We start from the raw sequence: 226,922 nt of genomic DNA, 5'->3' as shown, positions 1-226,922 counted from the left end.
ACCGGCCGTTCGCGCCGCTGCGGCTGGTTTGATGCTGCGCTGCTCAAGCGTTCGGCCCAGATCAACGGTCTGTCCGGTCTGTGCATCACCAAGCTGGACGTGCTGGACGGCATTGAAGAGCTGCAGCTGTGCGTGGGCTATGAGCTGGACGGCGAGAAAATCGACATCCTGCCTCTGGGTGCTGACGACATCGAGCGTTGCAAGCCTATCTACGAATCCATCCCTGGCTGGACGGATTCGACCGTGGGTGTGACCGACTACAACGCGCTGCCTGAGAACGCTCGCCGTTATCTGAAGCGTATTGAAGAAGTGACGGGTGTGCCAATTGCCATGATTTCCACCAGCCCTGACCGTGCGCATACTATCCTGATGCAAAACCCCTACGCAGCGGCGTAGCCGGTATTGCCTCTATAAACACGCTCCTCGCGCAATTAAACAGGAATACCTACCATGTTGACTGAAGACGGCAAGCACCTGTACGTCAGCTATGACGAATACCACGGTCTGATTGAAAAGCTGGCCCTGAAAATCCACCAGTCTGGCTGGGAATTTGACACCATCTTGTGCCTGGCCCGTGGCGGCCTGCGCCCCGGTGACATTCTGAGCCGCATTTTCGATAAGCCCCTGGCCATCATGTCGACCAGCTCCTACCGTGCAGAAGCAGGTACGGTACAGGGTCATCTGGACATTGGTCGCTTCATCGCTACTCCCAAGGGTGAGATTGCCGGCCGTGTGCTGCTGGTTGATGATCTGGCGGATACTGGTGTGACACTGAACGCCGTGGTCAAGCGTCTGAGGGAAAACTACGCTCCCATCACCGAGCTGCGTACAGCCGTGATCTGGACCAAGGGTGTGTCCAGCTTCAAGGCTGACTACTCTGTGGAAGACCTGCCGACCAATCCCTGGATTCACCAGCCTTTTGAAGGCTATGACAACCTGACGCCTGCCAAGCTGATGGAAAAGTGGAAGCTGTAAGCACGGCTTCTACGGTCTAAGACGCTTCCAAGCAAAATGCCAGTCAGTGTTTGCACTGACTGGCATTTTTTATGTGCACGCAGCGTTGAGCTGCGAAAGAGGGTGCTTCAGGCGCGAAGGCGAATGCCTGCACTCTGGGCCAGAGTCTGCAGACTCATATAGTTCTTCTGCTGTTTCAGCTCCAGTTCTGGCAGCGCCTGCTGCAGCATGGCGTAGAGCTCTTCCTTGACGCGCAGCTTCTGTTTTTTCAGCTGTTCAATTTCCAACTGCAGGCTGGGGGACTTGCGATTGAGCAAAGCCTGAATCTCTGCATCCAGCGTGCTGTGTTTGTCGCACAGGTAATCAAAGCGTTTGTCACGTGCTCGCAGTTGCTTAATCTGTTCAGGGTATTCGGTGAACATAAGCTTCCTTTCGTCATGAAGACATGTCGGGTACCGAGGGCACCACGGCTGAATCTTGCAGTGCAGCAACATCCAGTGCACAAAAACAAAGAGCACCACGAGGGTGCTCTTTGCTCAGAACTCAGGCGGCATCTGTCTTGCGCAGCAGTTCGTAGATCTGCTCCTTCAAGACCAGCTTTTGCTTTTTCAGCAACTCGATATCGTTTTGATAGGCAGGAGAGTTTTTGTCTTCCAGCTGTTTCACTTCATGGTCCAGCTTGTTGTGCTCGTCAAAAAGACGGCTGAAGTGACGGTCATTGGCACGCAGGTGGGCGATTTGCTCACGGTACTCAGGAAACATGCTTGGCCTTTCTCAAAAGCGCATTGTGAGAAGAAGCTGCCTGACCGGATGGTCTACTGCAGCGCCTTCAGACCATTCTTGCATAGAGCTTTGCAGCTGGGAACTTGCAATATGTAAGCGAAGTGTGTTTTATTGAGTCAGCGCAGATGGGTAAGCATTTCCTGCTCTGTTTTTTAAACTTTTCCGACCTGTGTGGACAACCATTGCATGCTGTCGTGCAGCTCCTGCGGGTGGATGTTGTGCTGGCAGGGATATTCGTGGTAGCTCAGGGCGACGGGCAGAGCCTGTAAGTGGTCGCGAATAGCATGTGCGCTGCGCAGTGGAATGACCTGGTCCAGCGTGCCATGGCTGATCCAGGCATTACGGCCTTGCAGCTGCGCTGGTGCCACTTGCAGCGGCAGGACTTCAGGTAGCAGGCGGCTGTGCCAGATGCATACACCGTGCATCAGCTCAGGCTGCGTTAGCAGCAGGCTCAGGCTCATGATGCCGCCCTGGCTGAAGCCGCCAACGATCACGCGCTCTGCGGGCACGCCCAGCTGTTCGCTGGCCAAGCGGATGGTCTCTGCTACCACAGCGCGGCTGTGCTGTTCCTGCGCGCTGTCTATGGTGCGGGAGCCATCGGCATTCACCGAGAACATAAACCATGCATAGGCATCGCCCCCCATGGCAAAAGGCGCCTGCAGGCTGAGCAGGTGATAGTCAGCAGGTACATGGTCAGCCAGACCAAACAGGTCCTGGGCATTGCTGCCCACACCATGCATCAGCACCAGCAGCCAGGGAGTTTCAGTTTCGGCTGCTGCGGGGCGGTACAGACCATTCAGAGGAAGTTCAAGCATGGTGTTTTAGGAGTAAAAAATGGCTCTAGGGCTTATCCAGCAAGCGCTGGTAGCTATGCTTTCTGGTTCAGTGCGAAGGCATCCATGGCAAGCGTGCCATACATCACCTCACGGCTCAGATATTCAGCCTGCGCGTTTTGACCGCCTGCGCCCAGCGCGAAGTACAAGGTGAGAAAGTGCTCATCGGTGGGGTGGGCACGCTGCGCATGGGGTGCACGCTCTTGCCATTGCAGCAGGGTGTCAATGTCTCCGGTCTGTATCTGCATTTCAATCCAGCGGCAGAACTCGGTCACATAGTCAGCGGTGGGCTGTGCGCCGCGAAACAGCTCGCGCAGGTTGTGTGTCATGCTGCCGCTGCCCACGATGAATACGCCTTGTTCGCGCAGGCTTTGCAGGGCTTGGCCCATGGCATATACATCCGCTGCATCAGCCATTTGTGGCAGCGCTACTTGCACCACGGGGATATCGGCCTGTGGGAACAAATGCATCAAGGGCACCCAGGCGCCGTGGTCCATGGGGCGATTGGGATCCAGGCGCGCACCAAAGCCTTGTGCGCTGAGCAAATCTGCCACTTCCTGCGCTAGAGCAGGGCTGCCTGGTGCAGGGTACTGCAGCTGGTACAGCGCTGGAGGAAAACCGCCAAAGTCATGCCAGGTTGCAGGCGCGGGGTGGGCCATGACTTCCACAAAAGGTGACATCCAGTGCGGAGACATGATGACAATGCCGCGCAGCTGCGGATGGTGGGCGCGCAAGTCCTTGCCCCATTGCTGCAGGGCTGGGCCGGTGCTGCCAGGCTCCAGGGCGAACATGGGGGAGCCGTGTGAAACAAACAGCGTGGGCAGACGCTGGGCATGGGACAGGGATGTGCGTGTGTTTGACATAGTCTCCATCTTAGGTCGTTGCAGTGTTAACACTAGTCATGTATTGCAGCACGCACTGTCCTGAGAATACGGTTAATGTGGCAGCACCTGCTTCAGCAGGCCTTGGCCAGAAGTGGCAGCAGTGCGGCGTGAAAGGCATGGGGCTGCTCATACTGCACCCAGTGGCCAGCGCCAGCAATGCGCTGCATGCCTTGCCATTGAGCGGCGTGGTCGCCCATCAGCGCAGCAACGGTGTCTAGATCATCCGGGTAGAGCGCATCGAAAGCACCATAGATGGCAGCCACCGGGCATTGCACCTGGGCCAGTGCGTGCAGCAGGATATCGGTGCTGGAAATACGGCGGCGTGGCAGGCGGTCGCGGCGCACATTGGCCACATGCAGGGCTACGGTGTCCCGGTCAATGCAGCTGCTGTCATGCAGCATCAGTGCGCCCAGGTTGTAGATGTGGTGCAGCAACTGTTCGCGCGGGTCTTGCAGGTGGCGCCAGCCTTTGAGACGAAATGGCTGCTTGCTGCGCAGCCCTATGCCAGGGGCCCCCACCAGCACCAGCTGCTCCACCAGATGCGGGTAGTTGGCAGTGAGCATGCCAGCCGTCATGCCGCCAAAAGAAAAGCCCAGCAGTCGCACAGCCTGCAGGGGAGATAGCGTCTGCAGCAGATCTGCCAGCACGGGCAGCATGCCGTCGGCATCGGAGACGCCCGGTGGGACATCTGAGTCACCAAATCCTGGCAAATCGACCGCCCACACATCATGCCCCGCTTCCAGCAGCGGGCCGATGCTGCGTACCCAGTGCGTCCAGCTGCCGCTGCCGCCATGGAATAAGACCAGGGGGGGGAGCCCATTGGGCTGTACAGCTGCCCAGTGGTGCACGGTGGTGTGTCCACCTGCATGGGGATGGGTCAGTCTGGTGGCGCTGGCTTGCCAGTGCAGTACCTCCAGGCTTTGCTGCTGTCCTGCCGCAATGGCTGCGATGGCTTCAGGGCTGTCCGCCCAGGGCAGGGTGGAAGGTGTGGTGGATGCATGCATGAGGCGGTGGGCGCTGCTCACCACTGTGCGACAGCGTCAATTGCAATGCCGTAGCCAGCGACACCCAGCCCACAGATCACCGCGCGCGCTACGGGGGACAGATAGGAGTGATGACGGAACGCTTCGCGCGCATGCACATTGCTGATATGCAGCTCCAGCAGGGGCACACCTGTACCCTTGACGGCATCCATCAAGGCAATGCTGGTGTGGGTGTAGGCGCCGGCATTGAAGATCAGCCCAGCCAGTTCGCCCCTGACATGAAATTGCCCGGCCTCATGGATCCAGTCAATCAGCTGACCTTCGTGGTTGCTCTGGTGAAAGCGCAGCGTCAGGCCATGTCGCGCTGCGGTCTGCTCGCACAGTTGCTGCACATCGGTCAGCGTCTGCGCGCCGTACACCGCAGGCTCGCGTGTGCCGAGCAGGTTCAGATTAGGGCCGTTGAGGACGAATACGGTTTTAGCCATGGCAAACACTCTTCAATCAAACACCAGGAGCCGCGATTATGCGGCTCCTGTAAGCCCTGGCCATCGCTTTTAGCGACGATGGGGTGGCGGCCCGTAATGCATGTGACCGCGGCGTTTTGGGGCGTGCTTGTAGTGTCCGGGTGGAATATGGTGGCGAGGAGGTGGTCCATAGAATCCGCGAGGGGGTGGTGCGTACACCACATAAGGCGGTGGCATATGGCGCACGGCACGCGGTGGTGGCGGAGGAGGAGGCGGAGCGACATAGACCGGGACGCCTGGCACATAAATTCCGATTGATACACCGACATTGCCTGCCTGTGCCTGAGTGGCTGCCAGTGCTGCGAACAGGCTCACAGTCGCCAGACAGCGTATGCCAAGGTGGTGAGTGAGTGCTGTGTGCATGTGATTTTTCCCTTCTGAGCTGCTGATAAGCCTCATAACGCTGCAGCTTACGTTTTGGATGTCGGCACAAAGGTAAAACAACGGTAAAGGCGTGTGTCGGTTTGTTTGCAGCGGTGCAGACCTGTATGCCCTGCAGAGCAAGGGGCATGGCCTAGAACACCCGCAGTGCCAGCTTTCTCTTGCAAGGCGGCCTACAATCATCAGGATATGAGCACACCCGCCAACACCAACAACGACACATCGGAAGTGGTCAAGCCCACCAACTTCCTGCGACAAATCATCGAAGCCGACTTGGAAAAAGGCACGCATGCTGGCCGCCGCTGGGGCGGTGCGCCTGGCGATGCCCAGCACCATGAACAGGGTCAGGTGGATGAAGCCAAGATTCGCACGCGTTTTCCGCCCGAGCCCAATGGCTATCTGCACGTAGGTCATGCCAAGTCCATCTGCCTGAACTTTGGTCTGGCGCGTGACTACGGCGGTGTGTGCCACCTGCGCTTTGACGACACCAACCCAGAAAAAGAAGACCAGGAATACGTGGACAGCATCAAGGATGCCGTGCATTGGCTGGGCTTTGACTGGAAGGATGCACAGGGCAACAGCAACCTCTACTACGCCAGCAACTATTTCGACTTCATGTACCGCGCCGCCGTGTATCTGATCGAACAAGGGCTGGCCTATGTGGATGAGCAGTCGGCCGAAGACATGCGCGCCAACCGTGGCGACTTCACCCGCCCCGGCGTGAACAGCCCCTTCCGCGACCGCAGCGTGGCCGAGAACCTGCAGCGCTTTGCGGACATGAAGGATGGCAAGCTGGCCGATGGCGCTGCGGTGCTGCGCGCCAAGATTGACATGGCTTCGCCCAATATCAATCTGCGTGACCCAGCCATCTACCGGGTGCGCCATGCCGAGCACCACAACACCGGCAACCAATGGTGCATCTACCCCATGTACACCTTCGCGCACCCCATTGAGGACGCGCTGGAGCACATCACCCACTCCATCTGCACGCTGGAGTTTGAAGACCAGCGCCCCTTCTATGACTGGTTGCTGGACCACCTGCGTGAAGGCGGCCTGATTGCCTCTCCCCAGCCCCGTCAGTATGAGTTTGCACGCCTGAATCTGACTTACGTCGTCACCTCCAAGCGCAAGCTCAAGCACTTGGTGGACAGCGGCACGCTGACTGGCTGGGATGACCCTCGCATGCCTACCATCGTGGGCCTGCGCCGCCGTGGCTATACGCCTGAGTCGATCCGCAACTTCTGCGAGCGCATTGGCGTGACCAAGGACTACAGCTGGATTGACTACGCCACGCTGGATGGCTGCCTGCGCGAAGACCTGGAAAACAAGGCCCACCGCGCCATGGTGGTGCTGGACCCCGTGAAGCTGGAATTGACCAACTGGGCAGAAGTCTTTGGCGCAGCGGACCACGTCGAACAGTGCAGCTTGCCTGCTCTGCCACACCATGCAGAAGGCGAAACTGTGCCTGAGCGCCAGTTCACGCTGGGCCGCGAAGTATGGATTGAGCGTGAAGACTTTGCCGAAGTGCCTCCCAAGGGCTACAAGCGCCTGTTCCCCGGTAACAAGGTACGTCTGAAGGGCGGCTATGTGATTGAGTGCACAGGCTGCGAAAAAGATGCTGACGGCACCATCACCAAGGTGCTGGCCACTGTGGTGCCTGACACCAAGAGCGGCACCCCTGGTGCGGACTCTGTCAAGGTCAAGGCTGCCATTACCTGGGTGGGTGTGCAGGATGGTATTGAAGCCGAAGTGCGTCTGTACGACCGTCTGTTTACCGATCCACAGCCTGATGCAGGCGGCAAGGACTATCTGAGCCTGCTCAATCCTGACAGCCTCAAGGTCGTGAAGGCCTATGTGGAGCCCTCGCTCAAGGCGGCGCAGCCTGACGACAAGTTCCAGTTCGAGCGCTTTGGCTACTTTGTGGCCGATCGCAAGGACCACACGGCCGACAAGCCCGTGTTCAACAAGATCACAGGTCTGAAGGACTCCTGGGGCAAGTAATTCTGGGCATTGCTTCATCTGCATAAAGGCTGCTTCGGCAGCCTTTTTTCATGTGCGCAAGCATGTGCAGATGGGATTTTGTATTCATAGAGTTTTTGGCCTCTAGCGCCGATGAAATAAGCGCGAGTAGCTATAAAAATCAAGAATCAAAGCGTTAAAACAACACTTGGTGCGTACTTACACTGCGCTTTGCCTGCCATACCTACAATCTCGCAGCGCAAGCCGTTTGCTTGCCCATGCAGATTTTGAAGAGGCATTCATGAAAAAACTAGCCATTGGTGCAGTGAGCATCGGCGTGCTGGCTGTCGCTGGCGCATTGGCAACCAGCTATTACGTGGGCGGGCGTATTGAGCAAGCCATTGAGCAAACGGCAGATTCCTGGGCAGAGGGCAGCGGCGTCACCGTACAGGTGATGGACTATGAGCGCGGCATCATCAGTTCCAAGGCCACCACGCTATGGTCGATTGCTACCGAAGATGACACCTATGAAATCACGGCCAAGCATGACATCCTGCATGGACCATGGCCCATGGGTAAAGCCGCCAAAGTGGTGTCCCGCTTCCTGCTACCTGAAGGTACAGACCCTGCACTGGTCAAGGCCCTAGAGCAGCGCGCACCGCTGGAATGGACGGCATTGGCGGACTGGTCGGGCGCAACCTCCAACCACATGGAGTCACCCAGCTTCAAGGCAGCGTTTGAAGATGGTTCAGCCCTGACCTGGGGGGGGCTGCAGATGGAGTGGACGATGTCTGCAGAGATGGATGCCACCAAGGGCTTTGCACGCATGCCTGCTGTGCAGGCTGAAGAGCAGGACGGCAGCCGCATGGAAATGTCCGGTGCGGAGCTGAGATTTGATGCCCGTATTCCACAGGGCTACAGTTTCTGGCTAGGTTCCAGTGCCATGCAGCTGGAGCATCTGAATGTGCGTGATGCCACCGATGAATCGACGGTCAGCGTGCAGGGCGTTGAGATCAAGAGCGTGAACCAGCTCAAGCAGGAATTGCTGAGTTCGGACATGTCGCTGCATGTCAAGGAGCTGCAAAGCCCGAGCTTCAGCACCAAGAACATCCTGCTGCAGATCCAGGCAAACAATATCAATGCGCCCTGGTTTGAGCAGTGGATGGGCATGATGCAGACGGCAGGCAGCACAGATGAGCAGGTCAACCAGCTGATTGAGACGCTGCCTCTGCTGCTGGAAGGTAAGCCAGAGCTGCAGATCCAGCGTCTGAGTATGGACAGCAGTGATGGCCCGGTGGCGCTGTCCGCTTTCCTGCGCTATGTAGGCGAACAGCCGCAAGCCTTTGACCCTGCCATGGATATGGCCGGGCAGGTACAGCTGTCCATGCCTGTGCAGTTTATCAAGCTCATCATGGACGGCCGAGTGCGCAACGACTATGTCCAGTTGCTGGAGCAGATGGGGAGTGAGGTTGAGGAAGAAGAGCTGCAGGCCGCCGTCGAAAAGGGTGTGCAACAGCGTCTGCAAATGCTGATTGATAACGGCGTTCTCAAGCAAGGGGCAGACGGTGTGAGTGCGACCCTGAGCTTCTCGGAAGGTGAGTTCAAGCTCAATGAGCAGCCCCAGACGCTGCAGCAGCTGCTGGGCATCGGTAGCGTGCTGTAAGCAGCAGCGATACCGCGTTCCAAACAGCAAGGGCTACCCATGGGTAGCCCTTTTTGTTAAGAATATGGCTCTAACGCTGATGTAGAAAGCGTTAGCAGCTATTAATTTTAAGCGTATGCCTGTGTGCCGTGCTTGCCGTCCACCAGCTTGCCAGCGGACAGCGACATCATGAGCAGCGCAATGCGCTCGTGCATGATCAGCGTGTGCGTATTGCCACTTTCCACCATGTACTGACGCAACTGCTCGCGCACCTTGGCTACGCCGGTGACATCGATGATGATGTCCACCTCCTCGCCCTGGCGCACAAAGTCCATGAAGTTGTCAGACACGGGCACGCCGTGCTCACGGGCCAGGGCGATGCCGGGCAGATCCAGATTCAGATCTGCCACGCCTGCGACCTGAATAAAGCCAGATTGCAGCAGTTGCTGCAGCAGTGGTGCACCGGTTTCTCCTGCACCAATCATGACGATACGAAATGCTTGCATGAATGTTTTCCTTCAGTCAGTCTGTATGGCAGTTGCGCCGCGCAGCATGGCTGCAAAGTGTCATGCCAGCAGGAATAGAACTTTCTGCGCAAGCTCAAGAATGCAGCGTTTCAAGCTATGGAAAACAGAGAAAACAAGAGGTGAATACTCGCCTCAGAAGGCCTGTCATGACGGCCTGTGAATGAGGTTTACTTGCTGCCCGTACGTGCAGAAGCAGGGTCGATCAGCAGGTAGCGGTGCATGAGTTCAAAGAAGCTGTCGTAGAACTTGTCGCTGCTGACGGTTTCACTGCCAATCTTGATCATAGAGTCATGACCGGCAGCCACTGGTACGGAGACGGTGCCGAGCATGCTGACGCCAACACTGGCGGAGTTGCTGGCCATCTTGAGAGCAAAGGTGTCTTGCAGCGCGCTCACGAAACCTACGCTGAGTGTGTTGTCGCTGCCTTCGATCACGCAGGTCACGCGAATATTCATCTGCACATGGCGGTCGGCCTTGGGCTGAAAGCTTTTCTGGCCTTCCACCACTTCCTTGTCAGCCTTGTTGATGACATATCCCTGGCTTAGCAGTGCCCGGCGTGCAGCTTCACAAGTCTGTGCGGGAGTCGCTTCAAACATGCGTGAATACGTAGCAGCAGAGCCAAATTGCTCCTCTACCTTGGGCATGGCCTCCGGCATCTGGCTATGCCCTAAGCCAGAACAGCCTGCCAGCAGCATTGCGATGCCAAGGCCTGTAAAAGCTGCGTTCATCCCGTGTGTTGACTTGCCCATGCGTACCAGAAACATGACCGAATTCCGTAAAGCCGTCATTGTGCACCTTGTGAAAAAAACCAGCTTGTTTTCGTGTAAATTGCTCACTTTTTAGGAGCTTAAGAGGTAGTGTACTCAGACAGAAAGCAGGCGTTTTACAGATAATTTGTCTCAAAACGTATCGGGAAGAAGTCTCACAAACAATTAGATACAACGAACTGAAGGTGCAGGGCTTCTAAGGGCAAGCTCCAAGCTGCAGTTTCATATGCTTGGATCTTGCTCACGCGGCACATAAGAGCTTGTTTTCGAAGTCAAGACAACAAGCTTGGTTGTACCCGTTGGCCGCAGGCTGACAGAAGCGCGTGAGTAGCTCATAACGAAAAGGAAATGGCGCGATGTCGTCTCTGAAATCAATTGCTGCAGCTTGTGTACTGACCACTTTTGCGCTGGGCTGTACGCATGCCACGGATGTGCAAAAACGTCCACAACCAACGAGCGCGTCGACGCCTGTCTCGCTGCAGACCCATCACTGGCAGTTGAACCAGGTGCGAGATGTGGATGGCAGCACCGACATGCAATGGCAGCGTAGCGTTGCAGCCAGTCGCGTTCCTGTGGAGCTGCTGTTCACTGGCGAGAATGCACTGGTGGTCAAGCGCCTTTGCAACAACATGCATGGCAGCTATGAAGCTCAGGGTGATGCGCTGCAAGTCAGCCGCATGGTCTCCACCATGATGGCCTGCAATGATGAAAAGATGATGGCTCTGGAGCGGCAGGTCGCCCAGCAGCTGCCCAAGGTGCAATCCTGGAAGATCACCGGTTCTGAGAATGCGCCTGTACTGGCGCTCACTTTCCAGGGTGGGGTGGTCTGGGAGCTCAAGGGCAAACCCACCTATGAAACACTGTATGGTCCGAGCGAGCAGATGTTTCTGGAGGTTGCTCCCGATAAAGTAGTCTGTCACCATCCATTGGTGGAGAACGCGCAGTGCTTGCAAGTGCGTGAAGTCAAATATGATGCCCAGGGCATCAAGCAAGGCTTTGGCACATGGGGCAATTACTATGGCTCCATTGAGGGCTACAGCAAGCAGCCCAATGTGCGCAATATTTTGCGCATCAAGCGCTACACCAATCAAAATGCACCAGCTGATGCGTCCAAGTATGTGGATGTGCTGGACTTGGTTGTTGAAAGCGAAATCAAGCGCTAAGTCTCGTCATCGACACACTTTCTACAGTGCAAACAAACAGCCCTTGCTTCAGGCAAGGGCTGTTTGTTTATGAAGCAGGGCCTGGGTGGTTCAGGCGAAACGGAAAGTTCCGTTCACGAACATGGATGCGCGATGGCCAGAATCGCTCATTTCATCTGCGGAGGACCAGAAGGCCTTGACGGTGCAGGTCTCTGTATCAATGACCTGGCTGACGGTAAAACCTGTTTTTTCTACCCAGTTCAGAAAATGCAGCTTGTCAGACAGTTGCAGGTAACTCAGGCGTTCCTGTCCCTGTGTGACATTGCCGTGTTTGTCCGTTACTTTCCACTTCAGCTCTCCGCGCACTGAATAACTCACATACGCTGTACTCTCTGGAAACTCTATGACTGCGTTTCGTCCGAGTAAAGCTCCTGTGTAGTGCATTGTCATTTTTAAATCCCTTCACCTACTGTGCCAACATGTGCTGGCCGTGCATGCAAGCAATTGTTGAATTGCTTGTTGTGCATGGCCTGTGGGAGGACTGCTCGATATAAAGCAAGTTTTGTGGACTACAGCATTCAGACTTTGTGTGCTCAGAAGTCCCGGAGGCTGCGCGCCAGACGGAGTTTTTCCAGTTGCTGTCGCAGCTGCAGGCTTTGCTGCTGCAGGATGTGATGCACATGCTCTGGTAACGCGTACTCGCAAGTACGCTGGTAGGCCTGCAGCAGCTCATACTCTTTTTGCTCACACTCCAGCAGCAGGGACTCAGGGTCAGCTTCCAGCAGATGAGACTGCATGGAACTCCAGTGCCTGCGCATTTTGTGGACCAGTCTATGGCTGAACGACTGTGATGTACGTCGTACGACGGGAAGCTTTGCCAGACTGCGTGAAAAGTCACGCAACATCCGTGCATGCTGATTGACGACTTCGGTGACAAAGTCACTCACGCGCATTTGTGCAAGGCGTGTCAGTTCACCCGACAGATGCAGGCCGTGCCGATAGAGTGACTTCAGCATTCTGGCCATTTCCGGTGTCAGCGAGGAGGCTGGTGCGGCAGGTTGCTGCCATGCATGCTGCTGTTGCAGTGCATGCCGCCAGCCGTCCTGGACAGCAGAGCGCGCCTCTTTCCATGACAGCAGACTGGTGGTGCGCTGGCTGCTCCACTGCTGGGCAAGATGTGCTTCGAGCGTGTCAAAGCTTGAGAGTGGGTGCTGTACGGCATGGAGCCAGCCCAGCTCATACGCAGGCTGGTATTGGTCGTAGCTGCGTCCCGCTACGTAATAGGGGCGGTGTGCAAAATGTTTGCGCCAGTACTGATTTTCCAGATCGGCCAGCAAGCGCATCTGTATGTCAATGACACTGAGCGTGTAGGCGTTTTGGGCGCCCAGTAGCTGGGGGGCAGACGGTGTTGCTGATGGTGTGATGTAAAACCGCATATGAAGTGTCAATGGATGCATGTACGGCTTTCTGCACCGCAGCAATCAATTGTCAACGACTGCAATTTTTTGACAGTCGGTAGAGATAAGCGGTAGATGTAGGACGAATAGCGGGGGCTGCGCAAGCCGTGGTGCCAGTCGCTGACTCCAGTATGAGACTGCAGTGCTCTAGCGATGCCTTCAGAGTAAGCGCCTGCTGCTGAATATCTGATCCCCTGCAAAAAACAAATGCCGTTCACGGTTGTGAACGGCATTAGCGGTGTTGGCGCGGTGGTTTATCGGGCTTCGTCCTGGGCCAGACGCTCTGCGCTGTCTAGACCGAGCTCCTGAATTTTCCGGGTAATGGTGTTGCGGCCAATCCCCAGGCGCTGGGCAGCTTCCATTCTGCGGCCATGGGTCAGCGTAAGCGCGGTGGTGATGAGGCTGGATTCAAATTGCTGGCTCAGAATGTCCCAGACATCCTTGCCTTCAGTCTGCAACAGTTTGCGAGCTTCGGCTTCCAGCAAGCTTCTCCAGTTGTCTGCAGCCGCCAGGCCTTCTGGCGCAGCTTGCACCGTGGAGGCCGTATTGGGCAGTGGTGAAGGCGTATCCAGCGGCTGGCCTTCTGCTTCTGCCAAGGCTGGCTGTGGCGCTGGCTTGCCATCGCTTTCCAGCACCTCTGGGGGCAGGTCCTGCAGGGAAATCTGCTGCGCAGGTGCCATTACTGTCAGCCAGTGGCAGATGTTTTCCAGCTGGCGCACATTGCCCGGGAACTTGAATTGCACCAGGCGCTGCAGGGCAGCTTCGGAAATGCGTTTGGGTTCTACGCCGAGCTGCTTGGCACTGCGCTGCAGGAAGTGCCTGACCAGCATGGGAATGTCTTCCGCGCGCTCACGCAGGGAAGGCAGGCGCAGGCGAATCACGTTCAGACGGTGGAACAAGTCTTCGCGGAAGACGCCGTCCTTGACGCGCTGCTCCAGATTCTGGTGGGTGGCTGCAATCACGCGCACATTGCTCTTGACGGCTGTGTGACCACCGACGCGGTAGAACTGCCCGTCAGAAAGCACGCGCAGCAGGCGTGTCTGCAGATCAAAAGGCATATCGCCAATTTCATCGAGAAAGAGTGTGCCGCCTTCGGCCTGTTCAAAGCGACCACGGCGCTGGGTTTGGGCGCCCGTGAACGCGCCACGTTCGTGACCAAACAGCTCGGACTCCAGCAGATCTTTTGGAATGGCGGCCGTGTTGATGGCTACAAAGGGGCCATTGGATACGGGAGAGTGCTTGTGCAGTGCGCGTGCGACGAGCTCCTTGCCTGCGCCAGACTCACCAGTGATCAGCACGGTCACTGCGCTCTGGCTCAGGCGGCCAATGGCGCGGAAGACATCCTGCATGGCTGGGGCTTGTCCCAGCATTTCAGGCATGGCACTGATACGCTCTTCGGCGACCAGCTCATGCTCGGTTTCTTCCACGGCACGGCGGATCAGCTCTACGGCCTTGGGCAGGTCAAAAGGCTTGGGCAGATATTCGAATGCGCCGTGCTGGAATGCAGAGACTGCACTGTCCAGATCCGAATATGCCGTCATGATGATGACGGGTAGGCCAGGGTGCTGGGTGTGTACCTCTTCCAGCAGCTGCAGGCCGGAGCCGCCAGGCATGCGAATATCGCTGACCAGTACCCGGGGGCCTTGATGCGATGGATCACCCTCAGGAATCTCTGCCAGTGCATGCAGCACTTCACGAGGGTTGCTGAAACTTCGGGTTTCCAGATTCTCGCGAGCCAACGCCTTTTCTAAGACGAAGCGGATCGAGGGGTCGTCATCTACTATCCAGATCGGCTTCATATGCTGTGTTTACCTTCCGTTGCTGTGCATGGTTGTCGGCCCGAAGTCTTATGGCAGCGGGATCAGAATACGGAAGTCCGTGCGCCCAGGCATGCTTTCGCATTCAATAAGACCATGGTGGCGCTGCACAAAAGTCTGTGCCAGCGGCAGTCCTAAACCTGAGCCTCCATCCCGTCCGGTGACCAGAGGGAAAAAAATCCGCTCCTTGATGTGATCCGGTACGCCGGGGCCGTTGTCAATGACATGCAATTCCAATGCCAGTCTGTGGCGCTGGCGGCCAATCGTCACCTGACGCGCAACCCGGGTGCGCAAGGTGATTTCAGCATTACCACCAGTGGTAATGGTGTCGGACAAGACCAGTGCTGCGTTCTGCACAATGTTCAGCAGAGCTTGTATGAGCTGTTCCCGGTCGCCCTTGAACTCTGGGATGGAGATGTCGTAGTCGCGTCGGATCTTGAGGCCTTGCGGGTATTCCAGCAGCACCAGTGATCGCACGCGCTCACACACTTCGTGAATATTAAGGTCGGTGAGCTGGTGGGGATGGCGGTGCGGTGCCAGCAGACGATCGACCAGGCTTTGCAGGCGGTCCGCCTCGTGGATGATGACCTGGGTGTATTCGTGCAACTCTCTGCTGTCCAGTTCCATTTCCAGCAACTGCGCTGCACCCCTGATGCCACCCAGCGGATTTTTGATTTCATGGGCCAGATTGCGCACCAGCTCTTTGTTGGCCTGGGCCTGCTCCACCAGGCGCTCTTCACGGTCTTGCCGGGCTTGCTGCTCCAGCATCCACAGCTCAATCAGCTTGTAGTTCGTGTGTTCGACCGGTGTGACGGTGACATGCACAAACAGCGCATCCTGGCTGTTGCACAGCAGGCTGGTATCAAAACTCATGGCTGCGTAGCTTTGGCCATCTGCAGCCTGCAGGCCGCTTTGCAGCAATGATGGTGCGGACAGGTATTGGGCAAACTCGCTGCCCTCCAGCATGCGGCGCGAGATACCCATGGCACTTTCCAGCGCGGCATTCGCAAAAATAAGCAGACCTTGCTGATCGACTACAGCGGTCAGCGTAGACAGCAGGTCCAGAGCGGCAAAACGCTGGGCTGGGCTGGAGGAATCTGGATGCATGAAATCAAATCTATGAATTAATTGCCTTTGTGGCGCGAGAGTTCACGCTGAATGCCTGCAATATCAGCTTCCTGGCGTGCGATATTGGCTTTCAAGGCTTCCAGCCGTTCCATGTAGACCTGCGGGTTGCGCAGTTCCAGCGCAGTTTTGACGGGGTTGCCGCCGTTGTACTCTTCCTGGAGTGCCTGGAGCCTTTGCTGCGCTCTTTCGAGCTCTGCCTGCAGGATGCTGCGGGCATCGCTGTCACGCGATTCTTGCTGGACAGGGTCTACTTTGGCCGCGCGGTTCGGGCTTGGCTTGCTGTCTGCGCTGGCAGAGGGTTTGCTGCCTGAGCGTGGGCTGTCTGTGTGTACCACGGTCACATGACCGCCTTCTACCACCTGGCAGTTGCGCTGCTTGGCGATGGTGGCGTTATTGGTGTACTCATTGCCGCAGCGGTATATCTGGTCCTGGGCCATGGCTGTTCCGTACAACATGACTGTGCTCATACAGCTGCCTGCCAGCATGACGATCCATCGGTGCATTTTTTGCCTCCAATCAAAAGCATCCATCCCATTTCCTCTGAAAGGGTCGCCGCATTTTGCAATGTGCTGCATGGCTTGTCTTTGATTGATTGCGCGCATTCATGGAAGTTTTCCGAAAAAAATGGCAACCGTGGGGTTGCCATTTTTTGCAGGTGGGCTGCACTCCTTTGCAGGAGCACAGCAATCCCGTGGATTACAGCGAGTAGTACATGTCGTATTCGACAGGGTGTACGGACTGGCGGTAGCGGGTCACTTCGCCCATCTTTAGTTCGATGTAGGCATCGATCATGCTGTCGCTGAACACGCCGCCCTTGGTCAGGAAGGCGCGGTCTGCGTCCAGTGCTTCCAGTGCCTGATCCAGGCTGTGGCACACGGTGGGCACCAGCTTGTCTTCCTCTGGGGGCAGGTGGTAGAGGTCCTTGGTTGCAGCTTCGCCGGGGTGGATCTTGTTTTCCACGCCGTCCAGACCCGCCATCAGCAGGGCAGCAAAGCCCAGGTAGGGGTTCATCATAGGATCGGGGAAGCGCGCTTCCACGCGGCGGCCCTTGGGGTTGCTCACGTAAGGAATACGGATGGAAGCGGAGCGGTTCTTGGCAGAGTAAGCCAGCTTCACGGGCGCTTCAAAGCCGGGCACCAGACGCTTGTACGAGTTGGTCGAAGGGTTGGTGATGGCGTTCAGGGCGCGGGCGTGCTTGATGATGCCGCCGATGTAGTACAGCGCGAAGTCAGACAGACCGGCATAGCCGTCACCGGCGAACAGGTTCTTGCCATCCTTCCATACGGACTGGTGCACGTGCATGCCGGAGCCGTTGTCGCCGTTGTAGGGCTTGGGCATGAAGGTCGCGGTCTTGCCGTAGGTGTTGGCCACGTTCCAGATCACGTACTTTTGTACTTGGGTCCAGTCAGCGCGTTCCACCAGGGTCGAGAACTTGGTGCCCAGCTCGTTCTGGCCGGCACCAGCAACTTCGTGGTGGAACACTTCGACAGGAATGCCCAGAGATTCGAGGATCAGGGACATCTCTGCGCGCATGTCTTGCGTGCTGTCGACAGGAGGCACGGGGAAGTAGCCGCCCTTGACGCGAGGACGGTGACCGCGGTTGCCGCCTTCAAACTTAGCGCCTGTGTTCCAGGGTGCTTCGTACTCTTCGATTTCGTAGAAGGGGTTGTGGGCTTCTGTGCTCCAGCGCACGCCATCGAAGATGAAGAATTCAGGTTCTGGACCGAAGTAGGCGGTGTCGCCGAGGCCCGAAGCCTTCAGGTAGGCTTCTGCGCGCTTGGCGACAGAGCGGGGGTCACGGTCATAGGCCTTGCCATCACCGGGCTCGATCACATCGCACTGCAGAAACAGTGTGGTTTCTTCAAAGAAGGGGTCGATGTTGGCGGTGTTGGGGTCGGGCATCAGCTGCATGTCCGATGCTTCAATACCCTTCCAGCCAGCGATCGACGAACCGTCGAACGCATGGCCCGAAGTGAACTTGTCTTCGTCAAAGTGCGACACAGGCACAGTTACGTGCTGCTCCTTGCCGCGGGTGTCGGTGAAGCGCAGGTCAATGAACTTGACCTCATTCTCCTTCACCATGTTCATCACGTCTGCAACGGTCTTAGCCATCAGGTTCTCCTGGAAAAGCGCTTCATAGAAAGTACGCGGTTAGCAAAGCAGTTTGTGTGCCAGCTTGAATTCGTTCCGCTTGCATGTGTATACATGCATAAGCCCATGAAGTGGCAAGCTTCATGGGCCAGGTGGTAATTCACCAAGTTGGTGCAATAAGCTTTGAATTTTTCAAAGCATTCTGATCGGCACCATTTTAGTTCCTAAGTGTGCGCCATATTGGTGCAATCACCTATTGGTGTGGTTGAGTGCTGCTATGGGGCAATGCAGCACCCATCTCTGCTGCATGAGGCGAAAAGCCTTCATCCACCCGGAAAGGGAATGCGTTCCCAGGTGGTCGGTGTCACGCGAAGGATTTCCGCGCGGTGGTGATTGCTATCGATATGCCAGTCACTCAATACGATACGCATGCGCCCATCGGGCAGGGCATGGTCTGCGGGGCGGTGGGTATGACCGTGAATCAGCCATTGCGCCCTGGCCTGTTGCAGCCAGCTGGCTGTCATGCCGGGGTCAGCGTCGGCATAGGTGGCGCCTGACTGCTTGCGCTGCGCGCTTTCGGAGCGCGCGGACTTCCCAATTGCGCGGCGCACGGCCAGTGGCTGGCTCAGCAGCTGCTGCTGCCATGCGGCAGAGCGGCTGAGTGCCCGGAACTGCTGGTACTCCACATCATCAAGGCACAGTGCATCGCCATGGCTGAGCACCATGCGGTGCTCACCCCAGGCCAGTACCGTGGGGTCTGCCAGTCCCGTCATGCCTGTGGCCTGCAGGAAAGCATCACCCGCCAGAAAGTCACGGTTGCCCACCATGAAAAATAAGGAGCGCCTTGCGCTTGCTGTGCTTAGTGTTTGGGCACATTTGGCTTCAAAACTGTCAGCTTCCAGCAGGGCATCGTCACCCACCCAGACTTCAAAGATATCGCCCAGCAAAAAGATCGCATCGGCCTGGCTGCTGCTCAAATAGTCGCGCCAGGCCTGCACTGTGGCGGGCTCGTCTGGGTCCAGATGCAGGTCGGAAATGAATTCAACCGTGCGCCAGTGCGCAGGAGCGATGAGCTCTGGCATGGCAGGCACGGTCGAAGACATGTACGTTGGCGGTATGGCTAGGTCCAACGGTGGCATGGGCGTGAATTACAGGGCCACAGCCTTGTCGATCACCACGACGTCAAAAGGCACGTCGTCGTGGAAGCCGCGGCGTGTCGTGCGCACCTTCTTGATGGCGTCTACCACTTCGGTGCCCTTGACCACTTTGCCAAACACTGCATAGCCCCAGCCTTGAGGTGTGGGGGAGGTGTGGTTCAGGAAGTCGTTGTCCACCACGTTGATGAAGAATTGGGCTGTAGCGCTGTGAGGGTCGCTGGTGCGAGCCATGGCGATGCTGTACTTATCGTTCTTCAGGCCGTTCTTGCCTTCGTTTTCGATGGGGTCGTTGGTGGGCTTTTGCTTCATGTCAGCAGTGAAGCCGCCACCCTGGATCATGAAGTTCTTGATCACGCGGTGAAAGATCGTGCCGTCGTAAAAGCCGTTGTTGACGTAGTTCAGGAAGTTCTCAGTGGTCTTGGGTGCGTTCTTGGCATCCAGTTCCAGGGTGATCACGCCTTGGGTAGCTGTGTCAGCTACGTTGATGGTGACGTGCAATTCAACTTGAGGATTGCTCATGAAAAACTTTCAGTAAAAGGGCAGAAAAGCCAGCGAGCTGCTTCAGGGCAGAACGCGAGCGGAAACAATGGTGACGGGGTCCTTGGGCACATTCTGATGCATGCCCCGGTTGCCAGTGGCTACGGTGCGGATTTTGTCGATCACCGCTTGGCCTTGCACAACCTTGCCAAATACCGCATAGCCATGGCCATCTGGATTGGGCGCGTTGAGCATGTCGTTGTTCGCCACATTGATATAGAACTGGGCTGTGGCCGAGTTGGGGTTGCCAGTGCGTGCCATGGCAATGGTGTAGCGGTCGTTCTTCAGGCCGTTGCGTGCCTCCAGCGGAATGGGGTCGCGGGTGGGCTTTTGCTGCATGTCGGCCGTAAAGCCACCGCCCTGAATCATGAAGCCATCAATCACGCGATGGAACACGGTGCCGTCGTAGTGCTTGTCGTTCACGTATTGCAGAAAGTTCTCCACCGTCTTGGGAGCCTTGGTGGGTGCTAGCTCCACCACAAAATCTCCCATGCTGGTGTTGAACTGCACGCGCGGCTGCTTGGCATCCTGCGCAGCAGCAAGGCTGGTCATGCCTGCAAGCAGCAGGCCGGTGAGGGACAGGTTCAGGGTTCTGCGGGTCAGGCGCATGGTAGTGTCTGTGTGCGATCAAGGCAAGGCCAGCACATGGCTGGCCCAGTAAGAGAAAAGGCGTTACTGCGCGGCAGCGGGCTGCAGCATCTCCGTCAGCGTACTGAGTTTGAGCTTCAGCGCCCGGTTGTTGCTGTTGAGCTTGATGGAGTTGTTGTAGGACGCATGCGCCAGGCGTGCATAAATATCACCCAGGTTTTCATGCGCTACAGCGTAGTTCGGGTTGTTGCGCACAGCCATTTCCAGTGCGTCACGCGCCTTGTTGAGCTCACCATTGTTGGCGTAGATGACGGCCAGGTTGTTGTAGGGCTCAGGCAGCTCTGGGTATTCCTGAATCAGCGCCTCAAAAGTGGCTGCGGCTGCTTGCAGATCTCCTGCCTTGGATTGGGCCACGCCCTTGAGAAAGCGCATCTGGGGGTCACGGCTGTTGCTGCTCAGGTATTGATCAGCTTTGGCAATGGCTTCGGCAGTGTTGCCAGCCTTGGTCAGGGCGGAGACATCCCCATACATATCGGCCTGCGCCGAGCCAGCGAGCAAAAAACCAGACACGGCCAGCAGGCGCAGCAAGGATTGTGGGCGGAGGTAAGAAGACATGTGGGTGCTTTCCAAGGGCCAGAAGAGCCCTGCAGTGTGCTGGGCTTATACTCCGGAAGATTGTAGCTGAGGGGTATTGACGCGAAAGCGGTGCAGTACCCCTTGTTGCTTGGGCGTGTAGCCCAGCTGCTGGAGCGGGTCGCACGACGGCCGCTCTCACCCCACTTCCGTTTCTGTCACTCCATGAGTTTGCGTATCTACAACACGCTGTCGCGTGCATTGGAAGCGTTTTCGCCGCTTGAACCCGGACATGTCCGCATGTATGTCTGCGGCATGACGGTTTATGACTTGTGCCACCTGGGCCATGCTCGTTCCATGGTCGCCTTTGACGTGGTGCAACGCTGGCTGCGCGCAAGCGGCTATCGCGTCACCTATGTGCGCAACATCACGGACATTGACGACAAGATCATCAAGCGCGCCGTGGAAAACGGCGAAACCATTCGCAGCCTGACCGATCGCATGATCGATGCCTTGCACCAGGACGCCGACGCCCTGGGTATTGAGCGCCCCACCTTTGAGCCTCGTGCCACCGAATACGTGCCGCAGATGCTCAAGATGATTGGTACGCTGCAGGACAAAGGCCTGGCTTACCAGGCAGGCAATGGCGATGTGAACTTTGCTGTACGCAAGTTTCCCGGCTACGGCAAGCTCTCGGGCAAGTCGCTGGACGAGCTCAATGCCGGTGAGCGTGTGGCTGTGCAGGATGGTAAGCATGACCCGCTGGACTTTGTGCTGTGGAAATCCTCCAAGCCCGAAGAGCCTGCTGATGTGAAATGGGCCAGCCCCTTTGGCGAAGGCCGCCCCGGCTGGCACATCGAGTGCTCGGCCATGGGCTGTGAGATGCTGGGCGAGAGCTTTGACATCCACGGCGGTGGCGCTGACCTGCAGTTTCCCCACCACGAAAACGAAATCGCACAGAGCGAAGGCGCGACCGGCAAGCCGTTTGCGCAGGTGTGGATGCACAACGGCTTCATCAATGTGGACAACGAAAAGATGTCCAAGTCGCTGGGCAACTTCTTCACCATCCGTGATGTGCTCAAGGAATACGACGCGGAAACCGTGCGTTTCTTCGTGGTGCGCAGCCACTACCGCAGTCCGCTGAATTACTCCAACGTGCACCTGGACGACGCGCGTGGCGCTCTCAAGCGCCTGTACACCGCGCTGAGTCTGGTGGCCCCTGCTGAAGTGGCTATTGACTGGGCAGAACCCCATGCAGCGCGCTTCAAGGCCGCCATGGACGAAGACTTTGGCACGCCCGAAGCGGTGGCAGTGCTGTTTGACCTGGCTGGTGAAGTCAATCGCAGCAAGTCGCCCGAGTTGGCTGGCTTGCTGAAGGCACTGGGCGCTTGCCTGGGTCTGTTGCAGGATGATCCTCAGCAGTTCCTGCAGGCGGGTGCTGCCGGTGTGGATGCTGCTGCTATCGAGGCGCAGATTGCCGCACGTGCAGCTGCCAAGGCGGCCAAGAACTGGGCAGAAGCCGACCGCATCCGTAAGGAATTGCTGGAGCAGGGCATTGTGCTCAAGGATTCGCCCACTGGTACAACGTGGGAGGCAGCCCAGTAAACACTGGCTGTAAAACCTATGTCTCCCATTCCCAAAGAATTGCCTGCCCCTCCCGCGCATGCGCCTGCGTACTGGGCGGAAGCCTGCAAGCACCTGGTCAAGAAAGACCGGGTGATGCGCCGACTGATTCCGCAGTACAGTGCAGAAGCGCTGCAAACGCGCGGCGACCCCTTCATCACGCTGGCGCGTTCCATCGTGGGGCAGCAGGTGTCTGTGAAGTCTGCCTCGGCCACGTGGAAGCGCTTCAGTGCCTTGCTCACCGATCTGACGCCAGCCAATGTGCTGCTGCTGAAGGTGGATGACATGCGTGGCGCAGGCCTGTCCGCACGCAAGGTGGACTATCTGGTCGATCTGGCGCTGCACTTCACGGAAGACCGCCTGCACGTGCAGGACTGGGAGCGGATGGATGATGAAGCCATCATTGCAGAGCTCACCGCCATCCGTGGCATTGGCCGCTGGACGGCAGAGATGTTTTTGATTTTTTACCTGCTGCGGCCCAATGTTCTGCCGTTGGATGACGCAGGGCTGCTCAAGGGAATCAGCGAAAGCTACTTCTCGGGCGACCCCGTCAGTCGCAGTGATGCCCGCGAAGTGGCTGAGGCCTGGAAACCTTGGTGCACCGTGGCAACTTGGTATATTTGGCGCTCGCTCGACCCGCAGCCTGTGGCCTATTGATACATCCTCAGGCCCCTCGCGCAGGCCGGGACAAGGAGAAATAACTTGGCGAAGAAAACCTTTCTGGACTTTGAACAGCCTATTGCTGAGCTCGAAGCCAAAATCGAAGAACTGCGTTACGTGCAGACTGAAAATGCGGTGGACATCTCGGACGAGATTGATCGACTCAGCAAAAAGAGCAATCAGCTGACCAAGGACATCTACAGTGATCTGACCCCTTGGCAAATCACCAAGATTGCACGCCACCCTGAGCGTCCCTATACGCTGGACTACGTGCGTGAGTGCTTTACCGATTTTGTGGAAATGCACGGTGACCGCCACTTTGCGGATGACAAGTCCATCGTCGGAGGCCTAGCGCGCTTTAACGGCCAGCCCTGCATGGTCATCGGTCACCAGAAGGGCCGTGATACCAAGGAGCGCGCACTGCGCAACTTTGGTATGACCAAGCCCGAAGGCTATCGCAAGGCTCTGCGCCTGATGAAGACGGCCGAGAAGTTCAAGCTGCCTGTGTTCACCTTTGTGGATACGCCCGGTGCTTTCCCTGGCATTGACGCGGAAGAGCGCAGCCAGTCCGAAGCCATTGGCCGCAACATCTACGAAATGGCACAGCTGCAGACGCCCATCATCACCACCATCATTGGTGAAGGTGGCTCCGGCGGCGCGCTGGCGATTTCCGTGGCCGACCAGGTGCTGATGCTGCAGTACTCCGTCTATTCCGTGATCAGCCCTGAAGGCTGCGCTTCCATTCTGTGGAAGACGGGCGAGAAGGCTGAGCTGGCCGCGGAAGCCATGGGCATCACCGCACACCGTCTCAAGGCCCTGGGTGTGGTCGACAAAATCGTCAACGAGCCTGTGGGCGGTGCGCACCGTGACCACAAGCACATGGCCAGCCTGCTCAAGCGCGCATTGAATGATGCATGGCGCCAGCTGGCAGACCTCAAGCCCCAGGAACTGCAGGAGCGCCGCTACGAGCGCCTGCAAAGCTATGGTCGCTTCAACGACACCAAAGCCAGCTAATCACCGCTTGGCAGCTTGTGCTGTCAGCGTGTTTGACTGACACTGAAATGGCCCTGTGGGGCCATTTTTGTTGGGCCATTGTCTATTTCAATATTGATAGCTTCTAGCACTTGTTTAGCTTGGTTTTGAGATGTAAAAGTATCTGAAATGCTTATAAATCAAGCGCTACAAGCTATGAATTTTTAAAAAGAGGTCAGGGTGACGCTTTCTGTCGATCAGGCCATGCAGGCTTTTGCGCCCGCCTTGCCTGTGGCTGTGGCCTACAGCGGCGGTGCAGACTCCACGGCACTGCTGCATGCATGTGCGCAGCGCTGGCCCGGGCAGGTCTATGCCATCCATGTGCACCACGGCCTGCAAGCTGCGGCGGATACTTTTGAAGCCCATTGCCGCGCTGTCTGTGCGCAGTTGCAGGTGCCGCTGGCGGTGGTGCATGTAGATGCGCGTCATGCCAAGGGGCAAAGTCCGGAAGATGCTGCACGCCAGCACCGCTATGCCGCACTGGCCGCGCATGCCAAAACCGCTTTCCACACGCCTGCCGCCAGCGTGGCACTGGCCCAGCATGCGGACGATCAGGTGGAAACCCTGCTGCTGGCCCTGTCCCGTGGTGCCGGTGTCGCAGGGCTTGCCGCCATGCCTGCGTGCTGGCGCAACGATGATCTGGACTGGCATCGCCCTTTGCTGGCTGTGCGTGCTGCCGATATCCGCGTGTGGCTGAAAGCGCGGGGTATAGACTGGGTGGAAGACCCAACCAACGCCCAGGACTGCTACACCCGCAACCGCATTCGTCTGCAGTTGCTGCCAGTGCTGGAGCAGGTGTTTCCGCAGTTTCGCGACACTTTTGCGCGTAGCAGTGCCCATGCCGCCCAGGCCAGGCAGTTGCTGCAGGAGTTGGCGCAGATGGATTTACAGGTGGTGGGCAATCCGCCGCAGATTAAGCTGCTGCAAAGCCTCAGCACAGAGCGCCAGGCCAATGTGCTGCGGCACTGGCTGTTGCAGGAGTACGGCGTCACACCATCGGCCGCGCAGCTGCAGGAATTGCAGCGCCTGATTGCAGCCTGCCGCACCCGTGGGCACCAGATACATTGCAAGCTCGGCTACGGGTTTGCCGTAAGAAAAGGCACAGTACTCGGTTGGTACAATCCCTGAGTTTTGGTCCCAATTTTTTTGAGCACGAAAACCGGCGGCGCGCCAAAACACGCCTTGTACCAACAGCGCCGTGCCAAGCAGTTTCGTCACCTAATATCCAATGGCACTGATCGTTCATAAATACGGCGGCACTTCGATGGGCTCGACAGAGCGCATTCGCAACGTTGCCAAGCGTGTGGCCAAGTGGGCTCGGGCTGGTCACCAGATGGTGGTGGTCCCAAGCGCCATGAGTGGTGAAACCAATCGCCTGTTGGGCTTGGCCAGTGAGCTGGCGCCTAGCGCTGCAAAAACTTCGTACTACCGCGAACTGGACATGCTGGCCGCTACTGGCGAGCAAGCTTCTTCGGCACTGCTGGCAATTGCTTTGCAGGCTGAGGGTATGGAGTCCGTGAGCTACGCGGGCTGGCAAGTGCCTGTGCGCACCGACAGCAGCTACACCAAGGCGCGTATTGAATCCATTGATGACGCCCGTGTGCGCAAGGATCTGGATGCGGGTCGCGTGGTCATCATCACTGGCTTCCAGGGTATCGACCCTGAAGGCAATATCACCACGCTGGGTCGCGGTGGTTCTGACACTTCCGCTGTAGCTGTGGCTGCTGCGCTGAAGGCGGACGAATGCCTGATCTACACCGATGTGGATGGTGTCTACACCACCGACCCCCGCGTGGTGCCTGCTGCCAAGCGCCTGGGTACCGTGAGCTTCGAAGAAATGCTGGAAATGGCCAGCCTGGGCTCCAAGGTGCTGCAGATCCGCTCTGTGGAATTCGCAGGTAAATACAAAGTGCCCATGCGTGTGCTCTCCAGCTTCACGCCCTGGGACATCGACTTGGAAGAGGAAGCCAAGTCTGGCACGCTGATTACTTTTGAGGAAGACGAAAAAATGGAAAAGGCCGTCGTTTCTGGCATCGCATTCAACCGTGGTGAAGCCAAGATCTCTGTGCTCGGCGTGCCCGACACTCCCGGCATCGCTGCTGGCATCCTGGGCCCTGTGGCCGATGCCAACATCGAAGTGGACGTGATCATTCAGAACATCTCCAAGGACGGTAAGACCGACTTCTCCTTCACCGTGAATCAGGGCGACTACCAGCGTGCGCTGGACCTGCTGCGCGAGAAGGTGGCGCCTGCTCTGGGTGCGGCTGAAGTGGTGGGTAACCCCAATATCGCCAAGGTCAGCATCGTTGGCATCGGTATGCGCAGCCATGTGGGCGTGGCATCCACCATGTTCCGTGCGCTGAGCCAGGAAAACGTGAACATCCAGATGATCTCTACTTCGGAAATTAAGACGTCGGTCGTGATCGACGAGAAGTATCTGGAGCTGGCTGTGCGTGCTCTGCACACCGCATTCGGTCTGGATAAGAGCGAATAATTGCTAAAAAGCACAGCGGTTGTCCGGAGCGCAGCAAAAAGCTGGTTACAATGGCGACCGCCTAGGAAACGTGACCGAGTGGCCGAAGGTGCTCCCCTGCTAAGGGAGTATGGGGTGTAGAGCCTCATCGAGGGTTCGAATCCCTCCGTTTCCGCCAGACATGCCGCAAGGCAAGCAAAAGTCCGCGAAAGCGGGCTTTTGCTTTTTTTGTGAGAGGCGCTTGTCGAGTTCTCTGAGGATTTCGACGATTTGGCGGCAGTTTTTGAAAAAACACTCAAAAACATGCTTACAATAGTGGCTTCAACGGAAACGTGACCGAGTGGCCGAAGGTGCTCCCCTGCTAAGGGAGTATGGGGTGTAGAGCCTCATCGAGGGTTCGAATCCCTCCGTTTCCGCCAGATCTTCTGATCTGGTTTGCTCAAAAAAAACTTTGAGCGAGTTGATGAAAAGTTGTGCTACAATACAAGGCTTCGCTGATCGCAGCGAGCGAAACTTGAAGAAATTGATCTTCAAGGCATCTTTAACAAGATACAGCCGATAAGCGTGGGCGTTTGAAGGCGAATTGCCAAATCAAACGCTCATGAGAATAGAAGTGAAGTTCACTTCAATTCCGTTTTTATGAGTGGGTCGCAAGACCTTAAATTCAAGATCGAACTGTAGAGTTTGATCCTGGCTCAGATTGAACGCTGGCGGCATGCCTTACACATGCAAGTCGAACGGCAGCACGGACTTCGGTCTGGTGGCGAGTGGCGAACGGGTGAGTAATACATCGGAACGTGCCTAGTAGTGGGGGATAACTACTCGAAAGAGTGGCTAATACCGCATGAGATCTACGGATGAAAGCAGGGGATCGCAAGACCTTGTGCTACTAGAGCGGCCGATGGCAGATTAGGTAGTTGGTGGGATAAAAGCTTACCAAGCCAACGATCTGTAGCTGGTCTGAGAGGACGATCAGCCACACTGGGACTGAGACACGGCCCAGACTCCTACGGGAGGCAGCAGTGGGGAATTTTGGACAATGGGCGAAAGCCTGATCCAGCAATGCCGCGTGCAGGATGAAGGCCTTCGGGTTGTAAACTGCTTTTGTACGGAACGAAAAGCTTCGGGTTAATACCCTGGAGTCATGACGGTACCGTAAGAATAAGCACCGGCTAACTACGTGCCAGCAGCCGCGGTAATACGTAGGGTGCAAGCGTTAATCGGAATTACTGGGCGTAAAGCGTGCGCAGGCGGTTTTGTAAGACAGAGGTGAAATCCCCGGGCTCAACCTGGGAACTGCCTTTGTGACTGCAAGGCTAGAGTACGGCAGAGGGGGATGGAATTCCGCGTGTAGCAGTGAAATGCGTAGATATGCGGAGGAACACCGATGGCGAAGGCAATCCCCTGGGCCTGTACTGACGCTCATGCACGAAAGCGTGGGGAGCAAACAGGATTAGATACCCTGGTAGTCCACGCCCTAAACGATGTCAACTGGTTGTTGGGTCTTCATTGACTCAGTAACGAAGCTAACGCGTGAAGTTGACCGCCTGGGGAGTACGGCCGCAAGGTTGAAACTCAAAGGAATTGACGGGGACCCGCACAAGCGGTGGATGATGTGGTTTAATTCGATGCAACGCGAAAAACCTTACCCACCTTTGACATGGCAGGAATCCTTTAGAGATAGAGGAGTGCTCGAAAGAGAACCTGCACACAGGTGCTGCATGGCTGTCGTCAGCTCGTGTCGTGAGATGTTGGGTTAAGTCCCGCAACGAGCGCAACCCTTGCCATTAGTTGCTACGAAAGGGCACTCTAATGGGACTGCCGGTGACAAACCGGAGGAAGGTGGGGATGACGTCAAGTCCTCATGGCCCTTATAGGTGGGGCTACACACGTCATACAATGGCTGGTACAAAGGGTTGCCAACCCGCGAGGGGGAGCTAATCCCATAAAGCCAGTCGTAGTCCGGATCGCAGTCTGCAACTCGACTGCGTGAAGTCGGAATCGCTAGTAATCGTGGATCAGCATGTCACGGTGAATACGTTCCCGGGTCTTGTACACACCGCCCGTCACACCATGGGAGCGGGTCTCGCCAGAAGTAGGTAGCCTAACCGCAAGGAGGGCGCTTACCACGGCGGGGTTCGTGACTGGGGTGAAGTCGTAACAAGGTAGCCGTATCGGAAGGTGCGGCTGGATCACCTCCTTTCTGGAAAACAAGCAATTCAAGTTTGAACGCCCACACTTATCGGTTGTTGGATGACACCGTCGAGACGAGAGTTTTGATGGCTTGGGTCTGTAGCTCAGCTGGTTAGAGCACCGTCTTGATAAGGCGGGGGTCGTTGGTTCGAGCCCAACTAGACCCACCAAACTTCCAATGCGACAACCCACAATGGGGGATTAGCTCAGCTGGGAGAGCACCTGCTTTGCAAGCAGGGGGTCGTCGGTTCGATCCCGTCATCCTCCACCACAAATTCTTGGTGTAAAGACTGAGAATTTAAAAAAGATAGCGCCATGCGGTGCTACAATAGTTGGCTCACTTCAATACAAAAGCAGTCTTTGCAAGACTGCTTTTGTATTGAGCTTTGCTCCATAGGCTGTTCTTTAAAAATTCATAGAGTCGAAAATCAGCGTTGCTGACGGAAACACCTTTGAAGGTGACCGTGCCGTCAGCAACTATTTGATTGCGTCACACGAATTCAACGAACTTGAATTCGATGTAATGACGAATCATTCTCTAGGCTGCGTTGCAAAACGCAACCGAAGAATCATTCACATTACGGCATAACGCGTGAGGTGCAAGACCTCACCAGTCTTTGAACTCCAAATGGCGAACTCTGGCAACAGAGATCAAAGTTATAGGGTCAAGTGACTAAGAGCATATGGTGGATGCCTTGGCGATTACAGGCGATGAAAGACGTGATAGCCTGCGAAAAGCTTCGGGGAGCTGGCAAATAAGCTTTGATCCGGAGATGTCTGAATGGGGAAACCCACCCGCAAGGGTATCAACAGCTCAATACATAGGCTGTTGAAGCGAACCTGGAGAACTGAAACATCTAAGTACCCAGAGGAAAAGAAATCAACCGAGATTCCGATAGTAGTGGCGAGCGAATTCGGAAGAGCCTTCTAGTGATAGTCGACGAGTTAACAAAACGGCATGGAAAGGCCGGCCATAGTAGGTGATAGCCCTGTATGTGAAAACTTGTCGGTGGTACTGAGCTAGAGAAAAGTAGGGCGGGACACGTGTAATCCTGTCTGAATATGGGGGGACCATCCTCCAAGGCTAAATACTCGTAATCGACCGATAGTGAACCAGTACCGTGAGGGAAAGGCGAAAAGAACCCCGGGAGGGGAGTGAAATAGATCCTGAAACCGTATGCTTACAAAAAGTCGGAGCCTCGTAAGGGGTGACGGCGTACCTTTTGTATAATGGGTCAGCGACTTACATTCAGTGGCAAGCTTAACCGAGTAGGGAAGGCGTAGAGAAATCGAGTCCGAATAGGGCGTTTTTAGTCGCTGGGTGTAGACCCGAAACCAAGTGATCTAACCATGGCCAGGATGAAGGTGCCGTAACAGGTACTGGAGGTCCGAACCGACTGATGTTGCAAAATCAGCGGATGAGCTGTGGTTAGGGGTGAAAGGCTAAACAAACTTGGAAATAGCTGGTTCTCTCCGAAAACTATTTAGGTAGTGCCTCAAGTATTACCTGCGGGGGTAGAGCACTGTTTTGGCTAGGGGGTCATGGCGACTTACCAAACCAAGGCAAACTCCGAATACCGCAGAGTACAGCTTGGGAGACAGAGCACCGGGTGCTAACGTCCGGACTCAAGAGGGAAACAACCCAGACCGCCAGCTAAGGTCCCTAAAATTGGCTAAGTGGGAAACGAAGTGGGAAGGCTAAAACAGTCAGGATGTTGGCTTAGAAGCAGCCATCATTTAAAGAAAGCGTAATAGCTCACTGATCGAGTCGTCCTGCGCGGAAGATGTAACGGGGCTAAGCCAGTTACCGAAGCTGCGGATGTGCAATTTATTGCACGTGGTAGGAGAGCGTTCTGTAAGCCTGTGAAGGTGTCTGGTAACGGATGCTGGAGGTATCAGAAGTGCGAATGCTGACATGAGTAGCGTTAAAAGGGGTGAAAAGCCCCTTCGCCGTAAGCGCAAGGTTTCCTACGCAACGTTCATCGGCGTAGGGTGAGTCGGCCCCTAAGGCGAGGCAGAGATGCGTAGCTGATGGGAAACAGGTCAATATTCCTGTACCGATCAATAGTGCGATGTGGGGACGGAGAAGGTTAGCTCAGCCACCTGTTGGAATAGGTGGTTCAAGCGTGTAGTCGTGCCTGGTAGGCAAATCCGCCGGGCTTAGATGAGGCGTGATAACGAGTGTGCTTGCACACGAAGTGAGTGATACCCTGCTTCCAGGAAAAGCCACTAAGCTTCAGCTATTGATTGACCGTACCGCAAACCGACACTGGTGCGCGAGATGAGTATTCTAAGGCGCTTGAGAGAACTCTGGAGAAGGAACTCGGCAAATTGATACCGTAACTTCGGGAGAAGGTATGCCCTCGGTATGTGAAGTTGAACAAACGGAGCAGAAAAGGGTTGCAAAAAATCGGTGGCTGCAACTGTTTAATAAAAACACAGCACTCTGCAAACACGAAAGTGGACGTATAGGGTGTGACGCCTGCCCGGTGCTGGAAGATTAAATGATGGGGTGCAAGCTCTTGATTGAAGTCCCAGTAAACGGCGGCCGTAACTATAACGGTCCTAAGGTAGCGAAATTCCTTGTCGGGTAAGTTCCGACCTGCACGAATGGCGTAATGATGGCCACACTGTCTCCTCCAGAGACTCAGCGAAGTTGAAATGTTTGTGATGATGCAATCTCCCCGCGGAAAGACGGAAAGACCCCATGAACCTTTACTGTAGCTTTGTATTGGACTTTGAACGGATCTGTGTAGGATAGGTGGGAGGCTTTGAAGCCAGGACGCTAGTTCTGGTGGAGCCGACGTTGAAATACCACCCTGGTGCGTTTGAGGTTCTAACCTAGGTCCCTAATCGGGATCGGGGACAGTGCATGGTAGGCAGTTTGACTGGGGCGGTCTCCTCCCAAAGCGTAACGGAGGAGTTCGAAGGTACGCTAGGTACGGTCGGACATCGTGCTAATAGTGCAATGGCATAAGCGTGCTTAACTGCGAGACTGACAAGTCGAGCAGATGCGAAAGCAGGACATAGTGATCCGGTGGTTCTGTATGGAAGGGCCATCGCTCAACGGATAAAAGGTACTCTGGGGATAACAGGCTGATACCGCCCAAGAGTTCATATCGACGGCGGTGTTTGGCACCTCGATGTCGGCTCATCTCATCCTGGGGCTGTAGTCGGTCCCAAGGGTATGGCTGTTCGCCATTTAAAGAGGTACGTGAGCTGGGTTTAAAACGTCGTGAGACAGTTTTGTCCCTATCTTCCGTGGGCGCTGCAGATTTGAGGAAGCCTGCTCCTAGTACGAGAGGACCGGAGTGGACACACCTCTGGTGTACCTGTTGTCACGCCAGTGGCATCGCAGGGTAGCTACGTGTGGAAGAGATAACCGCTGAAAGCATCTAAGCGGGAAACTCGTTTCAAGATGAGATCTGCCGGGGCCTTCGAGCCCCCTGAAGGGTCGTTGTAGACCACGACGTTGATAGGCTGGGTGTGGAAGCGCAGTAATGCGTTAAGCTAACCAGTACTAATTGCCCGTGCGGCTTGACCCTATAACTTTGATACTGCCTGGTGCAGTTCAAAAGACTTATGCCAATGTGCGCAATCGAATAAAAGCTGAGAACAAAGACTCTATGAATTTGATGAGCTGCTAGCGCAGCTCATCCACAGTTTATGCCTGGTGACCATAGCAAGTTGGCCCCACTCCTTCCCATCCCGAACAGGACCGTGAAACGACTTTGCGCCGATGATAGTGCGGATTCCCGTGTGAAAGTAGGTCATCGCCAGGCTCTTACAAGCGCAACACCCCCTGACCTCCGAAAGAGGCAGGGGGTTTTGTTTTTGTCAGAATAAAAATAAATTGATAGCTGCCAGCGCTTGATGTGCTTGTGTTTCACTATCAAAGATATCTAAAAGCTTTTACTGGCGGGCGATAGCCGCTCTGCTTTTTACAGCCGCAGCCTGCGGCCAAGGGGATAGCGATGCAGTTGCAAGACATTCTTTATTCGCAAGGTTTTGGTATTCGCCGCGTGTGTTCTGGCCTGGTACAGCAGGGCTGGGTAGAGGTCTATGAAGATGGGGCAGACCAGCCGGTGCGTGTGACCGACTCTACGGCGGAATACGAGCCTGAAGGCCTGCGCTTTCGCGTGCAGGGCGTGGACTGGGAATACCATGAGAAAGGCTATGCGCTGCTGTACAAGCCTGCGGGCACGGAGTGCTCGCAAAAGCCCTCGGCCTACCCCAGCATCTATACGCTGCTGCCAGCGCCGCTGCGCCAGCGTCCGAACAAGGGAGCGGTACAGGGACTGCAGGCTGTGGGCCGCCTGGACCAGGACACCACGGGCTTGCTGCTGCTCAGCGATGACGGTCAGTTCATCCACCGCATGAGTTCGCCCAAAAAGCATGTGGCCAAGGTGTACCGTGTGACGACCAAGCACCCTGTGACGCAAGCCATGGTGGACAAGCTGCTGGCCGGTGTGGTGCTTGATGACGATCCCAAGCCTGTGAAGGCTGCGGCCTGTGAGATGGTGTCGGAATGCGTGCTGGATCTGACGCTGACCGAAGGCAAGTACCACCAGGTCAAGCGCATGATTGCGGCGGTGAGTAACCGTGTGGAAGGGCTGCACCGCTGGAAGATTGGCGGTCTGCAGCTGCCTGCGGATATGAAGCCCGGCGAGTGGCGTTGGCTGAGCGCCGAAGAGCTGGCACTGCTCAAATAAGCGATAGTTCCTGCGCCGTGCTCAGCAGCAGACCATGGCGCAGAGAGCCTTGGGTGACGCGCAGCTGCTCAATGCCAAAGAGCTGAAACACGGCGCACATGAGGCTCACACCGCCGCCGATGACGGGTTTGATGTCATCGCGCAGACCCGCCAGAGGCAGACGGTCGATATGGCCGGCCTGTACCAGTTGCTGCTGCAGCTGCAGCAAGGCGGGGCGGGTGATCAGGCCAGGAGGCTCACCCATGTGATGCAGGGCTTTGCTGATGGCACCTGCTGTGCCTGATGAGCCATAGACCTGCTGCCAGGCATGCGTGCGCAGCTGCTCCAGCGCAGGTTGCAGCACCTGCTGGGCTGCCTGTATGGCCTGTGCAAAATCGCTGGCAGCCAGGCTGCCATTCGGGAAAAAACGCTGCGCCCAGGCGACGCTGCCCACCGCATAGGATGCGGCGCTGTGCAGGGTATGGCCTTCGCCCACGCAGATTTCGGTGGAGCGCCCGCCGATATCGATGACCAGCCGCTGTTCAGCCTGCTCTGGCAACAGGGCGGTGACGCCCCGGTAGATCCAGCGTGCTTCCTGTTCCCCGGAGATGAGTTCCACCCGGCACTGCAAAATTTCACTGGCGGCCTGCAAAAAGGTATCGCGGTTGCTGGCTTCGCGCAGCGTCTGGGTGGCTACGGCGCGGCGGTGTGAGTTGGGAATGTCACGGATCAGCTCGGCATAGCGGCGCAGGCATTGCAGGCCGCGTTCCATGGCCGCGGCTTCAAGCTGCCCCTGTGCATCAAGTGCGCCGCCCAGGCGGATGGTTTCTTTGCGCTGGCGCTGAATCTGGAGTTTGCCTTGGTGCATACGGCCGACCAGCAGCAGGATGCTGTTGGAGCCGATGTCGATGCTCGCCAGTGGGGAATGAGGGCTCATGATGGAAGCAGAAAAAACGGTGCGCAGATTACCACTGTCAGGGCCTGCAGATATGGCAAAGTCAAGATTGTCCTGTCACTGTTTTGTCATTGATTTGAAAGATACTGGCGGCCAGCGCTTCGAAGGCGGCCCGCTTTTTTTACATGTCTGCTCACACTGAACCTAGTCATTTATTACCTATACAGCATTTGGGAGGTCCTCCCTCCATGGTTGGCATGCCGCCAGGCACCTCTGTAGAGCCTGCACTGCAGATGCCAGAAGATGCCCTTTCCGCGGGACTGCCCCTGCTGGAGCGCGATGCCTGTATTCTTGGTTTTAATGAGCGTGTGCTGCACTGGGTGGCGCGTGAGGATGTGCCCCTGCTGGAGCGCCTGCGCTATCTGAGCATTGTTTCGTCCAACCTGGATGAGTTTTTTGAGGTGCGCTCGCTGCCGCATATTGCGGCTTTGCGCCAGCGCAGGGACAACGCCGCAGGTGCCTGCACCGGCAAGGCTTTGCTGGCCAAGGCCCAGCAGATGGTGGCCCGGCAATATGCCTTGTTCAACCAAGAGCTGGTGCCTGCCTTGCGTGCGCGGGGCATTCGCATCGTCTCGCACAAGGAGCGCACGGCTGCGCAGCGTGCCTGGGTCTACAAGTACTTTGTGCGTGAGGTCAAACCGCTGCTGGTGCCAGTGGCGCTCGACCCGGCCCATCCATTCCCGCAGGTAGCAAACAAGTCGCTGAATATGGTGGTGCGCCTCAAGGGCGGTGATGCTTTTGGGCGCACGAATGCGGTGGCCATCGTCAAGCTCCCGCGTGCACTGCCGCGTCTGGTGCAGCTGCCCGCCAGCATTTCGGGCAAGCGCCGGCTGTTTGTGAGTTTGTCGAGCATGGTGCGCGCCCATGTCTCGGAGCTGTTTGATGGCCGCGAGGTGGTGGAAACGGCGCAGTTTCGCGTGACGCGCAATACCGAGCTGTCAGTCGAAGAGGATGAGGTGGACGACCTGCGCACGGCCCTGCGCGAGGAACTGGTGCACCGCCAGTTTGGTCAGGCCGTGCGGCTGGAGGTGAGCAGTGGCTGCTCCGACTTTTTGCTGGAGACACTGTTGCAGGAGTTTGAGCTGCCGCGTGAAGCCATGTTCTGTGTGAATGGGCCGGTGAATCTGGTACGACTGGCCGAGCTGATTGATCTGGTCAACGACCCGGGCATGCTGTTTCCTGCCTGGCAGGCCAGCTGGCCCCGGCAGCTGCAGCATGGGCGCAGCGTCATGGAGCAGATGCGCAAAAAAGATGTGCTGATTCACCAGCCTTTTGAGCAGTTTGACGCTGTGCTGCAGCTGCTGCGCGAAGCCGTGCACGACCCGCGCGTGGTGGCCATCAAGCAGACGATTTACCGCACGGGCGCCAAGTCTGAGCTGATGGCCTTGCTGGCCGAAGCTGTGCGCCTGGGCAAGGAAGTCATGGCTGTGGTGGAGCTTAAGGCGCGCTTTGATGAAGAGGCCAACATCAACTGGGCCGATGCGCTGGAGGCCGTAGGCGCGCAGGTGGTCTATGGCGTGGTGGGTCTCAAGACCCATGCCAAGATGCTGTTGATCACCCGCCGTGAAGGCCGCGGTTTGCGCCGTTACGGGCATCTGTCCACCGGCAATTACAACCCCAAGACCGCACGGCTGTATACCGACCTGAGCTATCTGACCTGCAATGAGGTGCTGACGGCAGATATGGACGCCGTTTTCCGTCACCTGGCCAGCCCCAATGTGAAGCCACGGCTGGAGAAACTGGTGATGGCGCCGTTTGCCTTGCAGTCCACCATGCTCGCGTATCTGCGCAGCTGTGCCCAGGCGGCACGCAGGGGCGAATATGCACGTGTGGTCATCAAGTCCAATGCCATGACGGATGAGGTGCTGATGCAGGCACTGGCCGAAGCTGGGCAGGCGGGCGTGCAGATTGACCTGATTGTGCGCGGCGCCTGCATGCTGCCGCCGCAGCTGCCGGGTGTCAGTGACAACATCCGGGTGCGCTCCATCATTGGGCGCTTTCTGGAGCACTCGCGGGTATTCTATTTTGCCTGGGGAGGTGCGCAGGAGCATGTCTACCTCTCCAGCGCGGACTGGATGCGCCGCAATATGACGCGCCGTGTCGAGCTGGCCTGGCCGGTGGAAGAGCCTGTGCTGCGCCAGCGCGTGATTGATGAGTGCCTGGTGGCTTATCTGCACGATGACCGCGATGCCTGGACGCAGCAGCCCGATGGCAGCTACCAGTGTGCACCGCGTCCGCAGACAGGCCATGGTGCCCAGGGGGCACTGATGCAGTATTACGGCGTATGAGTGCGGCATGCCTGCCATGCATGTGGCAGGTACTATGAAAAACTAAGCGGCTAGCGCTGTATTTATCAAGGTTTCAGATATAAAAGTATCTGAAAGCTTTGATATACAAGCGCTAGCCGCTCTTATTTTTATGGGGCTATGAGGCCTATACCGTGTGCTGAACCTGCAGCATCCAGTCGCTCTTGGCGACGGCTTCGGCTTCGTCCTGCAGCAGCTGGGCGCTGAGCGGAAAGCGCTGGCTCCAGCCATCAGGGGTCTGCAGCAGCAGCAGTTTGCCCTGGCGCAGCAGTTGCACGCCCTGCATGTCCGGGGCGCGGCGCGTATTGCACAGCACGGCAGCCAGGCGCAGGCACAGCAGCTGCAGGGCATGCTCGGTGTTGTGCATAAAGGCTTCCATCTTCTTGAGCTTGCCGCGGTGGCCCAGCACCAGTTGCGCCAGGTGCTTGAGTTCGGTGGCGGAAAAGCCAGCCGCATTGCAGTGTTCCAGCACATAGGCACTGTGGCGGTGGTAGTCGCTGCGGGAGATACGGCAGCCCACCTCATGCAGCAGACCGGCCCAGGCCAGTGCGGCAGGGGCGGCCTCTTCCTGTGGGTGCAGTTGCAGCCACAGCTGCTGGGCGGTTTCTGCCACATGGCGGGCGTGTACGTGGTTCACGCCAAAGCGCTCCATCAGACCCAGCACGCTGGCGGTGTGCACATCGCCGGCATAGCTTTCATCGACCATGCCGTAGAGGACGCCCATGCGCAGCGCGCCCTGGGCGACCTGCATTTGGTCCAGACCCAGCAAGTCAAACACGGCACGCAGCACGCTCAGGCCACCAGCCACTACGGGGCGGCGGTCTTCCTTGAGGCCATCGAGCTTGATGCGGTCTACATGACCAAAGCGCAGCAGCTGCTGCTGCAGCCAGTCCAGGCCGGCGCGGGTGATGATGCCTTCGCCATGGCCGTGCGCTGCCAGCGTGTCACCCACGGCATTGGCCGTGCCTGCGGAGGCATAGGCCACATCCCAGCTGCCGAGCTGGAAGCTGTCCAGCACTTCATCGAGCACGGCACGCGCTGCGATCTCTGCAGTCTGAAAAGCCTGCGCGCTGAGCTGCCCCTGCGGGAAATAGCGTGAAGTCCAGGCCACGCTGCCAATGCGGTAGGAGGCAACGGATTGCGCCACGCTGCCCTGGCCCAGCACAAATTCGGTGGAGCGCCCACCGATGTCGATGACCAGGCGGCGCTCGTCGGTCGCAGGCAGTTGGCTGACGACGCCGCGGTAGATCAGTGCAGCTTCTTCTTCACCGGTGATGACTTCGATGGGAAAGCCCAGCAGCTCGCTACCTTTGTCAATAAAGACATCGCGGTTGCGTGCTTCGCGCAGGGTCTGGGTGGCAACAGCGCGTACATGCTGGGGGTCAAAGCCGCGCAGGCGTTCGCCAAAGCGTGCCAGGCAGGCCCAGCCACGTTCCATGGATTCCTGCGTCAGGTTGCGCTGAGCATCCAGCCCATTGCCCTGACGTACGGTTTCCTTGAGGTATTCCACGCGGTGAATTTGGTGGTGTTCATAGCTGCCAATTTCGAGGCGGAAGCTGTTGGAGCCCAGGTCGACGGCAGCGAGGGTGATCGCATGGTTCATGTGAGGAAGAAATGGATCGCGGATCGCGGCGCAATGCAAAGTGCGCAGCTTAGCAGCCTCCGCTGGCTGTGCGCATGTCAGGCACGCTTTGCCCGGTAGAGAAGCAGGGCAGGCAGGGTAAGTGAGGAATGTGACGTTGGTATGAAAGCAGTCTGACGTTGTTTTTTGACAAAAATTGCGGAAATTTTGCATGTCACAGACATGTCACACAGCGTTTTTACATTCACTCCATCGAGCTTTATTCAACCTGGATCTGCACAAGGTCTGCAAGCAAAAGAGGTGTGAGGATGAAAATGTCCATGATGCGTGTTTTGGTCACCGGTGCCTTGGTGTCGGGTGGTCTGTTCAATGTGGCAGCGGCGCAGGAAGCCACTGGTGCTGGTGCCAGTTTCCCCGCACCTCTGTATTCCAAGTGGGCAGCCGACTACAACAAGGCCACTGGTGTGAAGATTAACTACCAGTCGGTGGGCTCCAGCGCAGGCATCAAGCAGATTGAAGCCAAGACCGTGGACTTCGGTGCTTCGGATGAGCCCCTGAAAGACGCAGATCTGCAGGCCAAGGGCCTGGTGCAGTTCCCCACAGTGATCGGCGGCATCGTGCCTGTGGTGAACATCAAGGGTATCCAGCCAGGTGAGCTCAAGCTCAACGGTCAGGTGCTGGGTGACATCTACCTCGGCAAGATCACCAAGTGGAACGACCCCGCCATCACGGCGCTCAACCCCGGTGTGAACCTGCCTGATGCCAAGATTTCTCCCGTGCGCCGCGCGGATGGCTCTGGCACGACCTTTGGCTTTACCAACTACCTGAGCAAGGTCAATGGCGAGTGGAAGGAAAAAGTCGGGGAAGGCAAGGCGGTCAACTGGCCTACCGGCGCAGGCGGCAAGGGCAATGAAGGCGTGGCTGCGTTTGTGGGTCGCCTGGCGAACTCCATCGGCTACGTGGAATATGCCTATGTCAAGCAGAACAAGCTGACCTATGCCCTGCTGCAAAACAGCGAAGGTAAGTTTGTGGCGCCTAGCGAGTCGACTTTCAAGGCAGCCGCTGCCGGTGCAGACTGGAGCAAGAGCTTCTACCAGATTCTGACCAATCAGCCCGGTGCTGACGCCTGGCCCATCACCAGCGCCACCTTTATCCTGATGCACAAGCAGCAGGAAAAGCCTGCGCAGGCAGCGACAGCGCTGAAGTTCTTTGACTGGGCCTACAAAAATGGCGATGTAACTGCGAGCGGCCTGGACTATGTGCCTATGCCAGACACGGTCAAGGAGCAAGTTTTCAAGGCCTGGGGTGAGATCAAGGATGCATCCGGTCAGCCTGTGTCTTGGAAATAAGCCACTTTTTTGACGTTTTGACCTGCCGGACACAGTCGCTCTGTGTCTGGCAGACGTCGTTATTTGTTCCGAGGTGACTTTCCGTGTCCTCAACCACTTCTTCTGCAGGGGCCGCAGCTTCTGCCAAGACCAAAGGTGCCACTGCTGGCACTCGACCTCCAAGTCGCAGCGCATGGATTTCTGCCAGCTTTGCGGACCGCCTGTTTGCCTGGACCGCCAAGATTGCAGCGCTGGTGACGCTAGGCCTGTTGCTGGCCATCATGGGCTCCTTGTTCAGCGGTGCCTGGCCGGCCATCCGTGAATACGGGCTGGGCTTTTTCCTGCGCACCGAATGGGACCCCGTACAAAACCAATACGGTGGCCTGGTCATGATTTATGGCACTTTGATGACTTCGCTGATTGCGCTGGTCATTGCTGTGCCGGTGAGCTTTGGTATTGCACTGTTCCTGACCGAATTGGCGCCGGGCTGGCTGCGTCGCCCGCTGGGCACGGCCATTGAGCTGCTGGCGGCGGTGCCCTCCATCGTCTACGGCATGTGGGGTCTGATGGTGTTTGGCCCGGTGCTGGCCACCTATGTGCAGGTTCCGCTGCAGGAGCTGTTTGATGGCGTGCCTTATCTGGGCGCGCTGGTGTCTGGCCCGCCTGTGGGCATTGGCATTTTGTCGGCCGGCATCATCCTGGCCATCATGATCATTCCCTTCATCGCATCGGTGATGCGTGATGTGTTCGAGGTCACGCCCGCGCTGCTCAAGGAGTCTGCCTATGGCCTGGGTGCGACGACCTGGGAAGTGGTGTGGAAGGTGGTGCTGCCATACACCAAGGCTGGTGTGCTAGGCGGCATCATGCTGGGACTGGGGCGCGCGCTGGGCGAGACCATGGCCGTGACCTTTGTGATCGGCAATATGAACCAGCTCAATTCGCTGTCGCTGTTTGATGCGGCTAACAGCATTACCTCGGCGCTGGCCAACGAATTTGCGGAAGCGGGTGAGGGGCTGCACCAGGCATCGCTGATCTACTTGGGCCTGGCACTGTTCTTTATTACCTTTGTGGTGCTGGCACTGTCCAAGGTATTGCTGAGCCGCCTGCAAAAGCATGAAGGAGCGCGAGTATGAGTACGTCCAGTGAATCTTTGCTGCAGACCCATGCGCTGCAGGCACAGCGCCAGGCGCACTTTGCCCGCCGCAAGCGGGTGAACCAGATTGCGCTGACGCTGGCCATGATGGCCATGGCTTTTGGCGTGTTCTGGCTGATCTGGATTCTGTGGGAGACGATACGTCTGGGCATTGGGGGGCTGAGCCTGACGCTGTTCAGCGAGATGACACCTCCACCCAACGAAGCCGGCGGCCTGGCCAATGCGATCTTTGGTTCGCTGGTCATGGTGGCGCTGGCTACGTTTGTGGGCACACCCATTGGCATCATGGCGGGTGTTTATCTGGCGGAATATGACAGGCGCAGCTGGCTGGCCAGCACCACGCGCTTTGTGAATGACATCTTGCTGTCGGCCCCTTCCATCATCATCGGCTTGTTTGTCTATGCCATGGTGGTGGCGCGCTTCAAGAGCTTTTCTGCCTACGCAGGCATTGTGGCGCTGGCCTTGATCGTGATTCCGGTCGTCATTCGCACCACAGAAAACATGCTCACGCTGGTGCCCTCGGCGCTGCGCGAAGCGGCCTATGCCCTGGGAACCCCGAAGTGGAAGGTCATCATGCTCATCACCTTGCGCGCAGCGCGTGCCGGGGTGATTACCGGCGTGCTGCTGGCTGTGGCGCGCATTGCGGGTGAGACCGCACCGCTGCTGTTTACAGCCCTGAACAACCAGTTCTGGAATGCCGACCTTTCCAAGCCTATGGCCAGCTTGCCAGTGACCATCTTCAAGTTCGCCATGAGCCCCTATGAGAACTGGCAGCATCTGGCATGGGCTGGTGTCTTCCTGATTACCCTGGCCGTGTTGGGCCTGAACATCCTGGCACGTGTGCTGACGCGCCAGAAATAAAAGATTGCAAGGATTTCAAGATGTCTATCGCAACCACTACGACATCCGCAGCCGTGGCGCCTATTACTGGAACTGCCAAGCTGTCAGTGCGCAACCTGAACTTCTACTACGGCAAGTTCCACGCGCTGAAGAACATCAACCTCGATATTCCGGAGCACAAGGTTACGGCCTTTATCGGCCCCTCTGGCTGTGGCAAGTCCACGCTGCTGCGCACCTTCAACCGCATGTATGAGCTCTACCCCGAGCAGCGCGCGACGGGGCAGATTCTGCTCGATGGTGAAGATCTGCTGACCAGCAGGCAGGACGTGGCGCTGATCCGCGCCAAGGTGGGCATGGTGTTCCAGAAGCCCACGCCGTTTCCCATGTCCATCTACGACAACATTGCCTTTGGCGTGAAGCTGTTCGAGAGTCTCGACGCCGCGGACATGGACGAGCGTGTGGAGTGGGCACTGCGCAAGGCCGCGCTGTGGGGGGAGGTCAAGGACAAGCTGCACCAGAGCGGCGCCAGTCTCTCGGGTGGTCAGCAGCAGCGCCTGTGCATTGCACGTGGCATTGCCATCAAGCCCGAAGTTTTGCTGCTCGACGAGCCCTGCTCCGCGCTGGACCCGATTTCCACGGCGAAAATCGAGGAGCTGATTGCCGAGCTGAAGAACGACTACACCGTAGTCATCGTCACGCACAACATGCAGCAGGCCGCGCGCTGCAGCGACTACACGGCCTATATGTACCTGGGGGATCTGATGGAGTTCGGTGAGACCGAGCAGATGTTCTTCAAGCCTCAGCGTCGTGAAACTGAGGACTACATTACGGGCCGCTTTGGTTGAGCCACAAGGAGACTGTCATGTCCGACAAACACTTATCTACCCAATTTGACAGCGAACTCAACCGCATCTCCTCGCGGGTGATGGAACTGGGCGGTCTGGTGGAGCGCCAGATCAGCCAAGCCGTTTATTCCTTGACGCAGTTCAACCTGGAAGCTGTGGAGCAGGTCTCCGGCATGGAAGAGCGTGTGAACGCCATGGAGGTGGAGATCGACTATGAGATCGCCTCCATCATTGGCCGCCGCCAGCCGACGGCGCGGGACCTGCGCATGCTGATGGCTTTTTCCAAGGTCACGGCGAATCTGGAGCGCATGGGCGATGAAGCGCATAAGATCGCACGCATGGTGCAGTCCATCATCGAAAGCGGTGCGGCGCGTGCGCTGCCTTCCAGTGAGCTGCGCGTGGCTGCAGAAATGGCCTCTGCCATGCTGCGCAAAGCGCTGGATGCGCTGGCGCGTCTGGACACCAAGGCGGCGCTGGCCATTCTGAAGGAAGACGATCTGATCGACGAAGAGTTTGATGGCTTTGTGCGCAAGCTCATCACCTACATGATGGAAGATCCCCGCAAGATCTCGGCCAGTCTGGACCTGCTGTTCCTGGCCAAGGCCATTGAGCGCATCGGTGACCATTCCAAGAATGTGGCCGAGCTCATCATCTATCTGGTGGAGGGCAAGGACATTCGCCACCAGTCCATGGAAGCCATTGAATCCGCCGTGCGTTGAGGGCCAGCCAAGATGAATAAATTGCCACAGGTACTGATTGTGGAAGACGAGCCCGCCATCGCAGAACTGATTGCGGTGAATCTGCGTCACAACGGCTTTACGCCGGTCTGGGCGGAGGATGGGGTCAGTGCGCAGCGTGAGCTCGATGCCTCGCTGCCCGACGTGATCTTGCTGGACTGGATGCTGCCTGGCGGCTCCAGTGGCCTGAACCTGGCGCGTAAGTGGCGTGCTGATGCACGCAGCAAGCAGGTGCCCATCATCATGCTGACCGCGCGTGGTGATGAGCCGGACAAGATTGCCGGGCTGGACGCGGGTGCGGACGACTATGTCACCAAGCCGTTTTCTACCCAGGAGCTGCTGGCGCGCATTCGCGCTGTGCTGCGCCGCCGCCAGCCAGAGCAGCACGTGCAGCGCATTCAGGTGGGAGATCTGGTGCTGGATGCCAACACCCATCGCGTGAGCTACCGTGAGGCGCTGCTCAAGCTGGGGCCGACGGAGTTCAAGCTGCTCAGCCACCTCATGCGCCACCCCGAGCGTGTGCACAGCCGTGGACAGCTGCTGGACAAGGTCTGGGGCGATCAGGTGTTTATCGAGGAGCGCACGGTGGATGTACACATCAAGCGCCTGCGTGAAGCACTGGGTGAAGCCGGCAAGATGGTGGAAACCGTGCGTGGTGCAGGCTACCGCCTGAGCGCTGGCACGCACCAGGCATAAAGACGGAGCCCATCATGCTGTTGCGGTGGCTGATCTTGCTGCTGGTGCAGGCTGCACTGGCGGGGCTGGGGTTCTGGGTGTTTGGCCCATGGGGTGCTGCAGGCGGTGTCTTGCTGGCTGCATGGCTGAGCCTGCTGTGGGACCAGTGGCAGGTGCAGCGCCTGCGCCGCTGGCTGATGGCCGGAGAGCTGTCTGCTGCCAGTGGCCTGCGTGGCAGCTGGTCCATGGTCAGCACCTATGTGCGCCGTGCTGTGCGTCAGCGAGAGCAGGCCGTGGCATCTGCCGAGCAGCGTGTCTCAGACATTCTGGATGCCCTGCAGGCCAGCCCCAATGGCCTGGTGCTGCTGGATGCACGTGGCCACATTGAATGGTGTAACCAGATGGCAGAACGCCACTTCGGCTTTGAAGCCCAGCGCGATCTGGGACAGGCTATAGGCAATCTGGTGCGAGACCCTGCGTTCAGCAGCTACTGGTCTGGGCAGGACTTTGCCAACCCCATCGTCATGCAGGGGCGTGAAAGCTCGGCTTCGCGCCCCGTGCGCCTGTCGGTGCATATCTACCCCTATGGCGATGGCCGCTATCTGATGCTGGCGCGAGACATCACCCAGCTGGAGCAGGCGGATGCCATGCGGCGCGACTTTGTGGCCAACGTCTCGCACGAAATTCGCACGCCGCTGACGGTGCTGGTGGGCTTCATCGAAACCCTGCAGACACTGGTGCTGAGCGAAGAAGAGCGCAAGCACTACCTGCACCTGATGGCGCAGCAGGCCGGGCGCATGCAGAACCTGGTGCAGGACTTGCTCATGCTCTCACGCCTGGAAGGCAGCCCCTTGCCGGGCTATGAAGACTGGGTGCCTGTGGCCCACCTCATGCGCCAGTGCGAGGTGGAGGCGCAGGCACTGTCCAAGGTGCTGACCAAAAGCAGCCAGAACCCTCACGTGCTGGCCTTTCCGCAGGATGGGGATGCGGGCATGGAGCTGCAGATTGCAGGTATGCAGGCAGAAATCCTCAGTGCCTTTTCCAACCTCATCAGCAATGCCTTGCGCTACACACCAGCAGGTGGCCATGTGCAGGTGCAATGGGACGTATTGCCCGATGGCAGCGCACGCTTTTCGGTCAAGGACTCTGGCCCGGGCATTGATGCAGCGCACATCCACCGGCTCACGGAGCGCTTTTACCGTGTGGACCGCAGCCGTTCACGCGATACGGGCGGCACGGGCCTGGGGCTGGCCATCGTCAAGCATGCGCTGCAGCGCCATGGAGCCAAGCTGGAAGTGCACAGCCAGCTGGGGCAGGGGGCAACCTTCAGCGCTGTGTTTCCGGCGCAGCGCCTGCGCAGGGCTCAGGCTGCTTAAGTGCATGAACGCATGAACGAAAACGGCTGCATGATGCAGCCGTTTTTTTGTGGCTCAATGTCGGTGTGCCAGCAGCACGCGGCGCATGAGATAAATAAAAATAATAGCTACCAGCGCAAGTGATACGCCACTTCCAATCCAGAAAGGTGTTGGATTCGTTGACCAGAGTGCGCTAGTTGCTTCATTTTTGTAAGCAAGCCAGTAGCCGCCAGCCAGACCACCGCCCCACAGCAGGCTGCAATAGACAATCAGCGGGGCCACGGTCACACGCCAGCAGCGCAGCAAAAAGATGCATACGCACTGGATGCTGTCAGACGCGTGGTAGAGCGCCACCCACAGCAGCAGGGCCGAAGTCAGTGCCACCACGCCAGGGTCTGCCGTATAGATCTGGGGCAGGGCTTCGCGTGCCAGCAGCAGCGTGCCGGAGAGTACCAGGCCGCTGGCGGCCGCAATCTTCAGCCCCATCCATGCCAGCTTCTGCGCCTGTGCCTCATTGCCGGTGCCACGCCACCAGCTCACCCGGGCGCTGATGGCAATGCCCAGGGACAGCGGCACCATGTAGCACACGGCAGCCAGATTGGCGGCAATCTGGTGGCTGGCTGCAGACAGTGCGCCTTGCCGCGCCACAAACAGGGCGACCAGAGTGAAGGACGTCACTTCCACCAGAATCGACAAACCAGCCGGCACGCCCAGTCGCAAGAATGCGGCCAGACGCCTGAAGTCTGGCGCTTCCATGCGCTGCCACAGCTGCAGCGGCGCATAGAGCTTCTGGTAGCGCATCAGCACGATGGCGACGATGGCAATCGCATAGTCCACCAGCAGCGTAGCCCAGGCACAGCCTGCTGCGCCCTGTGGCTCCAGGCCCCAGCCGCCAAAGGTAAACCAGATAGACAGCGGCACTTTCAGCACCAGTGCACCGACCTGCAGCCAGGTCACCAGCTGTGGGCGGCCCAGCGCCTGATTGAGTGTGGTGTAGAGGCGAAAGAACATGGCCGAAGGCAAGGCCCAGCCCACGATGATGAGGTAAGTGCGCACATCGCCCTGCATGCTCTCTGGCACTTCGGTCCAGTTCAGGATGGGGTCTGGGAACACCAGAATCACCATGCCCAGCAGCGTAAAGCCCAGCGCCAGGTACAGGGACTGGCGAAACGATGCGCCAATGGCGGCCGTCTCGCCGCGTCCGTGCTGTTCGGCCCAGATGGGCAGCAGCGCCTGCAGTACGCCCATGAGCGATACGTAAACACTCACAAACAAGGCAGAGGCCACAGACAGTGCAGCCAGTGCATCCGCGGAATAGCGGCCTGCGACGATGGTGTCGGTCACGCCAAAGGCCATGATGGCCAGTTGCCCCGCCAGCACCGTGCCAGCATGCCGCGCAATGGTCGCAAGTTCATGCATGATGGAAAAAATCCTTGCCCGTTCAGGGCTTGCGGCGCAGCACCATCAGATAGTCGTGGCGGTCGGTGGGGCGCATGACACGGGCTTGCAGCAGCCAGTCCTGCGTCTGCTCGGCAGGCAGTGCCGACCAGGCCATTGGTGTGGCAATCAGCCATTCACAGCGCTGGGCGGTTACCTCGCCCTGGTCTGCACGTTGCAGCTCCCAGTCCGTGTAGTGGCGCATGGCTGTAGTCAGTGCCGGGTCAAAGCCCAGGGTCTGCATGCAGCGCACATCCGCTGGAATGTGCTGGCGCAGTGCCTGAATGTGCGGGCCATAGCTGCGGCCATAGTCCAGCATGGGCAGCCACAGTGTCATGAGCAGCACCCAGCCCAGCACCGTGCCGCCTGCGGGCACGGCCAGGCTCTTCCAGATGGCAGCGCGGTGGCGGCGGGTGCGCCATGCCACCAGCAGCAGCCAGGCAGCGGTTGCCGCTACGGCCACCAGGAAGGGGAACAGGGCAAACGAAGGCTCAAAGCCAATGGCCAGGCGCTGCACGTTGGCGGCAGGCTTGGCGGGAAAGCCGGTCTGTACCGAAATCCACACCACCCAGATAGTGATGGCCGAAACGGTGAAGAAAAACAGCGTCAGCCAGTCAATCAGTGCGCCCAGGCTGCGCTTGAAGGTGGGCAACGCAAATGCTGCCAGTGTGGCTGCAGCGGGCAGCGACAGAATCAGCGCACGGTCGCCTTCTGCGGTGAACAGTGTGCACAGCAGTGCAATCAGCCACATCCACAGCGGCCAGGCGATATGCGGGTTGCGCGTGGGGTGCTGCAGCTGCCTGCGCCAGCACCATAGTGCCCACAGTGCCAGGGGCCAGGTGGGCCAGCTGAACCAGATCAGCAGACGTGCCATGCTCTGCCAGTCCTTGCCCTGCTGCCAGGGGTTGATCAGGCGGTACTCCCACAGCCCTAGTGCCCAGGCCGCAGCCGCTGCCACAGCCATGGACAGTGCCCACCACGCAGCCCAGCTGTAGCGCTGTGCCAGCTTGGGCGTGCGCACCAGCAGTGCCATGGCCATGGCACCAGCACCCAGCAGCATGGCCATGGCAGGTGCACCAGCCAGTGCCAGCGCCAGCGTTCCCGTCATGGCGGCGATGGCTGACAGTCTGGGCTGCCACCACATGGAAGCCGCTGCAAAAAACACCACGCAGGCAGCGCTGAGCTGCGTCAGTGTGTGGCTGGTTTCGTGCGAAAACTGCGCCAGCCCCAGGCAGGCGAGCAGAGCCAGCAGGCCACCATCGGCCAGTGCACGGGCATAGTCTGTGGGGGAGGCTTCGCCGCCAAACGCAAAGGCCACAGGCTGCGCGCCGGGTGTGCGTGCCAGGCTGAAGACGGCGCGCCATGTGCACAGCAAGGCCAGCACCAGCAGCAGCATGAAAGGCAGGCGCACGACCAGATCGGGCGGCATGGCCGCTGGCAGCAGCTTGAGCGCCCAGGCACCCAGCCAGTACTGCAGCAGGCCTGGGTTTTCAGGTGTCAGCCCGTCCAGCAAGGGCGTGGTCCAGGCGGATTCCCCTTGCGCCATGGCCTGCATGTAGCCAAACGCTGCAATATCCACATCACGCCACGGCTCCCGGCCAACGAAACCAGCAAGTATGTAGGTAGCGCACAGCAGCAGCATGATCCAGCGGGGCAGGCTGCGGACGGCGTTCTGGGCGACGATGGCGGGTGATGGCGGATTCATGGATAACAACAAGCGGCAGTGCTGCACGGGCCGCACCGCCGACACAAAGGCTAAAAGCTGATAGAGATGCCAAGCATGCCATGACTGCTGCGAGTGTGCAGTCGCTGGGTGCATGCGCGCTGTGCGCAGGAGGCAAGAAAAAAAGGCAGCCTGGTTGCCCGGGCTGCCTTTTGGCGGGGAAGCAAAAAAATTACTTCTTGCCGAAGCGGTTGCGGAAGCGCTCCACACGGCCGCCCATGTTGTCCACCGACTTTTGAGTGCCAGTGTAGAAGGGGTGAGATTCAGAAGTGGTATCCAGCTTGAACAGAGGATATTCCTTACCTTCGAAAGTCTCAGTTTCCTTGCTGGGCACGCAGGAACGTGTCACGAACTTGAAACCGTTGGACATGTCCACGAACAGAACTTCGCGGTAATCGGGGTGGATGCCTTCTTTCATAATCTTCCTTTAGCAAGTGCGGCAGCCGTATCGGACCTGAAGCAACCATTGCTTCAAATAAATCCCACATACTTACCGCAGAAAAAAGCCCCTCATTATAGCTTGAGGGGCCAATTGTCTGCACAGCAGACGGATGGATTAGCCGCCGCGACGCATCATGTCGAAGAACTCGACATTGTTCTTGGTCTGCTTCATGTTCTTCATCATCAGCTCCATGGCCTCGATTTCGTCCATGTTGTACATGAATTGACGCAGGATACGGGTCTTTTGCAGCACTTCAGGCGGCAGCAGCAGTTCTTCGCGGCGGGTGCCCGACTTGGACAGCTCGATCGCAGGGAAGACGCGCTTTTCGTACAGACGGCGGCTGAGGTGGATTTCGCAGTTACCGGTGCCCTTGAATTCTTCAAAGATCACTTCGTCCATGCGCGAACCAGTGTCGACCAGTGCGGTGGCGATGATGGTCAGCGAGCCGCCTTCTTCCACATTGCGCGCTGCGCCAAAGAAGCGCTTGGGGCGATGCAGAGCGTTGGAGTCCACACCACCAGACAGCACCTTGCCCGACGAAGGCACGACGTTGTTGTAGGCACGGGCCAGACGGGTGATGGAGTCCAGCAGGATGACCACGTCTTTCTTCAGCTCGACCAGGCGCTTGGCGCGCTCGATCACCATCTCGGCCACGTGGACGTGGCGGGTGGCAGGTTCGTCGAAGGTCGAGGCAATGATTTCGCCGCGCACCGAACGCTGCATTTCCGTCACTTCTTCAGGGCGCTCGTCCACCAGCAGCACCATCAGGTGCACGTCGGGGTTGTTGGCCGTGATGGCGTGGGCAATGTGCTGCATCATCATGGTCTTGCCGCTCTTGGGAGGGGCAACGATCAGCGCGCGCTGACCACGACCGATAGGGGCGATGATGTCGATGATGCGGCCGGTGATGTTCTCTTCGGACTTGATCTCGCGCTCGAGCTTCATCTGTTCCTTGGGGAACAGCGGCGTCAAGTTCTCGAACATCACCTTGTGCTTGTTCGATTCAGGAGAGTTGCCGTTGACCTTGTCCAGCTTGGTCAGGGCAAAGTAGCGCTCGCCATCCTTGGGCGTGCGCACTTCACCTTCGATCATGTCGCCGGTGTGCAGGTTGAAGCGGCGCACCTGGCTGGGGGAGATGTAGATGTCGTCGGTGCTTGCGGTGAAGCTGGTGTCGGGGCTGCGCAGAAAGCCGAAGCCGTCGGGCAGGATTTCCAGCACGCCGTCAGCAAATACTTGTTCACCAGCCTTAGCGCGCTTTTTGATGATGGCAAACATCAATTCCTGTTTGCGCATGCGGCCGGTATTTTCAATGCCTAATTCTTCGGCCTGCTTCAACACTTCAGACACGTGCAGTGCCTTGAGTTCGTTAAGGTGCATCTGGAGTTACTCCTAGCGGAGTTTCAAAGAAATCTGGGGAGGTGGCGAATGCCAGAGTATTCGGCGGGAAGCGCAGTACGTCGATGGCTTGCCAAGATGATCAGGAGCGGACGCCCATGCATTGGGCCGTGATCAGGCGTCGATTATGACAGGAAAAGAAAGCAAATTGCACGCGTCCTGACAGTGGGGCAATTTGCGCTGATCTTGTGAGAAAGAAAAGCAGGGTGTTGAGGGTCTGAATGCAGGAGGCCGGAGCTGCAGTGCGCAGGCTCCGGCCATGCCGATTAGGCGATTTGCTGGTCGATGAAAGCCGTCAGCTGAGGCTTGGCCATGGCGCCCACCTTGGTGGCTACCAGCTCGCCGTTCTTGAACACCATCAGCGTAGGAATGCCGCGGATGCCGAACTTGGCAGGGATTTCGCGGTTTTCATCCACATTCATCTTGGCAATGGTGATCTTGCCTTCATAAGCCTGGGCGACGTCGTCCAGAATGGGCGCAATCATCTTGCAGGGACCGCACCATTCGGCCCAGAAGTCCACCAGCACGGTAGTGCCGGGCTGCAGCACGTCAGCTTCAAAGCTGGCGTCGGTGACATGCTTGATGAGTTCGCTTGCCATGGGGAGGTTTCCTTGAGATTTGGGTCTATGTCGTGTGCTGCGCACGGCAGCTGCCGCACGCGAAAACTGCATCAATTGTGACAGAAACCAAAGTCCGGATTCCGGTTAAGGGCTGGGGGTGTTCCTATGTCTGCCATAGCTGCTGACAATGCTTTGCAAAGGGGGCGCCGCCTGCACATGGTCTGGAGGCAGCATGGGCCTTGCGTCTGGCGGTATGCTGCACGCCCTTTGGCGTTCTGCGTCGTTGTTATTTGTTGAAAGTTCAGGGTTTGAGTATGTCTGTTGCCGTTCTGCCACCATTGCAGTGTGAGGTTGCCATCGTCGGAGCTGGCCCGGCCGGGCTGATGGCTGCCGAGCAGCTGTCAGCCCGGGGCGTGTCCGTGCATGTGTTTGACGGCAAGGCATCGGTGGGGCGCAAGTTCCTGCTGGCAGGCAAGGGCGGTCTGAACCTGACGCACTCTGAAGCCTTTGAGCGCTTTGTTGAGCGCTATGGCGAGTCGCAGCCCATGCTGCAGCCACTGCTGCAGGACTTTGGCGCAGACCAGCTGCGCGCCTGGGCCGATGGGCTGGGTATTGGCACTTTTGTGGGTACCTCGGGCCGTGTATTCCCCACGGAGATGAAGGCTGCGCCCCTGCTGCGTACCTGGCTGGCACGCCTGCGTGCGCAAGGCGTGGTGTTCCATATGCGCCATCTGTGGAAGGGCTGGGACGATGCCAAACACCTTCTGATGGAAACGCCTGCCGGTGTGCAGCCTGTGCAGGCCAAGGCTACGCTGCTGGCGCTGGGCGGCGGCAGCTGGGCGCGTCTGGGCTCGGACGGCAGCTGGGTGCCGCTGCTGCAGGCCAAGGGCGTGCAGGTGGCAGCGCTGCAGTCCACCAACTGCGGCTTTGATGTGGGCCAGCCTGCGGCCGCCATGCCAGAAACGGCCACCCGCCGCGCTTTTTTCCAGGAACTGATCGGCAGCAAGTCTGCGCCGCCCAAGGGCTGGAGTGCGCTGTTCACTGAGCGCTATGCAGGCGCGCCGCTCAAGTCAGTGGCGATTCGCTTTACGGACAGTCTGGGGCGCAGCTTTGAGCGCAAGGGCGAGTTTGTGGCCACGGCCACTGGCGTGGAAGGTAGCCTGATTTATGCGCTGTCCAACCTGCTGCGCGATGAGATCTTGCTCACGGGCAGTGCTACGTTGGAGCTGGATCTGCTGCCCGCCTTCTCGCACGACAAGGTGCTGCAGGAAGTGCGCCACCCCCGTGGCTCGCGCAGCCTGTCCAACCACCTCAAGGGCCGACTGGGGCTGGATGGCGTCAAGCTGGCGCTGCTGTATGAAGTGCTGAGCAAGGAATCCATGCAGGACCCCGCCAAGCTGGCGCAGGCCATCAAGGCGCTGCCCATTACCGTGGTGGCAGCACGCCCCATGGATGAAGCCATCAGCACGGCCGGTGGTGTGATGTGGGCGGCCATGGATGAGCAGTTGATGTGCAAGGCACTGCCTGGCGTGTTCTGTGCTGGCGAGATGATTGACTGGGAAGCGCCCACAGGCGGCTATCTGCTCACGGCCTGCTTTGCCACAGGCGTGCGCGCGGCACGTGGTATTCAGACCTATCTGGCTTCATAACTGATAGCTGCCAGCGCTTGATGTACGGTGTTTTCAAAGATATTTCTATCTGAAAACCTTATGAATCAAGCGCTGGCAGCTATTTTTATAAAAGTGCTTATTCCGGAAGGCGGCTTGCTGTCTAGCTTGCCAGCAGGTTGTGGAGTGCCTGCTGCAGCTGCGGATACTGCCAGGTAAAACCAGCCTCCTGCAGGCGGCGAGGTGCCAGGTGCTGACCGCCCAGCAGCAGTACAGACATCTCCCCCAAAAGCAACCGCAATGCCCAGGCGGGTGTGGGAATCAGCGCTGGTCTGTGCAAGGTCTGGGCCAGCGTCTGCGCAAACTGCATATTGCGCACGGGCTCCGGGGCGCAGGCATTGAAGACGCCGGAGCAATCTTCACGCTGCAGCAAGCTGTCAATGATGCGGACCTGGTCATCCAGATGTATCCACGGTATCCATTGCTGGCCGCTGCCCAGTCGCCCGCCCAAGCCCATTTTGTAAAGCGGCAGCAGCCGCTGCAGCATGCCGCCATGGGCAGACAGTACCGGCGCAATGCGCAGCAGCACCACGCGCACGCCGAGCAGGCTGGCTTTGTGCGCCTCCTGCTCCCAGGCATCACACAGCTGGCTGCCAAAGTCTGGCAGGCTGCTGGAGCTGCTTTCATCCAGCAGCTTGTCGCCACCATCGCCATACCAGCCTACGGCAGAGCCAGAGATCAAGACCCGTGGTGGCGTGCTCTGCTGGCGCATCCAGTCCACCAGCGTGCGGGTGAGGTCTACACGGCTGCGCCAGAGCATGTCGCGCCGCGCCTGTGTCCAGGGGCGGTCGGCAATGGGGGCGCCTGCCAGGTTGATGACGGCATCAAAAGCGGTCTGAGGTAGCTCGCTGAAGGCCTGCACGCCTTGAGCGCCGCTGCACAGCTGTGGCACCTGGCTGGGGCTGCGGCTCAAGACCCACAGCTCATGGCCTTGAGCATGCCAGTACTGGCAAAGGGCGCGGCCTATCAGGCCAGTGCCACCCGTCAGCAAAATACGCATGGGATGTTTCCTTGAAGCACGGAAGGGGGAAAGTTCTACCAAGCTTGGGGCATTGTTCGCATGGCCCACACAACTTGTTGCCCGTAGTGTGCCTCAGCTGTCGTGGGCGGAATATGCCCTGTGCGGAGCTGTGATCTGCAGTGGTTTGGGTGAGGCTGAAGCTCTCAGGCGTTTTTGTGGATACTGCTGCGCTGAAATTTGGCACTGAGGTCTGTTGGAGCTTAAGGCGGCTTGGTTCCCTACCTGATCCGGTTGGCTGCTTCCCCATGCGAGGGGGCCTGTCAGACCCTTTTAGACCAAAGTGACACAGTGAAGTGGCACGTGGAATAGGGCTTGAGTCTCCCAAGGGGAAACTGTTTTTTGGAGGGTGATTTCTGAGCTGCCTTTGATTATGTTTCGCAGGCTATTCGTCGCATTAACGGAAGAGATTGAAAACTTGCGTAGCCTTTTAGAGGCTAAGTCCAAAAGTTGTTGGAAATCGGTTGGTTTCTAACCGCCCTCAAACAGCCCTGCTGACATGTCACAAAAATAGGGTGTTGACTTCTCTGCCCCCATCCACAGGAGCGGTTCAAGGACACCTTGTGTAGTTTGTACTGGCAATGCTTACGCGCCCACCTAGCACCAAGGTCTTTGGGTGCAACGATGCTTAGGTCGTAGATACCGCTCTGGCGATGCAGTCCAATGAGGGACGCCACAGATGCATCAACGATGTCTGGATAGGACAAAGTGGCACACCAGAGTGATGCAGAAAGAACTGAAGGGGGCTTGGGGATAGATAACTCTTTGATTGCCAAAGAAATCCCTGAGAGAAGTTGACAAGCCTTACCTCGGCACTGGTTTCACAGTTAGGGCTGCTTGGTTCCCCACCTGACCCGGTTGGCTGCTTCCCCATGCGAGGGGGCCTGTCAGAGATGGATTATAGGGGTGTTTGCGTCTCGAAGATGTGACATGAGCAGATAAAACTGCCTGCCCAGGGCTTGCCAGGCTGGCAGACCGTAGAATCAGCGCCTATGTCTTATCTCGTGCTCGCTCGTAAATACCGTCCCCGCAACTTCGCCGAAATGGTGGGGCAGGAGCACGTCGTGCAGGCGCTGGGCAACGCGCTGACGCAGCAGCGTCTGCACCATGCGTACTTGTTCACTGGCACACGTGGTGTGGGCAAGACCACGGTCTCGCGTATTTTTGCCAAGTCCGTCAATTGCACCGGGCCAGATGGCAAGGGTGGAATCACAGCTACGCCTTGTGGTGTCTGCCCTGCATGTACTGAAATTGATAGCGGCCGCTTTCCTGACTATATCGAGCTGGACGCGGCCTCCAACCGTGGTGTGGATGAGGTGCAAAGCCTGCTGGAGCAGGCGGTGTACAAGCCCGTGCAGGGGCGCTTCAAGGTCTTCATGATCGACGAGGTGCACATGCTCACCAACACCGCCTTCAACGCCATGTTGAAGACGCTGGAGGAGCCGCCCGAGTACCTCAAGTTTGTGCTGGCTACGACTGATCCGCAGAAGGTGCCGGTCACGGTGCTCTCGCGCTGCCTGCAGTTCAATCTGCGGCCCATGGCACCCGAGACCGTGTTTGAGCACCTGACGCAGGTGCTGGCCAAGGAAAGCATTCCCGCAGAGCCCCAGGCGCTCAAGCTGCTCTCTCGTGCCGCGCGCGGTTCCATGCGCGATGCACTGTCGTTGACGGATCAGGCCATTGCCTTTGGCTGTGGCCAGCTGCAGGAAGCAGCCGTGCGCCAGATGCTGGGCAGTGTGGACCGTGGCTATGTGTTTCGTCTGATTGGCGCGCTGTCGCAGGGCGATGGCCGTACTGTGGTGGAAACCGTGGATGCATTGCGCCACAACGGTATCTCTGCCGCTTCCACGCTGGAAGAAATGGCCAGCGTGCTGCAGCGCATGGCCGTGCTGCAGGCCGTGCCAGATATGGCGGCTGCCACCGATGCCACCGACCCGGATGCCGTGCAGATGCTGGAGCTGGCGCAGGCCATGCCTGCTGATGAAACCCAGTTGCTCTACAGCATCTGTCTGCATGGCCGCCAGGAACTGGGGCTGGCCCCCGATGAATATGCCGCCCTGACCATGGCGCTGCTGCGTCTGCTGGCTTTCAAGCCGCAGGGTCAAGCAGCTGCTACAGCACCGGCTGAAAAAAAAACACTGAATCTGCCTGAACTGCCGCCCAGTCAGCCTAAAACTGCACCACAGCCACAGCCACAGCCACAGCCACAGCCACAGCCACAGCCACAGCCACAGCCACAGCCACAGCCACAGCCACAGCCACAGCCACAGCCACAGCCACAGCCACAGCCACAGCCACAGCCTGCTGTAGTGGCTGAATCTCATCCGCAGGTGGTGGCGCAGGAGGTCGTGGTGCAGGAAATTCTTGCCGAAGCAGCGCCTGCTGCTGCAGAGCCTGTGGAGGAGGCTGCGCCAGCGGAAGTTGCCCTGGCCAAAATGGCAGCTCCTCAGGATGAGCCACCCCCATGGGAAGAACTGCCGCCTGAGGCCATGGATGCGCCGCAGTCCTTCGACAGCCAGGAGCCGCCTGCGTGGGTGGATGTACCCATGGAGGCCGAGCCCTACGCCGCCGCGCCTGTGTCTGCGGCCCAGGTACAGGCATCCGCAGAGCCTGCGGCCAGCGATATGCTGCAGACTACCCCGCTGGGCGATGTCTGGTATGCCGTGGTCAAGCAGCTGGATGAGGCGCAGACCATCGTGGCGCTGGTGCGCCAGCTGGCCATGCAGGCGCAGCTGGTAGCGCGTGAGGGTGGCGTGTGGACGCTGCGTGTGCAGCGCAGCTCGCTGAACCAGACCACCACACGCGAGCGCTTGCTAAAAGCACTGTCGCAGGTGACAGACTGCACCAGCTTGCAGGTGGAAAGCGGTCTGGCGACGGATACGCCTGCCCTGCGCGACAAGGCACATGCCGAAGCACGGCAGAAACAGGCCGAGGCCATTGTGCACAGCGACCCGAAGGTGCAGCACCTGGTGCAGAGCCTGGGGGCGAGCATCGTGCCCGGTAGCATTCGGCCGGTATAGGTTTAACAGCGAAGAGGTCGGCCCAAGTCATGGCACTATTGGCCTCTTTGATTTTTACGTGACACGTTCAACAAAAGGAAACCAACCATGTTCAACAAAGGACAACTTGCCGGTTTGATGAAGCAAGCTCAGGCCATGCAGGACAACTTGAAGAAGGCACAGGAAGAGCTGGGCAATATCGAAGTCGAAGGCGAGTCGGGTGCTGGCTTGGTCAAGGTGGTGATGACTTGCAAGCACGACGTCAAGCGCGTGACCATTGACCCCAGCCTGCTGGCAGAAGACAAGGACATGCTGGAAGACTTGGTGGCTGCAGCCTTTAACGCTGCCGTGCGCAAGGCTGAAGAGACCTCGAACGAAAAAATGTCCAAGCTGACCGCTGGCATGCCTGGTCTGCCCGGTGGCATGAAGTTCCCCTTCTAAGACCCGCTCACTTACATATTGCGGCACCGTTGCCCGGCCTGCTCTGAGCGCAGATCTGCGTGTGGCTGGATGGTGTGAACGGTACCAGTCAAGCGTGCAATACATCTGAAGGGAAAGCTATGTGCTTTCCCTTTTTCTTTGGATAGGGACGATGTCAGATCTGCAACCTCTGGACCCGCTGATTCAGGCGCTGCGCCGTTTGCCCGGCGTGGGCATCAAGTCTGCGCAGCGCATGGCTTTTTACCTCATGCAGCGCGACCAGGAAGGCGCACGCGTGCTCTCGCGTGCATTGATGGAGGCGGTGGATTCGGTACAGCACTGCAGCCGCTGCAACACCTTCACGCACAACACCATCTGCCCGATCTGCGAAGACGTTGGGCGTGATGCCGCGCGCCTGTGCGTGGTGGAAACACCGGCAGACCTAGCAGCCATGGAGCGCACAGGAGCCTATCAGGGCTACTACTTTGTGCTGATGGGGCGGATCTCTCCCATGGATGGAGTAGGGGCCAAGGACATTGGCCTGCCGCAGCTGCTGCAGCGCGTGACCGATGGCAATGTGCAGGAAGTGATTCTGGCCACCAGCTTTACCACCGAGGGCGAGGCCACGGCGCATGCCATTACCGAGCTGCTGCAGGGGCGCCATGTGCAGGTGACGCGCCTGGCGCGGGGCGTGCCTGTGGGCAGTGAGCTGGAATATGTGGATCTGGGCACGATTGCCCACGCGCTGGTGGAGCGCAGATAAGGGCCGCAAATGCACACCTGTGATTTGCTGCCTTGTGTTTGCAGCTCTAAAACAACGCCCCGCGAGGGGCGGGGCGTTGTGGTCAGGTATCAGCGCAGTTCAGCGCTTTTTCTTGGTGGTGCTGCTCTTGGCTTTCTGAGCCACCTTGGCATTGGCAGGCTTCTTGGTCGTGCTGGCCTGCCTGTTCTTGCTGGCCTTTTGACCAGAGGTATTGGCAGCCATGCGCACGGTCTTGTAGATGCTCAATGACTGACCCGCCTTGAGCTGGGAGTTGGTCTTGAGGGAGTTCCAGCGTGCCAGATCGGCCACGCTCACCCCATTGCGGCGTGCGACGCGGGCCATGGAGTCGCCCCTGCGGACCTTGACACTGGTGCGTCGGGTGACATTGGTGACTTCGGGCGCAAAGGCAATCTTGCCGTTGTCTGCAATGTGTGAGGCCACATCACCCATGTGCTGCGAGGTGCGAGGCACCATCAGGGCAGACCCCGCCTTGATCATCATGCGCGGTGGAATGCGGTTGACGCTGCGCAGATCGGCCTCGCTCATGCCCACGCGGTCAGCGGCCTGGGCCACTGTCATGGTGCTGGGGGCTACCCATACGGTCCAGCTGGCGTACTGATCGTCGTTATAGGCTTCCAGGTTGCGCTGGAAGACTTTGGCGTTGTCCCAGGGCAGCAGAATCTGTGTGGTGCCGCCGGCAAAGATGGTGGGACGATGAAACGAAGGGTTCAGAGCCTTGAAGTCTTCGAGGCGCACGTCTGCCAGACGTGCGACCAGCTCAACGTCCATGTCGCGCTTGATCTCCACCACCTGGAAGTAGGGGTGGTTCTCGATATAGGGCAGCTCAAGCTGGTACTTTTCGGGGTTGGCGATGATGTTCTTGACAGCCTGCAGCTTGGGCACGTAGTTGCGTGTCTCGTTGGGCATATTCAGCTCGGCATAGCTGGTGCCCAGGCCCTGGCGCTGGTTGCGCTTGATGGCGCGCATCACATTGCCTTCGCCCCAGTTGTAGGCAGCAAGTGCCAGCTGCCAGTCACCAAACATGCCGTAGAGCTTTTCCAGATAGTCCAGGGCAGCGCGCGTCGAAGCCAGCACGTTGCGGCGGTCATCGCGGAAGGCATTTTGCGTGAGGTCGAAGTACGAACCTGTCGCGGGCATGAACTGCCAGATGCCTGCAGCCTTGGCACTGGAGACAGCCTGCGGGTTGAAGGCACTTTCGATATAGGGCAGCAGTGCCAGCTCCATGGGCATGTTGCGCTGCTCCAGCTCTTCAACAATATGGAACAGGTACTTGCTCGAGCGGGTGGTCATGCGCTCGATGTACTCGGGCCGTGAGCTGTACCACTTTTCCTGCACTGGCACGAGTTCGTGGTCTAGGTCTGGAATGGCAAAGCCGCGGCGGATGCGCTCCCACAGATCGTGGTTGGACTCCAGGGGGACGACCTTGGAGGTGCCAGTCTTGACAGGGGTGATGGGTTTGAGTGGTCCGTCAAATTTGGCGGGTGGCGAGCTTGCGCAGCCAGCGAGCACGGCCACGCTGATGGCAAGAAGAAGATGGCGCAAGTTCATCAGAATGCGTTTTTCCATTCGCGCAGCGTGGCAAGCACACTGGCGGGGTTTTGAGGGTGGGTGTCGGGTCGAAAGCGCAGTGCGCTTTGCACGACTTGTTTAACGTCACAACGCAGAAAAGGGTTGATTGCCAGTTCCTGAGCCAGTGTGGAAGGCAGCGTGGGCAGCTGCTGCTGGCGCAGGGCTTCGCAATGCGCGCGGTATTGGAGCAGGTCGGCATTGCTTGGTTCCACGGCGCAGGCAAATTTCAGATTGCTCAGCGTGTATTCATGGGCGCAGGCCACGCGGGTGTGGCCCGGCAGCTGTGCCAGCTGCTGCAGTGAGGCATGCATCTGCTCGGGCGTGCCTTCAAACAGGCGGCCGCAGCCGCCCGAAAACAAGGTGTCGCCGCAAAACAGGATGGGAGCTTGGCCTGCAGGTTCGCAATACCACGCAATATGACCAGCGGTGTGGCCTGGCACTTCCAGTACGCGCCAGTTCAGGCCCAGCAGCTGCAGCTCGGTGCTGGCATCCACGCGGATGACGGGCTCGGGCAGGGTTTCGTAGGCTGGGCCGTAAACGGTTGCGCCAGTGGCGCTGCGCAGTTTGTTCACCCCTCCTACATGATCGGCATGGTGGTGGGTCACTAGAATGGCTTGCAGTTGCAGGCCATGTGCCTGCAGTGCGGCAAGAACGGGGGCAGCGTCTCCGGGATCTACCACCAGGGCTTGTTTGCCGTTGTGCAGCAGCCAGATGTAATTGTCAGAGAACGCGGACAACGGCAGCAGATTCATGAGTGAGTCAAGTCAGAAAGAGCATCCGTGGATGGCAACGGCTTTTGGCCGCTATCTGCTGGAATGGGAGCAGCAGCGGTGCGACGAGGCGGTGGCAGACATTTTCGGCTATCACAGTCTGCAGCTGGGCTTGCCGCAGCTGCAGGCCTTGCGGCAAAACCGCATGCCCCATCAGTGGCTGGCCATGCCCAGCATGGATTTAAACCCTGAAAGTCTAGCTTGCCAAGAGCAGTTGCAGGCGCATTTATGCTGCGCGCCTGAGGCTTTACCGTTTGCAGAGGCCAGTCTGGACCTGCTGGTGCTACCGCATACGCTGGAGCTGTGCCAGAACCCGCACGCAGTGCTGCGCGAGGCAGTGCGGGTGCTGGTGCCTGAAGGGCGGCTGCTGCTGTTCGGGCTGAACCCTTTCAGCCTGTGGGGGCTGCAGCACGGCCTGGAGCGCGTTAGGGCACCGTCGCTCAATGCCTGGCAGGGGCTTTCCTATCTGCGGGTGCGCGAGTGGCTGCAGGTGCTGGCCATGGATGTGGAGGCCGTGGACTTTGGCTGCCATGCGCCTGCCGTGGAGTCTGAGGTGTGGCTTGAGCGCTGGCGCTGGCTGGACAAGCTGGGTCACAAGGCGTGGCCTGTGCTGGGCGGTGCATACTGCGTGCTGGCAGTGAAAAAGGTGCATGGCATGCGACTGCTCGAGCCGGCATGGCGCAAGCACAAGACGGCGCCCAAGGCTGCGGCAGCAGCCGCTTGCCAGCAGGCACCACAAAGGAAAGAAATTTGAACCAAGTCGTGATTTACACAGATGGGGCCTGCAAGGGCAATCCTGGCCCTGGTGGCTGGGGGGTGCTGCTGCAGGCAGGGCCCCATCGCAAGGAATTGTTCGGCGGTGAACTGAACACCACCAACAACCGCATGGAGCTGACCGCTGTGATTGAGGCACTGCGCGCACTCAAGCGCCCCTGTGATGTGGCGCTGTATCTGGACAGCGAATATGTGCGCAAGGGTATTACGGAGTGGATCCACGGCTGGAAAGCCAAGGGCTGGAAGACTGCGGCGAAGCAGCCCGTCAAAAATGCCGAGCTGTGGCAGGAACTGGATCACCTGGTCAGCACAGCAGGCCACCGCATTGCCTGGCACTGGGTCAAGGGCCATGCAGGTGACCCCGGCAATGAAAAGGCGGATGAACTGGCGAACAAGGGCGTTGATCTGGCGCTGGGACGCATTTGATACCTAATCCAAGCTGCGGGCTCTAAAAAATAGAGCGGCTAGCGCTCAAAATTAAAGGGATTCAGATGGAAAACTATCTGAATCCCTTTGTTTTTCTGCGGTAGCAGCTTCTTTTTATGAAGCGGCTGGCAGCGTGATGCGGGTTTCCAGGCCTGGCGATGCATTGCGCCAGACGATGCTACCCTGATGCAGCTGCATGATGGCGCGCACGCTGGCCAGGCCAATGCCGTGCCCTGGTAGATGCTGATGGCTGCTGGCGCGAAAGAAGTGGCTGCCCAGCCGTGGCAGAACCTCCTCAGGCACACCGTGCCCATGGTCACGCAGCAGCAAGATGACTTGCCCCTGCTGCTGATACAGGCGCACATCCAGCTGCAGCAGGCCTTCTGTATTGCCACCATATTTGAGAAAGTTGTCCAGCAGATTGGACAGCGCATTGGCCAGCAGGTGTGACTCGGCCATGACCCAGCCTTCGCAGTCCCAGTGGGTATGCAACTGTACGCCGCGCTCTACAAAAATAGGCTCGTAATACTCCAGCACGTCCTGCAGCACGGTGCGTATGGCCATGCGCTCAAAGCGCTGCTGGCCGATGCCAGACTCCACCTCTGCCAGCAGCAGCATTTTGGTGAACAGGCGACTGAGTTGCTGCAGCTCGGCCTGCGCCAGCTCCAGTTGTGCCTGGCGCAGGGCCGGTGGCCCATCCGTGGCCGCCTGAATGTGGCGTAGCGTGCGGTTCAGCGGGGTGCGCAGGTTGTGCGCCACCATGTTGGAGACGTGGCGTATGCCATGCACCAGCTGCTCGAGCTGTTCGAGCATGGTGTTGATGTCCTGCTCCAGTCGGCTGAATTCGTCCTGGTGGGCATTGGGCGGCAGGCGAAAGTGCAGATTGCCCTTGCCTGCCTGATGCATGGCGCGGCGCAAGGCAGCGGCGCGCTGGTCCATCAGGCGGCGAAAGCCCAGGGCCGCAGCCAGCGACAGCACGATGACCAGTGCCAGTGCCGTGCCAGTGGCTTTGAAGTAGCGGTCGCGAATGTCGGTGAGCGGCTGCAGATCACTGCCTGCAAGCAGGTAGCGGCCATCGTCCAGCAGATGCAGTTGCACCCGGCCCATGAAGCTGCGCGTTTCCTGCTCCAGCGCTACATCCTGCAGGTGAGGGCCAGGCTGCAGTCCTGCCAGGGTGGCTACGGCATTGCCAGCCCAGACCTGGCCGTCAGCGCTTTGCAGAATCAGCACTTCGGTCTGGCTGTCGATGCCATCGGCCAGCAAGGTATCAATTTCGTTTTTCAGGCCCAGTGGACCTTGCTGCGCGTAGGTGCTCAGCAGGCGCTTGCTGGTGCGCATGGCATAGTCATCGAGCTGCTGGCTGACGCGGCCTACGATTTCCACGTAGTACACGCTGAAGATGCCTGCGAGGATGGCGAGCACCATGATGCCAAAGCCCAGTGCCAGCCGGAACGAGCTGGATTGCCAGGTATGCTGCAGGCCCTTAAGGCGTGGGGATGTCAATGCTGTACCCTACGCCGCGCACCGTGCGAATAACAGATGGCCCATTTTTGCCATCTATTTTCTGGCGCAAATGGCTGATGTGCACGTCGATAATATTGGTCTCGGGCTGGAAATCATATTCCCAGATATTTTCCAGCACCATGCTGCGCGTAACAGTCTGGCCAGCATTTTTGATCAGATAAGCCAGTAATTTAAATTCACGGGTATTGAGTGGTATTTTTTCTTCGCCGCGATGTACGGTGTGTTTGAGCAAATCTATGCGTAAATTACCAAGTGTCAGTGTGTGTGCCTGCTCCTGCGCGGTGGAGTTGCTGCGGCGCATGACGGCTTCGATGCGTGCTTCCAGTTCTTCCATTAAAAATGGTTTGGGAAGATAATCATCAGCCCCTGCTTTGAGGCAGCGCACACGCTCTTCGGTTTGCCCCAGAGCGCTGACCACAATCACAGGCCACTGGTGGCCCATGGCACGCATGGCTTTCAGAATATCGAGGCCATCCACTTCATTCGGTAGCATGCGGTCAAGCAGTACCACATCCCAGGGTTGAGATAGTGCTGCTTTCAGGCCTTCGCTGCCATTGGTAATGTGGGTGATCGAATATTCAGTCGATAAAAGATTTTCGCAAATATATTGCGCAATCTCGGTATCGTCTTCAATCAATAAAATATTTTTCATGGATTGAAACCCCTGAGCAAAAAAGTGCTGCAGGGGTTGGGGGCTATGAAGCTTGGAGCTTAGCTTGGAATGTATCTTCTGCGCAGCGTGCGCTGTAAAAACTTGAAGAGGGTCCAGCACAGCATGGCGGCCGTAATGGCCAGCAGGGTAGCGCTGATGGGGCGCTCAAAAAAGATGCTGGGGTCGCCACGCGAGAGCAGCAGCGTGCGGCGCAGGTTCTCTTCCACCATGGGCCCGAGGATATAGCCCAGCAGCAGTGGCGCAGCTTCAAAGCGCAGCAGCATGAACAGATAGCCCAGAATGCCGAAGATGGCGACCATGTAGATGTCAAAGTTGTTGTTGTTGACGCTGTACACGCCCAGTGCCACGAACACCAGAATGGCAGGGTAGAGCCACTTGAATGGGATGCGCAGCAGTGACACCCAGATGCCAATGGTCGGAATGTTCAGCAGCACCAGCATGATGTTGCCAATGGCAAAGCTCACGACCAGGCCCCAGAACATTTCGGGTTGCTCGTTGATGAGCGTGGGGCCAGGCTGAATGCCGTGAATGATCAGTGCGCCCAGCATGATGGCCATGACAGCATCGCCCGGAATGCCCAGCGACAGCGAAGGCACAAAGGCAGTCTGCGCGGCGGCGTTATTGGCCGACTCTGGTGCAGAAATGCCCTGTACGGCGCCATGCCCAAACTCTTCGGGACGCTTGGCGACCTTTTTTTCTACGGCATAGGCCATGAAGGCGGCAATCGAGGGGCCTACGCCAGGCAGTGCGCCCAAGGCGGAGCCGATGACAGAACCTCGGAACATGGCGGGGTAACCGCGGTTCATCTCCTGCTTGGCAGGGATCATGGAGCGCAGCGTGACTTTCTCGACCTTCTTGGCGTCATCCTGACCGTGAATGCCGCGCACCACTTCCGAGACGCCAAACAGACCCATGGCCAGCGCCACCAGGTTGATGCCATCCATCAGTTCGGGCACATCCATGGTGTAGCGCGCAGCGCCGGAGTTCACATCTGTGCCTACCATGCCCAGCAGCACGCCCATGACCATCATGGCCAGGCCCTTGACCGGTGAGCCACTGCCCATGGAAGACGCTGCGACCAGGCCCATGACCATCATGGCGAACAGTTCAGCAGGGCCAAACTTCAGGCCTACCTCAGCGATGGTGGGTGAAAACAGAATCAGCAGGGCAAGGCCGAACATGGCCCCAAACAGGGAGGCAATGGTCGTAATGAATAAGGCAATACCAGCCTTGCCTTTCTTGGCCATGGGATAGCCATCCAGACAGGTCACCGCTGCAGCAGGCCCCCCGGGTAAGTTCATCAGGATGGACGCCGTGGAGCCGCCATACTGCGCGCCGTAGTACACCCCGGCCAGCATTACGATGGCTGCAGTGGGTGACATGTGGTAGGTCATGGGCAGCAGCAGAGAAATGGCTGCCAGTGCGCCAATGCCGGGCAAGACGCCTACGGCCGTACCCAGAAACACGCCGAAGAAGCAATACCAGAGTACCGTGGGGTCTGAGGCAACGCGCAGACCTAATAAGAGGTTGTCAAATAATTCCATTTTTTATAATTCTGGGAAAAGGGAAATAGTCATATCCAGCCCTGCCACAAAAATCAGGGAGGTAATGATGGCAATCGCAATGGCAAGCACGCCTCTGACGCCAAAATTCATGCGCTTTGGCATGGTGGCAATCAAGACGGCAATCACGGTGCTGAGGAAAACACCCAGCATCTGCAGACTAAATGCAAATACCACCAGCGAAGCGGTAGATGCCAGCAGACTGTCCCAGTCAACTTCAATACGTTCCCCTTTTCGGAAAAAAGCGGGAACCATGATAAAAATGCCAAGCACAAATAGCACCCAGCCCAGTACCATGGGCATATAGCCAGGCCCCATACGGGCGGCTGTGCCAAAACTGTAATTCTGTGCGCCTATGGCAAAGAAAAGGCCGACGATGCAGACGAATATGCCAGCAATAATGTCTCTGAAATCTCTGTTTAGCATTACACCTCCATTGTGCAGAGTGGCCTATTTTTGAATGGAGGAGAGGTGGTAATCTTTTGTGATACTACGTATACATGATGAATGTTAAAAATAATTAATGTGGTTGGTTAATTATTTTTAATGCTTGTATGAGATTTGTTGATTTAAGCATGTAAATAATTAACTGTAATTAATGCTGAATACCTTTGAAGGCATCAGCTTGAAGAAAAAATAATGTGCAAAAACAACAAAAAAGGCCCAGCAGGGCCTTGGCGCAAGGTGGCTGCAGCCTGAGTGGCTAGATGCCTACGGGCAGCTGCTCCTCCACTTCCTGTGCGGACTGTGGGCGTGTCACGCGGCCGATTTCTTCGCCGTTGCGCAGCACGACCAGCGTGGGCCAGAGCTTGACCTTGAAGTGGCGGCCCAGCTTGCGCCCGGGGCCGTCTTCGATCTTGATGTGGGTGATGTCGCGGCGATCCTGCAGCGCTTCACGCAGCAAAGGCTGGGCACCCTGGCAGTGGGGGCACCAGTCGACGCCAAATTCCACGGCAACAGTGCCGGGCAGGTCGGCCAGGTCTTCAGGGCTGGGGGCAGGGTCGGTAAAAGCAGTCGCAAAAGGCATGGCAAAACTCCGAAGCTAATGCTGCTTTATCGCCCCATGCGGCACTGCCGTCAATCCGCAGTGTTATTTATTTTGTAGCGCCTGCAGCTCGTCCAGCGTATTGGCGTTGGCAAAGGCCTGTGGATCATCGCCCGGCAGATCAAAGCGGCACAGGGCCTGGCGGTGCTGGCTGGTCCAGGCGTCAATCTTGCGGCCGCCTTCGTGCACAAAGGTCTGCAGGCTGGGCAGCAGGCTGTGGTGCAGCAGGGCAAACACGGGCTGGGGGCGGACTTGCAGTGTGCCATCGCGGCCCACTTCAGGCCCAGCGGCAAGCACGATCTGGGCGTCTTGCTGTGCAGCCACCGCCGTCATGCGGGCAGCAAGGTCCTGTGGAAAGCAGGGGCTGTCGCAGGGCACGGTCAGCAGCCAGTCGGTGCTGCAGTGCGTCAGGCCGGTCAGAAAGCCAGCCAGGGGGCCGGCGTAGTCGGGCAGCACATCGGTGTGTACGGGCACGCCGAACTGGGCGTAGTGCTCCAGGCTGCGGTTGGCATTGAGCATGCAGTGGCCTACCTGGCGCTGCAGTCGCTGCAGGGCATGCAGAGCCAGCGGCACACCGTGAAAGGGTTGCAGCCCTTTGTCCACGCCGCCCATGCGGCTGCCACGGCCGCCGGCCAGCACCATGCCGGTGATGTCTTGGATGGCAATAGAAGCTGTGGTGCTCATGGCTTCAGCCGCCGATGTAGCTCATTTCCACGCGCTTGCGGCCTTGTGCCGCTTCCGGTGGCAGGCTGGCGCGGATTTCGGAGTAGCGGTCATTGCGCTGGCCCCAGATGTGCGCCATGGCGTTGCTGATGGTGGCGTCGTCTGCGCCGTTGCGCAGCAGGTCACGCAAGTCCCAGCCCTGGTCGGCAAACAGGCACAGGTACAGGCGGCCTTCTGTGGACAGGCGTGCACGGTTGCAGTCGCCGCAGAAGGCCTGGGTCACGCTGCTGATGACGCCAATTTCGCCCAGCGCCGGGTCGTGCTTGCCATCGGCACCTGCATAGCCCCAGCGCTTGGCGGTTTCGCCAGGGGCAGAAGGCTCCAGCTGCACCAGAGGCATTTCAGCGTGTATGAGCTGGAGCACTTCGGCCGATGGCAGGACTTCGTCCATGCACCAGCCGTTGGTCGCACCCACATCCATGTATTCAATAAAGCGCAGCGTCACGCCGGTGCCACGGAAATGGCGAGCCATGGGCAGGATCTGGTCTACGTTGGTGCTGCGCTTGACCACCATGTTGACCTTGATGTCCTGCAACCCCGCTTCGCGCGCGGCTTCAATGCCGTCCAGCACATCGGCCACAGGAAAGTCCACATCGTTCATGCGGCGGAAGGTGGCGTCATCCAGCCCGTCCAGGCTGACGGTGACACGCTTGAGACCCGCATTCTTGAGCAGCTGGGCCTTGCGGCGCAGCAGCGAGCCATTGGTCGTCAGGGTGATGTCCAGCTCCTGACCCTCCGGAGTGCACAGAGCAGCAAGCTGGGCGATGAGCTGGTCCAGGTCTTTGCGCAGCAGCGGCTCGCCGCCTGTCAGACGGAACTTGCGCACGCCGTGTGCAATGAACAGGCGTGCCAGGCGGGTGATCTCTTCGAAGCTCAGCAGTGCCTTGTGGGGCAGGTAGGGGTAGGCTTTGTCAAAGACTTCCTTGGGCATGCAGTAGGCGCAGCGGAAGTTGCAGCGGTCTGTGACGCTGATGCGCAGATCACGCAGTGCGCGCGCGCGCTGATCCAGCAACTGCCCAGTGGGAGCAATATGTGCTGTATTGAGTGGCGCCTGCAGTACGCCGTACCGTTGTTCCACCACAGGGATTACGCGATCAACCATAGGGGCGAGATTGTGCCGCAAGCGCTTCGGCGCTGCTGGGGAGGGGGTTTGGTGCTGCAGGGATAGTCTTCAGCTCTGCGTGGTTTTGCAATTTTCCTGCGCAGCAGGCGGCATGGGCTGCCCTTTGCCTTCAGGCAGTATCCAGCCCACAAACTGGGGGTAGTACTGTGCGACGGCGGGGCCGTTGAAGTCCCAGCCTTTGCAGCGGCCCAGATAGGCGGGTGGCTGGTCAGGGCCGCTATCAAAGGCAGACACAATGCTTTGAAATGTGGCGGTCGCCATGCTTTGCAGCAGCTCTCGCATATGGGTGCAGCCCGCAATGCCGCCCAGATGGGTCTCAATGGCTTTGCGCCAGCCACGTGCCATGCAGCAGCCCACCATGCCTTGCATGGCATCCAGCGCTGTGGGACAGCCTTGTACAGGATGGGCATCCATCGCCGCTTCAATGGCATGGACGACCAGCTGGGTGTCCACCGTCACGCGAAGCAGCATGTGGTGAATGGGCTCGCCTGCCTTGCGCATGCCTTCTCCATTGACGCGTGGCATGTCCATGGCCTTGCTGTCTATGAGTTCGCCCTCGATGTCCCACAGGCCATCGGCGCGTTCAAAACTGCGAAAGTTCACTTGGCGGATGTGCTGCGGGGTGCGGGCAACAGTGGGTGTGGAAAGCGGCATGGGCGTGGTGTGAAAAAGCATGGTGTGCTGGCAAAGACCAGCGGCAATCTGGCCATCATTGTGGATATGGGCTGGTATGCGGTCAGTCACCAAGGTAACTTTTTATCAGCCAAATTGGCTTCTAGGGCCTATGCTGCAAGCGCTGGGTGCTATGCATTTGATTTAGGACTTCGCCCTATGGACAAGCCTGTGGGCAAGCCGGACCATGCCTGCATATGCTTGTCATGTGGAGGCAGTGGCGATGAAAACCCTGGTCGATCAACTCTCGCAGTACGCGGACTATCACCGCGATGCACGCAACATCCTCACGCACTTCTTGGGTGTGCCCATGATTTTGCTGGCCGTGGTCATCGTGCTGTCGCGCCCGGCATGGGAATGGGGCGGTGCGGGTGTAGCGCTCAGTCCTGCGGTGCTGGCAGCACTGGCCGCGAGCATCTACTACATGCTGCTTGATATGCGCTATGGCCTGACCTTGGCGCTGGTGCTGGGCGTCATGCTGGCGCTGGGCGCCTGGCTGGCCCAGCAAAGTACGGCGCTGTGGCTGGGCTGGGGCGTGGGGCTGTTTGTGGTGGGCTGGATCATCCAGTTCGTGGGGCACTACTGGGAAGGGCGCAAGCCGGCTTTCTTTGATGACATCGTGGGGCTGTTGATCGGCCCATTGTTTGTGCTGGCTGAAATGGGGTTTGCGCTGGGGCTGCGCAAGGAGGTGCAGCAGGCCATCGAGCAGCGCTCCGGCCCCGTGCGTACTTCAGCGCGTGCTGCCTTGTAAATGCGGTTTGCGCGGATATTCCAGGGGTTTGAAAGAAGCGCGCAAGGGCATGCCTCTAAAATCTTCAGGTTTTCCCCCAATTGGGGGCATTTGTTTCACAACCTGATCAACCATCATGTCCTTCGAAAAACTGACTCCCGGCAAGAACGCCCCTGAAACTTTCAACGTAGTGATCGAAATCTCCGCGAATGCCGATCCTGTGAAGTACGAAGTGGACAAGGAAACAGGCTGCGTGTTTGTGGACCGCTTCATGGGCACTGCCATGCACTATCCCGTGAACTACGGTTATGTGCCCCAGACACTGGCTGGCGACGGTGACCCCGTGGACGTGCTGGTGATGACTCCCTTCCCCCTGCCTACAGGCGTGGTGGTGCCTTGCCGTGCCATCGGCATTCTGCACATGGAAGACGAAGGCGGCGTGGACGGCAAGGTGCTGGCTGTGCCTACCAAGAAGATCCTGCCAGCCTACGACAAGATCGAAAGCCTGGACGACGTCCATGAACTGACCCTGAACCAGATCGCTCACTTCTTCGAACACTACAAGGATCTGGAAAAGGGCAAGTGGGTCAAGGTGCTGGGCTGGAAGGGTATTGACGAAGCCAAGAAGGAAATCACCGACGGCATCGCCAACTACAACAAGGCCTGAAAAATAGATAGCGATAAAGGTAAAACCTTGGTCTCAGCCTAAGGCAAAGCTTTTTCTTTGTAAAAATTTGTTAATGTGCAGTCCCTGTAAAGGGCTGCACTTTTTTTTGCCTGTGTGCGGCGCGACAAGGTCTTTTTCAGGGAGATGAGATGCTTTTGGCAAACATGCGCATGGCTATCAAGCTGGGCATTGGCTTCGCTTTGGTCAGCATGCTGACGCTGCTGCTGGGTGCGGTTGCTTTATGGCAGATGCGGCACATGCATGCCAGTACGCAACTGGTGGTGCAGAACGCCATGCCCAGTGTTCTTTATCTGAGCAATCTGCGCAGTGACTGGAACCAGTTCAGGCGTGCTGAAGCCGGGGTGCTGAATGTCCAGAGCGTGGCAGAGATTGACGGTTATCAGACGCAGATACAGCGTGTGCTGCAGGAAATCCAGTCGTTGGAGCGTGCCTACCAGGCGCTGGAAACCGACGCCCAGGAGCAGCAGCTGATGGCTCGCTACGAGCAGTTGCGTGAGCAGTACATGGAAATACACCGCAGCTTCCTGCAAGCTGCGCGTGAGAAAGACTACAACGAGCTGGAAGGCGATCTGCTGCTGGGCGACATGGTCACCAACATCTATGTAGGCGTGGCGGAGCCCGTGTTCGTACAGCTGGTAGAGGTGCTGGGTGAGCTGGCGCAGCTGAGCCGAAAGGGCGCAGATGAGGCGGAGCAGCAGGTGCAGCGCAGCTTTCAGTTTGCCAATACCTGGGTGCTGCTCGGCATGGGGCTGAGCACCTTGCTGGCCATTGTGCTGGGCTGGCGCATCACCCGGTCGGTCACTGTGCCTGCCAAGCAGGCTGTCAGCGTGGCGCGTGGCATTGCCGATGGTGACCTGACGCAGCCTATCCCTCTGGCTGGCAAGGACGAAATGGGGGTGCTGCTGCAGGAGCTGGGGCAGATGCGTGACAACCTGGAGCAGGTGGTGGCGCAGGTGCGCTCTAATGCCGATGGTGTCTTCACCGCCAGCGAGCAAATCGCCAGCGGTAACCATGACCTGTCGACCCGCACGGAAGAGCAGGCCAGTGCCTTGCAGCAGACGGCAGCATCCATGGAGCAGATGGCATCGACGGCACGCCACAACGCAGAAAACGCGATGCAGGCCAATCAGCTGGCAGTCAATGCCTCCCAGGTGGCGCAGCGCGGTGGCGAGGTGGTGCAGCAGGTGGTGCAGACCATGCACGGCATTGATGCCAGCAGTCAGAAGATTGCCGACATCATCGGTGTGATCGATGGTATTGCTTTTCAGACCAATATCCTGGCGCTGAATGCTGCGGTGGAAGCAGCACGTGCTGGTGAACAGGGCCGTGGTTTTGCCGTGGTGGCGGGCGAGGTGCGTTCGCTGGCAGGTCGCAGCGCGGAAGCTGCCAAGGAGATCAAGCAGCTGATTGCTGAGAGCGTAGACCGCGTGGGCCAGGGCTCCAGTCTGGTGGCCGAAGCAGGTCACACCATGCAGGAAGTTGTGCATGCCATCCGCCGTGTGGCAGATTTGGTGGCAGAAATCAGTGCGGCCAGCCGAGAGCAAAGCCAGGGCGTGGGACAGGTGAGCGAGGCTATTGTGCAAATGGACCAGAGCACCCAGCAAAATGCAGCCTTGGTGGAAGAAAGTGCAGCTGCGGCCTCTGGTCTGCAGCGTCAGGCCAGGGATTTGGTAGAGTCCGTATCGCGTTTCAAGGTTCAGCAGCAGGCGCTGGTTCGTCAGCCGGCGGTACAGCCCGTGCAGACATCTGCCCCCATGCCAGCACCAGTCAGCATCCAGCCTGCGGTAAAGCCTGTGCAGCAGGAAAAGCCCGCGGAAGCTGTGCAGCCTGCGGTGAAGGCGGTTTCCAGGGCCGCTGCGCCAGCTCCAGCCAAACCACTGGCGGTTACACAGACGGCTTCTGAAGACGACTGGGAAACCTTCTGACGCAGGCCGCAGACCTGCACATTCAAGACACACCCCATGCCGTGCTGGCATGGGGTGTTCTTGCATCTACGCCTGCGAAGCTGCTGGAGCTAGGGCGGTTGTGCATAAGGACTCCTGCTCCCTTGCTGTGGATCTGGGCGGAGGGAGTGATAATCCCCCCTTATTTGTAAACCGGCTGTTCTGCGCAATAGCCGCTGGCGCTGAGGCCGCAGGGCTCACACATTTCATGACCACTTCTATCTGCATCGCTCAACTCAATTTTGTGGCGGGAGACTTGAGCGGTAACGCACAAAAAGTTATCGAAGCCGCGCAGCAGGCACATGCACAGGGAGCCGCGTTGCTGGTAACGCCCGAGCTGGCCCTGTGTGGCTACGCTGCTGAAGACTTGCTGCTGCGTCCCGCTTTTCAGCAGGCCAGTGATGAAGCACTGCAGACCGTGGTGGAAGCCAGCAAGCAGTGGCCAGGGCTGACACTGCTGGTTGGGCATGCACAGGCAGTGGAAGGCAGTACATTGCGCCGCAATGCAGCCAGCTGGATTGCTAACGGACAGGTGCTGGGCACTTACAGCAAGCAGGCATTGCCCAACTATGGTGTGTTTGACGAGAAGCGTTATTTTCTGCCCGGTCAGCAGGCCGGTGTGATGGACCTGCAAGGAGTCCGTGCCGGTGTGCTGATCTGTGAAGACGCCTGGGTGCGAGAGCCTGCACAGGCGGCTAAGGCCGCTGGTGCGCAGATGCTGCTGGTGCTCAATGCTTCGCCTTGGCATCTGGGCAAGCAGTCCGAGCGCGAAGCCGTACTGGCGCAGCGTGCCCGCGAAACTGGGCTGCCGGTGGTCTATGCCCATCTTGTGGGCGGCCAGGACGAGCTGGTATTTGATGGCAGCAGCTTTGCATTGCAGGCGGATGGCACTGTGGCTGTACGTGCTCCGTCGTTCGAGCAGGCACTGGCTGAAGTGCGCTTGCAGCAGACCGCAGGCATTGTGCAGGTATCGGGTGTGGTGACTCCTGTTCAGGAGGACAACGCCTGTCTGTGGAAGGCCCTGGTGCTGGCCGTGCGCGACTATGTGGGCAAGAATCGCTTTCCCGGTGCGCTGCTGGGTTTGTCGGGCGGTATTGATTCCGCACTGGTGCTGGCCATTGCCGTGGATGCACTGGGCAAGGACAAGGTGCGTACGGTGATGATGCCTTCACCCTACACCGCAGACATCAGCTGGAAAGACGCGCAGGAAATGGCAGACCGTGTGGGCGTGCGCCATGAAGTGATTGATATTGCTCCGCAATTTGAAGCATTCAAGGCAGCATTGGCCTCGCAATTTCAAGGTTTACCTGAAGATACAACGGAAGAGAATCTGCAGGCCCGCATTCGTGGTACCTTGCTGATGGCCATGTCCAACAAGTTTGGCTCTATTGTGCTGACAACAGGCAATAAGAGCGAAATGGCTACGGGCTACTGCACGCTCTACGGCGACATGGCAGGTGGCTTTGCCGTCATCAAGGATGTATTCAAGACCCGGGTGTTTGAGCTGGCACGCTGGCGCAATGCCAATGATCCTTTTGGAACGGGTCTGAATCCGATTCCAGAACGCATCATTACGCGCCCGCCCAGCGCAGAGTTGCGTCCTGATCAGAAGGACGAAGACAGTCTGCCTGCTTATCCTGTGCTGGACGATATTGTTCGCCGTTATATGGAAAATGACGAGCCTGTTGAAGCCATCGTGGCCGCAGGTCACGACAGCGGTGACGTCGAGCGCGTGGTTCGGTTGATCCGGGTGAATGAATACAAGCGCAGGCAGGCCCCGATGGGGCCGCGCCTGACGCAGCGTTGCTTTGGTAAGGACTGGCGCATGCCGATTACCAACGGATTCAGACGCTGAAATCTGGTTTCTCGTATTGATTGATTAAGTTAAAAAATTCCACTGGAGCCTGACACCATGAAAATGATTACAGCCATCATCAAGCCATTCAAGCTGGAGGAAGTGCGTGAAGCATTGGCGGAATGTGGCGTCACGGGTCTGACCGTGACTGAAGTGAAGGGTTTTGGCCGCCAGAAGGGCCATACCGAGCTGTACCGTGGTGCAGAGTACGTGGTGGATTTTCTGCCCAAGGTGAAGATTGAGGTGGTCGTTGCTTCCGAAGATGCGGACCGATGTGTAGACGCCATCGTGACCGCAGCGCGCACAGGCAAGATCGGTGACGGCAAGATTTTTGTATCGCCCGTGGAAAAGGTAGTGCGCATTCGCACCGGCGATCTGGACGGCTCTGCCATCTAATCGCACAGAGGCGTTGCCCATGAAAAAAGCGATCCTTTGGGATCGCTTTTTGTGTGGGTCAGATCACGTGGCGCAGGTCCTTGCTTTCTGGCACCAGTCCAGCGGACTCGACCAGGAACTGCATCAGCGCGGCAATGTCGCTGTCCGCCTTGATCAGATCCATCTGCCAGGCGCCCATGAAGCCTTGTGTGACGGTGGATTGCAGAAACTGCAGCATGCTGGTGTAGTAGTTCTCTACGTTGAGCAGGCCCACGGGCTTGTCGTGATAGCCCAGCTGGCGCCAGGTCCACACTTCAAACAATTCTTCAAAGGTGCCAATACCGCCGGGCAGGGCCAGAAAAGCATCGCTGCGCTCAGCCATCATGGCCTTGCGCTCATGCATGTTGGCGACGATGTGCAATTCATCGCAGGACTGGTTGGCCAGCTCTTTGTCTACCAGTGCTCGGGGAATGACGCCTACCACACGGCCGCCAGCTGCCTTGGTGGCTTCGGCCACAATGCCCATCAGACCGGTGCGGCCGCCCCCGTAGACCAGCTGACCACCACGCTGGCCAATCCATGTGCCTACGGCACGCGCAGCTTCTGCATACACCGGCAACTCGCCAGGGCGCGAGCCACAGTACACGCAGATCGAAAAAGCAGGGGTGAAGTCAGTCATGAGAGGTTCTTGGTAGATGAAGTCAGTGTTCAGCGCTGCGATGAGGGTGTGGGCGCAGGTGCATCAATCAGACGCGTACCAGCTAGCACATCGTGCAGAAACTGGCGCTGTGGGTGAAAGCGGCTGAGCAGGGCCCAGACAGCGATCCAGCCCAGTGTGAGCACCGCCACTTCAGCCATGGGCAGATGAAACGGTGCCAGAGCAGCCAGCGGTGGCAGCAGCCAGACCCAGCATAGCGCATAACGGGCCAGTGCACGCACGCGCGTGAGGGGGCGGCCATTGTTGTCTACCACCTGGATGCGCCAGGTTTTCATGGCCAGCGTCTGGCCTTTGCTCCAGAAAAACGCAAAGTACATGCCCAGCACCACGAACAGCACAGCCTGCAGTGTGCGGGGTGACAGCGGTGCGCCAAACAGCACGCCAGCTGTGCCGAGTACGATGCCGCCGACAAACACGACGCCGAACAGCAGCAGACTTTCATACAGCCAGCAGGCCATGCGGCGGCGCAGACTGGGGGCTTGCAGAGGAACGTGGGTGGTGGAAGAGGTAGGGGCAGACATGCAGGCAGGCTTATCCATCAAATGCCCCAGACAGCAGGGCTGTTTATTGTGCCGGTGCTGGTGCGTGCTCAGGTGCTGGATCTGATTGATGTGCGTCAAGATCTTGCGCAGGTGCAGGATCTTCCGCAGGCAGTGGCGGAAGCTCCATGCTGGGCATGGATTGCGGCACGGTAATGGGCAGAGCCGTCACCTCGGGTGGCGCGGCAAACGCTGGCTGAGGATGCTCAACAGGCGGAAGCTGCAGGGCTGGGGCAGCCTGTGGTGTGGCAATGGGCTGCGTCTCCACAATCACTGGGTGTGACACAGTCGGTGTGCTGGGCGCTGGTGCTGGCTGGGGCTTGGGTACGGCAATTCTGCGCTTGGCTTTTTTGGCGGCACGTGCCTTGCGGGCCTGCTCCGCCAGGCGCTGCTTTTCCGCAGCGCTCAGTGCCTGGTATTCATCCCATTTGGTCTGCAATTCCTGTGCGGACAGGCGCTTGGTGCTCTCAAAATTCAGTCGTGCCTGGTTGCGCTGCTGGGCGCTGAGGCTGGCCCAGGTCGTCATGCGGCTGACCAGCTTGGTGCGCTCGGATTCATCCATCTTGGGGTAGCGGTCCGCCAGGACCAGCCAGCGGCGCTTGGCCAGCGCACCCATGGCGTTCCAGTGCTCGCGCAGCGGCATCAGAATCTGGCGCTGGGTTTCTGAGAGTTCGCGCCATGCGGGGCCGGATGAACTCAGGCGCAGCCGGGGGGCGTGTGTGCTGCTGCTCAAGGAGGCGTGGCTGGTGTTGTCTACCGCCATATAGGCTGGCACGGTGCTAGGGGCCATGGCCACCTGTCCCATGCACCAGATGCCACCTGCTGCCAGACCCAGCAACAGCACGCTCGCCAGACTGATGGCGAAGACAGATGTGCGGGAGCTTGTGGGGTGTTCAGCGGTCAGGGGCATGTAGTGCCAAGTGTAAAGCGGCCCGCGTCCAGTCTGAATGGAACGGGCCGCGATTGCGGTCAGGGTGTGTCGGAAACGGTTGCTTGCAGGTATTGCTGGAAGCCGGGGTCAGTATAGGCGGCAGGGGGCAGTTCACTGGTCAGCAGGGCTGCATCCACTTCGGCAATATCAACAGTGGCGCGGCTGTCCTGGTCGATGCCGATAAAGGTCAGCGCACCAGCCAGTGCCACCAGCGGCAGCGCCGTCAGCAGGCGGCGCAGCCAGATGGGGGTGTTGTCCTGCATGGGAGCGCCCAGGCTCAATGTGCCGTCGGCATTGCCAAGCAGGCTGCTGGCTGCTTCGGTCTGGCGCACGCGCAGTGGGCTGCTTTCGCGCTTGCGAACAGACAGTGCCTGCATGCGTGCTGCGCGCAGGCGCTCAGTGACCACGTACGGCAGCTCCGCATTGGCCATGGACAGGTGCGCAGTCAGCTTACGGGCAAATTGCTCGGCCGCATGTTCATTCTGGTGCGAAGGTGTGGTCATAACTCAATTCCTTTGGCTTTGAGCGCTTTGCTCAGCGACTGGATGGCCCGGAAACAATGTGTTTTTACACTGCCTTCTGAGCATCCCATGGTCGCTGCTGTCTCGGCAACATCCATGTCTTCCCAATAACGCAGCAAGAAGGCTTCTCGTTGACGCGCAGGCAAAGATTGAATTTCATTTTCAATACTTTTTAACAATTGCATACGCTGCGTCAGCGTTTCGGCGCTTTGTGCAGTTTCTTGCCCACTGTCTGTTGCATAGGTCTGCATCCAGTCAAATTCACTGCTGTCTGGGTCATCGTTATGTGCGATGTCACCCATATTCGCAAACAGTGCATTGTGCGTTTTCTGTCGGCGAAACCAGTCCAGCGTGCAGTTAGACAGGATGCGGTGAAACAGCATGGGTAGTTCCGCGACCGGCTTGTCACCATAGTGCTGGGACAGCTTGATCATGCTGTCCTGGACGATATCCAAGGCCGCTTCTTCGTCACGGACGTGGTAGAGCGCGCGCTTGAAAGCACGTTTTTCCACGCTTTTGAGGAAGTCTGAGAGCTCTTGTTCGGTGGCCAAGGCAGTAGTGCTCGGTAGGTCTGGAACGCACGAAACTGCAGGTCAGGATAGAGCCCTCTGCAGAATGTGGCAAAGCGGCCATTATCGCATTACGTTGTCAAACCCCCTCAATACCGTTAGCCAAAGTCGATGTTGCAGTGCCATAATGGCTGCTTGCAATTCAAACAAAAAGGCAAACGGGTCAAGGTCCGGCGTTTACCAATTTCGCCCATGTCCTTGGTCTTAAGTCCTGAACCGATCCCACAAGGATTTTGGCAAGGGGCACCCTAGGTTTTTCGTTAGAGAAATTCACAAAGGTTGATCATGGAAATCTCCAAAGCAGAACAAGCCAGCGCAGCGGCAGCTGCTTCTCAGGCTGGTACCCAAGAGTTGATGGGTGCCGAAATCCTTGTCAAATCACTCGAAGCAGAAGGCGTCAAGCAGCTGTGGGGCTACCCCGGCGGTGCAGTGCTGTACATCTACGACGCGCTGTACAAGCAAAACGGCATCGAGCACGTGCTGGTGCGCCATGAGCAGGCGGCGGTGCATGCGGCTGATGGCTATGCCCGAGCGACCGGCGATGTGGGCGTGGCGCTGGTGACATCCGGCCCCGGCCTGACCAATGCCGTGACTGGTATTGCTACTGCTTATACCGATTCGATTCCTCTGGTGGTGATCAGCGGCCAGACTTCCACGGCAGCGATCGGCACCGATGCATTCCAGGAATGCGACACCGTGGGCATCACCCGCCCCATCGTCAAGCACAACTTCCTGGTGAAAGATGTGCGTGACCTGGCCCTCACCATGAAGAAGGCCTTTCACGTGGCGCGCACTGGCCGCCCTGGCCCTGTGGTGGTGGACATTCCCAAGGACGTTTCTTTCAAGAAGGCGTCTTACAGCGGCTATCCACAGTCGGTGGAAATGCGCTCCTACAACCCCGCGAAGAAGGGCCACTCCGGCCAGATTCGCAAGGCGCTGCAGTTGCTGCTGAGCGCCAAGCGCCCCTATATCTATACCGGCGGCGGTGTGCTGCTGGGTAATGCCTGCCAGGAGCTGCGTACCTTGGTGGACATGCTCGGCTACCCCGTGACCCATACCCTGATGGGGCTGGGCGCATACCCTGCCAGCGACCGCAAGTTTCTGGGCATGCTGGGCATGCACGGCACGATCGAGGCCAACAACGCCATGCAGAACTGCGACGTGCTGCTGGCCGTGGGCGCACGCTTTGATGACCGCGTGGTGGGCAACCCCAAGCACTTCATGTCGGTAGAACGCAAGATCATCCACATCGACATTGATCCTTCCTCGATCTCCAAGCGTGTGAAGGTGGATGTGCCTATCGTGGGTGACGTCAAGGACGTGCTGACCGAGCTGATCGCCATGATTAAGGAAGCCACGACCCGCCCCGACGAAGGTGCGCTGGCACAGTGGTGGAGCCAGATTGAAGCCTGGCGCAGCCGTGACTGCCTGCAGTTTGACCGCAGCAAGAAGGATGTGATCAAGCCCCAGGCCGTGGTGGAAACGCTGTGGAACATGACCAAGGGTGAGGATGTGTACATCACGTCTGACGTTGGTCAGCACCAGATGTGGGCGGCACAGTTTTACCGCTTTGATGAGCCACGTCGCTGGATCAACTCCGGTGGTCTGGGCACCATGGGTGTGGGCCTGCCTTACGCCATGGGCATCAAGCTGGCCAAGCCTCAGGCGGAAGTCTTCTGTATCACGGGCGAAGGCTCGATCCAGATGAACATCCAGGAGCTGGCTACCTGCCGCCAGTACAACACGCCTGTCATCATCTGCGCGCTGAACAACCGCTTCCTGGGTATGGTGCGTCAGTGGCAGGAAATTGAATACTCCGGTCGCTACTCCAGCAGCTACATGGACTCGCTGCCCGACTTCGTGAAGCTGGCTGAAGCCTATGGCCACGCCGGCATTCTGGTGGAAGACCCCGCCAAGGTGGAGTGGGCCCTGCAGGAAGCACGCCGCATTGCGCGTGAAGAAAACAAGTGCGTGTTCCTGGACTTCCGCACCGACCCCACGGAGAACGTGTTCCCCATGGTGCAGGCCGGCAAGGGTATCACGGAAATGCTGCTTGGTCCTGATGATCTGTAAAAACCATAGCTGCTAGCGCTTGCTGGCAGCGGTTTTGCAAATCATTTCATACGCAAAAGCAGATTTAATCTGCGCTAAGCGCTCTCAAATTTGACGAATCTATTGTCCACCAAGCCCGCAGCTTACCGGTTGCGGGGGAGGGTGGCGAAAAGAGGAATCTGGACATGAAACACATCATTGCCGTGCTGCTCGAAAACGAGCCCGGAGCCCTGTCGCGCGTGGTGGGCCTGTTCTCGGCCCGTGGCTACAACATCGAGTCCCTGACCGTAGCCCCCACGGAAGACCCCTCGCTGTCGCGCATGACGATTCAGACCACGGGGTCGGATGACATCATCGAGCAAATCACCAAGCACCTGAATCGCTTGATTGAAGTCGTCAAAGTGGTGGACCTGACCGAAGGTGCCTACACCGAGCGTGAACTCATGATGGTCAAGGTGCGCGCCGTGGGCAAGGAGCGCGAAGAGATGAAGCGCATGGCGGACATCTTCCGCGGCCGCATCATCGACGTGACCGAAAAGAGCTATACGATCGAGCTGACGGGCGACCAGTCCAAGAACGATGCCTTCCTGCAGGCCATCGACCGTACTGCGATTCTGGAGACCGTGCGCACCGGCGCATCCGGTATTGGCCGTGGCGAACGCATCCTGCGTGTGTAATGCGCAGACGTCAGACACTGAATTTTCACAACCCTACAACCCCTATAAGCAACTGGAGCCAACTATGAAAGTTTTCTACGACAAAGACTGTGATCTGAGCCTGATCAAGAGCAAGACTGTGGCCATCATCGGCTACGGCAGCCAGGGCCACGCCCACGCACAAAACCTGAACGACAGCGGCGTGAAAGTCATTGTCGGTCTGCGCAAGGGCGGTGCTTCCTGGGACAAGGTGGGCAAGGCTGGCCTGACCGTGATGGAAGTGGATGAAGCGGTGAAGGCTGCAGACGTGGTCATGATCCTGCTGCCCGACGAAAACATCCCCGAGGTGTACAAGAACAACGTTGAGCCCAACATCAAGCAAGGCGCTGTGCTGGCTTTCGCTCACGGCTTCAACGTGCACTACAACCAGGTGGTGCCCCGCGCTGACCTGGACGTGATCATGGTTGCTCCCAAGGGCCCTGGCCACACCGTGCGCTCCGAATACCTGAAGGGCGGCGGCGTACCTTCGCTGATCGCTGTGTACCAGGATCGCTCCGGCAAGGCGCGTGACATCGCTCTGTCCTACGCTTCTGCCAACGGCGGCGGCAAGGGTGGCATCATCGAGACCAACTTCAAGGAAGAAACCGAAACTGACCTGTTCGGCGAGCAAGCCGTGCTGTGCGGCGGTGCCGTGGAGCTGGTGAAGATGGGCTTCGAAACCTTGACCGAAGCTGGCTACGCGCCCGAGATGGCCTACTTCGAGTGCCTGCACGAGCTGAAACTGATTGTGGACCTGATGTACGAAGGCGGCATTGCCAACATGAACTACTCCATCTCCAACAACGCGGAGTATGGCGAGTACGTGACTGGCCCCGAAGTCATCAACGAAGAGTCTCGCAAGGCCATGCGCAACGCTCTGAAGCGCATCCAAAGCGGTGAATACGCCAAGATGTTCATCAGCGAAGGTCGCCTGAACTATCCTTCGATGACTGCACGCCGTCGCCAGAACGCCGATCACGCCATCGAGCAAGTGGGCGGCCAACTGCGCGCCATGATGCCCTGGATCGCCAAGAATAAGCTGGTGGACCAGACCCGCAACTAATCACCGTTGCCAGGCTGCTTGTCGCAGCCTGCTGCAAAAGGCCACTGCGCAGGCAGTGGCCTTTTTCTTTGTATGGCTGTAAAGCAGTGGCGCTACACTGCATGGCAGTACTCGGTCCCCATGGATGCGGGCTGCGTAAAATACTATGGTTTTAATAGCTGCCCAGCTGCTGCGCTGGCAGCGAACTGGAGGTGCATTGCATGCATGACAGCAAAGACGCCCAAGCAGGCGAAAACGGCGTGGTGGTGCGCAAGCGACGCAAGGGCATTTACATACTGCCGAATTTGTTTACCTTGGCTGCGCTGTTTGGTGGCTTCTATGCCATCGTGATGGCCATGAATGGCCGGTTTGATCTGGCGGCCTACGGCATTTTCTGTGCCATGGTGCTGGATGCGCTGGACGGTCGCGTGGCGCGCATGACCAATACGCAAAGCGCATTCGGCGAGCAGATGGACTCGCTGTGCGACATGGTGTCCTTTGGCGTGGCGCCTGCCCTGGTGGCCTACGAATGGGCGCTCAAGGGACTGGGTCGCTGGGGCTGGATTGCCGCCTTTGTGTACTGCTCGTGCGCAGCGCTGCGTCTGGCACGCTTTAACGTGAATACCGGCGTGGTCGACAAGCGCTGGTTTCAGGGTCTGCCTTCGCCTGCTGCCGCCGCGCTGGTCGTTGGCTTCATGTGGGTGCTCAATGACTTTGGCGTGGTGCGCGGCGAAGACGGCATGATCACCTGGGTGCAGATGATGTGGGTGATGTTCTTCCTGACGCTGTACTCGGGCCTGACGATGGTGACCAACGTGCCTTTCTACAGCTTCAAGGATGTGAACATGAAGCGCAGCGTGCCGTTTGCCGCCATCATCCTGATCGTGCTGGCCATCGCCATCATCAATATTCATGCGCCTACCGTGCTGTTTGCGGTGTTTGCCGTCTATGGCTTCAGTGGTTACGCGGTCTATGTGGTGCGCAAGACACGTGGTCAGCAGACCAGTGTGATCAGTGTTTCCAAGGACGAGCCCGAAGAGCGCGGTCTGCATCATTAGTAATCATGCGTAAAAACGCATATACATCTTGAAGTGAACTGTGCTAGAGTTGTTCGCATGAATTACCTGTCGCTAGCTCTACTACTATCTTCCATGTCCAACGGGCAGGTTTAGTAGCGCGCGCGTACACACACCCTACATCCAAGGCCCGTAGCTCCAGCGACGGGCCTTTTTTTTGTTTGGGTTGCTGGGGACCAGGCCAAATTTTCTTGAATCACGAAAGAGAGCTCCTATGTCGATGTTGCAGAACCCCGCAAGCAAGTACCGTCCTTTTGTACCTGTTCGTCTGACTGACCGTACCTGGCCTGACGCGACCATCAGCAAGCCCCCCGTCTGGTGCAGCGTGGACTTGCGCGACGGCAACCAGGCGCTGATCGAGCCCATGGATATCGAGCGCAAGATGCGCATGTTCGAGCAGCTGGTCAAGATCGGCTTCAAGGAAATTGAAGTGGGCTTTCCTTCTGCTTCGCAGATCGAGTTCGACTTCATGCGCAAGCTCATCGAGGAAAAGCGCATTCCTGATGACGTGACCGTGCAGGTGCTGACCCAGGCACGTGAGCATCTGGTGCGCCGCACTTTTGAAGCCCTGGAAGGTGTACCCCGTGCCATTGTTCACCTGTACAACGCGACAGCACCTGTGATGCGCCGCGTGGTGCTGGGCATGAGCGAAGACGAGATCGTGGAGCTGGCGCGCAGCAATGCCCAGCTGTTCAAGGACATCGCAGCGGAATACCCTCAGACGGACTGGACTTTCGAGTACTCGCCCGAGATGTACTCGGACACCGAAGTGGAGTTCTCCAAGCGCGTGATCGACGCCGTGACAGAAGTCTGGCAGCCCACACCTGATAAGAAGTGCATCATCAACCTGCCCACAACCGTCGAGCACTCCAGCCCCAATGTGTTTGCCGACATGGTGGAGTGGACGCACCGCAATATCGAGCGCCGTGACTCCATTGTGCTGTCCGTGCACCCCCATAACGACCGCGGCACTGGCACAGCGACTGCCGAGATGGCCTTGCTGGCCGGCGCAGACCGTCTGGAAGGCTGCTTGTTTGGCAATGGCGAGCGCACCGGCAACCTCGACGTCGTGAACGTGGCCTTGAACATGTACATCCAGGGCGTGCATCCGGGTCTGGACTTCTCGGACATCGACGGCATCCGCGCAACGGTGGAGTACTGCAACCAGCTGCCTGTACACCCCCGTCACCCCTATGTCGGTGAGCTGGTCTACACCTCTTTCTCGGGCTCGCACCAGGATGCGATCAAGAAGGCCTTTGCTGCACGCAAGGAAGGCGACATCTGGGATATGCCTTACCTGCCGATCGACCCCAAGGATCTGGGCCGCAGCTACGAAGCCGTGATTCGTGTGAACAGCCAGTCCGGCAAGGGCGGTATCTCCTACTTGCTCGAAGCTGAGTATGGCCTGCAATTGCCACGCCGTCTGCAGATCGAGTTCTCGCAGGTGGTACAGCAGGAAATGGATGCGCTGGGCACCGAGTTCACGGCCCCTGATTTGTGGAACATCTTCCGCAAGGAATTTGGCCTGGATGCGCAGAAGGCACCTCAGTACCGCATTGAGGAAGCTGATGGTGTAATGAATCTGACGGCCAAGCTCCAATGGAATGGTCAGGAGCGCGTGCTGCAAGGCAAGGGTACCGGCCCTATCGACGCCTTTGTGCAGGCGCTGTCTGAAGCCACTGGCCACAGCGTGCGCGTGATGAACTACTCGGAGCACGCAGTGGGTGAAGGCGCCAGCGCACAGGCCGTTGCCTATGTGGAAGTGCGCGTGGACGACAGTCACACCGTGTACGGCGTGGGCATGGATGCCAACATCGTGTCGGCCTCGATTCGCGCCATTTTGTCGGGTGTGCGTCGCGCGGTGCCTGTGCAGACGCAGGCTGCCTAAACACTCCAGAGCCAGCGGCTTTTGCGCCTGAGGTGCAAGGGCCGCCCGGCTGCAGACTTGCCAGATGGTGCAAAAGATCTGGCCTCCCAGCGGCATCAGACTTGTAAAGTTTGATGCCGCTTGCTTTGTGTGCTCTCAAATAATTGAAAATGAGTGCTAACTACATGATGCAAACGGTACTGTCACGCCTATAATTTCGTGAATTACTGCAAAAAGGTCGCTTTTCCCGTAAATAAAAAGACTTTTTTAAAGTAGGGGTGAACACGTCTTTGTTATTTGTAGTTCGGAGCACCGCTGCATGCACTACCGATCCTTTTTTGCATCTCAACGGATCGCCAGATTGCTGGCTTTCGTCACTTTGAGTTGCGCTCTGGCTGCACCAGCCGCAAACGCAGCCAATACAGCTCCTACCAAGAAGCCAAGCAGCAGCGCATCTGCCAGCAAAGCCAAGAAAACGCCTAACAAGCAAGCGGCTGCCAAAAAGTCGACCACAGCCCAGAAAAAGGCTGCAGCGCAAAAGAAAGCCGTAGCGCAGAAAAAAACTACAAGTACCAAAAAGGCACAGGCTGCACGCTTGAGCAAGGCCAATGCCAACAAGAAAGTCGCGCGCAAGAACGCAACGGCTACGCGTGCAGTGAAGGCTGCTGCTGCCGGTGCTGCTGCGGTGGCGGTGGCGCGGCCTTCCTTTGGTCAGCTGGCGGGCCTGCATAAGGTGTCTGACCCGCTGGAACTGAAGTCCAGCGTGGCACTGGTACTGGATCAGGACACCAAAGAAGTCCTGTTCAGCAAGAATGACCATGCCGTGCTGCCCATTGCCTCCATCACCAAGCTGATGACCGGCTTGCTGATTGCAGAGGCGGGTCTTCCCATGGATGAGGTGTTGACCATCACCCAGGACGACGTGGATACCGAAAAGAACAGCAGCTCACGTCTGCGCGTAGGCGCAAAGCTGACGCGTGGTGAGATGCTGCATCTGGCGCTGATGTCCAGTGAAAACCGCGCAGCGCATGCGCTGGGGCGCACCTATCCCGGTGGCCTGCAGCACTTTGTGCAGTTGATGAACAACAAGGCCAAGCTGCTGGGTATGGCCGAGACCCAGTTTGTGGAGCCAACAGGTCTGTCCAGCCGCAACCAGTCCAGCGCGCATGATCTGGCGACGCTGGTGAATGTGGCGCATGCCAATCCCGTCATGCGTGAGTTCTCCACCACGCCCAGCCGCACAGTCACTGTGGGCAATCGCGTGCTGCAGTTCAACAATACCAACAGCCTGGTCAAGAGTGAGCGTTGGGAGATCGGCTTGCAAAAGACCGGCTATATCTCTGAAGCGGGCCGCTGCCTGGTGATGCAGACCGAGGTTTCAGGGCGCAAGCTCATCATGGTGTTCCTCGACTCCATGGGGAAATACAGCCGCCAAGCCGATGCCGAGCGTGTGCGCCGCTGGCTGGAATCTGGCCATACGCTGACAGCCAGCCGCTGATCCGAAGAGCCGCGTCTCAAAAAAGGGAGCGGCTAGCGCTGATGAATTGAGCTTTTCCGATATGAATATATTGGAAAGCCTGATTTCACAAGCGCTAGCCGCTCTTTTTTATGCAAAGAAAAGCCGCTGAAGGCATGCCTGCAGCGGCTGGAAAGAATTGGCGCGGCGTACTGGGATCGAACCAGTGACCCACAGCTTAGAAGGCTGTTGCTCTATCCGACTGAGCTAACGCCGCCGCTTTCGGTCTCAATCCTCAATCATACCGTGACTGAGACCGACTTTCGGCTTTGTGCTGCTCAGTCTTCGTCAAAAACGATCTGGGGCAGGGCTACGACACGGGCGACTTTGCTCAGGTCTTTGAGGACGCCTGCGCTATAGAAGCTGTAGGGGGTGTCGGGCTCCAAGGCTGCCGCTGCCAGGTAGGCCAGTGGCTGGTTCATGCTGACGTAGTAGCTGCCGGGAGGGGCTTCAAAACTGTTGCGCTGCAGGGCGACGGCGTCATTGGCTTCGCTGGCCTGATACGTTTCCGCATCCAGGCTGGAAAGCTCAGCCACACGCTGCACGTTCACGCCCAGCATGCCCAGTCGCTCGACGGCAGGGATGGCATCGGCAGACAGCCAGTAGCCGCAGGCATGGCTGCGGGCGCGGGACTGGCTCAGCTGCAGGCTGTCGCTCCAGACCACGGGTTGCTGGCGCAGCTGGGCTGTGTCCATGTCCACCACGGTGATGTCACGCTGGCCGATGGTGGGCTGCGCCTGCACGGTCAGCTTGCCACGGCAGGCCTGCGATGCGATGTCGCGCATCACAAAGGTGTCTACTGCCTTCAGATTGTCTGCATGGCTGGCGGCGCTTTGCAGCACGGCATTCATGGCTTGCACATGGCCGTGCACACGGCGCTGCACGTGAATGCGGCGCAGATCACTGCCTCGGCTGTCTGTCACCATGCTGGCCATGTTTTTCAGACTGGAAGCATTGCTCAGCGTGGTTGGGTTGATGCTTGCCATGGCATAGCCGTTGTCAGCGTTCTCGTCGGCAGCCTCAAAAGCCCAGTCCACGCGCAGACCGGCCTGCTCCAGTGCGTGCAGGGCAGGCTGGTGCACCCATTCGCGCGCAGCCTTGGTGATGAATTCGTGGCCGTTGGGAGTCACCGCATATTGCAGCCCCATATCGTTGGCACGCACGGCATTGAAGCGCTGGCGTGTGGGCTCGATGGCGGCAAACTCTCCGGCATCCAGCATGACGCTGGGGTGGTAGTCGCGCGCCAGCTTGGCCAGAAAGCGTGCTTCCGGTGTCTGCAGCGCCAGGTGGTCCTGGGTCAGGTCAGTGCCGTCGGCCGTGGTGGCTGTTCCGTTGGCAAAGCCATCAGGGTTGGCACGGGGCACGAGGATGATGTTGATCTTGTCGAGCAAAGGGGCCAGCAGGCCGCCGTCACCCAGCTCCTTGGCAATGGCCAGGGTAGCTTCGGTGGCTGCTGCATCCGTGCCTTGCTGCGCTGCCACGATCATGACCGTGGGGCGGCCGCTGTCTTCCAGCGCCTGCGGGCTGATGGATGTTCCCTTGGTTGCCACCAGTGCATGAATGGGCGAGCCACTTTGTGCGTTGCCACTACTCAGCAGGCCCAGGCGTACATTGCCGTTGAGGCTGGCTGCGCTGAGCTCGCGCAGCAGTTCGGCCAGTTCGCTGTTTGTGGTGAACTGCAGGCGGCTGTCGGAAAGGCCTGGTGTGCTGTAGCGCTCCGCAGGATCAGGGAAAAGCGCTGCCACGGACGCACTGTAGGGCAGAGCCTGCACATGGGTGTTGCTGGCAATGGGTGCCACGCTGATCACGGGCGCGTCAGGGGCTGTAGCGGTGGGGGCTGGTGTGCTGGTTGAGACAGGTGCAGTGCTGCGTGGCGTCCACTCTGGCAGCGGTGTGCTGGTGCAGGCTGTCAGTGCCAGTACCGAGCCAGCCAGCAGCCAGCGTGATGCGTGTGAGTAGAGAGCGTGACCTGTGCGTTCCAGAGACGGCGCAAAGACGGTGGCGTGGTGCTTAGTCATGGTGCTGTATCCGTAGAAAACCGAGAAAAGAAGCCCTGCGTTCGCGATGGCGCACTGGCTTTGCGGGCGGCGTAGCCCTGATGTGTGCATCTTACGAGGCATGCCACAGCATCAGGGCTGCCGCAGATGCCAGTTCCGCCGTAGGCAGAAACTGGCGCAGCCGCAGATGTGGCTTAGCGGTTGAAGCCGCCGCCGTTGCCACCACGACGGTTGTTACCGCCGCGGAAGCCTCCGCCGCCATTGCCGCCACGGAAGCCGCCGCCATTGCCACGGCGTGGGCGCTCCATCATCAGGTCAATGCTGGTCAGTGTGGGGTCAGGCTGGCCGCTGCTGTGCGAGCGAGGCGCACGGGTGACAGGGTTACCCAGCTGGGTGCCCAGGTGTGCATTGGGGCGTGGTGGCTGGTCTTCAAAGCGGCTCAGCGGTTCATCGCCATACGCATTGCGTGCGGGACGTGGCGCGCGTGCAGGACGTGCGGGCTGGCTTTCTGCGGGGGCAGCGCTGCGTGGATTGTCACGCGAAGGACGCTGGCGCGAGCGGTTATAGCCCTGGCCATTGCGGCGGCGGGGTTGTGCATCGCGCTCCGTGCGTTCGCCAGCGCCTTGCTCGGCTGGCAGTGCGACGGCTGCATCTGCAGACTGGATGTCTGCTGTCTGCTCAAAGCTGGTGGCATCGCTCTGGCGATGGCGAGGTGCCATGCCTTGGCGAGGTGTGCGGCGAGGGCCGTTGCCGCGACGAGGGGCCTGCTCCAGTGGAGCGCCGTTTTCTGCATCAGGTGCAGCAGCTTCACCACGTGGATTGCGGCGACCACGGCCAGCGCGCTCACCCTGGGTAGCCTTGGTGGAGCGGATGCGTTCCATCATCTCCTGGCGTGCAGCACGTGCGGCAGCCTGCATGACTTCGCGGCTGGGTGGCTTGCCAGCGCCGCCCCAGATCGTCTGGCGGCCCATGGCGATGGGCTCTGCCTTTTCACCAGGCTCAGGGCCAAATTCAGGCATGGGAACGACGGGGATTTCCTGCTTGGTAAAGCGCTCGATCTCCATCATGAAGCCTTCTTCGTCCATGCACACCAGGTTCACGGCATAGCCTTCGCGACCGGCGCGGCCGGTACGGCCAATGCGGTGCACGTAGTCTTCGGGTACGTTGGGGATTTCGTAGTTCACTACGTGTGGCAGCTCGTCGATGTCAATGCCACGTGCAGCAATGTCGGTGGCCACCAGCGCGCGCAGCTCGCCGGTCTTGAAGCCCAGCAGTGCCTGTGTACGTGCACTCTGGCTCTTGTTGCCGTGCAGAGCCATGGCAGAGATGCCGTTCTGGGTCAGGAACTCAGCCACATGGTTGGCGCCGAACTTGGTGCGCGTGAACACCAGTACCTGGCTCCAGTTGTTCTCGCGGATGATGTGCAGCAGCACATCCTTTTTCTTGTTGCGGCCCACAGGGTGGATGACCTGCTTGATGCGCTGCACCGTGGTGTTGCGGGGTGTGACCTGAATGCTCTCAGGGTTCTTGAGCAGGCCGTTGGCCAGGGCGCGGATTTCATCGCTGAAAGTGGCGGAAAACAGCAGGCTCTGCTTGTTCTCGGGCACCAGGGCCAGCACCTTCTTCACGTCGTGGATAAAGCCCATGTCCAGCATGCGGTCGGCTTCGTCCAGCACCAGCACTTCTACGCTGGACAGGTCCATGAAGCCTTGCTGCTGCAGGTCCAGCAGACGGCCGGGTGTGGCCACCAGAATGTCTACGCCCTTGTTGATGCGGTCGATCTGGGGCTTCATGCCGACGCCGCCAAAGATCACGGCAGAGGTGACGTCCAGATACTTGGCGTAGGAGCGGATGTTTTCTTCAATCTGCGCAGCCAGTTCACGGGTAGGAGTGAGGATCAGGGCGCGAATGCCACCTGCTGGGCGCTGTGTGCCGCCCTGTGTGAGGCGGTGCAGGATAGGCAGCGAGAAGGCAGCGGTTTTGCCTGTGCCGGTTTGCGCACCGGCCAGCAGGTCTTTGCCTGTCAGCACAGCAGGAATCGCTTGTGCCTGAATGGGGGTTGGGTTTTCGTAACCCTGTTCCAGCACCGCTTTCACAATGGCGGGTGCCAAGTTCAGTTCTTCAAATGTCATTGTTGTCGATTACGCCCATCCGGGCGCAGGGTATCAGCCTTTCGCAGCAACCGGGGGGTGCTGAGCCAGTCGTAGGCGGATGAGATTCACAGGAGTTGGGAGCCGGATCGCTTGGGTTGGCGAGTGGGGTCCCCAGCTGAAATGCTGATGTCAAGGGGTAACTGGAGCCCCTGACTAAGGATATTGTCGCATGCGGAGATAATCAGTGGTTGGGGCGCGTGTGAACTAAGCGCCAAATTTTTATTTTTCACAAGAATTTGTTGACAAAAACATGGCTCAATACGTCTTTTCGATGAACCACCTGTCCAAGACTGTGCCGCCCAAGCGCCAGATCTTGAAGGACATTTCGTTGAGTTTCTTCCCGGGCGCCAAGATCGGCGTGCTGGGCCTGAACGGCTCTGGTAAGTCTTCGCTGCTGAAGATCATGGCGGGCGTGGACAAGGAGTTCGAAGGCGAAGCCATCCCCATGCAGGGACTGTCTATCGGCTATCTGCCGCAGGAGCCACAGCTCAACCCTGAGCACACCGTGCGTGAAGCGGTGGAAGAGGCCATGGCAGAGGTGAACAACGCCCGCAAGCGTCTGGACGAGGTCTACGCCGCCTATGCAGAAGAAGATGCTGACTTCGACGCCCTGGCTGCCGAGCAGGCAAAGCTGGAAGCCATCATTGCTGCTGCAGGTACTGACTCCGAGCACCAGCTGGAAATCGCGGCTGACGCGCTGCGCCTGCCACCATGGGATGCTGTGATCGGCAAGCTCTCCGGTGGTGAAAAGCGCCGCGTGGCCCTGTGCAAGCTGCTGCTGTCCAAGCCTGACATGCTGCTGCTGGACGAGCCTACCAACCACCTGGACGCCGAATCCGTGGAATGGCTGGAGCACTTCCTGCACCGCTTCTCTGGCACTGTGGTGGCTATTACCCACGACCGCTACTTCCTGGACAACGCCGCTGAGTGGATCTTGGAACTGGACCGTGGTCATGGCATTCCCTACAAGGGCAACTACTCCGAATGGCTGATCCAGAAGCAGAACCGTCTGGAGCAGGAGCAAAAGGGTGAAGAAGCACGCGCCAAGGCCCTGAAGAAGGAGCTGGAGTGGGTGCGCCAGAACGCCAAGGGTCGCCAGGCCAAGTCCAAGGCGCGTATTGCACGCTTTGAGGAATTGAGCGATTACGAATACCAGCGCCGCAACGAGACACAGGAAATCTTCATTCCTGTGGCCGAGCGTCTGGGCTCCAAGGTCATCGAGTTCAAAAATGTGTCCAAGGCATTTGGCGATCGTCTGCTGATCGACAACCTGTCCATGAACATTCCTGCAGGCGCGATCGTCGGCATCATCGGCCCTAACGGTGCCGGTAAGTCGACCCTGTTCAAGCTGATCGCTGGCAAGGAACAGCCTGATTCCGGTACGGTGGAAATCGGCCAGACCGTCAAGCTCGCCTACGTGGACCAGTCGCGTGACAGCCTGGCTGACGAAAAGACCGTGTGGGAAGACATCTCCGGTGGTCTGGACATCCTGAACATCGGCAAGTTCCAGATGGCTTCGCGTGCCTACGCTGGTCGCTTTAACTTCAACGGTCAGGACCAGCAGAAGAAGGTGGGCATGCTCTCCGGTGGTGAGCGCGGCCGTCTGCACCTGGCCAAGACCCTGATTCAGGGCGGCAACGTGCTGCTGCTGGACGAACCCTCGAACGACCTGGACGTGGAAACTCTGCGTGCCCTGGAAGATGCGCTGCTGGAGTACGCTGGTACCGTGCTGGTGATCTCCCACGACCGCTGGTTCCTGGACCGTATCGCCACCCACATTCTGGCTGCCGAAGGCGACTCGCAGTGGGTGTTCTTCGACGGTAACTACCAGGAATACGAAGCTGACAAGAAGCGTCGCCTGGGCGAAGAGGGTGCTGCACCCAAGCGCTTCCGCTACAAGGCACTGAAGTAATTCGTGCGATAAGCGCTGACTGACAGAAGGCTCCTTCGGGAGCCTTTTTTGCGACCGGATTGCGCACGAGCAGGGGGCTCGTCAATCCAGTGGTTTGGGAGAAACCCCGAATCGGAAAATGAGACACTGCACCTACATTGAAAAATTGACCTCAATCAAAAACAGATAGGGAGCATTTTTCAATGACAGTGTTTGTTTCACGCCGTCGCCTGGCACAACTGGGCGTTGGCCTGCTGGCTGCCAGCACCATGGCGGTTTTTGCGCAGGACAGCTATCCCACCAAGCCCGTGCGCATTGTTGTTGGTTTCTCTGCAGGTGGCACGACCGACGTGGTGGCACGCATCATGGCCAAGGAACTGACGGAACGTCTGGGCCAGCCTTTTGTGGTGGAAAACCGTCCCGGTGGCGGCAGCAATATTGCGACCGAAGCCGTCAAGGCTGCACAGCCTGATGGTTACACCCTGCTGTTTGTGGCGGTGACCAGTGCCATCAACCAGACGCTGTATCCGAACGTCAAGTTTGATCTGAATCGTGACTTTGATGCGGTGGCGCTGGGTGCCAAGGTGCCCAATATTCTGGTCGTCCACCCCAGCGTGCCGGTGAACAATGTGCCGGACTTCATTGAGTGGGCACGTGCCAACAATGACAAGATTGCCTATGCCTCTTCGGGCAGCGGCACTTCCATCCACATGGCGGCCGAAATGTTCAAGGTGCGCACAGGCCTGAAGACCCAGCACATTCCCTACAAGGGTAGCGCTCCCGCGGTGACCGATCTGATCGGTGGGCAGGTGCAGTTCATGTTTGACAACATGCCCGCTTCCTGGCCGCATGTGCAGTCCGGCAAGCTCAAGGCGCTGGCGGTGACGACCAGGAATCGCTCGGCATCTGCGCCCGATGTGCCGACGCTGGAAGAAAGCGGTGTGACGCCGTTTGATGTGACTTCATGGTTCGGTCTGATCGCTCCGAAGGGCACGCCCAAGGAAGTGATTGAGAAACTCAACCAGGCCATGAACGCGGCGTTTGACAAGCCCGAAGTACAGCAGGCCTATGCCAAGCTGGGTGCCGTGGCGCAGAAGAATACGCCACAGGATTTCAGTCAGTTCATCGCGCAGGAAATTGAGACATGGGCGCCTGTGGTCAAGGCATCAGGTGCGACTGTGGATTGATGCATGTAATGGTTTGAAGCTTTATTTTTAGGAGCGGCTAACGCTTGATACTGCTTGGTTTCCTTATGAAAAACATTGGAAATCAAGGATTTATCAGCGCTAGCCGCTCTTTTTTATGAATCTTTTTGCCAGTCTGTCCAGCTGGGCAGGCGTGCTTCACCGGCGACTTCCACAGACTGCGCCAGCAGCACGGCACGCGCGGTGGCTACGGCCACGGCTTCGGCCGCCAGTGTGGAAAGCGTCATCATGCCCAGCGTCTTGCCGGACTGGCCGGTGGCCAGGGCAAACAAGGTGTCGCCATCGCTCATGGTGTGTACCGGATTGATGGCGCGGGCCAGTCCATCGTGCGCTGTCACGGCCAGCCGGTGGGCCTGGGCTTTGGTGAGGATGGCATCGGTGGCGACCACGCCAATCGTGGTGTTGCTGCCAGCCAGTATGGGCAGGGGCTCTTCACCGCGCAGCAGGGCATCACGCGCGTTGAGCAGCTGCTGACCATCGGCCGTGCGCGCACCGGCAATCAGTGCACCGGTGTAGGGGTTGAACACATCACCCAGCGCATTGCAGGTCACAAGTGCCCCGACGGTCACGCCGTGCACGCTGAAGCTGGCAGTGCCAATGCCTGCTTTCATGGCGCGGTGCCAGCCAAAAATCTTGCCGATCACTGCGCCGGCACCCGCGCCCACCGAGCCTTCAGCGGGGTGTGCGTGGCTGGCGGCCTGGCAGGCGGCATAGCCTGCTGCGGCATCTGGGCGGATGCGCATATCGCCCAGCTTCACATCAAACAGCACAGCGGCTGGCACCAGTGGAATGCGGCCCACGCCAATGTCCAGACCTGCACCTTGTTCTTCCAGCCAGCGCACTGCGCCCGTGGCGGCGTCCAGCCCCCAGGCGCTGCCGCCCGAGAGCATGACGCCATGCACCTGCTGCACCAGATTGCTGGGGTGCAGCAGATCGGTTTCACGCGTGCCGGGCGCTGCGCCGCGCACATCGACACCGGCCACAGCCCCTTCCGGACAGAGCACCACACTGCAGCCAGTAGGGCGGCGCGTGTCGGTGAAATGACCGACGGAGATGCCTTGAACCTGTGCGATATGGCCGCTGTGCTGCAAAAGTACGTCGTGCATGGAGTGACTTCCAAACGGAGGCTGGGTGGATTTATTCGGAATCTGAATAAACAGCTTTCAAAACAGTATTTAGGGTTTGCCTGCACTGCCCCCATACTGCCATACCATCAACAGACTGTGCAGGCCGCCATTGTGGCGCAGGGCACACCATTGTTTTTAAGGGAGTATGCATGTCTGATCGCGTTGCTTTGAAGGCTGGCCGTCGTGCCGTAGTTGCAGGTGCTTTGCTGGCATTGGCTGGTGTGATGGCTGTACCTGCCATGGCGCAGGACGCTGCCAAGAAAAATCTGCTGATCGGTGCGACCGCTGGCTCGAACTATGACCTGCTGCAAGAAGGCATCGTGCCCCAGCTCAAGGCACAGGGCTATACCGTCAAGCTCATTGAATTCAATGACTATGTGCAGCCCAATCTGGCGCTGGCTGATGGCTCGCTGGACGCCAACTTCTTCCAGCACCGCGCCTACTTTGACCAGTTCACCAAGGATCGCAAGCTGGCCCTGACGCCCATCGTGCAAGGCCCTGTGGCTCCCATGGGCGTGTATTCCAAGAAGCACAAGAGCCTGGATGGCGTCAAGACCGGTGCCAGCGTAGCCTTGCCCAACGACCCCAGCAATCTGGCACGTGCCCTGCTGGTGCTGGAGCAGGCTGGCTGGGTCAAGCTCAAGCCCGGCGTGAACCCCGCGCGGGTGTCGGAGCTGGATCTGGCTGAAAACAAGTACAAGCTCAAGTTCCTGCCGCTGGATGCAGCCCAGCTGCCACGCGTGCTGGAAGATGCGGACTTTGTGGTGGTCAACGGCAACTTTGCCATCTCTTCGGGCCTGAAGCTGGAAGAGGCCGTGGTGCTGGAAAAAACGCCTGATCTGTACCTGAACGTGGTGGCCGTGAAGACCGGCAATGAAAACACCCAGTGGGCCAAGGATCTGGCAGCCGCCTACCGCTCTGACTTCTTCAAGCAAGTGGTGGACACCAAGTTTGTGGGCTATATGAAGCCTGCTTTCCTGCAGTAAGCCGCTCTTGCCCAGCCTTGCGCAGCCGTGATGCAGGCTTGGGCAGTACTTGAGGCGCATGTACCAAGAAGCTGCCTGCGGGCAGCTTCTTTGCTTGCGGGCAGTGCCTGAGGCGGCCTGGGAGACACTGACTGCTCATGATTTTCCCTTTTAGGAATTTCCCCATAAAGCCTTGTTACAGGTCATTGGGCGGCACGAAATACTGGGTTTCACGCTTGATTTGCCAGTCCTGCATTCCCAGAATCTGTGCACATCTTGAAAACAAAACAGGGAGCGGAGGTGGTGATGCACAGCTCAATGTTGGCCAAGACGCTGGAGACATTGCGCATGTACTGGCGTGCCGAGCATCTGGCCACAGTGGAGCAGCGCCGAGCGCAGCGGGCGCTGATGCTGGGTGCTTGTGCGCTGACGCTCCAATGCCTGGCATGGAGCATTTTTTTTGCCCTCAATGGCATGTGGCTGGTGATGCTCGCCATCGTGCTGCTGCAAGCCTTTGCTACCGTGTCTTTCGGGCTGCAGGCACGCCACCGTGCGGGTGGGCTTGGAGCGCTGATGTTTGTGGCCATGGTGGGCGTGATCAGCCTCATGGCCCTGATATTTGATGCACCGACCGAGCAGGCCAGCCGTAGCATCCACCTGTTTTTGCTCCCGCTGGCCGTGGCCGCCTATATGGCGTTTCGTGAATCACGCGCAGGCTTCAGCGTGGGGCTGGCGGTGCTGAGCTTGAGCCTTTTTCTGATGCTGGAGATACTGCCATGGGCACCGTTTCCTGAATTGGTCCTGCCCGATAGCCTGCGCGTGTTTGGCAAATGGATGAATGGTGGCGCAGCCATGCTGCTGTTCATCTTGCTGCTGCATGTGCTGCACTCTGATGCCAAGCTGCATGCCGATGTGGACCATGAGCTGCAGCAGGCGCTGCGCAAGCATGAGTTTGTGCTGTACTTTCAGCCCCAGCTGGACCAGCGCATGCATGTGACAGGGGCAGAGGTACTGCTGCGCTGGCAGCATCCCCAGCATGGCTTGCTCATGCCTTCGGTGTTCATCCACCATGCCGAGCGCAATGGTCTGATGGCGCCGCTGGGGCAATGGGTGCTGGAGCAGGCATGCCTGCAGCTGAAAAAGTGGCAGAAAGACCCGGTGATGGCGCAGCTGGAACTGGCCGTGAACGTGAGTCAGACGCAGTTCAGGCAGGACAGCTTTACGGCCGATGTGCTGCGTGCTGTGCAGCAGCATGGCATAGAGCCACGGCGTCTGGAGCTGGAACTGACCGAGACGCTGATGGCGCTGAACATGGACGATCTGCAGCACAAGATGCAGTTGCTCGAGCGCAGCGGCCTGCGTTTTTCGCTCGATGACTTCGGAACGGGGTTTTCATCGCTGCACTGGCTGAGGCAGCTGCCCCTGCATACGCTCAAGATTGACCGTTCGTTTGTGTCTGACCTGCCGCATGGCAACAACAGTGCGGCCATTGTGAAAACCCTGCTGGGGTTGGCGCAGAGCATGGCGCTGAATGTGGTGGCCGAAGGCATAGAGCAGGATGCGCAGCAGGCTTTTCTGATGGAGCATGGCTGTCCACGCTTTCAGGGGTATCTGTACAGCAAACCGCTGCCGTTGCAGGAGTTCGTGAGCTTTGTGCGCAAGCACAACCTTTCTGCGTCACTGCAGACTTCTCCAGAAGGTATCACCAGCGGCACAGCGCAAGTGAAGTCGCCCGTGACCGCGCCATAAAAAATGAAAAAAGCGCCTGGGCTTGTGGCCTCAGGCACTTTGGGGGATTTGCAGAAGCTTCAGGCTCAGCCGCGCAGGGCGGTCAGCACTTCGTCCAGCATCTTCTTGGCATCGCCAAACAGCATGCGGTTGTTGTCCTTGTAGAACAGTGGGTTGTCCACACCGGCATAACCCGAAGCCATCGAGCGCTTCATCACGATGGTGTGCTTGGCCTTCCACACTTCCAGCACGGGCATGCCAGCGATGGGGCTGGTGGGGTCTTCGGCCGCCGAGGGGTTCACGATGTCGTTGGCACCAATCACGATGACTACGTCGGCATCCGGGAAGTCCTCGTTGATTTCGTCCATCTCCATGACGATGTCATAGGGCACCTTGGCCTCGGCCAACAGCACATTCATGTGGCCGGGCATGCGACCTGCCACAGGGTGGATGGCGAACTGCACCTGGACCCCTTTTTCACGCAGGGTCTTGGTGATTTCAAACACGGTGTGCTGGGCCTGGGCCACAGCCATGCCATAGCCGGGCACGATGATCACGCGCTTGGCGTCGCGCAGCATCTCGGCCGTTTCCTGGCTGTTCACTGCGACGACTTCACCCTGGGGCTGAGCAGCTGCACCAGCGGCTGCCTTGGGGGCGCCGGAGCCAAAACCGCCCGCAATCACGCTGATGAAGTTGCGGTTCATGGCGTTGCACATGATGTAGCTCAGGATGGCACCGGAGGAGCCCACCAGCGCGCCGGTCACGATCAGCAGGTCGTTGCTCAGCATGAAGCCGGTGGCTGCTGCGGCCCAGCCGGAGTAGCTGTTGAGCATGGACACCACCACGGGCATGTCTGCACCGCCAATGGCCATCACCATGTGAATGCCGAACAGCAGGGCGATCACGGTCATGATGATCAGCGCAGGCATGCCAGCTTCTACGGAAGGCGCGTTGATGAATTCACGGCCAAAGTGGATCACGACCAGTAGTGCCACCAGGTTCAGCCAGTGGCGTGCAGGCAGCAGCAAGGGCTTGCCGCCGATCTTGCCGTTGAGCTTGCCAAAGGCAATCAGGGAGCCGGAGAAGGTCACGGCGCCAATCAGAATACCCACGTAGATTTCCACTTCATGGATGATTTTTTCTGCGCCTTCCAGATGCAGCGATGTGTCCACATAACTGGCAAAACCCACCAGACAGGCGGCTAGGCCGACCAGGCTGTGCATCAGCGCGACCAGCTCGGGCATCTGGGTCATCTTCACGACCTTGGCGGCATAAATGCCAATGCCACCGCCAATGACCAGGGCCGCCACGATCCAGGCAATGCCGTCCGTGGTGACGCGCGGGCCGAACACGGTCGCCAGGATGGCAATCGCCATGCCCAGCATGCCAAAGAGATTACCCCGGCGCGAGGTTTCTGGGTTGGACAGACCGCCCAGACTCAGGATGAACAAAATGGCCGCTCCCAGATAGGCCATGGTTGCAAGACTTTGAGACATTGAAATGCTTCCTTCTTATCGTTCTTCTTACTTGCGGAACATGGCCAGCATGCGACGGGTCACGGCAAAGCCACCGAACATGTTGATGGCCGTGAGCACCAGTGCGGCAAAGGCCAGCCAGGTAATCAGGCTGTCAGGGCGGCCATCGGTGCCTGCGGCGGGCGAAGCAATCTGCACCAGCGCGCCAATGGCGATGATGGAGGAGATGGCATTGGTCACGCTCATCAGTGGCGTGTGCAGCGCAGGCGTGACGTTCCACACCACCATGTAGCCAATAAAGCAGGCCAGCACGAACACGGTGAAGTGGCCCAGGAAGGCCTCGGGCGCATAGGCACCGACGAACCAGAAAGCGACTGCAGCGATGGCGAAAATGATGGCCAGTGTCTTGGCAGGCAGCGGGCCGGCGCTGCCGTGACCATGGGCGGACTTTTTCTCGGCAGCAGCAGGCGCTGTGGCAGGCTTGGGCGCAGGGGCAGGCTGAGTTTTGAGCGGTGGCGCTGGCCAGGTGATGGCGCCGTCCTTGATGACCGTCAGGCCACGGATGGCATCGTCTTCCATGTTCACGAAAGCCTTGCCGTCCTTGGCCTTGCACAGCTCTTCGATCAGGCGCAGCAAGTTGGTGGCGTACAGCGTGGACGACTGCTTGGCCAGGCGCGAAGCTAGGTCGGTATAGCCAATGATGGTCACGCCATGGCGTACTACGGCTTCATCGCGCACCGTCAGTTCACAGTTGCCGCCTTGCTCGGCCGCCATGTCTACGATGACGCTGCCGGGCTTCATGCTCTTGACCATCTCTTCGGTGATCAGGCGTGGCGCAGGCTTGCCGGGGATCAGGGCCGTGGTGATGATGATGTCGGCATCCTTGGCCTGGCTTGCGTACATCTGGCGCTGCGCTGCCTGGAAGCCCTCGCTCATCACCTTGGCGTAGCCACCACCGCCGGAGCCGTCTTCTTCGTAGTCCACCTTGATGAACTCGCCGCCGAGCGACTTGACCTGGTCGGCCACTTCGGCACGTGTGTCGTTGGCACGCACGATGGCGCCCAGATTGGCGGCCGTGCCAATGGCAGCCAGACCGGCTACACCGGCACCCGCGACGAACACCTTGGCCGGAGGCACCTTGCCCGCAGCGGTGATCTGACCGTTGAAGTAGCGGCCAAAGGCGTTGGCCGCTTCAATCACGGCGCGGTAGCCTGAGACACCGGCGGTAGAGGTCAGCGCGTCCATCTTCTGCGCGCGGCTGAGCGTGCGGGGCAGGCAGTCCATGGCCAGCACGGTGGCTTGCTTGTCGGCCAGTTGCTGCATCAGCTCGGGGTGCTGGGCAGGCCAGATGAAGCTGATGATGGTGGTGCCAGGTCGAATCAGCGCCACTTCTTCGCTGCTGGGGCCGCGGACCTTGAGCACGATGTCGGCGGCAGCCCACAGCTCGGCGGCGCTGCCCACGACGCTGGCACCTGCGGCGCGGTAGCTGTCGTCGCTGAACTGCGCTGGCTCGCCAGCACCGCTTTCGATGACGACTTCAAAGCCCAGCTTGATCAGCTTTTCCACCACCTCGGGCACGGTAGCTACGCGCTTTTCCAGGGGAAACGTTTCCCGAGGCACGCCAATGCGCTGGGGCGTGGAGTGAGAGGCGTCAGTCATGGGTAGACCTCCAGAATTTTGTAAACGTTGTCAGGTGCGCGTCATGGCGCGCAAGAATCCTGCGTATCGCGGATGCCTTCTTATGCGTAACTCGCATGAAGTCATGCAAGCATTCCTTGGGCGCATCCTACAAGCCTTTGTCACCGTGCTTTCGGATGGTGCCTATCTCGTTTGGATGCACTGTTTTGAGGCGTGACATGCAAAAAATGAACAGGATTTGTGCATTTCTCTCGTAAATGCACTGTTTTGGAGATGTTTTTGGCGGCGTGCACCATGCGCGTGCAAGTGCTTGCTTGCGCTGTCTGCGATATGTGCATTATCTAAACAAGATGTATCAATGTCTTTGTTGCGACAATTGAAGGCCTTTTGCCGCGTTCGCGCACGTAGGAAATGCCCTGTGTGCGCAGATGCAGGCAAGGTCTTAGCTTAGATAGCAATAAGCTGAGAGCTTTTTATTGGTTGGATTCGCTGGCAGAACACGGGATACTTTGCGCACCATTTCGGTGCTTGGGTTGAAGCACCAGTTTTGCAACGGAAGAAAGTACTTGGGCCGCTTTCGGGCGGCCATTTTTTCAAGTGCGGGCTTTTAAGTCCGGATGCGGGTCTGCACTTCCGCTTCCAGAATGGCGAAGGCACGCCACTCCATGGCCTGCAGTTGTTCAGTGACGGTCATGGGCAGATCCCGCGTCAGCACGGCAGCGCCCAGGTCACTGAGCAGTGCGTTGCCCGTGGTGGGTTCATACAGGATGTTGTGGGCGTAGATGTCACCATGCACGATGCCGTGGGCGTGCAGATGGGTGATGGCGCTGTGCACGCACTCCAGCAGGCGGGTGGCAGTCTGTGGGCTGAAATGCGTGTCAGGCGCATAGACATCGCGCGTGCAGCTGGTAAAGCTGGGTGGTCCGGCCAGATTCACATATCCGGTGGGAAGCAGTGGCAGCGCCATGGCAAGCTTGCCTTCAGGGTGGCCATGCACGGCGGCTAGCGGTGTGAGCAAGTGGGGGTGAGCCCCGGCTGCCAGCCCGGCTGCCAGTTCTGACTGCGGCGTGCCATCACTGGTGGCCGATGCCTTGAACACTTTGAGAGCCAGCGGCTGATGGCTGCCTTTGACCGTGGCGCGGTAGATGTGGCCGCTGGCACCTTCACCCAGCAGTTCATGCAGTTGCAGATTTTGATAAAAAATGGCCGTTTGTGCAGATGCAGCAAGCGCTGATAGCTCACTTTTTTGTGTCATGGGGTTGCCTGCCACTGCAGGCCAGGCCAGTGCAGGCAGCGTGAGCAGGCTGTCTGGCAGTGTGGTGAAGCAGTTGCTGGCGATGCGCAGCAGCTCCAGACGCGTGCAGCCAGACAGATCGGGCAGTGCATGCAGCTGGTTGCACGAGAGCATGAGCTTTTGCAGCCGTGGGCGCTGGCCCAGGCTGTCGGGCAGCTGGCTGATCTGGTTGTCGGTCAGAATCAGCCAGCGCAGCCGGGGTGGCAGGCTGTCTGCGGGTACATGCTGAATCTGGCAGGCCTTGAACCCCACCATCTCCAGCTGCGGGCACTGGCCGAGCACACGGGGCAGTTCGGTGAATGGGTTGCAGGAGGCAAACAGAATGCGCAGCTGTGGAAAGTGCGCCAGTTCATTGGGTAGGGCCGTGAGCTGGTTGCCGGACAGGTCCAGGATTTCCAGCGTGTCAGCCAGATCCAGCAACTGGCGGGGGAAGTGGCTGAGGCCCAGATGGGTCAGTCGTACATGGCGCGCACCAGCCAGCGCGCCGCTTTCTAAGTCTTCAAGGGTATGCATGCGGGCGCCAGTGTAGTGCGGGCGCCAGATGGCTTAGCGGTAGCTGGTAAAGACCGAGGTGCTGACGCCGCTGCCCAGCATGCGCTTGGTCACGAGGAGTACGTCATAGGGATCCTTGCGGCCGCCATAGACGGCGCCGTCCATGCCAGGGCTGCCAATGGGCATGCCAGGCACGGTAATGCCGAGCGCCTTGGGCTTTTGCTGCAGTAGCTTGTGCACATCGGCTGCGGGCACATGGCCTTCGACCACATAGCCTCCCACCAGCGCCGTATGACAGGAACCCAGCTCTGGCGGTAGCCCCAGCTTGGCGCGCACGGCATTGTTGCCGCCGTGGTGGATCTGTACGGCAAAGCCATTGGCTTGCAGATGATCAATCCAGTCTTGGCAGCAGCCGCAGCTGGGGTCTTTCCAGACCTCAACCGGGATGCGTGAGGGGGAGGCAGCCCACAGCGACGGAGCGACCAGTGCGGCTGCAGCAGCCGTGGCATGCAGCAAAGCGCTGCGGCGAGAAAGGGATGTGTGTGCAGTCATGAGCGGATTCTCGCAGCTGTGTGCAGGTCTGTACTACGCGGCAGATCAAGCATGGGTAGATATTCAGCCCCCGTAGCGACCAGGGCGATGGTTCATGGAGAGGACCTGGTTCAGCGTCAGTGCTGCTACGACAGACCACAGGGCACGTTCCAGATCCACGATGAAAAAGGCGCTGAGCAGGACCAGGCAGTCCAATGTCATCTGCACATAGCCAGCACGCCAGCCGCAGCGCTCCTGCAGATACAGCGCCGTAATGCCAAAGCCACCCAGGCTGCAGCGGTGGCGAAACAGCACCAGCATGCCCATGCCCATGAGCATGCCGCCAACGAGGGCGGCATAGGCGGGCTGCACCATGTCAATGTGGACATAGTAGGACTGCAGTTCAGACGTCAGCGACAGCAGCCCCACCGCGGCAAATGTCTTGAGCGTAAAGGCCAGGCCCATCTTGCGAATCGCCAGCCAGTAAAAGGGCAGGTTCAGCACAAAAAACCACAGACCAAAACTCCAGTCGGTCGCGTAGTCCAGCGCAAATGCCAGACCTGCCATGCCACCTGTCACCAGCCCTGCCTGCTTGAACAGGATCACGCCGACCGAGACCAGCAGCACACCGGTCAGTATGGCTGCCGCATCTTCCAGCGGCGTGTGTGGCAGAGGCTGGGGCGGGGTGGAAGCTGTAGAGGCGGAGCGCATGGTTGGTAGAGTATTTTTTTTGAGCGTCAATCGGTAAAAGCGCGAGGATTATGCAACCCCAACTGCGATTGCGCTCGTTTTTTGTGTGCTTATTCGATGCGGCGCAAGCGCAGCCCGTTGGCTACCACCAGCAGGCTCACGCCCATGTCTGCCAGTACCGCCAGCCACATGCTGGCGCTGTCGGCCAGCGCCAGTCCAAAAAAGGCAGCCTTGATAGATAGGGCCAGCGCAATGTTCTGCCACAGCACCACGTGTGCGCGGCGAGACAGTTCAATGGTGGCGGGAATGCGGCGCAGGTCGTCGTTCATGAGCACCACGTCTGCGGTTTCCATGGCCATGCCCGTGCTGTGTGCGCCGCCCATGGCAAAGCCCATGTCGGCCTGCGCCAGCGCAGGTGCATCGTTGATGCCATCGCCCACCATGCCGACTGCGCCTTGCTGCTGCAGGGCTTGTAGCTGCTGGAGCTTGTCTTGCGGCAGCAGACCGCCCTGAGCCTGTGTGATGCCTGCCTGCGCTGCAATGGCACGCACCGCATCGGGATGGTCGCCACTGAGCATGACGGGTGTAATGCCCATGGCCTGCAGCTGGGCTACAGCTTCTGCAGCTTCGGGGCGCAGGCGGTCGGCCACGGCAAACAGGGCCAGGACCTCGGTGGCGGTTGCCAGCAGGCTGACGCTGCGGCCCTGCTGGGTGTGGGCGGTGATGGCAGCCTGCAGTGCGGGGCTGTCCAGCTGCTGCTCCTGTGCCCAGCGCAGATTGACCAGGTAATAGGTCTGGCCCTGAATGCGGGCCTGCACACCACGGCCAGGCAGGGCCAGCAGTGCTTCAGCCTCGCTGCTGGCAGTGATCTGCTCTTGCAGCCCCAGCGCAATGGCTCGGGAGACCGGGTGGTCAGAGCGCGATGCCAGGCTCCATGCCAGTTGCATGGCCTGGGGTGCAGGTACGGTGGTCGTCAGCAGCTGCCAGTCCACCAGCGCAGGCTTGCCGGTGGTGAGTGTGCCGGTCTTGTCCAGCGCAACGGTACGCAGCAGGCGTGCAGCTTCCAGGCTGCTGCCGCCTTTGAGCAGCACACCCTGGCGCGCTGCGCTGGTGAGGGCGCTGACCACGGTGACTGGTGTGGACAGCACCAGTGCACAGGGGCAGGCAATCACCAGCAAGGCCAGGGCCTGGTAGATGGCGTTCAGCCAGCCCCAGCCCCAGAACAGCGGTGCGATCACTGCCAGGCCAATGGCCAGCAGCATGACGATGGGGGTGTAAATAGCGGCAAACCGATCGACAAAACGCTGGGTCGGGGCCTTGCGGGCCTGTGCCTGCTCCACGGCGCGGACGATGCGCGCCAGCATGGAGTCTGCCGTGGCGGCCGTCACCTGGACCTGCAGCTCGGCTTCCTGGTTGATGCTGCCTGCCCAGACGGCATCGCCCGGGGCCTTGTCTACGGGCACGCTCTCACCGGTGATGGGGGCCTGGTTCACGCTGCTGTGGCCAGCGGTGATGCTGCCATCCAGCGGAATGCGTGCACCCGGAGCCACGCGTACCGTGGCGCCAGCCGGTACTTCGGCCGTGGGCATGGTGATGCTGCTGCCATCGGACTGCACCACCTGCGCTGTGTCGGGGGCCAGCTGCAGCAGCGCGCGGATGGCCAGCCGTGCGCGGTCCATGGCCTGGTCTTCAATGCGCTCGGCCGCGGCGTACAGGGCCATGACCATGGCAGCCTCGGGCCACTGGCCAATCAGAAAAGCGCCGGTTACGGCCACGGCCATCAGGGCATGGATGCCCAGCTGCAGCCGCCACAGGCTTTTCAGGCCAGATTTGTAGACCCCCAGGCCGGCCAGCCCAATGGCCAGCACGGCCAGTGCCATGCCTGCATAGTGCAGCGCCGGGTACTGCGGGGTGAACCAGTGCGCCGCTTCGGCCAGCAGTGCAAAGAGCAGTGCGGCGCTGATGCGGGGCCAGCCGGGCAGTACGCCGTGGTCGTGGCCGTGGTCGTTCGCATCTGCATGGGAGTGTGCATGTGCATCGTCGTGCGCATGGGCTTGAGAGGTGCAGCAGGGGAGGTGTTTATCGTTCATGCCATGATTGGAAAGTTGAAAGTCACTTCAAGGTCAAGCCCCATGACAGCATTGCGCATAGGAGAAGCGGCACAACGCACCGGCGTGTCGGCTGCCAATATTCGCTACTACGAAAAACAGGGCCTGCTGGCACCGGCCATGCGGCAGGAAAACGACTATCGCCTCTATACCGAGGCCGATCTGCACCGGCTGCGCTTTATCCGCATGTGCCGAGCCATGGACATGTCGCTGGACGAGGTGCGCATCCTGCTGGCGCTGGACGGGCAAAAGCCTGATGACTGCCATGCTGCCACGGCCACCATCAGCGCCCACCTGCAGCATGTGCGGCAGCGGCTGGCGGAGCTGCGTGCGCTGGAAAAGGCGCTGCAGTCCCTGAAAAACCTGTGCGATGGCAGGCAGCCGCACTGCAATCTGATTGCAGCCCTGCATGCCCAGGCCGAGCAGGACACGCGGCCTGAGCCTGGCACGCAGGTCAAGCGGCATGTGTGAGCGCAGCTTGAATGCTTTCAAAATAAAAGCGCCTTGCGCTTGAAATACGAGCATTTCAAATAGAAAACTATTTCAAATACAGTAGGGGTGAGCGCAAGCCGCTCTACTTTTTAATTTTTGAACCCGTCTGCCTGGCTGGCACGGGAGAAAGAGAAGACATGCAGGACATGGATTGGCGTGGCGTGCGAGCCATGGTGTTTGATATGGATGGCACTTTGCTCAATACCGAGCAGGTCATCGTGCATGCTGCCAGCCAGACCCTGGAGCACCTGGGCCATGGCCCTTTGCCCGAGGGCTATCGCATGCCCAATATGTTTGGCACGGCGGCTGATCTGATGGCCGATGTGCTGATTGACCGTGGCGTGCCGCTGCCGCCCACCGGGCGTGCACAGCTGGGGGCGCTGTTCGAGCGCTTTTATGCCGAGCGCCCAGCGGGCAGTGCACCGCTGTATGAGGGTGTGCGCGAATGGCTGCAGTACGTGCACGAGCGCGGCATTGCCCTGGCTGTGTGCACCAACAAGCAGTACGACCTGGCCATCCATGGTCTGGAAGCAGCGGGCATCTTGCCCTTGTTCGATGCCGTCACCGGGCGTGACACCTGCGGTATCCCCAAGCCTGCGCCAGACCCACTGTTGCATACCCTGTCGCAGCTGCATGTGCCGCCGCAGGATGCGCTGTACTTTGGCGACACCCATGTGGATGCAGCCTGCGCGGATGCGGCCGGTGTGCGCTTTGTGTGGTTTTCCGCAGGCTTTGGCACGCCACGGGTGCGTGAGTATCCGCAGGCGCTGGCATTTACGGACTACCCATCGCTGCAGCAGCTGGCCAGCTTTTAAGAACGGCTGCCAGCAGCACAACCCGCGCAAGGTGGGTTGTGTGTGAGGAAAGACCTGAGGCTTTTTTGGGGAGACTCAGCGCCAGGTAGGCTCAGGACCTCGGTAGCCCAGTGCCTGCGAAATTTCATAGGCCGTGCTCTGCAGCTTGGGCAGCCAGCCTTCGTCCAGGCGATCGGCGGGGGCGGAAATCGACAGGGCGGCAATCAGCTTGGCCTGGTCGTCATAGATGCCAGCGGCCATGCATCGCACGCCCAGCTCCAGCTCCTCGTTGTCGTAGGCGACGCCGGTGTCGCGAATCTTTTGCAGCTCGCGCTCCAGCACAGGCAGCTGGGTGATGCTGTTGTGCGTATTACCCGCCAGACCCGTGCGCATGGCGTAGGCGCGCACACGCTGGGGCTCATCGACGGACAGGAACAGCTTGCCGTTGGAGGTCAGGTGCAGCGGTGCATGACCGCCAATGGCGCGCACCACCTGCATGCCCGAGCGCTCGCTGTAGGCACGCTCCACATAGACGATTTCATCACCCTGGCGCACGCTGAGATTGACGGGCTGCTGGATCAGCTTGTGCAGCTGGCGCATGCCGGGCAGTGCGGTTTCGCGCACGCTCAGGCGGGCCTTGACCAGATTGCCCAGTTCCAGAAAGCGCATGCCCAGGCGGTAGCTGCCGGATTCCGGGCGGTCTACGAAGCGGCCTGCAGCCAGATCATTGAGGATGCGGTGGGCGGTGGAGGGGTGCAAACCCGTCTTCTCGCTGATTTCCTTGAGCGACACGGCTTCTTCACGGGCGGCCAGAACGTCGATCAGGACAAACATGCGCTCTAGCACTTGAACACTGGGTTTGGCGGGCGTGGTGTCGAGATCGTTTTTCTTCATGTGAAATCCAAGACAAGATGGCCGGATTCTAGCCTCGTGCTACGGGTGTTGGATACATCTGTGGCGTTGGGGGTGCACGGCTTGCGCGCAGCTCAGGGTTTGTTCATACGCTGCCACTGCCTGTCGCGCAGCACCTCGTGGGGGTGAAACAGTGCCTTGTAGCGCATCTTGGGGGACTGCTCAATCCAGTAGCCCAGGTAGGCATAGGGCAGGCCCAGGCTGCGCGCATAGGCAATCTGCCACATCACGTTGAAGGTGCCGTAGCTGGCCTGTGCATCAGGCTCGTAGAAGGTGTAGACCGCAGACAGGCCGTCTTCCAGGTAGTCGATGATGGAGACCATGCGCAGCGCGCCATCTGCCGTGGGGTCGCGAAATTCCACCAGCCGCGTCTCGACACGGCTTTGCAGCAGGAACTGCGTGTATTGCTCGGTGTTGTCCTGGTCCATGCCGCCGCCGCTGTGGCGTGCATGCTGGTAGCGCTGGTACAGCGCATAGTGCTCGGGCGAAAAATGCAGGTTGTGCACCGTGGCCTGCAGATGCTGGTGCTGCCTGTAGGCGCGGCGCTGGCTGCGGTTGGGGTGGAATTCCTGCGCCAGCACACGCAGAGGCTGGCAGGCCTGGCACTGGCTGCAGTAAGGCCGGTAGGTAAACATGCCACTGCGGCGAAAACCGCGTGCCACCAGCGCCGAGTAGACCTCTGACTGAATCAGATGGCTGGGCACGGCAACCTGCGAACGGGCCTCCAGCCCTGGCAGATAGCTGCAGGGGTAGGGGGCTGTGGCATAGAACTGCAATTGGTAGTGCGGCAGATCGTTGAGCTGCGTCATGCGTATCAAAGGGAGATACCGAGTCGCTCCCAGTATATGGGGTGCAGTTGCCAGTCCATGGCTGGGTGCTGCTGCTGGCGAGCAGCTTCTGCCAGAAATTCGGCACGGGGGCGCTCGCGGGCACCCAGTGATGCCAGATGTGCTGTCGCCTGCTGGCAGTCGATCTGCGTGGCCCCATGGTGGCGGCACAGGGCCACCAGTGCAGCAAGGGCGATTTTGGATGCATCGCTCACATGGGCAAACATGGACTCCCCATACACGGCCTGGCCGAGCGCCACGCAGTACAGACCGCCGACGAGCTGGCCATCGATCCAGGTTTCTACGCTGTGGGCCAGACCCTGCGCGTGCAGACCGCAATAAGCGTCGATGATGTTGGGCACGATCCAGGTGCCATCCTGCCCCGGGCGTGCGGTGTTTGCACAGTGCTGCATGACCTGGCGAAAGCTGGTGTCGATGCGCACTTCACAGCCGGGTGTGCGCAGAAACTTGCGTAGCGTCCTGCGCAGTGAGGGGTGCAGGCGGAATTCCTCGGGGCACAGCACCATGCGTGGGTCGGGTGACCACCAGAGGTTGGGCTGTCCGGGGCTGAACCACGGAAAAATACCGTTGCGGTAGGCCTCCTTCAGGTGCTCAGCATCGAGCGTGCCGCCGGCTGCCAGCAGGCCAGGCATGGGGCTGTCATCCCCCCAGGCAGCTTCGACGGGAGGGAAGGGATCATCGGCATCGAGCCAGGTCAGTGCTTGCATTACTTGATAGAAAATCTTGGTAGAGAGCGTTGATAGGTGTGTACTTACATCAATGGATAAGGTCATTGCTGCGTCAATGCAGAGCAGTTCCTACAGTGGGTGCTGTCCTATGGGGACATGGCAGCAAATCAAAAATAGCTATGGTTACAGCAGTGACAACACATTATGTGGAATGGCAGTGTTGCCAGCGGAACCAAGGAGGTTTAGCCATGGGTTGGAAACATCTTTTCAGCAGAGAGCCGCGCTATATCCGGCGTACCCGTGGCTATTTGCAGGAAGCGCGACTGGCCATGCTCGAGCACCGCATCGCTGCCGAGCATTACCAGGCGTCGGCTGATATGTATGCAGAACGTGCCCGCCGCCTGGAAGAAGAAATCGCAGCCTGGGAAGCAGAGCACCAGTCGCATGATGAGGTGGCTGAAAGCGCATCGGTTGGGCTTGGCAAGCAGGTCAGTACAGCGCGTACAGAGACGGAAGGCGCTGGTGCCAGCAGCACGCCTGCCAGCGTTGGCATTATCCGGGCAGCGTAGACCACCGAGCAGCTGGAGTGCTGTGTGCGCTGCTGGCAAAGGGCGGCTTCAGGCCGCCCTTGTGTTTTCTGGACTGCTGCTTGCTGTTAGATGACCGCAGGGGTGCGGCGCATGCGCTCGGCAGCCTCTTTGCTGCAAAGGGCTTCACTGTACAAAAAGCCCTGTCCTATGGTGCAGCCCGCTTCCAGCAGCATGCGGCGGTGTGTGGCTGTTTCCACGCCTTCGGCCATCACGTCCAGACCCAGGTTGGGGCCCAGCTGGGCAATGGCCTGAACGATGGCGTAGATGGTGCGCTCCTGCTCCATGCGGTGGACAAACTCGCAGTCAATCTTCAAGGCGTGGACAGGGTGGTCGCGCAGGTGGGTGAATGAGGAGTGGCCGGTGCCAAAGTCATCGAGCGCAATGCGCACGCCTGCCGCTTTCAGCTGCTGCGCTGCACGCACCACAAAGGCTGCACCGCGGTCTGCCAGCATGTGCTCGGTGATCTCTACTTCTATCCAGCGCGGAGCGACGTTGTATCGGGCCATGCGGCTGAGCAGACGTTCTGCATAGTCATCCCGCAGAAATTCCACGGGTGCGGCATTGATGGCCACAGGCACCAGCGGCAGTCCCTGCTGTGACCACTGCGACAGATCGCTCAGCACCTGGTTCTGGGTAAAGTCTGCAAGCTGTGTGGCCAGCTCATAGTCGCCGAAGGCCTCAGCGTGTCGTTGACGTGCTTGAAGTGGTCCAGGTCCAGCAGCAGCAGGCCGAGCATGTGGTCGTCAGCATGTGACTTGTTCAGCAGGTAGGCCAGGCGCTGCTTGAGCGCGCGGCGATTGGGCAGCCCGGTGAGTTCGTCGTGGTCTGAAGCAAATCGCAGGCGTTTTTCTGCCTCGCGCTGCAGGGTCACATCACGCGAGACGCACAGAATGCCTATGGTCCTGCCGTCCTCATCCTTCATGGGGGTGAGGATGTTGTCCCAGTGCTGAGGCTTGCCGCCAGCCACACTCAGGCCTGCAAAGCGCGCATTCTTGCCCTGGCGTGCTGCCTGGAGTGCACGCATGCCGCGTGGCCGTATCTCTGGTGGCAGCAGATCCAGCCACTTAATGCCAAATTGGCTCTCGTTTTCAGCCACTCCAAGCGCAATACAGCCCGAGCGGTTCATATGCTTGAGGGAGCCATCGGGGCGCAAAATCTTGATGCAGTCCACGCTCACGTCGAGCATGCAGGTTTGCAGCATGCTGCTTTCGTGCAGGATGGCCTGGCGCAGCACGCGCTCGTGGATGTCGGTAAACGACAGCAGTGGCACTGCCTGTGCGTGCTATGAGGGATGGCGGCACAGCGCCAGCACCCAGCGGTAGTGCTCGTCATGGCGGCGCAGGCGCAGCTGCGCTTCAAAGGTTTTTTGCGCTTGAACGCTTTGCTGCCATTGCTGGCGTGCTGCGGCCTGGTCTTCGGGGTGCACCAGCTCCAGCCAGTCCTGTGGAACATGTCCGCCGGTGTACTCACGCCAGGCCAGGTTGCCGTGCGGCTGCCCATCCTGGCGCATCCAGACCATGTGCGGCAGTTCATCCAGCACAGCGAGGTGATCTGCGCCAGAGCGGGCAGACACGCTGGCGCTGTGGCTCGATGACTGCGCTGCGTCATCAGTGTGCGGTGTCGGGGCGTGCTTGAAGTACATGCCTGGTTCCATCGTCTCAGGGTGCGCTGCAGGGGGTGCAAGCTTTGCACAACAGTCGTCTGGAGTATCGGCGACTGTGCGGGTGGGCATTGTCAGCCAAGAGGCAAAGCGATTTACCAAGAAAAAAGCCAAGCATTGTGAACAATGCTTGGCTTTATCTTTTGGCTCCCCGACCTGGGCTCGAACCAGGGACCTGCGGATTAACAGTCCGTCGCTCTACCGACTGAGCTATCAGGGAACATTTTGGTGTTGCCTTGGTTTTTGAATTGCAAGGCTAGCAATTGTGGCTCCCCGACCTGGGCTCGAACCAGGGACCTGCGGATTAACAGTCCGTCGCTCTACCGACTGAGCTATCAGGGAACATTTTGGTGTTGCCTTGGTTTTGAAATTGCAAGGCTAGCAATTGTTGGCTCCCCGACCTGGGCTCGAACCAGGGACCTGCGGATTAACAGTCCGTCGCTCTACCGACTGAGCTATCAGGGAACATCTCGGTGTTGCCTTGGTTTTGAAATTGCAAGGCTAGCAATTGTGGCTCCCCGACCTGGGCTCGAACCAGGGACCTGCGGATTAACAGTCCGTCGCTCTACCGACTGAGCTATCAGGGAACATTTCGGTGTTGCCTTGGTTTTTGAATTGCAAGGCTAGCAATTGTTGGCTCCCCGACCTGGGCTCGAACCAGGGACCTGCGGATTAACAGTCCGTCGCTCTACCGACTGAGCTATCGGGGAACAAGACCGAGATTATATACGTGGATTTTTGACTGTTTGCCTAGTTTGCAAAAAAAGTGAAGCGGAATGCGCTCAGACAGGCTCGGGGCGCAGCCATAGCCAGACCAGCACCACCGCCATGCAGCTGCTGGCCAGCACCTGTGCCCACAGGGGGGCGGGTGCAATCCACAGGATGATGGCGCACAGTGCCATCATGGCTGCCGCACTGTATTTGGCGCGCCGGCTGACATAGCCGCCTGCCGCCCAGTTCTGCAGCATGGGGCCAAACAGGCGGTGCTGCCACAGCCAGACATGCAGGCGCGGAGAGCTGCGCATGGCGGCCCAGCTGGCAATCAGAATAAAGACCGTGGTCGGCAGGCCCGGGATGAAAACGCCTGCGATGCCCAGCCCCAGTGAGGTGACGGCCAGTGCACGCAGCAGCCAGCGGGTGTACCAGCGCCGGGCGATGGCAGGTGCTGGTATGGGCGAAGGGCTGTCAGAGACTGCAGGCTCGGGAGGCTGGGGCATGCAGCTATTGTGCCTGTGCAAGGCTTGAAGGGGCGGAGGCGCTTTAGAATTGCTCCTGAAATGCAAGCTGTTAGCGCTCGCAATACAAGGGATTGCTATTCATAGATATTGAAAATTCAGCAGGGATAAGCGCTGGCAGCTATGAAGTTGTGAGTTTCGCCGACAAAAAAGGCCTGCAAAGCAGGCCATGATAAGCAAGGGAGTGTGCTTCTACTGCTTGCTGGCAGCGGCAGTCTCTGCGGATTTTTTGGCTTGCTCGGCGCTGCTCTTGCCGATCTTTCCCATAAAGAGTGTGGTGAAGTAGCCTGCCATGATGATGATAATCAGGATCACAACCAAGCTCATCAGACCATAGTCGGTGGAGATCAGTTCGTTCAACAACTTCATAGCCAAATCCTTCGCAAACAGTCGTAGGTGGATGGGATGTGGTCACTATTGCGTGTGCAGGCAGGTTGGCGTTTGCGAAACATCAAAGGTGAACGGCCTGCACTTTGCGCTAGCGCAAGCACCTTGGCGTAATGCCTGCACACTTCTTGCTGGGCAGATGCCCATTGGCTTTCAATCGTGTGAGATTTATTGATGCTTGAACCTTCCAACGTGACCCATGTCGTGCAACTGGCGGTAGCCCCTGTGTTTTTTCTGACGGCGGTGGCCGGCATGATCAGTGCCGTCGCTGGACGCCTGGCGCGCATCATTGATCGTGCACGGGTGCTGGAGGACAGGGTGCGCTCCAGCCAGGACGAGGCCGTGATTGAGCGCGGCCTGCGCGAGCTGGAATATCTGAGCAAGCGCGGCCGTATCTCCAACTGGTCCATCGGGCTGCTGACCCTGTGCGGTTCTCTGATCGGGCTGACCATCGTGCTGCTCTTTGTGGGGCAGGCGTGGATGGCGGCAGGCCACCACGTGGCGGTGGTGTCCTTTCTTGCGGGGGTTGTGTCTTTTATTGCGGCGCTGGGCTGCTTCATGTGGGAGACGGTGCTGGCCACCCATTTGCTGAACTTCAATGTGCTCAAGGCCGGGCGCGAATTGCGGCCATGACGCAGTAGCTGACCCCAATGAACCAGGGCCTGACAGTGTGTCAGGCCCTTGTTGTTTGCAGCTGCGCTTTACGAGCGGGTGTCGGTCTTGGGGTCTATGGGGTCCAGCCAGGACTGGGCCGCATTGATCACGCATTGCGTCAGGCGCTCCAGCCCGGCCTGGGCATTGCGTGCATGTGCCCAGTACAGTGGCACAGAAATACCGCTGTGAGGTACCAACTCCACCAGCGTGCCGTTTTCCAGGTGTTCCTTGATCAGCACCGTAGGGTGCATGCCCCAGGCAATGCCGGAGAGACTTGCGCGCACAAAGGCGTGGGCGGAGGGTACCCAGTGGCGTGGCGGTGTATTGCGTGCAGCAACGCCTTGCTGGTGCAGCCATTTGTCCTGCATGGCGTCTTTGCGGTCATAGGTCAGCATGGGGGCTTGCGACAGCGTCTGCGGGGTCACGCCAGTTTCCCCAAAATAGCGGGCCATGAATTCCGGGCTGGCTGCAGCCACGTAGTGCATATTGGCCAGTGGCCAGATATTGCAGCCGGTGATGTGGCTGGAGGTGGCCGTCACGGCAGCCATCACGTCGCCTTCCTTGATGCGCTTGGCGGTGTGGTCCTGGTCGTCAATGCTGATGTCCAGCAGCTCATTGCCACCCTGGGTGAAGTCGGCCATGGCATCCACAAACCAGCTGTTGAGCGAGTCGGCATTGACCGCGAGCTTGAGCGTGGGGCGTGCCACCTGACCTTCGGGAACAAGTTCGGGGTTGTTGCGGCGCAGCTCGTTTTCCAGCAGGGCGACCTGCTCCACATGCAGGCACAGGCGGCGGCCGGCTTCCGTGCCCGTGCAGGGGGAGCCACGCATGACCAGCACCTGACCCACGCGCTCTTCCAGCAGCTTGATGCGCTGGGAGATGGCCGAAGGGGTGACGTGGAGTTTGCGCGCCGCGCGCTCGAAGCTGCCTTCGCGCAGCACAGCGGCCAATGCTTCCAGTCCAGCGTAGTCGAGCATGTTAGTAAAACTTAATTTGATAGAGATTTTTTAATTTTACTTATGTTTGCAAGCCTTTGAGAATCAAGGGCATGTGGAATGCAAATATGACGGCTGCGTGGCTGGCCGGATTTACCGTATGTTTTTCGCTGATCATCTCGATCGGTGCGCAAAACCTGTATGTGCTGCGTCAGGCCGTCAAGGGCCAGCACGTGCGTGCCTGCGTGGCCTGGTGTGTGATCTCTGACGCTGTGCTTATTGGCCTGGGTGTGGCGGGCATGGCCAGCTTGCTGGCGCGCCACCCAGACTGGGCCTGGTGGCTGGGCATGGGAGGCGTGCTGTTTTTGCTGGGCTATGGCCTGTTTGCCCTGTGGCGCATGGTTACAGCGCCTGATGCGCAGGTGGTGGCTGATGGTGGCCAGGTTGCATCGCGCGGGCTGCTGGGCGTCATCAGCACGCTGGCCGTCATTACCTTGCTTAATCCCCATGTCTATCTGGACACTGTGCTGCTCGTGGGCTCCATTGGTGCACGCCAGGAAGGGCATCTGAAGTGGCTGTTTGTGCTGGGAGCAGCCTGCGCCAGCCTTGCGTGGTTCGGATTGCTGAGCTTTGCGGCCCAGCGCATGCGCAGTCTGTTTGCCAGACCAGCGGCGTGGCGGGTGCTCGATGGCCTGACCGGCGTGATGATGTTGACCCTGGCCTGGTGGGTCTGGCAGGGGCTCTAAAGCCGCAGCACAGCAGAGCGCTTAGTTCAGGCGCGCCAGCACTTCCAGCAGATTCCACTGGTTGCCCAGGATCTGGTAGTGCGCGGTTTCGCCGCTCTTTTGGCTCACCCCTTCAATGATGACGATATTGCCCTGAGTGATGGCCTTGGTCAGCAAGGGCTTGATCTTGTCGTACTGGTGGCGCTCTGCCACATCGCCACGAAATGCCAGCAGGCGTTCACTGTTGGTTTGGGCGTGTTGCTGGTATAGCGCCAGGGTGCGGCTGCGCGTGACTTCGCTCATGCCTTGGGTGATGGCCTTGTCCAGAGGAATGGGGGTGTCGCTCATAGGGCGGTGGGTGTATGCAAAATTTGAATAAGAAGCCTGAATCATGACAGCATAAATTTGCTGCAAATTAAACTTCTTGTTTCAAATTTGGCATGTTTGCCATGCCTCAAAGGGCAGGCTGTTTTCGCCACAAAAAAGCGCTGCCCGTGGGCAGCGCTGGGTGTCAGGAAACGGTGTGCGCGCAGATCAGAACGCAGGGACTACGGCACCCTTGTACTTTTCTTCGATGAACTTCTTGGTCTCGGGCGAGTGCAGCGCCTTCATCAGCTTGGCGATGTCGGCACCATCCGCGCGGTCCTTGCGGGCGGCCACGATGTTGGTGTAAGGCGAATCAGCGTCTTCGATGAACAGCGCATCCTTGGTGGGGTTGAGCTTGGCTTCGATGGCGTAGTTGGTGTTGATCAGGGCCAGGTCCACATCATCGAGTGCGCGGGGCAGCAAAGGCGCTTCCAGTTCTTTGAACTTGAGCTTCTTGGGGTTCTTGACGATGTCCAGTGCCGAAGCGGTCAGGTTGCTGGGGTCCTTGAGCTCGATCAGGCCTTGCTTGGCCAGCAGCAGCAGGGCGCGGCCACCGTTGGAGGGGTCGTTAGGAATGGCGATGGTGGCGCCGTCCTTCAGCTCAGCCGCGCTCTTGACCTTCTTGGAGTAGGCACCAAAGGGCTCTACGTGCACCTTGCCGTTAGGCACTTGCACCAGGCTGCTCTTGCGGTCCTTGTTGTAGCTGTCCAGATAGGGCTGGTGCTGGAAAAAGTTGGCGTCCAGCTGCTTGTCTTCGACGGCGGCATTGGGCTGTACGTAGTCACTGAATTCACGCACCTGCAGTTCAATGCCTTCGGCCTTGAGCTGGGGCTTTACGAAGTTCAGGATTTCTGCGTGGGGCACGGCAGTAGCGGCCACCTTCAGAACGTCAGCAGCGTGGGCAGAGAGGGCTAAAGTGGCAATGGCCACGGCAGTCAGGGTCTTCTTCAACATGATGGTTTTCAGTTCCTGTGACAGAAAAAAAGCGCGTTACACCAAGCCCTGAAAGCACAATGACGCTAGCAGGGAAGGCTTCAAGTGTAGCGGCGCAGCGCAGCCTGCCAACTAATTTTTGTGAATTTGGTTATAAGGAAAGTGGTTTTTATGCGATATCTGGCGATTGGAGCGCGGAGTGACGCCTGAAGATCTGGAAAAACTGGTCACCACCCGCATGCCTTTTGGCAAGTACCAGGATCGGCTGATCTGTGATCTGCCCGGCAACTACCTGGCATGGTTTGCACGTGAAGGCTTTCCGCCGGGCTCTGTGGGCCGTCTGCTGGCGCTGATGCATGAGCTCGATCACAACGGCCTCAAGGGGCTGCTGGAGCCACTCAAGCGCAGGCCTTGAAACCACAACGCCCCGCGGCGTATGCCTGCGGGGCGTTGTGGTTGGAGCTTGTGGCGCCAGCCAGATTACATGGCAGCAGCGCGCGCAGCTTCAGCCTTGGCCTTGGCTTCGTCCAGCTTCTTCTGCAGTTCGGCAGCTTCGGCTTCAGCAGCCTTGGCTTCGGCTTCCGCCTTGGCCTTGGCTTCTGCTTCGGCCTTTGCCTTGTCGTCAGCATCGCTGCCGCTGAAAGCGCCAGCAATAGCGTTGCCAGCCACGGTACCCACAACAGCACCGGCTGCGGTGGCAGCCATGGTGCCCATCAGGCCAGAGCCTGCGGGTGCAGCAGCAGCGGCGGGGGCAGCAGGTGCTGCGGCGGCTGCAGGAGCACTTGCGGGGGTGGCAGGAGTAGCAGGCTTGGCAGCAGCTGTGGGTGCAGGTGTTGCTGGCTTGGCTGGGGCCTTGTTGATGGCAGCGGGACGCACCGACTTGCCACCACCCATGCGTTTGGCATGGGCCAGGCTAGGCGCGGCCAGTGCGGCGATGGTTACGGCGATCACAGAAGCGGTGGTGCGGAAAGAAGTGTTCACTGCAGTTCCTGAAAAGAGGAGATCGAAAAAAGTGATGTCATGGACCGGACCATGCATGGCATGCCGGAGGTCTTTGTGACATGGGGGTTCAGAAGTCAATTGCAAGCCAGAAGTTCCCAAAATTTTGCAGGTCCGTCTGGCTGAAAAGATCTCGCACAGGTGTGATATGAGTGTTTATTAGCGGTGCGAGCAATACATTGTAGACACAGCCTATGGCCGCTCCATAAAAAATAGCTGCCAGCGCTTGAGAATCAATACTTTGAATATGATTAATGTTCAAAGTCCAGTATTCATCAGCGCTGGCAGCTATTGTTTTAGGTGTTGCAGTAGCAGGCTTACTGCAGGATTTCCAGCAGACGGTCCAGGCCACCTTCATTGATGCAGACCTTGGCTTCCGCACGCACGCGGGGCTTGGCGTGGTAGGCCACGGACAGGCCGGCAGCCTGCATCATGGGAATGTCATTGCTGCCGTCGCCCACGGCAATGCACTGCTCAGGCTGGATGCCCAGCAGGCAGGCCACTTCCAGCAGTGTGCGGCGCTTTTCCGCACCGTCGCAGATATCGCCCCAGGGCTGCTCGACCAGGCCACCGGTCAGCACGCCGTCCTTGATCTCCAGCACATTGGCGCGCACAAAGTCGATGTCCAGCAGGCCGCGCACATGCTCTGCAAAGAAGGTAAAGCCACCAGAGACCAACAGCACCTTCAGGCCTGCGGCCTTGGCTGCCTTGACCAGTGTTTCAGCGCCGGGCGAGAGCTTCAGGCGCTCGGCCAGCACGCGCTGCATGTCTGCCTCGGTCACGCCAACCAGCTTGCCCACGCGCTGGCGCAGGCTGTCCTTGAAGTCGGTGATTTCGCCGCGCATGGTGGCTTCGGTAATGGCTGCGACTTCTTCCTTCTTGCCAGTGGCATCTGCGATTTCGTCGATGCACTCAATCGTGATCAACGTGGAGTCCATGTCAAAAGCAATCAGCTTGTAGTCGCTGAGCTTCTGGGGTGCAGTGATGTTCTGGATGGTCAGACCGGGGGCAAATTCGGTGGAAGCAGGCATGGAGGGCAAAGAGCTATGGGTTGCACAAGCAGCCCCGGGCCTTGTGGAACGGGGCAACGGAAGAATTATCAGCCGGATTGCAGTGCCAGGAAGTGCAGCGGTGCATAAGCTGCTGCATCCCAGCTTTGCTGGCGCGCCGCAAGGTGCTTCTCTACCGCCTTGCAGTTCGACGCAGGTCACAAAGGCAGGAGAAAACCGCCTATATCCAGCCACTCCCGGAGAAAGACGAACTGTATCTGACCGTAAACTCGCGCCCTCAGAAAAAATCTCTGGCGTTTGGTCCAGAGAGTGCTACGGTTTCACAAGGACACTGAATGCGGCCTGCTTCATTACCTGCAGACGAAGAACAACGCGTACAAGCACTGGTCAGCACCGGGTTGCTCGATAGCGCTGAAGAGAAGCGGTTTGAGCGGCTTACCAAGCTGGCGCAGCAGGTGCTGCATGTGCCAGTGGCGCTGGTTTCCCTGGTAGATGCGAAACGGCAGTGGTTCAAGTCCCATCAGGGGCTGGAGGTGTGTGAAACACCGCGTGATGTGTCTTTCTGTGCCCATGCCATTCTGGATGGCGAGATTCTGGAAATTGAAGATGCCCGCGCTGATGAACGCTTTGCGGACAACCCCTTGGTCGTTGGCCCGCCGCACATCAGGTTCTATGCCGGAGCGCCGTTGTCCACACAGGATGGCTACCGGATTGGCACGCTGTGTGTGATTGCTGATACCCCCCACCGACTGACGGCTGAAGAGCGCTGCATTCTGCGAGGCCTGGCTGATTGCGTGGAAGCCGAAATTCACAACATCGACCTGCTACGCCAGAGCCAGGCACTGCAGATGACCCAAAAGCTCAATGAGGTCATCAGTCAGGCGCAGTCACAGTTCATTCAGGAGGATGCACGCCGCCAGGCTTTTGACAGTCTGCTGCATGGCCTGCTGCAGCTGACAGACAGCGAATATGGCTTTATTGGCGAAGTGCGCTATCACGCGGATGGCACGCCTTTTCTGAAGACCTACGTCATCACCAATATTGCCTGGAGCGAGGAAACACGTGCTTTCTACGAAAAGCACGCACCGCAGGGCCTGGAATTTACCAATCTGCAGTCACTGTTCGGTGCTGCACTGCTGCAGCGTGAGCCGGTGATTGTGAACCACCCCAGCACAGACCCATGGCGTGGAAAACTGCCCGCAGGGCACCCGGCACTCCATGCTTTTCTTGGTGTGCCGGTCATGCAGGGCAGTGAAATGCTGGCCATGTTTGGCCTGGCCAACCGGCCAGGCGGCTACAGCAAGAAGCTGCTGGACTACCTGGAGCCGCTGGTACGCACCATCGGGCAGCTGGTCACGGCAATGCGCATTCACCAGAAGCAGCACCAGGTGGAGGCTGAGCTTTCGCGCCTGTCCCGTGTGGCCAGCGAAACCACCAACGGTGTGGTCATCACCGATACCGCAGGCAATGTGCAATGGATCAACGATGGCTTTACCCGCATGACGGGCTATACGCTGCCGGAGCTGATTGGCAAGAAGCCTGGCCAGATACTGCGGGATCCGGCCGTCGAGACAGAAGCTGCCGCCACCATGCGTGACGCGCTGGCGCGTGGCGAAGGCTTTGAAGTGGAAGTGCAGAACTACAAGAAAGACGGCAGCGCTTACTGGGTACGCATCAGCTGCTCGCCCATGCGCGGTGACAGTGGGCAGCTACAAGGCTTCATGGCCATTGAGTCCGACATTACGGCGCAGAGAAAAGCCGAGCAGGAGCTGCGCCAGTTCCGCGACACGCTGGACCAGACGCTGGACTGCGTCTACATGTTTGATGCCGAAGATCTGACCTTCTTCTATGCCAACGAAGGGGCCTTGAAACAGGCGGGCTATGACAAGTCAGCGCTGTTCACCATGCACCCCTACGACATCAAGCCCTATTACACAGAAGCGGATCTTCGCGAAGCATTGCAGCCCTTGCTCGATGGCAGCCAGCGCGTGGTGAGGCTGGATACCATGCACAGCCACAAAAATGGCCAGCTCGTGCCGGTGGAGGCATTTGTGCAGTATGTGGTCAACGATGAGCGGCCGCACTTTGTGGCGATTGTGCGTGACATTACCGAACGCAAGCAAAACGAAGAACGTCTGCGCCATCTGGCCACGCACGATGCACTGACTGGCCTGCCCAACCGCAGCCTGTTTCTGGAACGTCTCACACAAGAAATTCAAAGCGCTGAAAGCGAGCATTCCTGCTTTGGCGTGCTGCTGCTGGACCTGGACAACTTCAAGGTGGTCAATGACAGCTTTGGCCACCATCAGGGCGACTACCTGCTCAATGAACTGGCCCAGCGCCTGAGCCGATCCCTGCGCGCAGAGGACACGGTGGCGCGGCTGGGCGGTGATGAATATGCAGCCATTTTGGTGAATGTGCATGAGGAGGAGCAGCTGCGGCTTGCCGCCGAGCGCATGCTTCAGGTGGTCAGTGAGCCCGTCTTGATCCATGGCCAAGAATTTACGCCCTCGGCCAGTATTGGCTACCGCATGTACTCGGAGGATGTGAAAGACGCTGCCACCTTGCTGCGCCATGCCGATGTCGCCATGTACGCGGCCAAAGCTGCCGGGCGCGGCACAGGCATGGCTTACTGCGTGGATATGGGCGCTGTCTCGAACGAACACATGCACATCCAGGCGCGCCTGCGCTCTGCGGTGGAAAAAGGTGCATTCAAGCTGTTCTACCAGCCGCAGGTAGAGACGGCGACTGGCCGCATCATTGGTGCCGAAGCCCTGCTGCGCTGGGATGACCCGGAGCTGGGTCCTGTCTCACCAGGCCGCTTTATTCCGGTGGCAGAAGCCTCGGGCCAGATTCTGCCGCTGGGGGAATGGGTGCTGGAAACCGCATGCCGCCAGATTGCACAGTGGCATGCAATGGGTATGGACCTGCAGGTGTCCATCAACCTGTCTCCCTACCAGTTCCGGCAGGAAGACCTGGTGCAAAAAATCCGTTCTGCCTGTGAGCGCCACCACTGCCCTGTGCACTTGCTGGAGCTGGAAATCACTGAAAGCGCCGCCATGCAAAGCCCAGAGCTGACCAACTACCAGCTCTGTACGCTGGCGCAGGCGGGCTTTTCATTGGCGCTGGATGACTTTGGTACCGGCTATTCCTCGCTGGCCCGCCTGGGGCGGCTGCATGTGAACAAGCTGAAAATCGACCGCAGCTTTATTGTCGAAATTCCGGGCAGCAAAATGTATGAAACCCTGGTGCGCACCACCATCAGCCTGGGTCAGGAAATGGGGATGCAGCTGATTGCGGAAGGCGTGGAAACCGAAGCGCAGCGCCAGTTTCTGGAGGCCAATGGCTGCTTTGCCTATCAGGGCTGGCTATTTAGCAAGGCCGTGCCCGCTGACGAGTTTGTGGGTCTGGTGCAGAAGGTCAATGGCGGGCGGGAGTTATTGCAGGAGGGGTAAGGCAGGGGATTTTTGAGTGTTGAGTGTGGTGAGGGGCGGGAATCGAACCACTGCAGTCTTTTTTGAGGGCAGAGGCCGGTTCGTCGCACCGGCGGGCGAGGTACTTTTTGTGCGCGACAAAAAGTCCCCTTCGCGCTTGTGCGGGGCGGAACTCATATTGCGAAGCAATGTGAGTGGAGACCAAAAAGCGCGTCTGCGACACTGTCCGGCGAAACTCTCTTCGCTCCTACGTCGCTCCGCTCAGACAGCCGCCGGAAATTTGATTTTTTATTTTGATCACGCGCGACGCTTGCGCGCGCGGGGAGGTAGCAAGCGGCGTCGCTCTGTTTGAAAGCCTGCTCTCGACCCAGAGCCGACGTTGGCATGGCTTGTTTGGCTGTCTGCTGTGAAGAGCGTTTCAGATGCCTATCGCCATGACCCAGCCCGACAGCCCGGCCAGCAGAACCACTAATGCTGGCGGAACGCGCCCCACAGTCAGCAGCCCGAATGACAGCAATGCCAGCCCAAAATCCGACTTGCTATGGATCGCGCTCGTCCACACCGGGTCATACAGGGCGGATACCAGAATGCCGACCACCCCGGCGTTGATGCCGGCCATGGCTGTTTGAATGCCAGCGCGATGACGCAGCCCTTCCCAGAATGGCAACGCACCTATGAGCATGAAAAAGGCGGGGAGAAAGATAGTGGCCAGCAGCGCTAGACCACCAATCCAGCCATGCAGCGGGCCGTGGGCGACTGCGCCAAGGTAGGCTGAGAACGTAAACAATGGTCCTGGCACGGCCTGCGCTGCACCGTAGCCAGCCAAGAAGTCGGCATTGCTCACAATGCCGCTAGGCACCACCGCAGCTTGCAGCAGTGGCAAGACAACGTGTCCACCGCCGAAGACCAGTGCGCCGGAACGATATACCCCTTCCAGCAGAGCTATCGTGGACGAGCCCGTGACTGCTGCCCACAATGGCAATCCGACGAGCGGTGCAGCAAACAACAGCAGTGCAACAATGCCCAGCTTGCGCGAAACCGGGTAGCTATGAGCCTGGCCACCGCCAGGTTGAGCTATCTTTAATTGCCACCATCCCAGCAACCCCGCCACCGCGATGGCGGCAACCTGTCCCAGCGCCGAGGGCAAGATCATGGTCAGCAGTGCTGCCAGAATTGCGAGTGCAGCACGGGGTCGATCTGGACACAGTGACTTAGCCATACCCCATACAGCCTGCGCCACGATGGCCACGGCGACAACCTTGAGTCCATGTACCCAGCCAGACTGCGCCAGACCTTGGTATTCGGCGATGCCGAAGGCAAACAGGATCAATGCAATAGCAGACGGCAAAGTAAAGCCCGCCCAGGCTGCCAGCAATCCAGACCAGCCTGCGCGGCCTAGCCCCAGCGCCATGCCGACTTGGCTGCTGGCCGGTCCGGGTAGGAACTGGCACAGGGCTACCAGATCGGAGTAGCTGCGGTCATCCAGCCAGCGGCGGCGCTCGACAAACTCCGATCGGAAATAGCCTAGGTGAGCGATGGGTCCACCAAAGGAGGTCAGGCCTAGTTTGAGAAAGGCGCCAAAGACTTCGACAGTCGTTCCCCGCGCGGGAGTGGTTTCGTGCGACAAGGTGTTGGTGGAATCGGTCATTTGTGCATTGCCTCCCCGGTGAACTCCCGGATGCGCTCCTTGGCCAGCGCCAAGCCTTCTTTGCCCTTGCTCGTGATCGTGTAGAGCTTGCGCACCGTGCGCCCTTCGCGCTCCTGCCGCGAGACAAGGTAGCCGTCCCGCTCCATCTTGTGCAGCATCGGGTAGAGCGTTCCAGGAGACAGGCGGTAGCCGTGATGAGCCAGCTCGTCGATCATCCATTGCCCATAAATTTCCTGTTCGGCAGCATGGTGCAGCACATGCAGGCGAATAAACCCGGACAGAAGGTCGTGGTGCTCTAGTGTGTTTGGTGTTGGTTTTTTTGTCATATCGAATGTCGATATCGAAATTCGATGATAACTCTTGCATGAGCACTTAGTGTGTTTGGCCGATGTCCCTTCTTCCGATAGATCACGCGGGCTTTAAGGTCTGGCTTCTTAAGGCTGGCAGTTGGAGCTGTATCAGTTGGATGTAACTAGGACGGTACGGTAGGGTCTTCTGCCCAGGGACCCTACCTTGAAAGACTGCTAATGGCCGAACGCAGACACTCCCCCAATCACCACCGTACCCCAACCTATTTCTTCCCATACAAATACAAATCATCCGACCAGGTCGCCAGCCATTCCGGCTTATAGGCCACAAATACGGCGCAGAGCATGCCGGTAATTACGGCATCCCCCCAGGCCATCAGCCAGCGGGCAATCTGGCTCAGGTCTTCGTGCACACCGGGCAGGGCGTGGCCCAGTGCGGCAGAGAGCAGGCCAGCGGCAAACAGGCTCAGCAGCGTGCCCACAAAGCCACGGCCAAAGATATAGACAAAGATGCGTGTGCCCAGCCAGCGGCGCAGCAGCACGCCCCAGAGCATGGCGAAGGTGGCGGGGATAAGGCCGTGCCACACGGTCAGGCGCAGGGCTTCCGTGGCTTCCAGCGCAGGTGAAACCAGCCAGGCAATGGCTCCGACAGCACACAGCGTGGGGATGGCCAGCGGCCAGCCCAGGCACAGCATGACCAGGCATGCACCGGACCACTGCATCTGCAGCGGCATCTGGTGCAGCGTAGGCAAGGCCCATAGCCAGGGCAGCATGACCAGCGTGGCCAGCAGCGGCGTCCATAGTGGGGAGATATCGCCATGCGCTTGCGTGACCAGTGGCTTGCGGTGGGCCAGCAGCCGCCAGGGGTGCATGAGCAGGGCAGTCAGCAGGGCAATAACAAGAAGGGCAATTTCCAGCATGGGGCGATTGTGCGCGCGCCGCAGCGGTTTGCACCACCTGTGGCCACAGGTGGTGCATGTCTTGCATCAAGCCTTCAGCGGTGTGCCCAGGCTGCGCAGCACATCGCGCACCATCTGGGCGCGGGCCTTGGGGTCGGGCAGCTCGCGCTCAATGCGCAGCTTGTCATTGCCTGCCAGTTTGATGTGCTTGTTCTTCTGAATCAGGCTGATGATCTGCATCGGGTCAATCGGCGGATTGGGCTTGAAGGTGATGTTGATCACCCCTGGCGCTGCATCCACCTTGGCAACGCCATAGGGCTCAGACAGCACACGCAGGCGGTGGGTGTCGATCAGGGTCTGCGCCTGTGGGGGCAGCTTGCCAAAGCGGTCCACGATTTCTTCGAGCAGGTGGTCAATCTGGTCTGTGGTCTTGGCGGTGGCCAGCTTTTTGTAGAACGACAGGCGCAGCTGCACATCGCCACAGTAGTCGTTGGGCAGCAGGGCTGGCGCATGCAGATTGATTTCCGTGGTGGCTGCCATGGGCGAGAGCAGATCAGGCTCCTTGCCGTTCTTGAGGCTGCGCACGGCTTCGGCCAGCATTTCGTTGTAGAGCTGAAAGCCGATTTCCATCATGTTGCCACTCTGGTTTTCGCCCAGCACTTCACCCGCGCCGCGAATTTCCAGGTCATGCATGGCCAGGTAAAAGCCACTGCCCAGCTCTTCCATCTGCTGGATGGCTTCCAGGCGCTGCTGGGCCTGCTTGGTCAGGCCTTCTACGTCCGGCACCATCAGGTAGGCATAGGCCTGGTGGTGGCTGCGGCCCACGCGGCCACGCAGCTGGTGCAGCTGGGCCAGACCGAACTTGTCGGCACGGCTGATGACGATGGTGTTGGCCGTGGGTACGTCAATACCGGTTTCGATGATGGTGGAGCACAGCAGCACGTTGTAGCGCTGGGCCACAAAGTCACGCATGACGCGCTCCAGCTCGCGCTCGGGCATCTGGCCGTGGGCCACGGCAATGCGTGCCTCGGGCAGGATGGCTTCCAGCGCCTGGCGGCGGTTTTCGATGGTCTCCACCTCGTTGTGCAGAAAGTAGACCTGGCCGCCACGCTTGAACTCACGCAGCACGGCTTCGCGGATGACGCCCTGGCTTTCGCTGCGCACAAAGGTCTTGATGGCCAGGCGGCGCTGCGGTGCGGTGGCAATCACGGACAGATCGCGCAGGCCTTCCAGCGCCATGCCCATGGTGCGCGGAATGGGGGTGGCTGTGAGCGTGAGCACATCCACCTCGGCACGCATGGCCTTCATGGCCTCCTTGTGGCGCACGCCAAACCGGTGTTCCTCGTCAATGATGAGCAGGCCCAGATCCTTGAACTTCACGGAGCTGGACAGCAGCTTGTGCGTGCCAACCACAATGTCCACCGAGCCTTCACCCAGCCCCTGGAGTGCGGCATTGACCTCCTTGGTGGTGCGAAAACGCGAGACTTCGGCCACCCGGATGGGCCACTTGGAAAAGCGGTCCACCAGCGTCTGGTAGTGCTGCTCGGCCAGCAGGGTGGTGGGGGCAAGGAAAGCCACCTGCTTGCCGCCCATGGCAGCCACAAAGGCGGCGCGCAGGGCGACCTCGGTCTTGCCAAAGCCTACATCGCCGCAGACCAGACGGTCCATGGGCTGGGGGCTGAGCATGTCGTGAATCACGGCATGGATGGCCGCCTTCTGGTCAGCCGTTTCTTCAAAGCCAAAGTCCTGGGCGAACTGCTCGTAGTCCTGCACATTCAGACGGAAGGCATGGCCTTCACGCGCAGCGCGGCGGGCGTAGATGTTGAGCAGCTCGGCGGCTGCATCGCGCACCTGCTCGGCAGCCTTGCGCTTGGCTTTTTCCCACTGGTTGCTGCCCAGGTTGTGCAAGGGCGCAGATTCGGGGGTGACGCCGGTGTAGCGGCTGATGTGGTGCAACTGGCTGACGGGCACATAGAGCACGGCATTCTTGGCGTATTCCAGGTGCAGAAACTCCTGCAGCGCAGGCGTGCCGTCTTCGTTCTTCTGGCCCACATCCATGTTCACCAGGCCGTGGTAGCGGCCGATGCCATGCTGGCTGTGTACGACCGGGTCGCCGACTTTCAGCTCGGACAAGTCCTTGATCAGCGCGTCCACATCGCTGACCTGTTCCTGCTTCTTGCGCCGGCGTGTGCTGCCGGAGGTAGAGGCAAACAGCTCGGTCTCGGTAACAAAGTCAATGCCCGTTTCCACCCACGCAAAGCCGCGCATCAGGTTGGAGGTGGCAATGCCCAGGGGTTCGCTGTCTTCACCCTGAAATTCCGCCAGCGAGTCAAATGCAGGCGGGTTCAGGTGCGAAGAGCGCAGAAAGTCCAGCAGGCTTTCACGGCGACCATCGCTTTCAGCCAGCACCAGCACACGGCGGCCTGCGCTGCGCACATGGGCCTGCAGGCGCTGCAGCGGGTCTTCCGCACCGCGTACCACGGACAGGTCAGGCAGGGTCTGGAACCAGGCGCTGTCTGGCACATCGTCTACCTTGGGGCGCAGGGCCAGCTGTGGGTAGGGCTTGGCGCAGGCGTAGAACTGCTCGGCGTTCAGAAACAGGGTTTCGGGTGGCAGTGCAGGGCGCTCCGGGTCGCCCTGCACCAGGCGATAGCGTTCCTTGGTGTCCTGCCAGAAGCGCTGGAAGGCAGGCTCCAGCTCGCCATGCAGCACCAGGGTGGCATCCTCGCCCAGGTAGTCGAACACCGTGGCGGTGTCGTCAAAGAACAGCGGCAGGTAGTACTCAATACCGGCCGTGGCAACGCCCGCACCCATGTCCTTGTAGATGCGGCTGCGTGTGGGGTCGCCTTCCAGCAGTTCGCGCCAGCGGTGGCGGAATTTGGCGCGGGCATCCTCATCCATGGGGAATTCGCGCCCGGGCAGCAGGCGTACCTGGGGCACGGTGTCCTGGCTGCGCTGGGTGTCCGGGTCAAAGGTGCGGATGGTGTCGATCTCGTCATCGAACAGATCCACACGGTAGGGCACGGGCGACCCCATGGGGAAGAGGTCAATCAGCCCACCGCGCACGGCATATTCGCCGTGGCTGACCACTTGCGAGACATGCTGGTAGCCCGCCAGCGTCAGCTGGGCCTTGAGCTTGGCTTCGTCCAGCTTCTGGCCTTGCTTGAACTCAAAGGTGTAGCCCGCCAGAAAAGACGGAGGGGCCAGTCGGTACAGCGCCGTGGTCGCAGGCACCAGCACCACGTCGGCACCGCTTTCATGGTCACGCTGGCGAATGCGCCACAGCGTAGCCAGGCGCTCACTGATCAGATCCTGGTGTGGAGAGAAAGTGTCGTAGGGCAGGGTTTCCCAGTCAGGGAACAGGGCCGTGCGCAGCTCGGGCGCGAAGAAGGCCATTTCGTCGATCAGGCGCTGCGCATCGCTGGCATCAGCAGTGACGATGACCGTCAGGCGGCCAGCGCTTTTTTCGCGTTCGGCAAGACGTGCCAGCAGCAGTGCATCGGCACTGCCAACGGGCATGGGCAGGGCAAAACGTTTACCGGGCGAGAGTTTGGGCAAGTCCATGGGCGCAGAAGTTTCTGAGTGCGACAGGCGCAGAGCCTGCAAAAAGCGCGGGAATGTGACCAGCTGCCGCTGGGGCGAAGCCGTCGATTTTAGAATGCGGCGCATGACTGACTTGCTAGCCGCCGCCAATGTGCCATGGTCCGCGCAGGGGCGTTTCTGGGGCCTGATTCCGTGTGCCGGTGTCGGTGCACGCGCCATTCCTGCGGGTGCGCCCACGCCCGATCTGCCCAAACAGTACCACCCCGTTGCAGGGCAGCCTCTGGTGCTGCATACGCTGGCGGCGTTCGCTGGTGTGCAGCGTCTGGCGGCAACGCTGGTGGCGGTGGCTCCGCGCGACCAGTTTCTGGACAGCTATGCCAGTCCATCCTGGTTTCATGTGCCGTGCGGTGGCGCAACCCGGGCCGACACCGTCATGGGTGGCCTCAAGGTGCTGCTGGAGCGTGGTGCCGCAGAAGAGGACTGGGTGCTGGTACACGATGCAGCGCGTTGCCTGGTCACCTCGGAGCAGATTAACCAGCTGATCGATGCCTGCCAGAGCGACAGCGTAGGCGGCCTGCTGGCACACAAGCTGCCTGATACGCTCAAAGCTGCCATGGTGGAAGACGGCAGCGCACGTGTGGCAGCCACCGTAGACCGCAGCGACAAATGGCTGGCACAGACGCCGCAGATGTTCCGCATTGGCGTGCTGCTGCAGGCGCTGCAGCGCATGGGGGCTGTAGCGACGGATGAGGCCAGTGCCATGGAAGCCATGGGCCTGCGGCCCAAGCTGGTACCTGGCGGTGCGCAGAACTTTAAAGTGACCTATCCCGATGACTTTGCCCTGGCCGAAGCCGTGCTGCAGCAGCGCAGGCAGGTGGCGGAGCAGGTTGTTTCGAATTAATAATCAAATTGGCCGCAAACCCGCAAGGGTACTGCGCAAATAGCTATGAATTTTCGTATTGGCGAAGGCTGGGACGTACATGCTCTGGTGGAGGGGCGCAAGCTCATCATTGGTGGTGTAGAGATTCCCCACGACAAGGGGCTGCTCGGTCACTCCGATGCTGACGTGCTGCTGCACGCCATCACAGATGCCATCCTCGGTGCGGCCGGAATGGGGGATATTGGCCGCCACTTTCCGGACACGGCCGTGGAGTTCAAGGGGGTAGACTCGTTCGTGCTGCTGCAGGAAGCCGCGCGCCGCGTGCGTGAAAAAGGCTGGGAGTTTGGCAATATCGACAGCACCGTGATTGCCCAGAAGCCCAAGCTGGCACCACACATTCCCGCCATGCAGCAGCGCATTGCTGATGCATTGGGGATCAGTGTGGAGCAGGTCAACGTCAAGGCCAAGACGGCGGAGAAGATGGGTCCGGTCGGTGAGCTGCAGGCCATGGAAGCCAATGCCGTGGCGCTGATCTACAAGCCCTGAAAAATATAGCTGTCAGCGTTTGCTGTATCTTCCCTGGAGGCACTTTTGATGCATAAAAAAGTCCTGTGTGCCAGATGGCATGCAGGGCTTTTTGTTGGGTGAGCCTGGCTCAGATGGTGTTATCAGGCGGCAGGTGGCGCTTGACCTGGGGGCGCTGCAGGCGGTGCTTCGGGTCCTGGCCGGTGGGCACATCGGTCACACGCTGCAGCTGGATGTTGGCTGCAATACCGCCGCCGTTGGCATTGGTGATGGTGAAGATGCCGCCCATGCGCTGCACGGTGCGGTCCACGATGGACAGGCCCAGACCAGCACCCGCTGCCGCCGTGCGTGCAGAGTCACCACGGAAGAAAGGCTGGGTCAGCCGTGCCAGCTGGTCGGGCGGCACACCGGGGCCGTGGTCGCGGATGCGCATCAGCACCCAGTTTTCACGGGTCTTGAGCGTGATGTCCACATAGGTGGTTTCGGTGTCCACGGTCTTGCCGTAGCGGCGGGCGTTTTCCAGCAGGTTGGAGATCACGCGGGCCAGTTCGATCTCGTCCGCCATGACATAGATGTCATCCGGAATCGACATGCTGATCTGCAGCTCGCGGTGGTTCTGCACGGCATAGACGCAGGACGACACCACAGCATGCAGGTTCACCACGGTGAGCGAGACAAAGTCAGGCCGTGCGTAGTCCAGGAATTTGTCGATGGTCGCATCCAGTTGCACGATGTCGGCCACCATGTGCTGGCGGGCAATATCGTCATGCACGCTCATTTCCGTTTCCAGGCGCAGGCGTGCCAGCGGGGTGCGCAGGTCGTGCGAGATGCCGGCCAGCATCACGGCGCGTTCTTGCTCCAGCTGCGCCAGTTTTTGCGCCATGCGGTTAAAGCCGATGTTGACCTCGCGAATCTCACTGGTCACCGCCTCTTCGTCGAGGTGGCTGGCCGCAAAGTCGCCATCACGCACGCGGTTGGCGGCATAGCTCAGCTGCTTGAGGGGACGGTTGATCAGTCGGGCAATCACGGCTGCGCCTGCCAGCGACAGAATGCCCGCCGTGCTCAGCCAGATCAGCCAGGTGCGGCTGCTGGCGGTGGTAAAGCGTGATTGATCGAGCAACAACCAGTTGGGGTCGTTGTCGATGGTAAAGCTCACCCACAGGCCAGGTTCGCCATTGACGCTGCGCGCCAGAATGGTGTCTTCGCCCAGGCGTGAGGTCAGCAGCTCATCCAGGCGCAGGTTCAGTTGCGTGGGCGGCAGCTCTTCAAAACTGTCGGAAGGCTCACGGGGGCGAATAAGCACGCCTTCCTGGTCTGCCATGGTCTTGATCAAGGAGACGCGGGCGATGGCATCCGAGTGCTGTAGCGCTGCGCGGCTCAGACTCACCAGAGAGGCAATCTGCTGTGCCGTCTGCAGCGTGCGCGGGTCAAACTCCAGGGCGCGCAGGGTCTGCAGCCAGGCCAGGATGCTGCCCAGCAGCAGCAGTGCGAGAAGGAAAAAAGTGCGCCAGAAAAGGTTCAGGCCCACACGAGCGTGTTTGCTGGACTTTTCCGGTGCGTCACTGCTTTCACTGGCTGGAGTGCTTTCAGCAAACATAAAGAGACGGGAGAAGAGGGCAGAGGGCGCACGAGGCGCCTTGGGAGAGAACAAACCAGAAAGTTTAGTTGGTGCCGTCTGGAACGAACACGTAGCCTACACCCCAGACAGTCTGGATGTAGCGTGGAGCGGCAGCGTCTTCCTCGATCAGCTTGCGCAGGCGCGAAACCTGTACGTCCAGGCTGCGGTCGAAGGGCTCAAACTCACGGCCACGGGCCAGCATAGCCAGTTTTTCGCGCGACAGTGGCTGGCGGGGGTGGCGCACCAGTGCCTTGAGCATGGCGAATTCGCCTGTCGTCAGTGGCAGCTCTTCGCCGTTCTTCTGCAGCACGCGGGTGCCCAGGTCGAAAGTGAAGGGGCCAAAGCTGACCACTTCGTTGTCGCCCGAGGGTGCGCCTGGCGCTTCCACCGGGGGGCGGCGGCGCAGCACGGCGTGAATGCGCGCCAGCAGTTCGCGTGGGTTGAATGGCTTGCCCAGGTAGTCGTCAGCGCCGACTTCCAGACCCACGATGCGGTCCACATCTTCGCCCTTGGCTGTGAGCATGATGATGGGCGTGCGGTCGTTGGCGGAACGCAGACGGCGGCAGATGGACAGGCCGTCTTCACCGGGCATCATCAAATCCAGCACGATGAGGTCCACGGTCTCGCGCAACAAAATGCGGTTGAGCGCCTTCCCGTCTTCTGCAATCATGACCTCAAAGCCTTCCTGCGTCAGATAGCGGCGCAGCAGATCACGGATGCGTGCATCATCATCAACGACGAGGATCTTGTCGGTACGGTTTGTGGTTGTGGGCATGGATATTCCCCCTTGTCCAATTTGTAACAGAGCTAATTCTGACCAGCTTGGCGCAAAAAATTCCGCTTTTTGTCATTGTTTGACACAGTGTTACATGTCTTTCGAAAAGACGAAAACAGATTTCGCGGAAAAAAAGCCTTTGTCTGTCATGCTTTAGCGGTGTTTGCAGGCGTTTGAGTGCCTGCTTCCATGAAAAGGAGTTCCTCTATGTCTTTGGGTCGAATGTCCGCAAGTTTTTTGCGCCAGCCACGCCGTGTGCTGATGACCGGAGTGATCACGATGGCCGCTGCAGCGGGCGCAGGTACTGCAGCCCATGCCCAGCAGGCAGAGCCATTGCGCAATGTGGTGCAGCTGTCGGCATCGGGCAGTGTGGAAGTGGATCAGGACTGGCTGCAGATGCAGCTGTCTGCTGTGCGTGAAGGCAGCAGTGCTGCGGTTGTGCAGCAGCAGCTCAAGCAGGTGGTGGAGGCGGCGCTGCGCAGCCTGCAGCCTCAGGCGCAGGGTCAGGACATGCAGGTACACAGCGGCAGCTTCGGCGTGTACCCACGCCAGGATGATCAGGGCAAGATCAAGGGCTGGCAGGGTCGCGCCGAGGTGGTGCTGGAGGGCAGAGACTTTGCCCGCATCAGCCAAGCTGCGGCACAGGTGCAGGACATGGCGGTCTCCAGCATGGGTTTCGGACTTTCCAGAGGAGGTCGCCAGAAGGTGCTGGAGCAGGCACAGGCCGATGCTATTGGCCAGTTCAAGCAGCGCGCGAGTTTTTTGGCCAAGCAGTTTGGGTTTTCAGGCTACACCCTGCGTGAGGTCAATGTGAACACGCAGGACGGCTTCTACGCCCCCCGCATGCAGCGTGCTGGCCTGGTCATGGCCGTGGCGGAGAAAGCCGACATGGCCTCTCCCGTGCCTGTAGAGGCAGGCAAGGAACAGGTGACGGTACAGGTGTCTGGCTCCATCCAGTTGCATTAAAAAAACATAGCTGTCAGCGCTTGCTGCACGGGCGCTGGAAGCCAAAAAGCCTCTGAATTGCTTCAGAGGCTTTCTGTCATGGATGCAGGTTGGGCGTGAGGTGAGGGCCTTACTGCGCGGCCCAGCCGCCATCCATATTCCATGCTGCGCCGCGCACATTGGCGGCTGCTTCTGAGCAGAAGAACACGGCCAGTGCACCCAGCTCCTCGGGCGTTGTGAAGCGCATGGAGGGTTCTTTTTCACCCAGCAGCTGTTCGGTCGCGGCTTCTATGCTGATGCCGCTGGCAGCTGCCTTGGCCTCGACCTGTTTTTGCACCAGCGGCGTCAGCACCCAGCCGGGGCAGATGGCATTGCAGGTAATGCCGGTGGTGGCGGTCTCCAGTGCAGTCACCTTGGTCAGGCCGACCAGGCCGTGCTTGGCAGCGACGTAGGCAGATTTCTGGGCAGAGGCAACCAGACCATGGACGGAGGCGATATTGATGATGCGCCCCCAGTTGGCTGCTCGCATGGCAGGCAGGGCCAGGCGTGTGGTGTGAAAGGCGCTGGAGAGGTTGATGGCCAAAATGGCATCCCACTTCTCGGGGGGGAAATCTTCCACGGCGGCGACGTGCTGGATGCCTGCGTTGTTCACAACAATGTCGATGCGCCCGAAGCGCTCGGCACCAAAGGTCATCATGGCTTCAATCTCGGCAGGCTTGCTCATGTCTGCTCCGTGGTAGTCCACGGCAATGCCGTGCGCGGCTCCTGCTGCCTTGACTTCTGCAATGGCTGCCTCGCTGTCTCCAAAACCGTTGAGAAGAATGCTGGCGCCCTGGGCTGCCAGCGACCGGGCAATCCCCAGGCCGATGCCGCTGGTGGAACCTGTGACCAAAGCAGTTTTGCCTTTGAGCATATGAAAGCCTCCGCTGAATATGAATTAGGATGGATGTATCCATTTTCATGGCACCACCGGAAATCGCCTACCCATGATTGAACCTACGCTGAAATACGTAACCTGCCCTGGCGCGGCAGCGCAAGGCGGCGGCAGCCATGAAATGGCGTACTGGGAGTGGAACCAGACCGAAAATCCCGCGCATCCGCATGTGATCATGTGTGTGCACGGTCTGACACGCCAGGGCCGCGACTTTGATGTGCTGGCGCGCAGTCTGAGTCAGCATGCCCGCGTGATCTGCCCGGATGTGGCAGGGCGCGGCAAAAGTGACTGGCTGGCGGGTCCCATGCAGTACGGCATGGCGCAATATGCGCAGGATATGCTGGCCTTGCTTACGCAGCTGCATGCCCAGGCTCCGATGCTGCGGCTGGACTGGGTGGGCACCAGCATGGGAGGGTTGATTGGCATGGTGATCGCAGGCAGTCCAGAGCTACCCCTGCCTGTGCCAGTGCGGCGTCTGCTGCTCAATGATGTAGGCCCTGTGCTGGCCTGGCCTGCCTTGCAGCGCATTGCCTGCTATGTAGGCAAGACGGGGAGCTTTGACAGCCTGCAGCAGGGTGCAGATGCGCTGCGTACGATTTCCGCAGGCTTTGGACCGCACACGGATGCAGACTGGCTGGCGCTGTCGCGCCCCATGCTGCGCCAGAGGGAGGATGGGCGCTGGACGCTGCACTACGACCCCGCCATTGCAGTACCGTTTCAGCAGCTCGCACAGCAGGCCTCTGAGCAGGGCCAGGCACTATGGTGGTGCCTGTATGACCGTATCAAGGCACAGACTTTGCTTGTTCGTGGTGCACAGTCAGACTTGCTGACATCTGAAACAGCACGGGACATGCAGCAGCGTGGACCTCTTGCACAATGTGTGGAACTTGAAGGCGTGGGTCATGCCCCCACCTTTGTGGCGAATGACCAGGTGGTCATCGCACGGAATTTCTTGTTGGGTGATGAATGAAAAAAGAGCAAAAACAATGGTTGCGTAAGCTGCAGGCGCTTACGTCTCGAATGGACGGAGGACTGACATGCGCAGCGTGACATCATTGCCCCCAACAACTGGAGAAGACGGAGCCGTACCAGCGACACTTCAGCCCTCTGCCATCAGTGGTGAGCTGCCTCATCTGCTGGCTGCAACGGCCGGAGCCATTCCTGACCAGGTAGACGCGCTGCGCCGCGCCCGTGCGTTTGCCGAGCCGTTGCTGGTTGGGGAAGAGCTGGCATCGGGCGAGAACACGCTGGCCCACGCAGACGCCACGGCGGCCATTGTCAAAGGCATTGGTGGCTCGGAAGCCATGCAGGCCGCCTGCTATCTGGTCTATGCCAGCATGCACCTGAACAAGCCTCTGGAGGTACTGACCAAGGCCTTTGGTGCCAACTTTGCGCAGCTGGCGGTGGAAACCACCAAGCTCATGCACTTTCAGCAGCAGGCGCGCGCCGGTGACAGCAGCCTGCGCGTGGATGACCCCGCCACGCAGACCGAAACCGTGCGCAAGATGCTGCTGGGCTTTTCGCGTGATGTGCGTGTGGTGCTGCTGCGCCTGGCTTCGCGCCTGCAGACGCTGCGCTGGTATGCCGCCAGCAAGCGGCCAGTTTCGCCCAGCATGGCCTATGAGGCGCTGCATGTGTTTGCGCCGCTGGCCAACCGTCTGGGGATCTGGCAGATCAAATGGGAGCTGGAAGACCTGTCCTTCCGCTTTCTGGAGCCAGACACTTACCGCGACATTGCCAAGCTGCTCGACGAAAAGCGCGCCGAGCGTGAGGTCTACATGGAGCAGCTGCGCATGCGGCTGGAAGCCGATCTGTCTGCCTATGGCATCAAGGCCACGGTGTCTGGCAGACCCAAGCACATCTACAGCATCATCAAGAAGATGCGTGGCAAGTCGCTGAACTTCGACCAGCTGTTTGATATTCGCGCCCTGCGTGTGGTCGTGCCTACGGTCAAGGATTGCTATACGGCACTTTCCTGGGTGCATGAACATTTTCAGCCCATTGAGTCGGAGTTTGACGACTACATCGCCAAGCCCAAGCCCAATGGCTACCAGTCGTTGCACACGGTGGTGCGTGACCCGCAGGGGCGGGCGATTGAAATCCAGATCCGTACCCAGGCCATGCACGACCATGCAGAAAACGGGGTGGCGGCACACTGGGCATACAAGGAAGCAGGCACCAAAGGCTATGCAGGTGTCAGCGCCACGGGTGAATACGATGCCAAGATTGCCGTGCTGCGCCAGCTGCTGGCCTGGGGCAAGGACTTGTCGGAGACGCCTTCGCACCGCAGCCTGTTTGACGACCGCATCTATGTACTCACGCCGGATGCGGCGGTGATCGAGCTGCCACAGGGCGCAACGCCCGTGGACTTTGCCTATTCCGTGCACACCAACCTTGGCCACCGCTGCCGTGGTGCACGCGTGGATGGCAATATGGTGCCGCTCAATACCGTGCTGCAAAGTGGTCAGACCGTGGAAATCACCACGGTCAAGGAAGAGCGCCCCTCACGCGACTGGCTCAACCCCGAGCTGGGCTACCTGGTCAGCAACCGCGCCAAGGCCAAGGTACGCGCCTGGTTCAATGCCCAGGCCACACACGAAACCATCACGCGTGGCCGCGAGTCGGTAGAAAAACTGCTGCAGCGTGAAGGCAAGACGGCCATCAAGCTGGAAGACCTGGCCACGCAGCTGGGCTTCAAGTCGGCCGATGCGCTGTTTGAAGTGGTGGGCAAGGACGAATACTCGCTGCGCAATATCGAAGCCGTGCTGCGCCCGGCCGAGCCTGAGCAGCCCGAGGAAAGCATTCAGGCTATGGTGCGCAAGCCTCGCGCCAACAATCCTGCGCACAAGGGCAGCGTGCTGGTGGTCGGGGTGGATTCGCTCATGACGCAGCTGGCCAAATGCTGCAAGCCTGCACCGCCTGACGATATCCGGGGCTTTGTGACGCGCGGCAAAGGCGTGAGCGTGCACCGCAGCGATTGCAGCAACTTCCGCGAAATGGCAGCGCGCAATGAAGAGCGTGTGATTGATGTGGCCTGGGACAGCCCCAAGAGTGAAAAGCTCACCGCTGTCTACCCGGTCGACGTATCGGTGGAAGCCGCCGACCGCCAGGGCTTGCTGCGCGATATCTCGGATGTGTTTGCCAAGGAAAAGACCAATGTCATTGGTGTGCAGACCCAGTCCGTCAAGGGCACGGCGTGGATGACATTCACGGTGGAGGTCTCGGATTCCGGTCGCCTGAACAAGGTGCTGGGCATTGTGGCCACCGTTCCCGGTGTGCGTGCAGCGCGCAGGCGCTAATTTTTGTACTTTTTCTGAAGCGTCAGAAAACGGTGCTACAATTGCGTCTTCTGATGATTCAGGCGCGTAGCTCAGTTGGTTAGAGCACCACCTTGACATGGTGGGGGTCGTTGGTTCGAATCCAATCGCGCCTACCAAACAACGCAGGCATTAACCAAGCCTGAAAAAAGAAGTGCCACACTGCAAAGTGTGGCATTTTTTTGTCCGTCTCAGAACTTCACACCTGCAAGCAGTGCCTGTTCTGCGGAACAGCACGGGCATTTGCGCATGGGCTGGCCGCATGCCCTGAGCGGCCAGCCAGTCTTTTAGTGACTCTCAATCCCCAGAAATTGAAACGGCGCCGTTGCCTGGAACTGTGGCGTTGCATTGCCAGCGTAGGTGTGGCTCTGGTTGTGGCCCAGGTCCAGTTTCATGACCTTGCCGGTTTTTTCGCTGAAGTCCAGGGACTTGAGGTCTACCCAGAAGGTGTTCGGGGTGAGGGCGGAGTCAAAGAAATACAGCTTGCGCTGGTGGTCAAACACGGTACGCCAGCGTGTAGACGAGATGTTGGGCTCTTCCGGCGTGGTCAGGCCGTAGGGCACGGAGACATTGCGGATCACGCTCAGCACGCTGGCCAGCGCCAGATTGGGATCTTCGCTTTTAGGCACTGCATTCACATAGAAAGAGGCGCGTGCAAAGCGGTCAGCGGCGCGGTTGGTGCCGGGTAAGAACGTGGTGCCACCTACCGCCTGCCAGTACTTGTTGACGGCCAGCTGCTGATCAAAGGTGGGAGAGTTGGTCATCACCTGATAGTCACGGCTGTGGTGTATGACCTGCTTGCCATCGATGTATTCAATGATGGCGCTGTCCCCGCTGGAGTCGGACATGGACAGGTGCAAGGTGGTCAGCCGACTTTCACCGGGGATATTGTCGGTGACGATGGTGAAAGGTTCTTTGGCCAGTGCATCGACTGCTTCCCGCACCGTGGCAAAGTTGTCCAGCACATACTGCGCCCAGGCTGCAATCGTCAGGCCAGGTTTGTTACTGGCATCGAATGCGGGGTATTGAGACTCCACCAGCCACAGCAAGTTGGCGTTCAGTCCGGCTTCATTGACGCCATCGGTGGTGGCAATGTCGTAGCCAGAGGTGATGACACTGCCATATCTGGAGGTCCACTGCAGCGAGTTGGCACCTGTCTGCCCATTGCGCTGCATGCCGCGAGGCAGTACCCAGAGGTTGCTCACAATGTCAGTCTTCCAGTCCATGGAGCGGGCTGTGACGATGTGCCCGTTGACACCGTGGTAGACAAGGCGGGTACAGGCCCAGGCGCTGGAAGCGGCTGCGGTGCATGCAATGCCAAGAAGACAGGCAGCAAGCTGTGGGCGGATGGTTGGCATTTTCATGGCGCGGCTTTGGTCATTGATGGGATGAGAGTGCGCCACGATAGCTGAATCTGCCCGCAACTACCGCAGCAACTGCCGCGATCTGGTGTAAGACGCCGTGCGCTTTGGGGCAGTGCAGGAGGATGCTCGAGCGGGTCACCTGCGGCCGAAAGCGGCACGCAGGTGAGTTGGTCCGGCTCACATCTTGGATGGCAGGGCTGTGACGATTTGCGGGAAGTACCACAGCATGACCAGCGCTAGCAGCATGAGCAAAAAGTAGGGAGCGCAGACCTTGGCGATGTAGGTGATCTGCTTGCCCGTCATGCTTTGCAGCACAAACAGGTTAAAGCCCACGGGTGGGGTGATCTGGGCGGTTTCCACGGTAATCACGAGGAAGATGCCAAACCACAGGGGGTCAATGCCTGCGGCCTGAATGATGGGCAGCACCACGCTCATGGTCAGCACAATGGTGGAGATGCCATCGAGGAAGCAGCCAATGAGAATGTAGAACAGGCCCAGCACCACGATGAGCATGGCAGGTGACAGGTTCAGGCTGCCCACATATTCCGCCAGCTGGCGTGGCAGGCCAATGTAGCCCATGGACAGGGTCATAAAGGCAGCGCCCGCCAGAATCAGGGCGATCATGCAGTACAGGCGCGTAGCGCCAAACAGCGAGGCCTTGAAGCTGTCCCAGGTCAGCGCCTTTTGCGAGGCAGATACCACCAGCGCACCAACCACACCAATCGCAGCCGCTTCGGTGGCCGTGGCAAAGCCGGTATAAATGCTCAGAATGACACTGCCAATGAGCAGCACTACGGGGATCAGATGGCGGGCTTCATACAGCTTCTGGCGCAGGCTGGTGCTGGCATCGGCCTTGGGCACTTTGTCGGGGTTGAGCAAGGCCCAGACCATGATCCAGCCGCCAAACAAGGCAGCCAGCAGCAGGCCTGGCAGTACACCAGCCATGAACAGCTTGGAAATCGACAGCTCGGCAGATACGCCATAGACGATCAGGATGATGGATGGCGGAATCAGCAGCCCCAGCGTGGCAGGGCCGCCCAGTGAACCAATGATCTGCGCCTCGGTGTAGCCGCGCTTTTTCAGCTCTGGAATATTGATCTTGCCTACGGTGGCGCAGGTGGCGGCCGACGAGCCTGAGACCGAGGCAAAAATGGTGCAGCCAATCACATTGGTGTGCAGCAGTCGGCCGGGCAGAGCGTTGACCCAGGGCGCCAGCCCCCGGAACATGCTCTCTGACAGGTTGGTGCGGTAAAGAATCTCGCCCATCCAGATGAACAGGGGCAAAGCCGTGAGCGTCCAGCTGCTGACAGAGCCCCAGATGGTCATTGCCATGGCATCACCTGCCGCACGGGACGTGAAGAACTCCATGCCAAACCAGGCTACGCCTGCCAAAGTCAGACCGACCCAGACACCACCGCTGAGCAGCACCAGCAGCACTACGACCAGGGCTACACTGGCGAAAATTTCATTCATGGTGGGCATCCTCCAGGCTGCGAGGCTTACGCTGGCCGGTGACTTCCAGCACCAGCTCGTCGCAGAAGGCGATAAAGAAAATCACGGTGCCTACGGCCATGAGCATCTGGGGAATCCACAAAGGGGTGGCATCAATGCCGATGGAGATGTCATCAATCTCCCAGGATTGCCACACCAGGCGGCAGGCATAAAAGGCCAGAAAACCAGCAAGCATGGTGGCAATCAACAGGGCGGTGACTTCGAGTGACTTCAGAGCTTTGCCCTTGAGCATGCCCAGAAACAGGGTGACGCGAATGTGCTCGCCAGCCTTGAGCGTGCTGGCCAGGGCCATAAAGCCCGCCCCGGCCATGGCATAGCCTGCATAGGCATCGGTGCCGGGTGCAGAAAAACCGAAGGCGCGGCTCAGAATGGTCAACAGCACCATCAGCAGCACGCCAACCATGGAAATACCTGCCAGCCAGGCGCTGGCCGCATACAGACCGTCAAGGAATCTGCGCATCAAAACCATCCTTCCATAGCCTGTGGGGGCTATGCCATGTGACGCAGCAGTGCACGCGTCACATGGCTGCCTTCATTACTTGCCGGTTTTGTAGGTGTCCAAAATGGCCTGGCCGTCTTTGCCAGCCTTTTCCAGCCATTCCTTGATGACCACTTCACCGACCTTGACCAGATCGGCCTTGAGCTCAGGAGATCCTTCCTCCACGATCATGCCGCCAGCCTTGAGGGTTTCAATGGACTTGGCATCCACTTCGCGCGAGGCTTTCCAGCCGCGCTCCTCGGCTTCGGTAGCTGCCTTGAGCACGGCTTCCTGCTCTTCTTTGCTCAGTGCATTGAAAGCCTTTTTGCCGACGGTGACAGCATTTTTCGGAATCCAGGCCTGCACGTTGTAGTAGTGCTTGAGGTTTTCAAACAGCTTGTTGTCAGCACCTGTGGCGCTGGACGTGATCAGCCCTTCGATGACGCCAGTGGCCAGAGCCTGAGACAGCTCGGCTTCCTGAATGGTCACAGGCTGGGCGCCGACCAGTTCACCAATGCGTGCGGTGGTGGGGGAGTACACGCGCCACTTCATGCCTTTGAGGTCTGCGGCCGAGTTCACAGGCTTTTTGGTGTAGATGCCTTGCGGAGGCCAGGCCACGGAATACAGCAGGACTTGCCCCTGCTTGTCCAGCAGCTGCTGCAGCGCAGGCTTCTGGGCCTGATAGAGCTTGTAGGCATCGTCATAGCTGCCGACCAGGAAAGGCAGGCCATCGGCACCAAAGATCGGGGCTTCGTTCTGGAAGCTCACCAGAAAGAATTCGCCCATCTGCGCATTGCCAGTCTGCACGGCACGCTTGATCTCGGGCATCTTGAACAGCGAGGCACCAAAGTGCGGGGTGATCTTGAGCTTGCCCTGTGTGGCTGCTTCCACATCCTTGACGAACTGTTCATTGTTCTTGGAGTGAAAGTTATGGGCTGGGTAGGCGGTTGCGAAATCCCACTTGGTCTGGGCTGCTGCAGTGCCTGCAAAGCCCACGCTGGCAGCCAGCGCAGTGGTTGCGATAAAGATTCGACGCTTCATGGATGACTCCTTTCGGGGTGGATGAAGGTGGTCGGACGCAACGCTGGGCGCAATGGCAGTCCACCACGGGTTCTCAACACTCAGGCAAATCGCGTGCCAAAAGTAGCACCCTCTTTGAAAGCCAGTCATCAGGGATTTCAACGATATGAACTATTTGTGGGTGATGTAGTTTTATGTTGTTGGTTTGGAGTTGAAAGATTGTTCAACCAGATTTGGTGCATTGTTCGGTTTTTGCCAGCTTCTGGTGCATGGAATGCACTGTGCTGGCTCAGCTCATCTGGCGGGCATAGACCGCCAGCACCATGCGTTCGGACTGCACCAGATAGGTTTCCAGTTCACGCGCTGCGGCGGCAGTCTGGCCTTCCATGAACATTTGCAGCAGCCGTGCGTTCAGATCGACGTACGGGGCATGCAGATATTCCGGGTCGTCCAGCATGCCAAAGGCCAGGCGCAGTTCAGCGGCCAGGTCTTCGAACATGGCGGACAGGCGTTCACTGTCGCTGAGCCCCACGATGGCGGCATGGAAGGCCATGTTGGCTGAGCCCACGCTGCGCCAGTCCTTGGCATCGCGGGCCTGCTGGGCACTGGCTACGGCATCGCGCATGCGCTTGTGGGCGGGGTGCAGCGGCCAGGCTTTTTCCAGGGACTGGCATTCGATGAGGCGGCGCACGCGGTAGATGTCAATGATGTCGGCAATGGATGGAACCACCACGGACACACCACGGTTGGGCTCGTGATGCAGCAGCCCTTCCTTGATGAGGATGCGAAACACCTCTCGCAAGGTGTTGCGGGAGATGTCCAGCTGCTGGCTCAGCGCGGCCTCAGACAGGCGCTGACCGGCCCGCAGCTCACCCTGGATGAGCATCTGGCGCACAGTGTTGGCCACGGTGTCTGTCAGGCTGGTGGCAGTGGTTCGGGTGGTGAAGTGGCGGGATGGCATAGGTGAGCTGGTAAGAAACTTGCTTTTTGATTGTTGAACAATCAGTGGAAGCTGATGGACGGAAAGGATACAAGATGGACATCAACAGCGATCTGGGTGAAAGCTTTGGCGCGTGGCGCATGGGCGACGATGCCGCCATGCTGGACATCGTGACCAGTGCCAACGTGGCCTGCGGTTTTCATGCCGGAGATCCCGCCGGCATTTTGCAGACCCTCAAGCACGCGGCGGCCAGAAATGTGGCTGTAGGTGCGCATGTGGCCTATCCAGATCTGGTGGGCTTTGGCCGCCGCAATATGGACCCCAGCAGTGCCGAAATGGTCGGTGATGTGATCTACCAGATTGGTGCGCTGCAGGGGCTGGCACGGGCGGCGGGCACGCAGGTGCGCTATGTGAAGCCGCATGGCGCGCTCTACAACACCATTGCCCACGATGCGCGGCAGGCGGGTGACGTGATTACGGCGATTCAGGCCATTGACCCTTCGCTCACCTTGCTGGCACTGGCCGGTGCGCCCCTGATTCAGTGGGCGCGTGAACGTGGTCTGCGCGTGGTGGCAGAGGCTTTTGCAGACCGGGCCTATAACGACGATGGTTCGCTGGTCTCACGCCGTCTGCCTGGGGCTGTGCTGCATGACCCGGATCAGATTGCCGAGCGCATGCTGCAGCTGGTGGAGACGGGCGAGCTTGCCTCCATCACCGGCAAGCGCATTCAGCTGCAGGCAGACTCCATCTGTGTGCATGGCGACAGCCCCGGGGCGGTGGACATGGCGCGCCGCATCCGTGCGCGCCTGCAGCAGGCTGGTGTGGCGCTGCAGCCCTTTGTGAGTATGGCATAAGGGGCGGCGCATGCGTTTTCTGCCAGCCAGCGACCGTGCCCTGCTGCTTGAACTGCAGGATCTGCAGCAGACCATGTCGGTCTATCGCCATGTGGCCGCGCAGCAGCTGCCGTGTATGGAGGACCTGGTGCCTGCAGCGCGGACGCTGCTGGTGCAATTTGACCCGTACACCATGTCGGCAGCTGAGCTGCGCACGCAGCTGCAGCTATTGGCCGAGCAAGCATTGCAGCGCGAACAGCTGGCTGTAACGGGGCAGGGGCGGCTGGTGGAAATACCCGTGCACTACACCGGCGAGGATTTGCCCGAAGTGGCCGAGCTGCTGGGAATGACGGTGGCGCAGCTCATTGAGTGCCACACCGCCCAGCCTTATGACGCAGCCTTTGCCGGTTTTGCACCGGGTTTTGTCTATCTGTCGGGCGGAGCCAATCTGCAGGTGCCACGCCGCAAGTCGCCGCGCACACGGGTGCCTGCAGGCGCTGTGGCGCTGGGCGGCAGCTTCAGTGCGGTCTACCCCAGTGCCAGCCCCGGCGGCTGGCAGCTGATTGGTGTGACCGATGTTCCCATGTGGGACTTGCAGCGTGCCGAGCCTGCTTACATCCAGCCCGGCTTTCGCGTGCAGTTTGTCGATGCGGCGCGCAGCCCGGTCACAGTGTCTTTGCCTGTGGCCAAAAAATATGAACAAAAACAGCCTCTAGCGCAGATACAGCAAGCGCTGCCAGCTATAGAAATTGTTTCTATAGGTCTGCAGACGCTCATGCAGGATGCGGGGCGGCAGGGCCTGTCGGGCTTGGGCATCTCTGCGTCTGGTGCACTGGATCTGCCCGCCATGCACGCGGCCAACCGGCTGGTGGGCAATCCGGTGGATGCGCCCGTGCTGGAAAACCTCATGGGTCAGCTGCAGCTGCGCAGCCACGGCGCGACCACGCTGGCGGTGACGGGGGCGCAGGTAGATGTGACCGTGCACAGCGCACAGGGCGCGAGCTGGCCGGTCAGCAGCCATGCACCCATCGCGCTCAATGATGGCGATCGCCTGCAGCTGCATGCACCTGCTGCCGGTATGCGCTGCTATGTGGCGGTGCGCGGTGGTTGGCAGGTCGAGCCGGTGCTGGGCAGCTGCGCCACAGATACGCTGGCCCAGGTGGGGCCGCCTGCATTGCAGGTCGGGCAGCATATCGCTGTGGGCCATGCCATCCCTGCGAATCAATTGTGTGCGGTAGAGCTGGGCGGCTTAGCGCAGCCTGCACTGCCACGTGCGGGAGAGCTGGTCACGCTCGATGTCGTACTGGGCCCGCGCACGGACTGGTTTACGCCTGCTGCAGTGCAGACCTTTCTGGCGCAGGAATGGAGCGTCACACCGCAGAGCAACCGTGTCGGCATTCGCCTGCAGGGTGCACAGGCGCTGGAGCGTGCACAGCACCAGGAATTGCCCAGCGAAGGCACGGTCACTGGAGCCATCCAAGTGCCAGTCAATGGCCAGCCCGTCTTGTTTCTGGCAGACCACCCGCTGACGGGAGGCTACCCCGTGATCGCGGCCGTCGCCAGCTATCACCTGCCACTGGCCGCGCAGATTCCCGTGGGCTGCCGCATTCGCTTTCGGGTGGTGGAAAGCTGCCTGGCAGCCGCTGAAAGAAAGGATTTGGAATGATTCGCAAAGTGTTGATTGCTCATCGGGGTGTTCATCGCAATGGCTGCGCAGCAGCCTGCGATGACGCGCGCCCTTCACTGGCACTTCCTTCCCAGGATAAGGAGCGCACATGATCCGCAAAGTGTTGATTGCTAACCGGGGAGAAATCGCAGTACGTGTCGCCCGTGCCTGCCGTGACTATGGTGTGGCCTCGGTCGCGGTCTATGCAGACCCTGATGCCGATGCCCTGCATGTACGCGCGGCCGATGAAGCCTGGGCGCTGCACGGCGTGCGCCCGGCTGATACCTATCTGGACATCGCCAAGCTGCTGGACATTGCCCGGCGCAGCGGGGCCGATGCCGTACATCCTGGCTACGGCTTTCTGTCTGAGCGGGCGGAGTTTGCACGCGCCGTGATGCAGACGGGGCTGACCTGGATTGGCCCGCGGCCTGAAACCATAGAGGCGCTGGGCGACAAGGTGGCGGCACGCAAGATTGCACGGCAGGTGGGCGCGCCGCTGGTGGCTGGCACGGCAGAGCCTGTGCAAAGCGCCGAAGAAGTCATGGCCTTTGCCAGAGCGCATGGCCTGCCCATTGCCATCAAGGCCGCGTTTGGCGGCGGTGGTCGTGGCCTGAAAGTGGCCTGGAAGATGGAGGAAGTGGCCGAGCTGTATGACTCTGCCGTGCGCGAGGCCACAGCAGCTTTTGGCAGAGGGGAGTGCTTTGTTGAGCAGTTTCTCGACCGCCCGCGTCATATCGAAGCCCAGGTGCTGGCCGACCAGCATGGGCAGGTGGTGGTGCTGGGCACGCGCGACTGTTCGCTGCAACGCCGCAACCAGAAGCTGGTCGAAGAAGCGCCTGCCCCTTTCCTGACCGATGCGCAGCGCACCAGCATCCACCGTGCGGCCCAGGCTATCTGTGCTGCCGCAGGCTATGTGAGCGCGGGCACGGTGGAGTTTTTGCTCAGCCGCACGGGGCAGATTTCCTTTCTGGAAGTCAATACCCGGCTGCAGGTGGAGCACCCCGTGACGGAGGAAACCACGGGTGTGGATCTGGTGGTGGAGCAGCTGCGCATTGCCGATGGCCTGCCGCTGTCTTTGACCGAAACGCCTGTGCCGCGCGGGCACAGCATTGAGTTCCGCATCAATGCCGAAGACCCGGGGCGCGGCTACCTGCCCACGCCCGGGCGCATCGAGCACTTTGCTGCCCCCAGCGGCCCCGGTGTGCGGCTGGACAGTGGCGTGGCCGCTGGCAGCGTCATCCCCGGCAGTTTTGATTCACTGATGGCCAAACTCATTGTGAGTGGTGCCACGCGCGAGCAGGCTTTGCAGCGCGCACGCCGGGCACTGGCGGAGTTTCAGATCGAGGGCGTGGCCTCTGTGCTGCCGTTTCACCGGGCCGTGGTGCAAGACCCCGCCTTTACGGCTGAGCAAGGCTTTGGCGTACACACGCGCTGGATAGAAACGGAGATGCAGCAGCACTGGCTGCCCGCTCCGCGCCCTGATGCCGTGGCTGAGACGCCTTTGCAACGCTGCTATATGGAGATTGACGGCAAGCGCGTGCGTCTGGGCTTGCCAGCTCTGTTGCTGCCAGGTCTGTCGGCCGCTGGCGGTGTTGCCGCACCTGTGGCTGGGCAGCTCGCTTCTGCAGGGGCTTTGCAGCCCGGCGAGGTGGCCGCACCCATGGCAGGTAGCCTCGTGGCTTGGAAGGTAGACGATGGTGCGCAGGTGGCCGAGGGGGCCGTATTGGCGCTGATGGAGGCCATGAAGATGGAGACCGCCATTACGGCAACGGCCAGCGGTACTTTGCAGCAGGTCGCAACAGCCGGTGCTTTGCTGCAGGCTGGGCAGGTGGTGGCACGCATCACCACCGGGTAATGGCGGTGGGCTTGCCCTTGCCATGATGTGCCTCGAAATGGCTACACCCCGGCAGGCGCATGGCCGTGCCGGGGTGTGGTGGCAATCAAGGGGTGGTGCCGTGCGATCAGGTCAGGCGGTGCACCAGTGCCGCCATCCACGCACCGGCGCACAGCAGCAAAGACAGCAGCACCGCGGCACTGCCCAGATCTTTGGCTTTCTTTGATAGTGCATGCCACTCCACCCCCACACGATCGACGGTGGCTTCTACGGCGGAGTTCAGCAACTCCACCACCAGCACCAGCACTACGGTGGCGATCAGCGCCAGTACTTCCAGCCAGCTCTGGCCCAGCCACACTGCACTGGGCAGCAGCACAGCGGCCAGCAAAGCTTCTTGGCGGAATGCTTTTTCATACCAGGCTGCATGCAAGCCTTGCAGGGAGTAGCCCAGCGCATGCCACACGCGTGACAGGCCTGTGCGGCGTTTTTGGGGACTGACCTCATCAAGGGTTACGCGGTCTATTGCGACTTGCTCGGCAGGCGTCATGGATTTCATGCATCAACTCACTTTTTGTCCGGTGGAGGTGCGGCAGCTCTCCAGCACGTCCAGTCCGCTTTGGTAGCTGCTGCTGTGAATGTCTAGCAGCCCCATGACGGTGTGATAGAAGTTGTCGTGGCTGAGCTTTTGGTCAGCACCTTTGCGTACACAGGCTTCATCCACATGGGTGCGCGCCATCAGCGAGCCGGGCCACAGTACCCAAGGCACATGCTTTTGGGCATCGGGTGCAATCGCATAGGGGAATCCGTGCAGGTACAGGCCGTTTTCACCCAGCGATTCGCCATGGTCGGCCAGGTAGATCAGGCCAGTTTCGTACAGGTCTTCTTGGGTCTTGAGCCAATCAATGGTGCGTGCAATGAACTGGTCGGTTTCCACAATGCTGTTGTCATACACGTTGACCAACTGGCTGCGGCTGCAGTCGGAAGTCACGTGGGTGGTGCACTCGGGCTGAAAGCGCTTGTTGGGCTGTGACGAGCGGCGATAGTAAGCAGGGCCATGGCTGCCCATCTGGTGCAGTACCAGCACGGTGCCCTTGCCGTTGCCTTGTGCGTTCACGGTGTGCAGGCGGTCATTGAGCAGCTCCACCATCAACTGGTCCAGGCACTCGTTGTCCTTGCACCAGCGTTTGACAGCCTCTTTGCTGGCCACTTGGTCTGCCTGGGCATGGGAGACGCGGTTGCACACGTCTTTGCAGCCTGCTTGGTTATCCAGCCAGTCCACATTCAGACCCGCAGCATGGACCACGTCCAGCAGGTTCTCATATTCAAACTTGCGCGATTCAAAATCGGTCTTGCCCAGGTGCGAGAACATGCAGGGCACCGAGGCCAGGGTGTTGGTGCCGCACGACCAGACGTTGCGCCAGCTGATGACATGGCGTGCTTCCAGTTCGGGCGATGTGTTGCGGGGATAGCCGTTCAGGCCAAAGTGGTCGGCGCGCGAGGTCTCTCCCACGATCAGCACCAGCAGAGGGGGCTTGGGGTTCTTGCCTGCGGTAGAGGTGGGCTGCAGATGGCCTCCGTGGTAGCTGTCACCCAGGGCTGCATCTTCGCTGATGGTTTTGAAGGCCAACTGGCGCTTGAACAGGGGCTTGAGCGTCACGCTGCTGAATGAGACTACGCTGGCCAGCGGGTTGATCAGGTAGCGAATATCGGTGTTGTTGCGCACCAGGGGGGCCATGGGCTTGTAGAGCAGCAGGCCACCACCCAGCACCACGCCTACGCTGGCGAGCACGACAAGTGCCGAGCGCCACAGGTCATGCTTCCAAGCCGTAGGTTTGAGTCGGATGGCTGTGTAGAGCGCCGTGATGGGCACTCCAGCATACAGGGCCACGTGCAGCAGCAGGCCGCTGGAGACCAGCGCCATGCCTTCACTGGTATTGGTTTGCAGCGTGTTGCGCACCATGCTGCTGTCCATGACGATGCCGTAGTTGAGCATGAAGTACTGCACCGAGGCCGCCACGATCAGTGTCAGGCTCCAGCCCACGCGGCGCAGCTTGGGCCACGACAGCAGCATGAGCCACAAGTAGGTGGCAGCAGTCAGCACCAGCGCAGTCAGCAGAGTCTGGGCGGTGCTGAGCGATTGTTCATGCGCCAGATCGGCCAACTTGCGCCACCAGGCCTGATTCAGCCCCAACGTACACCACAGCGCGAGCAGCAAAGCCACCCAGCGTGGCGCCATCGCGCGGGGTGCGAAAAATGGAAAACGGCGCGCCTGCGGCTGTGCGCCGGTGGCCACGGGAGGAAGGGTGTGCGATTCAGACATGGAGCGCACTGTAGAAAGCGCGTCTGAATATCCTCTGAAGGGTTTGTTCAGCTTCTGTTCAGCTTGGGGTGCTGGGTGAGACGGTTCTACACTGTGCGCTTCATTCGGTGGAGGGCAACGTGCGCATTCTTTTGGTAGAAGATGATTTATCTTTGGGGCAGGCGGTGCTGGACTATCTCAAGAGCAAGCAGTTCAGCGTGGACTGGGCGGAGAACTTGCAGCAGGCACGCGCTTTTGTCGCCACCATGCACTACGCCGCTGTGTTACTGGATTTGAATCTGCCTGATGGCGAGGGCCTGAGCCTGCTGCCCGTCTTGAATGCTGCTGCTGTGAATGCGGAGGCACATCCCACCGTGATTGTGGTGACCGCCCGCGACCAGGTCAGCGACCGTATTCGGGGGCTGGATGCCGGCGCGGACGACTATCTGGTCAAACCGTATGACCCGGAAGAGCTGCTGGCCCGCTTGCGGGCAGTGGAGCGCCGTCGGGGCGCGCAGACCAGCTCGGTGTTTCAGAGTGGGGGCATCACCATTGATTTGGCGCGTGAGTCGGTGCGCAAAGGCATGGTGCCCGTGGTACTGACCCCCAAAGAGTGGGCACTGCTGCGCGTGCTGGCCAGCCGCCCCGGACAGATTTTTACGCGCGAGCGCTTGCAAGAAGCGCTGTACCAGTGGGACGACAGCAGCGACAGCAATACGCTGGAGGTGTTCATCAGCCGCTTGCGGCGTAAGTTGGGCAGCGCCTTGATCGAAACCGTGCGTGGAACAGGCTACCGCCTGGTGATCGCATGAATCCGCGTACCGGAGCCCAGCAAAGTCTGGTGCAGCGGCTCAGCCGCACGCTGACGGCGGCCGTGTTGGCGGTGTGGCTGCTCAGCATTGCCTTGGTGGGCTGGTATGTGGACAGCCAGATTCAGGACAACTTTGACGTCGAGCTGATCGAGAGTGCACACCGGCAGCTGTACCCCGCGTTGCTGGAGCTGCAGCTGACCAACCCGCAAAACAACCTGGAAACTGCTTTGCAGGTGGCGGCGGGTGGTGATCCGCGTGTGATGGGAGAGTTGCCGGGCTCAGACCACTCGGAACCCTTGCTTTTACAGCTGCGCAACAGCGACGGCAAGGTGTTGCTGCGTACCAAGGCCACGCCAGCATCGCCCTTTGCAGTGCCCTTGGAAGAAGGCTTTTACGACACCGAGGACTTCCGCGTGTTCAGCTTGTATGACGCGCAATACCATGTGTGGCTGCAACTGGCTGACCCGGTGGAAGAGCGGCGCGAAGCCAGTCGCCGCACCGTGGTGGGGTTGGCGGTTGTGCTGCTGATCATGTTGCCTGTGATGGCGTGGATGGTGGCCACCGTGGCGCGGCGGGAGCTGCGTTACGTGGGGCAACTGCAGCGGCAGATTACGGCGCGCAGTGGCAGCAACCTGCAGCCGCTGTCGGTGGATGGCATGCCGCTGGAGCTGCGGGTGGTGGGCGAAGGGGTGAACCAGTTGCTGGAGCGGCTGGGAGAGGCATTGAATGTAGAGCGTTCACTGGCAGCCAATGCCGCGCATGAGCTGCGTACCCCTTTGGCTGAAGTGCGCCTGCGTTTGCAGACGGCGATTGATCAGGCGCAGCAGCACCGTGGCAGTGATACCCATCCAGCACCCGGTGCCGAGGTGGAGGCTGTGCCATTGAATGAGGTGAAGGCTGTGTTGCATGCCCTGGAGGTAATGAGTCACCGGGCTGAGCGTTTGCTGCAACTGTCACGCGCCGAAGGCCGTGATGTGGCGCATTTTGCGCGCGTGAATTTGGTGCAACTGGCCGAGCAGGTGGCGCAGGAGTTCTGGCAGCAGACCTACGCCCACAAGCGCCTGGACTGCCTCACCCCCGATGCGCATGAGGCCGTGTGGGTGTGGGGTGATCTTGACGGTTTGGCCATTGTGCTGCGCAACCTGATTGAAAACGCCTTGCGCCACAGTGACGGAATGGTGGAGGTGCAAGTGCTGCCTGCACCGGGTGCTGCTTTGTTGGTGCGTGACAGTGGCGCAGGGCTGACAGCTGCGCAGATCCAGCTGATCCAGCGGCGGCACGCGCGCATGGATCGCCAGCACATCGGCTACGGGCTGGGCATGTCGATTGTGAAAACCATTGCCGACACCCATGGGGCGCAGCTGGTTTTTGCTTCACCACCACCGCATGCTGCGCATGGGTTGGAAGTGGGGTTGTACTTCAGCGCTGCCAGCAACGATGCGGAGGAAGAGAAGCCCTGCAATGGCGTAATGCCTTTCACTTAAGGAACTTCACCTCTGTCACGGAGGTGTTGAGATCACCAAGTTAGGCGCTCAAGCTACAAAAAAAGCCTCATTATTGAACTCTCAATGAGCCAAGAATGTGGCTTTTTCCGCTTAAGAGAACGGCATTACCTGCAATGGCGGTGCCGAAAAAAATCTGCCCGCCCATGGTGAATAAGCATCAAATAGTGCTGAAATGCTTGTTGGGTAAACGCTATATGCTCTTTTTTGTGAAAGTTTGAATATCTGTCGGGTCCCGGACGATTGGCTAATTAAAAACAAGCGTCCGTTGCTGCATGGCCGAGAGGTACTTCGAGAAGTTCCGGCAACATGGCAAGCCCGTGCCAAGGCGTTGCCATGCTGATCAGTCTTCATAAGAACGGCACGACCACACCTGCCACCCGCCTGGCATTGCAGCAAGCCACTGGTACAGATCGAGAGTTAGCACAGCAATACGGCATTGGCATAGGGACCGTGCGTAAGTGGCGCAGCACAAGCACGGTGCATGACGCCAGCCACACGGCCCACCGCCTGCAAACTACGCTCAATGCAGGGCAGCAAGAGCTGGTTATTTATCTGCGCAGCCAGCTGTGGCTACCTCTGGATGACTTGTTGGCGGTGGTGCGAGAGTTCATTGAGCCGGCCATGAGCCGTTCTGCGCTGGATCGCTTGCTGCGCAGACGAGGCTACTCCAGATTGCCCGTACAGCCCAAGCCTGAGAGCGAGCACAAACCCTTCAAGGCGTATGAGCCTGGCTATGTGCATGTAGATGTGAAGTACCTGCCCCAGATGCAAGATGAGGACAAGCGCCGCTATGTCTTTGTTGCCATTGATCGGGCCACACGCTGGGTGTTCATTGATATCAAGCAACACAAGACGGCAGCGTCCGCCAAAGCCTTCTTGGCCGCCGTCCGCAAAGCTGCAGCATTTAGGATTCACACCATCCTCACCGACAACGGCAAAGAGTTCACAGACCGCTTGTTTGGCAGTCGCACTCGCCAGCCCACAGGCGAGCACGAATTCGACCAGCTATGCCAAGCACTGGGGATAGAACACCGGCTCACCAAGCCCAGGACGCCAAAAACCAACGGCATGGTCGAGCGCTTCAATGGCCGCCTGAGTCCAGTACTGCGCTCGCACCACTTCAACAGCGCAGAGGATTTGGAAAAGACGCTGCACAGGTTTGTCTGGCTGTATAACCACCACTTGCCGCAAAAGGCACTGGGGCACGAAGCCCCAGCTCAAGCACTCAAAAAATGGAAGATGAAAGCACCTGATTTATTCGTCAAGAACGTGCGCAATCATCCGGGACCTGACAAATATCGGCTAGGGTTAGTGCTGCGCTGCAGCAAGCAAGCCCTTTCCTACAATGCAAACCTGCACACGCCTTTTGTTTATTGACTGAAACTGCTACGAGATTGCCCGATGACCGCACAAGAAAACACTTCGTCCTCTTCGACCAGCCAGCAGCGCGTCATCAAAAAATACCCCAACCGCCGCTTGTATGACACTGCCACTTCGACCTACATCACACTGGCCGAGGTCAAGCAGCTGGTGATGCAGCATGAAAATATCGTGGTCAAGGATGCAAAGACGGGTGAAGACCTCACGCGGTCGATCTTCCTGCAAATCATCTTGGAAGAAGAGGCCGGTGGCGCCCCCATGTTCACCGAAGCCATGCTGGCCAACATCATTCGCTTTTACGGCCACACCATGCAGGGCCACATGGGCAGCTTTATCGAGAAGAACGTGCAGATGTTCACGGACTTCCAGAACAAGATGGCGGACCAGGCCGGGGGCGTAGATGCCTGGGCCAAGATGGTGCAGATGTCCAACCCGCTGATGAACGCGAACTACGCCGAGCAGATGCAGAAAATGCAGGAGCAGATGCAAAAGCAGACCGAACAGATGATGAGCATGTTTGGCCTCAAGCGCTGAAGGCGGGGGCCAGCACCAGCCACGGGCCGCAAGGCCCGTTTTTTATGCGCTGCAAACGCTGCGTACCGGGCTATGGGCTCTGGTGCAGGCATGAAAACATGGGGCTGGCTAAAATCGCCCTTTGATTTCGCCGGCCGGAGCAACTTCAGGCATCCGCGCGCAGGCCCTGCGCATCAGGCGCAATCCCCACACGCATTCACACAATGACAACCGAAAACAGCGCCCCCAAGGTGGGCTTTGTGTCCTTGGGCTGCCCCAAGGCACTGACTGACTCTGAACTCATCCTCACGCAGCTCAGCGCTGAGGGCTACCAGACCTCCAAGACCTTTGAAGGCGCGGATCTGGTGATCGTGAACACCTGCGGTTTTATTGACGATGCCGTCAAGGAAAGTCTGGACACCATTGGCGAAGCACTGGCTGCCAACGGCAAGGTGATCGTGACTGGCTGCCTGGGAGCCAAGGCTGGCAAGGAAGGCGGCGGCTCCATGGTCGCCGAAGTACACCCCAGCGTGCTGGCCGTGACCGGCCCCCACGCCACGCAGGAGGTGATGGATGCGGTGCACCAGCACCTGCCCAAGCCCCATGACCCCTTTGTGGATCTGGTGCCCGGCAGCTTTGGTGATGCGGGCATCAAGCTCACGCCCAAGCACTACGCCTACCTGAAGATTTCCGAAGGCTGTAACCACCGCTGCACCTTCTGCATCATCCCCTCGATGCGCGGCGATCTGGTCTCGCGCCCGATTGGCGATGTACTCAAGGAAGCCAAGGCCCTGTTTGAAGGTGGCGTCAAGGAACTGCTGGTCATCAGCCAGGATACCTCTGCCTACGGCGTGGACGTGAAGTACCGCACGGGCTTCTGGGACGGCAAGCCTGTCAAGACCCGCACGCTGGAGCTGGCCGACGAGCTGGGCAAGCTGGCGCAGCAGCACGGCGCCTGGGTGCGTCTGCACTACGTCTATCCGTACCCCACCGTGGATGCACTGATCCCGCTGATGGCCGAAGGCAAGATCCTGCCCTATCTGGACGTGCCCCTGCAGCACAGCCACCCCGATGTGCTCAAGCGCATGAAGCGCCCCGCCTCCGGTGAGAAAAACCTGGACCGCATCCGCGAATGGCGCAAGATGTGCCCTGAGCTGGTCATCCGCTCTACCTTTATCGCAGGCTTCCCCGGCGAGACCGAAGAAGAATTCCAGCACCTACTGGACTTCATCCGTGAAGCCGAAATTGACCGCGCGGGCTGCTTTGCCTATAGCCCCGTGGAAGGCGCTACAGCCAACGAGCTGCCCGGCATGCTGCCCGAGGAAGTGCGTGAAGAGCGCCGCGCCCGTTTCATGGCCGTGGCCGAAGAAGTCTCCACCCAGCGCCTGCAGCGCCGCGTGGGCCAGGTCATGAAGGTGCTGGTCGATAAGGCCGTGGGCCTGGGCAAAAAGGGCGGCGTGGGCCGTACCTATGCCGACGCGCCTGAGATTGATGGCGTGGTGCACATCCAGCCCCCTGAGAAGGCCAGCAAGACCTACAAGACGGGCGACTTGATCAGCGTGCGCATTCTGGGCGTGCAAGGCCACGATCTGGTGGGCATTCCTGTCTAAAAATATAGCTTTTAGCGCTGGTAAAACAAAGGTTTGAAGATGATTTATATCTGAAACTGTTTATTTACAAGCGCAAAGCGCTATCAAAACAAAGGCTTCCTGTGGGAAGCCTTTGTTGTTTCTGACTGCGGTAAAGCCCAGGTTGAGCGTGGTTGTACCTTGAAGGCACAAAGCGTCAATTGATAACAATTGTAAAATTTTGAGCCTGTGAGGCGCTCACGACAAAAGCCAACACATAGCGCTTATTCGCAAATCCAGCAGACGCACTGTCCGCTGCCTCTGGACAGACAGGCTCGCACGCCAGCAGCGCGTGTCCATGGTCTGTCTGTGCCCTGTCTTCTCCACGCTAGATGCATCAAGGAGCTTTCCTTCAGGGAAAGCACCGTGGCGCAGCTCGTATTGAAAAACTTACACGCAGGAAGCTCACATGGAATGGTTTCGAAACCTCAAGGTCGGTAGCAAGCTCATTGGAGGATTTCTGGTGGTTGCGTTCATTGGCGCAATCATCGGCATTCAGGGCGAGCTCAAGTCCTCGCAGATGAACGATATGGCCAGTGCCATGTATGAGAGTGAGGCGCTTGGCTTGAGTTACGTGGCTGAAGCCAATGTGCAGCTGCAGGCTGCCAATCGCGCCATTCGCAGTGCCATGCTGTCCTATACGCAGTCGGACAGAGAGCGCCACATCCAGGACCGTGATGCACGCATTCAGCATGTGTACCAGGCGCTGGGTGAAGCCAAGTCCAAGCTCTCCACTGACAAGGGGCGCGAACTGTTTGCGCAGAGCATGGATGCCGTGCACGCCTACGAAAAGGAAGTGCAGCACATTGAGCAGATACTCCAGGCCGAGCCTCTGAATGACCAGCGTGCTTCTTCAGAGCGCCTGTTTACCGTGCTGCGCCCGATTGCAGCCCGTGCAGACAGTGCCATGAACCAGCTGATGGACCTCAAGCGCGCCAATGCTTCCGAGCTCAACGATGCCACCACCAGCACCTACGAGGAAATTCGTGCACTGCTGATTGGACTGACGCTGGCAGGCGTGCTGGCGGGTGTGGCCATCGGCGTGGTGCTGACACGCAGCCTGACACGTGAGCTGGGTGGTGAACCCAGCGATGTGGCGGATCTGGCCAGCGCCATTGCGGCGGGAGACCTGTCCAGCCAGATTGACACCAGCCACGCGCAGCCTGGCAGCGTGGTCTACGCCATGCACAAGATGCAGCAAGGCTTGCGCGAGATTGTGAGCACCGTGCGCAACAGCAGCGACAGCATTGCCACTGGCGTGAGCCAGATCTCCGTGGGCAATGCCGACCTGTCGCAGCGCACCGAAGAGCAGGCCAGCAATCTGGAGGAAACCGCTGCCTCCATGGAAGAGCTGTCCAGCACCGTGCGCCAGAACTCTGAAACCGCGCAGCACGCCGCCAAGCTGGCACAGACGGCCAGCGAAGTGGCCGCCAAGGGTGGTGTGGTGGTCGATCAGGTAGTGCACATGATGGAAGACATCAACAGCTCCTCGCGCAAGATTTCGGACATCACCAGCGTGATCGATGGCATTGCCTTCCAGACCAACATTCTGGCGCTCAATGCTGCAGTGGAAGCCGCACGTGCAGGTGATCAGGGCCGCGGCTTTGCCGTGGTGGCCGGTGAAGTGCGCACACTGGCGCAGCGCAGTGCCGAAGCAGCCAAGGAAATCAAGGCACTGATCAGCGAAAGCGTGCAGAAGGTGGAATCCGGCGGTGAGCTGGTGAGCGAAGCCGGTACCACCATGCAGGACATCGTCAAGCAGGTGCACGAGGTCAGCGGACTGATCTCCGACATCAACGCCGCCAGCACCGAGCAGTCGGCAGGCATTGCACAGGTCAGCGACGCCGTGGCGCAGCTGGATCAGGTGACCCAGCAAAATGCAGCGCTGGTGGAAGAGGCTGCCTCTGCCGCAGACAGCCTGAACCATCAGGCCCGTCAGCTGGTGCAGGCGGTTTCTACCTTCAAGCTGGCCTCATAAAGCCCATCTGCTCTATTGCAAAGAAAGCTCCCTTGTGGAGCTTTCTTTTTGCCCGTCATGTGAGAAAGCGAGCAACTGGCGGGTAAACATTGGGCTATTCGTCATGGCTTTGACATAACTGCAACGCCTGTGTAGGACAGCATCGTTCACTGTGCACCGTGCCTGCCGTTGGGGTAGGCAGCACCCCATAATCGAGAACAGCAACTTTGATTCGGAAGGAGTGGAAGATGGAAATGAATAACTCACCTGTGAACATGCTGCAGCAAGCCGTGGGGCGCAGCTGGTGGCTGATTTTGCTGTTCGGCGTGGTGGCTGTGCTGTTTGGCATCATGGCCATCGTCAACCCTGTGGGCATGGGGGCCAGCCTGACCTGGGCCATTGGTGTGCTGGCCATTGCTGAAGGCGTGGTGGGGCTGATTGGGCTGTTCACCAGAGATGCCCCGGCGTCCAAGGGCTGGATGCTGATCTACGCGCTGATCTCTCTGGCCTTTGGTGTCATGGCCGTGCTCAACCCCGTGTCGATGGCAGAGGCCATGGTCTGGGTGGCTGCCGTGTGGTTTGTGGTGTTTGGTGTAATGCGCATCGTGTTTGCTATCCGCGTGCGCAAGGAAATCGACAACGAATGGATGCTGATCATCAGCGGCTTCATGGGCGTGGCGCTGGGCGCATTGCTGCTGATTGCACCGGTCGCCGGTGTCATCGTGGGCGTGATTTGGATTGGCGTGGTCGCCCTGATCTACGGCGTGCTGCAGATTGTGGCGGCGCTGAAGCTGCGCAAGCTGGTCAAGGCTTGAATATGGTTTTGATAGCTGCTAGTGCTTGATGCATAAGCCCTGGTGCCACTTTTAATCATAAGGATCTGCACCTTGCTGTGCAGATCCTTTTTCTTTGGTGGCGGCATGACCGTAGTGCCATGCCCGTAGTGCCATGCCCATGCGCAATGTGCTGATGAAACAATCAGTAGCCGCGTAGCTGGTTGTACGCAGCAATCTGCTCTGCAGTCAGAACGTCCATCATCGAGAGGTGGTAGCGCAAATGGGTCTCTCGCAGCTTGCCCTGTGCAAGCGCTGCCTTGGTCACTGCGGCAGAAACCGCTTCAGGTGTGGCCAGCTTGTCGCGGAACAGGGTGTCCAGTGCTCTTTCCGCTTCAATGACTTCCAGCCCCGCTGCCTTGGCCTGGGCTTCCATGTCTGCAAACAGCTGCTGGGTACGTGTGGCCTGCTCGTCAGTGAGTTGCAGCTCGGCAGCCAGTTCCAGGGTGTGTGCAGGGCCAGGGTAGCCATTCAACTCGGCAGGCATGGCCAGTGCCATGCCCTTGCCTGCCTGGAGGCCTGCTATCTGCTCCTCTGAAAGCGCTTTAATGGCGCGGTTTTGCATGCCTGCATAAGGACTGCTGTGTGCAGCATGGTGGCCGTGATGCCCATGGTGCTGCGCCATGGCAGGCGTGCTCAGTGCAGCCAACAGTACCAGGGAAAGGGCGGGGATGATTTTCATAAGAACCCGCTTTCAGAATGGATGAGCAGCTTATATGACAGCCAGCCTGCAAGGATGTTTCCGCACCCGGTGGGGCAAGACCATGTGGACATGGAACGGTTGCATTTTGGGGATGCAGCGCAGGCACAAGACAGCGGGCTTGTGATGTGGCGATTTTTTGGAGATGCTTTCGTTTGAATAGCATTCAGCGCTTGATGCATAAGCGCTGATGGCATTTTTGCCATAAAGATCTGGAGTCTTTCAGAAACTCTGCCCCTCCCTGGACAGGCTTGCTACAGTTCTAAATAGCTTGTCATACCAATACAAATTGGCCGCTGATGCAACGCCGTTGGGGATGATTTACATCCATACCCCAATCCTTCCCTGACGAGGTCATGCGAGTGATCAATGCAGGCATTGGAGACCTGGGCCAAAGCAGATCACAAGGTGAGATGGGCGCTGGTGCAGGAGCTGCAGCCATTGCGGTGAATACCGCAGGCCGCATGGACGATGCAGGCAACAATCACTTCCAAGGCACCTTGCGGCGCAAATCTGAAGCAGCTGCAAAGAAAGCCAAAAATGAGAGTGAGAAAAATGCCAACGGTCAGCCCACCCCGTCCAAGGATGGCGCTAGTGCAATTGGTGGCGCTGGTGGAAACAATGAACCTACATCGGTAAGAAAAAGAAAAGAATAAAAAAAGCGCCGTAAGGCGCTTTTTTATTACGCCCTATCAAACCCCAATTTTTTGTACTGATGATCAAGAGAGAAAACCTCTTCAATAGTTTTTCCCTTATAGCCGCCTAACTTAGCCTCTTTCATAATTTCAGCATCAAGAACTTTAAATCGTTCTTTAGAATGGGCCACAACTTGACGGCGAAAATCTTCTGCCGCAGCTCTAGGCATATTTTCCAAAGCCTTAATCATTCCATTCATCACAATGAATCCGGCAGATGCCTGACGTGCCAAAACAACAGCTTCATCATGAACCGTCCTATACGATTTCTCATACTGAGCCAACTTTGCACGAAGCTGGGCATTTTCTTGTTCTAGCTCTCTGTTTCTTGCTTGTACATCATCGAGCGCGTAGCTAAGACGATTTGCACGAGAACGAGCGGAATTCGCATCCGCAGAGATCATTCCCAGAGCTACACCTTCTGAAAAACCAAATTTTTCCATAACTACCTTCTGCAAATTAATGATCAGACTATTGATGCTATTTTTTCAAATCATGTACAAGATGTCAAAAGCAAGTCGGTCATTGAGTGGTGGATGGTTTTAAGCCTCCTATTTTTGTTTAGCATGTCTCCGATGGCGTTCAAGAGATGCACATTCTCGGGATGTGGCAACTGTCCAGGGAATGCTGATTGATTCACAGCAACGAAAAAGGCCTCCACATGGGAGGCCTCAGAACAGATCGCCAAATCTGGCTACTCCCCCAGATACGCTGCCCGCACCTTGGGGTCATGTAGTAGTTCATGCGCCGGGCCTTGCAGCGTGAGTTCGCCGGACTCCAGCACATAGCCGCGCTGGCTGGTTTCCAGGGCCAGGCGGGCGTTTTGCTCAATCAGCAAGATGGTCACGCCCTGGGCGGAGATGTCCTGAATCACTTCAAAGATCTTGTCCACCATGATGGGGGCCAGGCCCATGGTGGGTTCATCGAGCAGCAGCAGCTTGGGCTTGGAGAGAATGGCACGGCCCATGGCCAGCATTTGCTGCTCACCGCCAGACAGCGTGCCTGCGGTCTGCTTACGACGCTCGGCCAGGCGCGGAAAGCGCGCATAGACCTGCTCGACCTCCTGCACAATCAAGGCTTTGTCGCTGCGACTGTAGGCGCCCATGTGCAGGTTTTCTTCAATCGTCAGCTGCGGGAAGATGCCACGCCCTTCGGGCACCATGACCAGCCCCTGGCGCACCATGGCGTGTACGGGCTGGCCAGCCAGGCTCTGGCCCTGGTAGTGGATGCTGCCAGCGGCCAGCGGAACCAGCCCGCAGATGGCACGCAGCGTGGTGCTCTTGCCTGCGCCATTGGCACCGATCAGGGCGACCAGTTCGCCCGGGTACACCTGCATGCTGAGCTGGCGCACGGCACGGATGCCGCCATAGGCGACATCGACATGGCGTACGTCCAGCATGGGGGTGGAGGAGGGGGCTGCTGTCATCTTGCACTGCTTTCCTGGTTGGGCTGGGACAGTTCGGGGTGCAGTACCGGGTCTTGCGCCGCACCTTTGCCCAGATAGGCTTCAATCACGCGCGGGTCGCGCTGTACTTCGTGGGGCTGGCCGTAGGCCAGCACCTGACCGTATTCGAGCACCAGCACGCGGTCGCACATGTTCATGACCAGCTTCATGTCGTGCTCGATGAGCAGCACGGTGATGCCGTCACCGCGGATTTTTTCAATCAGGTTGCGCAGCACCACGGTTTCGGACGGGTTCATGCCTGCGGCAGGTTCGTCCAGCGCCAGCAGCGAGGGGCCGGTCGCCAGCGCACGGGCAATTTCCAGACGCCGCTGGTCGCCATACGACAGTGAGGATGCCACCTCGTTGGCCACATGGGCGATGCCTACATACTCCAGCAGCTCCAGTGCACGGGCTTCGATGCGGGCCTCTTCCTCACGGGTAGCGCGGTTGTGGCTGATGGCTCCCCACAGCCCCGCCTTGGTACGTAGATGCTGGCCGACCATGACGTTTTCCAGCGCAGTCAGGGCCGAGAACAGGCGAATGTTCTGGAAGGTGCGTGCCAGGCCTTTTTCTGCAATCTGGTGGGGCTTCAGGCGCGTGAGCTCCACCCCACCAAACAGGCAGCTGCCGGATTCGGGGATGTACAGCGCCGTCATCACATTGAACAGCGTGGTCTTGCCTGCACCATTGGGGCCGATGAGCCCAAAGATTTCGCCCTTGCGGATTTCAAAGCTCACATCCTTGAGGGCCTGCAGCCCGCCAAAGCGTTTGCTCAGCCCCTGGGCGATGAGCAGGGGCTCGCGTGGGGTGGTGGTCTGGGGGGCAGCGGTCATGCTTGTTGCTCCTTCACAGATTTGACTTCACGCTTGCGCACCTGCGAGGGCCACAGGCCTTCGGGGCGGAAGATCATCACGGCCACCAGGGCCACGCCAAACAGCAGCATGCGTATGGCGTCAGGGTCTACCAGCACTTCACCAAACAGGGTTTGCTGAATGGGCACGACCACGTTGCGCAGCACCTCGGGGAAGATGGATAGCAGCAGTGCCCCAGCCACCACACCCGGCACATGGCCCATGCCGCCCAGCACCACCATGCACAAAATGGCGATGGACTCGCTCAGGCCAAAGCTCTCAGGGCTGACAAAGCCCTGCATGGAGGCAAACAGGCAGCCCGCTGCACCGCCAAAGCTGGCCCCCATGGCAAAGGCCATGAGTTTGATGGTGCGGGTGTTGATGCCCATGGCCTTGGCGGCGATTTCATCCTCACGCACAGCCTCCCAGGCGCGGCCTACGCGCGAGTTCTGCAGACGTATGCAGATAAAGATAATGAGCAACACCAGCGCCATGAGCACGTAGTAGTACTTCTCAGGCCCGGTGATGCGAAAACCCAGAATGGTCTCTGGCCTGCCCAGTGCCCACTCGCCGATCTTGATGGTGTCGATGCGGTTGATGCCTTGCGGGCCGTTGGTGATGTTCACGGGCGCATCGAGGTTGTTCATGAAGATGCGGATGATCTCGCCAAAGCCCAGTGTCACGATGGCGAGGTAATCCCCCCGCAGCTTGAGCACCGGAAAGCCCAGTGCTATGCCAGCCATAGCAGCCAGGGCAATCCCCACGGGCAGAATCACCCAAAATGGCAAATGCAGATTGAAGTGCGGGGAGGCCAGCAGTGCCCACACATAGGCACCTACGGCGTAGAAGGCGATGTAGCCCAGGTCCAGCAGACCGGCAAAGCCCACGACGATGTTCAGCCCCAGCGCCAGCATCACATACAGCAGGGCAAAGTTCAGAATGCGAATCCAGCCTTGCCCGGCCGTAGCCCCCAGCAAAAAGGGCATGACCAGCAGCACCAGGCCGATGGCAAAGACACCCACCCAGACCTTGGCAGGTGTGCGTTTCTTGGAAGCAGTGATGTGGCTCATGCGCGGTCTCCTTGGCGCTCGCCGAGCAGGCCGGAGGGGCGGAAAATCAGCACTACCACCAGCACGATGAAGCTGAATACATCCTGGTAGTGGCTGCCAAAGACGCCGTTGGTCAGGTCGCCCACATAGCCGGAGCCCAGGGCTTCAATCAGCCCCAGCAGCAGACCGCCCAGTACGGCACCACCCAGATTGCCAATGCCGCCCAGCACGGCGGCAGTAAAGGCTTTGAGGCCCAGCATGAAGCCCATGGTGTACTGGGCTACGCCGTAGTAGCTGGTAATCATCACGCCTGCGATGGCGGCCAGGGCCGAGCCAATCAGAAAGGCGGCAGAAATCACGGTGTTGATGTTCACGCCCATCAGGCCTGCCACTTCACGGTTCTGTGCTGTGGCGCGCATGGCCATGCCCAGACGGGTTCTGTGCACGAGCAGCAGCAGCGCGACCATGATCAGGGCCGAGCCCAGCATGATGGTGATCTGCAGCAGGCTCAGGCGTGCATCACCGATCTGGTAGACCACGGGCTCGATGATGTGCGGAAAGTTCAGATAGTTGCGGCCCCAGAACATCATCGCCACGTTCTGGATGATGATGGACACGCCAATCGCGGTGATCAGCGCAGCGAGCCGGGGCGCACGGCGCAGCGGACGGTAGGCAATGCGCTCTGCCGTCCAGCCCAGGGCCATGCAGACGGGAATGGAGATCAGCAGCGCCGCAGCAATGGCGACAAAGGCGGAAACGTCACCATAGTGACCTACCAGTGCCATCACCACGCTGGTGGCAATCATGGCGCCCACCATGACTACGTCGCCGTGGGCAAAGTTGATCAGGCCGATGATGCCGTAGACCATGGTGTAGCCCAGCGCCACCAGCGCATACACGCTGCCAGCGGTCAGGCCGTTGATGATTTGTTGGAGAAAGATGTCCATGACGGTCGCGCCTTGCGGCGAGGTCAGATGGAGAAAGCAAGTGCGTTGGCCGCACATGCCGAAAAACAAACCGACCAACCCTTCGCTCACAGGCAGTGAAGTGTTGGTCGGCAGAAGCCTTGTTTATTTGGCGGAATCCACAATGGTCTTGACCTCTTCCCACTTGCCGTTCTTGACGGTGTAGATGGTCACAGCCACTTCGTTGAGGTCGCCGTTCTTGTCGTAGGCAATATTGGCGCTGGTGGCACCGCTGCGCTTCAGACCGGCCAGCTTGGGCAGGTACTTGTCGGTCTTGGCGGAGCCGGCCTGCTCCATGGCAGTGATCATGTTCCAGGCACCGTCATAGGCGTAGGGCGCATACACGCCGGGCTCAGCCTTGAAGCGGGCCTTGTAGGCCTGGGCAAACTGTTCGCCCTGGGCCATGGTCTTGAGCGGCACACCAGCCAGCGAGGCATAAGTACCGTTAGCGGCTTCACCAGCCAGCTTCAGGAAGGTGTCGCTGCGGGTCATCTCGCCGGACACCAATGGCAGGGTCAGGCCCAGTGTGGCCATCTGGCGGCGCATGGGGCCAGACTGTGCGTCCAGGCCACCAAAGAAGATGGCGTCCGCTCCCTTGGCCTTGATGCTGGTCAGGATGGCAGTGAAGTCATTGGCCTTGTCGGTGGTGTATTCACGGGCCACGATTTCGCCCCCGGCGCGCTTGACAGCGGCAATCACCTGATCGGCCAGGCCCTGACCGTAGGCCGTGCGGTCATCAATGATGGCAATCTTCTTGGCCCCCAGGTCCTGAACCATGAACAGGCCCACGGCAGCACCCTGCTGGGTGTCGCTGGTCATCATGCGGAAGGTGGTGTCGTAGCCCTGCAGTGTGTATTCGGGCGAGGTGGCCATGGCGATCTGGGGAATGCCAGCTTCGTTGTACACGCGCGAAGCAGGAATCGTGGTGCCGGAGTTGAAGTGGCCCAGCATGCCGTTGACGCCTTCGTCTGCAATCTGCTGTGCCACCTGCACGGCGGTGCGGGGGTCCGCCTGGTCGTCCTTGGAGACCAGTACAAACTTGGCGGTGTCACCGTCCAGCTTGATGCCCTTGGCATTGGCTTCTTCCAGCGCCAGCAGCAAGCCGTTGCGCATGTCTTCGCCGTAGTGGGCCTGGGGGCCGGTCAGTGGTGCTGCAAAGCCCAGACGGACGGTGGTTTCAGCCTGTGCTGTGCCCATCAGGCCGCCAAAAGCGCAGGCCAGTGCCACGGTCTTTGCCAGCGTCTTGAGATGATGTTTTTCTTGCATGCTGCGTTCTCCTTGGATCGGTTAGAGGGAAGCCGGACTGTAGAGAGACAAGCCGGCCAGAGGAATGCGGACTTAACCCACCATCATCAGACTGGCGTTGCCGCCTGCCGCTGTGGTGTTGGTGGAGATGCTCACTTCTCGCAATAAACGTTCCTGCCGGTAGTGCTCTCCGTGGCGAATTTCTTCCGTGGTCAGTCCCTGCACCAGCAGCAGTGGGCCATTGCGTGTGCTCAGCTGCTGCTGCAGGGCCAGCAGGGCGTCGGTATCGCTCTCTACGAGCGCCGCCTGCACAGGCAGCTCGGCCAGCGTCTGTTCTGTCACCCAGTGCAGTGCGGCCTGCTGTGCCTGCGCGTTGTCCGCCTGCCAGTTGCACACCAGGGTGCGCAGGAAAGGGCTGTCCTGCAGCAGCATGGTGTTGCCCGTCTTCTGGCAGGCCTGCCACTGGGCTTGCAGACCGTCTACGGTCTGGGGCATGCACCAGACCAGGCCACGGGGGCGCAGCAGGTACTGGTCGGTTTCGCCCGTGGGGCCGTCGAGCATGAGCTGTTGCCCGGCCTCTATCTGCAGGCTGTGTGTGCCCTGTGCCGTGGGAATGGGCAGCTGCTCCAGCGCAGGTGCCTGGGCCAGCATGCGGAAAAGGTACAGAGGACCACCTGCCTTGGGGCCGGTGCCTGACAGGCCTTCGCCGCCAAAGGGCTGCACACCGACCACGGCACCGACGATGTTGCGGTTCACATAGATGTTGCCGGCATGGATGCGGCTGGACAGGCGTGCCACGGTTTCATCCAGGCGCGTATGCACGCCGAAAGTAAGGCCAAAGCCCAGGGCGTTGATCTGGTCGATGAGCGCATCCACGTCTTCCCGTGCATAGCGCAGCACGTGCAGCACGGGGCCAAAGACTTCGCGGCGAAGATCCTGTACCTGGCTCACCTCAATCAGCGTAGGGGCCACAAAGTAGCCATTGCGGCATTCCGGTGGCAGCTTCAGGCGGATGACCTTATGGCCCTTGTCCTGCATGGCAGCGACGTAGGCTTCAATGTCGGCCATGGCCTGCGGGTCAATGACGGGGCCCACGTCGGTGCACAGCTGGTCCGGATTGCCCACGCGCAGCTCCTGCATGGCACCTTGCAGCATGTGCAGCACATGGTCTGCGCTGTCTTCCTGCAGGCACAGCAGGCGCAGGGCAGAGCAGCGCTGACCTGCCGAGTCATAGGCAGACTGCAGTACATCGCCCACCACCTGCTCGGCCAGGGCCGAAGAATCGACCACCATGGCGTTGATGCCGCCAGTCTCGGCAATCAGTGGCACAGGCTTGCCATGGTTGCCCAGGCGCTGAGACAGCGTGCGGTGAATGTGCTGGGCCACGGGGTGGGAGCCGGTAAACACCACGGCGTCGGTATCAGGATGGGCCACCAGTGCCTGGCCGACGGTTTCGCCTTCGCCGGGCAGCAGTTGCAGCGCATGGGCAGGAATGCCAGCCTGGTGCAGCAGCTCCACGGCCTGCATGGCAATCAGGCAGGTCTGCTCGGCAGGCTTGGCAATCACTGCATTGCCCGCAGCCAGCGCCGCGGCAAGCTGCCCGGTAAAGATGGCCAGCGGAAAATTCCAGGGGCTGATGCAGACCACCACGCCGAGCGGGCGGTGTGAGTCGTTGTTGAGGTACTGCTCGGCCTGGCGTGCGTAGTAGCGCAGAAAGTCAATGGCTTCGCGCACTTCGGCAATGGCATTGGGCAAGGTCTTGCCTGCCTCGCGGCACAGCAGGGCCATGAGCGGCTGCATCTGTGCCTGCATCAGATCGGCTGCGCGGCTCAGTGCCTGTGCACGGGCGGTCACGGGCGTGGCCTGCCAGATCAGGGCGGCGTGCCGGGCCTGCGCCATGGCGGTGGCCACTTCGCCAGCGGTCGCCATGTGCACTTGACCGACCACATCCTGCATGTAGGCCGGATTGCGCACAGGCTGGGCGGGCAGATGTGTGCTGTTGGGGGCAGCGGCCTGCACCGGCTTGACGCTGCTGAGCAGCGCTGCAGACAGCGAGGCCAGACGCTGCTCATTGCTCAGATCCAGCCCGCTGGAATTGCTGCGGCCCTGCGCAGCGTAGAGCGCAGCTGGGCTGGGGATGCGGTCATGCGGACGGCCCAGTGGTGTGATGGCCTGTGCGGCAGCCACAGGGTCTGCCACCAAATGGGCAATGGGCACGCTGTCGTCGCCAATCTGATGCACAAAGGAGCTGTTCGCACCGTTTTCCAGCAGGCGGCGCACCAGATAGGCCAGCAGGGTTTCGTGGCTGCCCACGGGGGCATAGATGCGGCAGGGGCGCGCCAGCTTGCCCTGCGTGATATCGCCCACGACTTCTTCATACAGCCCTTCGCCCATGCCGTGCAGGCACTGGAATTCGTACTGGCCGCGGTAGTAGTTATTGCCCGCCATGTGGTAGATGCTGGCCAGGGTGTGGGCGTTGTGTGTGGCGAACTGTGGGTAGATGGCCTCGGGCGCATCGAGCAGCTTGCGGGCGCAGGCGAGGTAGGACACATCGGTGTGCAGCTTGCGGGTGAAGACGGGGTAGTCTTCCAGCCCATCGACCTGGGCGCGCTTGATTTCCGTGTCCCAGTAAGCGCCCTTGACCAGACGGATCATGAGGCGGTGCTTGCTGCGGCGCGCCAGATCGATCAGCCAGTCCAGCACAAAGAAGGCGCGGCGCTGGTAGGCCTGCACCACAAAGCCAATGCCATTCCAGCCGGTAAGCGTGGGTGCAAAGCACAGCTGCTCCAGCAAATCGAGCGAGATGTCCAGACGGTCTGTTTCTTCAGCGTCAATATTCAGGCCAATGTCGTACTGGCGTGCCAGCTCGGCCAGCCGCAGCAGGCGCGGGTACAGCTCGTGCATGACGCGCTCGCGCTGGGCACGGCTGTAGCGTGGGTGCAGGGCAGAGAGCTTGATGGAAATACCCGGGCCTTCGTAAATGCCCCGGCCCTGTGCAGCCTGGCCGATGGCGTGGATGGCCTGCTCGTAGGACTGCAGATAGCGCAGTGCGTCCTCCTCGGTGGTGGCGGCTTCGCCCAGCATGTCGTAGGAGTAGCGAAAGCCTTTGTCTTCGAGCTTGCGGCTGTTGGCCAGCGCCGCAGCAATGGTCTGGCCGGTCACGAACTGCTCGCCCATCATGCGCATGGCGGTGTTCACGCCCTGGCGAATCAGTGGCTCCCCACCCTTGGCAATCAGGCGGGTGAGGGCGCCGCCCAGTTTTTGCTCGCTGTGCACACTGACCAGCTTGCCCGTAATCATCAGCCCCCAGGTGGCGGCGTTCACGAACAGGGAAGGGGAGTCGGTATGCGACTTCCAGTCGCCCTTGCTGACCTTGTCGCGGATCAGCGCATCGCGCGTGGCGCGGTCGGGGATGCGCAGCAGGGCCTCGGCCAGACACATCAGGGCCACACCCTCCTGGCTGGAGAGTGAGTACTCCTGTACAAGTGCTTCAACCCCTGTGGTTTTTTTGTGGCGCTTGTCGCGCAGAGACTGCACCAGACGGGTGGCCAGCTGCTCTACGGCTTCAGGATTGGGGCTGGTGGCCGGAGCGATCAGCAGTGGCAGGCATTCGGTTTCCGGGCGGCGGTAGGCCGCCGTGATGGCTGCACGCAGCACGCTTTGGGGCTGTACATCCTGCGCCAGTGCATAGAACGGGGTATAGGGCTGTTGGGACTCACCAAGGGCCTCGGGTTCTACCTCTTCATGGCTGGAGGTAGCACCCAGGTACTCCAGTTCGGGCAGCGGCTTGCCCTGTTCGATGGCTTCCAGATAGCAGTGCAGTGCCTGCTTGTGCAGCCAGTGTGGGGTGCAGCCCAGCCGCTGTGCAGCAGCCTTGAGCCGGTCACGCATGCGTTCATCCACCTTGATGCCAATCGTTGTCGTAGCCATAACCACAGAACCCTTTTGAAGTGCGGCGATTCTGGAAGGTGCAACCTGTGGCTGGTATTGGGGTTTTACCCTGTCGGCAAACGTGCAACCTTTGGGTGATCGGGTTCATGCAAGCGCTGTGCCAGAGCGGTGGCTGAGTGTGCGGGCTGTCTCTGGAGTGCTATTAATAAAAGAGCTTCTGGCGCTTGATTTTTCTGCGATTGCAAATGTTTTGTGCTTGAATGGCTTGTGTAGCAAGCGCTAACTGCTATTTATTCGAAAGCCGAAAAAAGAAAAGGCTTCCAGTTGGAAGCCTTTGCTGCGATGGGTTGCGGTTACATGCCGCAACACGCATTACACGCGCTTGCGGTACTCGCCGGTACGTGTGTCGATTTCGATCTTGTCGCCCTGGTCCACGAACAGAGGCACAGCCACTTCGAAGCCGGTAGCGATCTTGGCAGGCTTCATCACCTTGCCGGAAGTGTCGCCCTTGACGGCAGGCTCAGTCCAGGTGATTTCGCGCACGATGGTGGTGGGCAGTTCGCAGGAGATGGCCTTGCCTTCGTAGAACACCACTTCAGCGGTCATGCCGTCTTCCAGGTAGTTCAGGGCGTCGCCCATGTTGGTGGCTTCCACTTCGTACTGGTTGTACTCTTCGTCCATCCACACGTACATGGGGTCTGCGAAGTAGGAGTAGGTGCACTCCTTCTTGTCCAGGATCACGTTGTCGATCTTGTCGTCGGCCTTGAACACGTTTTCTGTACCAAAGTTGCCGATCAGCGACTTCAGCTTCATACGCACGGTTGCAGCGCCACGGCCGCCACGAGCGTATTCAGTCTTCAGAACGATCATGGGGTCCTTGCCGTACATGATCACGTTGCCAACGCGGATTTCTTGAGCGATTTTCATAGCTTGCTTAGCGGGTTTGGTTGAAGCCGCTCAACACGGCAGGCAAGCATGTCGCTTCAGCGATCCAAGCAGAGGGCCTGCCGCATGTTCCGCGGCGGAGGTCTTGTCACGCAGCGCCGCGGTATGCAGCGCTGGCTATAGAAGATAAAGATGGGATTTTAGCTTTTTTCTGCCGCAAACGGTTGCAGCTGGCCAATCAAATCAGTTTGCTGCAGCAATCGCTGGCGCGCAGACCGTGCGCAGCTGCGCCATTCGTCCAGCAGTGCCGGGCTCAAAACGGGGAGTGCAGCGGGGTCAATCATGCCGTTCCAGGCATGGTGAAAGCGGCGCAGGCTCTCGGGGGCATCCAGCCAGTCCAGAAAAGCATCCAGCTTGGCGTGATGGGCATTGTCATGCTGCGGGTAGATGTGCCAGACAAAAGGCTGGCCCGCCCATAGCGCGCGCACCAGAGAATCTTCGCCGCGCACCAGATTCAGGTCGCAGGCCCAGAGCATGTCGTCAAACTCGCGCTGGCTGCGGGCTGGCAAAAAGCTGGTGGATAACCCATCTGGTGCGCCCAGCGCCTGCACGGCCGCTGTGGCCCGGCCTGGTGTTACCAGCAGGTGCGGCTGCCAGTCTGTGGTGGGCTGGCCCAGTTGCTGCAGCAGCTGCGGCAAGGCGGCAGGTTCATAGCAAAACAGCGAAACAGCTGTTGCCTGGGCAGCAATGTCGTGGGCGCTGCGCCAGGCATCGCGGTCAAACTGCGCCTGGCGCTCGTGCAGCTGCTGCTCGCGGATCAGGCCGCCGGTGCGTTCGGTAAAGCCGGGGTAGAAAAACCAGCGCGTCATGCCTTTGGCGGGGCCGGACATGATGAGCGATGGCAGGCGGTGGCAGCGCTCCACATAGTCTTCGGCAGACAGGTATTCCAGATTCACCAGCACGGGCTTGCGCGCGGCGCTGGCATGGTGCTGGGCCAGGGCTTGCAGATAAGCCTGTGGCGCTTCGCAGCCAAAGGCTTCAATCACTACATCAGGGTGTGCGGCATAGTGCGCGTCATAGGGCAGCACCTGCACGCCGGGCGCGCCCTGCGGAGCCATCCAAGCCAATGCACTGGCATTGTCAATGCGCAGCTGCACCTGCACGCCGCGTGCGGCCAGCTCTGCGGCCAGACGCCAGCACACGCCAATGTCGCCATAGTTGTCTATGACCTGGCAGAAGATGTCCCAGCGGGGCTGGGTAGTGGCAGTGGCTGAAGCAGACATGGTGCGGCAGAGGGTGGGCCTGAAGAAAGCACAAGGCGGGCGATGGTAGCGCAGCTGCAAGGGCTATGTGGCCGGTGCGTGATTGCGCGTTTCACAGTGAAATTGGCCGCTAGCGCCCATCTGGCAAGCGCAGGTAGCTATCACTTTGGAAATATAGGCCGTTGTTGCGTGGGTGCAGGTACAAACCGCCACAATGCAGCCATGTCGATTGTTGAGCATTCTCCAGAAATTCTGGCCCAGGTAGCGGCACTGCCTTCGCTGCCCGGTGTCTACCGCTACTTCGATGCAGCAGGCCAGCTGCTGTACGTGGGCAAGGCGCGAAATCTCAAGCGCCGGGTGAGCAGTTACTTTCAGAAAGACCATGGCGGTACACGCATTGGTCACATGGTCAGCAAGATTGCCCGGCTGGAGACCACGGTGGTGCGCAGCGAAGCTGAGGCACTGCTGCTGGAAAACAACCTCATCAAGACCCAGCACCCCAAGTACAACATTCTGTTTCGGGACGACAAGAGCTACCCCTACCTCAAGCTCACGGGCAATTCCGCGCACGATGGCGATGTGCGCGCTCCTGCCGAGCAGTGCTTTGCACGCATGACCTACTACCGGGGCAGCACCGACAAAAAGCACCGCTACTTTGGCCCTTACCCCAGTGCCTGGGCGGTCAAGGAAAGCATCCAGCTGCTGCAGAAGGTGTTTCGCCTGCGCACCTGTGAAGACACGGTGTTTGCCAATCGCTCACGCCCCTGTCTGCTCTATCAGATCAAGCGTTGCTCCGGCCCCTGCGTGGATCTGATCAGTCCCGAGGACTACGCGGCGGACGTGCGCAATGCCGAGGCCATGCTGCGTGGCGAAACCCAGGCACTGCTGCAGCAGATGGAAGCGCGCATGATGGCGCACGCGGACAAGCTGGAGTTTGAAAAGGCAGCGGAAATCCGCAACCAGATGTCGGCACTGTCCAAGGTGCTGCACCAGCAGGCCATTGAAACCACGGACGACAAGGATGTGGACATCCTGGCGGTGAAGGTGCAGGGCGGTCGCGCCTGTGTGAACCTGGCCATGGTGCGCGGTGGCCGCCATCTGGGTGATAGGGCGTACTTCCCTTCGCAGCTGGACGATGCCATGGGCGTCTACGAGTCGGAAGACGCGGTGGAAAGCACGTCGGTAGAGGTGCGCGTGCTCGAGGTATTTCTGGCGCAGCACTATATGGATGTGCCCATTCCTCCGGTGCTGGTGCTCAGCGAGGTGGTGGATGTCAAGCTCATGCAGGCCCTGTCCGCGCAGGCGGGCTACAAGGTGGCCGCCGTGCATCAGCCGCGCGAGCAGCGCCGCATCTGGTTGGAGATGGCGCAGCAAAACGCAGGCATCCAGCTTGCACGTCTGCTGTCCGAAGAAGGCTCGCAGCAGGCACGCACCCGTGCGCTGGCCGAGGCACTGGACTTGCCGCAGGAGCGCCTGGAAGAGCTGAGCATCGAGTGCTTTGATATCTCGCACACCTCGGGCGAGAACACGCAGGCCTCCTGTGTGGTGTTCCATCACCACAAGATGCAAAGCAGTGAATACCGGCGCTTCAACATCACAGGCATTACGCCGGGCGACGACTATGCCGCCATGCGTCAGGTGCTCACACGCCGCTACAAGCCGGTGGCAGATGCCATTCAGGCCGCTGGTGGTGCAGAGCCGCAAGCCGGTGCACCGCGTCTGCCAGATCTGGTGCTGGTGGATGGCGGCAAGGGCCAGGTCAGCATGGCGCGTGAAGTGTTTACCGAGCTGGGCCTGGATATTTCACGCATCGTCGGTGTGGAAAAGGGCGAGGGCCGCAAGGTGGGGCTCGAAGAGCTGGTGTTTGCCGATGGCAGGCCCAAGGTCTATCTGGGGCATGACTCAGCAGCCCTGATGCTGGTGGCGCAGATTCGTGACGAGGCGCACCGCTTTGCCATCACCGGCATGCGGGCCCAGCGCGCCAAGGTGCGCGTGGGGCAGAGCAGTCTGGAAGAAATCCCGGGCGTGGGGCCCAAGCGCCGTGCACGCCTGCTGCAGCGCTTCGGTGGTGTGCGTGGCGTGGCCAATGCCAGCGTGGAAGACCTGATGACCGTTGAAGGTATCTCCGCCAGTCTGGCAGATGAAATTTACCGTGCCCTGCACTGAGTGCAGCACGCTTTCTGGACAGGCTTGCGTGCAAACTGCTTGAGCCGTGACACAATCGCAGCTATGTTTTTCACCATTCCCACCTTGATGACCTGGACGCGCATTGTTGCGATCCCTTTGATCGTCGGGGTGTTCTATGCACCATTTGCGCCTGAGACACGCAATCTGATTGCGGCGTTGATGTTTGTCATTTTTGCCCTCACAGACTGGCTCGATGGCTTTCTGGCACGGCGGCTGAACCAGACGTCCTCGTTTGGTGCATTCCTGGATCCCGTGGCTGACAAGTTCCTGGTGTGTGCTTCCCTGCTGGTGCTGGTGCATCTGCAGCGTGCCGATGTGTTTGTGGCGCTGATCATTATTGGCCGTGAAATTGCCATCTCTGCGCTGCGCGAGTGGATGGCTCAGATCGGTGCCAGCAAGAGCGTGGCCGTGCACATGATCGGCAAGGTGAAAACCACGGTGCAGATGGTCGCCATCCCGCTGCTGCTGTTCCATGGTCAGCTGCTGGGTGTGGATGCGCAGTTTCTGGGCACCATCCTGATCTGGGTGGCAGCCGTGCTGACCGTCTGGTCCATGGTCTACTACATGCAAAAGGCCATTCCTGAGATCAAAAGCCGCGTCAAGCATTGATCTGTGCGGGGTAAGAGACAGATAGTCTGTGCGCATTCCCTGCATCCTGAGCTTTCTTATTGCCTGAAAGGCTGCAGGCGTGTACAACCCTTCTGTGGTTTCTTGAGGCGCTTGGGCTGAGGACTGTCTGCCTGTGTGAAGGCTTGCTTCGCAGGCGGCAGCAAGGAAAAAATTTTCACGTTTTTCCCAAAACGCCCAAGAAACCTGACTAGAATCTCGCCTTGTCGCTGATAAGCACCATCTGGTGTGAACCTTCTATGAAGGTGTCGTCGCAAAGGCGCTCTGCAACCATTTACTGAGAGGCATCTTGTGAATAAGACTGAACTGATTGAGCACATCGCAAACAACGCCGATATCTCCAAGGCTGCCGCAGCACGTGCGCTGGAATCGACGATCGATGCTGTGAAGAAAACCCTGAAAAAGGGCGGTACGGTTTCCCTGGTTGGCTTCGGTACCTTTGCAGTTGGTAAGCGCGCAGCACGCACTGGTCGTAACCCACGTACCGGTGATGCCATTAAGATCAAGGCTGCCAAGGTGCCAAAGTTCCGTCCCGGCAAGGCACTGAAGGACGCAGTTAACTGATCCAAAGAATTTGACAGTGGGTGCTTAGCTCAGTTGGTAGAGCGGCGCCCTTACAAGGCGTAGGTCAGCGGTTCGACCCCGTTAGCACCCACCAACCCACTGTCCAAGCATTTAGCTGTCTAAATGCTTTTTTATTTCACAGCGGGTGCTTAGCTCAGTTGGTAGAGCGGCGCCCTTACAAGGCGTAGGTCAGCGGTTCGACCCCGTTAGCACCCACCATCGCTGTGAGGTATCCCTGCAATCGGATACCACCTGTTTGAGAGATTGCAGTGGGTGCTTAGCTCAGTTGGTAGAGCGGCGCCCTTACAAGGCGTAGGTCAGCGGTTCGACCCCGTTAGCACCCACCACTTCAATTCACCCGAAAGCACCTTGTACGAAAGTCAAGGTGCTTTTTTGTTGTTCATGTGCTGGGCTGTCACTTTGTCGGCAAATCACCCATGTCCGCGAAGTGCATTCCAGGGCGCAGCGAGTAGAATCCTCGGGTTTACTTTTCGGTTCGCGTGCTGCCGTCTGTCTGGAAGGCGGCGCAATCCCCATCTAAAAGGCGAGCGAGAGTTCGCCTTTTTTGTCTGCATCCTCTGAAAGACTGACTATGCTCGAATCAATCCGCAAGCATTCCAAGTTCGTCATGATCTTGTTGTTCTTGCTGATCATTCCCTCGTTCATTTTTTTTGGCGTTGACCAAAGTTACTTCTCCGTCGCCAGTCCGACGGTAGCGCGTGTGGATGGGCAGGAGATTACCCAGAACGACTGGGACAACATGCATCGCTATGAAAGCGATCGCTTGCGTGCCGAAAACCCCAATATTGATGCCAAGTTGCTGGACTCGCCTGAAGCGCGCTATGCCACACTGGAGCGCATGGTCCGCGATCGTGTCATGCAGGTTGCGGCACAGAAGATGCACCTGCTGACCAGCGATGCCGCGCTGGCTCGTGCTCTGCAGGAAGTGCCTGCCATTGCCAGCCTGCGCAAGCCTGATGGCACGCTGGATGCAGACGGCTACCGTGCACTGCTGGCCATGCAGGGCATGACGCCAGAAGGCTTTGAAGCCTCCCTGCGTCGTGACATGTCTCTGGGCCAGGTGCTGGGCAATGTGATGAATACCGCATTTGCAACGCCTGCTGTGGCTGATATCGCCATGGATGCCTTCCTGCAGCGCCGTGAAATTCAGGTGGCGCAGTTCCTGTCCAAGGACTTTGCAGCCAAGGTGCAGGTAAACGATGAAGCCCTCAAGGCTTTCTATGAAAGCCACAAGGATCTGTTCCAGCAGGCTGAGCAGGCCAAGGTCGAATATGTGGTGCTGGACCTGGAGGCTGTGCGCGACGGCATCGAACTGAACGAAGCTGACCTGCAGACCTATTACAAGGAAAACGCTTCTCGCCTGACGGATGAGAAGGAAGAGCGCCGTGCCCGCCACATTCTGCTCAATGCGCCACGCAGCATGTCTGCAGACGAGCGTGAAGCAGTCAAGGCCAAGGCACAGGGTATTGCTGATGAACTGAAGAAAGATCCCTCGCGTTTTGCAGAGGTGGCCAAGGCTGAGTCGCAGGACTCCGGCTCTGCGGCTTCCGGTGGCGATCTGGGCTTCTTCTCGCGTGGCGCCATGGTGCCTGAGTTCGAGCAGGTGGCCTTTACCCTCCAGAACGGTCAAGTCAGTGATGTGGTGGAAAGCGAATTTGGCTACCACGTGATTCAGGTCACTGACGTCAAGGAACCCAAGGTTCCCAGCTTTGAATCTGTGCGCGAAAAGATTGTCAACGACCTCAAGGATCAGCAGGCGCAGCGCAAGTTTGCGGAAGTGGCCGAGCAATTTGCCAGCATCGTGTTCGAGCAGCCTGATAGCCTGCAGCCTGTCATCGACAAGCTGGGTCTGAAGCTGCACACCGCCGATGGTGTAACCCGCGATCCTCAGCCTGAAGCACAGGGTGCACTGGCCAGCAAGGATTTCCTGGATGCCCTGTTTACAGCGGATAGCCTGGAGAACAAGCGCAACACCGATGCTGTGGACGTTGGCACCAACCAGATGGCTTCTGGCCGTGTGGTGAGCTACCAGCCTGCCAAGCAGCTGAGCTTCGATGAAGTGGCCGACCGTGTGAAGAACCTGTATGTGGAGCAGCAGTCTGCCGTGCTGGCCCGCGAAGCGGGTGAAGCTGCGCTCAAGGAATGGCAGGCTGATGCCGCCAAGGCCCAGGGCTTGTCGCCTGCCATCGTGGTGTCGCGCGAGCAGACCCATGGCCAGCCCGTGTCCGTGGTCAATGCCGCTTTGCAGGCCAAGACCGACGTTCTGCCTTCCTGGTCGGGCGTGAGCCTGGGTGATGAGGGCTATGCCGTGGTCAAGCTTGAAAAAGTACTGCCTTCTGAAGAAAGAAATGCGCAAATTGCCCGTCAGGCACTGCTGCAGTATGTACAATTGTTTGCTTCTGCAGAAGGCGCTGCCTACTACGAACTGCTCAAGAAGAAATTCGACGTTCAGTTTAAGGTGGATCGCCCTTGAAGCAAAAAATTTATAGCGCGTTTTCCTGAGGTACTCGAAAACACGCTATAATTTGAATCTCTACGGTGGCTGTAGCTCAGTTGGTAGAGTCCAGGATTGTGATTCCTGTTGTCGTGGGTTCGAGCCCCATCAGCCACCCCAAAATTTGCAAAACCCGCCTAAGCGCAGGCGGGTTTTTAATCTATACATGGTGGCTGTAGCTCAGTTGGTAGAGTCCAGGATTGTGATTCCTGTTGTCGTGGGTTCGAGCCCCATCAGCCACCCCAAAAAAAAAGCCCCAGGTTCAACGCCTGGGGCTTTTGTTTTTTGTGCTTCTCAGTGCTGCATGCCGCACGACATGTGTGACAGTGCGACAGGCGTGGTACGCGGCCTGTCATGCATGAAGCCGCAGCACTATGCGGCGATCAGCGCCTGATTGCGGCCATTGCGCTTGCAGGCGTACAGCGCGGAATCTGCCTTGCGCAGCAGGGCGGTATGGTCTTCAATGGTTTCAGAGGTCGCCACCCCCAGCGAAATGGTGAAGCCGCCAATGACTGGGTCATCGTGGCTGGCAACGGTGCTGCGAATGCGCTCTGCCAGGTCAAGGGCTGCACTGGGTGGGCAGTCGGGCAGAATGATCAGAAACTCTTCGCCACCCCAGCGCACCACGGTATCGCCACTGCGCACGCTGGCACTGAGCAGGCTTGCGCAGCGCTGCAGTACATGGTCACCCGTTTCATGGCCAAAGCGGTCATTGACCTGCTTGAAGTTGTCGATGTCACACAGGATCAGTGCATAGTGGCTTTGGCGCATTTGTGCATTCTGGCTGCACAGCTGCAGCTGCGTTTCACCAGCGCGCCGGTTGAGCAGGCCGGTGAGTGCATCGTGGTACGCCTGCTGGCGCAGCTCTCTGGTGTGCGTCACCAGCGCGGTCACGTCCTTGCTCACGCTCACGTAGTGTGAGATGGCTCCATGTTCATCCTTGATGGGCGAGATGGTTTGCGCGGCGTAGTACAGCGAGCCGTTTTTGTGGCGATTGGTGAAGGTGTTCCGGTAGCTGCTGCCTTGCTGCAAGGCAGCACGCAGCTGGTTGTAAAACGCTGGCGTATGCTGGCCCGACTGCAGAAACTGTGGTGTTCGCCCCAGCACTTCTGCACTGCTGTAACCCGTCTGCTGCTCAAAGGCATGGTTCACAAACAGGATGTGTGCCTGGTGGTCGGCAATCAGAACGGCATCATGCGTGGCGTCCAGCGCTTTGGCCAGCAAGGCCTGGCGCTGTTCAGCACGCACCCTGGCGGTGATGTCCTGCTGCACGGAGACATAAGCCTGTATCTGCCCGCTTGCATCTCGCACCGGAGAGATATTCCACTCCACCAGGTATGCGCTGCCATCCTTGCGGTAGTTAAACGTTGAGCCCTGGAAGAACTCCCCGTTCTGCAGGCATTGGCGCAGATGCTGTATGACCTTGGGATCTGTGAGCGGGCCTTGCAGAATCCGGGGCGACTGGCCCAGAAGTTCCTCCGCGCTGTAGCCCGTCATGGCTGCAAAGGCACGGTTGCAGTAAGTGATGCAAGGGCCTTGGCTGCTGTGATCTGCGCTGGTGATGACAACGGCGTTGAATGACTGGTCAACGGCAGCCTGCAATAAATGGGACGTGGGCGTTAGGGCTGCAATGCTTTCTGTCACGATCAATGGGATGCTTGAATGTAAATATTTGTTTCAAATCATACCAAAGCAGCACCAGCAATTTTTGTAGGAGAAGACTGCGATCACCACTGCAGACAGCAGCCGCACAAACAAAGCGAGCCAGGTTCGAGATATTGATTCGAATCTGGCTCTAAGGCTTATGGATCTAGCGCTGAAAGCTATCAATTTTCCAGGTTGCCCACCATCTTTCCGGGCACCACCCACTGGTCAAACTGTTGCGCTGTCAAAAAGCCGCTGGCAATCGCTGCTTCACGCAGGCTGCTGCCTTCCTTGTGTGCCTTCTTGGCGATCAGGGCTGCCTTGTCGTAGCCGATGTGCGGGTTCAGGGCAGTGACCAGCATTAGCGAGCGCTCCACCAGTTCTTCAATGCGCTCCTTGTGCGGCTCAATGCCTGTGGCGCAGTGCTCGTTAAAGCTCAGCATGCCATCGGCCAGCAGGCGCACGCTTTGCAGGAAGTTGTGGGCCACCATGGGGCGGAAAACGTTCAGCTCAAAGTTGCCAGAAGCGCCGCCAAAGTTGATGGCAACGTCGTTGCCAAACACCTGGGCGCAGAGCATGGTCATGGCTTCGCACTGCGTGGGGTTGACCTTGCCGGGCATGATGGATGAGCCGGGCTCATTTTCAGGAATGGTGATTTCACCCAGGCCGCTGCGTGGGCCGGAAGCCAGCCAGCGTACATCGTTGGCAATCTTCATCAGACTTGCCGCCAGTGTCTTGAGTGCGCCATGGGCATGTACCAGCGCGTCGCAGGAAGCCAGCGACTCAAACTTGTTGGGCGAAGTCACAAACGGGTAGCCCGTCATCTGGGCTAGCTCGTGCGCTACCCCTTCGGCATAGCCTTTCGGGGCATTCAGGCCCGTACCTACGGCGGTGCCGCCCAAGGCCAGTTCATGCAGATGTGGCAGTGCCGCGCGCACATGGCGTTCACCATGCGCCAGTTGTGCCACCCAGCCAGAAATTTCCTGACCCAGTGTGAGCGGCGTTGCATCCTGCAGGTGGGTACGGCCAATCTTCACGATGTCTGCAAAAGCCTCGCTCTTGGCCTGCAGCGTGCTGCGCAGGGTGGCAATGGCGGGCAGCAACCGGGTTTCAATGGCCGTGACGGCCGCCACATGCATGGCCGTGGGGAAGACGTCATTGCTGGACTGGCTCTTGTTTACGTCGTCATTGGGGTGGATCAGCCGGGCTTCGCCGCGTTCACCGCCGAGGATTTCACTGGCACGGTTGGCCAGCACCTCGTTGACGTTCATATTGGTCTGCGTGCCGGAGCCGGTTTGCCAGACCACCAGCGGAAATTCATCCGGGTGCTGGCCTGCCAGTACTTCGTCGGCAGCTGCAATGATGGCCTTGGCCTTTTTTGCATCCAGCAGCCCCAGCGCACAGTTCACAGTGGCACTGGCTTTTTTCACCTGAGTCAGCGCGTGAATGATTTCATGCGGCTGACGCTCACCGCTGATCTTGAAGTTGTGCAGTGAACGCTGGGTCTGTGCGCCCCAGAGCTTATCGGCAGGCACAGCGATGGGGCCGAAGCTGTCTTGTTCCAGGCGGGTGGCAGTCATGGATGCGTACTCCTGTTGTCTGTGCGGCATGGGTGGTGCACATGGCGCTGCCGCCACAAAGTGCTGCCGCAGATGTGAGAGATAGAGTCCACATGGTAGCGCAGTAGTTGAGAGTTATTCTCAATAGCAGCGATAGAGGATGGACTACAGCACCGGGCTCATCATGGCCAGCAGGTTGTTCCAGATGTGCAGCCACCATGGCCAGGCCTTCAGGTCTTTGAGCGTCACGGGGTGCGACTGTGCCATGTAGTCATCCTGGCGCTGGCGCACGGCGGCCGTGATGGCCGCGTCCTGCAGCAGGATGTTGTTTTCAAAGTTCAGGTCAAAGCTGCGCAGGTCCAGATTGGTGGAGCCAAGCAGCGTCACTTGCCCGTCCACGCACAGTGTTTTGGCGTGTAGCAGGCCGGGGGTGAACTCATGGATTTGTACCCCAGCCGTGAGCAGGCGCTGGTAGTAGCTGCGGCTGGCTGCGGCCACAAAGGCAGAGTCATTGCGCGCCGGAAAGATCATGCGCACGGTCACGCCCCGCCAGGCGGCTGCGCACAGGGCGTCCAGCACCGTGGCATCGGGCACAAAGTAGGGGGTAGAAATCACCACCTCCTGCTGCGCACAGGCCAGCAGCTGCAGCATCAGCTGCGAGGTGGAGCGGGCACGCTCCGTTGGGCCTTCGGCAATCACCACGGCGGCAAAGCCGCTGTCTTCTGCGCAAGGCAGGGGGGGAGGTTCTGGGGGGGGAAAGGGCTGGGCCTCCGACTGGTTCCAGTCGCTGGCAAACACCCACTGCATCTGCGCCACCACAGGGCCTTGCACACGCAGCATGATGTCCACCCAGGGCGCAAACCTGGCCTTGGGCAAAAAAGCCTCGTCAGCACAGTTCTGGCTGCCGCAATAGGTGATCTGGCGGTCAATGATGGTGATCTTGCGGTGGTTGCGCAGGTCAATGCGGCTGGTCAGCAGCACGCGTATCGGGTGGCTCAGGGGCAGGGCCACAGCCACTTCCACGCCAGCGGCTTCCATGGCTTTCCACAGTGGCGAGTGCACCAGTGCACGCGAGCCCAGACCATCAACCATGGCACGGCACTTCACCCCGCGCTGGGCGGCGCGAATCAGCGCCTGGGCAATGTTGCGGCCGGTTTCGTCGTCCAGCCAGATGTAGTAGAGCACATGAATTTCGTGCTGCGCCGCATCCATATCCTGCAGCATGCGGGCACGGGCCGTGGCACCGTCGGGCATCAGCTCGGCGCTGTGGCCCTTGCTGGGCAGAAAACCGTTGATGGACGCCGCATAGCCAAAGGCGCTGTGCCAGGGGCGGTCAATCGTGTGCTGCATCTCCTGCTGCACCGTCTGCGCATTCGGCATGGGGGTCTGCATGTGGCGCAGCATGTAGTCGCGCACTTTCCGGTGGCGAGCACGCCCACCACGGCGCAGGGCGACCTCACCAAACAGAAAGTACAGCACACAGCTGATGACCGGCAGCAGCACCACGGTGACGAGCCAGCCCATGCGAACATCGGGGCGCAGATCGGTACGCCAGAGAATGCGCAGACCCAGCCCGACGACTACAAGCAAATGCAAGACCAGAAGAATCCATGTCATGGGGCAGCAGCATACCGTGCTGCAGGCGGCTTCCTGCATTGCATGTGATCGCGCAGTCATGCAAGAGCAATCGTCGAGTCCTATATAAGACTTGTCAGATTTGCTGCGCAGCAGGCTCCGGATGCGCTGATAATCAACAGGATTTTTTCCGCGCAACCCGCGCAATAACAAACCTGAGAAGCTCCACGATGACCACCTCCATCCGACAGCAAGACCTGATCGACTCGATCGCAGGTGCGCTCCAGTACATCAGCTACTACCACACCCCGGATTTCATCCAGCACCTGGCGCGCGCCTATGAGCGTGAGCAAAGCCCTGCGGCCAAGGATGCGATGGCGCAGATCCTGACGAACTCGAAGATGTCGGCCACGGGCCAGCGTCCTATCTGTCAGGACACCGGCATCGTCAACGTGTTCCTGAAGGTGGGTATGGATGTGAAGTGGGACGGCTTCACCATGGGCCTGGAAGACGCCATCAACGAAGGCGTGCGCCGTGCCTACAACCACCCCGCAAACACCCTGCGTGCTTCGGTGGTGGCAGACCCTCACTTCAAGCGCAAGAACACCAAGGACAACACGCCTGCCGTCATCAACGTGCAGATCGTGCCGGGTAACACCGTGGAAGTGACCGTCGCGGCCAAGGGCGGCGGCTCCGAGAACAAGTCCAAGATGATCATGATGAACCCCAGCGACGATCTGGTGGAATGGGTGCTCAAGACCATCCCCACCATGGGCGCTGGCTGGTGCCCACCCGGCATGATCGGTATCGGCATTGGCGGCACGGCAGAAAAAGCGGTTCTGCTGGCCAAGGAAAGCCTGATGGAAGAGCTGAACATGTACCAGCTCCAGGAAAAGGCAGCCTCCGGTGCTGAGCTGGACGACGTGGAAAAGCTGCGTCTGGAGCTGTACGAAAAAATCAACGCACTGGGTATTGGTGCGCAGGGCCTGGGCGGCCTGACCACCGTGCTGGACGTGAAGATCAACATGTACCCCACGCACGCTGCCTCCAAGCCCGTGGCCATGATCCCCAACTGCGCAGCTACCCGCCACGCCCACTTTGTGCTGGACGGCTCTGGCCCCGTGTACCTGGATCCACCCTCCATGGACACCTGGCCCAAGCTGGACTGGGCGCCTGACTACAACAAGTCCAAGCGCGTAGACCTGAACACCCTGACCAAGGAAGAAGTGGCTTCCTGGAAGCCCGGCGACACCCTGCTGCTCAACGGCAAGATGCTCACCGGCCGTGACGCTGCCCACAAGCGCATTCAGGACATGCTGGCCAAGGGCGAGCCACTGCCCGTGGACTTCACCAATCGCGTGATCTACTACGTTGGCCCCGTGGACCCCGTGGGCGATGAAGTGGTCGGCCCCGCAGGCCCCACCACTGCCACCCGCATGGACAAGTTCACCGACATGATGCTGGAAAAGACCGGCCTGATCGCCATGGTCGGCAAGGCCGAGCGCGGCCCTGTGGCCATCGATAGCATCAAGAAGCACCAGTCGGCCTACCTGATGGCCGTGGGCGGTGCAGCCTATCTGGTCTCCAAGGCCATCAAGCATTCCAGGGTGGTCGGCTTTGAAGACCTGGGCATGGAAGCCATCTACGAATTTGACGTGGTGGACATGCCCGTGACCGTGGCTGTGGATGCCGGTGGCACCAGCGCGCACATCACCGGCCCTGCCATCTGGAAAGAAAAGATTGCCACCGGTGAGTTCAAGGGCATCACCGTGGCCGGTGCCTGAAGCACCAGCGCTTCGGCCCTGAAAGACCCAAACCGCCTTCGGGCGGTTTTTTTGTTTCACGATGACTCCAATACCGCATTTCGCTGGACTACGCCAATGCTCGATACAGCAGGTTTATCAATCACTTAGGCGAGTTTAATATATGCCGGTGCTTTCCGAAACTTGACCCAGCTTCCCCCTCGCGTGGCTCCCATGCGGCTCTTGGAAACCGGGCTTTCCGAGGAGTCATCATGGCGAAGATCAAGCTCACCAAGTCCGCAGTCGATGCGGCACAACCCCAAGACAAGGCCATCGAATTGCGGGATACCGTGGTGCCTGGCTTCCTGTGCAAGATCACCCCGGCGGGCCGCAAGGTGTTCATGCTCCAGTACCGCACGAATGCCGGCGAGCGCCGCAAGCCTGCCCTGGGCCAGTACGGGGAACTGACGGTCGATCAGGCGCGCACGATGGCGCAGGAGTGGCTGGCCGAGGTGCGCAAAGGCGGCGACCCCAGCGCGGCCAAGAACGCCGCCCGCAAGGCGCCGACCATGAAGGAATTTTGCCACACCTTCATGGAGGACTACTCCAAGCAGCGCAACAAGCCCAGCACCCAGCGCGGCTATCAGGGCGTCATTGACCGCTGCATCATCCCGATCATGGGCCGGATGAAGGTGCAGGACGTGAAGCGCCCGGACGTGGCCGCGCTGATGAAGAAGCTGGCCTACAAGCAGGCCGAGGCAAATCGAACCTTCGGCGTGCTGCGCAAGATGTTCAACCTGGCCGAAGTGTGGGGGCTGCGCCCGGACGGCACGAATCCGTGCCGCCACGTCCCGATGTACCCACCCGGCAAGGAAACCCGACTCATCGTGGACGATGAACTGGTGCGGATCTTTCGTCAGTTGGAACACCTGGAGGCGGAAGGACTGGAGAACTACGTCATCCCCTTGGCGATCCGCCTGCAGTTCGAGTTCGCCGCCCGCCGCTCCGAAATCTGCTCGCTCGAATGGGATTGGATTGATTTGGAGAATCGGCGGGTCGTCTGGCCCGATAGCAAGACGGGTGGGATTTCCAAGCCCATGAGTGAGGAAGCCTATCGGCTGCTGTCCACCGCGCCACGCCGGGACGGCTGCCCCTACGTCCTCCCGTCGCCCAACGACACGACCCGTCACATGACCTACGGTGAGCACTACGGCGGCTGGACGCGCGTGCTCAAGGCTGCCGGTGTCCCGCACGTCGGTACGCACGGCATCCGCCACCGTGCGACGACCGATATTGCCAATTCGGGCGTGCCGACCAAGGTGGGCATGAAGCTGACCGGTCACAAGACCGTGGCGATGTTTATGCACTATGTTCATACCGAGGACAAGCCAGTGCGGTATGCGGCCGAGCTGGTGGCGAATCGGCGGCTGGCGATTACCGGGGCATCCCGTTCTATGGAGGTGACAGCATGACAAGGAAGACGCCTGTGGGAACGCGGAAACCTGCTGCCTTACCTGCCGGCTATGCCGGTATCCACGGTGGCATCGTGGAACTGCTGGATGCGGCGCGCCAAGCAGCGGCGCGCAGTGTCAATGCGCTGATGACAGCCAGCTATTGGGAGATTGGCCGAAGGATCGTGGAGGCTGAGCAAAAAGGCAGGCGGCGGGCCGGTTACGGTGAGCAGTTGATGGAGAGGTTGTCTGCCGACCTGACGGCTCGATTCGGGCGCGGGTTCGGTGTCAACAACCTGGAGAGCATGCGGCGCTTCTTCCTCGCATACCCCCAGCCCCCAATTTCCCAGACAGTGTCTGGGAAATTGGGAAATGAGCCGCCAGCCGAGAAATCCCAGACAGTGTCTCGGAAATTCGACCTCTCCGAACTGGCCCAGGCCTTCACCTTGCCGTGGTCAGCCTATGTCCGGCTGCTGTCGGTCAAGGATGACCATGCCCGCCAGTTCTACGAGGCCGAGGCGCTGCGCGGTGGCTGGAGTGTGCGCCAGCTCGACCGGCAGATTGGCAGCCAGTTCTACGAGCGCACAGCCTTGTCCAAGGACAAGGCGGCGATGCTGGTCAAGGGTTCGGTGGCCAAACCCGAGGATGCCGTCACGCCCAACGACGCCATCAAAGACCCGTATGTGCTGGAGTTCCTCGACCTCAAGGACGAGTATTCGGAATCCGACCTGGAAGCGGCCTTGATCCAGCGGCTGGAAGACTTCCTGCTGGAACTGGGCGAAGACTTCACCTTCGTCGGACGGCAACGTCGGTTGCGCATCGACCAGACCTGGTATCGGGTGGATCTGCTGTTCTTCCATCGCAAGCTGCGCTGCCTGGTCATCATCGACCTGAAGCTGGGCAGCCTGACCCATGCTGATGTGGGGCAGATGCATATGTACTGCAACTATGCCAAAGAGCATTGGGCCTACCCGGATGAGAATCCGCCGGTGGGCTTGATCCTGTGCGCAGATAAGGGCCATGCCCTGGCGCGGTATGCGCTGGATGGATTGCCGACCAAGGTGATGGCGGCGAACTATCGGACGGTATTGCCGGATGCCGAATTGCTGCAGAAAGAGTTGGAGAACACGAGGCGTCTGCTTGAATCTCGCGGCACGCTGTCCCTCAAGGAAGATAAGCCATAGTCGTTCGTCCCGGCGTACCGCCGTCGGGCTCGCGGGCTGCGCCCCGTGCTTCGTGCCGAATCACAGCCATTCGGCGCTGATCCCTGACGCCTCTGGCCTGGATCGTTGATCCGGGCCTGCGCGTGCTGCGCACTTGCCAAGAGCGGGTGTGGCTGAGTGGGGTGTAGGCGGTCTTGCTGTTCCCTTCACCGTATCACGGCGTTCTCGCCGTCAATGACTACGCGTGCTCGCACGCTTGCGGCCTGTCGGCCGTCTTCGATCCCTGACTGCTTGCGCTGCGCCGTGCTGGCCACGGTTCCGGGCAATTCCGCCCGAGCAACCGGAGCACGATCATGTCGCAACTGTCCTTTTCCTCGTTCGATGACGCTTTGCTGGTGCGTGACGCCCAAGGGCGCTACATGCCGGCATCGGTGGATCAAATTCTTGAAGCGGCACGCCAGGCCATCGAGCTGAAGATGCAACGTGGTGCTGAGTTCACTTCACCGGCGCTGGTCAAGGAGTACCTGCGCAACAAGCTGGCAGGCTTCGAGCATGAAGTCTTTGCGGTGCTGTTTCTGAATACGCGCCACCGGCTGATCGAGTACCGGGAGATGTTCCACGGCACCATCGACAGTGCATCGGTGTATCCGCGCGAAGTGGTCAAGGAAGCACTACGGCTCAATGCTGCGGCAGTGATCCTTTCGCACAACCATCCGAGCGGGAATCCTGAGCCGTCGCAGGCCGATAAGGTGCTGACGCAGCGGCTCAAGGAAGCGCTGGGGCTGGTGGAGGTGCGCACGCTGGATCACGTCATCGTGGCAGGTACGGATACCGTTTCGTTTGCCGAGTACGGCTTACTGTGACGCAGGGCTTCGACCCCTTTTTTCTGCCACCTCAACCCAATTTACGTTACGATGTTTTACTCATTCAACATGTCGATGGAGGTGACAGATGGCCGAAAAAAGGAATGTGTTTATCAGCCATGTCCATAAGGACGATCATGGGCTACAAAAGCTCAAAGATTTGCTGGCTCCCAAAGGGCTCGACGTCAGAGACTCCTCTATCCACACAGGAAAGTTCAACAAAGCCACAGACGAGCACTACATCAAGACGCAGATCTTGGCCCCAGCGATAAACTGGGCAGGCGTATTTATTTGCTACGTCTCACCCCAGACGAAGGATAGCGACTGGGTGAACTGGGAAATAGAATATGCAGCCAAACAAGGCAAGCGCATTGTGGGCGTTTGGGAACACGGCGAAAAGGAATGCGATATTCCAGACGCACTAAAAGAACATGCCGATGCTTTGGTTGGCTGGAATGGTGATTCAATCATTGATGCCATTAACGGAAGAGATACATGGGAAAAACCCGATGGCGGAGCCTGTGATCCAATTCCACTGAAAAGGCATCCTTGCTAATGACACGCATACATTCATACGTTGTGCGTTATGACAGTGGTTTCGCACCAAATCCATTCTATGGATACTGCACACTCGCAACTTGCAAGCCAAGTATACGAAAAGGGGCCGTCATCGGAGATTGGGTCGTTGGCAGCGGCAGCAATGATAGAAGTATCAAGCGTGGCGGGTATCTAGTGTATGCGATGCGAGTCACGGAAACGATGACATTTGATGAATACGAAGTAGACCCACGCTTTGAATCTAAGAAGCCTTATCGCAATGGTAGTCGAAAGCAAAGCTGCGGGGATAATATTTACTTCCGTGCCGCGTCAGTAGCTGCTTGGCAGCAACGCGACTCTTTTCATTCCCGACCTGATGGATCGCTTAACCCTAAGCATGTGGCTCGTGATACAGGAGTGAATAGGGTTCTGGTTAGCAATGATTTTGTTTACTTTGGCGGTGAGGGGCCGGCATTTCCAAAAGACTTAATAGATCAACAAGGGCGCGCACTATGTAAAAAAGGCATAGGTTTGACCACTTTCGATGATCCTCAACTGATTCGAAAACTAGAGCTATGGGTGCGCAGTCTTAATGTGAGCGGATATCAGGGTGCACCATTTGAATGGCTAACACTTCGGAGATGAATTATGAACCAGGGGGCTCTCTGCTGCTTTCGGATTATGCTTCGGAAATAATAGACACGGATGTACTTGATTCAACCGATTTGAATCCTGTTCTTCAAGGGCTTTATGGTGAGGTCGGTGGAATAATGGCCACGGCCAAAAAGCACGTTCGCGAAAAATCTGCTTATCCAGGCTTCAGAAAGGCTGCGGAAGAAGAGTTCGGTGATACCCTTTGGTACTTGGCAGCAATCTGTCGACGAATGCAAGTACCTCTTGAAGATGTGTTTGCCGAAGCTGCGAATCACGGGAATTTTAAGAACGTAGGTGCGGCAAGCGACATCGAAAATGGTGCGTTGGCCTACATTGCTATGCCCGTGGCTGAGCCAGCACGGTTGGACGTTGCATTGGCATGCTTGGGGCAAGCCGCCGCAGCTTTGCTGGGCGGGCCTCCTGCGCGAGATGACGTAGTAAAATTTGCGCGAGCCTATCTCGATGCCATCCATGCGTCAAAGTTGACGTTCTCTAATGTGGCGCGAGGAAACCTTCAGAAAGCAAGGGGGGCCTTCTTGGAACCGCAGGCAGCTGATCTTGTTGGTCTTGATTTCGATAGCGAATTTGGAAGTGAAGAGCAGCTTCCCAGGGAATTTAAGATCCGAGTGAATCAGCGTCGCAGCGGGAGAAGCTACCTTCAATGGAATGGGGTGTTCATAGGCGATCCTCTGACTGACAACATCGCGGATCGAGATGGATATCGGTTTCATGACGTGTTCCATTTTTCATATGCAGCCATACTGCACTGGTCGCCTGTTATACGGGCACTGATTAAACACAAGCGAAAGAGCCAGTCCAAATATGATGAAGAGCAGGATAGTGGCCGAGCAATAGTGGTTGAGGAAGGGCTTACGGCTTGGATTTTCTCCAGAGCTAAGGAGTTAAATTTCTTCGAGAAACAAGAAAAAGTTTCTCTGGGAATTCTTAAAACTATTCATGAATTCGTAAGCGGCTACGAAGTTGAAAAATGTCCATTAAAGCTCTGGGAAAGGGCGATTTTGGATGGATATACTGTGTTTCGAGAAATCAAGAAAAACCAAGGAGGCTGGATTGTTGGAAATAGAGAAGAGCGCACTTTGAAATACATGCCTCTTGAGTCGGAAAAATGAAAATTCATCCTTTTGTTGAAGCTGTATCTTCGTTACAGTTCGAGGACTGCTTCAATCCATATTCTGATCGCTGCGAAATTCATGATCGTCGAGATGCGCCGCGTCGCCGTGCGGCCACACTTTCTGCATTGCTGCGTTGCGCTACACAGGAGCCTGTCGATGCAATTTGGATTGGTCGAGATTTAGGGTATCGCGGAGGCCGTCGCACTGGACTAGCCCTGACTGACGATGTTCATATGCATCAACATGCCAAGCGCTGGAATGTTGATTTGACCTCAGAGCTACCGACAGTTGGCAGCGCTGTCGCTGAGAGAACTGCTGCAGTCATATGGGGAATGCTGGAGCATATTGATGCTCGCATATTTCTGTGGAATGTTTTTCCACTTCACCCTCATGAATCAGGATATCCATTTACTAATAGGCAACACAATGCCCGTGAAAGGCGAGCCGGTGAAGAACTGCTGCTGCAGCTTATTGCTCTGCTCCGTCCGTCGCGCATTGTTGCCATCGGGAATGATGCCGCCGCCGCCGCCCGTCGCATAACAGATAGTGTGCCGATAATCCCTGTGAGGCATCCAAGTTATGGTGGACAAACACAATTTCAAACGCAAATCTCTGAACTGTATGGGCATCCAATGAGCACTGGCTCGCTATTCTAAAAACGTTGTTTCTTCTAGCGAGTAGCTATTCGCCTGTAGTTTCGGTTAAATGAAGGTGAAAAAGACGTGCGAAGTCCACGTCTGCAAGTTCTTCATTAGGGAGATAGTTGTGTTTCTTAGCAAGATTTAGGGCAGCCCCTCCTGGTGCAGTTACTGGTAGCACTTTAGACGCGGGATGAAATTTTCTAAAAATATCATGCTCGACTTCTACCCCCTCCATTCCACCAATAAAGACAGCAGCAACTAAATCTTCGCGAGAAAGCATTTTTTCTCGCATCACAGATAGGCTTGCATCCCTATCATTCGGCACTGCCTCGATGAAAGTGACATTTTTAAAAAGTTTGTTCTCTTCTGGATAACGATCCTCAAAAAACCTACTCTGATATAGAATTACAGATTGAGCGTAATCCACATCTAAATCTTCGCAAATACTCCAGATCATAGGGGTGATAGCTGGATGTCCACCCCACACAATCTTGTGCTGACGAATGACGGCAATTACCAACTCCCGAACCGCGCATTGAATGAGAAATGGGTTTGCTGTTTCATGATAGGTGCCTCGATTAATGAGAGGCACACTTGCAGAGAGGAATATTGCGCTCATGTTCGTACCTCCCAATCTGCAAACTGCCAGCCAGCCTCGCTGGCCTTGACCCACCGTGCCGAGTGAATGTGCTGCCCTAGCCAGTCCAAATGTCCTAGCCAGCGAGGATGCAGACCGACATGATCATAAACAACTGCCACGGATTGATCCGGAGAACTGCTAGAAGCGTCGTGCAACGTTGTCGATGTGGGAACACCAACTGTCGGATAAACGACTACATTTCGGCCGTCAGGCAACTGGATATGGACGGCCTTGCTAGCACCTACGCCGATAACCTGACCGCCGATAGTTTCGATCGCATTTCTTATATTACTTACGAGATTAACCGAGCGAACTGCATGGCTTTGGCTACGCACTTCCTCAAGCTGCAGACAGATGCGTTCCACAGCTTCTTCAGAGATGCGCCCAGTCGCCGGATCAACTTCTTCGGGTAGCAGCTCCGCCCGACTAGCTGTCGCCGTACGGGTAGAAGGAGTGGCGTCTGGCCAGCCAACACGCAAAACGCTGATGCCCTTTGCAAGAGCCCGTCCGAACTCTGCGCTAGTCCATCGGCTTTCAAAGTATCCTGGTGTATCAAGCATCAAGAGAACATCGGAATCACAAAGACGATGCCACAGCATTGTCTGAAAATCCTCCGCAGGAGGAATACCGTGTGTATCTAAAAACACATCAAAAAGTCTTGCAGAAAGAGCGTCAAACAATTGCAATGCGGCTTCTCGGGCTTCACCTCGGCGGTAGCTCACAAAAACCCGCCGCTGCCGGGGGAGTAACCCCGCACATTCCAGCAACGCAGTCGCAACGCGTTGTGCACCACCTGCTGCATACGCTAGACAGTTTAGCGGCTGCATCATTGCTGGAATCTCAAAATTGACTCTAGTGACATCCGATGCCACCGGTAGCAATGGAACACCACGCTCCAACAGCTTTGCGACATTGGCAAGAGGCGCATTTTCCCCGCCAAAAAAAACTGCAGCGGAAGATCTTTGCTGGTGGGGCTCGAATGATTCAGGACAGATATTCCATTCGACCTCATGACCCAGCCGCAGATTGAACATGCTTACGGCTTGAGACAAGATATTCTCAAGCTCAGAAAGCTGAGTAGTACTTGGTGATCCAAGTACTGCAAGCTGATATAGAGAAGACATGTCAACCTTAGCCGTATAAATTTTTAGATATCAGAGAAAAACACTCGGTGTCAAGCGAGATTTCTATGGGCTTTAGAAAAATTAATGTTTTTTCCATTCTGGTGCTAGAAGTCCATCCAGAAATCTAGATCGAACGAAAACGAAAGAATCTTTACCTATCTCATTCCCTCGTGCCGCCATGTCTTCGATCGCTTCTGCATCATCAAGTTTAATTTCTGCTGGAGTCTGTTGATTAATTCGTAGATGTCGCGTTGGACCTAAAAAACCTTCGGCCAAAACTAGTGCCCCATGCTCCTGAGCAGCAAAGAAGAGATCCGCGCTATTTGGTGCCCATCCAGCCTTACCTTTTCCAAGAGACTCAGTGAAATCACTTTCACTGCCCATAGTTCCAACGCTTAAAACATCTATTCGATCCAATGGTATTTTTAAATAACGAACCGCCTCCGCCAATGCAGGGAGAATTGGATTGTTTGCCCAAATACCGCCGTCGAGAAAGGATTCAGGTGCAACCGGTCCATCCCAGACAGATTCGTCAAAATAGGTAGGGGCAGCTGAAGATGCAAGTGCCGCATCGACCGCAGTGATGTCACGGAATGCAGTTCTATCTGGGCTATGAGCTGTAACAATAGCTTCAGCCTGTCCATGTTTTGCTCTTACTGTAGGAATTACGAGCCTGCAGCATGAAGCATCAGTAATCTTTCTATCACCGTACACTTTGTACAGCAAATCTCGAAGCGTGGAAGACTCATGCTTGGATTTCAACCAATGCCGGAGCTTTCTATCCTTCGGGAAAATTAATGGCCCCTGCTCTTGGTAGAATTTTAATATATCGCGCGGAGCTATTCCGAGCGCGAGCCCGATTGCAAGTATCGCACCGGTCGATGTTCCAGCCACTAAATCGAAGTGTGAGATTAGATTGTTGCCACCGCCACTTTTAAGCATGTCATCCCACTTCGCCAAAACGGCGGCAGTAAACGTCCCTCGCAATCCTCCCCCATCAAGAGCAAGAATTCGAAAATTTCGTCCCCGCGAAACATTACGCCGTACCAATGGTAGGAGCTTTAGCTGATTGACAATGGCCTCTACTATACGTTCGATAGACGTATCATTGGCAATTTCTCGATTTGCATTCTCAGATAGTCCATTCTGCAATTTTAGCAGTATGCTGGGGTTATCCTTTAGATAACCCGCAATTGCCCCTCCGAATCCTGCAACAACAAAACCTGGCTTGCCAAGATTTAGCATCGCATCAAGTTCAGTGGGGACTCCTGCGTTAGCCTTATTTACGTCCCACCACTTTCCTCCAACGCAGACTACCACATCGGATCGCTCGGCCATCCAGTCTCGCATTGGAATTAGATCACTATTTCTTCCTCCATCAGTTTCCGCAGGAACTATTTGTACAGCGGCGAATTGGCGTTGACTTTCTATTTCTGCAGTCTGCGCATATGTTTCAGCAAATTTTTGAGCGCGAACTAATGTTAACGCTCCTATCTCACCTCCCGCCTGAAGGAAATTCCTCGCCGCATCCTCTAAAGGCTTAGAAAGGGATGGGTGGCTTCCGTGAATCACAGTCCCTCCCTCGCTAAATATTCGCGAGGCGAGCACCTTCACAAATGAGCATATTTCTTCTTGCCGATCATCTGGAACTGATCCTGAAAGGTGAATTCTCACCCCTGCAAGAGGTAGTCTTGGAATCATGCAACAACCCTTCTGACTGGAATGACTTGATTATGAGTAATTTCCCCTGATCTCAATCGCTTCTTCAATCCAATCTTCAAGGTTTTCCTTGATGTGACTGTATACATTGGTGCTGGTTAAGTATGGTGGATCATAAGATTTTACAATCTTATCCATAGAAACTCCGTTTATAGTGAATTCAGAAAATGGATTTTTTCCCTTTTCTGATTGATCTCCGGAGCTATTCTTAAGATTGTGAATGTATATTCCAAGCACTCCCTTTTTATCTCTCCATGCTTTCTTTATTTCGTAGTTAATCCACTTTCTTCCAGCTGTATTCTGGCCGATAAGAATGATCGCAACCGTCTTTCCTGCCAATTGATCATCAATCCACTCTTGAATTGCATCATCTCCCCCTGCTTTCACATCTTCCCAGTCGTTATCGGAAGCAGGCTTGTTTCCATCTATGACACCCATGCTTCTGACTTGGGCTGCTCTCCAGTTGTCTGGCTGGTAGTGAAAGCTATAGAAGGCTCTACGCGTCATTTTTTTCTCCTGATGTTTTGTTGTGACTAAAGATGAGATTTCCACTCTAGACACAATTTACAACAAATGTCTCCATCTATTGAACTTTAAGTGACTTGCATGGGCATCCCCGGCCAGGGGGTTATGGCCGGTCGCGCTGTCGGGCTGCGCATCGAGCCACCTGCGGCGTCTCGCCCCTTCGGGCTTCCATCGTTCCCTCGCTCCGCTCGGCTGACGCCTACGGCCCGGCTTCCAGCTTCGGGCCTGCGCGCTTCGCTTGCGTGCGGTCTGCACATCGCGGCGGCCGTTGCCATGTCCAGCCGTCTCTCCTGACTCCATCACCTTGCTCGCGACTGTAGCCCGTGGCCGCGTGCCATCAAGGCGCGTCAGGCCGTGTCCTCGGCTGCGCCTGCGGGCCGCACCTACCTGCCGCTTTTCTCCTTGACGGCCCACGTCCGTGGGCTCCTGACCGTCGCGGGCGATGAACTCAGGAAAGACGGTGGCAACAGGGCCAACCGGGTTCCTCGTGCCAACCGCACCGAACAGCCGAAAGGCTGGGCTTCCGAATCTAGGAATCCGGTGTGCGGTTTGAACAGCAAACCCTTTTCGTCAGGAGAAAGACCATGTATGCATCCCCCTTTGCTTCCCGTTCCCCGGTACTGCGCAGCGACTCCCCGCTGTCCGATGACCAGATTCACCGCGTGGCCCCGTCCATCTTCGCGGACGCCCCGCATGAGAGCCGTTCGCAGCGGTACGCCTATATCCCCACCGCCGCCGTGCTGGCCGAGCTTCGCAAAGAAGGCTTCCAGCCCTTCATGGTGACGCAAACCCGCGTGCGCGACGCAGGCAAGCGCGAACACACCAAACACATGCTGCGCCTGCGCCACGCCAGCCAGATCAACGGCGCGGAGGCTAACGAAATCGTGCTGCTGAACTCGCATGACGGCACCAGCAGTTACCAGATGCTGGCCGGGATGTTCCGTTTCGTTTGCAGCAATGGTCTTGTTTGCGGCGACACCGTGGCCGATGTGCGCGTGCCGCATAAAGGCGACGTGGCCGGGCAAGTGATCGAAGGTGCCTATCAGGTATTGCACGGTTTTGACCGTGCGCTGGAATCCCGCGAATCCATGCAGGCCATCACGCTCCATGACTCCGAGGCCGAAGTGTTCGCCCGCGCCGCGCTGTCGCTCAAGTACGACGACCCGGACAAGCCCGCACCCATCACCGAATCGCAAATCCTGATGCCGCGCCGGTTCGACGACCGCCGCCCGGACTTGTGGAGCGTGTTCAACCGCACCCAGGAAAACCTGACCAAAGGCGGTTTGCATGGGCGCAGCGCCAATGGACGCCGCCAGCAGACCCGGCCGGTGCAGGGCATTGATTCCGATGTGCGCCTCAATCGCGCCCTGTGGCTGTTGGCTGATGGCCTGCGCCAGTTGAAAGCCTGATTCCCCACGCGGCAGGGGCAGGCAGCAACCCTTGCCGCGTCATTCGCTGCTGCATTCCATCATCGCAAGGAGTTTTCATCATGAACGCCATCAACCACACCGAAGCCCAAGCCATCCACGCCACGGCCAGCGCCGCGACTGCCGTGCTGCTGGAAGCCGCCGATCCGAGCAAGAATCTGATTCTGGTGCCGCTGTCGCGGCTGGTATCGCGCCCCACGGGCCGCAACGTGCGCAAGACCCCGCGCATGTCGATTCCTGAACTCGCCGCCAGCATCCAGCGTGTCGGCCTGCTGCAAAACCTGATCGTGACCGCGACCGCTGACGGCGAGCGTTACGAAGTCGTGGCCGGTGGCCGTCGCCTTGCCGCCCTCAAACTGCTGGCGAAAAAGCACCGCATCAGCAAGGAATGGGACGTGCCTTGCCTGCTGGTGGCCGGTGGCACCGCCCGCACCGCCAGCCTGACCGAGAACGTACAGCGCGAAGCCATGCACCCGGCAGACCAGTTCGAAGCCTTCGCCGCACTGGTGGCCGAAGGCCGACCCATTGAAGACATTGCCGCAGATTTCAGCGTCACGCCGTTGGTGGTGCAGCGCCGCCTGAAACTCGCCAACGTGTCGCAGCGCCTGCTGGCCGACTACCGGGCCGAGGCCGTGAGCCTTGACCAGTTGATGGCCCTTGCCATCACCGACGACCACGCCGCACAAGAAGCCGCGTTCTATGATGCGCCGACATGGCAGCGCAGCCCGTATAACCTGCGCGACCGCCTGACCGAGCGTGAGATTGATGCCCACCGGCATCCGCTGGTGCGCTTCGTTGGGCTGGATGCTTACGAGGCCGCAGGCGGTGGCACCCGCCGCGATCTGTTCGCGGAAGCCGATAGCGGCGTGTATCTGACCGATGCCACGCTGCTGGAACGACTGGCGCAGGATAAGCTGACCAGCCTTGCCGCCGAGGTGAAGGCCGAAGGCTGGGCATGGGTGGATGCCACCCCCGGTACGACCCATGCCGACCTGCAAGCCTTCCAGCGCGCCCCGAGACAGCGCCGCAGCCCGAACAAGCGCGAAGCCCAATGCATCGAGCAGCTGCAAACCAAGATGCAGGCGCTGGCCGAGGCCGTGGATGCCGCCCTGGACGCCGACGATGAAGAAAAGGCCGACGCCTTGCAGGAGGAAGGCGAACACCTGGGTGAACAGTTGCAGGCGCTGGAAGATAGCTTGCAGGACTACGGGGAAGCCGTCAAAGCTGCCGCCGGTGCCATCGTCACCGTCGACCGCAACGGCGAGGCCGTGATTCATCGCGGGCTGCTGCGCGAAGCCGAGGCCAAGGCACTGCGCACGCTGGAACGGCTGCGGCAAGGTTTCGGCAGCGAAGCCGACAACGACGACGAAGGAGAGGAAGCGGACAACGCCCCCAAGACCGCCGCCATGTCCGACCGGCTGGCGCAACGCTTGAGCGCCCACCGTACCGCCGCGCTGCAAATCGAAGTGGCCCGGCATCCGCAGGTGGCGCTGGCCGCACTGGTGCATGGCATGGTGCAGACCGTCTTGCACGGCAGCTACTACGGCCACGACCTGCCGCTGGGCGTGAAGCTGACCCAGCAAGATCGGCTCGAAGGCATGGCCCCGGACTGGCCGGAATCGCCCGCCGCCGTGGCACTGCGCGAACTGCAACAGGTAGCGGGTGAAGCCTTGCCGGAGGACAGCGCCGAACTGTTCGCCGCACTGCTGGCGAAGTCGCAGGATGAACTGGTGCGCCTGCTGGCCGTATGCGTGGCATCCACGGTCGATGTGGTGACGCTCCGCGCCACGCAGCACCAGCCGGGTGCCGAACTGGCGCAGGCCGTGACGCTGGACATGGCGGCATGGTGGCAACCGACCGCCGAAGGCTATTTCCAGCATGTGCCGAAGGCCGCGATTCTGGAAGCCGTGGGCGAATTCGCACCGGAGCACGTCACCCGGCTGGCGAAGCTGAAAAAAGGCGACATTGCCAGCGAAGCCGAACGGCTGGCCGATGGCACCGGCTGGATGCCTGCCATCTTCGCCGCCGAAGCCACGCAGCAGGACGCGCAAAATGTGGCGGCAGACAAGGAAGCCGAAGTGCCGGAGGAAGCCACCGCCGTGAAGGATGAACAACCGCAGACCGAGGCAATTGCCGCGTAATCTTCCCACCTGATGAAGCAAGCGCCTTGGTTTCGGCCAAGGCAGCTTTGCTGCCCGATCAGCACCGGCCCCAAGCCGTTCCGCCTTGGGGCCGGTGGTCAAAAATCCGGTCGCGGCAGTGGCCGCGCTCGGTTGGACATCCACAGCCCTAAACCGCCACGCCGCCACCTTCGGTCAGGCGACGTGGCGACGCCCAAGTACCTCGGGCGGACTTTCACGACTGGCCACAAGGCCGTCACAGCGCGAAAATGCAGCTTTCAATCGGAAATTTCGCCGAAGCGTTATAGGGGATCGGTGTGGCGGTGCCGCAAAACAAACAGGAATTGCTGGATGCAATTCGCACGACCTACCAGAAGTTGACTGCTGACCTTGCCAGCGTGCCTCCTGAATGCACCCAAGAGGCAACATTGGAGGGGCATGCACAAGGCACGCAGATGAGCGTGTCCGATCTGGTGGCCTATTTGATTGGTTGGAATCTGCTGGTGCTGAAATGGTGCGATGGCAAAGCCAAGGGATTGCCGGTCGATTTCCCTGAGACTGGCTACAAGTGGAACGAACTGGGCAGGCTGGCGCAGAAGTTTTATGCCGACCATGCTGGTGTTGCCTATGCCGATTTGTTGCGGCAGTTCTCGGATGTGAATGGGCGCATCATGGCCTTGGTAGAGCAGGAAACCGATGCCTCGCTGTATGGCACGCCTTGGTATGAGAAATACACCAAAGGTCGGATGATCCAGTTCAATACATCATCACCCTATGCCAATGCGCGGGTGCGGCTGCGCAAATGGAAGAAGGCCAACGGTATCGTCTGACCAGTTCTTGTTCTTTGCGTGTCGGCGCAAAACGCCGCCGGGCTTTCGGGCTGCGCCCCGTGCCGTCTTCAACGTCACGGCCATTCGGCGTCAATCCCTCACGTCTTCGCGCCTGCGGCGCTGCGCGCTCCGCTTGCGGTGAAGGCCGCGCCTCGCTGCAATGGTCGGGACTTGTGGGCCTACGCCCCGGCTTGCTGCGGCAGGTTGTGCGAAAGCGTGCCTTCCTCGACGCTGGCGGTTCGTTGCCTGTACGTCACGAAGGACGGTTCACCGATACACCGTCCGGCCTCGATATGGAACTTCCATGCCACGCCTCAAGCATGTGGCCGCGAACTGCGGGCATCTTGAGTGCCAGGGGCAAGGAAACATCACACTCGTTCAAGCACTATCACGCTTGAAATCGAGTTATGCAGAGGTTCCCTAGAAAGAGTTATTAGATTTATCAAAGACCTTGCAAAGGCAACGGATGCCTTTATTGACAAAAAACTCTACTTGGCACTCAAGCTGCCCTGCCTTCGGAGGCCGATTTAGCGGGTCTGTCACCCCCCCCAACTTCCGCCAACACCCATGATCCGCCAGTACCACTCAACAGACTGTGAGAGTGTTCTGAAAGTGTGGGCTGCAGCTTCTGCGGTGGCGCAGTCCTTGCAAGGAGCGCTGGAGGTGGAGGTGTTTGAGCGCAACCTTATCGGCCGCGCGTTCTACGCCAGGCAGGGTTTTGTGCTGATGTGCAAGAAGCTTCATGCGCAGACGGGCCTGGCACTCCTGCGCTGGCGGCTGGCGGCTGACCATCCGCAGCAGCCCATGTCCCGGTAGCGCTGGATATGTGTAGCGCACCGCCCAGGCACTGGCATAGTTGCAGCATGCATCGCACTCCAACACCTTTATCTGTGACCATCGCCGCCACCCTGATTGCCGTTTACGGCGTCTTGTCCCTGCTCAGGCTGGCCCTTTATGGCAGTGGCCTGCCTTCCTCAGCAGTGGGCATGGCGATCTGGGCGTTCTGCATTGTGGGCTTTTCCGTGGTGGCGTACAGCCTGTATCGCGGCAGCAATGTCATGCGCTGCTTGCTGGCACTGGCGGTGGGGGCATCGCTGGTCTTATTCCCCATCTACAAGCCTGAAATGCCCGAAGGTGGCCTGCATCTGGTGCTGTATGTGCTGCAGCTGGCGCTGCCAGTCGTGGCTTGTGCCTTGACGTTCACGCCGCAGGCGATGGCGTGGTTCAAGAAGTAGGCAAGGGGAACCTTCTCAGGGCTGGCACACTCAGACACTGTCTTGATCTTTGCCTGGAGCTTTTTGCATGACCCACGACGAAATTCGCGCTATTTTGACTGTGTGCCTTTTGGCCTCGTTTGCCGATGGCGAAAAGCATGACCGTGAGCGTGAGCAGATCCGTCAGGTCGCCGAAGGGCTGGCGGGTGACCAGGTCATCAATTTGCCGGGTCTGTATCAGGACGTGCTGCTGCGTCGCGTGAACCTGGAGTCTGCTGTGGCCCGACTGGTAAGCAGTGAAGCACGCCAGCTGGCGTATGAAATGGCCGTATGCGTATGTGATGCGGACGGCCACACCAGCGTGAAGGAAGATGCCTTTCTGGCCCAGCTGCGTCAGGCGCTCGGTCAGGGTACCGCTGCTACCGGCGCTGTAACTGGTGCAGTGGCTGGCACAGCAGCTGGTGCAGCAGCTGCACTGGCCAGTACCTATGGTCAGTTTGATGCCCAGGCCCATGCCGTGGCAGATGCGCCAGTGCAAGTGGCGGCTGCGCCAGAAGCCGTGGTGCAGCTGCCTGCCAGCGTGGCCGCTCCACACCCTGCGGCAGTCGATGCCTTGCCCCAGAATGCCGCGCAGCGCCGCCCCAGTACCTTGTCTGTGGAAGAAATGGACAGCAAGATTTTGAAAGCCTCGATTCTTAACGGTGCCATTGAGCTGCTGCCAGAGAATCTGTCCACACTGGCCATCATTCCGCTGCAGATGCGACTGGTCTATCAGATCGGCCAGAGCTATGGTTATCAGCTGGACAGCGGCCATATCAAAGACTTTCTGGCAACGCTGGGCGTGGGATTGACTTCGCAGTATCTGGAGCAGGCCGGGCGCAAGCTGCTGGGTGGTCTGCTGGGCAAGGTCGGCGGTGGATTGCTGGGTGGGCTGGGCAAGCAGGCCGTCAGCAGCGGCATGAGCTTTGCCAGCACCTATGCCCTGGGGCATGTGGCCAACCAGTACTACGCAAGTGGTCGCCAGTTGACGACGGACATGCTCAAGGCCGCCTACCAGCATGTGATGCAGGACGGCCGCCAGCTGCAGTCGCAGTATTTGCCGCAGATGCAGGAGACAGCGCGCGGCCTGAATACGGCCAAGATCATGTCCATGGTGCGCGGCGGCTAAGAGCGGTCTGCACCAGCAGTGATACGTCGCGGCTCAGCCGATGGAGTCTCCAGCCGGTTTGTACGGCCTGTGACTTCTCCCGGCGCGGCCGATTGCAGTTCAGGCACAAAGCGGTGCCTGGCTGCCTGATGTGCTCTCAGCCTGAGTCAAGCAGCCAAGGGCGTGCAGACGTGCCATCATGGCAGCTATGACGCGTCCCTTTACCCAGTCCTGCGAAAACAATCAGGCCCCCATTCTTGAAGTACTGCAAACCGCGTTTGCAGACCGCACGCATGTTTTAGAAATTGGCTCCGGCACGGGCCAGCACAGCGTGTACTTTGCACCGCACCTGCCGCATCTGGTCTGGCAGACCAGTGAGCTGCCCGCGCTGCATGCAGGCATTGCGGCCTGGCATGCAGACTTTCCTGCGCCCAATCTGCGTTTGCCAGTGGCTTTCGATCTGTCTGGCAGCAGCTGGCCGCAGACCGAGGGCGGCGCGTTTGATGCGGTCTTTACCAGCAATACCTTGCATATCGTGGCCTGGCCGCTGGTGGAGCAGCTGTTTGCGCTGCTGGACCAGCACCTGCCTGCGGGCGGTGTGTTTGCGGTGTATGGTCCGTTCAACTATGGCGGCAGGTTTACCAGTGACAGCAACTGCGCTTTTGACGCCTGGCTCAAGGGTCGTGATGCGGCCAGTGGCATTCGGGACTTTGAAGCCGTGCTGGCGCTGGCTGCGCAGCATGGCTTGCAGCTGCAGGTCGACCATGCCATGCCCGCGAACAACCGCACGCTGGTGTTTCAGAAAATTTAAGCAAAATTGGCCTCTAGCGCTTATGTAGCAAGCACTGGTAGCTATGAATTTATAGGTTTTAAGGGTGGCGTGTGATTGCCACTCTGTGCGTGTTCTGGGAGTGCCATCCGCATGATTCGCCCTTTTACCGCTTCAGACATGGAAGCCGTGCTGCGCATCTGGCTGGATGCCTCCGTGCGCGCCCATGACTTTGTGCCTGCGCAGTTCTGGCAGGAGCAGCTGCCAGCCATGCGCACGGTGTATCTGCCGTTTGCACAGGTCTGGGTCTATGAGGATGCAGGGCAGGTGCTGGGCTTTTACGCACTGGTGGAAGACCAGCTGGCCGCGATTTTTGTGGCCCCGCAGCAGCAGGGGCAGGGCGTGGGTGCAGCCCTCATGCAGCACGCCAAAGCCCAGCGCCCGCAGCTGGAGCTGCAGGTCTACCGTGACAACCATGCCAGCCGGGCGTTCTACCGCGCCCATGGCTGGGTCGATGGGGCAGAAAGCGTGGATGAAGCCACGGGCCAGGTGCAGCTGTCCATGCACTGGCGCGGCAGCCACTTGCCGTAAGGGCAGCGCTGTACTGATTGCCCTCATGGGTGGAGATGGGGGTGCTAGCGGTTTATGCGGGATTTGGCAGTGCTGCCTTGCAACATCCCTCAATGGTGATGAGCCATCACTCAGAGGAAAACGGGCCAGCGGGGTAATCCTCAGACAATACGCCGCTTTGCATAGTGCCTATATGGCACTTCATATATCCAATCAGGCTTGCCCAGAAAGCAAGCGCTTGCAAAGCCGCATGAGTGCCACCGAAGAACGCTACGAAGGGCAGTTGATCGCCCGCCCTGAAGACAAAGTTTCCTCGCCGAAGGCGCTGCTGCTGGGTCTGCAGCACGTCATGGCCATGGATGTGTATGTGGTGCCTTTCATCATTGGGGCAGCGCTGGCGCTGTCGCATGGCGAGGCCGCAGCGCTGATCCAGTCCACCTTTCTGGCTGCAGGCCTGGCCACCATCATCCAGACGGCGCTGTGCATGAAGATGCCCGTGGCGCAAGGGCCTTCGTATATTCCGCTGGGTGCAGTGCTGGCGGTGGCTGTGGGTGCAGGCGGTGGCTATGCCGGTTTGAGCACGGTGTTTGGTGCGCTGATACCGGGCGCGCTGGTGGTGATTGCACTGGGGGCGCTGGGCGTGTTTCACCGCGTGGTGCGCTGGCTGGTTCCGCCGATTGTGGGTGGCACCATCATCCTGATTGTGGGCCTGTCGCTGCTGCCGATTGCGCTCAAAGCCAATATCTTTACGGTGCATGGCAGCATGAATCTGGACCAGTCCATCGGGCTGGGCGCGGCGTCTGCCACGCTCCTGGTGATTGCCATGATGCTGGGCCTGCGGTTTCAAAATCGCTTTGGCTTGTGGATGCGCCTGTCTTCCGTGGTCATTGCGTTGGCAGGCGGCACTTTGCTGGCCTGGGGTCTGGGGCTGTTCAGCTGGCAAAGCATTGCGGATGCACCCTGGCTGACTCTGCCCAATCTGGCGTTTGTGGACTATAGCCTGACGTTTTCCCTGCCAGCGATTGCCACCTTTGTCGTGATCTACATGGTGGTGATTGCCGAGACTACGGGCACCTGGTTTGCGGTTTCTGCCGTGATTGAGCAGCCCCTGAGTGACCGCAATATTGACCGGGGTGCAGTGGGCGAGGGCCTGAGCTGCGGTCTGGCTGCGCTGGTGGGGGCCACACCCGTGACGGGCTACTCAACGAATGCAGGCATGATCTCCATCACAGGCGTGGCCAGCCGCATGGTGTTTATTACAGCGGGTGTGCTGATGGCCGCCATGGGCTTTCTGGGTAAGTTTTCGGCCCTGATTGCAGCCATTCCCTCGCCGGTGATTGGTGGCGTGTTTGCTGTGGTCTGTATCACCATTGCCATGGCAGGCATTCGCATCCTGCGCCATGTGCAGCTCACGGAGCGTGCCATGCTGGTGGTAGGCATTCCCATCATCTTTTCGTTCTTTGCCACGCTGGCCCCTGAGACCTGGGTGAAGACTTTGCCCTCCATGCTGCAGTACCTGATGGGCTCTGCTGTGACACTGGGTGCCATGGCCGCCATGGTGCTGAACCTGATCCTGCCCAAGTCTGCAGCGAAGGCAGCTGCCGAATCAGTCAGCGACTGACTGCCGCAGTGCGTGCAAGCCCGCTTGTTGCACGCCAGCAGATGGGCTTGAATGGCAGCTCCTGTATGGATTGGAGCTGGCCATGACCACTGTTGCTGAGATTCTGAAGTCCAAAGCTGTGTCCACGGTGATCCGCATTGCACCCACGGCCACGGTGTATGACGCCTTGCGCCTGATGTCCGACAAGGACATCGGCGCGCTGCTGGTGATGGAGGGCGAGTCCATCGTCGGCATCTTCACGGAGCGCGACTATGCCCGCAAGATTGCCCTGATGGGCCGGGCTTCCGTGGACACCCCGGTGCGCGATGTGATGACGCGAGCCGTGCTGTTTGTGCAGCCCAGCCAGACCAGCGAGGAATGCATGGAGCTGATGACCCGCAAGCGCCTGCGCCACCTGCCGGTGGTGGATGACGGCAAGCTGCTGGGGCTGATCTCGATTGGTGATCTGGTCAAAAGCATCATCTCCCAGCAGCAGTTTGTGATTGAGCAGCTGGAGCATTACATCACCGGCGGTCGCTGAGGGTTGCTGAAACTTTGAGCATAAAAATGGCTGCCAGCGCTTGATATATAAGCGCTGGCAGCTATCAAAATAAAAAACTGCGCTCACCCCACAGCACGCAAGGCGTCTGCTCCGTTCAGCGCACTGTGCTGCACGCTGGCCACGCCACGCACCACATCGCCAATCACCAGAATGCTGGGGCTGCCGAGCTGGTGATCTGCCATGGTCTGTGCCAGTGCCTGCAGTGTGCTGATGGCGTGGCGCTGCTGGGGCAGGCTGGCGTGCTGAATGATGGCTGCGGGCGTGCTGTGCGCAAGACCTCCGGCCTGTAGCTCCTGGGCAATCTGCGCAGCCACTGCGACGCCCATGTAGATCACCAGCGTGAGTTTGGCGGCCTGTGCTGTTGCCGCAATCTGCTGCCAGTCGGGCGACGCTCCCCCAGGTTTGGGATGGCCGGTGATAAAGAGCACGCCATGGGCGCGGTCACGGTGGGTGAGTGGTGCACCCAGGCTGGTCAGCCCAGCCAGCCCTGCAGTGATGCCGTTGATGACTTCGACTTGCACCCCGGCTGCACGCAGGTGCTCGACTTCTTCCCCTCCACGGCCAAAGATAAAAGGGTCGCCCCCTTTGAGGCGGACGATATGCTCTCCCTCTCTGACGGCTTGCAGCATGAGTTTTTCGATAAAGGCCTGCGACGTGCTCTGGCAGCCGCCGCGCTTGCCGACATGGATGATGCGGGTGCCGGGATCGGCCAGTGCCACGATGGCGGGAGAGACCAGGTCATCGACCAGCAGCACGGTGGCGCGCTGAATGGCCTTGAGCGCCTTGATGGTGAGCAGTTCAGGGTCGCCAGGGCCTGCACCAACCAAGGTGCAGCTGCCAGCAGACGGGGGGAGCAATGCGTGCGTCATGGTGTTTCCTTGCTCAAAGTGGTGCTGTCTCAGGTACTCGCACTGCCGCCGGTGTCTGCTGCACCAGCTGGCGCAATGTGGGCAGGCAGGAGCCACATTGCGTGCCGCAGCGTAGCTGGTCTTGCAGCTGGTGCAGGCGGTCGGTGTCGCTGCCATGGCAGACAGAGAGCTGCGCACGGATGGCTGTGGCATCCACCCCCCAGCAGCTGCAGACCACCTGGCGTGCAACTGCTGCAGGCGCTGCCTGCATATCGGGGTGCAGCAGTTGCTGGCTGGTGAAGGGCAGGGCTTGCTGGGCCTGCAGCAGTGGCAGCAAGGAGGTGGCAGCGCTGGCATCCCCGCACAGCAGCATGGCCTCCAGATGGATGGCGGCCTGCTCGCCACGGCGCAGCAGCAGTGTGCGGCTGTGGCTGCGGTGTGGGTCTGCATAGTGCAGCAGGTTGTCGCCTTCCAGATGCAGCAGGTGTGCCATCCGCTGCAGCAGCGCGGCATCTGGTGCACGGTCGCTGGCTGCACGCAGCAGCACACCGCTGCGCGCTGCGGCTGCGTCCTGCAAAGTGCCTGCACTGCCAAAAGGCACGCAGCAGGCAAAGGCAAAAGCGGGCATCAGTGCGGCCAGTTGCTGGCGCACGGCCAGCACTTCATCGGCAGGCAGCCACGCCGCAGCCACCATTTGCCAGGGCAGAGTGAGCGCGTCCACGCGCACAGGGACATGTTTGAGTTCAGGCTGTTTGGACTGGGCGCAGAACACAGGGGTGGTCAGCTGATTGACGCCAGCAACAGGCTGCCCCTGTGCGTCATGACCACTCAGATATTCGCTGCCCCAGTGCATGGGCAGGTAGAGCTGGGACAGGCCCAGTGTGGCATCGGCCTGCACGGGGGCAATCAGCGTGCCATAGCGGCTTTCGATGCGTACTAGCTGGCCTGTCTGCAGACGGCGGCGTTCCATGTCCTGCGGGTGCATGTGCAGCTGTGGCTCAGGCACATGGGCAAACAGGCGTGCCACCTGGCCGGTACGGCTCATGCCATGCCAGTGGTCGCGCAGGCGGCCCGTGGTCAGGCTGAATGGGTGGTGTGCGCTGCGGGCTTTTGCTACGGGCTGGTAAGCCTGGGCTGCAAAGCGCGCACGGCCATCGGGTGTGGGAAAGATACCGTTGGCATACAGACGAGGCTGTCCCTGTGTGGCCCCGGCGGGGTAGGGCCATTGCTGTGGGCCACGCTGTTCCAGCAGTTCCCAGGACAGGCCGGTAATGTCCAGATCACGGCCACGGGTGCTTTCGCGGTGTTCTTCCCAGATGGCTTGTGCACTGGCAGCGGGCTGCTCTGTGTCATAGGGGAAGAGCGTGGGCTGGCCGGGGCGCAGCAAGGCTTCGAGGCGCTGGGCAATCTGCACGGCAATCTGCCAGTCGTGGCGTGCTTCACCGAGCGGGGGCAGGGCAGCACGTACGCGGGAGATACAGCGTTCGCTATTGGTGACGGTGCCGAGTTTTTCCCCCCAGGTCGTGGCAGGCAGCAGTAGGTCTGCAAAGCCTGCCGTGGCGGTGGTGGCAAAAGCATCCTGCACGATGACCAGCTCGGCGGCTTCCAGGGCGCGGCGCACCAGTTGCTGGTCAGGCATGCTGTGGGCCGGGTTGGTGCACACAATCCACAGCAGCTTGATCTGGCCCTGGGCTGCAGCTTCAAACATTTCGACAGCGCTCTTGCCGGGTGTGGCGGGCACCTCGTCCACGCCCCAGTGCGCGGCTACTTCAGCGCGGTGCGCAGGATTGCCCATGTCGCGGTGCGCGCTGAGCAGGTTGGACATTCCGCCTACCTCACGCCCGCCCATGGCATTGGGCTGGCCGGTGAGCGAAAACGGCCCGGCCCCGGCGCGGCCTATTTGTCCCGTGGCCAGGTGCAGGTTGATGAGTGCCGCATTCTTGGCTGTGCCCTGGCTGCTCTGGTTCAGGCCCTGGCAGTACAGACTCAGGGTGGGCTGCCGCTGCGCAGCGGTCTCTGCATCACCGCCGAGTGCAAACCAGCGTGCGGCCTGGTGCAGATCGGCTGGGGCAATGCCGCAGGTGCGCGCCACTTTCTCGGGCGTGGCGTCGCGAACCAGCTGCTTCAGGTCGGCGAAGCCGGTGGTGTGCTGGGCGATGTAGTCGTGGTCTATCCAGCCTTCCCAGAGCATGATGTGCAGCATGCCGTGAAACAGCAGCACATCGGTGCCGGGCTGCAGGGGCAGGTACAGGTCGGCCATTTCCGCTGTCTCAGTGCGGCGCGGATCGGCGACGATGATCTTGAGCTGCGGGTTGGCCACGCGTGCATCTTCAATGCGGCGAAACAGCACGGGATGGGCCCAGGCAGCATTGCTGCCGACGATGAACAGGCACTGCGCATGCTGCACATCCTCGTAGCAGGCAGGCGGTGCATCCGCACCCAGGGTGCTCTTGTAGCCCGCCACAGCGCTGCTCATGCACAGGCGTGAGTTGGTATCGATATTGTTGGTGCCCAGCAGCCCTTTGGTGAGCTTGTTGAACACGTAGTAATCCTCGGTCAGCAGCTGGCCGCTGCCGTAGATGCCAACCGCATCCGGACCATGCTGGCGCACGATGTCGGCCATGCGTGTGGCAACAAGTTCGATGACACTGTCCCAGCTGATGGGCTCAGGTGTAGCGCCACGCTGCAGGCGCTGCATGGGCTGCAGCAGCCGCGTCTGCTGTGCCAGCACAGGGTCGCTGCTCAGGTGCAGCGTGCTGCCTTTGGTGCACAGACGCCCGTAGTTGGCTGGGTGCTCAGGGTCGCCACGTACACCGGTGATGCGTTGCCCATCACTTTCAATCAGCACGCCGCAGCCGACACCGCAGTAGGGGCAGGTAGAACGGGTTGTGGTAGAGGTCATGGGCGCATCCTTTGTGGTGCTATGCCGTCAGGCCATGCTGGAGCAGCGCTGGCCGGAGCAGCGCTGGGCGGGGCCAGCGATGGGGCGTGTCAGGTCCAGCGCAACGGTGGCGAGTTCTTCGGCATCCAGATAGACCTGTCCTTCCTCTACTTTGACCTGAAAGCTGGGGGTGCAGCCTTCGTCAGGTGCGGCCGCGTGGCCGTTGTCGAGTGCAATCGTCCAGTTGTGCAGCGGGCAGGCCACACTGCGACCAAACACCAGGCCCTGGGAGAGTGGGCCGCCCTTGTGCGGGCAGCGGTCCAGCAGTGCAAAGACTTCGTGGCTGGCGTTGCGAAATACCGCGACGTCAAGACCTTGGGCACGTGCTACACGGCGTGCACCGAGTACGGGGATGTCGTCCACAGCGCAAATCAGTTGCCAGGTTGTCATGGGAAATTCCTTTTCAAGCAATGGGTTCAGGCAGTCACAGAGGTGGGGGCAGGTGCTGCCACCTGGATGGGAATGACGCGGTCAAACTGGCGCGTATCGACGGCGGCCTTGCTGAATTCAAACCAGGGGTCAGGCTCGCCATCGAGCGCAAACTGCAGCTGCTCCCACAGTGCCTTGCGTCCGGCGTGGTCTTCCAGAATGCGCTGCTTCACATAGTCCATGCCCACGCGCTCCAGGAAGTGCACGGTGCGCTCCAGATACCAGCCTTCCAGGCGGTACAGCTGCATGAAGGCCCCCGTGTACTCCAGCACTTCCTCGGCGGTCTTGAGCTTGGTGAAGAACTGGGCCACCTCGGTCTTGATACCGCCATTGCCGCCAATGACCATCTCCCAGCCGCTGTCTACGCCGATGATGCCCACGTCCTTGATACCAGCCTCGGCACAGTTGCGCGGGCAGCCGCTGACGGCGAACTTGACCTTGTGCGGGGCATACATGCGCCACATGGCGTGCTCCAGGTCTTTGCCCATCTGGGTGCTGTCTTGCGTGCCCATGCGGCACCATTCGCTGCCCACGCAGGTCTTGACGGTGCGCAGCGCCTTGGCATAGCCGTGGCCGCTGGGCATGCCCAGATCACGCCACACATTCACCAGATCTTCCTTTTTGACGCCCAGCAGGTCCACGCGCTGGCCGCCTGTGACTTTAACGGTGGGAATCTGGTACTTGTCCACCACGTCTGCAATGCGGCGTAGCTCGTCGGCATTGGTCTCTCCGGCCCACATGCGAGGAATCACGCTATACGTGCCGTCTTTCTGGATGTTGGCGTGGGAGCGCTCGTTGATCAGCCGGCTTTGCGGGTCATCCTGGGCCTCTTTCGGCCAGGTGGAGATCAGGTAGTAGTTGATGGCGGGGCGGCAAGTTGGGCAGCCGTTGGGGGTTTGCCAGTCCAGCGCGGCAAACACATCGCTGATACGCAGCAGGTGCTGGTCACGAATGGCATCGCGCACAGCCTGGTGTCCATGGCTGGTGCAGCCGCAGATGGCCTTGGTCTTGGGGGCTGCGGAGTAGTCGCCCCCGGCGGTGAACATGATGATTTGTTCAACCAGCCCCGTGCAGGAGCCGCAGCTGGCACTGGCCTTGGTGTGCTTGCGCACGTCTTCCAGTGTGAACAGCCCTTTTTCCTTGATGGCCTTGCAGATAGTGCCCTTGGTGACGCCATTGCAGCCGCAGACCTCGTCACTGTCCTGCATGCTGGAGGCCTTGTTGTGGCCCTGGTGGCCGCTGTCACCGATATTGGATTCACCAAAGATCAGGCGGTCACGGATGTCTGCCACCGAGCGGCCTTCCCGCAGCAGCTTGAAGTACCAGCTGCCATCGACGGTGTCGCCATACAGGCAGGCGCCCACCAGCTTGTTGTCCTTGAGCACCAGCTTTTTGTAGATGCCGCCGCCGGGGGCAAACGGGTCACGCAGCACGATGGTTTCGGTATCTGCATCGCCCTGGAAGTTGCCTGCAGAAAACAGATCTATGCCTGTGACCTTGAGCTTGGTGGAAGTGAGCGAGCCCGTGTAGCGCGCAATGCCCCACTCCGCCAGGTGGTTGGCCAGCACCTTGGCCTGCTCGAACAGGGGAGCAACCAGGCCATAGGCAATACCGCGGTGGTTGGCACATTCCCCTACGGCGTAGATACGCGGGTCGGTTACGGTCTGCATGGTGTCACTGACCACAATGCCGCGGTCCACATGCAGGTGGGCGCTTTGCGCCAGTGCGGTGTTGGGGCGAATGCCTACGGCCATGACCACCAGCTGGGCAGGTACTTCGCGGCCGTCCTTGAAGCGCACGGCGCGTACGCGGCCATTGGCATCACCCAGCAGTTCCTGCGTGTGGGCCTGCATCAGAAAGTTCAGGCCACGCGCTTGCAGAGACTGCTGCAGCATCTTGCCGGCGACGTCGTCCAACTGGCGTTCCATGAGCCAGTCGTTCACATGCACGACCGAGACCTGCATGCCGCGCTTGCTCAGTCCGTTGGCGGCTTCCAGGCCCAGCAGGCCGCCGCCGATGACCACAGCCTGTGTGTAACGCTCGGCAGCATCAATCATGGCCTGCGTGTCTGCAATGTCGCGGTAGCCGATAACACCATCCAGATCAGCGCCGGGCACAGGCAGTATGAAAGGGTTCGATCCCGTGGCCAGCACCAGGCGGTCGTAAGCGGCCGTGATGGTCTGGCCTTCTTTGTTTGTGGCAGTCACTGTGCGCTGGATGAGGTTGATTTCCGTGACCTGGTAGCCCGCATGCAGCGTGATGCCGTTGTCGTGGTACCAGTTCCAGTCGTTGAGTACGATTTCTTCCAGCGTCTGCTCTCCAGCCAGTACGGGTGAGAGCAGGATGCGGTTGTAGTTGGGGTGGGGTTCGGCACCGAAGACGGTGATCTCATAGTGCTCGGGGGCAATCTTGAGCAGCTCTTCGAGCGTGCGGATTCCGGCCATGCCGTTACCAACCAAGACCAGTTTGAACTTTTTCATTACGACCCTCGTGCGTGTGTTGGACTAGGAAACAAAAAAGGCGCCATTCCCTGCGCAGCATGGCCGCGAGGAAAGACGCCTTTGTCTTGGGTTCTGGTCCGTCGTTGCACCTCAACCCTGCAGCCAGCTTTGGCTGCGTGCTGTTTGTTGCAAAAGCTGTGCCAGGCAGAGCGGCCCTTGTGGATGCCTGCAGCTGGGAGCGCTCGCTGCCTTGCTGCACTTTGATGGTGCATGTGCACCAAGGTGTGCATGGCGAAATGTGCCGCACATGAAAAAAGCCACCTGCACAGGGCTGGTGGCTGGTTGGTAGCGGTTTTGTGTGATCAGGCCGCTTTTTCCACGTGCTTCTGGCGGGTGTAGAGAAAGTCGATCACTGCCTTGCGGCAGCGCTGGTATTCCGCATCTTCAGCCAGGGCCACGCGGTCGCGTGGACGGGGCAGGGGGACGGGCAGCACTTCACCAATGGTGGCGGCAGGGCCGTTGGTCATCATCACGATCTTGTCGGACAGCAGCACGGCTTCATCCACATCGTGCGTGACCATGACCACAGTGCTCTGCGTGCGGGCCACGATTTCCAGCAGTTCGTCCTGCAGCTTGGCGCGGGTGAGGGCATCCAGTGCACCAAAGGGTTCGTCCATGAGCAGCACCTGTGGCTCCATGGACAGCGCACGGGCAATGCCTACGCGCTGCTTCATGCCGCCGGAGATTTCACCGGGGCGTTTGCTGGCTGCATGGCTCAGGCCCACCAGTTCCAGGGCCGCATCGGTGCGGGCCTTGAGCTGAGCCTTGCTTTCATGCTTGCCAAACACGCGCTCCACAGCCAGATAGACGTTGGCGTGGCAGGTCAGCCAGGGCAGCAGCGAGTGGTTCTGGAACACCACGGCGCGTTCCGGGCCGGGGCCTTTGATTTCACGATTGGCACACAGCAGCACGCCTGCTGTGGGTGTGGTCAGGCCTGCAATCAGGTTGAGCAGGGTGGACTTGCCGCAGCCCGAGTGGCCGATGAGGCTGACAAACTCGCCCTTGGTAATGCTGAGGTTGATGTCGCGCAGCGCAGGGAACAGGCCCTTGCTGGTCTGGAAGGTCTGTGCGACGTTCTGGATCTCGATGAATTTATCGCTCATGACTTCACCTCTTCATATGTAAAGGCTGACGCCAGTTTGACCAGCGCCCACTCCAGCATCAGACCGACTACGCCGATGACAAAGATGGCGATGATGATGTTGGTCACGTTCAGGTTGTTCCATTCGTCCCAGACCCAGAAGCCAATGCCTACGCCGCCAGTCAGCATCTCGGCTGCCACGATCACCAGCCAGGCGGTGCCCACGGCCAGACGCACACCGGTCAGCAGATAGGGCAGCACGGCTGGGAACAGGATGGTGGTGGCGATCTTCCATTCGGAGAGGTTGAGCACTCGGGCTACGTTCATGTAGTCCTGCGGTACGCGCTGTACGCCAACGGCCGTGTTGATGACCATGGGCCAGATGGAGCAGATGAAGATGGTCCAGATGGCGGCAGGGTTGGCACCCTGAAAGACCAGCAGACCGATGGGCAGCCAGGCCAGGGGGGAGACAGGGCGCAGCAGGCCAATGATGGGGTTGCACATGCGCGAGAGAAACGCAAAGCGCCCAATCACAAAGCCCAGCGGAATGCCGACCAGTGCCGCCAGACCAAAGCCCATGGCCACACGCTGCAGTGAAGACAGCACATTCCAGCCGATGCCCTGGTCATTAGGGCCATTGCGGTAGAACGGATCACTGAACACCGTGATGGCCTGCTGCCAGGTCGCCAGTGGGGTAGGGATGGCTCCGTCGGTGGAGCTGGAAATCAGCGACCACATGCCAATCAGCAGCACAAAACCCAGCAAAGGCGGAAAAGCTGCGCTGGCGAGTTTGCGAGCCGTCTGTGCCACAGGGGCTTTTGCATGTGTTGCGCTGGCCGCAGTAGCAGGGGCAGCAGCGCTTGCGCTGTGATCCAGCGTGGGCGTAGATGGGGTGGCGCTGCTCGCAGGCGGTGCGCTTGATGCAGCAGGCGCTGGGGTGTGGAAAACGGCACTGACCATGGAAGTGCTCCTTAAACCTTGATGGCAAAGCTGTCGGCGTACTGGGCGGGATTGCTGCCGTCCCAGACCTTGCCGTCAATGAGTTTGCTGCTGCGCATGACGTTCTTGGGCACGGCAATGTTCAGCTGTGAGGCCGCCTGCTTGTACAGATCAATCTGGTTGATCTGCTGGGCCACGGCAAGATAGTCAGGGTGCTCCTTGAGCAAGCCCCAGCGCTTGTGCTGGGTGAGGAACCACATGCCATCCGACAGATAGGGGAAGTTCACGCTGCCATCGTTGAAGAACTTCATGTGGTTGGCGTCGTCCCAGGTCTTGCCCAGGCCGTTCTGGTAGCGACCCAGAATGCGCTGGTTGATGGCGTCTACGTTGGTGTTGACGTAGGACTTGTCGGCAATGGTTTCGGCCATCTTGACCTTGTTCTGCAGGCTGGCGTCAATCCACTGGCTGGCTTCGAGAATCGCCATCATCACGGCGCGCGCGGTGTTGGGGTTCTGTTTGACGAAGTCGGCCGTGGTGCCCAGCACCTTTTCTGGGTGGTCCTGCCAGATGTCCTGAGAGGTCACTGCGGTGATGCCAATCTTGTCCATGATGGCGCGGTGGTTCCAGGGTTCGCCCACGCAGAAGCCATCCATGTTGCCCACGCGCATATTGGCCACCATCTGTGGAGGCGGGACGGTGATGACCTTCGCATCTTTGAACGGGTTGATGCCTGCGCTGGCCAGCCAGTAGTACAGCCACATGGCGTGTGTGCCGGTGGGGAAGGTCTGGGCAAAGGTGTAATCGCGCTTTTCCTTGGCCATGAGCTGGGCCAGGCTGGCGGCATCCACAGCACCTTTGTCTGCCAGTTTCTTGGAGAGGCTGATGGCCTGGCCATTGTTGTTGAGCGTCATCAGAACGGCCATGTCCTTTTTCGCGCCGCCAACGCCCAGCTGCAGGCCATAGACCAGACCATAGAGCACATGGGCCATGTCCAGATCGCCATTGCTGAGTTTGTCGCGCACACCGGCCCAGCTGGCTTCCTTGGTGGGAATGATCTTGACGCCGTATTTCTGGTCAAAGCCCAGCACGGAGGCCATGACGACGCTGGCGCAGTCTGTCAGCGGAATGAATCCGATCTTGACTTCCTTTTTTTCAGGGGCGTCAGATCCTGCTGCCCAGGCACCATGGTGGCCCAGCTGTGTGTAGAGCAGGGCGCCAGCAGCCATGCTGGACGATTGGCTCAGAAAGCGGCGGCGGGAGGGATTGGTCGCAGTTTGCGCAATGGGGTTGGCAGAGGGGTGTTGTGCCATGGTACTGCTCCTTCGAGGCTGAACTAAGAACGCATAAGAGGTAGAAAACAAACGGCGTCCCGATCCGGCCTGCCAGAGCAGGGGATGGGACGCCGTTGTCCTTGATGTACTGTCTCCAGACCGCCGTTGGCCGGGATTCGTTGCATCTGTATGCACGAAGCGTGCCAGTTTATGTTTCGCGCAGATTCAGCAGTTCAGCCATCGACAGTACAGACTGGGCGACGTCCACAATGCGGCGGTTCTGTGTCATCGCAGTCTGGCGAAGCAGCTTGTGGGCCTGGCTCTCGCTGAGGTTTTGCTGCGTCATCAGCATGCCCTTGGCGCGTTCCACGACTTTGCGCTCATTCAGGGCCTGCCGGACAGCTTCCAGCTCAGTGCGCATGGTCTGCAGGCGTTGTGACTGTTCCTGAACGACCTGTAGCACGGAGGCTTTGAACTGGGTTGTGAGCTGTGCATCCCATGAGTGCCTGGAGGCTTGGGCAAAGAATTCAGGCCATACATCTTCCGTGCTCGGCTGTGTGAGCTGGGCTGGCTGCTTCAGCGCTTGCTGCGCACTGTGCAGGTGGGCCGTACATTCCTGAACCAGCGTTTGAGCCAGTTTCGATTCAATCTGGTGCATGCCATCCATGACGTGGGTGCATGCTTCAAACCACACTTCGCTGAGATCACGTGGCAGTGGCGCGCTGGCTATGGCTGTACAGCCAATCCGTCTGAGACGTTCAATGGTGATCTGGTCAGGGCCCATGACGACGAGCTGATTCCACTCAAGGATCAGATCGGCAGGCGCGCATTCCGCGAACACCTGAAAGCAGCGTTCCTGCGACTCAATCAAATGCAGCCAGTGCTGCTGGCGCTCGCTGTCGCTGCGCCCAGCGCTAAAGGCTGCTGCGCCGGTGGCACGCTCCTGACCTGCCAGCTCCTTGCCCTGCATGAAGTGGAACATGGCCACCAGCAGGCGAGAGATGCTGGGGTAAGTGGCGCTGTCTGCGGCTTCAAACACGACCGCCAGCAAGCCTGCAATCAGGCGTGCATAGGCTTGTGTCGAGTCGTTGACGCTCAGGCGCTGCTGCGTGACGTGCTGGCGCAGCGCAGGCAGCGCCTCAATGCCTTGCAATACATAGGCAATATCGCTGCACAGGCGAGCACCTTGCCCACCCGAAAGACTGGAGACATCGAGCGTATGCAGCATGTCGCGCACGGTGGCAATGGCCTGATCGCTGGATATACGCTGCGCCTGCAAGGATTGCGCAGCACGACTGCCTTGGCTGGCCAGCCAGATGCTGGACAGGCCTCTTTCCTTTTGCAGGGCATGGATCAGTTCGGCAAGTGTCCGAACAAAGCTGCTGGTGCGCAGCAGCTGTTGCAGTTCATTGATTTCACACTGGCGTGCAGCGGTCAGAAAGTGCAGAGCAGTATCCATGGCGGGGCTTGGGAATGGTGATTCCCCGCTGTGGTGCAATTTTTATGCCGTAGAGCACCAGACAGGCGCTCAGACCGTGAGCGCAGCGGCTTGCTGGGTGGGCTGACCCGCGCTGCCCAATGATGCTGGTATGCGTTGCAGTGACTCTGTAGGTTGCGCTGCTTCATGCTGCACCTTGAAACGCTGCACCAGTGCACGCAGATGCTCCGACTGGGCGCGCAGGCTGTGGGCAGCCGCGGCGCTTTCTTCGACCAGGGCGGCGTTTTGCTGTGTCATCTGGTCGAGTGAGCCCACGGCTTCATTGACCTGCGCTACGCCGTCACGCTGTTCAGCCGCATGGTGGTTGATGTTTTCCATGACCTGGGTGACATGCTGGATGGCCTGTACCACTTCGGTCATGGTGCTGCCTGCGTCCTGCGCCAGCTGTGCACCATCGGCAATGCGGTCTACGGAGGCCTGAATCAGCGCCTTGATTTCCTTGGCGGCCTGTGCACTGCGCTGAGCCAGGGAGCGCACTTCGGCAGCGACCACGGCAAAGCCACGGCCCTGATCGCCTGCACGCGCAGCCTCTACGGCAGCGTTCAGCGCCAGGATGTTGGTTTGGAAGGCAATGCCGTCGATCACGCCGATGATGTCGGCAATCTTCTGGCTGCGCTGGTGGATGTCGGTCATAGTCTGGACCACGTCATGCACGACGGTGCCGCCATGCTGGGCTACGCCGCAGGCCTGCTGTGCCATCTCTGCCGCCTGCTGGGCGCTGTGGGCAGTGTCCTGCAGGGTCTGGGTCAGCTGCACCATGGCAGCTGCGGCCTGCTGCAGGTGGCTGGAGGTGATTTCAGTGCGCTGTGAAAGGTCCTGGTTGCCCGAGGCGATTTCATCGCTGGCCAGGTGAATGGCTTCACTGCTGTGGCGCACGTCTTCGATCATGCGCGACAGAGACTGCCTCATGTGCTGCAGCGACTGCAGCAGCTGACCGAATTCGTCACGCCGTGTGCTCTGGTGCGTGATGTTCAGATCACCACTGGCAATCTGTTCGGCCATCTGGTTGGCCTGCTGCAGCGAGCGGCGGATGCTGTTGATCAGCAGATAGGCACCCACGGCAATGCCCAGCAGCAGAAACACCATGTTGATGGCAGCGGCACGCACTACGCCCTGGCGTGCGGCGCCCATGTCAGAGCGCATCTGCGCCAGCTGCTCGGCCTGCTGACTCACAAACTGCTGCAGTGCCTGGATGTAGGCCTGTGCGGCCTGGTCATAGCGCTGACGCAGATCCTGCAGCTGCAGGCTGTGCCCCTGCGCTTTCAGTTGCAGCGCCTGTGCACCCAGGCTTTGCAGCTGCTGGCGCTGCTGGGCCAGCAGCTGCACCGTGGCCTGCTGCTCAGCGTCGAGGCTGGTGGTGGTGAGCTGCTGAATCAGCGTCTGCAGCGTGGACTGGGTCTGTGCCATCTGAGCTTCAAAGCGACGGGCATCCTCGGCGCTGCCGCTGGCCAGTGCAGCCTGTGTGCGCACGGTGTTGACCTGGGCCAGTGCGCTCCACTGTGCGGCCTGATCCAGTCGTTGTGACAGCAGGCTGTCCTGCTGGTTGAACTTTTGCTGGTGGCTGGCGGAGTTATAGCCTGCATGGCCCACGATGATGATGGCCCCCAGAACGATGCAGACTACGCTGAGCCAGAGTTTTTTTGTCACGCTGATGTGTTTCATGCGGCGGTTCACCATGACCTTCCAATGCGGCGCTGGTCGAGCGGACCAGCCAGGCGCTTTTCAAAAACGAACGATCGTGCGAAACCCTAGTTGAAACCAAACGTAAGTAAAAGCGTATTGGTGCATACGTGTATTGAGGGTTAGTCCGAGGCTGATTGAGCGTGTTTTTTGCGCTTTGACAAGTTGTTGGATCAAGCTTTGTTGAAGCTGCAGACAGGGGCTGGAATCGCAAGAAGATGTATTGATAATGGTGAGGTTTTGTCCTACACCTCTTGCTTTGAACGACCCATGCATTTGCGCTTTTGTGTTCCACGGCATCTGTGCCTGAAAACCGCATTGATTGCCGCGTTGTCGCTGGTTGCACCATGGTCCATGGCTGGCAGCAACTCCAAGCAACCTATCACCCAGGCAGCGCTGCAGGCGCGTTTGCAGGAGGCCCAGGGCAACCCGGAACTGGGTCAGCGGCTGTACAGCCTCGGCAAGAAAGTCGCAGCAGTGTGTGCCAACTGCCACGGACCACAGAAAAGCCGCGAGTTTCTGGAAGTGCCTTATCTGGAGGGGCAGAACCCGGCGTATCTGGTGGAACAGATTCGCCAGTTCTCGCAGGGTGAGCGCAAGAACGCTTTCATGGAAGGTATTCTCAAGGCCATGAACCGCGATGAGATGGTGGGCATGGTGCTGTTCTACGAGAAGGAAAAACTGCCTGTGCGTCAGCCTGCAGACCAGGAACTGTACGCCCGAGGCAAGGCTTACTATGGGCGCATCTGCATCAACTGCCACGCTGCCGACGGTCATGGCAATGAGCGCCTGCCGCGCATTGCTGGCCAGCATTACGGTTATGTGGACATGACGCTCAAGCGCTACCGCGATGGCAGCACCGTGCGCTCTGACCCGAACATGGCATTCGTGACCAAGGCCATGACGGACCAGGACATTGCAGCGGTGGCCACCTATCTTGAAACCATGCCCTAGGGTGGTGTTCGCGGCGTTGACTGCGAGCTTGCGTATGTCACGAGCCCCTGCAAGGCCCAGGCCTGCAGGGGTTTGTTGTCTGCAGCCTTCGCCCATGGGCTGCGCAGGCGCATACTTGGCGGCTTATTGTGTGGACTTCCGGACTTTTTTCACATCATGACCTTGGCAGCTGCGCCCATTGGTGTTTTTGACAGCGGTATTGGTGGCCTGAGCGTGCTGCAGGCGCTGCGCCATGAATTACCGCAGGAGCACTTTGTCTATCTGGCAGACAGCGGCCATGCGCCCTATGGCGAGCGTGGCGATGCCTTTGTGCAGGCGCGCACGCATGCGATTGCCCACCATCTGCGTGCCCGGCATGGCATCAAGGCGCTGGTGATTGCCTGCAATACGGCCACGGCTGCGGCGGTGGAGTCGCTGCGTGCGGCCCTGCCGGATCTGCCCATGATCGGGGTGGAGCCCGCGATCAAGCCCGCATCCCTTTCCAGCCAGACGCACCATGTGGGGGTGATGGCAACACGGGGCACGGTGGAAAGCCGCCGCTTTCACAAGCTGCTGCACGAGCATGGGCAGCACACGCAGTTTCATGCACAGGCCTGCGATGGCCTGGCACGAGCGATTGAGCTGAGTACGCAGGCCGAAGATGGCGCTATGGAAGTACAAGCGCTTTGCGCCCGCTATATCAGCGCTTTAGGCCAATTTGGCTTGAAGACTGGAGAGATGGACACGCTGGTGCTGGGCTGCACCCACTATGTGTTTGCCAAGCCACAGCTGCGCGCCCTGGTGGGGCCGGATGTGCAGCTGATTGATACCGGCGCAGCCGTTGCACGCCAGACGCGCCGCCTGCTGAACAAGGCGCAGACGCTGCGTGCAGAGCCTGCAGACCGTGACCCGGCGGCGCTGGCTGGGGCGCAGCAGATACAGCTTATGACCACCGGGCAGCTCAGTGCGCTGCAGGCCGCTGCTGCGCGTTGGCTGGATGTGCCTGCCAGCCGCTGCGTGCAAGTGCAGGTAGATTCAAAACCCATAGCTGCCAGCGCTTGATAGATAAGCGCTAGCGGATATTTTTGCTTGAAATTTAATGGGGCTGGACGCCGGGCAGAAATTCAATGCCGGTGCGCTTGACCAGCTCGGCATAGCTGATGGGCTTGCTCACACGTGCATCGTCGCGGTTGGGCTGCCAGTGTGCCCAGGCGCGGTTGGTGCTGGCGTCATAGACCAGCTTGTACAGATAGCTGGGCACAGCCACCTTGTTGTCGCCCACAGTGCTGGGCTTCTGGTCAAACACGGGGCCGGTGATGATGTAGACATCGCCCTTGGCGCGGCTGGCGTAGCTGCGCGTGTCTTTTTCAATGCGTGCCCAGGGGCCGCTGTTCTGCTTCATGGACTGGGGCACCATATTGGCCAGCGAAAAGCTCTGTGCCATGGCCTGTGCGGTGGGCATGTCTGCAGCAGGTGCCATGTGGCCACGTGAGTAACCGGAGTTCCTGTAGTCGCTCAGTTCTGCACGCTCGGCACGAGGCAGACGGGCGTCTGCAAAGAACTTGTTGGTGCGCTTTTCGTCCGCATCGGCTACCAGTGCGCGGTTCATGCGCTGCGCCACATACATGGGCGTGCGTGTATTGCCGTTGTGCATGATGGCAAAGGCGTCATAGCACAGGTCACGCAGTTTGGACTGGGTATGGATGATAGGCGGCTGGCCGGCGGCAAAGAACTGGCGGCAGCTCTTGAAGCTGTCACTGGTTGCAGCGCGTGCTGCGGGTGTGGCGGGGGTACTGGCCTGAGAGCTCGAACTGTTGCCCAAGCAGGCGCTGAGCAGGGTGATGCCCAAAAGGGCACCCAAGGCAGCACGTGCACTGCGTGCTGAAAACTTCTGAGAAATCACGGCAAATCCCTTGCAGCCTATGCGGCTGTTGTTCACAAATCAATAGCAAGGGATTGGAGCAGGTTTTGACAAAAGGTTCCGATGAATGGTTTTTGGGCCTTGTCTGGACAGCGGCTCAATTGCCGTCCCAGCTGGCGCTCCAGCGATCGCCCCAGTCCTGGCGTACGCGCTCGATGCTGCGCCGGTCGCGTTTGGTAGGGCGGCCAGTGTGCTGGGTGGCAATGCTGGCGGCTGGCTCAGGGGCCAGGCGGCGCTGCTCGGCCAGGCGTGCACGCTCGGCCATGCTCTCCTGCGTTTCGGCGTACAGCTGCTGAGCCACGGGGGCTGGGCCGCGCATATTGCTCAGGCCCAGTACCTTGACGGTCTTGGGTACATCACCCTGACGCAGGGCAATGGTGTCGCCTACACGGATTTCACGCGAAGCCTTGGCTGCCATGGCGTTCACGGTCACGCGGTTCTTGCTGATTTGTTCAACCGCAAGACTGCGCGTCTTGTAAAAGCGTGCAGCCCACAGCCACTTGTCCAGGCGCATGGAAGAAATTTCACTCATGGCCGTGATTTTCCCGGATGTAGCAACTTCTGCTGCGAAGGAATATGCATGCTGCTGCGGGTTTTTACTGTCTGCAGCCCTACCGATGAACGGGAAGATGCGGCAGCCTGCCCTTGATCCTGCGCAGAATGACCAACGGTCACAGGTGGCAGCCTGTGTCCTGTCTGCCGCAGTGACGCAATCACAGGAAAGCATGCGATGACGGAACAGAACATCAAGCAAGACAACGAGACAGCCATGGAAAGACAGACATGCCATGCCTGGCAGATGGGCGCGGGGGGCGCTATTGTGCTGGCCGCACTGGCGCTGGCATGGGGGGCATGGCGGATTCCTGCGCAGACGGCGCAAAACGATGGTGGTGCAGCTTTGCTGCCCACGCTGTGCGCTGCAGCATTGCTGTTGTGTGGCGGCTGGCTGGTGTGGGACGCAAGGCATGGGGGCTGGCGCAACATGGCGGCGTCTGCCGGGCAGGGGCAGCTGCAGATCACACCCTGGGTGTGGGTGAGCGCAGGCATGTTGCTGGGTGCACTGCTGATACGCCACAGCGGTTTTGTGCTGGCGGCAGCGCTTTGCTACGTGCTGGCTCTGCAGGGGCTGCGCCGCGCAGCACAGCCTGATCTGCCCTTGCGCGGCAGGCGCGTGCTGACCGATGTACTGGTGGGGCTGGTGCTGGCGGCGCTGGTGTATGTGCTGTTTGTACGGGTGCTGGGCGTGAGCCTGCCAGCGGGGTGGCTGCCATGGATGTGATGCAGGCATTGTGGCAGGGGCTGGTGCTGGCCTGTACCGTGCAGAACTTGGCATGGGCACTGGCAGGCTGTGTGCTGGGCACGGTGATGGGCGTGCTGCCGGGCTTTGGTGCGTCGGCAGCCATGGCGCTGCTGCTGCCCATGACGTTTCATGTGGATGTGACCCAGGCCTTCATCTTCTTTATTGCTGTGGCCTGTGGCGGCATGTATGGCGGCTCGACCACCTCCATTCTTTTTAACGCTCCGGGCGAGACAGCCAGCATGGTCACAGCCATGGAGGGCAAGCGCATGGCGCTCAATGGCCGTGCCGGGGTGGCGCTGGCTACGGCGGCGGTGGGTTCGCTGGTTGCGGGCACACTGGCGGCCTTGTTTGTGGTCTGGGCCGCGCCCTGGGTGGCAGGTATTGCGAGCAAGCTGGGGCCTGCAGAGATCTTCATGCTCATGGTGATGGCACTGGGTGCGGTGAGCGCCGCCATCGGCAAGAGCACGCTGCGTGGAGTGACGGCGCTGTGCGCAGGCATTGCGCTGGCCTGCATCGGCCATGAAACCGTGGGCGGCACGGAGCGGCTCACAGGCGGGCTGCCGCTGCTGTACGACGGCATTGACATGGTGCTGGTAGCTGTTGGCCTGCTGGTCGTGGCCGAGGTGCTGCATGCAGCCATGTTTGAAGGGCGTGTGCGCTACACGCTCAACACCGTAGGGCGTGTACGCATGTCGCGCGAGGACTGGAAGCGCTCCTGGCGGCCCTGGCTGCGCGGTACGGCCATTGGCCTGCCGTTTGGCTGTGTACCGCTGGGCGGCGTGGATATGCCCACGTATGTGAGCTATGCCTCGGAGCGCTATATGGCCTCCGAGCCGCGCCGCAGGGAGTTTGGGCGTGAGGGTGCGATTGAAGGCGTGGCCGGGCCGGAAGCTGCGAACAATGCCACGGTGACGGCGGCCTTGATTCCGCTGCTGGTCATGGGCATTCCCACCAGCAATGCCACGGCTGTGATGCTGGGTGCCTTTCAGAACTACGGCATGCAGCCTGGGCCGCAGTGGTTCAGCAATGGCTACTGGCTGGTGTGGGTGCTGATGGGCTCGCTGTTTATCAGCAACCTCATGCTGTGGGTGCTGAACATGCCGCTGGTGCGCATGTGGACGCCGCTGCTGCGCATTCCCCGCCCACACCTGCATGCGGCCATGCTGGTGCTGGCGACAGCCGGGGTCTATGGCATGCGCCAGAGTGTGGGCGATCTGTGCCTGCTGTATGGCCTGGGGCTGCTGGGCGTGGTCATGCGACGCTTTGACTTTCCTGTCACCCCGCTGGTAATTGGCGTGGCACTGGGGCCACTGGCCGAGGTGCAGCTGCGCCAGGCGCTGGCTGTGGGCCATGGCAGCTGGGCCATCTTTGTGCAGCGCCCCCTGGCTCTGGCGTTGCTGATCGCGGTGGTAGCTTTGATTGCCGCGCCAGCACTGCTCAAAGGCTGGGCCAGACGCCGCATGGCGCAGGCGCGCGGTCAGAAGCGGAATGTGTAGCGCAGCTTGCGTTCAGATCCCAAGAAAAACAAAAGGCCCTGGCATTGCGCCAGGGCCTTTTGCTTAGGGTGAGCCGCTGGTGTGCGGAGCAGCGCTTATTCGATCAGCATGGGCTCCTGCTGGCTGGATGCCAGTGCATGGCTGCGAGGTGCAGCCTGTGCAGCAGCTGCGGGAGCCAGTCGGGGAGCCTGCAGCTGGCTTTCACTGCCGGTCTTGAAAGTGGCTACCAGGCGGTTCAGCTCGGCAGCCTGATAGCTCAGGCTGTTGGCGGCGGCAGCGCTTTCTTCCACCAGTGCGGCGTTTTGCTGGGTGACCTGGTCGAGCTGGGCAATCGCATCGCTGACCTGGCCGGTACCCTGGCTTTGCTCCTGGCTGGCGTTGCTGATTTCCTGAATCAGGGCGGCCACGCTCTGGACCTGCTGCACCACGTCGCCAATGGTCTTGCCCGTGGCTTCGACCAGGGTCGTGCCTTCGTTGACCTGGCTGACGCTTTGCTGGATCAGCAGCTTGATTTCCTTGGCTGCCTCGGCACTGCGACCTGCCAGAGCACGCACTTCGCCAGCGACCACGGCAAAGCCGCGGCCCTGCTCACCCGCACGTGCGGCTTCCACCGCAGCATTGAGCGCCAGGATGTTGGTCTGGAAGGCAATGCCATCAATCACGCCGATGATGTCGGCAATCTTGCGCGAGCTGGCAGAAATGGTTTCCATGGTCTGTGTGACCTGCTCCATGGCCTCGCCGCCCTGGCTGGCAGTGTGTGCAGCATTGCGGGCCAGGGTGGTGGCCTGCTGGGCGTTGTCGGTGTTGCGACGCACGGTAGAAGCCAGCTCTTCCATGCTGGCCGCAGTCTGCTGCAGGTTGCTGGCCTGCTCTTCGGTGCGCTGCGACAGGTCGTTGTTACCGGTCGAGATCTGGGTGGCCCCGGTGGCAATGGACTCGCTGCTTTCGCGGATGCGGCCGACAATGCTCAGCAGGTTGTTGTTCATGCCCTTGAGCGCCAGCATCAGGCGGCCCAGCTCGTCCTTGGAGGTGACTTCAATGTGCGAGCGCAGATCGCCCTGTGCCACGGTCTCGGCCACCTGCACGGCGCTGTCCAGGTTGCGGGTGATGGTGCGGATGATGAGGCTGGCGCTGATGAGGGTCAGTACCAGCAAGATAGCAACGGTCACTGCTGCCAGCATCATGGTACGGGTGCTGGCGGCCTGTGCTTCTTCATAGGCCTGCAGCGCCAGCTGCTCCTGCATGGCAGACAGCTGCTGCAGACTCGCGGCGAGCGGGCTCACGCTGGGGAAAAGCCGGTATTCGATGAAGGAACCCAGACCTTCGTGGTCATCGCGCTCAAAGAGGCGCAGCACATCATCAATGCGCGGAGAAATGGCTTCCAGCAAGGTGTTGACACGGTCAGCCAGCGCTTTTTCCTCAGCAGTGAGTTGGGTCTGCATATAGGCGTTCCAGGCAGCCTGCGCGTCATTGCGCGCCTGTGTCAGCGTGTCCTTGCCGGATTCAGCCAGGATTTGCTGGTTGTAGACCTTGTTCGTGGTTTCCACCAGCTTGATGCCGTAGGCATCGGCAATCAGCTTGAGCTGCTGCATGGGCATCACGCGGTTGTTATAGATGCTGGCCATGCGCTGGTTGGCGCTGTTGAGTTCCAGCATCAGCGTGATGGAGGTGGCCAGTGTCAGCACCAGTAACGAGGCCACCAGCAGCCATAGCTTGGCCCGGATACTGAGGTTTTTTATCGTTTGCATCTCTTCCTTTTTTCCTGCTTGCTCCAGAACGACGGGCTGTGCTCCTAGCACAGTCGGATGGTCGAAGCTGAATCACCAAATGAAATCGACACAAATTGTGGCAGATTGTTACTTTTTGGACGAGACTGAATGGCAGGGCCTCTTGCATGCTGATGAATGCCTGTGCGCGTAATTTGCCAACAAGTGGTGGCACACGGAGGCAATTGGTGGGTAAAAGCGCCGATATGCATCGCGTACTGCGAAGTGAACATTTCCCAATTGCGTTTTGAGGTGGGCCCATGCCCTGCACGCTGGACACAAAAAAGCCCCTGGGGTGACCAGGGGCTGTGTAGTGCGAGGAGGGGCTCAGTCCGGCATGGAGCAATGGCCGCCCTGGACTGCCACGCCCGAGCCTGCGGCGATCAGCGGCGCTTCAAAGCGCAGATCGACGGGCTTGGAGGTGTGAAAGTCCCAGGCCAGAAAGGCCAGCAAAATCACCCAGAACGCGGTGCGCAGTACGACAGTTTGTTTCATGGCTGTGCGTCCTTTCCTTTACAGACCAAAGTGGCGGCGAATGCGCAGACCAAAGATGGTGCCTGCGAAGGCCAGTGGCACCCAGATCCAGCCGTGGATGGAACCCGTGGAAATGCCCGAGAACATGGCGCCCACATTGCAGCCAAAGGCCAGGCGCGAGCTGTAGCCCAGCACCAGGCCGGCGATCAGCACAACGATCCACTGCTTGCCGGTCAGGGCCTTGCCGCAGTCTGGTGAGGAAGCGCTGACCCACAGGGCACCCGCCAGAATGCCGATATTGGTGATGCTGGTTACATCCAGCAGCACGGTCTCATGCAGGCGTGCGGCATTGCCGGGCTGGCTCCAGAACCAGTTGGTGGACAGATCCATCAGGCCAGTGGTGTTGGCAATTTTTGCGGCCCACAGACCAAAGCCATAGACCACGCCCCAGGGCTGGCCGGCAATCACCAGGTTCAACGTGGCAAAGATGGCCAGCAGCACAGCGCCCACGATCCACTTGCGCACGAACATGGGCTTGGGCTGGCGGCCTGCCTTCAGGTGGTAGCGCTTGCAGTAAAAGCTGATGCCTGCGGCCACCAGCGCCAGACCGGCCAGCGTGGCGGCAAGGGCCACATCCCAGCCCCATTCAGACACCAGGCCTACGGGCTGAGTGCGGCCGAGATCGAGCCACCAGCCCAGATGCACGCTGCCCAGAAAGCTGCCAATGGCAAACACGGGCAGCACGGCGGCGTTCATGGGAATGCCCAGACCGGCCTTGTACAGCGTGCCGCTGCCGCAGCCGTCGGCAATCTGCATGCACAGGCCGAAGATAAAGGCGCCCACAATCAGGCTCACGCTGGGTGGGCCAAGGGCGGCGGTCAGTTCAGGAAAGTAGCCCAGCAGCGGCATGGCCATGCAAGCCGCCAGCGCCAGCAACAGCAGCTGGCCAAAGACGCCGGAGGGGTCTTTGTCTTCCACCAGCATGCGCCAGCCCGTGGTAAAGCCAAAGCGGCGGCTGGCCAGCACGCCACCCAGACCGATGCCAACGGCAAACAGCGCGGCCTGGCGCACGGAGACTGACCACAGCAGCCAGCCAAAGAACAAGGCCATCAGAATGGCCAAAGGTAATCGCTTCATGGGAAGGCAACCTCTCTTATTGATACTAAATCAGGAGCGGCTAGCGCTTGAAATATCTAGGTTTCCAATAGATTTCTATGTGAAACCCAATAAATACAAGCGCTGACAGCTCTCTTTTTTTGTTGTTAGTTGAACTTGCGTTCCCACCATTGCTTGGTAGCGCGCATCAGCTGCTCACCGCGGCCTGGCATGTTCTGCATGGCAGGAAAGTCCGGCTGCTGCGTCCAGTCCACCATGGAGCCAGCGTACAGCTTCACATTGGGAATGCCTGCCACTTCGCTCAGGCCAAACCAGTCGGTCGCGGCCCAGTGGCCGGTGTTGCAGAAGGCCACGGCATTCTGGCCTTCAGGCACATGGATCCTGGCGGCAATTTCCTGGGCCTTGTCTGCATCAACAAAGCGGCTGGTCTTGGGCTCGAACCACTGGTTGAAATCCAGCTGCACCGCGCCGGGCAGGGTGCCTGCGAGCTTGGCGGCAGGCGCCTGTGTCTTGCCCTGGTAGAAAGCATCAGGGCGCGAGTCCACCAGCACGGGCGTTGCTCAGCTTGAGGCTCTGGGAAATTTCTTCACGGGTCGACAGCCAGCTGGCGTCAAACGTGGGCGCATAGGTGCTGGGCGCGACCTGGATGGCGACGTTGGAGTAAGGCAGCTTGGCAGCTTCCCACTCCTTGAGGCCGCCGTTGAGGATGGACAGCTCCTTCAGTCCCAGCGACTTGAGCGTCCAGTACACGCGCGCCATGGCGCCAAAGTCGGTGGTGTCCTTGCCATGCGAAACGACGACGGCATGGGTCTCAGGCGTCAGGCCCAGGGACTGCACCAGCGCGACCAGCTTGTCATGGTCAGGCAGCTCACCGGGATTGGTGGCAGGGCCGCGCCATTTGCCATACGGGGCATTCACGGCTCCCGGAATATGGTTGGCCGCAAAGTCCTTCGGCGGGCGAATGTCAATGACGCGCACCTGTGGCTGGTCCAGCAGGGCAGAAAGCTCGGTGGGCGACAGCAGCGGCGGGGCGGCAAATGCCCAGCCACTGATGCCCCATGTCAGAGCGATGGCAATAAGAGGTCGGTGTTTCATGAAAGGCAGCCGTTCAAACGCAGTTGCAAGCCACAGCGTGGCCA

The 226,922-nt window shown here is 59.2% G+C and carries 199 protein-coding genes, 16 tRNA genes, 3 rRNA genes, 1 other RNA gene and 1 pseudogene (1 of these 220 running past the window's edge); 103 read left to right on the top strand and 117 right to left on the bottom strand.

The features are described 5' to 3' along the window. Together B5M06_RS01085 and B5M06_RS01080 are read left to right on the top strand one after the other, a co-directional pair. Positions 1 to 396, top strand: partial view of an adenylosuccinate synthase gene (locus tag B5M06_RS01085; RefSeq protein WP_054066404.1) — the 3' portion only. It extends 981 nt beyond the left edge of the window; only the last 396 of its 1,377 coding nucleotides appear in the window; the start codon falls outside the window, past its left edge; it ends in the stop codon at positions 394 to 396. 54 nt (positions 397 to 450) lie between these two features. Continuing rightward, positions 451 to 975: a phosphoribosyltransferase gene (locus tag B5M06_RS01080; protein ID WP_054066403.1), complete on the top strand. Its 525-nt coding sequence runs from the start codon at positions 451 to 453 to the stop codon at positions 973 to 975. Between the two features lie 107 nt (positions 976 to 1,082). Here the strand turns inward: B5M06_RS01080 and B5M06_RS01075 are convergent, their stop codons facing one another. From B5M06_RS01075 to aroQ, 6 genes are all read right to left on the bottom strand, one after another. After that, positions 1,083 to 1,376, bottom strand: coding sequence for an HP1242/YdcH family protein (locus B5M06_RS01075; protein WP_077344473.1), 294 nt, complete (start codon positions 1,374 to 1,376; stop codon positions 1,083 to 1,085). A gap of 121 nt (positions 1,377 to 1,497) precedes the next feature. Continuing rightward, positions 1,498 to 1,716 (bottom strand): HP1242/YdcH family protein, encoded by a 219-nt coding sequence (locus B5M06_RS01070; RefSeq protein ID WP_054066402.1) that lies wholly within the window; start codon positions 1,714 to 1,716, stop codon positions 1,498 to 1,500. Positions 1,717 to 1,889: 173 nt separating this feature from the next. Beyond that, a complete protein-coding gene (locus B5M06_RS01065; protein WP_054066401.1) occupies positions 1,890 to 2,552 on the bottom strand; it encodes an alpha/beta hydrolase in 663 nt (220 codons plus the stop codon). Positions 2,553 to 2,605: 53 nt separating this feature from the next. After that, entirely contained in the window at positions 2,606 to 3,433 is an 828-nt protein-coding gene (locus tag B5M06_RS01060) for a dioxygenase family protein (protein WP_114070918.1), read from the bottom strand. A 92-nt stretch (positions 3,434 to 3,525) separates the two neighbouring features. Continuing rightward, the gene (locus B5M06_RS01055; protein ID WP_080025324.1) at positions 3,526 to 4,458 is read right to left on the bottom strand and encodes an alpha/beta fold hydrolase; all 933 of its coding nucleotides are present in this window, start codon (positions 4,456 to 4,458) and stop codon (positions 3,526 to 3,528) included. 17 nt (positions 4,459 to 4,475) lie between these two features. Next, positions 4,476 to 4,922: a type II 3-dehydroquinate dehydratase gene (aroQ, locus tag B5M06_RS01050; protein WP_054066399.1), complete on the bottom strand. Its 447-nt coding sequence runs from the start codon at positions 4,920 to 4,922 to the stop codon at positions 4,476 to 4,478. 609 nt (positions 4,923 to 5,531) lie between these two features. Between aroQ and B5M06_RS01040 the strand changes: the two genes are divergently transcribed. Both B5M06_RS01040 and B5M06_RS01035 read left to right on the top strand, forming a co-directional pair. Then, on the top strand, positions 5,532 to 7,343 hold the full coding sequence (locus tag B5M06_RS01040; RefSeq protein WP_054066398.1) for a glutamine--tRNA ligase/YqeY domain fusion protein: 1,812 nt from the start codon (positions 5,532 to 5,534) through the stop codon (positions 7,341 to 7,343). A gap of 259 nt (positions 7,344 to 7,602) precedes the next feature. Beyond that, positions 7,603 to 8,964: a YdgA family protein gene (locus tag B5M06_RS01035; protein WP_162777414.1), complete on the top strand. Its 1,362-nt coding sequence runs from the start codon at positions 7,603 to 7,605 to the stop codon at positions 8,962 to 8,964. A 107-nt stretch (positions 8,965 to 9,071) separates the two neighbouring features. Here the strand turns inward: B5M06_RS01035 and B5M06_RS01030 are convergent, their stop codons facing one another. Together B5M06_RS01030 and B5M06_RS01025 are read right to left on the bottom strand one after the other, a co-directional pair. Further along, positions 9,072 to 9,449 (bottom strand): oxidoreductase, encoded by a 378-nt coding sequence (locus B5M06_RS01030; protein WP_054066396.1) that lies wholly within the window; start codon positions 9,447 to 9,449, stop codon positions 9,072 to 9,074. Positions 9,450 to 9,637: 188 nt separating this feature from the next. Further along, a complete protein-coding gene (locus tag B5M06_RS01025) occupies positions 9,638 to 10,114 on the bottom strand; it encodes a DUF2242 domain-containing protein (RefSeq protein ID WP_240183973.1) in 477 nt (158 codons plus the stop codon). Between the two features lie 479 nt (positions 10,115 to 10,593). Between B5M06_RS01025 and B5M06_RS01020 the strand changes: the two genes are divergently transcribed. Next, on the top strand, positions 10,594 to 11,400 hold the full coding sequence (locus B5M06_RS01020) for an META and DUF4377 domain-containing protein (protein WP_077344476.1): 807 nt from the start codon (positions 10,594 to 10,596) through the stop codon (positions 11,398 to 11,400). Between the two features lie 90 nt (positions 11,401 to 11,490). On the opposite strand, the gene B5M06_RS01015 is transcribed toward B5M06_RS01020, so the two are convergent. The 10 genes from B5M06_RS01015 to B5M06_RS00970 all read right to left on the bottom strand — a co-directional run bounded on the left by B5M06_RS01015 (position 11,491) and on the right by B5M06_RS00970 (position 20,769). Next, entirely contained in the window at positions 11,491 to 11,829 is a 339-nt protein-coding gene (locus B5M06_RS01015; RefSeq protein WP_054066394.1) for a MoaF-related domain-containing protein, read from the bottom strand. A gap of 143 nt (positions 11,830 to 11,972) precedes the next feature. Next, positions 11,973 to 12,815, bottom strand: a complete 843-nt coding sequence (locus B5M06_RS01010) for a hypothetical protein (protein ID WP_080025130.1) — start codon at positions 12,813 to 12,815, stop codon at positions 11,973 to 11,975. A 275-nt stretch (positions 12,816 to 13,090) separates the two neighbouring features. After that, on the bottom strand, positions 13,091 to 14,635 hold the full coding sequence (gene ntrC / locus B5M06_RS01005) for a nitrogen regulation protein NR(I) (protein WP_054066392.1): 1,545 nt from the start codon (positions 14,633 to 14,635) through the stop codon (positions 13,091 to 13,093). A gap of 48 nt (positions 14,636 to 14,683) precedes the next feature. After that, a complete protein-coding gene (gene glnL, locus B5M06_RS01000) occupies positions 14,684 to 15,760 on the bottom strand; it encodes a nitrogen regulation protein NR(II) (protein WP_054066391.1) in 1,077 nt (358 codons plus the stop codon). Between the two features lie 17 nt (positions 15,761 to 15,777). Next, entirely contained in the window at positions 15,778 to 16,236 is a 459-nt protein-coding gene (locus B5M06_RS00995; RefSeq protein WP_240183972.1) for a hypothetical protein, read from the bottom strand. 241 nt (positions 16,237 to 16,477) lie between these two features. After that, positions 16,478 to 17,893, bottom strand: coding sequence for a type I glutamate--ammonia ligase (glnA, locus tag B5M06_RS00990; protein WP_054066389.1), 1,416 nt, complete (start codon positions 17,891 to 17,893; stop codon positions 16,478 to 16,480). Between the two features lie 302 nt (positions 17,894 to 18,195). Next, on the bottom strand, positions 18,196 to 18,975 hold the full coding sequence (locus B5M06_RS00985) for a UDP-2,3-diacylglucosamine diphosphatase (protein WP_054066388.1): 780 nt from the start codon (positions 18,973 to 18,975) through the stop codon (positions 18,196 to 18,198). A gap of 45 nt (positions 18,976 to 19,020) precedes the next feature. Beyond that, positions 19,021 to 19,548, bottom strand: coding sequence for a peptidylprolyl isomerase (locus B5M06_RS00980; protein ID WP_054066387.1), 528 nt, complete (start codon positions 19,546 to 19,548; stop codon positions 19,021 to 19,023). Positions 19,549 to 19,590: 42 nt separating this feature from the next. Next, positions 19,591 to 20,175, bottom strand: a complete 585-nt coding sequence (locus tag B5M06_RS00975; protein WP_054066386.1) for a peptidylprolyl isomerase — start codon at positions 20,173 to 20,175, stop codon at positions 19,591 to 19,593. Positions 20,176 to 20,238: 63 nt separating this feature from the next. Next, positions 20,239 to 20,769 (bottom strand): tetratricopeptide repeat protein, encoded by a 531-nt coding sequence (locus tag B5M06_RS00970; protein WP_054066439.1) that lies wholly within the window; start codon positions 20,767 to 20,769, stop codon positions 20,239 to 20,241. 183 nt (positions 20,770 to 20,952) lie between these two features. On the opposite strand from B5M06_RS00970, the gene cysS reads away from it, so the two are divergent. The 13 genes from cysS (at position 20,953) to B5M06_RS00905 (ending at position 33,420) form a co-directional block, all read left to right on the top strand. Next, the gene (cysS, locus tag B5M06_RS00965; protein WP_054066385.1) at positions 20,953 to 22,332 is read left to right on the top strand and encodes a cysteine--tRNA ligase; all 1,380 of its coding nucleotides are present in this window, start codon (positions 20,953 to 20,955) and stop codon (positions 22,330 to 22,332) included. Positions 22,333 to 22,350: 18 nt separating this feature from the next. Then, complete coding sequence (locus B5M06_RS00960; protein ID WP_054066384.1) at positions 22,351 to 23,007, top strand: DNA-3-methyladenine glycosylase family protein; 657 nt, start codon at positions 22,351 to 22,353, stop codon at positions 23,005 to 23,007. Between the two features lie 45 nt (positions 23,008 to 23,052). Then, the gene (locus B5M06_RS00955; protein WP_054066383.1) at positions 23,053 to 24,024 is read left to right on the top strand and encodes an acetyl-CoA carboxylase carboxyltransferase subunit alpha; all 972 of its coding nucleotides are present in this window, start codon (positions 23,053 to 23,055) and stop codon (positions 24,022 to 24,024) included. 198 nt (positions 24,025 to 24,222) lie between these two features. Beyond that, complete coding sequence (gene tilS, locus B5M06_RS00950; protein WP_054066382.1) at positions 24,223 to 25,170, top strand: tRNA lysidine(34) synthetase TilS; 948 nt, start codon at positions 24,223 to 24,225, stop codon at positions 25,168 to 25,170. A 100-nt stretch (positions 25,171 to 25,270) separates the two neighbouring features. Continuing rightward, on the top strand, positions 25,271 to 26,536 hold the full coding sequence (locus B5M06_RS00945) for an aspartate kinase (protein ID WP_054066381.1): 1,266 nt from the start codon (positions 25,271 to 25,273) through the stop codon (positions 26,534 to 26,536). 64 nt (positions 26,537 to 26,600) lie between these two features. Then, positions 26,601 to 26,693, top strand: a tRNA-Ser gene (locus tag B5M06_RS00940). Between the two features lie 148 nt (positions 26,694 to 26,841). Then, positions 26,842 to 26,934: transfer RNA gene (locus B5M06_RS00935), tRNA-Ser, on the top strand. Positions 26,935 to 27,187: 253 nt separating this feature from the next. After that, positions 27,188 to 28,718, top strand: a 16S ribosomal RNA gene (locus B5M06_RS00930). Positions 28,719 to 28,801: 83 nt separating this feature from the next. Next, a tRNA-Ile gene (locus B5M06_RS00925) sits at positions 28,802 to 28,878 on the top strand. 25 nt (positions 28,879 to 28,903) lie between these two features. Beyond that, a tRNA-Ala gene (locus tag B5M06_RS00920) sits at positions 28,904 to 28,979 on the top strand. Between the two features lie 392 nt (positions 28,980 to 29,371). After that, positions 29,372 to 32,253: ribosomal RNA gene (locus tag B5M06_RS00915) — 23S ribosomal RNA — on the top strand. A 124-nt stretch (positions 32,254 to 32,377) separates the two neighbouring features. Continuing rightward, positions 32,378 to 32,490, top strand: a 5S ribosomal RNA gene (gene rrf / locus B5M06_RS00910). Together the 16S, 23S and 5S rRNA genes with 4 tRNA genes alongside form the textbook arrangement of a ribosomal RNA operon. A gap of 192 nt (positions 32,491 to 32,682) precedes the next feature. Further along, positions 32,683 to 33,420 (top strand): 16S rRNA pseudouridine(516) synthase, encoded by a 738-nt coding sequence (locus B5M06_RS00905; RefSeq protein WP_054065462.1) that lies wholly within the window; start codon positions 32,683 to 32,685, stop codon positions 33,418 to 33,420. On the opposite strand, the gene B5M06_RS00900 is transcribed toward B5M06_RS00905, so the two are convergent. Continuing rightward, positions 33,413 to 34,336: a Ppx/GppA phosphatase family protein gene (locus B5M06_RS00900; protein WP_054065461.1), complete on the bottom strand. Its 924-nt coding sequence runs from the start codon at positions 34,334 to 34,336 to the stop codon at positions 33,413 to 33,415. The two genes, B5M06_RS00905 and B5M06_RS00900, sit on opposite strands and share 8 nt — an antisense overlap. Between B5M06_RS00900 and B5M06_RS16930 the strand changes: the two genes are divergently transcribed. Both B5M06_RS16930 and ppk1 read left to right on the top strand, forming a co-directional pair. After that, positions 34,335 to 34,496, top strand: a complete 162-nt coding sequence (locus B5M06_RS16930) for a hypothetical protein (RefSeq protein WP_162777369.1) — start codon at positions 34,335 to 34,337, stop codon at positions 34,494 to 34,496. The genes B5M06_RS00900 and B5M06_RS16930 overlap by 2 nt on opposite strands. Before the next feature lie 91 nt (positions 34,497 to 34,587). Beyond that, positions 34,588 to 36,642, top strand: a complete 2,055-nt coding sequence (gene ppk1 / locus B5M06_RS00895; protein ID WP_420809978.1) for a polyphosphate kinase 1 — start codon at positions 34,588 to 34,590, stop codon at positions 36,640 to 36,642. Between the two features lie 145 nt (positions 36,643 to 36,787). Here the strand turns inward: ppk1 and B5M06_RS00890 are convergent, their stop codons facing one another. Further along, the gene (locus B5M06_RS00890; protein WP_054065459.1) at positions 36,788 to 38,263 is read right to left on the bottom strand and encodes a Ppx/GppA phosphatase family protein; all 1,476 of its coding nucleotides are present in this window, start codon (positions 38,261 to 38,263) and stop codon (positions 36,788 to 36,790) included. 287 nt (positions 38,264 to 38,550) lie between these two features. On the opposite strand from B5M06_RS00890, the gene pstS reads away from it, so the two are divergent. The 7 genes from pstS (at position 38,551) to phoR (ending at position 45,196) form a co-directional block, all read left to right on the top strand. Next, on the top strand, positions 38,551 to 39,591 hold the full coding sequence (gene pstS, locus B5M06_RS00885; RefSeq protein WP_054065458.1) for a phosphate ABC transporter substrate-binding protein PstS: 1,041 nt from the start codon (positions 38,551 to 38,553) through the stop codon (positions 39,589 to 39,591). A gap of 176 nt (positions 39,592 to 39,767) precedes the next feature. Next, positions 39,768 to 40,703: a phosphate ABC transporter permease subunit PstC gene (gene pstC / locus B5M06_RS00880; RefSeq protein WP_054065464.1), complete on the top strand. Its 936-nt coding sequence runs from the start codon at positions 39,768 to 39,770 to the stop codon at positions 40,701 to 40,703. Further along, entirely contained in the window at positions 40,700 to 41,584 is an 885-nt protein-coding gene (gene pstA / locus B5M06_RS00875) for a phosphate ABC transporter permease PstA (protein WP_054065457.1), read from the top strand. Before pstC ends, pstA begins: the two co-directional genes overlap by 4 nt. A gap of 20 nt (positions 41,585 to 41,604) precedes the next feature. Then, complete coding sequence (gene pstB, locus B5M06_RS00870) at positions 41,605 to 42,408, top strand: phosphate ABC transporter ATP-binding protein PstB (RefSeq protein WP_054065456.1); 804 nt, start codon at positions 41,605 to 41,607, stop codon at positions 42,406 to 42,408. Between the two features lie 17 nt (positions 42,409 to 42,425). Next, positions 42,426 to 43,127, top strand: a complete 702-nt coding sequence (gene phoU, locus B5M06_RS00865) for a phosphate signaling complex protein PhoU (RefSeq protein ID WP_054065463.1) — start codon at positions 42,426 to 42,428, stop codon at positions 43,125 to 43,127. Positions 43,128 to 43,139: 12 nt separating this feature from the next. Next, a complete protein-coding gene (gene phoB / locus B5M06_RS00860; RefSeq protein WP_054065455.1) occupies positions 43,140 to 43,841 on the top strand; it encodes a phosphate regulon transcriptional regulator PhoB in 702 nt (233 codons plus the stop codon). Between the two features lie 14 nt (positions 43,842 to 43,855). Beyond that, a complete protein-coding gene (gene phoR / locus B5M06_RS00855; protein WP_054065454.1) occupies positions 43,856 to 45,196 on the top strand; it encodes a phosphate regulon sensor histidine kinase PhoR in 1,341 nt (446 codons plus the stop codon). Positions 45,197 to 45,250: 54 nt separating this feature from the next. Here the strand turns inward: phoR and B5M06_RS00850 are convergent, their stop codons facing one another. The 5 genes from B5M06_RS00850 to trxA all read right to left on the bottom strand — a co-directional run bounded on the left by B5M06_RS00850 (position 45,251) and on the right by trxA (position 50,771). Continuing rightward, a complete protein-coding gene (locus B5M06_RS00850; protein ID WP_054065453.1) occupies positions 45,251 to 46,594 on the bottom strand; it encodes an MATE family efflux transporter in 1,344 nt (447 codons plus the stop codon). Between the two features lie 22 nt (positions 46,595 to 46,616). After that, complete coding sequence (locus tag B5M06_RS00845; RefSeq protein ID WP_054065452.1) at positions 46,617 to 48,317, bottom strand: hypothetical protein; 1,701 nt, start codon at positions 48,315 to 48,317, stop codon at positions 46,617 to 46,619. A gap of 190 nt (positions 48,318 to 48,507) precedes the next feature. After that, positions 48,508 to 48,753 carry a type B 50S ribosomal protein L31 gene (locus tag B5M06_RS00840; protein WP_054065451.1) on the bottom strand — a complete coding sequence of 82 codons (246 nt, stop codon included), beginning with the start codon at positions 48,751 to 48,753 and terminating at the stop codon, positions 48,508 to 48,510. Positions 48,754 to 48,891: 138 nt separating this feature from the next. Further along, positions 48,892 to 50,154: a transcription termination factor Rho gene (rho, locus tag B5M06_RS00835; protein WP_054065450.1), complete on the bottom strand. Its 1,263-nt coding sequence runs from the start codon at positions 50,152 to 50,154 to the stop codon at positions 48,892 to 48,894. A gap of 284 nt (positions 50,155 to 50,438) precedes the next feature. Further along, a complete protein-coding gene (gene trxA, locus B5M06_RS00830) occupies positions 50,439 to 50,771 on the bottom strand; it encodes a thioredoxin TrxA (RefSeq protein WP_054065449.1) in 333 nt (110 codons plus the stop codon). Between the two features lie 275 nt (positions 50,772 to 51,046). Between trxA and B5M06_RS00825 the strand changes: the two genes are divergently transcribed. Further along, positions 51,047 to 52,381, top strand: a complete 1,335-nt coding sequence (locus B5M06_RS00825; RefSeq protein WP_054065448.1) for a TIGR03862 family flavoprotein — start codon at positions 51,047 to 51,049, stop codon at positions 52,379 to 52,381. A 121-nt stretch (positions 52,382 to 52,502) separates the two neighbouring features. Here the strand turns inward: B5M06_RS00825 and B5M06_RS00820 are convergent, their stop codons facing one another. Then, on the bottom strand, positions 52,503 to 53,399 hold the full coding sequence (locus B5M06_RS00820; RefSeq protein WP_054065447.1) for a TIGR01777 family oxidoreductase: 897 nt from the start codon (positions 53,397 to 53,399) through the stop codon (positions 52,503 to 52,505). Between the two features lie 811 nt (positions 53,400 to 54,210). After that, positions 54,211 to 54,306, bottom strand: an RNA gene (ffs, locus tag B5M06_RS00815) — signal recognition particle sRNA small type. Positions 54,307 to 54,409: 103 nt separating this feature from the next. On the opposite strand from ffs, the gene dnaX reads away from it, so the two are divergent. The 3 genes from dnaX (at position 54,410) to recR (ending at position 57,599) form a co-directional block, all read left to right on the top strand. Beyond that, a complete protein-coding gene (gene dnaX, locus B5M06_RS00810; RefSeq protein ID WP_080025129.1) occupies positions 54,410 to 56,437 on the top strand; it encodes a DNA polymerase III subunit gamma/tau in 2,028 nt (675 codons plus the stop codon). Between the two features lie 87 nt (positions 56,438 to 56,524). Continuing rightward, the gene (locus B5M06_RS00805) at positions 56,525 to 56,857 is read left to right on the top strand and encodes a YbaB/EbfC family nucleoid-associated protein (RefSeq protein WP_054064915.1); all 333 of its coding nucleotides are present in this window, start codon (positions 56,525 to 56,527) and stop codon (positions 56,855 to 56,857) included. A 151-nt stretch (positions 56,858 to 57,008) separates the two neighbouring features. Further along, positions 57,009 to 57,599, top strand: a complete 591-nt coding sequence (gene recR, locus B5M06_RS00800; RefSeq protein ID WP_054064916.1) for a recombination mediator RecR — start codon at positions 57,009 to 57,011, stop codon at positions 57,597 to 57,599. A gap of 99 nt (positions 57,600 to 57,698) precedes the next feature. On the opposite strand, the gene B5M06_RS00795 is transcribed toward recR, so the two are convergent. Then, complete coding sequence (locus B5M06_RS00795; RefSeq protein WP_054064961.1) at positions 57,699 to 59,168, bottom strand: transglycosylase SLT domain-containing protein; 1,470 nt, start codon at positions 59,166 to 59,168, stop codon at positions 57,699 to 57,701. Further along, positions 59,168 to 59,941, bottom strand: a complete 774-nt coding sequence (gloB, locus tag B5M06_RS00790; protein ID WP_054064917.1) for a hydroxyacylglutathione hydrolase — start codon at positions 59,939 to 59,941, stop codon at positions 59,168 to 59,170. The genes B5M06_RS00795 and gloB overlap by 1 nt, the downstream gene beginning before the upstream one ends. Between gloB and B5M06_RS00785 the strand changes: the two genes are divergently transcribed. Together B5M06_RS00785 and rnhA are read left to right on the top strand one after the other, a co-directional pair. Next, positions 59,940 to 60,713, top strand: coding sequence for a class I SAM-dependent methyltransferase (locus B5M06_RS00785; protein WP_054064918.1), 774 nt, complete (start codon positions 59,940 to 59,942; stop codon positions 60,711 to 60,713). The two genes, gloB and B5M06_RS00785, sit on opposite strands and share 2 nt — an antisense overlap. Further along, complete coding sequence (rnhA, locus tag B5M06_RS00780; RefSeq protein WP_054064919.1) at positions 60,710 to 61,159, top strand: ribonuclease HI; 450 nt, start codon at positions 60,710 to 60,712, stop codon at positions 61,157 to 61,159. The genes B5M06_RS00785 and rnhA overlap by 4 nt, the downstream gene beginning before the upstream one ends. Positions 61,160 to 61,273: 114 nt before the next feature. On the opposite strand, the gene B5M06_RS00775 is transcribed toward rnhA, so the two are convergent. The 8 genes from B5M06_RS00775 to B5M06_RS00740 form a co-directional block, all read right to left on the bottom strand. Continuing rightward, complete coding sequence (locus B5M06_RS00775; protein ID WP_054064920.1) at positions 61,274 to 62,662, bottom strand: sensor histidine kinase; 1,389 nt, start codon at positions 62,660 to 62,662, stop codon at positions 61,274 to 61,276. Beyond that, positions 62,643 to 63,335 (bottom strand): response regulator transcription factor, encoded by a 693-nt coding sequence (locus B5M06_RS00770; protein ID WP_054064921.1) that lies wholly within the window; start codon positions 63,333 to 63,335, stop codon positions 62,643 to 62,645. The genes B5M06_RS00775 and B5M06_RS00770 overlap by 20 nt, the downstream gene beginning before the upstream one ends. Before the next feature lie 59 nt (positions 63,336 to 63,394). Next, a complete protein-coding gene (locus B5M06_RS00765) occupies positions 63,395 to 64,900 on the bottom strand; it encodes a tripartite tricarboxylate transporter permease (RefSeq protein ID WP_054064922.1) in 1,506 nt (501 codons plus the stop codon). Between the two features lie 3 nt (positions 64,901 to 64,903). Continuing rightward, the gene (locus B5M06_RS00760) at positions 64,904 to 65,344 is read right to left on the bottom strand and encodes a tripartite tricarboxylate transporter TctB family protein (RefSeq protein WP_077344529.1); all 441 of its coding nucleotides are present in this window, start codon (positions 65,342 to 65,344) and stop codon (positions 64,904 to 64,906) included. A 277-nt stretch (positions 65,345 to 65,621) separates the two neighbouring features. Next, positions 65,622 to 65,945, bottom strand: coding sequence for a thioredoxin family protein (locus B5M06_RS00755; protein ID WP_054064924.1), 324 nt, complete (start codon positions 65,943 to 65,945; stop codon positions 65,622 to 65,624). 63 nt (positions 65,946 to 66,008) lie between these two features. Further along, positions 66,009 to 66,647: a molybdenum cofactor guanylyltransferase MobA gene (gene mobA / locus B5M06_RS00750; protein ID WP_054064925.1), complete on the bottom strand. Its 639-nt coding sequence runs from the start codon at positions 66,645 to 66,647 to the stop codon at positions 66,009 to 66,011. 4 nt (positions 66,648 to 66,651) lie between these two features. Continuing rightward, complete coding sequence (gene moaA, locus B5M06_RS00745; RefSeq protein WP_054064926.1) at positions 66,652 to 67,788, bottom strand: GTP 3',8-cyclase MoaA; 1,137 nt, start codon at positions 67,786 to 67,788, stop codon at positions 66,652 to 66,654. A gap of 69 nt (positions 67,789 to 67,857) precedes the next feature. Then, positions 67,858 to 68,463 (bottom strand): DUF2889 domain-containing protein, encoded by a 606-nt coding sequence (locus B5M06_RS00740; RefSeq protein ID WP_054064927.1) that lies wholly within the window; start codon positions 68,461 to 68,463, stop codon positions 67,858 to 67,860. A gap of 241 nt (positions 68,464 to 68,704) precedes the next feature. On the opposite strand from B5M06_RS00740, the gene B5M06_RS00735 reads away from it, so the two are divergent. The 5 genes from B5M06_RS00735 (at position 68,705) to B5M06_RS00715 (ending at position 74,093) form a co-directional block, all read left to right on the top strand. Then, positions 68,705 to 69,232, top strand: coding sequence for an Mpo1 family 2-hydroxy fatty acid dioxygenase (locus tag B5M06_RS00735; protein WP_054064928.1), 528 nt, complete (start codon positions 68,705 to 68,707; stop codon positions 69,230 to 69,232). Between the two features lie 115 nt (positions 69,233 to 69,347). Beyond that, positions 69,348 to 69,878 (top strand): inorganic diphosphatase, encoded by a 531-nt coding sequence (gene ppa / locus B5M06_RS00730; RefSeq protein WP_054064929.1) that lies wholly within the window; start codon positions 69,348 to 69,350, stop codon positions 69,876 to 69,878. A 149-nt stretch (positions 69,879 to 70,027) separates the two neighbouring features. Beyond that, positions 70,028 to 71,824 carry a methyl-accepting chemotaxis protein gene (locus tag B5M06_RS17630; RefSeq protein WP_054064930.1) on the top strand — a complete coding sequence of 599 codons (1,797 nt, stop codon included), beginning with the start codon at positions 70,028 to 70,030 and terminating at the stop codon, positions 71,822 to 71,824. Positions 71,825 to 72,050: 226 nt separating this feature from the next. Further along, positions 72,051 to 73,697 carry an NAD+ synthase gene (locus tag B5M06_RS00720; protein ID WP_054064931.1) on the top strand — a complete coding sequence of 549 codons (1,647 nt, stop codon included), beginning with the start codon at positions 72,051 to 72,053 and terminating at the stop codon, positions 73,695 to 73,697. A gap of 57 nt (positions 73,698 to 73,754) precedes the next feature. Next, positions 73,755 to 74,093, top strand: coding sequence for a P-II family nitrogen regulator (locus B5M06_RS00715; protein WP_054064932.1), 339 nt, complete (start codon positions 73,755 to 73,757; stop codon positions 74,091 to 74,093). 58 nt (positions 74,094 to 74,151) lie between these two features. Here the strand turns inward: B5M06_RS00715 and B5M06_RS00710 are convergent, their stop codons facing one another. From B5M06_RS00710 to B5M06_RS00690, 5 genes are all read right to left on the bottom strand, one after another. Then, entirely contained in the window at positions 74,152 to 74,751 is a 600-nt protein-coding gene (locus B5M06_RS00710) for an LOG family protein (protein WP_054064933.1), read from the bottom strand. A 29-nt stretch (positions 74,752 to 74,780) separates the two neighbouring features. Continuing rightward, entirely contained in the window at positions 74,781 to 75,248 is a 468-nt protein-coding gene (locus B5M06_RS00705; protein ID WP_054064962.1) for an RDD family protein, read from the bottom strand. 106 nt (positions 75,249 to 75,354) lie between these two features. After that, a complete protein-coding gene (locus B5M06_RS00700; protein WP_054064934.1) occupies positions 75,355 to 76,239 on the bottom strand; it encodes a DUF3106 domain-containing protein in 885 nt (294 codons plus the stop codon). A 59-nt stretch (positions 76,240 to 76,298) separates the two neighbouring features. Beyond that, positions 76,299 to 76,763: a DUF3619 family protein gene (locus B5M06_RS00695; protein WP_054064935.1), complete on the bottom strand. Its 465-nt coding sequence runs from the start codon at positions 76,761 to 76,763 to the stop codon at positions 76,299 to 76,301. Further along, on the bottom strand, positions 76,760 to 77,332 hold the full coding sequence (locus B5M06_RS00690; protein WP_054064936.1) for an RNA polymerase sigma factor: 573 nt from the start codon (positions 77,330 to 77,332) through the stop codon (positions 76,760 to 76,762). Before B5M06_RS00690 ends, B5M06_RS00695 begins: the two co-directional genes overlap by 4 nt. A 303-nt stretch (positions 77,333 to 77,635) precedes the next feature. Here B5M06_RS00690 and B5M06_RS00685 point away from each other — a divergent pair, with 303 nt between their 5' ends. The 6 genes from B5M06_RS00685 to pbpG all read left to right on the top strand — a co-directional run bounded on the left by B5M06_RS00685 (position 77,636) and on the right by pbpG (position 85,580). Then, positions 77,636 to 79,423 (top strand): acetolactate synthase 3 catalytic subunit, encoded by a 1,788-nt coding sequence (locus B5M06_RS00685; protein WP_054064963.1) that lies wholly within the window; start codon positions 77,636 to 77,638, stop codon positions 79,421 to 79,423. Positions 79,424 to 79,587: 164 nt separating this feature from the next. Further along, positions 79,588 to 80,079, top strand: a complete 492-nt coding sequence (gene ilvN, locus B5M06_RS00680; protein WP_042413352.1) for an acetolactate synthase small subunit — start codon at positions 79,588 to 79,590, stop codon at positions 80,077 to 80,079. Positions 80,080 to 80,143: 64 nt separating this feature from the next. Next, complete coding sequence (ilvC, locus tag B5M06_RS00675) at positions 80,144 to 81,160, top strand: ketol-acid reductoisomerase (protein WP_054064937.1); 1,017 nt, start codon at positions 80,144 to 80,146, stop codon at positions 81,158 to 81,160. 200 nt (positions 81,161 to 81,360) lie between these two features. After that, complete coding sequence (pssA, locus tag B5M06_RS00670; RefSeq protein WP_054064938.1) at positions 81,361 to 82,197, top strand: CDP-diacylglycerol--serine O-phosphatidyltransferase; 837 nt, start codon at positions 81,361 to 81,363, stop codon at positions 82,195 to 82,197. 238 nt (positions 82,198 to 82,435) lie between these two features. Next, entirely contained in the window at positions 82,436 to 84,103 is a 1,668-nt protein-coding gene (gene leuA, locus B5M06_RS00665; RefSeq protein ID WP_054064939.1) for a 2-isopropylmalate synthase, read from the top strand. A gap of 298 nt (positions 84,104 to 84,401) precedes the next feature. Then, the gene (pbpG, locus tag B5M06_RS00660; protein WP_054064940.1) at positions 84,402 to 85,580 is read left to right on the top strand and encodes a D-alanyl-D-alanine endopeptidase; all 1,179 of its coding nucleotides are present in this window, start codon (positions 84,402 to 84,404) and stop codon (positions 85,578 to 85,580) included. Positions 85,581 to 85,738: 158 nt separating this feature from the next. Here pbpG and B5M06_RS00655 read toward each other — a convergent pair. The 3 genes from B5M06_RS00655 to B5M06_RS00645 all read right to left on the bottom strand — a co-directional run bounded on the left by B5M06_RS00655 (position 85,739) and on the right by B5M06_RS00645 (position 89,727). Next, positions 85,739 to 85,815, bottom strand: a tRNA-Arg gene (locus B5M06_RS00655). Positions 85,816 to 85,876: 61 nt separating this feature from the next. Further along, complete coding sequence (locus B5M06_RS00650; protein ID WP_054064941.1) at positions 85,877 to 87,616, bottom strand: M14 family zinc carboxypeptidase; 1,740 nt, start codon at positions 87,614 to 87,616, stop codon at positions 85,877 to 85,879. Between the two features lie 173 nt (positions 87,617 to 87,789). Further along, positions 87,790 to 89,727, bottom strand: coding sequence for a DEAD/DEAH box helicase (locus B5M06_RS00645; RefSeq protein ID WP_054064942.1), 1,938 nt, complete (start codon positions 89,725 to 89,727; stop codon positions 87,790 to 87,792). A gap of 271 nt (positions 89,728 to 89,998) precedes the next feature. Between B5M06_RS00645 and ettA the strand changes: the two genes are divergently transcribed. Beyond that, positions 89,999 to 91,660 (top strand): energy-dependent translational throttle protein EttA, encoded by a 1,662-nt coding sequence (gene ettA, locus B5M06_RS00640; RefSeq protein ID WP_054064943.1) that lies wholly within the window; start codon positions 89,999 to 90,001, stop codon positions 91,658 to 91,660. 248 nt (positions 91,661 to 91,908) lie between these two features. Continuing rightward, complete coding sequence (locus B5M06_RS00635; protein ID WP_417034954.1) at positions 91,909 to 92,826, top strand: Bug family tripartite tricarboxylate transporter substrate binding protein; 918 nt, start codon at positions 91,909 to 91,911, stop codon at positions 92,824 to 92,826. Between the two features lie 113 nt (positions 92,827 to 92,939). Here B5M06_RS00635 and B5M06_RS00630 read toward each other — a convergent pair whose 3' ends face one another. Then, on the bottom strand, positions 92,940 to 93,950 hold the full coding sequence (locus tag B5M06_RS00630) for a P1 family peptidase (RefSeq protein ID WP_054064945.1): 1,011 nt from the start codon (positions 93,948 to 93,950) through the stop codon (positions 92,940 to 92,942). Between the two features lie 170 nt (positions 93,951 to 94,120). Between B5M06_RS00630 and B5M06_RS00625 the strand changes: the two genes are divergently transcribed. Both B5M06_RS00625 and B5M06_RS00620 read left to right on the top strand, forming a co-directional pair. Continuing rightward, on the top strand, positions 94,121 to 94,957 hold the full coding sequence (locus B5M06_RS00625) for a MetQ/NlpA family ABC transporter substrate-binding protein (RefSeq protein ID WP_054064946.1): 837 nt from the start codon (positions 94,121 to 94,123) through the stop codon (positions 94,955 to 94,957). A 285-nt stretch (positions 94,958 to 95,242) separates the two neighbouring features. Next, entirely contained in the window at positions 95,243 to 96,685 is a 1,443-nt protein-coding gene (locus tag B5M06_RS00620; protein ID WP_054064947.1) for a putative bifunctional diguanylate cyclase/phosphodiesterase, read from the top strand. Between the two features lie 65 nt (positions 96,686 to 96,750). Here the strand turns inward: B5M06_RS00620 and pntB are convergent, their stop codons facing one another. From pntB to B5M06_RS00590, 6 genes are all read right to left on the bottom strand, one after another. After that, complete coding sequence (pntB, locus tag B5M06_RS00615; RefSeq protein ID WP_054064948.1) at positions 96,751 to 98,160, bottom strand: Re/Si-specific NAD(P)(+) transhydrogenase subunit beta; 1,410 nt, start codon at positions 98,158 to 98,160, stop codon at positions 96,751 to 96,753. Positions 98,161 to 98,187: 27 nt separating this feature from the next. Beyond that, complete coding sequence (locus B5M06_RS00610) at positions 98,188 to 99,798, bottom strand: Re/Si-specific NAD(P)(+) transhydrogenase subunit alpha (RefSeq protein ID WP_054064949.1); 1,611 nt, start codon at positions 99,796 to 99,798, stop codon at positions 98,188 to 98,190. A 586-nt stretch (positions 99,799 to 100,384) separates the two neighbouring features. Continuing rightward, the gene (locus tag B5M06_RS00605) at positions 100,385 to 101,584 is read right to left on the bottom strand and encodes a leucine-rich repeat-containing protein kinase family protein (RefSeq protein ID WP_054064950.1); all 1,200 of its coding nucleotides are present in this window, start codon (positions 101,582 to 101,584) and stop codon (positions 100,385 to 100,387) included. Between the two features lie 33 nt (positions 101,585 to 101,617). Continuing rightward, positions 101,618 to 102,115, bottom strand: coding sequence for a DUF411 domain-containing protein (locus B5M06_RS00600; protein ID WP_054064951.1), 498 nt, complete (start codon positions 102,113 to 102,115; stop codon positions 101,618 to 101,620). Positions 102,116 to 102,178: 63 nt separating this feature from the next. Next, positions 102,179 to 102,805 (bottom strand): YitT family protein, encoded by a 627-nt coding sequence (locus B5M06_RS00595; protein WP_054064964.1) that lies wholly within the window; start codon positions 102,803 to 102,805, stop codon positions 102,179 to 102,181. Between the two features lie 89 nt (positions 102,806 to 102,894). Then, the gene (locus B5M06_RS00590; protein WP_054064952.1) at positions 102,895 to 104,874 is read right to left on the bottom strand and encodes a heavy metal translocating P-type ATPase; all 1,980 of its coding nucleotides are present in this window, start codon (positions 104,872 to 104,874) and stop codon (positions 102,895 to 102,897) included. A 42-nt stretch (positions 104,875 to 104,916) separates the two neighbouring features. Here B5M06_RS00590 and B5M06_RS00585 point away from each other — a divergent pair, with 42 nt between their 5' ends. Both B5M06_RS00585 and B5M06_RS00580 read left to right on the top strand, forming a co-directional pair. Next, positions 104,917 to 105,363, top strand: a complete 447-nt coding sequence (locus tag B5M06_RS00585; protein WP_054064953.1) for a MerR family transcriptional regulator — start codon at positions 104,917 to 104,919, stop codon at positions 105,361 to 105,363. A gap of 158 nt (positions 105,364 to 105,521) precedes the next feature. Continuing rightward, the gene (locus B5M06_RS00580) at positions 105,522 to 106,199 is read left to right on the top strand and encodes an HAD family hydrolase (protein WP_054064954.1); all 678 of its coding nucleotides are present in this window, start codon (positions 105,522 to 105,524) and stop codon (positions 106,197 to 106,199) included. Positions 106,200 to 106,274: 75 nt separating this feature from the next. Here the strand turns inward: B5M06_RS00580 and B5M06_RS00575 are convergent, their stop codons facing one another. From B5M06_RS00575 to aat, 3 genes are all read right to left on the bottom strand, one after another. Further along, the gene (locus B5M06_RS00575; RefSeq protein ID WP_054064955.1) at positions 106,275 to 107,072 is read right to left on the bottom strand and encodes an IclR family transcriptional regulator; all 798 of its coding nucleotides are present in this window, start codon (positions 107,070 to 107,072) and stop codon (positions 106,275 to 106,277) included. A gap of 92 nt (positions 107,073 to 107,164) precedes the next feature. Continuing rightward, positions 107,165 to 107,899 carry an arginyltransferase gene (locus B5M06_RS00570; protein WP_054064956.1) on the bottom strand — a complete coding sequence of 245 codons (735 nt, stop codon included), beginning with the start codon at positions 107,897 to 107,899 and terminating at the stop codon, positions 107,165 to 107,167. A 5-nt stretch (positions 107,900 to 107,904) separates the two neighbouring features. Continuing rightward, on the bottom strand, positions 107,905 to 108,645 hold the full coding sequence (gene aat, locus B5M06_RS00565; RefSeq protein WP_054064957.1) for a leucyl/phenylalanyl-tRNA--protein transferase: 741 nt from the start codon (positions 108,643 to 108,645) through the stop codon (positions 107,905 to 107,907). A gap of 209 nt (positions 108,646 to 108,854) precedes the next feature. On the opposite strand from aat, the gene B5M06_RS00560 reads away from it, so the two are divergent. After that, positions 108,855 to 109,175: a hypothetical protein gene (locus tag B5M06_RS00560; protein WP_080025128.1), complete on the top strand. Its 321-nt coding sequence runs from the start codon at positions 108,855 to 108,857 to the stop codon at positions 109,173 to 109,175. A gap of 86 nt (positions 109,176 to 109,261) precedes the next feature. Here B5M06_RS00560 and B5M06_RS16780 read toward each other — a convergent pair whose 3' ends face one another. The 10 genes from B5M06_RS16780 to B5M06_RS00520 all read right to left on the bottom strand — a co-directional run bounded on the left by B5M06_RS16780 (position 109,262) and on the right by B5M06_RS00520 (position 112,460). Then, positions 109,262 to 109,819 carry an EAL domain-containing protein gene (locus B5M06_RS16780; RefSeq protein WP_054064958.1) on the bottom strand — a complete coding sequence of 186 codons (558 nt, stop codon included), beginning with the start codon at positions 109,817 to 109,819 and terminating at the stop codon, positions 109,262 to 109,264. After that, complete coding sequence (locus B5M06_RS16775; RefSeq protein ID WP_054064959.1) at positions 109,813 to 110,466, bottom strand: sensor domain-containing diguanylate cyclase; 654 nt, start codon at positions 110,464 to 110,466, stop codon at positions 109,813 to 109,815. The genes B5M06_RS16780 and B5M06_RS16775 overlap by 7 nt, the downstream gene beginning before the upstream one ends. Before the next feature lie 12 nt (positions 110,467 to 110,478). Further along, positions 110,479 to 110,838 carry a PAS domain-containing protein gene (locus B5M06_RS16770; protein WP_162777348.1) on the bottom strand — a complete coding sequence of 120 codons (360 nt, stop codon included), beginning with the start codon at positions 110,836 to 110,838 and terminating at the stop codon, positions 110,479 to 110,481. 162 nt (positions 110,839 to 111,000) lie between these two features. Next, positions 111,001 to 111,076: transfer RNA gene (locus tag B5M06_RS00550), tRNA-Asn, on the bottom strand. A 46-nt stretch (positions 111,077 to 111,122) separates the two neighbouring features. After that, positions 111,123 to 111,198, bottom strand: a tRNA-Asn gene (locus tag B5M06_RS00545). A gap of 47 nt (positions 111,199 to 111,245) precedes the next feature. Next, positions 111,246 to 111,321, bottom strand: a tRNA-Asn gene (locus tag B5M06_RS00540). A 46-nt stretch (positions 111,322 to 111,367) separates the two neighbouring features. Next, a tRNA-Asn gene (locus B5M06_RS00535) sits at positions 111,368 to 111,443 on the bottom strand. A gap of 47 nt (positions 111,444 to 111,490) precedes the next feature. Beyond that, positions 111,491 to 111,566, bottom strand: a tRNA-Asn gene (locus B5M06_RS00530). 72 nt (positions 111,567 to 111,638) lie between these two features. Beyond that, on the bottom strand, positions 111,639 to 112,073 hold the full coding sequence (locus B5M06_RS00525; RefSeq protein ID WP_054066250.1) for a YbaN family protein: 435 nt from the start codon (positions 112,071 to 112,073) through the stop codon (positions 111,639 to 111,641). A 210-nt stretch (positions 112,074 to 112,283) separates the two neighbouring features. Then, a complete protein-coding gene (locus B5M06_RS00520) occupies positions 112,284 to 112,460 on the bottom strand; it encodes a DUF3149 domain-containing protein (RefSeq protein WP_077344541.1) in 177 nt (58 codons plus the stop codon). A 192-nt stretch (positions 112,461 to 112,652) separates the two neighbouring features. On the opposite strand from B5M06_RS00520, the gene B5M06_RS00515 reads away from it, so the two are divergent. After that, positions 112,653 to 113,111: a DUF2721 domain-containing protein gene (locus tag B5M06_RS00515; protein WP_054066251.1), complete on the top strand. Its 459-nt coding sequence runs from the start codon at positions 112,653 to 112,655 to the stop codon at positions 113,109 to 113,111. 68 nt (positions 113,112 to 113,179) lie between these two features. Here B5M06_RS00515 and B5M06_RS00510 read toward each other — a convergent pair whose 3' ends face one another. Next, positions 113,180 to 114,109: an HTH-type transcriptional regulator ArgP gene (locus tag B5M06_RS00510; RefSeq protein WP_054066252.1), complete on the bottom strand. Its 930-nt coding sequence runs from the start codon at positions 114,107 to 114,109 to the stop codon at positions 113,180 to 113,182. A 71-nt stretch (positions 114,110 to 114,180) separates the two neighbouring features. On the opposite strand from B5M06_RS00510, the gene B5M06_RS00505 reads away from it, so the two are divergent. Then, the gene (locus tag B5M06_RS00505; protein ID WP_054066253.1) at positions 114,181 to 114,813 is read left to right on the top strand and encodes a LysE/ArgO family amino acid transporter; all 633 of its coding nucleotides are present in this window, start codon (positions 114,181 to 114,183) and stop codon (positions 114,811 to 114,813) included. A 21-nt stretch (positions 114,814 to 114,834) separates the two neighbouring features. Here B5M06_RS00505 and B5M06_RS00500 read toward each other — a convergent pair whose 3' ends face one another. Continuing rightward, positions 114,835 to 115,140, bottom strand: a complete 306-nt coding sequence (locus B5M06_RS00500) for a hypothetical protein (protein WP_054066254.1) — start codon at positions 115,138 to 115,140, stop codon at positions 114,835 to 114,837. A gap of 186 nt (positions 115,141 to 115,326) precedes the next feature. Continuing rightward, a complete protein-coding gene (locus B5M06_RS00495) occupies positions 115,327 to 116,112 on the bottom strand; it encodes a MetQ/NlpA family ABC transporter substrate-binding protein (RefSeq protein WP_054066255.1) in 786 nt (261 codons plus the stop codon). Between the two features lie 178 nt (positions 116,113 to 116,290). On the opposite strand from B5M06_RS00495, the gene B5M06_RS00490 reads away from it, so the two are divergent. Further along, entirely contained in the window at positions 116,291 to 116,506 is a 216-nt protein-coding gene (locus B5M06_RS00490) for a DUF3820 family protein (RefSeq protein ID WP_054066274.1), read from the top strand. A gap of 65 nt (positions 116,507 to 116,571) precedes the next feature. On the opposite strand, the gene B5M06_RS00485 is transcribed toward B5M06_RS00490, so the two are convergent. Genes B5M06_RS00485 through serB form a run of 3 tightly spaced genes read right to left on the bottom strand, consistent with a single transcriptional unit; the run spans position 116,572 to position 118,121 of the window. Beyond that, on the bottom strand, positions 116,572 to 117,129 hold the full coding sequence (locus B5M06_RS00485) for a hypothetical protein (protein ID WP_054066256.1): 558 nt from the start codon (positions 117,127 to 117,129) through the stop codon (positions 116,572 to 116,574). A 31-nt stretch (positions 117,130 to 117,160) separates the two neighbouring features. Continuing rightward, complete coding sequence (locus B5M06_RS16925; protein ID WP_162781719.1) at positions 117,161 to 117,448, bottom strand: hypothetical protein; 288 nt, start codon at positions 117,446 to 117,448, stop codon at positions 117,161 to 117,163. Further along, entirely contained in the window at positions 117,408 to 118,121 is a 714-nt protein-coding gene (gene serB / locus B5M06_RS00480) for a phosphoserine phosphatase SerB (protein ID WP_054066257.1), read from the bottom strand. Before serB ends, B5M06_RS16925 begins: the two co-directional genes overlap by 41 nt. A 314-nt stretch (positions 118,122 to 118,435) precedes the next feature. Between serB and B5M06_RS00475 the strand changes: the two genes are divergently transcribed. Further along, the gene (locus B5M06_RS00475; RefSeq protein WP_054066258.1) at positions 118,436 to 121,555 is read left to right on the top strand and encodes an EAL domain-containing protein; all 3,120 of its coding nucleotides are present in this window, start codon (positions 118,436 to 118,438) and stop codon (positions 121,553 to 121,555) included. Positions 121,556 to 121,952: 397 nt separating this feature from the next. Here B5M06_RS00475 and chrA read toward each other — a convergent pair whose 3' ends face one another. From chrA to mfd, 4 genes are all read right to left on the bottom strand, one after another. Next, the gene (gene chrA / locus B5M06_RS00470) at positions 121,953 to 123,182 is read right to left on the bottom strand and encodes a chromate efflux transporter (RefSeq protein ID WP_054066259.1); all 1,230 of its coding nucleotides are present in this window, start codon (positions 123,180 to 123,182) and stop codon (positions 121,953 to 121,955) included. Beyond that, the gene (locus B5M06_RS00465; RefSeq protein WP_003052407.1) at positions 123,179 to 123,508 is read right to left on the bottom strand and encodes a PadR family transcriptional regulator; all 330 of its coding nucleotides are present in this window, start codon (positions 123,506 to 123,508) and stop codon (positions 123,179 to 123,181) included. The genes chrA and B5M06_RS00465 overlap by 4 nt, the downstream gene beginning before the upstream one ends. Positions 123,509 to 123,753: 245 nt before the next feature. Next, positions 123,754 to 124,410: a hypothetical protein gene (locus B5M06_RS00460; RefSeq protein WP_054066260.1), complete on the bottom strand. Its 657-nt coding sequence runs from the start codon at positions 124,408 to 124,410 to the stop codon at positions 123,754 to 123,756. Positions 124,411 to 124,476: 66 nt separating this feature from the next. After that, positions 124,477 to 127,953 (bottom strand): transcription-repair coupling factor, encoded by a 3,477-nt coding sequence (gene mfd, locus B5M06_RS00455; RefSeq protein WP_054066275.1) that lies wholly within the window; start codon positions 127,951 to 127,953, stop codon positions 124,477 to 124,479. A gap of 103 nt (positions 127,954 to 128,056) precedes the next feature. Here mfd and ispD point away from each other — a divergent pair, with 103 nt between their 5' ends. Continuing rightward, complete coding sequence (gene ispD / locus B5M06_RS00450; protein ID WP_054066261.1) at positions 128,057 to 128,833, top strand: 2-C-methyl-D-erythritol 4-phosphate cytidylyltransferase; 777 nt, start codon at positions 128,057 to 128,059, stop codon at positions 128,831 to 128,833. A 45-nt stretch (positions 128,834 to 128,878) separates the two neighbouring features. Beyond that, entirely contained in the window at positions 128,879 to 129,358 is a 480-nt protein-coding gene (gene ispF / locus B5M06_RS00445; RefSeq protein ID WP_054066262.1) for a 2-C-methyl-D-erythritol 2,4-cyclodiphosphate synthase, read from the top strand. A 109-nt stretch (positions 129,359 to 129,467) separates the two neighbouring features. On the opposite strand, the gene B5M06_RS00440 is transcribed toward ispF, so the two are convergent. Next, the gene (locus tag B5M06_RS00440; protein WP_054066263.1) at positions 129,468 to 130,934 is read right to left on the bottom strand and encodes a sensor histidine kinase; all 1,467 of its coding nucleotides are present in this window, start codon (positions 130,932 to 130,934) and stop codon (positions 129,468 to 129,470) included. A gap of 64 nt (positions 130,935 to 130,998) precedes the next feature. After that, entirely contained in the window at positions 130,999 to 131,730 is a 732-nt protein-coding gene (gene ompR / locus B5M06_RS00435) for an osmolarity response regulator transcription factor OmpR (RefSeq protein WP_054066264.1), read from the bottom strand. A gap of 207 nt (positions 131,731 to 131,937) precedes the next feature. Here ompR and B5M06_RS00430 point away from each other — a divergent pair, with 207 nt between their 5' ends. Beyond that, positions 131,938 to 132,696 (top strand): SIMPL domain-containing protein, encoded by a 759-nt coding sequence (locus tag B5M06_RS00430; RefSeq protein WP_240183971.1) that lies wholly within the window; start codon positions 131,938 to 131,940, stop codon positions 132,694 to 132,696. A gap of 109 nt (positions 132,697 to 132,805) precedes the next feature. Here B5M06_RS00430 and B5M06_RS00425 read toward each other — a convergent pair whose 3' ends face one another. Next, positions 132,806 to 133,588 (bottom strand): 3-hydroxybutyrate dehydrogenase, encoded by a 783-nt coding sequence (locus B5M06_RS00425; RefSeq protein WP_054066265.1) that lies wholly within the window; start codon positions 133,586 to 133,588, stop codon positions 132,806 to 132,808. A 73-nt stretch (positions 133,589 to 133,661) separates the two neighbouring features. Here B5M06_RS00425 and B5M06_RS00420 point away from each other — a divergent pair, with 73 nt between their 5' ends. The 3 genes from B5M06_RS00420 (at position 133,662) to B5M06_RS00410 (ending at position 137,045) form a co-directional block, all read left to right on the top strand. After that, positions 133,662 to 134,579: an alpha/beta fold hydrolase gene (locus B5M06_RS00420; RefSeq protein ID WP_054066266.1), complete on the top strand. Its 918-nt coding sequence runs from the start codon at positions 133,662 to 133,664 to the stop codon at positions 134,577 to 134,579. Between the two features lie 67 nt (positions 134,580 to 134,646). Beyond that, positions 134,647 to 136,908, top strand: a complete 2,262-nt coding sequence (locus tag B5M06_RS00415) for a RelA/SpoT family protein (protein WP_054066267.1) — start codon at positions 134,647 to 134,649, stop codon at positions 136,906 to 136,908. 60 nt (positions 136,909 to 136,968) lie between these two features. Beyond that, positions 136,969 to 137,045: transfer RNA gene (locus B5M06_RS00410), tRNA-Val, on the top strand. Between the two features lie 168 nt (positions 137,046 to 137,213). Here B5M06_RS00410 and B5M06_RS00405 read toward each other — a convergent pair. The 5 genes from B5M06_RS00405 to B5M06_RS00385 all read right to left on the bottom strand — a co-directional run bounded on the left by B5M06_RS00405 (position 137,214) and on the right by B5M06_RS00385 (position 142,261). Further along, positions 137,214 to 138,284, bottom strand: a complete 1,071-nt coding sequence (locus B5M06_RS00405; RefSeq protein WP_420809990.1) for a linear amide C-N hydrolase — start codon at positions 138,282 to 138,284, stop codon at positions 137,214 to 137,216. Between the two features lie 183 nt (positions 138,285 to 138,467). Next, positions 138,468 to 139,763, bottom strand: a complete 1,296-nt coding sequence (locus tag B5M06_RS00400) for a TRAP transporter large permease (RefSeq protein WP_054066278.1) — start codon at positions 139,761 to 139,763, stop codon at positions 138,468 to 138,470. Further along, on the bottom strand, positions 139,756 to 140,262 hold the full coding sequence (locus B5M06_RS00395) for a TRAP transporter small permease (RefSeq protein WP_054066268.1): 507 nt from the start codon (positions 140,260 to 140,262) through the stop codon (positions 139,756 to 139,758). Before B5M06_RS00395 ends, B5M06_RS00400 begins: the two co-directional genes overlap by 8 nt. A 75-nt stretch (positions 140,263 to 140,337) precedes the next feature. Beyond that, on the bottom strand, positions 140,338 to 141,321 hold the full coding sequence (locus tag B5M06_RS00390; protein ID WP_054066269.1) for a TRAP transporter substrate-binding protein: 984 nt from the start codon (positions 141,319 to 141,321) through the stop codon (positions 140,338 to 140,340). 268 nt (positions 141,322 to 141,589) lie between these two features. Next, on the bottom strand, positions 141,590 to 142,261 hold the full coding sequence (locus B5M06_RS00385) for a GntR family transcriptional regulator (protein ID WP_054066270.1): 672 nt from the start codon (positions 142,259 to 142,261) through the stop codon (positions 141,590 to 141,592). A gap of 74 nt (positions 142,262 to 142,335) precedes the next feature. Between B5M06_RS00385 and B5M06_RS00380 the strand changes: the two genes are divergently transcribed. The 3 genes from B5M06_RS00380 (at position 142,336) to B5M06_RS00370 (ending at position 146,594) form a co-directional block, all read left to right on the top strand. Then, a complete protein-coding gene (locus B5M06_RS00380; RefSeq protein WP_054066279.1) occupies positions 142,336 to 143,094 on the top strand; it encodes a LamB/YcsF family protein in 759 nt (252 codons plus the stop codon). A 10-nt stretch (positions 143,095 to 143,104) separates the two neighbouring features. Continuing rightward, complete coding sequence (locus B5M06_RS00375) at positions 143,105 to 144,739, top strand: 5-oxoprolinase subunit B/C family protein (RefSeq protein ID WP_054066271.1); 1,635 nt, start codon at positions 143,105 to 143,107, stop codon at positions 144,737 to 144,739. A 112-nt stretch (positions 144,740 to 144,851) separates the two neighbouring features. Further along, positions 144,852 to 146,594 carry an acetyl/propionyl/methylcrotonyl-CoA carboxylase subunit alpha gene (locus B5M06_RS00370; RefSeq protein ID WP_054066280.1) on the top strand — a complete coding sequence of 581 codons (1,743 nt, stop codon included), beginning with the start codon at positions 144,852 to 144,854 and terminating at the stop codon, positions 146,592 to 146,594. Positions 146,595 to 146,700: 106 nt separating this feature from the next. On the opposite strand, the gene B5M06_RS00365 is transcribed toward B5M06_RS00370, so the two are convergent. Both B5M06_RS00365 and B5M06_RS00360 read right to left on the bottom strand, forming a co-directional pair. Further along, complete coding sequence (locus tag B5M06_RS00365) at positions 146,701 to 147,129, bottom strand: diacylglycerol kinase (RefSeq protein WP_240183970.1); 429 nt, start codon at positions 147,127 to 147,129, stop codon at positions 146,701 to 146,703. 3 nt (positions 147,130 to 147,132) lie between these two features. After that, positions 147,133 to 148,893: a phosphoethanolamine transferase gene (locus B5M06_RS00360; protein ID WP_054066272.1), complete on the bottom strand. Its 1,761-nt coding sequence runs from the start codon at positions 148,891 to 148,893 to the stop codon at positions 147,133 to 147,135. A 119-nt stretch (positions 148,894 to 149,012) separates the two neighbouring features. Between B5M06_RS00360 and B5M06_RS00355 the strand changes: the two genes are divergently transcribed. From B5M06_RS00355 to B5M06_RS00325, 7 genes are all read left to right on the top strand, one after another. Continuing rightward, entirely contained in the window at positions 149,013 to 149,684 is a 672-nt protein-coding gene (locus B5M06_RS00355) for a winged helix-turn-helix domain-containing protein (RefSeq protein WP_054066282.1), read from the top strand. Then, complete coding sequence (locus tag B5M06_RS00350) at positions 149,681 to 151,168, top strand: ATP-binding protein (protein ID WP_054066273.1); 1,488 nt, start codon at positions 149,681 to 149,683, stop codon at positions 151,166 to 151,168. Before B5M06_RS00355 ends, B5M06_RS00350 begins: the two co-directional genes overlap by 4 nt. Before the next feature lie 354 nt (positions 151,169 to 151,522). Further along, on the top strand, positions 151,523 to 152,566 hold the full coding sequence (locus B5M06_RS00345; protein WP_240183968.1) for an IS481 family transposase: 1,044 nt from the start codon (positions 151,523 to 151,525) through the stop codon (positions 152,564 to 152,566). 24 nt (positions 152,567 to 152,590) lie between these two features. Further along, a complete protein-coding gene (gene phaR, locus B5M06_RS00340) occupies positions 152,591 to 153,103 on the top strand; it encodes a polyhydroxyalkanoate synthesis repressor PhaR (protein WP_054065540.1) in 513 nt (170 codons plus the stop codon). A gap of 203 nt (positions 153,104 to 153,306) precedes the next feature. After that, entirely contained in the window at positions 153,307 to 154,692 is a 1,386-nt protein-coding gene (gene rimO / locus B5M06_RS00335) for a 30S ribosomal protein S12 methylthiotransferase RimO (protein WP_054065539.1), read from the top strand. A 427-nt stretch (positions 154,693 to 155,119) separates the two neighbouring features. Next, positions 155,120 to 156,688 carry a methyl-accepting chemotaxis protein gene (locus tag B5M06_RS17625; protein WP_080025127.1) on the top strand — a complete coding sequence of 523 codons (1,569 nt, stop codon included), beginning with the start codon at positions 155,120 to 155,122 and terminating at the stop codon, positions 156,686 to 156,688. Positions 156,689 to 156,915: 227 nt separating this feature from the next. Further along, positions 156,916 to 157,482, top strand: a complete 567-nt coding sequence (locus tag B5M06_RS00325) for an HdeD family acid-resistance protein (RefSeq protein ID WP_205245341.1) — start codon at positions 156,916 to 156,918, stop codon at positions 157,480 to 157,482. A gap of 163 nt (positions 157,483 to 157,645) precedes the next feature. Here B5M06_RS00325 and B5M06_RS00320 read toward each other — a convergent pair whose 3' ends face one another. After that, a complete protein-coding gene (locus tag B5M06_RS00320; RefSeq protein WP_054065538.1) occupies positions 157,646 to 158,182 on the bottom strand; it encodes a Spy/CpxP family protein refolding chaperone in 537 nt (178 codons plus the stop codon). Between the two features lie 374 nt (positions 158,183 to 158,556). Between B5M06_RS00320 and B5M06_RS00315 the strand changes: the two genes are divergently transcribed. Continuing rightward, the gene (locus B5M06_RS00315; protein ID WP_080025126.1) at positions 158,557 to 158,856 is read left to right on the top strand and encodes a hypothetical protein; all 300 of its coding nucleotides are present in this window, start codon (positions 158,557 to 158,559) and stop codon (positions 158,854 to 158,856) included. A gap of 26 nt (positions 158,857 to 158,882) precedes the next feature. Here B5M06_RS00315 and B5M06_RS00310 read toward each other — a convergent pair whose 3' ends face one another. The 9 genes from B5M06_RS00310 to earP all read right to left on the bottom strand — a co-directional run bounded on the left by B5M06_RS00310 (position 158,883) and on the right by earP (position 170,508). Then, the gene (locus B5M06_RS00310; RefSeq protein WP_162777374.1) at positions 158,883 to 159,338 is read right to left on the bottom strand and encodes a coiled-coil domain-containing protein; all 456 of its coding nucleotides are present in this window, start codon (positions 159,336 to 159,338) and stop codon (positions 158,883 to 158,885) included. A gap of 251 nt (positions 159,339 to 159,589) precedes the next feature. Beyond that, positions 159,590 to 160,321 carry an ABC transporter ATP-binding protein gene (locus tag B5M06_RS00305; RefSeq protein WP_054065535.1) on the bottom strand — a complete coding sequence of 244 codons (732 nt, stop codon included), beginning with the start codon at positions 160,319 to 160,321 and terminating at the stop codon, positions 159,590 to 159,592. After that, complete coding sequence (locus tag B5M06_RS00300; protein ID WP_054065534.1) at positions 160,318 to 161,172, bottom strand: ABC transporter ATP-binding protein; 855 nt, start codon at positions 161,170 to 161,172, stop codon at positions 160,318 to 160,320. The genes B5M06_RS00305 and B5M06_RS00300 overlap by 4 nt, the downstream gene beginning before the upstream one ends. Next, a complete protein-coding gene (locus B5M06_RS00295) occupies positions 161,169 to 162,260 on the bottom strand; it encodes an ABC transporter permease subunit (RefSeq protein ID WP_054065533.1) in 1,092 nt (363 codons plus the stop codon). Before B5M06_RS00295 ends, B5M06_RS00300 begins: the two co-directional genes overlap by 4 nt. Next, positions 162,257 to 163,108, bottom strand: coding sequence for a branched-chain amino acid ABC transporter permease (locus tag B5M06_RS00290; RefSeq protein WP_420809989.1), 852 nt, complete (start codon positions 163,106 to 163,108; stop codon positions 162,257 to 162,259). The genes B5M06_RS00295 and B5M06_RS00290 overlap by 4 nt, the downstream gene beginning before the upstream one ends. Before the next feature lie 201 nt (positions 163,109 to 163,309). Further along, positions 163,310 to 164,401 (bottom strand): branched-chain amino acid ABC transporter substrate-binding protein, encoded by a 1,092-nt coding sequence (locus B5M06_RS00285; RefSeq protein ID WP_420809988.1) that lies wholly within the window; start codon positions 164,399 to 164,401, stop codon positions 163,310 to 163,312. A 141-nt stretch (positions 164,402 to 164,542) separates the two neighbouring features. Beyond that, positions 164,543 to 168,379: a trifunctional transcriptional regulator/proline dehydrogenase/L-glutamate gamma-semialdehyde dehydrogenase gene (gene putA / locus B5M06_RS00280; protein WP_054065530.1), complete on the bottom strand. Its 3,837-nt coding sequence runs from the start codon at positions 168,377 to 168,379 to the stop codon at positions 164,543 to 164,545. 333 nt (positions 168,380 to 168,712) lie between these two features. Further along, positions 168,713 to 169,267 (bottom strand): elongation factor P, encoded by a 555-nt coding sequence (gene efp / locus B5M06_RS00275; protein ID WP_054065529.1) that lies wholly within the window; start codon positions 169,265 to 169,267, stop codon positions 168,713 to 168,715. 158 nt (positions 169,268 to 169,425) lie between these two features. Then, positions 169,426 to 170,508, bottom strand: coding sequence for an elongation factor P maturation arginine rhamnosyltransferase EarP (earP, locus tag B5M06_RS00270; protein ID WP_054065528.1), 1,083 nt, complete (start codon positions 170,506 to 170,508; stop codon positions 169,426 to 169,428). A gap of 201 nt (positions 170,509 to 170,709) precedes the next feature. Between earP and uvrC the strand changes: the two genes are divergently transcribed. From uvrC to B5M06_RS00225, 9 genes are all read left to right on the top strand, one after another. Beyond that, entirely contained in the window at positions 170,710 to 172,653 is a 1,944-nt protein-coding gene (uvrC, locus tag B5M06_RS00265) for an excinuclease ABC subunit UvrC (protein ID WP_054065543.1), read from the top strand. A 63-nt stretch (positions 172,654 to 172,716) separates the two neighbouring features. Continuing rightward, the gene (gene pgsA, locus B5M06_RS00260) at positions 172,717 to 173,283 is read left to right on the top strand and encodes a CDP-diacylglycerol--glycerol-3-phosphate 3-phosphatidyltransferase (protein WP_054065542.1); all 567 of its coding nucleotides are present in this window, start codon (positions 172,717 to 172,719) and stop codon (positions 173,281 to 173,283) included. Between the two features lie 309 nt (positions 173,284 to 173,592). Then, the gene (locus B5M06_RS00255) at positions 173,593 to 173,865 is read left to right on the top strand and encodes an HU family DNA-binding protein (RefSeq protein ID WP_054065527.1); all 273 of its coding nucleotides are present in this window, start codon (positions 173,593 to 173,595) and stop codon (positions 173,863 to 173,865) included. An 18-nt stretch (positions 173,866 to 173,883) separates the two neighbouring features. Next, a tRNA-Val gene (locus B5M06_RS00250) sits at positions 173,884 to 173,959 on the top strand. 49 nt (positions 173,960 to 174,008) lie between these two features. Then, positions 174,009 to 174,084, top strand: a tRNA-Val gene (locus B5M06_RS00245). A gap of 52 nt (positions 174,085 to 174,136) precedes the next feature. Beyond that, positions 174,137 to 174,212 (top strand) — tRNA-Val (locus B5M06_RS00240). Between the two features lie 245 nt (positions 174,213 to 174,457). Then, a complete protein-coding gene (locus tag B5M06_RS00235) occupies positions 174,458 to 176,359 on the top strand; it encodes a SurA N-terminal domain-containing protein (RefSeq protein ID WP_054065843.1) in 1,902 nt (633 codons plus the stop codon). 65 nt (positions 176,360 to 176,424) lie between these two features. Beyond that, positions 176,425 to 176,500: transfer RNA gene (locus B5M06_RS00230), tRNA-His, on the top strand. 49 nt (positions 176,501 to 176,549) lie between these two features. Next, positions 176,550 to 176,625 (top strand) — tRNA-His (locus B5M06_RS00225). A gap of 127 nt (positions 176,626 to 176,752) precedes the next feature. On the opposite strand, the gene B5M06_RS00220 is transcribed toward B5M06_RS00225, so the two are convergent. From B5M06_RS00220 to cls, 3 genes are all read right to left on the bottom strand, one after another. Further along, complete coding sequence (locus B5M06_RS00220) at positions 176,753 to 178,024, bottom strand: sensor domain-containing diguanylate cyclase (RefSeq protein WP_240183967.1); 1,272 nt, start codon at positions 178,022 to 178,024, stop codon at positions 176,753 to 176,755. A 182-nt stretch (positions 178,025 to 178,206) separates the two neighbouring features. Further along, positions 178,207 to 179,604 (bottom strand): class II fumarate hydratase, encoded by a 1,398-nt coding sequence (fumC, locus tag B5M06_RS00215; RefSeq protein WP_054066960.1) that lies wholly within the window; start codon positions 179,602 to 179,604, stop codon positions 178,207 to 178,209. 144 nt (positions 179,605 to 179,748) lie between these two features. Beyond that, positions 179,749 to 181,200 carry a cardiolipin synthase gene (gene cls / locus B5M06_RS00210; RefSeq protein ID WP_054066963.1) on the bottom strand — a complete coding sequence of 484 codons (1,452 nt, stop codon included), beginning with the start codon at positions 181,198 to 181,200 and terminating at the stop codon, positions 179,749 to 179,751. Between the two features lie 188 nt (positions 181,201 to 181,388). Here cls and B5M06_RS00205 point away from each other — a divergent pair, with 188 nt between their 5' ends. The 8 genes from B5M06_RS00205 (at position 181,389) to B5M06_RS00170 (ending at position 189,357) form a co-directional block, all read left to right on the top strand. Then, entirely contained in the window at positions 181,389 to 182,942 is a 1,554-nt protein-coding gene (locus tag B5M06_RS00205) for a fumarate hydratase (RefSeq protein ID WP_054066961.1), read from the top strand. Between the two features lie 230 nt (positions 182,943 to 183,172). Continuing rightward, entirely contained in the window at positions 183,173 to 184,372 is a 1,200-nt protein-coding gene (locus B5M06_RS00200) for a tyrosine-type recombinase/integrase (RefSeq protein ID WP_080025125.1), read from the top strand. Then, positions 184,369 to 185,535, top strand: coding sequence for a PDDEXK nuclease domain-containing protein (locus tag B5M06_RS00195; protein ID WP_054066964.1), 1,167 nt, complete (start codon positions 184,369 to 184,371; stop codon positions 185,533 to 185,535). The genes B5M06_RS00200 and B5M06_RS00195 overlap by 4 nt, the downstream gene beginning before the upstream one ends. A 332-nt stretch (positions 185,536 to 185,867) precedes the next feature. Next, positions 185,868 to 186,377: a RadC family protein gene (gene radC, locus B5M06_RS00190; protein ID WP_054066965.1), complete on the top strand. Its 510-nt coding sequence runs from the start codon at positions 185,868 to 185,870 to the stop codon at positions 186,375 to 186,377. A gap of 88 nt (positions 186,378 to 186,465) precedes the next feature. Beyond that, the gene (locus tag B5M06_RS00185; RefSeq protein ID WP_054066966.1) at positions 186,466 to 186,933 is read left to right on the top strand and encodes a TIR domain-containing protein; all 468 of its coding nucleotides are present in this window, start codon (positions 186,466 to 186,468) and stop codon (positions 186,931 to 186,933) included. Continuing rightward, positions 186,933 to 187,559, top strand: coding sequence for an Nmad2 family putative nucleotide modification protein (locus B5M06_RS00180; RefSeq protein ID WP_080025124.1), 627 nt, complete (start codon positions 186,933 to 186,935; stop codon positions 187,557 to 187,559). Before B5M06_RS00185 ends, B5M06_RS00180 begins: the two co-directional genes overlap by 1 nt. Next, complete coding sequence (locus B5M06_RS00175) at positions 187,556 to 188,698, top strand: nucleoside triphosphate pyrophosphohydrolase family protein (protein ID WP_054066973.1); 1,143 nt, start codon at positions 187,556 to 187,558, stop codon at positions 188,696 to 188,698. Before B5M06_RS00180 ends, B5M06_RS00175 begins: the two co-directional genes overlap by 4 nt. Further along, positions 188,695 to 189,357 (top strand): uracil-DNA glycosylase, encoded by a 663-nt coding sequence (locus tag B5M06_RS00170; RefSeq protein ID WP_080025123.1) that lies wholly within the window; start codon positions 188,695 to 188,697, stop codon positions 189,355 to 189,357. The genes B5M06_RS00175 and B5M06_RS00170 overlap by 4 nt, the downstream gene beginning before the upstream one ends. A gap of 25 nt (positions 189,358 to 189,382) precedes the next feature. On the opposite strand, the gene B5M06_RS00165 is transcribed toward B5M06_RS00170, so the two are convergent. From B5M06_RS00165 to B5M06_RS00150, 4 genes are all read right to left on the bottom strand, one after another. After that, on the bottom strand, positions 189,383 to 189,961 hold the full coding sequence (locus tag B5M06_RS00165; RefSeq protein WP_054066968.1) for an SLOG domain-containing protein: 579 nt from the start codon (positions 189,959 to 189,961) through the stop codon (positions 189,383 to 189,385). Beyond that, complete coding sequence (locus B5M06_RS00160) at positions 189,958 to 191,106, bottom strand: toll/interleukin-1 receptor domain-containing protein (RefSeq protein WP_080025122.1); 1,149 nt, start codon at positions 191,104 to 191,106, stop codon at positions 189,958 to 189,960. Before B5M06_RS00160 ends, B5M06_RS00165 begins: the two co-directional genes overlap by 4 nt. Before the next feature lie 81 nt (positions 191,107 to 191,187). Then, positions 191,188 to 192,678, bottom strand: coding sequence for a CBASS cGAMP-activated phospholipase (locus tag B5M06_RS00155; protein WP_420809971.1), 1,491 nt, complete (start codon positions 192,676 to 192,678; stop codon positions 191,188 to 191,190). A gap of 159 nt (positions 192,679 to 192,837) precedes the next feature. Then, positions 192,838 to 193,377: a TIR domain-containing protein gene (locus tag B5M06_RS00150; RefSeq protein WP_240183965.1), complete on the bottom strand. Its 540-nt coding sequence runs from the start codon at positions 193,375 to 193,377 to the stop codon at positions 192,838 to 192,840. Positions 193,378 to 193,934: 557 nt separating this feature from the next. On the opposite strand from B5M06_RS00150, the gene B5M06_RS00145 reads away from it, so the two are divergent. The 10 genes from B5M06_RS00145 to B5M06_RS00095 all read left to right on the top strand — a co-directional run bounded on the left by B5M06_RS00145 (position 193,935) and on the right by B5M06_RS00095 (position 203,568). Then, complete coding sequence (locus tag B5M06_RS00145) at positions 193,935 to 194,759, top strand: DUF932 domain-containing protein (RefSeq protein ID WP_054066972.1); 825 nt, start codon at positions 193,935 to 193,937, stop codon at positions 194,757 to 194,759. Positions 194,760 to 194,839: 80 nt separating this feature from the next. Continuing rightward, entirely contained in the window at positions 194,840 to 196,918 is a 2,079-nt protein-coding gene (locus tag B5M06_RS00140; RefSeq protein ID WP_080025120.1) for a ParB/RepB/Spo0J family partition protein, read from the top strand. A gap of 296 nt (positions 196,919 to 197,214) precedes the next feature. Then, a complete protein-coding gene (locus tag B5M06_RS00135) occupies positions 197,215 to 197,727 on the top strand; it encodes a ClbS/DfsB family four-helix bundle protein (protein ID WP_054066974.1) in 513 nt (170 codons plus the stop codon). 612 nt (positions 197,728 to 198,339) lie between these two features. Further along, complete coding sequence (locus B5M06_RS00125) at positions 198,340 to 198,543, top strand: hypothetical protein (RefSeq protein WP_162777441.1); 204 nt, start codon at positions 198,340 to 198,342, stop codon at positions 198,541 to 198,543. 47 nt (positions 198,544 to 198,590) lie between these two features. Next, positions 198,591 to 198,962: a hypothetical protein gene (locus B5M06_RS00120; RefSeq protein ID WP_130932711.1), complete on the top strand. Its 372-nt coding sequence runs from the start codon at positions 198,591 to 198,593 to the stop codon at positions 198,960 to 198,962. Between the two features lie 67 nt (positions 198,963 to 199,029). Next, on the top strand, positions 199,030 to 200,109 hold the full coding sequence (locus B5M06_RS00115) for a YcjF family protein (RefSeq protein ID WP_054066977.1): 1,080 nt from the start codon (positions 199,030 to 199,032) through the stop codon (positions 200,107 to 200,109). Between the two features lie 187 nt (positions 200,110 to 200,296). Continuing rightward, positions 200,297 to 200,899 carry a DUF938 domain-containing protein gene (locus tag B5M06_RS00110; protein WP_114070943.1) on the top strand — a complete coding sequence of 201 codons (603 nt, stop codon included), beginning with the start codon at positions 200,297 to 200,299 and terminating at the stop codon, positions 200,897 to 200,899. Positions 200,900 to 201,010: 111 nt separating this feature from the next. After that, positions 201,011 to 201,448: an N-acetyltransferase gene (locus tag B5M06_RS00105; protein ID WP_054066979.1), complete on the top strand. Its 438-nt coding sequence runs from the start codon at positions 201,011 to 201,013 to the stop codon at positions 201,446 to 201,448. Between the two features lie 229 nt (positions 201,449 to 201,677). Further along, positions 201,678 to 203,048 (top strand): uracil-xanthine permease family protein, encoded by a 1,371-nt coding sequence (locus B5M06_RS00100; RefSeq protein WP_054066980.1) that lies wholly within the window; start codon positions 201,678 to 201,680, stop codon positions 203,046 to 203,048. A gap of 82 nt (positions 203,049 to 203,130) precedes the next feature. Further along, on the top strand, positions 203,131 to 203,568 hold the full coding sequence (locus B5M06_RS00095) for a CBS domain-containing protein (RefSeq protein ID WP_054067029.1): 438 nt from the start codon (positions 203,131 to 203,133) through the stop codon (positions 203,566 to 203,568). A gap of 83 nt (positions 203,569 to 203,651) precedes the next feature. On the opposite strand, the gene cobA is transcribed toward B5M06_RS00095, so the two are convergent. From cobA to B5M06_RS00050, 9 genes are all read right to left on the bottom strand, one after another. Continuing rightward, complete coding sequence (gene cobA, locus B5M06_RS00090) at positions 203,652 to 204,458, bottom strand: uroporphyrinogen-III C-methyltransferase (RefSeq protein WP_054066981.1); 807 nt, start codon at positions 204,456 to 204,458, stop codon at positions 203,652 to 203,654. A 13-nt stretch (positions 204,459 to 204,471) separates the two neighbouring features. Beyond that, positions 204,472 to 207,339: a nitrate reductase gene (locus tag B5M06_RS00085; RefSeq protein WP_054066982.1), complete on the bottom strand. Its 2,868-nt coding sequence runs from the start codon at positions 207,337 to 207,339 to the stop codon at positions 204,472 to 204,474. Positions 207,340 to 207,366: 27 nt separating this feature from the next. Beyond that, positions 207,367 to 207,768: a nitrite reductase small subunit NirD gene (gene nirD / locus B5M06_RS00080; protein WP_054067030.1), complete on the bottom strand. Its 402-nt coding sequence runs from the start codon at positions 207,766 to 207,768 to the stop codon at positions 207,367 to 207,369. A gap of 26 nt (positions 207,769 to 207,794) precedes the next feature. After that, positions 207,795 to 210,287, bottom strand: a complete 2,493-nt coding sequence (nirB, locus tag B5M06_RS00075; RefSeq protein ID WP_054066983.1) for a nitrite reductase large subunit NirB — start codon at positions 210,285 to 210,287, stop codon at positions 207,795 to 207,797. 323 nt (positions 210,288 to 210,610) lie between these two features. Continuing rightward, positions 210,611 to 211,411, bottom strand: coding sequence for an ABC transporter ATP-binding protein (locus B5M06_RS00070; protein WP_054066984.1), 801 nt, complete (start codon positions 211,409 to 211,411; stop codon positions 210,611 to 210,613). Continuing rightward, complete coding sequence (ntrB, locus tag B5M06_RS00065; RefSeq protein WP_054066985.1) at positions 211,408 to 212,349, bottom strand: nitrate ABC transporter permease; 942 nt, start codon at positions 212,347 to 212,349, stop codon at positions 211,408 to 211,410. The genes B5M06_RS00070 and ntrB overlap by 4 nt, the downstream gene beginning before the upstream one ends. A gap of 11 nt (positions 212,350 to 212,360) precedes the next feature. Beyond that, positions 212,361 to 213,638 (bottom strand): CmpA/NrtA family ABC transporter substrate-binding protein, encoded by a 1,278-nt coding sequence (locus B5M06_RS00060; RefSeq protein WP_054066986.1) that lies wholly within the window; start codon positions 213,636 to 213,638, stop codon positions 212,361 to 212,363. 169 nt (positions 213,639 to 213,807) lie between these two features. Beyond that, positions 213,808 to 215,058, bottom strand: coding sequence for a nitrate regulatory protein (locus B5M06_RS00055; RefSeq protein ID WP_054066987.1), 1,251 nt, complete (start codon positions 215,056 to 215,058; stop codon positions 213,808 to 213,810). 69 nt (positions 215,059 to 215,127) lie between these two features. Next, on the bottom strand, positions 215,128 to 216,759 hold the full coding sequence (locus B5M06_RS00050; RefSeq protein WP_162777442.1) for a methyl-accepting chemotaxis protein: 1,632 nt from the start codon (positions 216,757 to 216,759) through the stop codon (positions 215,128 to 215,130). Positions 216,760 to 217,047: 288 nt separating this feature from the next. Here B5M06_RS00050 and B5M06_RS00045 point away from each other — a divergent pair, with 288 nt between their 5' ends. Together B5M06_RS00045 and murI are read left to right on the top strand one after the other, a co-directional pair. Continuing rightward, positions 217,048 to 217,731, top strand: a complete 684-nt coding sequence (locus B5M06_RS00045) for a c-type cytochrome (RefSeq protein WP_077344648.1) — start codon at positions 217,048 to 217,050, stop codon at positions 217,729 to 217,731. Between the two features lie 156 nt (positions 217,732 to 217,887). Continuing rightward, positions 217,888 to 218,772: a glutamate racemase gene (gene murI, locus B5M06_RS00040; protein WP_054066990.1), complete on the top strand. Its 885-nt coding sequence runs from the start codon at positions 217,888 to 217,890 to the stop codon at positions 218,770 to 218,772. Positions 218,773 to 218,806: 34 nt separating this feature from the next. Here the strand turns inward: murI and B5M06_RS00035 are convergent, their stop codons facing one another. Both B5M06_RS00035 and B5M06_RS00030 read right to left on the bottom strand, forming a co-directional pair. Next, positions 218,807 to 219,547, bottom strand: coding sequence for a DNA/RNA non-specific endonuclease (locus B5M06_RS00035; RefSeq protein ID WP_420809987.1), 741 nt, complete (start codon positions 219,545 to 219,547; stop codon positions 218,807 to 218,809). A gap of 181 nt (positions 219,548 to 219,728) precedes the next feature. Continuing rightward, a complete protein-coding gene (locus tag B5M06_RS00030; RefSeq protein WP_054066991.1) occupies positions 219,729 to 220,163 on the bottom strand; it encodes an RNA-binding S4 domain-containing protein in 435 nt (144 codons plus the stop codon). Between the two features lie 198 nt (positions 220,164 to 220,361). Here B5M06_RS00030 and B5M06_RS00025 point away from each other — a divergent pair, with 198 nt between their 5' ends. After that, a complete protein-coding gene (locus B5M06_RS00025) occupies positions 220,362 to 220,910 on the top strand; it encodes a tripartite tricarboxylate transporter TctB family protein (protein ID WP_054066992.1) in 549 nt (182 codons plus the stop codon). Beyond that, a complete protein-coding gene (locus B5M06_RS00020) occupies positions 220,901 to 222,427 on the top strand; it encodes a tripartite tricarboxylate transporter permease (RefSeq protein WP_054067032.1) in 1,527 nt (508 codons plus the stop codon). Before B5M06_RS00025 ends, B5M06_RS00020 begins: the two co-directional genes overlap by 10 nt. A gap of 95 nt (positions 222,428 to 222,522) precedes the next feature. Here the strand turns inward: B5M06_RS00020 and B5M06_RS17620 are convergent, their stop codons facing one another. The 4 genes and pseudogenes from B5M06_RS17620 to B5M06_RS00005 all read right to left on the bottom strand — a co-directional run bounded on the left by B5M06_RS17620 (position 222,523) and on the right by B5M06_RS00005 (position 226,878). Then, the gene (locus B5M06_RS17620; RefSeq protein WP_080025119.1) at positions 222,523 to 224,175 is read right to left on the bottom strand and encodes a methyl-accepting chemotaxis protein; all 1,653 of its coding nucleotides are present in this window, start codon (positions 224,173 to 224,175) and stop codon (positions 222,523 to 222,525) included. A gap of 345 nt (positions 224,176 to 224,520) precedes the next feature. Further along, positions 224,521 to 224,688, bottom strand: a complete 168-nt coding sequence (locus B5M06_RS17210; protein ID WP_205245376.1) for a hypothetical protein — start codon at positions 224,686 to 224,688, stop codon at positions 224,521 to 224,523. A gap of 18 nt (positions 224,689 to 224,706) precedes the next feature. Further along, complete coding sequence (locus B5M06_RS00010) at positions 224,707 to 225,804, bottom strand: YeeE/YedE family protein (protein ID WP_054066993.1); 1,098 nt, start codon at positions 225,802 to 225,804, stop codon at positions 224,707 to 224,709. A 125-nt stretch (positions 225,805 to 225,929) separates the two neighbouring features. Then, positions 225,930 to 226,878 (bottom strand): annotated as a pseudogene (locus B5M06_RS00005) (sulfurtransferase). Between the last annotated feature and the right edge of the window lie 44 nt (positions 226,879 to 226,922).

The organism is Comamonas kerstersii (assembly GCF_002056725.1).
GTDB classification, from domain to species: Bacteria; Pseudomonadota; Gammaproteobacteria; order Burkholderiales; family Burkholderiaceae_C; genus Comamonas; species Comamonas kerstersii.
The sequence above is the reverse complement of the archived record's forward strand: the minus strand, read 5'-3'. Positions and strand labels throughout refer to the sequence as shown.

Bases quoted from the DNA above. Each gene is read 5' to 3' on its own strand.
- B5M06_RS01080 (WP_054066403.1), top strand. From the start codon at position 451: ATGTTGACTGAAGACGGCAAGCACCTGTACGTCAGCTATGACGAATAC.
- B5M06_RS01075 (WP_077344473.1), bottom strand. From the start codon at position 1,376: ATGTTCACCGAATACCCTGAACAGATTAAGCAACTGCGAGCACGTGAC.
- B5M06_RS01070 (WP_054066402.1), bottom strand. From the start codon at position 1,716: ATGTTTCCTGAGTACCGTGAGCAAATCGCCCACCTGCGTGCCAATGAC.
- B5M06_RS01065 (WP_054066401.1), bottom strand. From the start codon at position 2,552: ATGCTTGAACTTCCTCTGAATGGTCTGTACCGCCCCGCAGCAGCCGAA.
- B5M06_RS01060 (WP_114070918.1), bottom strand. From the start codon at position 3,433: ATGTCAAACACACGCACATCCCTGTCCCATGCCCAGCGTCTGCCCACG.
- B5M06_RS01055 (WP_080025324.1), bottom strand. From the start codon at position 4,458: ATGCATGCATCCACCACACCTTCCACCCTGCCCTGGGCGGACAGCCCT.
- aroQ (WP_054066399.1), bottom strand. From the start codon at position 4,922: ATGGCTAAAACCGTATTCGTCCTCAACGGCCCTAATCTGAACCTGCTC.
- B5M06_RS01040 (WP_054066398.1), top strand. From the start codon at position 5,532: ATGAGCACACCCGCCAACACCAACAACGACACATCGGAAGTGGTCAAG.
- B5M06_RS01035 (WP_162777414.1), top strand. From the start codon at position 7,603: ATGAAAAAACTAGCCATTGGTGCAGTGAGCATCGGCGTGCTGGCTGTC.
- B5M06_RS01030 (WP_054066396.1), bottom strand. From the start codon at position 9,449: ATGCAAGCATTTCGTATCGTCATGATTGGTGCAGGAGAAACCGGTGCA.
- B5M06_RS01025 (WP_240183973.1), bottom strand. From the start codon at position 10,114: ATGCCCAAGGTAGAGGAGCAATTTGGCTCTGCTGCTACGTATTCACGC.
- B5M06_RS01020 (WP_077344476.1), top strand. From the start codon at position 10,594: ATGTCGTCTCTGAAATCAATTGCTGCAGCTTGTGTACTGACCACTTTT.
- B5M06_RS01015 (WP_054066394.1), bottom strand. From the start codon at position 11,829: ATGACAATGCACTACACAGGAGCTTTACTCGGACGAAACGCAGTCATA.
- B5M06_RS01010 (WP_080025130.1), bottom strand. From the start codon at position 12,815: ATGCGGTTTTACATCACACCATCAGCAACACCGTCTGCCCCCCAGCTA.
- ntrC (WP_054066392.1), bottom strand. From the start codon at position 14,635: ATGAAGCCGATCTGGATAGTAGATGACGACCCCTCGATCCGCTTCGTC.
- glnL (WP_054066391.1), bottom strand. From the start codon at position 15,760: ATGCATCCAGATTCCTCCAGCCCAGCCCAGCGTTTTGCCGCTCTGGAC.
- B5M06_RS00995 (WP_240183972.1), bottom strand. From the start codon at position 16,236: ATGTTGTACGGAACAGCCATGGCCCAGGACCAGATATACCGCTGCGGC.
- glnA (WP_054066389.1), bottom strand. From the start codon at position 17,893: ATGGCTAAGACCGTTGCAGACGTGATGAACATGGTGAAGGAGAATGAG.
- B5M06_RS00985 (WP_054066388.1), bottom strand. From the start codon at position 18,975: ATGTCTTCGACCGTGCCTGCCATGCCAGAGCTCATCGCTCCTGCGCAC.
- B5M06_RS00980 (WP_054066387.1), bottom strand. From the start codon at position 19,548: ATGAGCAATCCTCAAGTTGAATTGCACGTCACCATCAACGTAGCTGAC.
- B5M06_RS00975 (WP_054066386.1), bottom strand. From the start codon at position 20,175: ATGCGCCTGACCCGCAGAACCCTGAACCTGTCCCTCACCGGCCTGCTG.
- B5M06_RS00970 (WP_054066439.1), bottom strand. From the start codon at position 20,769: ATGTCTTCTTACCTCCGCCCACAATCCTTGCTGCGCCTGCTGGCCGTG.
- cysS (WP_054066385.1), top strand. From the start codon at position 20,953: ATGAGTTTGCGTATCTACAACACGCTGTCGCGTGCATTGGAAGCGTTT.
- B5M06_RS00960 (WP_054066384.1), top strand. From the start codon at position 22,351: ATGTCTCCCATTCCCAAAGAATTGCCTGCCCCTCCCGCGCATGCGCCT.
- B5M06_RS00945 (WP_054066381.1), top strand. From the start codon at position 25,271: ATGGCACTGATCGTTCATAAATACGGCGGCACTTCGATGGGCTCGACA.
- B5M06_RS00905 (WP_054065462.1), top strand. From the start codon at position 32,683: ATGCAGTTGCAAGACATTCTTTATTCGCAAGGTTTTGGTATTCGCCGC.
- B5M06_RS16930 (WP_162777369.1), top strand. From the start codon at position 34,335: ATGATGGAAGCAGAAAAAACGGTGCGCAGATTACCACTGTCAGGGCCT.
- B5M06_RS00900 (WP_054065461.1), bottom strand. From the start codon at position 34,336: ATGAGCCCTCATTCCCCACTGGCGAGCATCGACATCGGCTCCAACAGC.
- ppk1 (WP_420809978.1), top strand. From the start codon at position 34,588: ATGCCAGAAGATGCCCTTTCCGCGGGACTGCCCCTGCTGGAGCGCGAT.
- B5M06_RS00890 (WP_054065459.1), bottom strand. From the start codon at position 38,263: ATGAACCATGCGATCACCCTCGCTGCCGTCGACCTGGGCTCCAACAGC.
- pstS (WP_054065458.1), top strand. From the start codon at position 38,551: ATGAAAATGTCCATGATGCGTGTTTTGGTCACCGGTGCCTTGGTGTCG.
- pstA (WP_054065457.1), top strand. From the start codon at position 40,700: ATGAGTACGTCCAGTGAATCTTTGCTGCAGACCCATGCGCTGCAGGCA.
- pstB (WP_054065456.1), top strand. From the start codon at position 41,605: ATGTCTATCGCAACCACTACGACATCCGCAGCCGTGGCGCCTATTACT.
- phoU (WP_054065463.1), top strand. From the start codon at position 42,426: ATGTCCGACAAACACTTATCTACCCAATTTGACAGCGAACTCAACCGC.
- phoB (WP_054065455.1), top strand. From the start codon at position 43,140: ATGAATAAATTGCCACAGGTACTGATTGTGGAAGACGAGCCCGCCATC.
- phoR (WP_054065454.1), top strand. From the start codon at position 43,856: ATGCTGTTGCGGTGGCTGATCTTGCTGCTGGTGCAGGCTGCACTGGCG.
- B5M06_RS00850 (WP_054065453.1), bottom strand. From the start codon at position 46,594: ATGCATGAACTTGCGACCATTGCGCGGCATGCTGGCACGGTGCTGGCG.
- B5M06_RS00845 (WP_054065452.1), bottom strand. From the start codon at position 48,317: ATGAATCCGCCATCACCCGCCATCGTCGCCCAGAACGCCGTCCGCAGC.
- B5M06_RS00840 (WP_054065451.1), bottom strand. From the start codon at position 48,753: ATGAAAGAAGGCATCCACCCCGATTACCGCGAAGTTCTGTTCGTGGAC.
- rho (WP_054065450.1), bottom strand. From the start codon at position 50,154: ATGCACCTTAACGAACTCAAGGCACTGCACGTGTCTGAAGTGTTGAAG.
- trxA (WP_054065449.1), bottom strand. From the start codon at position 50,771: ATGGCAAGCGAACTCATCAAGCATGTCACCGACGCCAGCTTTGAAGCT.
- B5M06_RS00825 (WP_054065448.1), top strand. From the start codon at position 51,047: ATGTCTGTTGCCGTTCTGCCACCATTGCAGTGTGAGGTTGCCATCGTC.
- B5M06_RS00820 (WP_054065447.1), bottom strand. From the start codon at position 53,399: ATGCGTATTTTGCTGACGGGTGGCACTGGCCTGATAGGCCGCGCCCTT.
- dnaX (WP_080025129.1), top strand. From the start codon at position 54,410: ATGTCTTATCTCGTGCTCGCTCGTAAATACCGTCCCCGCAACTTCGCC.
- B5M06_RS00805 (WP_054064915.1), top strand. From the start codon at position 56,525: ATGTTCAACAAAGGACAACTTGCCGGTTTGATGAAGCAAGCTCAGGCC.
- recR (WP_054064916.1), top strand. From the start codon at position 57,009: ATGTCAGATCTGCAACCTCTGGACCCGCTGATTCAGGCGCTGCGCCGT.
- B5M06_RS00795 (WP_054064961.1), bottom strand. From the start codon at position 59,168: ATGAACTTGCGCCATCTTCTTCTTGCCATCAGCGTGGCCGTGCTCGCT.
- B5M06_RS00785 (WP_054064918.1), top strand. From the start codon at position 59,940: ATGAGTGAGTCAAGTCAGAAAGAGCATCCGTGGATGGCAACGGCTTTT.
- gloB (WP_054064917.1), bottom strand. From the start codon at position 59,941: ATGAATCTGCTGCCGTTGTCCGCGTTCTCTGACAATTACATCTGGCTG.
- B5M06_RS00770 (WP_054064921.1), bottom strand. From the start codon at position 63,335: ATGAAAAATATTTTATTGATTGAAGACGATACCGAGATTGCGCAATAT.
- B5M06_RS00765 (WP_054064922.1), bottom strand. From the start codon at position 64,900: ATGGAATTATTTGACAACCTCTTATTAGGTCTGCGCGTTGCCTCAGAC.
- B5M06_RS00760 (WP_077344529.1), bottom strand. From the start codon at position 65,344: ATGCTAAACAGAGATTTCAGAGACATTATTGCTGGCATATTCGTCTGC.
- B5M06_RS00755 (WP_054064924.1), bottom strand. From the start codon at position 65,945: ATGCCTTTTGCGACTGCTTTTACCGACCCTGCCCCCAGCCCTGAAGAC.
- mobA (WP_054064925.1), bottom strand. From the start codon at position 66,647: ATGAGCACCACAGCTTCTATTGCCATCCAAGACATCACCGGCATGGTG.
- moaA (WP_054064926.1), bottom strand. From the start codon at position 67,788: ATGGTTGATCGCGTAATCCCTGTGGTGGAACAACGGTACGGCGTACTG.
- B5M06_RS00740 (WP_054064927.1), bottom strand. From the start codon at position 68,463: ATGCCGCTTTCCACACCCACTGTTGCCCGCACCCCGCAGCACATCCGC.
- B5M06_RS00735 (WP_054064928.1), top strand. From the start codon at position 68,705: ATGAAAACCCTGGTCGATCAACTCTCGCAGTACGCGGACTATCACCGC.
- ppa (WP_054064929.1), top strand. From the start codon at position 69,348: ATGTCCTTCGAAAAACTGACTCCCGGCAAGAACGCCCCTGAAACTTTC.
- B5M06_RS17630 (WP_054064930.1), top strand. From the start codon at position 70,028: ATGCTTTTGGCAAACATGCGCATGGCTATCAAGCTGGGCATTGGCTTC.
- B5M06_RS00720 (WP_054064931.1), top strand. From the start codon at position 72,051: ATGACCACTTCTATCTGCATCGCTCAACTCAATTTTGTGGCGGGAGAC.
- B5M06_RS00715 (WP_054064932.1), top strand. From the start codon at position 73,755: ATGAAAATGATTACAGCCATCATCAAGCCATTCAAGCTGGAGGAAGTG.
- B5M06_RS00710 (WP_054064933.1), bottom strand. From the start codon at position 74,751: ATGACTGACTTCACCCCTGCTTTTTCGATCTGCGTGTACTGTGGCTCG.
- B5M06_RS00705 (WP_054064962.1), bottom strand. From the start codon at position 75,248: ATGGCCTGCTGGCTGTATGAAAGTCTGCTGCTGTTCGGCGTCGTGTTT.
- B5M06_RS00700 (WP_054064934.1), bottom strand. From the start codon at position 76,239: ATGCCCCTGACCGCTGAACACCCCACAAGCTCCCGCACATCTGTCTTC.
- B5M06_RS00695 (WP_054064935.1), bottom strand. From the start codon at position 76,763: ATGACCACACCTTCGCACCAGAATGAACATGCGGCCGAGCAATTTGCC.
- B5M06_RS00685 (WP_054064963.1), top strand. From the start codon at position 77,636: ATGGAAATCTCCAAAGCAGAACAAGCCAGCGCAGCGGCAGCTGCTTCT.
- ilvN (WP_042413352.1), top strand. From the start codon at position 79,588: ATGAAACACATCATTGCCGTGCTGCTCGAAAACGAGCCCGGAGCCCTG.
- ilvC (WP_054064937.1), top strand. From the start codon at position 80,144: ATGAAAGTTTTCTACGACAAAGACTGTGATCTGAGCCTGATCAAGAGC.
- pssA (WP_054064938.1), top strand. From the start codon at position 81,361: ATGCATGACAGCAAAGACGCCCAAGCAGGCGAAAACGGCGTGGTGGTG.
- leuA (WP_054064939.1), top strand. From the start codon at position 82,436: ATGTTGCAGAACCCCGCAAGCAAGTACCGTCCTTTTGTACCTGTTCGT.
- pbpG (WP_054064940.1), top strand. From the start codon at position 84,402: ATGCACTACCGATCCTTTTTTGCATCTCAACGGATCGCCAGATTGCTG.
- B5M06_RS00650 (WP_054064941.1), bottom strand. From the start codon at position 87,616: ATGACTAAGCACCACGCCACCGTCTTTGCGCCGTCTCTGGAACGCACA.
- B5M06_RS00645 (WP_054064942.1), bottom strand. From the start codon at position 89,727: ATGACATTTGAAGAACTGAACTTGGCACCCGCCATTGTGAAAGCGGTG.
- ettA (WP_054064943.1), top strand. From the start codon at position 89,999: ATGGCTCAATACGTCTTTTCGATGAACCACCTGTCCAAGACTGTGCCG.
- B5M06_RS00635 (WP_417034954.1), top strand. From the start codon at position 91,909: ATGGCGGTTTTTGCGCAGGACAGCTATCCCACCAAGCCCGTGCGCATT.
- B5M06_RS00630 (WP_054064945.1), bottom strand. From the start codon at position 93,950: ATGCACGACGTACTTTTGCAGCACAGCGGCCATATCGCACAGGTTCAA.
- B5M06_RS00625 (WP_054064946.1), top strand. From the start codon at position 94,121: ATGTCTGATCGCGTTGCTTTGAAGGCTGGCCGTCGTGCCGTAGTTGCA.
- B5M06_RS00620 (WP_054064947.1), top strand. From the start codon at position 95,243: ATGCACAGCTCAATGTTGGCCAAGACGCTGGAGACATTGCGCATGTAC.
- pntB (WP_054064948.1), bottom strand. From the start codon at position 98,160: ATGTCTCAAAGTCTTGCAACCATGGCCTATCTGGGAGCGGCCATTTTG.
- B5M06_RS00610 (WP_054064949.1), bottom strand. From the start codon at position 99,798: ATGACTGACGCCTCTCACTCCACGCCCCAGCGCATTGGCGTGCCTCGG.
- B5M06_RS00605 (WP_054064950.1), bottom strand. From the start codon at position 101,584: ATGCATACCCTTGAAGACTTAGAAAGCGGCGCGCTGGCTGGTGCGCGC.
- B5M06_RS00600 (WP_054064951.1), bottom strand. From the start codon at position 102,115: ATGACTGCACACACATCCCTTTCTCGCCGCAGCGCTTTGCTGCATGCC.
- B5M06_RS00595 (WP_054064964.1), bottom strand. From the start codon at position 102,805: ATGCGCTCCGCCTCTACAGCTTCCACCCCGCCCCAGCCTCTGCCACAC.
- B5M06_RS00590 (WP_054064952.1), bottom strand. From the start codon at position 104,874: ATGAACGATAAACACCTCCCCTGCTGCACCTCTCAAGCCCATGCGCAC.
- B5M06_RS00585 (WP_054064953.1), top strand. From the start codon at position 104,917: ATGACAGCATTGCGCATAGGAGAAGCGGCACAACGCACCGGCGTGTCG.
- B5M06_RS00580 (WP_054064954.1), top strand. From the start codon at position 105,522: ATGCAGGACATGGATTGGCGTGGCGTGCGAGCCATGGTGTTTGATATG.
- B5M06_RS00575 (WP_054064955.1), bottom strand. From the start codon at position 107,072: ATGAAGAAAAACGATCTCGACACCACGCCCGCCAAACCCAGTGTTCAA.
- B5M06_RS00570 (WP_054064956.1), bottom strand. From the start codon at position 107,899: ATGACGCAGCTCAACGATCTGCCGCACTACCAATTGCAGTTCTATGCC.
- aat (WP_054064957.1), bottom strand. From the start codon at position 108,645: ATGCAAGCACTGACCTGGCTCGATGCCGATGATCCCTTCCCTCCCGTC.
- B5M06_RS00560 (WP_080025128.1), top strand. From the start codon at position 108,855: ATGGGTTGGAAACATCTTTTCAGCAGAGAGCCGCGCTATATCCGGCGT.
- B5M06_RS16770 (WP_162777348.1), bottom strand. From the start codon at position 110,838: ATGTACTTCAAGCACGCCCCGACACCGCACACTGATGACGCAGCGCAG.
- B5M06_RS00525 (WP_054066250.1), bottom strand. From the start codon at position 112,073: ATGCCCCAGCCTCCCGAGCCTGCAGTCTCTGACAGCCCTTCGCCCATA.
- B5M06_RS00520 (WP_077344541.1), bottom strand. From the start codon at position 112,460: ATGAAGTTGTTGAACGAACTGATCTCCACCGACTATGGTCTGATGAGC.
- B5M06_RS00515 (WP_054066251.1), top strand. From the start codon at position 112,653: ATGCTTGAACCTTCCAACGTGACCCATGTCGTGCAACTGGCGGTAGCC.
- B5M06_RS00510 (WP_054066252.1), bottom strand. From the start codon at position 114,109: ATGCTCGACTACGCTGGACTGGAAGCATTGGCCGCTGTGCTGCGCGAA.
- B5M06_RS00505 (WP_054066253.1), top strand. From the start codon at position 114,181: ATGTGGAATGCAAATATGACGGCTGCGTGGCTGGCCGGATTTACCGTA.
- B5M06_RS00500 (WP_054066254.1), bottom strand. From the start codon at position 115,140: ATGAGCGACACCCCCATTCCTCTGGACAAGGCCATCACCCAAGGCATG.
- B5M06_RS00495 (WP_054066255.1), bottom strand. From the start codon at position 116,112: ATGTTGAAGAAGACCCTGACTGCCGTGGCCATTGCCACTTTAGCCCTC.
- B5M06_RS00485 (WP_054066256.1), bottom strand. From the start codon at position 117,129: ATGCATGGTCCGGTCCATGACATCACTTTTTTCGATCTCCTCTTTTCA.
- B5M06_RS16925 (WP_162781719.1), bottom strand. From the start codon at position 117,448: ATGAAGGTGGCCTGGACCGTCTGCTGGAAATCCTGCAGTAAGCCTGCT.
- serB (WP_054066257.1), bottom strand. From the start codon at position 118,121: ATGCCTGCTTCCACCGAATTTGCCCCCGGTCTGACCATCCAGAACATC.
- B5M06_RS00475 (WP_054066258.1), top strand. From the start codon at position 118,436: ATGCGGCCTGCTTCATTACCTGCAGACGAAGAACAACGCGTACAAGCA.
- chrA (WP_054066259.1), bottom strand. From the start codon at position 123,182: ATGACCGATTCCACCAACACCTTGTCGCACGAAACCACTCCCGCGCGG.
- B5M06_RS00465 (WP_003052407.1), bottom strand. From the start codon at position 123,508: ATGACAAAAAAACCAACACCAAACACACTAGAGCACCACGACCTTCTG.
- B5M06_RS00460 (WP_054066260.1), bottom strand. From the start codon at position 124,410: ATGCTGGAAATTGCCCTTCTTGTTATTGCCCTGCTGACTGCCCTGCTC.
- mfd (WP_054066275.1), bottom strand. From the start codon at position 127,953: ATGGACTTGCCCAAACTCTCGCCCGGTAAACGTTTTGCCCTGCCCATG.
- ispD (WP_054066261.1), top strand. From the start codon at position 128,057: ATGACTGACTTGCTAGCCGCCGCCAATGTGCCATGGTCCGCGCAGGGG.
- ispF (WP_054066262.1), top strand. From the start codon at position 128,879: ATGAATTTTCGTATTGGCGAAGGCTGGGACGTACATGCTCTGGTGGAG.
- B5M06_RS00440 (WP_054066263.1), bottom strand. From the start codon at position 130,934: ATGTTTGCTGAAAGCACTCCAGCCAGTGAAAGCAGTGACGCACCGGAA.
- ompR (WP_054066264.1), bottom strand. From the start codon at position 131,730: ATGCCCACAACCACAAACCGTACCGACAAGATCCTCGTCGTTGATGAT.
- B5M06_RS00430 (WP_240183971.1), top strand. From the start codon at position 131,938: ATGTCTTTGGGTCGAATGTCCGCAAGTTTTTTGCGCCAGCCACGCCGT.
- B5M06_RS00425 (WP_054066265.1), bottom strand. From the start codon at position 133,588: ATGCTCAAAGGCAAAACTGCTTTGGTCACAGGTTCCACCAGCGGCATC.
- B5M06_RS00420 (WP_054066266.1), top strand. From the start codon at position 133,662: ATGATTGAACCTACGCTGAAATACGTAACCTGCCCTGGCGCGGCAGCG.
- B5M06_RS00415 (WP_054066267.1), top strand. From the start codon at position 134,647: ATGCGCAGCGTGACATCATTGCCCCCAACAACTGGAGAAGACGGAGCC.
- B5M06_RS00405 (WP_420809990.1), bottom strand. From the start codon at position 138,284: ATGCCAACCATCCGCCCACAGCTTGCTGCCTGTCTTCTTGGCATTGCA.
- B5M06_RS00400 (WP_054066278.1), bottom strand. From the start codon at position 139,763: ATGAATGAAATTTTCGCCAGTGTAGCCCTGGTCGTAGTGCTGCTGGTG.
- B5M06_RS00395 (WP_054066268.1), bottom strand. From the start codon at position 140,262: ATGCGCAGATTCCTTGACGGTCTGTATGCGGCCAGCGCCTGGCTGGCA.
- B5M06_RS00390 (WP_054066269.1), bottom strand. From the start codon at position 141,321: ATGAAGCGTCGAATCTTTATCGCAACCACTGCGCTGGCTGCCAGCGTG.
- B5M06_RS00385 (WP_054066270.1), bottom strand. From the start codon at position 142,261: ATGCCATCCCGCCACTTCACCACCCGAACCACTGCCACCAGCCTGACA.
- B5M06_RS00380 (WP_054066279.1), top strand. From the start codon at position 142,336: ATGGACATCAACAGCGATCTGGGTGAAAGCTTTGGCGCGTGGCGCATG.
- B5M06_RS00375 (WP_054066271.1), top strand. From the start codon at position 143,105: ATGCGTTTTCTGCCAGCCAGCGACCGTGCCCTGCTGCTTGAACTGCAG.
- B5M06_RS00365 (WP_240183970.1), bottom strand. From the start codon at position 147,129: ATGAAATCCATGACGCCTGCCGAGCAAGTCGCAATAGACCGCGTAACC.
- B5M06_RS00360 (WP_054066272.1), bottom strand. From the start codon at position 148,893: ATGTCTGAATCGCACACCCTTCCTCCCGTGGCCACCGGCGCACAGCCG.
- B5M06_RS00350 (WP_054066273.1), top strand. From the start codon at position 149,681: ATGAATCCGCGTACCGGAGCCCAGCAAAGTCTGGTGCAGCGGCTCAGC.
- B5M06_RS00345 (WP_240183968.1), top strand. From the start codon at position 151,523: ATGCTGATCAGTCTTCATAAGAACGGCACGACCACACCTGCCACCCGC.
- phaR (WP_054065540.1), top strand. From the start codon at position 152,591: ATGACCGCACAAGAAAACACTTCGTCCTCTTCGACCAGCCAGCAGCGC.
- rimO (WP_054065539.1), top strand. From the start codon at position 153,307: ATGACAACCGAAAACAGCGCCCCCAAGGTGGGCTTTGTGTCCTTGGGC.
- B5M06_RS17625 (WP_080025127.1), top strand. From the start codon at position 155,120: ATGGAATGGTTTCGAAACCTCAAGGTCGGTAGCAAGCTCATTGGAGGA.
- B5M06_RS00325 (WP_205245341.1), top strand. From the start codon at position 156,916: ATGGAAATGAATAACTCACCTGTGAACATGCTGCAGCAAGCCGTGGGG.
- B5M06_RS00320 (WP_054065538.1), bottom strand. From the start codon at position 158,182: ATGAAAATCATCCCCGCCCTTTCCCTGGTACTGTTGGCTGCACTGAGC.
- B5M06_RS00315 (WP_080025126.1), top strand. From the start codon at position 158,557: ATGCGAGTGATCAATGCAGGCATTGGAGACCTGGGCCAAAGCAGATCA.
- B5M06_RS00310 (WP_162777374.1), bottom strand. From the start codon at position 159,338: ATGGAAAAATTTGGTTTTTCAGAAGGTGTAGCTCTGGGAATGATCTCT.
- B5M06_RS00305 (WP_054065535.1), bottom strand. From the start codon at position 160,321: ATGACAGCAGCCCCCTCCTCCACCCCCATGCTGGACGTACGCCATGTC.
- B5M06_RS00300 (WP_054065534.1), bottom strand. From the start codon at position 161,172: ATGACCGCTGCCCCCCAGACCACCACCCCACGCGAGCCCCTGCTCATC.
- B5M06_RS00295 (WP_054065533.1), bottom strand. From the start codon at position 162,260: ATGAGCCACATCACTGCTTCCAAGAAACGCACACCTGCCAAGGTCTGG.
- B5M06_RS00290 (WP_420809989.1), bottom strand. From the start codon at position 163,108: ATGGTCTACGGCATCATCGGCCTGATCAACTTTGCCCACGGCGACGTA.
- B5M06_RS00285 (WP_420809988.1), bottom strand. From the start codon at position 164,401: ATGGGCACAGCACAGGCTGAAACCACCGTCCGTCTGGGCTTTGCAGCA.
- putA (WP_054065530.1), bottom strand. From the start codon at position 168,379: ATGGCTACGACAACGATTGGCATCAAGGTGGATGAACGCATGCGTGAC.
- efp (WP_054065529.1), bottom strand. From the start codon at position 169,267: ATGAAAATCGCTCAAGAAATCCGCGTTGGCAACGTGATCATGTACGGC.
- earP (WP_054065528.1), bottom strand. From the start codon at position 170,508: ATGTCTGCTTCAGCCACTGCCACTACCCAGCCCCGCTGGGACATCTTC.
- uvrC (WP_054065543.1), top strand. From the start codon at position 170,710: ATGTCGATTGTTGAGCATTCTCCAGAAATTCTGGCCCAGGTAGCGGCA.
- pgsA (WP_054065542.1), top strand. From the start codon at position 172,717: ATGTTTTTCACCATTCCCACCTTGATGACCTGGACGCGCATTGTTGCG.
- B5M06_RS00235 (WP_054065843.1), top strand. From the start codon at position 174,458: ATGCTCGAATCAATCCGCAAGCATTCCAAGTTCGTCATGATCTTGTTG.
- fumC (WP_054066960.1), bottom strand. From the start codon at position 179,604: ATGACTGCCACCCGCCTGGAACAAGACAGCTTCGGCCCCATCGCTGTG.
- cls (WP_054066963.1), bottom strand. From the start codon at position 181,200: ATGACATGGATTCTTCTGGTCTTGCATTTGCTTGTAGTCGTCGGGCTG.
- B5M06_RS00205 (WP_054066961.1), top strand. From the start codon at position 181,389: ATGACCACCTCCATCCGACAGCAAGACCTGATCGACTCGATCGCAGGT.
- B5M06_RS00200 (WP_080025125.1), top strand. From the start codon at position 183,173: ATGGCGAAGATCAAGCTCACCAAGTCCGCAGTCGATGCGGCACAACCC.
- B5M06_RS00195 (WP_054066964.1), top strand. From the start codon at position 184,369: ATGACAAGGAAGACGCCTGTGGGAACGCGGAAACCTGCTGCCTTACCT.
- radC (WP_054066965.1), top strand. From the start codon at position 185,868: ATGTCGCAACTGTCCTTTTCCTCGTTCGATGACGCTTTGCTGGTGCGT.
- B5M06_RS00185 (WP_054066966.1), top strand. From the start codon at position 186,466: ATGGCCGAAAAAAGGAATGTGTTTATCAGCCATGTCCATAAGGACGAT.
- B5M06_RS00180 (WP_080025124.1), top strand. From the start codon at position 186,933: ATGACACGCATACATTCATACGTTGTGCGTTATGACAGTGGTTTCGCA.
- B5M06_RS00175 (WP_054066973.1), top strand. From the start codon at position 187,556: ATGAATTATGAACCAGGGGGCTCTCTGCTGCTTTCGGATTATGCTTCG.
- B5M06_RS00170 (WP_080025123.1), top strand. From the start codon at position 188,695: ATGAAAATTCATCCTTTTGTTGAAGCTGTATCTTCGTTACAGTTCGAG.
- B5M06_RS00165 (WP_054066968.1), bottom strand. From the start codon at position 189,961: ATGAGCGCAATATTCCTCTCTGCAAGTGTGCCTCTCATTAATCGAGGC.
- B5M06_RS00160 (WP_080025122.1), bottom strand. From the start codon at position 191,106: ATGTCTTCTCTATATCAGCTTGCAGTACTTGGATCACCAAGTACTACT.
- B5M06_RS00145 (WP_054066972.1), top strand. From the start codon at position 193,935: ATGTATGCATCCCCCTTTGCTTCCCGTTCCCCGGTACTGCGCAGCGAC.
- B5M06_RS00140 (WP_080025120.1), top strand. From the start codon at position 194,840: ATGAACGCCATCAACCACACCGAAGCCCAAGCCATCCACGCCACGGCC.
- B5M06_RS00120 (WP_130932711.1), top strand. From the start codon at position 198,591: ATGCATCGCACTCCAACACCTTTATCTGTGACCATCGCCGCCACCCTG.
- B5M06_RS00115 (WP_054066977.1), top strand. From the start codon at position 199,030: ATGACCCACGACGAAATTCGCGCTATTTTGACTGTGTGCCTTTTGGCC.
- B5M06_RS00110 (WP_114070943.1), top strand. From the start codon at position 200,297: ATGACGCGTCCCTTTACCCAGTCCTGCGAAAACAATCAGGCCCCCATT.
- B5M06_RS00105 (WP_054066979.1), top strand. From the start codon at position 201,011: ATGATTCGCCCTTTTACCGCTTCAGACATGGAAGCCGTGCTGCGCATC.
- B5M06_RS00100 (WP_054066980.1), top strand. From the start codon at position 201,678: ATGAGTGCCACCGAAGAACGCTACGAAGGGCAGTTGATCGCCCGCCCT.
- B5M06_RS00095 (WP_054067029.1), top strand. From the start codon at position 203,131: ATGACCACTGTTGCTGAGATTCTGAAGTCCAAAGCTGTGTCCACGGTG.
- cobA (WP_054066981.1), bottom strand. From the start codon at position 204,458: ATGACGCACGCATTGCTCCCCCCGTCTGCTGGCAGCTGCACCTTGGTT.
- B5M06_RS00085 (WP_054066982.1), bottom strand. From the start codon at position 207,339: ATGACCTCTACCACAACCCGTTCTACCTGCCCCTACTGCGGTGTCGGC.
- nirD (WP_054067030.1), bottom strand. From the start codon at position 207,768: ATGACAACCTGGCAACTGATTTGCGCTGTGGACGACATCCCCGTACTC.
- nirB (WP_054066983.1), bottom strand. From the start codon at position 210,287: ATGAAAAAGTTCAAACTGGTCTTGGTTGGTAACGGCATGGCCGGAATC.
- B5M06_RS00070 (WP_054066984.1), bottom strand. From the start codon at position 211,411: ATGAGCGATAAATTCATCGAGATCCAGAACGTCGCACAGACCTTCCAG.
- ntrB (WP_054066985.1), bottom strand. From the start codon at position 212,349: ATGGTCAGTGCCGTTTTCCACACCCCAGCGCCTGCTGCATCAAGCGCA.
- B5M06_RS00060 (WP_054066986.1), bottom strand. From the start codon at position 213,638: ATGGCACAACACCCCTCTGCCAACCCCATTGCGCAAACTGCGACCAAT.
- B5M06_RS00055 (WP_054066987.1), bottom strand. From the start codon at position 215,058: ATGGATACTGCTCTGCACTTTCTGACCGCTGCACGCCAGTGTGAAATC.
- B5M06_RS00050 (WP_162777442.1), bottom strand. From the start codon at position 216,759: ATGAAACACATCAGCGTGACAAAAAAACTCTGGCTCAGCGTAGTCTGC.
- B5M06_RS00045 (WP_077344648.1), top strand. From the start codon at position 217,048: ATGCATTTGCGCTTTTGTGTTCCACGGCATCTGTGCCTGAAAACCGCA.
- murI (WP_054066990.1), top strand. From the start codon at position 217,888: ATGACCTTGGCAGCTGCGCCCATTGGTGTTTTTGACAGCGGTATTGGT.
- B5M06_RS00030 (WP_054066991.1), bottom strand. From the start codon at position 220,163: ATGAGTGAAATTTCTTCCATGCGCCTGGACAAGTGGCTGTGGGCTGCA.
- B5M06_RS00025 (WP_054066992.1), top strand. From the start codon at position 220,362: ATGACGGAACAGAACATCAAGCAAGACAACGAGACAGCCATGGAAAGA.
- B5M06_RS00020 (WP_054067032.1), top strand. From the start codon at position 220,901: ATGGATGTGATGCAGGCATTGTGGCAGGGGCTGGTGCTGGCCTGTACC.
- B5M06_RS17620 (WP_080025119.1), bottom strand. From the start codon at position 224,175: ATGCAAACGATAAAAAACCTCAGTATCCGGGCCAAGCTATGGCTGCTG.
- B5M06_RS17210 (WP_205245376.1), bottom strand. From the start codon at position 224,688: ATGAAACAAACTGTCGTACTGCGCACCGCGTTCTGGGTGATTTTGCTG.
- B5M06_RS00010 (WP_054066993.1), bottom strand. From the start codon at position 225,804: ATGAAGCGATTACCTTTGGCCATTCTGATGGCCTTGTTCTTTGGCTGG.